Origin of the sequence: Pseudacidobacterium ailaaui (assembly GCF_000688455.1) — a bacterium.
Classification (GTDB): Bacteria; Acidobacteriota; Terriglobia; order Terriglobales; family Acidobacteriaceae; genus Pseudacidobacterium; species Pseudacidobacterium ailaaui.
In genome coordinates, this window is sequence record NZ_JIAL01000001.1 from 2618870 (window position 1) to 2849555 (window position 230686).

The window sequence follows — 230686 nt, forward strand, 5'->3', positions numbered from 1 at the left end:
ACCCAGCGCAGCATGCAATGGAATATCCAGATAACCGAGATGGTTGGAAACAATCAGTCCCAGTTCTGGAACCGGCCCTTCGCTGCGTACCGTAATTCCAATGCGCCGAAGAAGCATAGAAGCGGTTTCATGCAGCCAACAGGCGCGGTCATAAAGCGTGGGCCGAGGCCTTCTGAGCCGCAGTGCAGTATAGCGCAAGAGTGCTTGCAAAATCGTAAAAAACAATAGGGCTAAGCGCAGGATGATGCGGCCGTAAGCGGCTGCTGTTCTGTGTCTGGTAGAAATCGTTCCCTCGCTGCCGGCGTCAAGTGTTGGAGATCAAGCAGGGTAAGAAAGTCAATGGTTCCGAAATCGCGGTCCCATGCCGGTTCTCCGCAAATACGCGCCCCAATTCCAATATAAGTCCTTAGGAGTCTTGGGATACGGGGAGCGGCATTCATCGAAAATCTTTGCGGTGGTAACCGGAAGGCTTGGGTAGGTGTAGTGAGGAATTCTGGTGAAGCAAGGTAAGGCTGGAGTTGTTCATACACCGCCCATCCTTCAGATGGATCCTGAGAATTTAACGAAGAACAACCAATGAGATAGCGTAGGCCCCGAACCTTGCAATACTGTGCGATTCCTCTCCACAGCAGATTCAAGACCTCACTGGACCGGTGCTCGCGGTCAATAGACGCGCGTCCGAGTTCGAGAAGCTCGCTGCGGACACCCTCATAGGGGCTGAAATCAAATTCCCGTGCGCTGTAGTATCCCAGCCTTTGCAGAGCTGTCATCCCGCACTGCATCCGATAGGTGCCTACAATTTCATGATGACTTTGGTCTTCGACGATAAGATGGTCGCAAACGTAATCAAACTGGTCCATATCGAGGCCGGTATGATATGAGGACGAAAGTCCCTCCCCCAGCTCCAGGTTAAAGACCCTGAACCTGAGTCGGCAGGCGGAGATGCGATCCTGCTCTGAAACGGCTAGCCTCATCTGGTATTTTCCAGTGGCAGCAAAGACGCCGGGTTGGAGATCTGGCGGCAACTCGCCAAAATGCCCCGGCGCGACTGTTGGTATGGCGGGACGAAATAATGTAGCCACGCCATGATGATGCTACAAAGGCCATCGAGCAAGATTACAGGTTGAAAAAAAGTACTGAAATTCCTGATGAATCTTCTGTTTCAATTTCCACAGGAAGAGGCAGCTTCCGGGCGTGTTCTTGGTCGTGCAGGCCAGCGTAAACTCTGAGAGGAATGTCTCTCGATGGCGATAAGATAAAAGTATGTGAAAGAAATAACCCATACCATGGACTTACCTATGTTTCTTCTTTGGTAATCTTTGCTTGATATGTTTTTAAAGCTATTTTGCTGAAGAATGGTATTGCAGCATTTATAAAATGAATTTAAATTCTTGTATAGTTCCCCTTGTTCGACAACTTATAAGCATAAAGGACAGAAGAAATGTCTAGAGACGAAATCATAGCCGCAATTGATGAGGAAATAAGCCGCTTGGAAAAAGTCCGGGCATTGTTGGAGGGATCGGGATCGAGCCGCTTTCTAACCGGTGCGCTGACAACGGGGCGCAAGAAGCGTCATTTAAGCGCAGACGCTCGTCGCAGGATTGCTGAGGCGCAAAAACGGCGTTGGGCAAAACAAAAGAAACAGGCAGTTCCAGTCGCCAATCCCGCGAAGTAAGGCAGCTTATCGTCGTACATGATTAAAGTTAAGCTCCTTCATCCTGATGCCCGGATACCTACAGTCAATTATCCGGGAAGTGATCTTGGTTATGATCTTTATTCGGTCGAAGATGTAACCCTGCCTCCGGGGGTGCCCGTGAAGGTCCGTACCGGTATCGCCGTGGAAGCCTCCGACGGATATGGCTTTGTTTTAGGAGACAGGTCTTCGATGGCTGCCAAAGGAATAACGTATGCTGGCGGCAGAATTGATGCGGGATATCGCGGTGAGATCCTCGTCTGTCTCATCAACGTGAATCAGCCACGCTTTTCTTTGCATGTCGAGCGAGATGTGCATGGAAAGTTGATTCATGCGGAACTAGAACAATCGGACGTAAGCGTAGTCATCCGAAAGGGCGATAAGATTGCGCAGATGTCTCCGTTTTTGCCGGTCACTCATCTTCCCGTCATCGCTGTGGATGAACTTTCCGAAAGTAGCCGTGGGGCGAAAGGGTTCGGTTCCAGCGGGCGTTGATTGCTGCACGAATGAAATTCTTTTTGTGGTCAGGGCATTTCCTTTGTATGGCTGCACATAGCCATGCAACGCCGTGGCTTGTCGTGGACATGAAAAGTGCGGGTTGAAGAAATCAACCCGCAGCTAATTCTTTTGCACGCTGGGCCGCGCGCATGACGGCCTTAATCAGTGTCACCCGCAGGCCTCCTTCTTCCAATTCCAGGATGCCGTCAATGGTGCATCCGGCCGGTGTGGTCACCGCGTCTTTCAGCAAAGCAGGATGGTATCCCGTATCAAGCACCATCTTCGCTGCTCCAAAGGTCATTTGTGCAGCCAGAAGAGTCGCTGTGTCCCGAGGCAGTCCTACTTTTACTCCAGCCTCGGCCAGGGATTCCAGGATGATGTAGATGTATGCAGGCCCGCTGGCAGAGAGTGCCGTGACGGCATCCATATGTTTTTCATCTACAATCACGGTGCGGCCAATCGTCTCAAAGATGCGTGAGGCGAGGGCCATCTGCTCGTCGCTTACGTAGCGTCCCCGGCAGAGCGCTGTCATACCGACGCCCAGCATGGAAGGAGTATTTGGCATGGAGCGGACGATCGGTAAAGCCACTCCTGCTGCTTGCTCCATGGTCTCGGTCTTTACACCCGTGGCGAAAGAAACCAGCATCTTCTCTGGGTTGAGTACAGGTTGAAGATGAGCAATCAAATCGGCGACCTGAAATGGTTTTACGCCCAGCAGAATCAGGTCTGCACTTTTTGCCGCGGCCAGGTTGTCCGTAGTGACCTCGACGCCCCATTGTGCAGAAAGCACCTGGGCACGTTCTTCATGGGCGACGGTAGCAGTGAGCTGGTCGCTGGTAAACAGCTGCTGTTTCAGAAATGCCTGCAACAAAATGCCGCCCATTTTTCCTGCACCGAGTACGGCCACTCGTAACTGAGAAAGGTCTGTGTTCATCCGTTGACTGATCTCCCCAACTCTTATTTTGCCTTTTGCTGTTCAATCCATGCGGTGACACGTTCATCCAGAACATCCAGAGGCAAAGCGCCGGAATCCAGCACTTCGTCATGAAATGCTTTCAAATTGAAATTGCTGCCTAACAGTTTTTCTGCTCTCGTGCGGAGTTCCAGGATCTTCAATTGCCCCATCTTGTAACCAAGGGCCTGGGCCGGCCACGCAATGTAGCGGTCTACTTCAGCATTGATGGTGGAATCATCCAATCCAGAGTGCTGATGGAAATACTGCACCATCTGGTCGCGCGTCCAATGTTTGGAATGCACCCCTGTATCGACAACCAGCCGGATGGCACGGAAGATGTCCGCTTCCAGCCTGCCGAAATCCGAATACGGGTCCTGATAGAAACCAATATCTTTGCCTAGTCGTTCTGCGTAAAGACCCCAGCCTTCTGTGAATGCTGTGTAATGCTCATATTTGCGGAACTCAGGCAGGCCGGTCAGTTCCTGTGCAATCGAGATCTGTAGATGATGACCGGGTAGACCTTCATGATAGGCAATGGACTCGACATTGGCCAATGAGCGGTGCTGATAATCGTATGTGTTTACGTATACGGTGCCAGGACGTTTGCCATCAGGCGTGCCGTGTTCGTAGTAAGCAGGCGCCTGGTCCTTTTCAATAAATTCCGGTACCGCTTCCACCGTGAGAGGCGCTTTGGGGAGTCGTCCAAAAAGCTCCGGAAGTTTCGGCCTTATATCGTCAATGTCGTGCCTGTAGGCATCGAGCAACTGCTCGCGGCTTTGCGGATGCAGCTTTGGATTGGCAGCAATGGAAGCCCGCAGCGAGGCCACGTCTTTGAAGCCAAGCTTTTGCGCAATCACCAGCATTTCGGCTTCGTCGCGCTTGACTTCATCGAGGCCGATCTGGTGGATTTGGTCCGGAGTCAGATCTGTAGTTGTGCTGTGGCGGACCAAAAAGGCGTAATACTTGTCTCCATCCGGTATAGACCAGACCCCCGGCTCTGAACGTCCCGCGGGAATGTAGATGGCCTGCAGGAATTTCGCAAAGCGTGCATAGGCGGGCAGGACCTGTTTCTGGATGGCATCGAGCATCTCAGTCTTGATGCGCTGCTGCTCGGCTGAGGAAATTCCGGAGGGAAACTTATGCAGGGGCCGTGCAAAAGGCGTATCTTCCGGCTTTTGCTGGGCGATGGTATTGACTTGTATCAAGACTTTTTCCAGCAGATACTTCGGCGGGACACGATGGTCATCCACACCTGCCATCATGTTGTCCGTAATCTGCTGAAAAGCAGTCGGGACCTTTCTGAGACGCGCGATGTAGTCATCGTAGTCCTTGACTGTGTCAAAGCTAAGCTGCGAAACCAGACGTGGCAGTTCAGAATGAAGTCCGCTGAACTGGTTGACGGGCATTTCCCATGGCTTAAAGAGTGCAGCTTCCTGGTCCTGCGCCAGCTCACGGGCCATCAGGTCTTTGCTTAGCTGCTCCTGTTCGCTCAAACCGGTGGTGTCGATCGCGGCCAAACGTACCAGGTAGTCGCGTTCGCGAGCCAGTTTTTCGTTGTAGGCCGCAACGGAGTAGTCGGTAAGCTGGTCATTCCAACGCTTATCACCAAGAGATGAGGCAAATTCGGGATTGTGCTGTAACCGGTCCTGCCAGATTTCAGCGAAAAGCGTCTCAAGCGCCTTGCTTCGCTCAGCCGTAGTGGGGGAGTTCTGTGCGAAGGCAGAGCAGGCAAGGAACACTCCGGTAAGGGCAAGAGAAACAAGGTTTTTCATGGCTTAGAAGGCAGTGTATCAAGCAGGGGCCTTCCAGGCACAGGCTCGCCTGACTAAAAAGAGGGAAGGGCGATCCTTGTCCTGCGCCACGAGACATCGGCTAGACGAGGGCTTTCACGGCTGGTCCAGAGCTGGACTCCAGCAGTCGGTAAAGAGTAGACCGGCTGATGCCCAGCATCTGGGCGGCGCGCAGTTTATTTCCGCCAGTCTTTGCCAGCACATTACGGACATGACGTACGATCATGCGGTCTAGATTTGGATCTTCTTCAGAATCTTCTGCCTGTGGCGCCGCTGGACGTATGGCAGGTCGCACCGCTTCCAAGGGGAGTAAGGCAATGTCAATCGGACGAATCCATTGGCTCTCACTTTCCAGAACAGCATTGGAAATGGTCATCTGCAGCTCGCGAACGTTTCCAGGCCAGCTATGAGACAGTAACCGCTGTAAGGCAGTATCGCTGATTCCCCGAATGGGCTTCTTTTGTTCTACGCCAAACTGTAGGGCGAAGTGTTCAGCCAGCAGGGCAATGTCCTCCCTGCGTTCGCGTAGCGGAGGCAATACAAAACGGATTGCGGTCAAACGATAGCACAGGTCTGCGCGCAGCCGCCCCGAGGCAGATAGTTTGCGTATTGGCTGCTGCGAGCTAAAAAATATCTGCTGCGGGAAATGACCGCTTGTGTTGCGGGTGCTGCGGTGTTCCCACCATTCCAGAAAATCAAAGAGCCGCGATTGTTGCTCCGGTCCGAGATCGCCAACACGCGTCAGAAAAAGCGTGCCACCACTCGCTTCTTCCAGCAGCGGCTGCACATCCCCGGTGGTAAAGTGCGAAGCCGGGCAGGGAACAAAGTTCGCACGCGATACTGGTCCAAATGCATGAAGCGTTTGTGCTGCCAGCATTTTGCCTGTTCCGGCCTCACCTTCAAAGGCCACGATGCGGACATGGGGGGCCGTCTGCCGCATGCGGGCAAAGAGCCGTTCCATGACCAGGCTTTGCGCCAGCATGCTGCCCAGTCGGTGTATCTGCCTGGCCCCGGAAAAGGCCCCGTTGTTCCATTGTGTCAATGCACCCACAAGCGATGCTCCATGAAATTGTCTTGTGAGGTGTATCGGCGATTTCAGAAAATGGATTAGATACGGCCGCCGTTCACCATGCATTCCAGCGGTTGTCTTACAGATTTTCGCGCAGAAAAGCGATGACGTGGTCTGCTTCTACGACTCCAACCAGACGACCCTCTTCGTCAACAACTGGAAGGGCGCGCAAATTGTATTTGTCAAACAGCTCGGCAACATATCTCTGGTGGGCGTCGGCCTGGCAGGAAACAAACCTTGGTTCAGCCAGTACACTCAGGCGCGTTTCTGGTTTTGCCAATATGAGCCGCGCCAGCGGCACCACCCCTTTCAGCGTGTCCTTTTCATCTGTGAGATATATCTCGGTAACCGTTTCCGGATCGCCCTCGAAGCAGCGCAACGCCTCAATGGCGTCTGCGACCGTTCCCTCCAGAGGGACTTTCACGAAGGCAGTGGTCATGCGTCCGGCCGCCGAATCCTCTCGGAACTCCAGCAGCTCTTCCACCTCCTGCCTTTCCTCAGGGGCCATTTCTTCCAGAATTGCCTCAGACCGCTCGTGAGGTAGTTCGGCGAGCAGATCTGCTGCGGCCTCGGGTTCCATCTCCTCAACAATGCCGGCGGCCACCTCGGAATCGAGCGATTCCACTAAGGCTTTTTGCAGCTTAGGATCCACCTCTTCCAATGCATCGGCAGCCACTTCCTCGTCCAAAGAGGTGATGATGGCTTCGCGTTCAGCCGGAGCAAGCTCTTCAAGAATATCGGCAATGTCAGAAGGATGGAGCTGTGCCAAACGTTCGTGCTCAATCTTCAGCTTTACACGTCGAGCAGCATCGACTTCGATCAGGTCCACGAACTCCCAGGGAATGACGCGCGCGGGAAATTTGCGGGCCAGTTGGTCCAATGTGCGACGGGGCAGTAACCCTAAAAGCAGGCGTCGGACAGCGCCGCGCAGCCCCACTTCTACTTCCCGCACGCGCAGGTCCTGCTTCTCATCATGGGAAAACCACTGCAGGTCTACATCATTCACGCGCACGACTTTGCGTCCGTGGACGTCAATAATCTGGCGGTCGAGCAGGTCCTGACGCAGAAGCAGGAAGGTCCCATCTGCTGGGACCGGCTTCCATTCCGCATTTTCACGGAGCTCCAGGATTCCGCTCGGCGTCTCACGGACCTCTGTTGCGGGGACCAGCCAGTTGCCGTCTCGTGTTTTCAGCACCAGTCCAACCACACGTCCTGCCTCTGTACCGGTGCCAACTGCAATGTCCTTGAGCCGACCGCGTATCTGCCCGCGCACATCCGTTACCGGCGTACCAATCAGCGTGCTAAGACTGTGCCCATTGTTCTTCTCGTGCATGGACTTCCTTGTGCAGTCTAACAGGCATTCAGGGCTGCTTTTGTTTGGACGCGAATCGACGCATTACGGATGGTAAGGAAGAGGGAGTTTGAGGCAGAAATAAAGGCCTTCACCATCCGATGAAGGCCCTTGTTTCCGGAAAAGCGCGGTTGAGCAAAGAGAGTGGCCGTGCCTGACCGGAAATTTAACGAGCAGCGCGCACGCTGTTGTGTTTGTCGCGATAAATCGCACGAGAGGTGCGGTTTTGCTGGCGGTTGATCTGCGCCTTTTCTGCTCCAGTCAATTTTCCTCCATTCGCCTGGCGGTCAGCGCGGACCTGCTGATTGATGCCTTGTTCGCGGTTTTCCAGCCTGGCTGTCTCCCCGGCTGATAATTGTCCGCTTCTCACTCCTTGCGCGATGCGGTCCTGCTGGTTTTCACGACGCTGGCCCACCTCATTCTGGCCAAAATGGGCCGTATTGGCATTGTGTTTGTCGTTATAAATCGAGCGGCTGAGGTTGTTTTGCTGGCGGTTGATCTGTGCTTTTTCTGCCGCTGTCAGATGGCCGTCATCTGCTCTGCGGTCATCGCGCACTTCGCGATTGATGTTGGCTTCCCGGCTTTCCAGGTTTTTGGTTTCCCCGGCGGTCAACTGGCCGCGCTGGATACCATTTGCGATGCGGTCCTGTTGGTTTTCGCGGCGCTGGTTCACCGTTGGTTTGTTGTCCGTCTGGGCCTGTACGGAAGAGGACGTGGGTGTAGACTGAGCAAAGCCAAAAGAGAGGCTGCAGGCAAGGATCGCCATACCAAAGATCGTGGGTTTCATACTTGCTCCTGTTGCGGCCGGGAAGATCCCGGTTCCGCTCATGGAAACCCGACATTTCGCCGGAATGTTGCGAAAAAATTCAGAAAAGAATGGTCCCGGTCCGCAAATGCAGGAAATCCGACCGGATGGTACTGTACTTACAGCCCCCGGTAGGCACCCCCATCTACCAGAATCGTTTGCCCGGTGACGCAGGCAGCCTGTTTGGAGGCAAGCCAGAGAATCGCTGCGGCCACTTCTTCTGGAGTGGCCATTCGGCGGACGGGTATTTCGGCAAGCAGTTCTTTCTTGATCTGGTCTACAGTCAGGCCACGATCAGAAGCCCTCTTTTCCAGTAGCTCCTCAGCGCGTGCCGTGGAGGTGAAGCCGGGGCCAACGTTGTTGACTGTGATCCCATCTGGCCCAAACTGCCCGGCAAGGGAGCGAACCAGTCCCATGACGCCAGCCCGAATCGAATTGGAAAGCACCAGTTCAGGCACGGGCTGTTTGACGGTGTAGGACGTGAGGGTAATGAGCCGACCCCACTGCTGCTGCTGCATATAGGGAATGACGGCCTGCGCAAAAGAGACGATGCTGCGCAGGTTCAGTTGCCAGGCCCGATCCCATTCATCCATGGTGGTTGCAAGAAAAGCTTTGGCTGGAGGGCCTCCTGCATTGGTTACGCAGATGTCGATGCGGCCAAAACGTTGATAGGTCGAGTTTACGAAGTTGCGTACAGCCAAGTCGTCACTGACATCAAACGACGAAATATGGACTTGCACTCCATACCGGCCTGAGATTTCGCGAGCCAAGGCCTCCAGAGGTTCCTGCCGTCTGGCGCATAACGCAAGATGTGCTCCCTCGGCAGCGAAGGAAAGGGCGGTGGCCTTCCCAATACCTTGGCTCGAAGCAGCCACAATGGCAACTCGGTCTATTAATCCTGTATCCATAGACAAGCTTATGGTAATACTCTGCGTGCAAGCCGAGAGCAAAAAGAAGAATGACGTCGTCAGGCGTGATGAGTTTTGAACGAAAGCTGGTTCTGGAACCGATTGGACGCCACGAGCATGATCCCGGCCTGACGCCACAACTACCACGAACAACGCCTACACGGCACCCTGAATTATCTGTTTGCAACTCGGTCCGCAGCCAAAACAAGCGATGCAAAAGGGGCAAATGCCCAAGGCGTTTCCTACTCGCACACAGCCGGGACGGCTGCGGGACAATTCATACCATTTTTATGCGCGGAACTCTGGATAGGTGAAGGTCCTCGTTTTCCTGTACCAAGTCTGATGTTCGTTCGCAGCTGGTTTTGGTTTTAGCCAGTACACGGCTAGCCGCGTACTGGCTGGCGAACTCGCTTGGTGTCCGGTCGACAAGAGAGGCGATGAGGACGGAGGGTGAGGCTCTTCCATATGCATATCGAATCAGGCCGCCGGGTTCCGTCGATCCAGCAATGGATCGAGGACTGAAGAAATCGCAGCTTCAAGTTCATGAGGCGCCTCCAGCGGAGAGAGGTGCCCGACACCGGGCAGAATCTCAAACCGCGCCTCGGGGATGCACTTGCCGAGTTCATGTCGTAAGGTAGTTTCATTTTCCACCTTGTCGGCATCGCCTACGATAACGGTGACGGGAACCTGGATGGATCTCACGCGATGCGAAATATCCAGCTGCATACCGTGATCGAGCCACGCTTGGACGGCCGCCGAAGATCCATTCAGAGTGTCTTTGATCACCTGTTCGCGCAACTCTTCGGGCAGAGACCGCTCGGTCAGAATCGCGAGTACTTGCTCCACGCCCTCGCGGCTCGTATAGATCCTGGCCCTCATCTCCCTCTCTTCGTCCGAGACCAGAAGTGGCGTGGGCGGTGCCGGCGCAACCAGGATCAAAGCATCGAGTCCGGCGGGGCGGCCGGCGGCGATCATCTGCGCGATCTTGCCTCCCATCGAATGACCGACGAGCACGTAGCGCGAGACTCCCATTGTTTCGATGACTGCTTCCACGTCGCGTGCTTGTTGCTCAAGGCTGCAGTCCGCCACTCTTTTGCCAAACTCACCCCATCCGCGCAGATCAGGTGCGATGCAACGGTATCGGTCGCTTAATCGAGCGATCACAGGTGTCCATGTCCGGTGTGAGCCACCCCAGTAATGCAGGAAAACAAGCGCAGGTTTTCCCTCTCCGCAATCGGTAATATTCATATCGAGTCCATGAACACTGATATTTCTGGTCGTTGAGTGCATTGCCTTTCCTTCTTGCCTGCGGGTGTGTGGCCGGGCGACTTCTCTCGAACGCCTGGTGGTGCTTGCTCGAATGGAATAAGTCCGCCAGCTGGTTTTATCAATGGATTGGGTCCACCATGTTGCGTGCATGGCGGCACATACGCGTAAGTGAGCTTATTTAATTTGGCGTCCCCGACGGGATTTGAACCCGTGTTATCGCCGTGAAAGGGCGGTGTCCTAGGCCGGGCTAGACGACGGGGACGCAGCAAGCATGGGATGCTTTGGAGGATGTGCTGCCGGCCAGCGAGCACTTTTCCAAATTTATCAATCTGCGCGACACATGTCAAAGTCTCCCTGGCATTCACGCGTCCTGTTTTGTGTGGAAGTCAATCTTCGACAGAAAGCCAAGCGGGTCTTCTGGCTCCATGCCTTGGATTTTCTCTGCTGGGTCCAGAAACTGCGGTATTCTGCCACTTCATACTTCATGCAAAGATACAAATATCTAGATGCTTTGACGATTGGATTCGTCGTAGTTTTGTTGGTTTCCAATCTGGTCGGGCCAAAGATCTGCCAGTTTGGGCCCTATGATGTGCCCCTTTTGCGCTCCCTTGGGGCAATTCGGGTCAGCGGGGCACAGCTTCTTTTCCCCATCACATACATTTGCGGAGACATCTTTACGGAAGTTTATGGCTACGCGGCGTCGCGGCGCGCCATCTGGTTCGGGTTCTTCGCGATGGGGCTGCTTTCCGTCATGGGAGCGATTGCGGTGGCGCTGCCTCCGGCAAGTGACTGGCATAATCAGCAGGCCTTTGCCACCGTGTTTGGGCTGGTGCCGCGATTTGCAGTGGCAAGTCTGATTGCCTACTGTGCGGGTGAGTTTACGAACTCCTACACTTTGGCCCGGCTTAAGCTACTCACTCGTGGCCGCTGGTTGTGGACGAGGACGATCGGCTCCACGGTGACGGGGCAGGCCGTGGACACAGCGACCGTGATTCTGATTGCATTCTGGGGCACCCCATGGCGCACGATCGGGAGCGTAATTTTTTGGTCGTATCTTACCAAGGTACTTTATGAAACGTTGGCCACCCCTGTCACGTACGTGGTTGTTTCCTGGCTCAAAAAGAAGGAAGGCGTAGACGCCTTCGATACACAGACAAATTTCAATCCATTTGCTCTCAGAGCATAGGCTATCGGCTAAGGAAAGCGGCTTTTGACGGGATCTCTCCGGGAAGTAATTCTGCCGGGCGGAATCCAACGAAAGGAAGCTCGGCCGAATCGAACAGGTATGCGTTGGAATGACCGGAGACGGGCGGTGGTGATCTTACGGCAGGTGGCAGGATACGCCTGTCTCCTGGCCGGTGGAGTGGGCTGCCTCTTGCCGGTCCTGCCCGGAATCCCGCTTTTGATTGCCGGCTTGGGATTGCTTTCCGTAGACAGTCCGTGGGCAGCGCGTCTGCACGCCAGAATCATGTCTAAGTTGCGAAAAAAGCCGGTTCCATCCCGGGATGCAGCCTGAAATTTCTCTGTGAAGGTTTTCGCAGAATTGTTACATATCTATTGCATACTGAAAGTTGGAGGAAATTCTTGCCCCGAATCCACTTTCAGCAGCAACTGGCGGAACTGAAAGATAAAATTCTGGCCATGGCTGCGCTTTCTCAGCAGGCGCTGGAAGCTTCCGTGGACGCTTTTCTGCAGCGCGACCCCGGATTATGCCAGTTTGTTCGCGACAATGAAAAGGCGATTAATGCGGCGCAGCGGGAGCTGGACGAGTTGGCCTACGATCTGCTGGCCAAAGAGCAGCCAATGGCCATAGATCTTCGGTTTATTCTTGCCGTCATCAAGATCAATGGCGACCTCGAACGGATTGGCGACCAGGCGATGAGCATCGTTCTGCGTGCGGCAGAGATGATCGAAGGGGACCCTGTGGACTTACCGCTGGACATTGATGGAATGCGGAATCACGCTTCCAGGATGATACGGACGGCATTGCAATCGCTGTTGGATGCGGATGCGCTGGTGGCCGAGTCTGTGCTGGCCATGGACGATGAAATTGACCGCATGAACCGAATCGCCCACCAGGAGCTGACGCGCTTCATTCAAGAGCATCCGGAGCTGAGTCCGCAGGCACTGCAGGCGATCATTATTTCGCGCAACCTTGAACGGATTGCGGATCATGCGACGAACATCGCCATGGATGTCATCTTCTGGGTGCGGGGAGCAGACGTAAGGCACCAGTTGACGGCCGCGGTGGATTGAAAAGCCAACATTTCCGACTCGGACTTATCGCGCTTGCTGGCGGGCGCTGTACTGAGCAGGTCCACCTTACTCCGTCTTCTACTCTATGCCGGCAGGCCGTACCAAGGTATACTGGTAAATGTGACAGCGACCAAAATTGACACCTTTTCTGCCCCGGACAAGCGGGTCCTGCTGCTCAAGCCCCGTGGTTTTTGTGCCGGTGTGGTGCGCGCCATTGACATTGTCAAGATTGCCCTTGAGACCTTTGGTGCCCCGATTTATGTGCGCAGAGAAATTGTCCATAACCGCTTTGTGGTGAATGAACTGGCGGAAAAAGGGGCCATCTTTGTGGACGAAATTGATCAGGTGCCCGAAGGGATGCGGGTGATCTACAGCGCGCACGGCGTTTCACCGGCTGTCCGTGAGCAAAGCAGGCAGCGCAGGCTGAAGGTGATTGATGCTACTTGTCCCCTGGTCACGAAGGTCCATGTAGAGGCGGTGAAATTCGCCAAACAAGGATATGCGTTGGTTCTGGTCGGCCATCGCGATCACGATGAAATCGAAGGGACCTTCGGTGAGGCGCCGGATGTGACCCAGATTGTGTCCAGCGTGGAAGAGGTGGAGGCGCTTCAGGTTCCTGACCCCAATCGGGTTGCCTATCTCACGCAGACCACGCTGTCACTTGATGAAGCGCGCGATATTATTCATGCGCTGAAGGCAAAATTTCCAAACATCGTTGGCCCTCACTCGCAGGACATCTGTTATGCCACAGAGAACCGACAGACCGCGGTGAAGAATGTGGCGCATAACGCGGACCTGGTGCTGGTGGTCGGTTCCAATAACAGCTCGAACTCAAACCGACTGGTTGAAGTTTCGCGCAATCTGGGGACCAACAGTTATCTAATTGATAACTCTGCGGCCATTCATCCAGAGTGGCTGGAGGGGGTTTCAACGGTTGCAGTGACGGCAGGTGCATCTGCTCCTGAGGTCCTGGTGGAGGACGTGGTCAGCTACCTGCGTCAAAAGGGATTTAACAGCGTGGAAGAAGTGGAAGTGATGCCGGAGAATGTCCGGTTTGGGCTTCCTCCGGAGATTGTGCAGGCAATTGCTGCGGCTCCGGCACCGGCCCAGGCATCCATTTAAGTGCGGAAGATTTGTCCGCAATCAGGAACAAGGACCCAATTTAGCGACAGCATGAGTAAAGTCACCGGATCGGCGCAAAGCAGCACTCCACGATTTGGCAGATTGGATGCCGCTCTGGAAGCTGTACAGGCCGCCATCATACGCTCCCGCGACTACATTTTCTCCCTGCAGCATCATGAAGGTTTCTGGTGTGGTGAACTGGAAGCCGATTCCATGCTGGAGGCGGACTACATTTTTATGCACCGCTTCCTGGGCACTGGAGATGAAGACAGGCTGAAACGCGCACTGACCGAGATGCTTCGCTTCCAGAATGACGATGGGAGCTGGAGCATCTACCCGGGCGGCCCGGGGAATATCAGCTTGTCTGTAAAGTGTTACTTTGCCTGCAAACTGATGGGCATGGATCCCGGCGATCCGGTCCTGGTCAAGGCCCGGGAGTGGATCCTGGCCCACGGTGGCGTGGTGCAGTGCAATACATTTACTAAGATTTACCTTTGCGCGCTGGGGCAATACGATTACGATGCGGTGCCCGCAGTGCCGCCGGAGATTGTTCTCTTTCCACGCTGGTTCTACTTCAATATTTACGAGATCTCCTCCTGGTCGCGCGCGATTTTGGTACCGCTTTCGATCGCATATGCCAAAAAGCCGTTTAAAAAGATTCCGGTCGAGCAGGGAATTGATGAGCTTTTCGTAGGTGGCAGGGAAAATGCTGATCTGCGCCTCCAGTGGGACCGCCGGAACAAGGTCAGTTGGCGAAACTTTTTCCTGCTTCTGGACAGGATGATGCATTGGGCCGAGCGGGTCCATATCCGGCCGCTCCGCAAGCTGGCGCTGAAGAAGGCTGAAAAGTGGATGCTTGAGCGGTTTGAGATGTCCGACGGACTCGGGGCGATTTACCCGGCAATGCTGAATGCCATTATTGCTCTGCGCTGCCTCGGCTATTCTCTGGATGATCCGCAGGTCATCCGTGCCATGGACGAGTTTGAAAAGCTCGGAATTGACGCTCCCAACGGTACTCCTGACTATGCGGAGCCGACCTTCCGGATGCAGCCCTGCATGTCGCCGGTCTGGGACACCGCGCAAGCTGTTTTTGCATTAGGCGAGGCCGGAGTTCCTCGTACGGATGCGCGGATGTTGAAGGCAGCCGACTGGTTGCTGTCGAAAGAAGTCCGCCACAAAGGCGATTGGGCCATGAAGGTGCGGAATGCTGAACCGGGTGGATGGTACTTTGAGTTCAATAACGAATTTTATCCCGATGTGGACGATACGGCCCAGGTGTTGCTCGCATTGAATAAAGTAGACAATCCGCGCGAGCGATACCAGTACGATGTTTGCAAACGCGCCATAGACTGGATTTTCGCCATGCAGTGCAAAAGCGGCGGATGGGCCAGTTTTGACAAAGACAACACGAAAATGATCTTCCAGTACATCCCGTTTGCGGACCATAACGCGATGCTGGATCCGCCGACGGTGGACATTACCGGCCGCATTCTGGAAATGCTGGCCACCTACGGCTATACGCGCAAGGACAAGCGCATCGAGCGGGCCATCAAGTTCATCTTTAGTGAGCAGGAGCCGGACGGAAGTTGGTTTGGCCGCTGGGGGGTGAATTACCTTTATGGCACGTTTCTGGTCCTGCGTGGACTAGAGGCCATAGGTGTCTGGAACCATGAGCCGCAGATCCAGCAAGCGGCGGAATGGATCCGGTCCGTACAAAATGCCGATGGCGGATGGGGAGAAAGCTGCGGAAGTTATGATGATCCTGCCACCCGCGGGGTCGGAATCAGTACGCCTTCGCAGACTGCCTGGGCAATATTAGGGTTGCTGGCCGCCGGTGATACAAGAAGCGACAGCGTGGCTAAGGGCATACGCTGGCTGCTCGATAACCAGCAAAAAGATGGGGGCTGGGATGAAAGCACTGGTACTGGCAGGGAGCGCCAGGCAATTTATACGGGAACAGGGTTTCCGCGTGTCTTTTATCTGGCCTATCACCAGTACCGGAACTACTTCCCATTGCTGGCGCTGACCACATATAAGCGTGCAATGGAGCGTGAAGAGCAGTAACAATGAAGAAACTGACCGCTTCCTGAAGAAGCAGGTCAGCATCCTGCGCCTGCGGGCAGGTGGCGGAAGGGCCAGATTTCTGGCTGTGTCGCTTTCAGGATGACATCACGAGTCGATTCAGTGAGGGGACAAATATGGCTGTACCCATTTCTCAGGCCTGGACAGTGGCCACTTACGTCCTGAAGCAGAAGCTGAAAGGACGCAAGCGGTTTCCGCTGGTCACCATGTTGGAGCCGCTCTTTCGCTGCAATCTGGCATGCGCCGGCTGTGGCAAGATCCAATATCCGGCCCATATTCTGAAGCAGCAACTGACTCCCGAAGAGTGTTTTCGGGCCGTTGAAGAGTCGGGCACGCCCATGGTTTCTATCCCCGGTGGCGAGCCATTGTTGCACCCGGAAATCGACAAGATTGTTGCAGGTCTGGTTGCGCGTAAGAAGTACGTATATCTGTGTACGAACGCGCTGCTTCTTAAAGAAAAACTTCATCTTTTTAAGCCGAGTAAATATCTCTCTTTTTCTGTCCACGTAGATGGACAGCGGGAACATCACGATTTTTCCGTATGCCGTGAAGGTGGCTATGATGCGGCCATAGAAGGCATCAAGGCGGCCGTGGCCGCCGGGTTTCGTGTAACCACAAACACAACCTTGTTCGACGGTGCAGATCCCAATTCGGTCCGCGCCTTCTTTGATGAGATGATGGCCCTGGGGGTCGAGGGGATGATGGTGGCCCCCGGCTATACCTATGAAAAGGCCCCCGACCAGAAGCACTTCCTGGGACGTGCGCGGTCCCGTCGTCTGTTTCGCGCGATCCTTTCCAACCGGAAGAAGGCGTGGAAGTTCAATGCTTCGCCCATGTATATGGAGTTTTTGATGGGCAGGCGTGAGTTTTCCTGCACGCCTTGGGGGATGCCTGCTTACAGCGTTTTTGGCTGGCAGAAACCCTGTTACCTTTTGCAGGATGGTTATGCCGATACGTTTGAAGAGCTGATCGAAACCACCGACTGGTCAAAGTACGGAACAGAATCCGGCAATCCTAAATGCGCCAACTGTATGGTCCATTCCGGATATGAGGCTTCCGGCGTCTACTATACGTTTGGGTCGCTGCGCGGCTTTCTGGATACGGTCATCGCCACACTCTTTGACAAATACGAGGACAAAGAGGCACTCAAACTGCTGCATGAGCCAGTGAGACCAGTCCATAGCTATGAACCGCTGGTGCAGATTGAAACAAAGGTCCACGTGGTCGAAACTCGTTCGGTGCATGATCCGAACGAGCAAGAAGTGGCCAGAGGTTTTGAGCGCGAAAACCTCGAAGGCTGGACCCCGAACCTGGATTCCGAAGAAGCTGTCCGCCAGGCCTTTGAAAAGGCCTTTGATTATCGCGGAGATGTGACTGTCACTCTCAAGGACGGTCGTCGGATTGAGAGCTATGTCTTTGACCGGAAGACAGGCAAGACGCTGGCCGATTCTGCTGTGCGCGTCATTCCCGCCAATGAACGTGTCAAATTGACCATTCCCTATTCTGAGATTGCTTCCGTTGCTTTTACCGGACGGGACACCGCTGCAGGCAAAAGCTTTGAGGCGTGGGTCAAGAAATATTGGGAAAAGAAAGCCGCCGGAGAGCGAAACATCGGCTTGCATCCGGAAAAGCTGGATTAAAATCCCGACATTTCGCCAGCAAATGGGCCACCTGCTTCCATAAAAGAGGAAGGCCCTGCCGAAAATGCTCAGGTCTCTCAAAAAGCTCCCCCTTGTCGGGGAGCTTTTTGCTCGTTATCGCCCTTTCTGCTTCGACCTCGATGGATCCAGTCAAAAATCTGGGAATTTATCGCTTGACATAATATGTAACCTTTTGGTTGCATATTGTCATGAGCATGAACGAGGTCTTCAAGGCGCTTGCCGATCCGGTCCGGCGGCATTTGTTGGACAGGCTTCATTCGTGCAATGGCCAAACGCTTGGCGAGCTTTGCGACGGGTACCAAATGTCGCGGCAGGCGGTGATGAAGCACCTTGCCATCCTGGAAAGAGCTGGGCTGGTTGTTACGCAAAAGCAGGGCAGGGAAAAGCTGCATTATCTGAATCCTGTTCCGATTCATGAAATTGCGGACCGCTGGATCAGCAAATATGAGCGCTCGCATCTGCGTGCTCTTGCTGATCTAAAACACAAGCTGGAAGAGAAAGAAAACAGATGAAAGGGAGAAACATATGGCTGAAAGTAAGTTTGTTTATGTGACTTATATCCGCACGACCCCGGAAAAACTTTGGTCGGCGCTCACCAACGACACAGAGTTTATGCAGCAGTACTGGTTCGGAACTCGTTGTGAGAGCCGCTGGACGGCGGGTTCTTCATGGAAGATGGTGCAGGCAGACGGAAGTGTTTCCGATGCAGGAGAGATTGTAGAATCGCAGGCACCGCATCGGTTGGTGATTCGCTGGCGTCACGAAAAGAGGCCCGAGCTTAAGGCTGAAGGTGAATCGCTCTGCACAATGGAGCTTGAGCCTTGCGGATCGGCGGTGAAACTCACCGTGACGCATACGATTGGCCGGGAAAACTCAAAACTGATTGAGGCTGTTTCTGGCGGCTGGCCCAAGATTCTTTCTAATCTCAAGTCCCTGGCCGAGACAGGCTCCGTAACATTGCACACCGCCTATCCTCCTCAGGGCGCAAAGCTGGAAGCAAGCCATGCCTAGTTGATTTCTGTTGTTTCGCCTGCAGAGACTAGTGAAAACGCTGTGGGCGAAACAGCGGGACATGGGACCTGAACAGTCCAATTGTCTGGACCGGCGCTCTGGTCCTTGGCCATAGAGAAACCATGCAATGTTTTGACGGCTGCTCATAGATACAAACATAAAATCTCAGCTGGCAGTGATTGACCGGGCCTTCCTGGGAGGACTATCATCCTCTCCCCGAAGGTGGGTTATGGCCGAACTTGAAAGCAATATTGGTGCAGTTTTGAAGAACAAATCAGGAAAGATCTGGTCTGTCTCTCCGTCTGCCTCCGTTTATGAGGCCATAGAGCTGATGGCAGAAAAGCAGGTTGGCGCTCTTCCTGTGATGGATGGAGAGAAGCTGGTCGGAATCATCTCAGAGCGGGATTATGCGCGCAAGGTCATCCTCAAGGGACGCTCTTCGAAAGAAACAGCGGTCGTCGAGATTATGACCTCCGGTCCGATTACGATTACTCCACAACACACAGTGGCGGAATGTATGAGGATCATGACCGAGAAACGCTTCCGTCATCTCCCCGTCATCGACAACGGGAAGCTGGTGGGTATGGTTTCCATTGGCGATCTGGTGAACTGGGTCATCACGGAGCAGCAGCAGACGATCCGGCACCTTGAGGCGTACATTAGCGGGAACGCATCGTAGGACCGCGCGGACCAGCGGGACGAGCTGTTCAAGTCCTCGTGCCGGTGTATGATGCCGACATGCGCAAGACCATTTTTCTTCTTTGCTGGATCCTTCTCTCAGGAATCTCTGCATCAGCCCAGGCATCGCAGAAGTGGGCTGTTGTGCTTCATGGCGGGGCCGGAGTCATTGAACGCAGGAACATGGACCCAAAGACAGAAGCTGCTTACCGGGCCTCGCTTCAGGCAGCCTTGCAGAAAGCAGCCGATACGCTTGATAAGGGGGGATCCGCTTTGGACGCGGTCGAAGCGGCCATTCGCATGATGGAGGATGATCCGCTGTTCAATGCAGGACGGGGCGCTGTTTTTACCGCGGCCGGGAAGAATGAACTCGATGCGGCGATTATGGACGGGTCGAATTTAAAAGCCGGCGCTGTTGCTGGAGTTACACGGACCCGCCACCCCATCTCGCTGGCGCGGGCCGTAATGGAAAAGTCGCCTCATGTCATGCTTATCGGGGCGGGCGCTGATGAGTTTGCCGCAGAGCACGGGCTGGAAATGGTGGACCCCAGCTTCTTTTTTACCGAGCGTCGTTGGCAGGCCATGGTGAGGGAGCTGCAGAAAGAAGGCAAACCCATTCCTCCGCGTCCCGCGGGTGCGCCCCCGGCACCAGACAAACCGGCTTCAGAAATTGAACCACCCAATGCTCATAAATTTGGCACAGTCGGAGTGGTTGCATTGGACAAGCAGGGGAACATCGCGGCCGGAACCAGTACGGGTGGCCTCACCGCCAAGATGTGGGGGCGTGTAGGCGATTCGCCCATCATTGGGGCAGGGACCTATGCAGATAATCGCTCCTGTGCCGTTTCTGGAACAGGTACCGGAGAATACTTCATCCGACTGACGGTAGCGCGGACCATCTGCGCACTGGTGCAATACAAAGGAATGGGGTTGCAGGCCGCTGCGGATGAGGTCATCCAGCATCAGCTTACAGAGATGAGGGGAGACGGGGGCATCATCGCCATTGACAAACAGGGCGACATGGTCTGGAGCTTTAACACTCCCGGGATGTACCGTGCCCGGCTTGCCGAAGGAGGCAAGCCGGAAATAGAGATGTACAAGGACCAGCCTTAATTACTTCACCAAGTGCAGGGTCCGGCTCCATCGGGTCTGGTCAAAGAAATGAAGAATGATATGGCCAATAAAGCCGACCTTATCGCCAAGTGAGGTCTTATCAATCTGGTTTTCCGGAGTGACAAAAGACCAGTAGACAAAGAGGGGCCTTCCGACAATATTTTGGCGTGGAACGAATCCCCAGTACCGGCTATCGAGGCTTACAGGGCGATTGTCGCCCATGGCGAAGTATTGCCCGGGAGGGACAACAAGATCTTCTCCCTGAATATGGTTCGGCAAATCCACGGCCCATTGTGCTGTGACGTCTACGGCCTGGGAGGGCGGGACTGAGGGGAAATCATCCCGGTAAGGGTAGTACTCGTCATCGCTAGGTTTGGCTGCCTGGGGCTCATTTTGTGGCTGACCGTTCAGGTAGACAATTCCGTTGCGTAGATGGATATGGTCCCCGGGAACTCCGATGACGCGCTTGACCAGAAAAATGTGGTCACCATTGGTCTCTGCTACGGGCTTGTAAAAAACGATAATATCGCCCCGTTTCACATCCCGGTAATGGACAAACGGTGCCCATTTGGCCGGAGGCGCCAGGGTCATGCGGTCCACCACCACATGGTCTCCGATCAACAGCGTCTTTTCCATCGAAGCGGAAGGGATCTCAAAATTCTGAAAGATAAACGTCAGCACAAAGAGTCCGATGACGAGGACGCCGCAAATTGAGGCGATGAATTCCAAAGGAGTTTCGTCGTTGTGCTTCTTGTTTTTCTTTTTGTCCGATTGTTTTTCGATCGTCTGTTCCATATTGATTGAACTCAGCAACTGATTTACCAAACTTTGCGAAAAATGCGGTTCCAGCGGGCAAATCCGAGGATGCCATGTGCTGAACCAGTACCGTGTCCGAGTCTATCATCCGGAAGATCGGGAACGGTGCTTGCTGGCTTCTGGCGCAGCGAAAAATAGATGATGAAAGGGCGTCCTACGATGTTCTGACGACGGACAAAGCCCCAGTAGCGGCTGTCGCGGCTGTGGTTGCGGTTATCACCAAGGACGAAATAGCTGTCTGGGGGTATGACCAGGTCGCCGTTTTGCACCTCTTTGCGCATCTCTGCCCACCATTGCATGTCTACGCCGGGGTCTGTGTACTGCAAAGTGGGAAATTCATCACGGTATTGGTCGGCATAGGAGCTTTGGTATTCAGCGTAAGGCTCGGGCAATGGTCTGCCATTCACAACGACCAGGCCATTGTGCAGGTGAATATGATCTCCGGGAAGTCCGATGACGCGCTTGACCAGATGTTCTGCGGGATCAGGCGGGAAGTGGAAGACGATGATGTCTCCGCGTTGTACATTGCGATAGGGAATGAGCCAGTGCCAGATTCCTGCGGGGGCGTAGACAGCCTTGTTTACCAGGAGGAAATCGCCAACCAGCAGTGTGTGCTCCATGGATTCTGAAGGAATACGGAAGGGCTGCACGATGAAGGTCAGGACAAAAAGTGCAATGACGATGACAGACAACATGGAGCGAAGCGCATCCAGAAGAGAAGGGTACAGATGAAGGTGCGGTTGCAGTTTTGTTCGAGACGCAGTCAGAATTTCAGTCATGGCTGGCCTCAACGGCTGCTGCTCGCAGCTTTTCCAGGGCGCGACGCGCAGCTTCCTGTTCGGCCTTTTTTCGTGAAGTGCCTGTACCGCGAGCCAAAGCCATGCCAGCACTGCCATTGGCAGAGTGATGGACCTCTACGGTGAATTTTTTGCGGTGGTCGGGGCCACTCTCCTTCTTGAGAATGTAGACGGGCTGGCCACCTTTGTATGCCTGTAGGTATTCCTGCAAGGCGGATTTGTGATCGCCCATGGCACGCCCTTCAAGCATCTCTTTCTGCAGGTCCTCAACATACGGCTCGACGGCGTGACGCTCGACAAAAGCACGAGCGGTTTCAAGACCGGCATCGAGGTAAAGGGCTGCCACGAGGGCCTCCATGCAATTGGCAAGCAGGGCCGCCTTTTTGCGGCCACCACTACGCTCTTCTCCTTTACCCATGCGCATATACCGCCCCAGCCGGAGCTTTGCACCGACGTGACCCAGGTGCTTACGGCTAACCAGGGCTGCGCGGAGGCGTGTCAATTCTCCCTCCTGAAGCTGAGGAAACCGACGGAAGAGCGATTCACCGACCAGAAGCCCAATCACCGCATCTCCAAGAAATTCAAGCTGCTCATTGTCCTGGTGAAGCTCTGCGGGCGCCTCCCCGGTCAGATGCTGTTCATGTGCCAGAGAACTATGGGTGAGGGCCTGGACGAGGAGGTGCTGTTGCCCGAAGCGGTGTCCGAGCGCGCGTTCGAGCGTTTCAAGTGAAGGTTGCCCCATTTGCGCTGCAAATACCCTACTTTAGAGTATTCGATTTATCAGACGGACTACAAAATTGAATGGATATGGCCAAAAACAGCATGTCAGGCGCACGCCTTCTGTTCTAATATGTGGCCTAATGGCAAGGGGGGACCCGTCAGGAGGTGATCCATGAGGTCCGGTAAACTCTTTCTGCTTCCGCTTTGTGTCGCGTTCTCTTCGTCTCTGGCAATTTCTGCACAGGAAAATCAAGTCCGTGCGGTCCGCATCAGCTATGTGCAAGGCACCGTAAAGCTTGTGGACGCAAGTGGGGTCGAATTTGATCAGGCCCATGCCAACATGCCGGTGACCCAGGGAATGCTTCTCAAGACCGGGAGCGACGGCAACGTGGAAGTGCAGTTTGAGGACGGGAGCGTGGCCCGTGCTACACCGGACAGCTCTTTGCGTTTTGACCAACTCCAGCGAAATGGAGAAGGCAGGACAGAGACGCAGATTACGGCGCTTTCCGGGTTGAGCTATTACGAGTTCAATAACCGCGATGGCAGGTACTCTGTACATTTCGGTCCGTATACGGCGAGTGCGAGCAAGAGCAGCATCCTGAGGCTGGGCGTTGACAGCAATTCGGCACAACTTGCTGTCATGCGAGGAGCAGCCCACGTTGAGACGGCCTCGCGTGAGGGAGTGGATCTTTCCTCAAACAAGACCGCCACGCTCAATTTGCAGATCGGATCGGGATACGATGTGGCCCATGGGATCCAGACCAATTCCTGGGACCAGTGGAACTCTGAACGGGACGGGTACCTGGCCAGACTGGGGGCCAAGGCGACCCTGGCCCGGACTTTGAGCAATAACCCTGACAATCCGGCCTGGAGCGACCTGGACTACTACGGAAATTGGTATAACTTTCCCGGCTATGGGGCGGGATGGATGCCGGCCGGGATGGAGATGAACTGGGACCCCTTCGGTTCGGGGTACTGGGGCTATTATCCGACTTACGGTTATACGTGGATTTCTGGGTATGCGTGGGGATGGTATCCCTATCACTGCGGCATGTGGAATTGGTTTGACGGGACGGGATGGGCTTGGTTCCCCGGCAACTGCGGCTGGGGCGGATATGGATACGGCTGGTATCCGGTGAACAGTATCGGAAACTATCCGAAGAATTACATCCCGCCTGTTCGGCCAAAACCCATTCAGCCTGTGCGGGGAGGCCATATGCCATCACAACAGGCGCTGATTGCCGTTAACCGCACGGAGGGCACTGTCACTCCACCCGCCCGGCCTGCCGGGGCTGCAGGACCCATCATGTTTGGAGGCAGGAAGTTGCAACCGATTGAACCAGCCATTCATCTCAGAGGGGCTGGTCCACTGGGAGACAGCTTCCGAGCAGCGTCAGGTTATGGATTTGTCCGTTCGAACGGAACTCCGGGCGGTGTGCCTGACCCGCATTCTACGATGTTGCAGCCACGATATGTGCCTACGCCGGGCAGTTTGCGCAACGGTATGGGTATAGCATCTCCTGCGCAGGACCATTCGATGCCTATAAACGGTGGTGGAGTGCGTATGTCGCTTCCGCCTTCTATGTCCGCTCCACAGGCATCTGCACCCGCGCCATCAGGGGGAGGAAGCGCACACCACTGAAAATTTCAGAAAGGTGTGGGGACGCCGAGCTGGGTCACAGGTTTACCTCTCTGCCATCGAACCGGAGCAAGGGAGGAACAGGAGATTTTTCCCGCAGCCGGGTCCTGAACCGGTCTGCTTCTTTCGCGCTCATGCGCACATAACGCTCGTGCATCAGTGCTTTGCGCAGATAGTGCGGGGCATTTTCCAGCCAACGAACGCGCGGTCCAGAGGCCTGCTCCAGAGAGACAATGGCGAGCTGGTCAAGGTGCGGCAGCCAGCGCGCCGGTGCTTCTGCAACGCTCCAGGTAACGTCAATCCAGTCATTGGCAGGAGCCGGAGGCAGCAATTCTGCTCCGCGCTGCAAAAAATGAGGGGTAGCTGATTGGTCCGGCAACACGATCTCTGGTTGGACGCCACGCTCAAGCATCTCTTCGGCAACGTGGCTGGGCGGACGAAGCAGTCCTACAGACACGGGCCTTTTCCTGCGCAGTTCATTTTTCAGGATGCGGAGCGCTTCATCGAGATGATTCACCATGAAGTCGCAGAAACCCTGGCGCAGGGCGATTTTGATGCGTTCTGGGTCAGCATCCGCTCCCAGAGAAGCTGCTCCGGCGATGCTGGCAGCGGCTGCGGTGGCTATGCCGGAAAGGTCCATCTCCCCAAGAAAGACAAGCTGGCCTTCCAGCGAGGGGGCCATGGCGCACAGGGAACAAAAACGGCCGAAGACTTCCGTAGGAGAGGGTGTGTAGTGGGAATCCATGGGCAGACAGTGCCAGTGTAAATGGCTGATTGCTCCTGAATGGAGGCAAAAGCGGGCGTTTACCAGCTTGAATACGGTTGCCCGTTGCTGCCAATAGCATCCGAGCCGCTGTGGACGTCAGAGATTCCAGGCTCAGTCTGGTCTACAGATTGCAGGCTGTCATCCATCTGCGTGACCCAGGTGTCTTTGCTGTGAGTCATCGGGTCGACGGGGATTTCCTTAAGGTAACCGTCCTGTACCAGATCGTCGAGGGACTGTGGGCCTTTTTCCTTGTCCATGGTGTAGGAATCGATGGCCTGGCGCATGATGTGGAGGTCTTCTTTCAGGACGGCCTCCCGGGCAGAGCGGAGGGACTGGAGATAGATGGGAATGGCAATGGACGCGAGTACCCCGATGATCAACATGACGATCATCAGCTCAATCAGCGTAAAGCCCTGTTCCTTTGGCCGCATTTTTACCATGTGTTGTATTTTGTCCCGTCCAGTGCTGTTCCGTCAGATTTCGAGTACACATCAAAGACGTTTTGTCCGCCCCAGGAATCGCTGTTGGGATCGTCCTGCATGGAGCGTAATCCCCAATCATCCTTGCCGGTCATGGGATCTACCGGAATACGCCGCAAAAAGCGCACTTTTTTCCCCTGCACGTCCACTCCGTTAACGAGGGTTTCAAGGTCAGGCGGATAGCCGAAGCTGTCCACCTTGGTCTGGAACGCATTGCGGTCCGCGGCATCCTTGTAACGGTCAATGGCATCGCGCATCATCCAGAGGTCATAACGCAGCTCACGCTCTTTCTGGCGCTTGACTTCAAGCTTCGTGAGCGGGATGGCGGCCGAGGCCAATACGGCAAGGATGGCGACGGTGACGATCAACTCGACGAGAGTGAGTCCGGCTTCAGGGTTTCGTGCTCTGGTCCTGTACATCATGGTCGGTATTGCGAACCCGCGGCCGGCACATCGTTGATGAAGTACCGGCCGAAATCCAGACAGGCGTCCGGGCAAAAGGGATGCGCCATCTTATTGCACATGGACGACTGTCTGTGAGCCGACGGCAGGCATGGCCTGCTGGGCGCTGTTTCTGACTACGGGCCGAGTGATGGCGATGGATGCGTCCCCAGGCGCTTTTGCCTGGAAGGTGAGCACCACCACGGGGCCGCTACCGCTGACGCCGCTTACCCCCGGCGGGCGCGAGGCAGAGATGGCCACGCCTCCATTGCCGTCATCGCGATGCACCAGAGCGACGGCCTGGCCGTCCTTACCGAGCAGGCTGCCGTTGTCTACATTGATGAGCGTCAGGCGGGAGTTGTCATACTGCATCTGCATGGGGACAGAAAAGACGTCCTTGCCGCCCTCCAGGTTGACTGTGACCTGGAAGGTGGAACCGGTCTTCTGCGGAGCGGGTGGCGCAACAAGCTGCAGACTGACGGGAGCGCCAGCATTGGCCTGCTGCTGCATCTGCTGCAAAGCATTCTGTGCTGCCACTGAGGGCGTCTGCCCGGATACCGTGCCGTCCTGGCTGACAGCAGAGGCTGAGGAAACGGGCCTTGTTGTCTGGGCTGAAGCGGGAAGACGCCGGATTTCAATGGAATTCATCGTGCCGGAGTCCACGGCCTCTGTATTCAGCGGATTGATCTGTTCGGCGCGGACGATGTGGGGAATCACAAGAAAGACAATCTCATCGTCCCGCACCTCCCGCTGCTCGGACCCAAAGATATAGCGCAGGATGGGAAGCTCAGCCAACCCTGGGGTACCGCTCAGAGACTTGCTTTCCTGGCGCATAAGGATGCCGCCGAGAATGCTGGCTTCGCCTTCCTTGAGGCGGATGGTCTGGTCTACGGAGCGTTGCGTGATAATCGGCTCGTTGATGCCTCCCAGATTCACGGTGCCGTTTTCCGAGGAGACCTCGATCTTCATTTTGATGGTAACGTCGCGGTCATAGTGCACCGTGGGCTTCATGTCAATGTTCACGCCCACGTCGAGGTACTGGAACTGGGTGTTGACCAAAGAGCTTACGATGGCGGTCGCAGCCCCGGTCTGGTAAGAGCCGGTGGCCACGGGGAGTTTTTCGCCAATTTTGAGGACCGCCTGCTGGCCATCGGAGGCGCGCACCCGAGGGTTTTGCAGGAGTTTTGTGTCCGTATCACTGAGCAACAGGTTGACCTGTGCCTGGCCAATCGTGACCGCGAAGTTGGTGGCATTCAGGTGGGCCAGGTCATTCAAAGACAAGGTGCCCGTAGAAGAGGTGGTTGTGGTGCCGGTCGTGGTGCTGGAAGAGGACGATGTCGTGGACTCGTTTGCGTTCGAGGTCTGGAAGTTGATGGACGCTGTCTGCGGAAGCTGGATGCCGATGTTCCGGATTTTGTCGCGGTTGACTTCCATCACTGCGACATCAATGACGACTTCAGGTTTGGCCTTATCCAGGTCATTGATGATTTTCTGGGCCAGAAGCAGCTCGTCAGGTGTTCCGCGCATGATGATGGCATTCTGGCTGGGCACCGCATAGAGGCGCGCCGTGGTAAAGACCTGGCGCAGCGCGGTCTGGATATCGTTGAGGTCCTGCTGCTGGGCAACGTTGGTCAGGTAGAAAGTCTGGACCGCTTGTTCGTCCAGCTCCGTGCGCTTGCCGCGGTTGTTCTCAGCGACAAAGATGGTGTTGTCAGTAATCGGGCGCCAGAAGGTGCCGGAGATGGTGCCGATGATCCGCAGCGCATCATAAAGTGAGACATTGGTGAGGTCTACCTGGATCCGTTTTGAGGTGTACTGCGGGTCAAAGAGCACGTTGATGCCGGCCAGTTTGCCGACCGTCTGGTAGATGACGCGGCTGTCTTCAACCGAGTGGATCGTGATGGGTTCATTGGAAATGGGCTTGAGCGTGGGTGGGCCGCCCAGTTCACTCAAGGCCGGATTGGCGTTCGGGGACGATGGCATCTCCTGATTGGGCGGAGCATTGATTTTGTCGCGGGTGGCACGAAGCTCCTGCTGTGCAAGTTCGTTGCCGGGGTCGATTTCGATGGCATGGAGAAACTCGGTGACCGCGCCGGTCATATCGCCCTGGTCCCGGAGCTTTTCTCCGCGCTTCACATGGGCCGAAGCAGCGGCAAAACGCGTACGCTCGTAGGCGGTTTTATAGCGCAAGTCGGTGGGCTTTTTCTGGAAGGCCTTGTAATAGTCCTCGTAGGCCGTCTCCACGTCATCGCGAGCCTCGGCATTCTGGCCCTCTTTGAACCAGTGGCTGGCGGACTGTGCGTGTAACGATCTCCAGGGGCCAAAGAGAAGGAGAAATCCGACCGAAAGAAAGGCCAGTTTGAGGGCGTTATGCTTCATGCAACTCCAGCGGAAAGATGTATCGGAAAAGGCGTATAGTCGTGGCCGATTATAGCATTCCGGCACAGAGGATTCAGGATGACGGACGCGCGCTTCGGGTTGAATCCTGTGCCTTGTAAACTAAGTATATGGCCCGTCAGTCCAGTCATCCGGTGGCTCCTGCCCCCTCCCAGAAATCCAAGCCGCGCGACCCGGTGGCTGCCGGCTCGCGGGATGCGGCGCAAAACCGTGCCGCCGGGCACAACTATTTCCTGCTGGACAAATTTGAAGCAGGAGTTGCGCTGCGCGGCACCGAGGTCAAGTCCATTCGTGAGGGCAAAGCCAATCTTAAGGATGCCTATGGCATCATCCAGAACGGCGAGGCCTTTCTGCTGAACGCGCATATCGGCCCTTACTCCCATACCGGATACACGACGCACGACGCACTCCGCACACGCAAGTTGCTGCTCCATCGGGACGAGATTCGCAAGCTACAAGGCAAGACGCAGCAGAAGGGATTTACGCTCATCCCCACCCGGCTTTATTTTCGCAACGGGCGCGTAAAGTGCGAACTGGCCCTGGCCAAGGGCAAACAGGACTGGGACAAACGCGAAACCGAGCGCCGGAGGGAGGCTGATCGCGAGGCGCGGGCAGCGATGGCGCGGGCCAAACGATAGGATTTTCCATGCGGGCCGCAGGAAGGGACCTTGAACAGACCTTTCGTGCGACCGAGGGCTACTTTTTGTCCCTGAGGTCGAGGACGCTACGCACCTCTGCCTGAAAGAGCTCCAGCGCCTGCTTGACAAGAGGGTGTTCCATGGCCACAGCCTGGATCGAGCCGCCGGAGGCGCGCCGGGGGCGCGAGTTTCCGTTGGCGCCGCCCTTTTCTCCGGGAACCACTGAGAGTTTGAGCGGAGCGCTGATGGCGCGCAGAGTATTCCGGACAATCTTTTCTGCCTCCTGAGTCATGGTCAGCTCGATCATGGTTTTGGTCCGTGTGACCTCGACCTGAACGGTGTCTCCCTGGAGGGTCCAATTGCCCTCATCCAGAAGGAGAGCGGCGGAGTTGTGTCCTTTTTCTTCCAGGGCCGAGCAGACGGCCTCATGGATGCGGTCCAAATCTGTTTCCGGGGCTGCATCCACTGAGGGAGTGGCGGCCGGGGCCAGAGCCAGAGTGCCTTCGGTGGTCGCAGCAGGTGTTTCTGAGATGGCAGAAACAGGGGCTTTGAAGGCGGCCTGCGATGTAATTTCCAAAGGCGTAAGCGCACGGGGAGCGGCAGGCGTTTCGGAGACTGCCGCGGCCGTACTTTCACTGCTCATCTTTCGTTCCCGGTCGGCTTCAAAAGGAGAAATTGCTGGACGCGATGGGCCGGTGGGACGTGCCGGGGAAGGTGCAGACAGAGTGTGGGTCGGGACGGAGGCGGTCCTTGGCAAGGCGCTGCCGCCTGGCTGTGACTTGCTTCCCGAAGGCATCTGGCTGAGGAACTCCTCGACCGGCAGCAGGCGTTGCAGATGGACCAGTTTGACGAGGCCCAGTTCCAGATGGAAGCGCTGCTCTTGCCGGTAGTTCAGCTCATCGTAAGTGCGCAGCATGACTTGCAGGAAGCGGGTCAGGTCTTCTTCAGAAAAGAGCATTGCCGAGCGTGCTGCGCGGGCGCGCTCATCGGCAGAGATTTGCAGCAACTCAGAATTTTCGCCTGCGATGCGCGCCATCAGGACGTTTCTGAGATAGCGGACGAACTGACGGGCCAGTGCTTGCGGGCTGTTTCCGGCATTGAGCAGTGCATGGACCTGGAGAATGACGCCGGAAGTATTGTTTTCGCTGACTGCCTCAAGCAGGCGCTCAAAGACGGTGTTGGGAACTGTGCCCATCAAATCGCGGATCCGGTCTGCATCCAGGATGGGGCGTCCATTGAGGACCGGAGCGGAGGCAATGGCCTGGTCCATGATGGAAAGCGCGTCGCGCATGGAGCCGTCACCGGCCTCGGCGAGCAGGGCCAGGGCATCCTCTCCGGCAGCAATGTTTTCCTGCTCGGCGATGGCACGCAATTGGCCCAGGATGTCCTCAAAGCGGACGGCGTGAAAGCTGAAATGCTGGCAGCGCGAGCGGATGGTCTGAGGGAAGTCCTCTGGCTGCGTCGTTGCCATCATAAAAATGACATGCTCGGGCGGCTCTTCAAGGGTCTTGAGAAGAGCATTGAAGGCGGCGTCTGTAATCTGATGGGCCTCGTCGAGGATGTAGATTTTGTACTTGTCCCGCGCGGGACGGTAGCGGGCGGCATCGCGCAGCTCACGGATTTCGTCGATGCCGCGGTTTGTGGCTGCGTCGATCTCAATTACATCCACGGCGTTGCCGGCCCGGATTTCCTTGCAGGAATCGCAGACGCCACACGGCTCCGGGGTGGGCCGCTCCGCAGATCCAGCAACAGAGCGGCAATTGAGGGCCATGGCAAGGATACGCGCAATGGTGGTTTTGCCGATGCCGCGATGGCCGCTGAAGATGTATCCGTGGGCTATGCGTCCTTGCTCCAGAGCATTGAGCAGGGTGCGGGTGACGTGTTCCTGACCGACCACATCAGAGAACCGCTGAGGGCGATATTTTCTTGCTAAGACCTGATACGCCATGATGAGTCTGAAAAACGATTGTAATGCTGTGATGAGGGCCGTGCGTTTGTCCTGACTCAAATTTTACGGAGTTTCTGTCCGGACATGTATTCTGGCTTTATGCTGGATTTTGAGCTTACTCCCTTTCAACTGGCCGAAATTCTGAAGCGGCCCGAAAGGGAAAAGACAGTGCTGCTGGATGTGCGGGAACCCGGAGAGTATGCTCTTGCCCGGATTGAAGGCAGCATTCTCATGCCGATGGGAGAGGTGCCCGGACGAGCACATCGCGAGCTGGATCCGGAAGCACACATCGTAACGATCTGCCATCATGGAGTGCGATCCATGAGTGTTGCCGTCTGGCTGCGCAACGAGGGGTTTGAGCAGGCGCAGTCCCTGCGCGGCGGCATTGACGCCTGGTCGCGGCTGGTGGATCCGGCTGTGCCGAGGTATTGATGCTATGAAGAAACCGGCGCTGCGGCTTTTTCTGCACTGGATCCCGGCTATGGCCGGAATCCTGGTCATCGTGGCTGAATCTACCATTTTCTTTGGCGCCGGCAATACCAGCCGGTGGCTCCTGCCCGTGTGGCAAAGACTTTTTGGACCTGTCGCTCCGGAGCGATGGGAGGTCATTCATTTCTATATCCGCAAAACGGGGCATTTTGTGGGATACGGTCTGGTCAGCCTGGGCTTTTTTGAAGGCTGGCGAGCGACATTCTCTCCCGGAAAGGATTGGGCCCGGTTGTTGGTTGCAGCAGCACTCCCTGCTCTGTTCTCGACTCTGCTGCTTGCCATGTGGGATGAATGGCACCAGTCCTTCCTGCCCGGGCGGACCAGTTCTCCAGTAGACGTAGGCATTGATTTTTCCGGGGCCGTGATGGCCCATCTAATACTTCTGCTGGTGCTGACTGCGGTCTGGAAGGTCAGGTCATCCCGGGCCAGTGCCTCTTCCGGAGCAGTGCCGGTTGTGCGTTAAACCAAGAACATTCCGTATACTCATCTGTTCACAAAACAGGAGAGGCCATGCTGACATCTGCTGCATATGCGCGCACCCATGCCGCGCGTTTTCTTGAAGAGCTAAAAGCGCTTTTGCGCATTCCTTCGGTTTCCACACTGCCGGAACACAAGGGCGACGTGCGCAAGGCCGCCGAATGGCTTGCCGCTGAGCTCAAGCGCATCGGAATGGAGAATGTCCGGCTGGTGGAGACCGCCGGTCATCCACTGGTCTATGCGGACTGGCTTCACGCTGAAGGCAGGCCGACGGCGCTCTGCTATGGACACTACGATGTGCAACCCCCGGACCCGCTGGAGGAGTGGATCTCCCCGCCCTTTGTGCCGACCGAACGCAACGGCAATCTCTATGCCCGCGGCGCGGTGGATGACAAAGGGCAAATGTATATGCACCTCAAGGCCCTGGAATCATTGTTTGCTGCCCATCAAGGACGGCTGCCGGTCAATGTCCGGGTGATTCTGGAGGGAGAAGAGGAGGTCGGAGGGGAGTCGATTGCAAAGTTCATTCGCGAGCATCCTGAGCAATTGAAGGCCGACTTCGCGCTGGTGTCAGACACAGAGATGTTTGCTCCGGAGCTGCCTACGCTCTGTGTGGGACTGCGCGGTATGATCTACACCGAGATTGAGGCGCGAGGTGCAAAAACGGACCTGCATTCCGGCATGTATGGCGGAGCAGCGCCAAATCCTTTTGTGGCATTGGCCCAAATTATTGCGCAACTGAAAGACAAGGACGGACGCATCCTTATTCCGGGATTTTATGACCGAGTCAAGGCCCCGGATGCGGAGGAACTGAAGGCCTGGAAGAGGCTGCCCTTTGACGAGGAACATTATCGGAAGACGGAAATTGGGTCTTTGCAACTGACTGGCGAGTCAGGCTATTCCGTGCTGGAACGGACGTGGGCGCGACCAACGCTGGATGTTCATGGTATGCCGGGAGGCTTCACGGGGGCGGGAGCAAAGACGGTCATACCGGCAAAGGCCACAGCGAAGATCTCTATGCGCCTCGTCCCTGAGATGACGCCGCAGGAGGCCTTTTCGCAATATAAGCGATACGTAGAGTCGCTGACGCCCGCGGGCATTGAACTGGATGTAAGACTCATCCACGCGGGGGATCCGATTGTCGTCGGTACTGAGAATCCATACATTCAGGCGGCAACCCGGGCGCTCAAGCAGGTCTGGGGCACTGAGGCGGTGTTTGTTCGCTCCGGGGGCTCGATTCCTGTGGTCGGTGATTTTGAGCGTCATCTGAAGGTCCCCACCGTGATGATGGGGTTCGGGCTGCCGGATGATAATCTGCACGCGCCGAACGAGAAGTTCCACCTGGCAAACTTTTATCGGGGAATTGAATCCATCATTACGTTCTTTGAAGAGCTGGCGAAGTGAACGCATATGTCCTGGCAGGAGGGCGTAGCACCCGCATGGGGCGGGACAAGGCCCTTGTCGCCTACCGGGGCCGTCCGCTGGTTGAGCGCGCTGTTCATCTTTTGCGGGAGGCGGGGCTGGAAGCCTGGATTGCTGGTTCGCGACCCGATCTGCAATCCTTCGCTCCTTTTGTTCCAGACCGATATCGGGAGTGTGGACCGCTGGGAGGCATCGAGGCAGCTCTGAGCACTGGGAAGAGTGAGTGGAACCTGTTTTTAGCTGTAGACATGCCACTGATGACAGCGGCCTTCCTCCGCTACCTGAAGGAGCGTGTAAGCATCACAGAAGCATATGCGACCATCCCAACGATGGCAGGGCGGCCAATGCCTCTGTGTGCGGTCTATCACTGCGAACTGCTGGGCGGAATCCGCAGGGCGTTAGATTCCGGAGAATACCGGGTGGTCCGCGCAGTGATGGAGGCAGCGGGCAGCAATCTGGACCTTTTCAGTGCTGAAGCTGTGATTGCTGTGCGAAAGGACCTGACGAAAAATTGCAAAGGCGCGACGTTGGCCCATCGATGGTTTAAGAATGTAAATACGACAGCCGACCTGGCGCAGATTGTTGAAAGAGAAGGGGATTTCTGCGGGGAGAAACAAGAAGAGGCCTGATTGAGCAGCGTTCCTGAAATTATTATCGAAGAGAAGAACGGCCAGAAAGGGCCGCAGCCCTATATCGCCTTTGAGCATGTCTCCAAGTCTTTCGGAGACCATGTGGTGCTGGATGACGTCAGCTTTTTTGTCCTTCCGGGCGAGACGCTCTGTATTCTGGGGCGCAGCGGAGTAGGGAAATCAGTCTCACTCCAGCACATCATGGGATTTCTCAAGCCGGATTCCGGACGCATTCTGGTGGCCGGGGAGGACATCTGCGGATATGGCGAAGAGCAGATGCAGGCCATCCGGCGCAAGGTGACGATGGTTTTTCAGAATGGGGCGCTCTTTGACTCACTCACGGTCGGGGAAAACGTCGCTTTTCCGTTGCGGGAACGAGGAGAGCTGCGCGAAGACCAGATCCAGCAAATTGTGAATGGACTGCTGGAAATGGTGGGTGTTGCTGAAATGAAAGATCTTCTTCCTTCCGATCTCTCGACTGGGATGAAGCGCTGTGTTGCCATTGCGCGCGCCCTGGCGGCCCAGCCAGATGCCATTCTTTATGATGAGCCCACGACCATGGTAGATCCGCTGATTGCACGGCTGCTGGGGGACCTGATCCAGAAGCTCAAACATCAGCTGCACCTGACCAGCATCGTCGTCACGCATGACATGCGATTTGCCAAGAAGCTGGCGGACCGAGTGCTGTTTTTGCATCAGGGCAAGTCGGTCTTCTTTGGGACGATGGAAGAGATGGAACAATCGCAGGAAGAGGTAGTAAGACAGTTTCTTGAGCTGGACGAACTTGTCCTTCCGGAGGCGTAGACAGGATGGCGCAAGCGGCCAATTTTGTGGGTACATGGAAGCTACTGGACTATGCATTTTTGTATGACGATGGCAGAGTGGAAAGGCCCTGGGGCGAAGAGGTTGCAGGATATTTGTTGTATTCCGCCGAAGGCTACATGAGTGGAAATCTGAGTGCTGCCCGGCAAAGCCGCAGTGTGGAGAGAGGCCGGGACGGAACATCGTCGCGCAGACGCGATTATATTGCCTATGCCGGGCCTTACACTGTGGGAGAGGAAACCATCATCCACCATGTGGAAGTCAGTCTTTTCCCGAACTGGCTGGGAACGGCTCAGGTCCGATATCACACGCTGGAAGGCGACAAGCTGGTACTGCGGACCCCACCGGTGTTATCGGACGAGGGAAGAATGGCCGTGCAGCTCATTTGGCAGCGGGTGAGGGCTTCAGAAGTCCTCTAGAATAAAGAAATGGCTGATCAACTGTATCTTAGCCTGTGGTATCCGAACTTTCGCCTGACGTCTCTTGGGCCTGCACTTCTGGGTGTGATGCGCCAATTCAACCTGGCAGGAGGCGACCGCATGGTGCGCTCTGCTTCTGCCTATCCGATTTCCTGGAATGAGGCCCCGCAATATCAGCGGATTTATGACGAGGAGGACGGCGAGGCCGCGGCCCCGGAACAGGCGGTGCCAGCCGCATTGGAACTCCTTCATGATGATTTTGCCTATGAGTTTGAGATGACCTGGGAACTATGGACGCCGGAAACAGGAGGGGGTCTGGACCCTATCTGGCGTAAAGAGCCGCGCGTGGTGCGCATTGCCGGATTTGGACCGGAATTTGATGAAGGAGCTTACGAGCAGAATGGACAGATCCGGGTGGATTTTGGTCTGGACACGGCGTTTCTTTATGAAGATCTGGATCTTGATCCGGAGGCAGCCGAGAGGGTCAAGGAAAATGTCCAGATGTTGGTGGATTTTACCAATGGGGTCCAGCAGCACTGCGGGATTTCCTCGCGCCTTCTGTGGTCAGAATCTGGCGAGAGCCTGGCGCAGAAGCTGATCGCGAGATTACAACAGGTCAATTGATCGCATGGTGGCTGCGATAATTTCATCATGACCATCACGATCAAGCGGCTGCGGGTGCTCATCGTGGCCCTAGCATGTTTGCTGTTGGCGGTGGTCAGCGGTTTTCTGGTGTATGCTCGATATCGCGTCCGCCACATTGGCAAAGACCTCCCGGCAAAGCTGGGCATGAACATCCAGCGGACAGCCAACGGATTTACCTATTCCCAGTCGCAAAAGGGCCACACGCTGTTTACCATCCACGCCTCCAGGCTAGTGCAGTTCAGCAGCGATGGCCATGCCACTCTGCATGATGTGGCGATTACGCTGTACGGCCCTCCGGGAACAAACCGCGAAGACCACGTCTATGGCAGCGACTTTGATTATGACCAGAAAAATGGAATCGCCTCAGCCAAAGGTGAGGTGCAGATTGATCTGGAATCTCCGGAGGGGCAGGGCGAAGGCGAGGAGGAGGCTGAGAGAGGCACAATCCACGTGAAGGCGCGGGGTATGGTTTTCAATCAGAAGACCGGCATCGCCAGCACGGACCAGTTTGTGGAGTTTTATTTGCCCAAGGCCGCAGGTCAGGCCGTCGGTGCCAGCTATGACTCCAAACAGGGAGTATTGATACTTGACCGGCAGGTGGAGCTGACATCGAGTGATAATGGCGAGCCTGCCATTGTTCACGCTGCCCACGCGCAGCTGCTAAGGGATTCGCGTCAGGCTTTTCTGCTTGATGCAGAGGCCGAGTTCCGCAACACGCATAGCAAGGCCGACCAGGCAATTGTGTATTTCCGCAAGGATGGTTCGGCGGAAAAGATAGACGCCCGGGGTAATGTCCATTTGATTACGGACAGTGGTGCGGAATCGGTCTGCCAGACTACGACCATCCACCTGGATGCAAAGAGCCAGCCGCTACAGGCGCTGATGGGAGGAGGAATCAATTTTACCGACCACGATCCTTTACGCACGATGCACGGCAACGCGGTCGAAGGTACGCTGGACTTCGGAGCGAATTCCACACTGAAACATGCGCAGTTCCGAAACGCGGTCAGTTTTGTGGAGCAACAAAAGCTGGTGGACGATCCGAACGGATCGACGACGAGGCAGATCCAGGCGACGAAGCTGGATGTGGACTTTGCTCCCGGGCCGGACAAGAGTGCGGTCGCGCAAAAAGCGCTGGCCACCGGAAGCGCTGTAGCCACATTCCGCAGCATTCCATCCAAAGGAAGCGAGCAGAACACTGTGGTGAGTGGGGACCAGTTGCTGGCCACGCTGGAGGGCGGACGTACGGTCCGTCAACTAGACGGTACAGGGAACACAAAGATTGTGGACACGGCCAAAGATGGCACGGTGAATACGACTTCTGGCGATACGCTGCACATGACCTTTGCAAATATGGCCAAGGCCCACGCCGAGACCCAGCGGCAAAAAAGAGCTGCACAGAAAGACCATGATATGGAGAATGCCGGGATTGAGACCGCCATTCAGGAGGGTCATGTTGTCCTGACGCAGGTCCCTCCGAAGAGCAAAAAGGACGCATCCGTGCTGCAAGCCTCAGCGCTGCGGGCCGAGTATCACGCTGCCGATCAGGTCGTCCACCTTATCGGGAACCCGCATGTGAACAATGGCGAGATAGACCTGACGGCGCAGGTGATTGACTACCATCGCGATTCTGGGGATGCGACCGCAACGGGCAGTGTGAAGGCCACCGATTTGCAAACAAATGGAAAGCAGCAGGCGCAAGGTGCGATGCTTGGTGGCCAGGGACTGACACATATCTTGGCCGATCAAGCAGAGTTGCACCACGCCTCCGGAGACAGTATCTTCCGTGGAAATGCAAGGATGTGGCAGCAGACTGGAAATATGGTTTCAGCACCGGTCCTCGTGCTTTCCCAGAGTCAGCAGACGCTCAAGGCCTATGGTGAAGCCGGCGAGATTGCCCCGGTCAATACAGCCATTGCCTCAGTCATGGGGTCAAAAAAACAGCAGGGCGTGGTACGCGTCAGGAGTCGGATGCTCGTCTATTCTGACAAAGAGCGTCGCGGCGATTTTACCGGAGACGTGGTGGCCATTGCTCCAGACGGGACCATCCGCGCCGACCGCGCCCAATTTTTTCTGGAATCGGCGGAGAAAAAGCCGTCGGGCAGCACACAGCAAAGTCAGCAGTCGCAGATTGAAAAGATTGTCGCCACCGGGCATGTATTGCTGACGCAGCCCGGGAGAAAGGGAGAAGGTGAGCAACTGGTGTACACCGCCGCCGACGGGCGCTATGTGCTGACCGGTACTTCGTCAAATCCGCCGTATATCGTGGACGCAGCGCAGGGCACAACGACGGGAGCAGCGTTGATTTTCAATGACCAGGATGATAGCGTCGAGGTGAGTGGCGGGGCGTCCGCGGCGGTCACCAGAACGCACACGCGAAAGTAAATGCAGAAATTGTCTACCGATGGAATCGGAAAGTCTTATAAAGGCCGTCAGGTCGTCCGCGGCGTAGACCTCGAAATTTCCCAGGGTGAGGTAGTGGGACTGCTTGGTCCCAATGGCGCGGGAAAGACAACCTCGTTTTACATGATCGTCGGATTGGTGTCGCCTGACACAGGACGCATTCTTGCAGATGGTGAGGACATCACACGGGTCCCGATGTATTTACGCGCGCGTCAGTATGGAATCAGCTATCTGCCACAAGAGCCATCGGTATTTCGCAAGCTTACCGTGGAAGAGAACATTCTGGCTGTGCTTGAGGTGCAGTCGCTCACGCCGGAGCTGCGGCGTGCCCGTACGGAGAAGCTGCTGGACCAGTTGAATCTGGGGCACATTCGCAAAACACGAGGATATGCACTTTCCGGGGGAGAACGGCGGCGTGTGGAGATCGCCCGCTGCCTGTGCATTCAACCCTCTTTCATCCTGCTGGACGAGCCGTTTTCCGGCATTGACCCGATTGCGGTGCTGGATCTACAGGAAATTATTTATGACCTGAAGGCGAGCGGGATTGGGGTGCTGATTACCGATCACAATGTGCGCGAGACCCTCTCGGTAACAGACCGGGCCTACATCATTAATGAGGGCCGCATCTTCCGGCATGGTACTCCGGAGCAACTGGGCAGTGACCCAGAGGTGCGGCGGGTATATCTGGGCGAGGGCTTTTCTTTGAACTAAACGTGCCAGTACTGTGCGCTGATACATTAAACATAAAGACCCATGTTTTATCCCACGAATAACTTACGTATTCAGGCAACCAAGGTTGTGCTTCCTCCCGTGTTTTTGCAGGAGGAGATCCCGGTCACAGAAAAAGCAAGTGCAACGGTATTTCAGGCACGCCATGAGATTTCCGCGATTCTGAATGGACAGGACCGGCGTCTGGTGGTGGTAGTCGGGCCTTGCTCTATCCATGATCCAAAGGCAGCGCGTGAGTATGCCGGCCTGCTGAAAGGGGCCATCGCAGAGTTTTCCCAGGATCTGATGATCGTGATGCGGCTCTATTTTGAAAAACCCCGGACGACGCTCGGGTGGAAAGGGCTGATCAATGACCCACATCTGGATGAGTCGTTTCGCATCAATGATGGGTTGCGTATAGCGCGCCATCTGCTGGTGGACCTTGCGGGAATGGGGGTGCCTGCTGGGACGGAATTTCTGGACATGATTTCGCCTCAATATGTGGCCGAGCTGGTAAGCTGGGGCGCGATCGGGGCGCGCACTACGGAAAGCCAGGTGCATCGCCAGCTTGCATCCGGATTGTCGTGTCCGGTGGGCTTTAAGAATGGGACCTCAGGAAATGTGCAAATTGCCATTGAAGCGATTGTTTCAGCCGGTCATCCCCACACCTTTCTCGGGACTTCAGAGACTGGCCAGTCGGCAATCTTGTTTACTGCAGGGAATCCGGACTGCCATATCATTCTTCGCGGCGGACGCCAGACGACCAACTATGACGCGGCTTCCGTGGCGACGACGGCTGAGCAGATGGAAAAAGCCGGGATCAAGCCACGCATCATGATCGATTGCAGTCATGCAAACAGCGGTAAGGACCACCGGAAACAGGGGGCCGTATGCCGCAATGTTGCCGGACAGATTGCCGCAGGAGATCGGCGCATCATGGGCGTCATGCTGGAGAGCAACCTGGTAGCGGGAGCACAGCAACTGGTTCCGGGCAAACCCTTGGTATATGGGCAGAGTATTACGGATGCCTGCATTGACTGGCAGGAGACATACCAGCTTCTCGGCGAGCTAGCGGCTGCGGTAAGGGCCAGGGGATAGCAGGCGCCTTGCCTGTGTGGCTGAGGAAGTATCATAGAGTTATATCCTGCATGGCAGACCAGCCTCCAAGTACCCAGCCTCTCGGCTCCGGGGCCGTTGCATTTTTGTCCCGCGATTTTCGGCTTTACCAGCTTGCGCGTGTGCTCGTCATTATTGGTGCAGAGGCGCAGACGCTGGCCATTGCTTGGTTGGTTTACCAGATTACGAACAGCGCCTTATATCTGGGATACACGGGCCTGACATTGTTTCTGCCCGGCCTTCTCTTTGTTTTACCTGCCGGGCACGTCTCTGACCGCTTTGACCGGCGGCAGGTCATTATCGTCTGTTACACACTCCAGATCTTCTGTACGCTTACTTTGTTTTTTTTCGCCTGGCATGGGCTGCACCGGGTGTGGCCCATCTACACGGTACTGTTCCTCATCGGGACGGGACGCGCCTTCAGTGGTCCGGCAAGCTCGGCGCTGATTCCGCACCTGGTACCGAAGGAACATTTTGTGAATGCGGTCACCTGGGGAGCAACCATGTTTCAGATTGCGAATGTAGTTGGTCCCTCGCTTGGCGGCATTCTTTATACATTGCCATTGCATCATCGGATTGCGGGTGCGGCCGCCGTATTTCTATTCACGCTGGTCACTCTGGTCGTATTTGTTGCCCTCATGTTTTCTCTGCGCGTGCGGCCCGGGCGGATGGAGCATCGCGCTGTATCCAGAGAGGTGCTGCTGGCCGGACTGCGCTACGTATGGAAGACACAGCTTCTGCTGGGGTCCATTTCGCTGGACATGTTTGCCGTATTGTTGGGTGGGGCTACGGCGCTGATGCCGATCTTTGCCAAAGAGGTGCTCCACACCGGTCCGAGGGGCCTTGGTCTGCTCCGTGCCGCTCCGGCAGTGGGGGCATTGACTGTTTCGATGTGGCTAACGTGGAAGCCGATCCAGCGGCGTGCCGGTGCGAGGATGCTCTTCTGCGTAGGTATTTTTGGAGCGGCCACTATCGTTTTTGGAGCATCCAGAAACCTATGGCTCTCGCTGGCAGCGCTGTTCGTTGTAGGCGCGTCTGATATGGTCAGTGTTGTTATCCGGTCGTCCATCCTGCAACTGGCTACTCCGCCCGAGATGCGAGGGAGGGTCAGCGCCGTCAACTCCTTGTTTATTGGCGCATCAAATGAACTGGGCGAGTTCGAAAGCGGATTAACGGCGTCCTGGTGGGGGGCCGTCCGGGCCGTGATCTATGGCGGCATTGGCTCGCTGGCGATTACGGGCCTGTGGAGCGTCTTTTTTCCCAGTCTGAGGCAGGCCAACCAGCTCACGGCGGAATCGCTGCTGCAAGTGGAGCAAGAAGAGGCGGCGCAACAGGTGCGTCAGCTCTAGCGTTCGAGTGATTTTTCGCTAATTGAATCCTCGTCGTGTGCGGCGCTGGGTCCAGTCTTCTACTTCGTGTTCCAGATCGCGTTCCATCCGCGATTGGCTGCGCTGTGGTTTTTCCGCAGCGATAAAGGCCCGCTCTTCTGTGCGGCTGATACGGTGATGAGCGTACATGCCTTCAAGAAGAAATTCAGCGGCGGCCACCAGGTGCTCCGGGTCAGATTTGGAATGGATACCAAGCGGCGCCAGCTTTTCTATGAGCCCCTGAATCTGTTTTAGCTCAGCGGCAATGGACCGGGAGGGCTGGTCGTCGTCAAACCTGAGGGAGCCTCCTAGATTGAACCACTGCTCAATCTGCTGCGTGTTGGTCGCAGAAAAATATTTATCAAAGATTTTTGCGATGGATGCACGAAGAATTTCGCGGACGACTGTTTCGGCCCCGCGCATTTCGCCTTCGTATTCAAGTTCCAGTTTTCCAGTGATGCCTGGCAAGGCGGCGTAGATGTCCCCGACGCGAGGCATGATGAGGGATTCCTTGTGCAGCAAAGCCCGTCGTTCGGCATTGGAGATGACCAGATCCATGGTTGAAATCGGCAGACGCTGACTGACGCCACTGCGTTTGTCCACCTTCTTGTCTTCACGCGCTGTAAAAGCAATCTGCTCGACGATTTCACGCATGTACTGGGCAATCTCAATTCGGCCCAGGCCGCGCTCGCTCCATGTTTCCTGGGCTGTAATGGAGATGCCCTCTTCGAGTGTCTCAGGATAGTGCGTGCGGATCTCAGAGCCGATACGGTCTTTGAGCGGTGTGACGATCTTTCCGCGAGCAGTGTAGTCCTCCGGATTTGCGCTGAAGACCAGTGCAACGTCCAGGGGAAGACGCACGGGGTAGCCCTTTATCTGGATGTCGCCCTCCTGCATGATATTGAACAGCGCCACCTGGATTTTTCCTGCGAGGTCGGGCAGCTCGTTGATGGCGAAGATGCCCCGGTTGGCGCGAGGCAGCAGACCAAAGTGCATCGTGAGTTCGCTGGCAAGATGGTGTCCGCCACGTGCAGCCTTGATCGGATCAAGGTCACCAATCAGGTCCGCCACAGTCACGTCCGGTGTTGCCAGTTTCTCGACATAGCGCTCCTCACGCTCCAGATAGTCCACCGGTGTGTCTTCTCCGTTTTCGGCAATGAGATCGCGGCATCGCTGACACAGCGGCTTATAGGGGTTGTCGCGGATCTCACATCCGGCGATGTAAGGCATCTGTTCATCCAGAAGCGAAGTAAGCGCCCGTAAAATCCGGCTCTTGGCCTGACCGCGCAAGCCTAGCAGAATGAAGTTCTGGCGTGAGAGTACGGCGTTGATGATCTGCGGGACGACTGTATCTTCATATCCGATAATTCCCGGAAAGATGGGATCGCCTGACCGGAGACGGGCGATGAGATTTTCACGCAATTCATGCTTTACGCTGCGGTTTGCGATGCGGTCTTCTGCGAATTCCGCGCTCTTGCGCAAGGCTCCGAGGGTCCTGGGCAGGGAATTGGTCGCCATAGCTGCTCCTGCTTTTAGTATGACCTTTTTGAAGCGCTGGGGAGAGGGAAAAGGAAAAGATTGGACGAGCGCAAATGGGAAGTCACATGATGCGGCCGTTTCCAGCGGCAGTGCGAGTGGCATGGGCCCCAGCGCGAAGCTTGGGCAGCATGGTTTTGTAAAACTCACAGAGGAGCTCAGTACGTTTTGTGTCAGAACGCAGGGCGAGCAGTTGTTGTTTAAAGCCCAGGTCTGCGGGCAAGGCGGCAGCAAGCTGGAACGCGATCGGCCCACCCAGGTCGAAGTGGATCTGCGGCTGTTCCATTCCGGCCAGTTCGAGGACTTCAAAATGCAGCGCAAGACACTCTTCCCGAAGATGCTTTGTGGATTCGCATCCATCGTCATCAGCAAAGAAATCGACTTCAGCCTGCAGAAAGGTCCGGGAGTTGTCGAGATGTTCAATCTCAAAGCGTTCACCGCCCTGGCACAAGATGTCCATGCGGCCATCACTGTATTGATGCAGAACACGCACAATTGAGGCCATGCAACCCACGACAGAAAGACCTTCGCGCTGCGCACGTACTACGCCGAAGCCGCTGCCCTGGGCGAGGCACTCGCCGATCATCTCCTTATAGCGCTCTTCAAAGATGTGGAGCGGCAGCGGCGTTCCCGGAAACAATACGACATGAAGAGGGAACAAGGGAACCTTCATGACCAAGTTATTATCCTTGACTTTGTGTGATGGGGGAACGGGTTGGCGGCAAATTTGTTTTGATAAGGATTACAGGTCCATTTCCAATTCATCGAGCATGGCCTGCATCTCATTGCGCGCATGTTGATTGCTGGTGCGGATGGCAGAAGCGATGCCTTCTTTCAGACGAGATTTTGCCTCCTCCTTCCGTCCGACCCTGGCCAGGGTCTGCGCGGCCATGAAATAGCCGGCTGTGTAATCAGGATGGTCGGCAAGCAGCCGTGCAAATTCAGAGAGAGCAGCGTCTATCTCGCCCTGGCTGGCATACTCCATAGCGAGACCATAGCGAGCAAAGGCATTGGTTGGATCTTGCGCAAGAATTTCTTTCAGTGTGGCGATTTTGTCCATACGGAGGTGTTCTCAGGGTAAATTCTTTTCGCTGTCTTGTGTTGCATCGAGGCTGGCAACCAGGTTTGCGCGAAGAGTTGGTCCTCATGCGAAACTAGAAGGTCAGGCTCTTTCTATGTTCTAAAAAATTGTATTGAAAAAGAGGAAAAAACAGAAAGGCAGGAAGGAATGCATTTTCCCGCACGTACAGTTTCCGAGTCTCAGTCTGAAATGACGGAACTGATTTTGCCGAATGACACAAATACTCTGGGCAATCTGCTGGGCGGACGCCTGATGCACTTCATTGATCTGGTGGGCGCCATGGCCGCTTACCGGCATTCACGGACACATGTGGTGACGGCTTCCATGGACCATATAGACTTTATTGCTCCGGTGCATGTGGGCGATCTACTGATTTTGAAGTCATCGCTGAATCGTGCTTTTCATACTTCCATGGAAGTGGGAGTGAAGGTCTGGGTGGAAAATACAATTGCCGGAACACACCGCCATGTGGCCTCAGCCTATCTCACATTCGTGGCTGTGGATTCACAAGGGCGTCGCGTGCCTGTTCCCCAGGTGCAGCCAGAAACAGAAGAAGAAAAGCGGCGCTATGAAGATGCTGCCCGCAGACGAGAGCTTCGCCAGAAGGAGCTGGAATTAAAAAAGGCCAAGAGAAAGGCCGAAGTGGAATTGCCGGGATCGGTGCGTCCAGGCAGGGTGTAAAGAGGGCAGCTCTTTCGGAGCAGCGAGAGAAATTTCAACAGACAAACAGGAGTTCTTCATGGCACATCCTCATGCAGCAGCGCCCACCCCCACCTCGATTCCCGGAGTTGCAAATATTGTTGCCATTGGATCCGGAAAAGGCGGGGTAGGGAAGACCACGGTTGCCGTCAATACCGCCATTGCGCTGGCGAAGCTGGGATTTAAGGTGGGGCTGATTGACGCAGATGTGTACGGTCCCAATGTGCCGACGATGCTTGGTACAGGACAACAGCCGCGTGTACTTTCCAATAACATGATTGAGCCAAACACGGCCCATGGCATCAAAGCAATCTCCATTGGCTTTATTTCTCCAGGAGACAAACCGATGGTCATGCGTGGGCCCATGCTGCATCAGATCATTCGGCAGTTTTTGCAGCAGGTGGAGTGGGGAGATCTGGATTTTCTTCTGGTAGACCTGCCTCCGGGGACCGGCGACGCTGTCATTTCTCTTGTGCAGACAGTGCCTCTGACCGGTGCCGTTGTCGTTTCCACGCCGTCGGATGTTGCTCTGCAGGACGCGCGCAAGGCGCTGGAAATGTTTCACCAGGTAAATGTCGAAGTATTGGGAATTGTGGAAAATATGAGCCACTTCATTTGTCCACATTGTCACCAGGAAATCGACATTTTCTCGAAGGGAGGGGCCGAGCACACTGCCAGACAGTTCCATGTTCCCTTCCTGGGAGCGGTGGAGCTGGATCCGGAGATCAGGATGGGCGGCGATCGAGGTCTACCGGTTGCGTTACTGGGAGAGCATTCGCCCAAGGCGAAAAGTTTTTATGCTGTGGCCCGTCAGATTGCGGACCGGGCCAAAGCACAGGCTGCCAAAAACGAAAATATTCTGGAAATCCATTGACCGCCGGACCAGGCCTGCCCCTGAAGAGCAAAAAGAAGCTTTCGCTGGGCGCGGATGCTACCGGAGGAAGTCTTCGGGTTTGTCCCTACGCCAGTCAGCGAATGCCTCTTCGATGGTGTACTGGTAACGGTATCCCATTTCCTGCAGGCGGCGTGCTTCAATGTTGGTAGAGCGGTAAAGTTTTCTCACGCGCGTCGGGGAGATTGGCTGTTTGATTCCGAAGATGCTGGCCACTCCCTCGATCGGATACGAAATGCCAAGAAGGAGCTTGCGAGGTACTGAGAAGGGCCTACGCCGGATACCCGCACTTTTGCATATAGCACTGACGTATTCCTGGAGCGCTGGAGTAGGAAACATCGAGAAATTCAGCAGCAGTTGTCCTGTATGGTGCTGCTCCAGAGCATCCAGGCCGAAGAGGAAGACATTGACCAGCTCTTTGACGTATCCTCCGGCTTTGCGGGTTTCACGGTTTCCCATGTATACGAAATAACCCTTCACCAGGCTTCGTACCAGCCGGGTGACATTTCCACCCTCTCCTGGCCCAAATACAACTCCTGGCCGCACAATCAAGAGTTTTCTTCCGGGGGCTGCAACCTGCCAGGCAATGTGTATCTTTTCAGCCACAAGCTTCGATCCACCGTAAGGAGTTTCCGGCACAGGAAGAGAGTCTTCGTCCCTGCTTTCTTCAGTGGGGCCATAGGGAGAAATAGAGCTGGTAAAGACCAGGCGCTGGCAGCCCGTGGCCTCTGCATATGCGCAGACGTGAGCAGCACCCTTCAGATTGGTTTCATAGTATTCATGGGGCTGGTGGCCCGGTTCACGATGGACAGCGGCGAAGTTAAAGATGACGTCCGGAGAAAAATCCGGTAAAGAAAATGGCTGCCGGATATCATGCTGAAGAAACCTGACCCTGTTGTTTGCAAGTCCCTGCTGTAGCTCTGTGGTGTAAGAGGCCACACGCGGCGGTGCAACGTCCACAAGGAGAATTTGTTCAGCTGTGGAGCTGCGCAGAAGACGGAGCGCAGTGTGGGTCCCGATAAATCCTGTGCCACCAAAAATAACAATTCGTTTCAAGAGAGTACTTTCCTTGGCTGGTCTGGTTTCGTGCAGACGATGTCCATTTTTATCAGAACTTCCGATTCAAGCCTGGATGAGATGGAGAAAACGGTCGGCAATGGATTCGATATTAAAGTTCCGTTCAGCATAAGAGCGGGCATTTTGACCAAAAGAAGACCTCTTTTCAGAGTCGTGCATCAATATCTGGGCCGCTGCCACAAACTCTTCACTTGAATCGGGGGAAACTACAAGCCCAGCGTGGGCCTTATGAATGACTTTAGCGGCCATATTGACGGCCGGTGCAGCCATCAGGATAGGCCTTGCCGCGCACAGGTAAGAAAGGGTTTTAGAGGGTACGGCAAAGGTACCGGCATCCTGGTCCAGAAGTGTGATGAGCACATCAGCTGCGCTCATGACCTCAGACAGTCGCTCATAAGGTTGGAACGGCTGTAAGCGGAAGACCTCGGGAGGCAGGTCCTTTGTGTTTTCCCGAAGCCAGTCTGCACCGGCACCCGCAGCATTTACAATCAGGCGGGCCCCTCCGGTCGAAGACAGATGCTGGGCAAGAGCCAGAAGCAGTTCAGGGCGGTGCTTCATACCCAGGGTACCGGAATACATGAAGCAGAATTGTTCTGCGACCCCATTTTCCCGCGCCCAGGCGTTGTCTTTGGGCATAGGCTTAATCTCATCGAGAGGCGACCAGTTTTCGATGAGATGGATCTTCTTTTCGTCGATTCCCCAGTTCCGCACGTAATCCACAAAACTGTCGGAAATACATACGACCGAGTCGGATTGACGGAGCAGCTTTTTTTCCAGGGATTCGTAGTAGGCGCCGCCTACTCCCGCAATGAGCCTCAGTTTCCTTGCCAAAACAAAGCGCACTGCCATACTGTAGACGTCTTGCAGCCAGTAGACGAATTTTGCATTGCGCCTTTTGCTCGCCTGCAGAAGGATCTTCTGTCCGTCCAGCGGCATGTTGGCGGAAAGTACGGCATCAGGACGGAACTTTTCAACAGCCTTGGCCACTTCGTTTCCATATTCAATATCCGCGGCGCGACGGCTGCGGATGGAGTGCTTGGAGAAGCTGCGCCCAATATGCAGGCCATGGATGTTCAGATTTTTGACAGAAGACCCTGTTGCAACAGCACCTTTGGGAGTTGAAGTGTTTCCGGCGAAATAAACATGCTCTACTTCATGACCACGCTTGGCTAGCTCCCGGCTCAGTTGGATCTGAAAAGGATGGCCACAAAACTCATTGATAAAAATTCGCATCCATGGACCTCAATCGTGCTTCCACTTCACGTTAAAGTGGCAACAAAACCCATCCTCACAGTTCAATCCGGATAAATTCTTTATTTTGTTGCCAAAGCAGGGCCCGCTTTTTCTTGTGCAGAGCCAGGAGTCCAGCAATAAAACTTTGAAAATTACTTCAGCTTAAAAGCTTAGGTACTTTATGTTCTAAATAAAAAGAGAAAGTCAATGAGGTGAAATAACCAGCCGCTGTGTGGGGCATGGTGTATTAAGTCTACTTTATCATAGTCATGTCGGGTGCTTTGATGATTGTTTGGTTACAAAGCCCTTGCAACCTCTTGTGAGAGTGCAAGATCACGATATACGGATCGATCCACTATCTTAAGGACAAAGGCAGTTTGATCTCCAGCCCGGTTACAAATACGGTAGGGAAGAAAGAATCCCTGAAGAGTGCGTCCCGCTATGCCTGGGTGGTAGTGGCGTACAATGTCGCTGTTATTTTGTGGGGTGCAATTGTCCGTGCAACTGGATCGGGTGCGGGCTGTGGCGAGCATTGGCCGCTGTGCAATGGCACCGTTATCCAGCATTCCCCACGCCTGGACACGCTCATTGAACTGACGCACCGCATGACCAGTGGAATTGCTTTATTGGCCATGCTGGTGCTGCTGGTATGGACGTTTTCCGTTACGGCAAGGGGCCACCTGGCACGTGTGGCCGTTAGTGCTGCTGGCATTCTTACCTTGAATGAGGCGCTGCTGGGTGCCTTGCTGGTCCTTCTTGGGAAAGTAGCGCACGACCAATCTGCCTCGCGAGCTGTCTATCTTTCCCTGCACCTTGCCAACACGATGCTTTTGATTGCTGCGCTGGCATTGACGGCACACTTTCTGTCGCGCCGCATCGACCCGATTCGGGGGCGTTTGCGCATTGATTCGCTGGGGACTGCCGTTCCGGGGATGCTGGCTACACTCTTTGTTGGTGTCAGTGGATCACTGGCAGCTTTGGGCGACACGCTTTTTCCGGCGGCCTCATTGCGTTCCGCCATCGCTGAGGACTTTTCTTCACGGAGTGCCTGGCTGATACGCATTCGCTGGCTTCATCCTACCCTTGCGGTGCTGGCAGGAGGCTTCATCTGCTGGCTGGTCTTCAGGAGTGTACAGCACAGGAGAAACCGGAGGCTGGCAATAGTTGTAGTGATGCTGCTTGCGGTGCAGTATGTTCTGGGGGTGGCGGACCTGACGCTGCTTGCTCCGGTATGGATGCAGATTGTCCACCTCCTGGGCGCCGACCTGTTATGGCTCACTCTGGTTGTGCTGGCAGCCCGCATCTGCGTGGTTCCAGCAGAGCAATAGACAGGCAAAGACGCTTCGGGGTCTGATTCAGGGTTTCAGCGTCGGCGACCCAAAACAAAATGCCCCATCCAGAATGGATGAGGCAAATACAGAGGAACCAGGAATCAATAACAGGTACAGTCTTCCTGACCACAATAGGAGCAGCAGCGCAGGACAGGGCGCCGGGCAGAGCAATCGTCCGGGCAGCCGCCGGCGATGGAAGGAATGACGAGTACCTCGTCGCCATCTTTAAACGAATACTTCTCGTTGCCCAGGAAGCGGATATCTTCCTCGTTGACGTAGAAGTTGATGAAGCGGCGCACTTGTCCGGTCTCATCGCGCAGGTGTGTCTTAAGCGCGGGAAAATGTGCTTCGATGTCCTCAATCAGCGCAGGCAGGTTTGCAGCGGTGGATTGAATCTCCTTCGCGCCATTGGTGTGCTTTTGGAATGCATTGGGCAACAAAACTCTAACGGACATCGATGCCTCCTGTTACCAGCTCGTTTAGTTCCTTGATTTCGTTGATGTAGTTTTCAAAATCGGTCAGACGCGGGCGAATGGCCTGCCCCTGCTCATAGGCGCCATGCAGAACGTCGGTCGTCTTCAGGCCGTTTCCGGTGATGCAGCTTACCGTCACCTCATCGGGCTGAATTCGGCCATGTGCGTAAAGGCGTGCAGTGACGGCAGTGGTAACGCCGCCAGCGGTTTCTGTAAAGACGCCTTCGGTTTCTGCAAGTTCCTGGATGGCGGAGACAATTTCTACGTCGGAGACATCTTCAGCCCAGCCGCCGCTCTCGCGGATGGCGCGCGCGGCATAGACACCGTCTGCGGGATTGCCGATGGCCAGTGAGCGCGCAATCGTCGAGGGCCGCTGCGGATCAATGTGGTCGGCGCCGGATTTCACGGCTTTTGCAATCGGCGAGCAGCCGGTGGCCTGCGCTCCAAAGAAGCGCACAGGCTTGTCTTCTACGAGGCCGAGGAGAACGAGTTCTTTGAATGCTTTGCGGATCTTGGTGATGAGCGATCCTCCGGCCATGGGAACGACGACGTTGTCGGGCAGGCGCCAGCCAAGCTGCTCGGCGATCTCGTAGCCGACGGTCTTTGATCCTTCCGCGTAGTAGGGGCGAAGGTTGACGTTTACAAAACCCCAGTGGAAGCGGTCGGCAATCTGCGAGCAGAGGCGGTTTACGTGATCATAATTGCCGTCTATGCGGATGAGGTTCGCACCGTAAACCTGGGTATTAAGGATCTTTGCCGCTTCAAGGTCGGCCGGAACAAGAATGTAGGTCTTCAGGCCGAGACGCGCCGCCTGGGCGGCCACGGCGTTGGCGAGGTTGCCAGTCGAGGAGCAGCCGACGGTGTCAAAGCCGAAGTCCTGCGCCGCGGCAAGGGCCACGGCCACTACGCGGTCCTTAAAACTGAGTGTAGGCAGGCATACTGCGTCGTTCTTGATGTACAGATTTTTTGCGCCAATTCTCTTGGCCAGACGCGGGGCCTTCAACAGAGGTGTCCAACCCGCAGGCGTCTGAGGGAGGTAATTTTCTGCGACCGGCAGCAGGGCCTGATAGCGCCACATATTGGTGGGACCCTGCGCAATCGTTTCCCGAGTCACCGTCTTTTTTGCGGCATCGAGATCAACCTGTACTTCCAGCGGCGAGAAACACTCGTCACAGATGGAGAGCGGCGCGTTCGCATATCGCTTGCCGCACTCCCGACAACATAACTCGTAAGATGAAGCCATCCTAGCCCTCGCAATCTGCGAGCGGCGGTTGGGAACTCTCGCCGGGATACGGCCCAGCGAGTGCAAAACTGCACGGGCACTGCGTGACGACCACTCTGATACAGCCTTACTGCTACTGCGTACTGCACTTACCTGGGATTTAGCGAGATGCGATACAACCTGCACCCCGAATCTCATGTATCCCACCCTTTTGGGTGAGCGAGAGTTGACACCGATGTCCCGAATTGCTCGGGCCGGTTGTCGTGGCGTCACAGGGCCCGTCCCTCAGCCACTCTGCATGAAATTCAGGCTCGCTCACACGGAGCAAACATGAATGATTTGTTTGTAACACAGGGAAAGAGTGAACGCAAGAGGGAAATTCAACTCGGACAAAGTTCTTGAGGTGCTTTTGAATGCGGGGAGCGGGCTCGCGACCTGTCCATGCACAACTTTAAAAGTCCGAGGTAGCAAACGAAAACCCTCTCAAGTTATGATCGTCAAAAATAACAAAAGCAAAAAGAGGTCTTTGAAATGAGCAAGATTTACATTTCATCTGCCGAAGTTGCACGCGATTTTTCCGAATATCTGACGAAAGCCCAGAACGGGGCGCAGATCGTCATTCATGATGTCACCCCGCCCGTTATGCTTTGTATTGCAGAACAGGCCGTTAGAACGTCACTGTCTGCGGCTGGGGCAGCCGAGGACAAGTCACAGACAGAGCCAATACCCGCATTGCTGAACAGCTTCCCGGCCAGTGTGGAAGCAATCATCACGGTTGCCGAATCCATTGCCCAGCGGTATGGCGTATGTGCCACAGTCATCGATGACCAAACTGCGCGTACAAAAGAAATTCTTTGTTCCCCTCCGCGCCCAGAATCGGCGACTCAATCTGGTCAATCCTCTGGCCGCCAAGCTTCTCCAGGCAACGACGTACTTTTTCCGTAGCCATCGAGTGTACTTCGGGGTCGCGCACGATGCCTCCTTTGCCAACATATTCGCGTCCTGCCTCGAACTGGGGCTTGACCAGTACAACCGCTTCGCTCAGTTGCGGGCAGGTTGCAATGACGGCTGGCAGGACCATGGCTGCTGAGATGAAGGAAACGTCCATGGCCAGAAAGCTGATACCAGCAGGGAGGTCTCCGGGTTGCAGATGGCGGGCATTGGTCCGCTCCATCAGAGTGACGCGAGGGTCTGAGCGCAGCTTCTGCGCAATCTGGCCGTGGCCAGTGTCGATGGCGATGACCTGAGCGGCGCCATGCTGCAACATGCAGTCTGTGAAACCGCCTGTAGATGCACCTACGTCCACGCAATGACGGCCCGACAGGTCAATGTTCCAGTGCGTCAATGCGGCTTCGAGCTTCAATCCGCCGCGGCCCACGTAGCGCAGGTCCTGGCCCAGAAGACGAAGTGTGGCGTCCTGTGGTACCTGGTGTCCAGGCTTGTCGAGCTTCTGCTCATTGACGAGCACGCGCCCGGCCAGGATCATGGCTTGTGCGCGTTCCCTGGTGGGTGCCAGATTGCGTTCGACCAGGAGTTTGTCCAGACGCATTTTCATGGGAATCCTGTGCGGTCACGGGAAAGTTTTCAGGGCAGAAATTGACTGCACCTCGAAGCAACGCGCCGCATCTTTTAAGATATGTCAGAACTCAATGGACAAGTTGCAGTAGTGACCGGGGCTGCGCGCGGCATCGGAGAAGCCATCAGCCGGCGTCTTGCTGCTATGGGAGCAACCGTCGTACTTGCCTCGCGAGACCTCACACAACTGGACCGCGTGAAGCTTGCGATTCAGAGCAAAGGGGGAGTAGCAGAGACGGCGCATCTGGACCTGCTGGATGAGCGGTCCGTTCAGCATCTGGCCGCCTCGATCAAGGAGCGGCATCACCGCTGTGACATTCTCGTCAACAATGCAGGCATTGGCCTCTCCGCACGGCCACTGCACGAAACTTCTCCGGCAGAGTGGGACATGATTATGGCGACAAACCTGCGAGGCCCCTATCTGATGGTCCGTGCATTGGCGCCGATGATGATTGCAGCTGGCTCCGGGCATATTGTAAACATCTCTTCCCTTGCAGGGCACAACCCATTGCCCAACGGGGCCGCCTATGCTGCATCGAAATGGGGGCTGAACGGACTGACCTATTCTCTTGCTGAGGAGCTGCGTCCGCATAACATTCGCGTTTCCGTGATAGCGCCTGGATCGGTGAATACGGGCTTCAGTGTAAGCAGTGGGAAGGATCCGGGCCGGAAGATCCAGCCAGATGACGTGGCCCATGTTGTGGCCATGCTGGTCACACAAGCGCCCCAGTCTTTTGTGAGTGAAGTCCTGCTGCGTCCGACACAAAAGCCCTAATGGCAGAAAGAGAAAGAGGCCACGCCGGGCAAACAGCGTGGCCGTCCTGAGGAGATGCTGGCAGCGAGCGCCTTATTCCTCCTCTGCGTTTTGCTGTGGTCGCAGGAGCGGGAAGAGAATCACATCGCGAATCGAGCGCGCCCCAGTCAGGACCATTGTAAGGCGGTCAATGCCGATCCCTTCGCCTCCTGTGGGCGGCAGGCCATAGGCAAGGGCGCGGACATAGTCCTCGTCCATCTGGTGTGCTTCATCGTCGCCGTGTTCGCGCTGTGCGAGCTGCTGCACAAATCGTTTCCGCTGTTCTTCAGGATCGTTTAGCTCGCTAAATGCATTGCCCAGTTCGAACCCGCCGATGTAAAACTCAAACCGTTCGACCCAGTCTGGCTCATCAGGTTTCTGCTTGGAAAGCGGCGAGACGGCAAGAGGAAAGTCGTAAATGATAGTGGGTTGGATCAGGTGGTCTTCCGCCACCGTTTCAAAGATCGTAGCAATGGTCTTGCCGCGTGGTTCGCCGCGCTTGTATTCCATGTGAATTCGGGCTGCGCGCAGACGTTCAACCAGAGCAACTGTGGACGCATCGCTGTTAAAGTCGTCCATTGTCGGTTTTGCGCCCGCTTCTTCTGGCCAGAACTCGATGATGGCTTCGCGCATCGAAAATCGCCGCCACTTCGCCAGATCAATCTCGTGCCCATCGAAATGTGTAATGCTGGTGCCATTGACCTCCTGGGCCACGTGCCGGACGATTTCTTCCGTAAGGTCCATCAGATCCTGGTAGTTGGCATAGGCCTGATAAAACTCCAGCATGGTGAATTCAGGATTGTGCTGGGTTGAAATGCCTTCATTCCGGAAATTGCGGTTGATCTCGTAGACGCGATCTAAGCCGCCTACGACCAAACGCTTGAGATACAGCTCCGGCGCAATGCGCAGGAAGAGATCGATATCGAGCGCATTGTGGTGCGTAACGAACGGGCGTGCAGCGGCCCCTCCGGCGATGGGCTGCATCATGGGTGTTTCCACTTCGATGTAGCCGCGCTGATCAAAAAAGTCACGGATGGCTTTCAGCACCTTGGCCCGTTTGATAAAGACGTCGCGCACGTGGATTTCATCGGGGCCGCCTTCATTCAGCGTGCTGTTCATGAAGAGGTCCACATAGCGCTGACGGTAGCGCAGTTCAATATCTGAGATGCCGTGGTACTTTTCCGGCATGGCCAGCATGGCCTTGGCGAGGAAGGTGATGGTTTTGACGTGAATGGTCAACTCGCCAGTGCGGGTGCGGAAGAGATATCCGGTAACCCCGATGTGGTCGCCGAGGTCGAGCAGCTTGTAGAGCAGGAAGGTCTCTTCGCCCACGTCGTCTTTGCGGACGTAGATTTGCAGACGTTCGCCATTCTGTTGAAGATGGGCGAATCCGGCTTTGCCCTGTCCGCGAATCGTCATGATGCGCCCGGCGACGGAGACATCCACACGGTTGGCCTCAAGCTCTTCTGCGGTAGCTGCACGGTATTTCGCCCATATCTCGGGGATGGTGTGTGTAGTGATGTACTGATTGGGATACGTCTGCTGGCCAAGTGCGGCAATCTGGTTCAATTTTTCGCGGCGGAGTGCAAAAAGGTTCCGCTCGAAATCGGATTCAAACACTGGGGTTGCCTCGGTAATTGTGAGTGATCGTGTAAGGACTAGTATAGCGGGCCAGCTGGCGGCCCGCGGCCATCCGCGATCGGCTTTTTCGCCATCAGCTGTCAGCATCGCTGCACCGTGATATAACAACCTTCGAGTACTCCAGGCATGGCATTCAGCAATCCACCTGAGAAAAAACAAGACGGCCACAACAGTGGCGGCATGGACACACTGCTGCGGGCCGAAAAGCTGACGCAGATTGCCGTCATCTTGCCGGCTGCGGTCTTTGTGGGCTGGGTGATTGGCGGCGCGCTCGACAAGTGGTTGCATCAGAATTGGATTTACATTGTGGGCATACTTCTGGGGGCGATTGCTGGCTTTGTCCAGGTCTTCCGACTCGTATCGAGCACAGGGAAAGAGATTCGGTGACAGAGAGCGGCAATCCAATGTTTGATTTCAGCGATGCGGACCTGAAGTCTGCCCTTCAGCGATCCCTGAAGGCGACAGCCATTGCGGGGGTCGTCATCGCCGTTGTACTCGCCATTGCATTTGGCTGGCAGACGGGAGTTCTGCTGCTGGTCGGCGCAGCGGTTTCTGTGACTGGAATCTGGGAGTGGCAGCGGCTGGTGGCCTTTATCAATGCCCGTTTGGACAATCAGAGGCCGTCGGCGGGGGCGGGCCGCGTGGTCGCTATGTTTATTCTGCGCTTAATTTTGGCTGGCGCCGCGCTTTATCTTAGTCTAAAGTATTTAAATGGATCGGTTTACGCGCTGATTGGTGGGCTGGGGCTGGCAGTCCTGGTCTTGACAATAGAAGCGGTGCGCCTGATACGGTCTTAGACGGCACGTTTTTCCCGCAGAAATCCTTATGTACGGTTTATTGATTGCATTTACCCGTCTGCTCAATGAGCTTTTTGGCGGCCTGATCACCTCAGTGGTTGACAAGCTGGGCATTCATCCAGTGCATCCGGCTGCGCCGATTCGTCCGGTTCATGCTCTGGAAATCTTCGTTGCACTGATCTTGCTGCTTTTCTTTGTGATGGTACGCCTTACCCTGAATGTGGAGCGGCCGGGCAAGATCCAGCACCTGGCAGAAATGATCCACGAGTTTGTGAATGGACAGGCCGAGGCCATCTTTGGTCATCACGGATATGAGCCACACCTTCCGTTTGTCACGACAATTCTGCTGTTTGTGCTGCTGTGCAACTGCCTGGGACTTCTGCCGCACATAGAGACGCCGACGTCGGATCCTGTCGTACCCTTGGGCATCGCCATCCTGACATTTCTTTACTACAACTTGCATGGCGTGCTGAAGCAGGGGCCAGTCGGTTATCTGAAGCACTTTATGGGGCCAATGTGGTGGCTGGCTCCCCTGATGTTTCCGATTGAGATCATCTCGCATCTGGCGCGCATCATGTCGCTGACGGTCCGACTTTACGCGAACATGTTTGCCAGCGATCTGCTGACCCTGGTCTTCTTCTCGCTGGTGCCGATTGCCATTCCGATTATCTTTCTCGGGCTGCACTTCGGCGTCGCCCTGATCCAGGCATACGTGTTCATGCTGCTGGCGATGATCTATCTGGCGGAAGCCACGGCACAGGAGCACTGAGGGGCACGCCAGGCAGGACGGTTTTTAAGGTTCCGTGACCGGAGTTTGCTTCCACTCCGGCAGAGCGGGCCGTGAGCGTGAGGGGGCCAGCACGGTGAGCCTCAACCACCCACTGACGGCATATTTTTGAGGAAGCACAAGGAGAAATACGAATGCGCAAACTGCAATATCTTTTCATGACGCTGAGCGTGCTTTGCATGGCATCGCCGGCGTTTGCACAGTCTACTGGTGGTTCGGCCCCAAGCTGGGTGCCGATCGGTGCTGGAATTGGCATGGGCATCGCATCGGGCCTTTGCGGAATCGGACAGGGGCGAGTGGCCGGGTCCGCCGCGGAAGCCATTGCCCGCAACCCAGGAGCGCGCGCCGGCATTCAGCTGATGCTGGTGCTTGGTCTGGCGTTCATCGAGTCGCTGGCCCTCTTTACGCTGCTGATTGTCTTCGCCAAGGTGAAGTAAGAAGCAGTTTGCGACAGGCAAATAAAAAATGCCTCCGGTAATCCGGAGGCATTTTCATTTCAAGGGATTTAGCTCTTTCGAGACAACTGTTCGGCCTGTAACGTCACCAGATTGCTGAGGTCGGCCTTTTCGATGCCATGGACGGTCTTGTTGTATTCATCCACTTTGCTGGACCAGTTCATAGAGCAGAATTTCGGTCCGCACATGGAGCAGAAGGCGGCCTCCTTGTAGTAGTCATCAGGAAGCGTTTCGTCGTGCATGGAGCGGGCCGTTTCCGGGTCAATGGAAAGCGCGAACTGCTTTTCCCAGTCGAAGGTGTAGCGGGCGTAACTGATGGCGTCGTCGCGGTCGCGGGCGCCGGGGCGATGGCGTGCGATATCGGCGGCATGGGCGGCAATCTTGTAGGCAATCATGCCGTCTTTTACATCCTTCTCGTTGGGAAGGCCGAGGTGCTCTTTCGGTGTGACATAGCAGAGCATGGAGGCCCCGTGCCAGCCGATGAGCGCCGCTCCGATGGCCGAGGTGATGTGGTCGTATCCCGGTGCGATGTCGGTCACAAGCGGCCCAAGCGTGTAGAAGGGTGCCCCGTGGCAGAATTCAACTTCCTTGTCTACCTGTTCCTTGATCTTGTCGAGCGGGACGTGGCCGGGGCCTTCGATCATCACCTGGACATCGCTTTCCCACGCCTTTTTTGTAAGCTCACCGAGGGTCTTCAGTTCAGCAAACTGCGCTTCGTCTGAGGCATCGGCCACACAACCAGGGCGCAGTCCGTCACCCAGCGAGAAGCTGACGTCATACTTCGCCATTACTTTCACAATGCGGTCGAAGTTCTCATAAAGAAAGTTCTGCTTGTGGTGGTGGGTCATCCACTGGGCAAGAATGGCGCCGCCGCGGCTGACGATTCCAGTGATGCGTTTTGCCACCAGTGGAACGTACTGGATGAGGACGCCCGCATGGACGGTGAAGTAGTCCACCCCTTGCTGGGCCTGCTCTTCAATCACTTCCAAATAGACGTCAATGTTCAGATCTTCCAACTTCTTGACGCGGTTGAGCGCCTCGTAGATGGGCACGGTCCCAATGGGGACAGGAGAATGGCGCAGGATGGCTTCGCGGATTTCAGGAATATTGCCACCGGTGGAGAGGTCCATGACGGTGTCCGCCCCAAAGTGTACTGCCATATGCAGCTTGCGTAGCTCTTCGTCAATGTTCGAGGTGACGGCCGAATTGCCGATATTTGCATTGACCTTGCATCGGGAGGCGACTCCAATGCACATCGGCTCCAGCTCCGGGTGGTTGATGTTGGCTGGTATGATCATCCGGCCCGCGGCAACCTCAGAGCGGATGAGTTCTGCAGGCAGCTTTTCGCGTTTGGCAACGAACTCCATTTCTTCGGTGATGATGCCCTTGCGCGCAAAGTGCATTTGCGACATATTGGTGTCTCCGGTGCGCGCTGCTTCGGCTTTGCGTTTCGCGATCCACTCCGCTCGGGGCCTGAAGATTTCTGTTGCTGACTGCGGAGCGCTGATGCCGTTGGTGCTCATAATCACCTCGTAGAAGTCGTTTTTTGTGTTAGATGTCAGATGATGAATGCAGGATGAATCCTGAAGGCGATTATAAATTCCGAGTAAAATAATTCACAGTCATGAAGAGCAATCAGGGCACGCGCATTGGTATCGCGATTCTTGTTGTGCTTGGCGCGATTCTTTATCTCGCGGTCAGCGGAGTCCAGGCCAACAAGAGCTATTACGTCACCATCCAGGAGCTGCATGGAATGGGAGACAAGGCCTATACACGCCATTTACGGGTGGCAGGGTTTGTACAGCCTGGATCCATCCAGCGCAATGGCTCCGATGCAAAATTTGTCCTGGTGGAAAACAACCTTACGCTGCCTGTGACGTATCAGGGTGAGGAGCCTCCACCGGACACCTTCAAAGACAATTCGCAGGCGTTGGCGATTGGTACATTCGGCCGGGATGGCGTCTTCCATGCCACGCAGCTCCAGGCCAAGTGTGCATCGAAATATGCTCCCGCTCAGCCCGGGCAGCAAGGCGGTGCTTTGAGCGCCCGAAGTGCCGGAACAAATTCTTCCACCACCCCGGCACCACGATAGCAAAGGGTATGGTCATGCGGCTGCCTTGGAGACCGCTTTCTGATGGTTGCTCCCTGTACACTCATTCCAGCCAATGCAGATAATCGCCCAGCTTGAGAATGTTTCCCGTGTTTATGGGACCTTTGCCGCGTTGAGAAAGGTTTCCCTTACGCTGGAGGCAGGAAGATGTTATGTCCTGCTAGGCGAAAATGGTGCGGGCAAGTCGACGCTGCTGCGGATGCTGGCCGGACTGCTGCGGCCATCCTATGGTGTGGTAAGGGTCTTTGGCAGTGCTCCGGATGCAATACGTGAGCGTATCGGGTATATGGGTCACGCACCCATGCTGTACGACGAATATACGGCCCTGGAAAACCTACGCTATTTTGCGAAACTCTATCGTTCGCGGCCTTGCCTGGAGGGAGAAGCGGCACTGCGTGCAGTTGGGCTCGATCCGGGGCTGAAGCGGCCCGTAGGACAATATTCTCAGGGGATGCGTCAGAGGGCCTCTCTGGCGCGTGTGCTTCTTCCGCAGCCAGATCTGCTGCTGCTCGATGAGCCGTTTTCCAACATGGACAGTACCAGCGTGCACCAGATGCTGGATCTGCTGAGAAACCTTCGGGCACAGCAAAAGACAATTGTTTTGACAACGCACCAGCGTGATTTGGCAGAACCCCTTGCAGATGCGCTGATTGTGCTGGCGGCCGGGAGTGTGGATGCCGTGGTCAAGAAAGGGAATGGAGCTTTTTCGATTTCGCTTTCTGCCGACGCTCCAATAGAACGACACATTCAAATCTACGGCCCCAAATGACGGTTCATAATAAACGATGAAGACAAACGCAGCACGGTATCTCGACTCTCTCGGCATACATTACGAACTGCGCAACTATGCGCTGGATGATGAGAACTTTTCCGCAATTCTTGTGGCGGAAAAAATAGGGTTGCCGCCGGAGCAGGTGTTTAAAACCCTGCTGTGCGTCACCAGCGAGAAAGAGCATATCTTCGCGGTCATTCCCGGCAATGCAGAACTGGACTTCAAGAAGCTCGCCCATGCGGCCGGGGCGCGCAAGGCAGAAATGGTTTCCCTTAAAGACATCCAGCCGCTGACTGGATATGTCCGCGGAGGTGTGACCGTATTTGGAGCAAAAAAAGATTTTCCTGTCTACGTGGACGAGACCATCGAACTTTTTGACCAAATTTCAGTGTCCGCCGGCACGCGCGGTACACAGATTCTTCTTTCGTCCACAGACTATGTTCGTGCAGCAAAGGCCGTCGTGGTCCCGCTGACGAAAGAGGCGATGGCGTGAAACTGCCATACTTCATCACGCATCTGGTAAAAGACCTGCGTCTGGAATGGCGCTCTAAAGACGCCATTAACTCCATGCTGTTCTTTGCACTGCTGGTCGTGGTGCTTTTCAGTCTGGCCTTTGATCCCACGCGGGAATCTTCTCGCCAGATCGCGGGCGGGATTCTATGTGTGGCAGCCATGTTTGCTGCTGTCTCAGCTCTGAACCAGGCCTGGGCGCGCGAGATACGACATCAGGTACTGGATGCACAGAGGATGACTCCCGCGCCATCGGCTTCACTGTTTCTGGGCAAGGCCCTGGCAAATTTTTTCTTTGTTACGGTGGTTGAACTCATTCTTGCTCCGGTATTTATCGTGTTTTACAACCTGCATGCCCTGGGCAATGTCTGGCTGCTGGCAGGCGTGCTTCCGCTGGGAACATGGGCGTTGGTGGTCAACGGGACCTTTTTTGCGGCGCTCTCCCTTCGTGCCCGTAATCGCGAGCTTCTGCTGCCTCTGCTTCTGTTTCCATTGTTCATTCCAGCGCTGCTGGCCATGGTATTGGCAACAAACTACATTCTTACCGGCGAACAAGACCCGGGTCTTTGGATCAAAATGCTCGCCGGCTATGACGTGATTTATACGACCATCTGCTTGCTTCTGTTTGAAGTCGTATTCCATGCTGAATGAGGGACGGGGTCGCCAGCTCCGCAGTCTTTCCAAGCATGGCCAGCCGATGAAGGAGACGAAGAGGTCCGCTTTCGCTCCTGGCGAGAAGACAGAGCCAAAGTCAAATGTGCCCGGTAAAACTCCGACGATCGTTACTGAAGTGTTGTTCAAATTGACGGTCTGCCCGATGATGCTGCGATCGCCGTGAAACTGACGTTTCCAAAACGGATAGCCAGTAACGCTACAGGCTGGGCATGTTTCACAAATTCATCAGACCGCGCATACACACTCCTGTGTGATCACCACATGTGTATGCCGTGTTTCCTGTGGGAATACGACAGAAATGAGGCATGTCCTTCGTATTTATTAAGGACGCAGGGCGAATGAAGCTTCGTCCATAACCCGGAGAGTTGATCCTCAGATGGCAGATAGGGACCTTTCCCTGCGACAATCAATGTATGCAATTTGTCGATTTAAAGGCGCAATACCGCAGGCTGAAGCAAGAAATTGATGCACGAATTCAGACAGTGCTAGAGCACGGCCAGTACATTTTGGGGCCAGAGGTGGCAGAGCTGGAAGAGCAGCTACGGGTGCGTATCGGCGCAAGGCACTGTATCACCTGTTCGAGTGGCACGGATGCACTTCTGCTGGCCCTGATGGCGGCTGGAATCGGCCCGGGCGATGAAGTGATTACTTCTCCGTTTACATTTTTTGCAACAGGAGAAATGATCTCCCTGCTGGGTGCGGTGCCTGTTTTCGTGGATATTGATCCGGAGACCTACAACATTGCGCCCGAAAAAATCAGCGCTGTGATTACTTCTCGCACGAAGGCCATTTTGCCCATCAGTCTCTACGGGCAGTGTGCAGACTTCGATGCCATCAACGCAATTGCACAAAACCATGGACTTGCGGTGATCGAAGATGCAGCCCAAAGCTTTGGGGCCACCTACAAAGGGCGTCATTCCTGTAATCTCAGCACCATTGGATGCACTAGCTTTTTTCCCTCCAAACCACTCGGCTGCTATGGAGACGGGGGAGCTTGTTTTACAAACGACGATATGCTCGCCCGGCGAATGATGGAACTTCGTAATCACGGACAGGACCGCCGCTATCACCATACTGCGATTGGAATCAACGGTAGGCTGGATACGCTTCAGGCCGCTGTGCTTCTGGCAAAGCTGGCGGTCTTTGATGAGGAGATCGCTGCACGGCAGAGGATCGCTGCTGAGTATGATTGCCTGCTACAGGATGTAGTCAGGACGCCTGTCGTGCGGGAGGGTCATACCAGCGCTTATGCGCAATACACGATCGAAGTTGAGCGGCGTAACGAGGTCGAGAACGCTCTCAGGCTGACCGGCATTCCCACGGCCGTCCATTATCCTGTACCCCTGCACTTGCAGCCGGCATTTGCAGCCATGGGGTTAGGCGAGGGGAGCTATCCCCATGCAGAGCGGGCCGGGATGCGGGTCCTCAGCCTGCCCATGCACCCCTATCTTGATAGGGACCAGATCGTGCGGATTGCCCAAGCCGTGCACGATGCCGTGAAAGCCTGTTCCGCGTGACCGCCTTCGGGAACATAAAAAATTACCACGTACATAGATTTTGCATTGACAGAGTGGGCCGAGAAGAGAAGAATCACATCAAACATTTCTGCCAGGAAATGTTTTGAAGGGCATTTATCTGATGCTCCAGTGTTTTACCACTCGCGACGTCCTTCATCTCACTGGCGTCTCAGCGCGCCAGTTGCAGTGGTGGGACGAACAAGGCGTGGTGGTACCGAAACGCGAAGGTCGCAAACGCATTTATTCGGCAGAAGACCTGATTGAAATTCTCGTGATTGAAGAACTTCGGCGCCGGCAGATCTCCTTGCAGCAGGTGCGGCGCGTTCTGCGTTTTCTGCGCAAGGAGCTACGTTTACGTCTGGCAGACCTTGCTCAGGGCAAAAGGGAGCATCACTTGTTACTGAGCGGCCGGCACATCTACCTTGAATCAGACTCCCACCAGATCATTGATCTCATGCGCAACACCAGCCAGCCGATGCTGTTGATATGTTTAACGGATGCAGTGAAGCATCTCCGAATGGATTTGAGGCAGGTTCTGGCCCAGGCCCCGAAGAAGACCGCAGGTCCGGCCAGAAGCAAAAGGAGGGCACCGGAAAAAGCACAGACGGCGTAATTCCAGAATTCAGTCTCCGTAACAGAACCAGGAAAGCAAATCCAAGGAGGGCATGATGTCAGCTGAATTGCAATGGCTTGAAGAATGGATACCAGAACAGATGGAGCCGGGAACACTCTTTGTGCTGGAAAATGCTGGAACCATGGGGGATGCACGGAACCCTTATTGGGCCGTGCTGGCCTGTCCTCGCTGTGGCTCTCTTGGACTGATTACCCGCGGGCAGTTTGGTGGGCTTGAATCCATTATTTGCGGTAGCAATCATTGCTCGGCAGAGTATTTCCTGTATGGGGATGAGATTGAATACCGAAAGCCCCATTAATGCCAGCAAGGTTTCTGAGCAGGCAACTCCGAGGGAAAACCGGACATCACCTAAGTCCGGTTTCCCCGAATCTCAGCGGATCAACGCCTCCGCTGGAAGCAATAGGTAATTCCTCCTGAGATGAGAGGATAAGTTTTCAAGGGTTCCAGATCATTTCTGTATTTGGTGACTTGGGCACGCAGATTGGCCTGTACCGTAGGGTCGGTAGCTACGTTCACGCAGTTCTGGCCATTGCTGTCACATACCTGGCCGGAGGTCAGCGCCATATCAAAGGCCGGGGCCCCGATAAAGGCCACGCCGATCTCAAAAGGAAACGAAAACTGGCCCTTATGCGGAATCATATTGCCCCATCCTGTGGTGATGGTAAAGGCAGGGTTGTGGGTATGCAGGCCAGCAGTCCCATTCCCCCGTACCGGATCAGAGCCGGATGAGTAGTAGGTATAGCCGTTGAGGGAAAAGCTGGTGCCCGGCTGTGCGGTAAAGGTGGCCTCCGCACCGCTGTCATTGTAGAAAAGAATTCCAGGACTCAACTTCCAGCCATGTGCTGCAAAAGGGAAGTAATCAACAGAGATTCCTGCAGAACTTAAATGCAGATGGGCGTCCACATTGAACCCGTTGGTGGAAATGTTATTGTCGGTAAAGCCAAAGACGCTGCCGGAGGCCCGGAGATTCAAATGTGGGCTTAAATAGCTAGCGGTTTGCATTCGGATGCCGAGCGTAGAGAGGTCCACCCCGACCGCAAAACGAGAAAATGGGCGGGGGGCCGTGATGGCGGAGGCAGGTGTCTGTCTTGTGATTGGTGTGCCGGAGGAGATGGAAGCAGCTGAGGAGGCGTTGACCGCAGGAACCTCATCAGCGAGTTGTGCGGCCGATGGCAGTGAACCAAGACAGAGTGTCATTAAGGCAAGCGCCAAGATCGCCTGCACCGAGCGAAGGGGGAGGATACGCATGTGTGCTCCAGTTAGCCAGGGTGAAACAAATACACAGACAGATATGCTTGCTAGGGATATCGGCTGGATTGTCTCGGGATATGAGAAATTCTACTTAATTTCATTCCATCTGTGAAAGCGAGGTCGGGGAAATCTGCTGTGATGGAATCAAAGTTCTTTGCAATAGCACAAAATCAAGCACGGTCCGCCAAGTGGACGGGGATTTTTGCCGCATCAGGGAACGAATATGGCAAGATTCGCGTAAAGCAAGTCTATGCGGGTCATTGTTGACGACATTCGCTATGGGTTAAGGCAATTCAGAAAGGCCCCCGGATTTACGATCACGGCCGTCCTGACTCTGGCGTTGGGCATCGGAGCCACCACTGCCATTTTTACTTTGATTCATGCTGTCCTGCTCAAGTCGCTGCCGGTAACACGGCCCGAGGACCTGATACGGGTTGGCAATGAGGAAAACTGCTGTATTAACGGCGGAATGCAAGACAATTGGTCGCTTTTCTCCTTTGACCAATACAAGCTGTTCCGGGACAACAATCCTGAATTTCAGCAACTGGCCGCCTTTCAAGCGGGGCGGGACCAAATCAGCGTGCGCCGGCAGGGAAGCAGCCAACCGGCGGAAAGCTTTATCAGTGAATTTGTCTCTGGCAATGCATTTGATGCGCTAGGTATTCAGGCCTATGCGGGGCGTCTGCTGCAACCCTCCGACGACCAGAAGGGCGCCGCCCCGGTGGCTGTGATGAGCTTCCGTACTTGGCAGCAGAAATATGGGCAGGACCCTTCGATTGTGGGTGCCAGCTTCATGATCAATGGATTTCCTTACACGCTCATCGGAATTGCTCCGCCGGGGTTTTATGGCGACCGGCTGGCTGATAATCCTCCGTCCTTCTGGCTTCCTCTTTCCAGTGAACCGCAAATTGATGGGGTCATGGCTGTTCTGGACCGTCCGGACTTGGACTGGCTGAACCTTCTGGGCCGTATCCGGCCAAACACAAACCTGAAGCAACTGGAGGCCAGAATGCAGGTACAGTTGCGACAGTGGATGCTGAGTCCTCAAAGCAAAGTGCGGCAGAATGACCGCTCACTGATCCCCAAGCAGACACTGCATCTCTCTCCAGGTGGTGGCGGTGTCCAGACCATGCGCGATCAGTACAAAGACGGTCTGCGTCTGCTGATGTGGATCTCCTCATTTGTCCTTTTAATTGCCTGCGCAAACCTGGCGAACCTGATGCTGGCGCGGGCGGCCACTCGGCGTCAGCAGACCTCAGTGCGCTCTGCACTGGGCGCTCCACGGACCAGATTAATCCGGCAGGCGCTAACGGAAAGCGTTGTGCTGGCTGTTCTTGGTGGCTTGGCTGGACTCGCTGTGGCCTACGGCGGGTCCCGGCTGATTCTTCATCTGGCTTTTCAGAAAAGTTTTGTGCCGATCGATCCTGCTCCGTCTCTTCCAGTGCTTGGATTTGCCTTTGCGGTTTCCCTGCTGACAGGAGTGCTTTTTGGCGTGGCCCCTGCCTGGATGATGGTCCATGCCAGCCCAATTGATGCGCTGCGTGGTACAAACCGCACGACCGCGCAGGGAAGTACGATGGCCCAGAAGTCTCTGGTCGTACTGCAGGCAGCCATCTCATTGGTGCTGCTGTGTGCTGCCGGCCTGCTGACGCAGAGCCTTCGCAATATGCAGAACCAGCATTTTGGTTTTGAGACGCAGAACCGCTACATTCTGCATATCGATCCGCAGATGGCCGGCTACAAGCCTGAGCAGATGGATGCTTTTTATCGTGAGCTGCATGATCTTCTGGCGGCCATTCCCGGCGTGAAAAGCGTGGCCTATTCTCTCTACAGCCCTATGGAAGGCAACAACTGGGGTACTGGGGTCTTTCTTGAAGGGCAGGCACCTCCGCCTCCCGGGAGCAATGACAACAATACTTCCTGGGTACGGGCCAGTGCGGATTACTTTGCGACCATTGGAACCAGGATCATTCAGGGACGCGGTCTAACACTGGCCGACACAGAGTCATCGCAGCCAGTCGCGGTCGTCAACAAGACCTTTGCCAAGAAGTTTTTTAAAGACGGGAATGCGATTGGCAAGCATTTTGGCATTGATGGTCCCGAGCACACTGGCACATTTGAGATTGTGGGAGTGACGGAAGATACCCAGTACTGGGGACCAACAGAAAAAATCCGCCCTATGTTTTTTCTCTCTGCTCATCAGTGGGTGAAATACACCGATGCAGACATGAACATGTTTGAAAAAGTCTCCCATTCCAAACTGGATTCTGTGGAAATTCAGACCGCTGGCTTTGTTCCCGGTCTGGAAGCTCAGGTCCGCCGCGCCATTGCGCAGGTAAATCCAGACCTGACCGTGATCGACTTCAACAGTTTTGCTGATCAGGTAAAGGGAAACTTCAACCAACAGGCCATGATTGCGCGGCTCACATCTCTTTTCGGTCTAGTGGCCTTGGCGCTGGCTTCTATCGGACTGTACGGGGTCACGGCTTATTCGGTTGAACGGCGCACAAGCGAAATCGGCATTCGAATGGCCCTCGGGGCGGACCGCCTTGCTGTGCTGAAACTGGTCCTCCGTGGAGCATTCCTCCAGGTCATCATCGGGCTTGCGATTGGGCTTCCCGCAACCATTTTGGGAGGGCAGGCACTTTCCAGTCTGCTCTTCGGTATCCGGCCCTATGACCCAGCCGTATTGCTCATCACAACGGTCATTCTGCTGGGTTCTGCTTTTCTGGCCGCCGTCATACCGGCACGCCGGGCGGCCAGTACAGAGCCGATGCAGGCGTTACGCATTGAGTAGGACGCGGTCGAAGATCGCGTCCACATTTTTAAGTTGCCGCTCCAGAGCAAAGGTATGTTCAAGCTTTTCTGGACTTAGCTTTGCGGTAATTTCCGGATCATTTTTTACCAGATCGCGAAAGACCAGGTCTTCCTTCCATGCGCGCATGGCATGTTTCTGCACGAGCCGGTATGCATCTTCGCGTAACATTCCAGCCTCAGCAAGATCGAGCAATAGTTGTCCACTAAAGATCAATCCGCCGGTGCTTTGCAGGTTCTTCAACATGCGCTGGGGAAAGACCAGTAAGTTCTCAACGAGGCTTGCTGTTTTGACCAGTAAATAGTCTGTCAGGATCGTTGAGTCCGGGAAAATGATGCGCTCAACCGAAGAGTGGGAGATGTCCCGTTCATGCCAGAGCGCCACATTTTCATACGCGGCCTGTGCATTGGCCCGCACTACGCGCGCAAGTCCGCTGATTTGTTCTGATGTAATCGGATTTCGCTTATGCGGCATCGCAGAGGAGCCCTTCTGCTTTTCAGAGAAGTATTCTTCTGCTTCCCGCACTTCCGTCCGCTGGAGATGGCGGATTTCCACGGCAATCTTGTCCAGGGTTGCAGTTATGATTGCTAGGGCAGAGATGTATTGCGCATGGCGGTCCCGCTGGACCACCTGGGTCGCGATGGGGTCCGGTTTCAACCCGAGCTTTTCGCAAATGCGCTCTTCGTGTTTAGGACTTAGATGGCCGAAGGTACCCACGGCGCCGGACAGCTTTCCGATCCGCATTTGTTCCGCTGCAGCATCAAACCGCTCCAGATTACGGCGCATCTCCGCATACCAGTTCAGCAGCTTCAGCCCAAAGGTAGTGGGTTCAGCATGAATGCCATGCGTGCGTCCGATGGTCGGCGTGTGTTTGAATTCAATGGCGCGCTTTTTGAGGACTTCCATAAGGGCCAGAAGGTCCTGCCGGATGAGGGCAGAGGCTTCTTTGACCAGAAGGGCCAGAGCAGTGTCTACCACATCATTCGAGGTAAGCCCATAATGCAGCCAGCGCGATTCCGGCCCAACGTTTTCCGCCACGGCAGTGGTGAAAGCGATTACGTCATGCCGGACCTCCGCTTCAATCTGTTGGATCCGCTCTACTGAAAATTTTCCTCGCTCGCGGATGGCCCTCGCTGCTTCCTGCGGGACGATGCCGTCTTCAGCAAGGGTTTCACTGGCTGCCACCTCTACGGCCAGCCAGGCACGATATTTGTTTTCTTCGTTCCAGATGCGGCCCATCTGCGGACGGGTATAGCGGGCGATCAAAGACAGCCTCCTTGAAATCACTTTCTTTTAGTGTAATGAAACCATCCAGGAAAACTGGGCAGAAGAGTGCAGAGAGGGGGCCTGGCACGGGAATGTACCAGGCCATGGAAGCGCTCCTATCCGACGAAATCCACCTTCACCGGATGAGGGATGATGCCGCGTTCGTGTCCCAGAGTGAGGAGCTTGCGGATGGCCTCACGTCCATCTTCGCCGTAGTTCAGTGTGCGCTCATTCACGTACATGCCGACGAATTTATCTGCAAGATTGGTATCAAGGTCGCGCGCAAACTGCATGGCGTAGGAAAGCGCCTCTTCACGGTGGTCCAGCCCATGCTGGATGCTGTCGCGCAGGGCCTGTGTGACTTTGAGCATCACGTCCGTACCCAGAGAGCGCCGGATGGCATTCCCCCCTAGAGGCAGGGGCAGTCCTGTTTCCTCGCGCCACCATTGGCCAAGGTCAATGATTTTATGCAGACCGTTATGCGCATAAGTAAGCTGGCCCTCGTGGATGATGAGTCCAGCATGGTAGTTCCCAGCCAGTACCTCGGGAATGATCTTGTCGAAAGGAACAACAGCCGTCTCAATTTCCGGAGCAAAAAGTTTCAGTGCCAGGAAGGCAGTGGTCAGTGTGCCGGGGACGGCGACTTTGACCTTCTTGATCTCGTTCAGAGTAAAGCGCTGGCTGGCTACAATCATTGGGCCATACCCTTCTCCTACGGAGCCGCCACATGCCATCAGCGCATAGTTGTCCTGAATGTAAGGATAGGCATGGAAGGAAATTGCGGTTACATCGTAAAAGGCCTCTTTCATGGCCTTCTGATTCAGCGTTTCAATGTCGCAAAGTGTGTGGGTGAACTTGTAGCCATTCACGCGGATTTTGTTCGTCGCCAGCCCATAAAACATAAATGCGTCGTCAGAATCAGGGCTATGGGCGATGGTGATCTCACGTATCCCGGCGGATTCAGCGGATGCGGTCACTGCGAAAACTTTCCTTTCTACTGCAGACACACCATGTGCATCACGGTGTAATTCTGGAATGAAAACAGGTGAGAAAAATCAGCGGACTGCTGCTGTTTCTATTTTACGCGCACGGAACCACCCGGTAGCGATACCTGCGGCCAAGCAGACCTTCAGCGCATCTCCGGCAAGAAACGGTACAACGGCCAGCGCTGCCGTGTGGGCCAGGCTCTGGTGCGTAAGCACAGCCAGCCATGTAGTCCCGGCCGCCAGAATCAGGGCGTTACCCGAGAAAGAGGCAACGAGGGCGGTCCAGAAGCTACGAGCGGACAGGCGGCGATAAAGAATACTGACCAGTGCCGCGACAACCGGGTAGGACAAGAGATAGCCGCCGGTAGGGCCAAGAAGCTGTGCTATGCCTCCTGGTCCTTGGGGGGTGAATACGGGCAGTCCGGAAACGCCTTCTAGCAAATAAAGGGCCAGCGCTGCGAAGGCCGCGGACGGCTCCATAAAGAGGCCCAGCAGAAGGACAGCAAATGGTTGCAGCGTCATCGGTACGGGCGTAAAGAAAAGCGGTACTGAGATATGCGCGCATAAGGCCACGATTGCGCTCGCTGCCAATACGGACACTCCCCAGCGGGACACGGAATGGACGCGGGAAAGATTGAGAACAACGGACTCTGCATTGCTTTGCGCCATAATTGACTCCTATTCCTGTTCGTGGTCTGGCTCAGTTGCCTTGATCGATATGTGCTCGTCTTGATTGCCGTTCCTGCGGATGTGGCGGGCAACCGCCACTGCCGTCCAGAGAATCGCAACGATACTCAGGACAAAAATTGCAAAAAGCACACGCATGGAACCATGTAGAGAATACCACTCCTCACTGAGAGGATTCACGCAGCCAGCGCAGGTATGCGCTGCTTCCCCCTTCTACCGGCAGGACCAAAAACTCAGGGACATCGTAAGAATGCATCTGGTGGAGCCTCGTTTCGATGGCCGCAAGCTTTTCTACATTGCATTTGATGATCAGCATGATCTCCAACGATTCTTCCACAGCGCCCTGCCAGCGGTAGATGGAAGTTACGTTTTCGACAAGGTTCACACAGGCGGCCAGACGCTCTTCAACCAGGGTGCGGGCAATACGCTGCGCCTCTTCCCGGGAAGATGTTGTACTTAGAACAATGCGCGCCTCTTCCATAAAACCTTCCAGAGATTAAGATGGCAATGTTAGATGTTCTTTGTGCATCTTAGAACAGGAGAACCATGGCCACACAAATCAAGTTTGGGACCTCAGGCTGGCGTGCCATCGTCGCTGAAGAATTTACCCTTGCCAACATTCGCCGGGCTGTTACAGGCATTGCAAAGTATGTAACTTCGCAGCCGGGACCTCATACTGTCCTGGTAGGGCGCGATCCACGCTTTCTGGGTGAGATTTTTGTTGCCGAAGCGGCAAAAATGCTGGCTGCAAATGGCGTCACCCCTGTTCTGATACCGGAAGCCGCTCCGACCCCTGCGATTGCTTATGCGGTGCGCACCCGTAAGACCGGCGGGTCCATTAACTTTACTGCCTCTCACAATCCTCCCGAATATAACGGCATTAAATATTCCACTTCTGATGGCGCGCCTGCACTGCCAGAGGTGACAAGCCAAATCGAAGCCTATATCGCGGACCTGGGAGAGAGCGTACCTGCACCGCCCGAATCAAACCAGAAATTCGAAGAGACCGACGTCAGACCCGATTATCTGAAGCGTCTGGCTGAGCTGGTCGACCTGAAGGCCATCCAGAAGGCCGGCATCAAGGTGGTTTGTGATCCTTTCTGGGGAGCGGGCCGCGGTTATGCCTCGCAGCTACTGGCGGAAAACGGCGTTTCCGTGGCAACTGTGCATGATTACCGCGACGTGCTCTTCGGTGGCCATGCGCCTGAGCCGGATGATCATCTTCTGGCTGATTGCAAAGCCAAAATGAAGGAGACTGGGGCGGCCATTGGCATTGCTACCGATGGAGATGCAGACCGTTTCGGCGTGGTGGATGCGGACGGTACCTTTATCCAGCCGAATTACATCATTGCTTTGCTTTTTGATTATTTGGTGGAGACGCGCGGCTGGAAGAACGGTGTGGCCAAGTCGGTGGCCACGACCAACTTGATCAATGCGCTGGCGGAGCACCACAACGTCCAGCTTTATGAAACGCCCGTGGGATTCAAGTACATCGGTGCGCTGATTGATCAGGACAAGATTGCGATTGGCGGCGAAGAGAGTGCAGGACTGACCATTCGCAGCCACGTTCCGGAAAAAGACGGCATCATCGCCGGGCTCCTGGTCGCAGAGATGGTGGCTGTTCGAGGGAAGAGCGTTGGCCAGCAACTACGAGAATTATTTGCTAAGGTTGGTTCCTTTTATCCATTAAGAGAGAACTTTCGCTTGACGCCGGAAGTAAAAGAAAAATTTACTGAAAAAGTAAAGTACGACCCGCAAGACCTGGGTGGGCGAAAAGTAACGCAGGTGGTACGTACCGACGGCCTGAAGCTGGTCCTGGATGACGGTTCCTGGGTTTGCTATCGCCTCTCGGGTACGGAGCCAGTTGTACGTGTCTACTCCGAGGCCAGAACGGAAAGTGGCCTTGCTCCGTTAAGCGAGGCGGCAAAAAACTGGGTGATGGAATAGGGCCGGCAAGACGGTGCAGGAAATCATTCATAACCCGAAGGTGGCGCACGCCGCAGGTGTTGTCTATCGGATGCGGCGGCGCATCGCCACTGCCATGGCCATTGTGCTGGCCTTATTTTTGGGGTATCACGTCGTCTTCGGGCAGAACGGCATAACTGCCTATCAGCAGAAACGGCTGGAAGACAGAGAGCTGCAAAAGCAGATTCAGGAGCTTCAGGAGGAGAATGCTCGCATGAAGGAGCATGTAGATCATCTCCAGAATGATCCCGATGCGATCGAGCATGAGGCCCGCGAGCGTTTGCACTATACCCGACCCGGCGAGGTCATCTATACGCTCAATGGAAAGAATGCTCCGGCTCCCGCCTCAAAATGAGGCGCAACTCCGAAAAGCCTGGTGGGTTTCACCCGTTAGCATGACCCATGCACCGCATTGCTGGAAAGGTCCTCTATGCTTGATGGCTCTTTGCCTTTTTGTTTTTTCAGCCCTGCGTCTGCAGGCGCAATCGGTGCCATCAGCTGAACAGCAGCGAATCCTTGATCTTACAAATCAAGCGCGGGCGCAGCAGGGCCTGCCTCCCCTTGAGTGGGACGCTTCATTGGCAGCGGCGGCCCAGACCCACGCGCAGCACATGCTGGATGCGCACACACTGAGTCATCAGTTGGCCGGCGAGCCGGATCTTGTCGTCAGGGCCGGACAGGCAGGTGCACACTTCCGCGCCGTGGCCGAAAATGTTGCCATGGCAGGGAGTCTCGATGGTCTGCAAAGCGCATGGATGAAGTCACCTCTGCACCGCGCCAACATTCTCGATCCCAGGATGGACCATATCGGAGTGGGGCTGGTTGAACGGGACGGATATTGGTATGGAGCGGTGGTCTTTGACAGCGCAGTGGCCAGTTTAGGTCCTGCACAGATTGAGCAGCAGCTGGCCACACTCCTTCGACAGAGAGGAATCAGCCAGTTCCGGCCTCCCGATGCCGCGCGTAAGGACTGCGCGCTGGAGGCGGGAGATGTAAGCGGCACCAGACCACGCTTTATCATGCGGTGGGAAAGCACCAGTCTCAATCGACTGCCTTCCGTGCTGGAGCAGCGGCTGCAGTCGGGCAGGTATACGGCGGCCTCCATCGGGGCATGTCCTGAGGCAGGCCAGCAGAATCAAGGCTTTACAACCTATCAAGTCGCCGTTTTATTGTATTAAAAAGAAATCTATCCTATCAAAACAGGCGCAAAAAATCTCTTCCAAATTGTTGTTTTTATGGAGTAGATTGGTGCGCCATGGCGACGACTACGCTTATTTTTGGCATCATTCTTCTTGGAACCGGGATTTTGGGCCACCACTTCTTTACCCGCGAAAAGCGGCAGCTTCACCCCGATGAGCATCGGGCACGCAAGTGGGTCATGACCATCGGCTCACTGGTAGTAGGGCTATGGCTGGTTGCATTTTCCGCAGCGCAGCTATTGCACATCTATCACGCTGGCTGAAAAGAGCAGACAGTCCAGTAAAAATGGACCCGGCTGTTCCCGGGCGCTGTACTTGCAGCTTGCCCTACTCACGCAGAGAACAGGCGGAGACGGTGCGTGCTCCGGCGTGTTTTGATTTGGTCACATGGAAGCGGTGCAGGCGCATATATCGCACGCGCAAACCATCTAACACTGCCGGCATAGAGCGCGGTGTTTTGTCCATGTCAACCAGCACCAGCAGCGCGGCCTCCCGCGGATCATCCTGGCTTTGGGTAACTCCTACTCCGAAGATGGCAGGGTCGGCCATGAGCTGCGGAGCATAACGGTTTGCCGTTGCCGTTGCTGCGCTAAGTTCCGAGGCAGAAAGATGGATTCCCGGGTGGACAACGGGGAATTTTGGAGCCGAACCATTCGCAATGCTGGCCGCATCAGTGGGAACCACCACGGTGCGAACGCCTGCAACGGTGGCGGGTATGCTGCGAGTGGAGTTGTTCTTGTCTAAATAAACAATGACCGCCGCTTCTCCAGGAGCATCGGCACTCTTCCCGGCTGCCACTCCCAGGACACCCTTTTCATGGTTAACCAGCGAGGCGGATGCGATTCTCGCCGCATTGATAGCTTGCGTCTGCGCCAGAGGCGGTAGTTCGATTGCCGGCGTTGTCTGAATGTTTCTGTCATAGTCCAGGCAGGCGATTGCATGAGGTGCATGCGTGCCGACGAGGCTTAGCTTGGTTCCGGCCTGCTTACTCAGCTCACTCAAAACGTCTCCGATAGGATTGGCTACGCTTAGACCATGCCCGTCTCCGTCCGTTCCTCCGGCATAGAAAAGGCCGATGGCTTGTGCATTCCCTGCATCAAGAACCAATGATCCTGAGTCTCCGCTGTCAGAGAAACGGTCGCCTCCGATCCCAATCTGCCCGGTGAAGGTCTTGGTGTAGTAAGGCTGGGTTTCGGCGCAGTCTTTGTAGTAGTCCACTTTGACATTGAGATTGATGGTTTCAATCGTTGAGCAGGTCAGGCCGGTCGTGCGGCCGCTTTTTACCACCCGAATACGGCCAAGATTTTCAGCGGTCAGGGCTTCGCCGCTGCCAGCCACAGGCGGCGCGGACCCCAAAGTTTCATTGCTTCCAGTCCCCTGCATGCCCAGTTGCAGGATGCTCCCATCAGGGCTGACTGCGCCAGGTACAACAGAGGCCAGCGCTGCATCCACGTTTGTTTGCGGGGAAGCCAAGGGAACATAGTAACGAAGTGTTCCCACGGGGCGCGCAGTCAGTGGATGGCACGCATGATCAATCAATCCAGGCTGGTCGATGCTATCGCCAATCTTGGCCTGGTCTGATTCAGCCAGCACATGATTATTGCTCAGGATGTACTGGTTATGGGAGGTGTCCTCGACCAGTGCGCCCAGGGTCCCTCCACAACAATCTGCAATATAGCTGTTTCCAGAACCGTCCTTGAATACGTCATAGTCCGTGTCATTGCCTCCGGAAGCTCCTAGGGATATCGGACCTGTCTGTGTGGACTGGTTCGTCAGTGCGTTGGAATTGATCCCCTCGTTGTTCAGCAGCAGATGAACACGCGACTGCGTACGAGTGTTGTTCACCGTGGCCGTCACATTTACCGCCTGAGGAGCAGTCAACAATGCAGGCGCCGTGTAAATCACTTTGCAGACCGTGTACTGGTGTGCTCCACGGCTGCACGTGGAAGAGCTGAGTGCACCAGCATTGCTGTCGCTAACGTCCCAATGGACAGAGCCACCTCCGACCTCAGCGATCTGCGCCGAAATTTCCAGAGAAGCGCCGGCGGCCAGGGCCGCATTCTCTGGAAGAAGAGATTGCAAAAAACCCGGCGTTACTGTGATCATGCTGGTTGCTGTGCGGGCAGGGTCCTGTTGCAGATGCGCGGTAACCTGTACCATCAGGCTGTCACTGGCCAGAGCGCTGGGAGGCGTATAGAGACCGCTTGCATCCATCGAACCGATACCCATCGATGCATTCGATTGGGAAGATGCAATCGACCAGGTGACATCTGCGGGAGATCCGTCGGGCAGGAAAGCTTTCAGGCGTACCTGTTCTGTTGTGCTCAGACTTGCCGTAGCTGGGGTGAGGAAAAGTCCAGCGCTATTCATGCCGCTCACTTGCACACCACAGCCTGCCATCAACAGGAGGAGCGGCACAAGCAGAGCAGACGCGCGAAATCGTTGTAAAGAAAACGGCATGAGTGGCAAACAAGGGGCCAAGAATTATTAGACAGGCTGGCCCACAGGTTTGTCACTGTTTGTCTCAGGCTGCGACACGTGGCTTGCCCTCGCCAGTGAGTGAGGGGGAGACCTTGGCTGAAGGGACCACTTTCAACTCCCCAGCCTGAGAAGCCTCAATGCGGCGCACTTCGCGTGCGCTTAAAGGCCTCATCGTCTGGGGTGAATAATAGATGCGCTTTCCGCAATCAAGACAGACCTTATAAGTTTCCCGCTGGATGGTGAAAGGCCGCGTCAGATGTGAATGATGGCATCCCAGGAAAATTTCATAAAAGAAATCAATGATGGTTTGCAGAATTTTCATTGCTGGCCCTTTCTGGCTTTCACCCCATAGTGGTCAGGGTGAAAGCGGCGTTTCAGTCCAACAACAAATGGCATCTACGCACTTTTTAAGATGCAATTCAGGCCAAAATGTCGCTTTCATTTCACTCGTATGACCAGCTTTCCGAAATGCTTCCCGGATTCCATACGGCGCAGAGCGGCAGGCAGCTCCGAAAAGGCAAAGACTTCATCTACAACAGGTTGCAGGCGATGGAATGCAATGGCCCGGTTCATTTCAAGAAAATCAGCCCGTGACCCAACATAAATGCCCTGAATCTGGATTTGCTTATGCAGGATCGGGGCAATCTGCAAAGGCTCGCCGGACTGGCTAAGAACGCCAATCTGTGCCACCGTGCCGCCCGTGCGTACCGCTTGCAGAGACTGGAAGAATGTACCGGCGCCTCCTACCTCTACCACCAGGTCCGCACCTTCATTTCCTGTCTGTGCATGCACCCATTCTGCCCAGCGGGGGTTACTCCGGTAATTGAAGCCAGCATCCAGACCCAGTTCTTGAGCACGTGCCAGCTTCTCATCGCTACTGGAAGTCCCCAAGACCCGCGCGCCCAGCAACTTTGAAAATTGCAGAGCAAAAAGGGAAACACCTCCTGTGCCCTGAATCACAACCGTGTCTCCAGCCTTTACCTTTCCCGCGCGGACGACCGCATTCCACGCCGTTACGGCAGCACAGGGAAGTGTTGCGGCCTGCTCCCAGGAAAGATGGTCTGGAACCGGGACCACTCCATGCTCAGGGAGCAGGACATACTCGGCCAGCATTCCGTCGATGTCTCCACCCAGCGCGCCGCGCTGTTTTTCTGCTGAGGGAGGTCCCTCCAGCCAATTCTGCATAAAGATGGCCGCAACCCGGTCTCCGGACTTGACCTGTTTGACGCCCTCACCTGTGGCCACCACTTCGCCAGCCCCGTCGGATGCGGGAATGCGCGGCAGGTGCATCCTGGGGTTATATTTCCCCAGTGTTACCAAAAGGTCCCGGTAATTGAGAGAAACCGCCTTGACCTGGACCAATATCTCTCCGGGACCAGGCTGCGGCATGGGCCTTTCCGCTAGTTGCAGATGTTCAATGCCAAATGCTGGAATTTGCCAGAATTTCATCCTCTATCTCCTGATTTCTGGTTACTGCAATATAGATGGAGCTAGGGGCTTTCACGATGCGTCCGCGCGGCGATACCATAAAAGTATGGCCAGAGGCTGGGAAAGCAAGTCTGTGGAGGAACAAGTGGCTGAAAAAGAGCATGTGCTGGACGCGCGGGACGCCAAGCCGGAGGCTGCGGCTGAAGCGGAACGGAAACGCAAACGCCAGATGCTGGAGCTTCAGCGCGAGCGAATCCTGGATGAACGGACATCCAATCCTCATCGCAGAGCGGCACTGGAGGCCGCTCTGGCCGATATTGAATCGAAGCTGGCGGCAATCCCCTGAGACAGCCTATGCTTTGCGGTGGAAAAGAAGAGAGTTTGCCTGATCAATGCTCGTCATCAGAACACGGGCGATATTGACATGCGCCGGACGCGATACCGCCCAGACAATCGCATCGGCCACATCCGCGGGGGTCAAGGGCGTCAGCCCCTGATATACCTTCGCTGCCCGTTCTTTGTCTCCGTGAAAACGGACCTCGCTGAATTCTGTTTCCACCATACCAGGATCGATGCTGGTAACCCGGACTGGTGTCCCCAACAGGTCTTGGCGCAGCCCATCATTGATCGCACGTTCCGCGGCCTTTGTTCCGCAATAGACTGAGCCGCCAGGATAGGTCATTTCTCCAGCCGTAGAGCCAAGGTTGACAATGTGGCCGCGCCCCCTTGCCACCATCCCGGGGACGACTGCGCGGGTCACATAAAGCATTCCCTTGACATTGGTGTCAATCATTTCCTCCCAGTCCTCGACTTTCGCCTCATAGACCTTGTCCAGGCCGCGGCTGAGTCCGGCATTGTTGATCAACACATCTATAGGCTGCCATTCTTCGGGCAGGCTTCGGATCTGCTGTTCAACCTGTTCCCGGTTGCGAACATCCAGGGCGAGCGTGTAGATAGCATCGGCCCCTGCTTCCAGCAACTCGGGTTTCATATTCTCTAGTCTTTCCAGGCGACGCGCCGCCAGGAGCAGGCGGGCACCCTCCCTGGCAAAAGCCCGGGCTGTAGCCTGACCAATTCCTGCGCTGGCTCCGGTAATGAAAACAATTTTTCCTTTCAGATTTCCCATGCTGTCATCGTATCGGATGGATGGTCCCCATGGTGCAGCCAGGCTTCACTCGCCGCCTTTTGAAGCCCCTCCAGAGACTTGCATTCCATGGGCCGCTCAGCGGAGTGGTGAAGGATGGTCCTGACGGCTTGTTTCCGGAACAAGAAAGGAGAGGGCCATTGCGGCAGCCAGAGCAAGCACGGCAAATGCCCAAAACGTGGCTTTAAATCCAAGGTGCTGTACTATAATTCCGGAGACAACCGGCCCCACCACGCCGCCTACCGCCTGGGCTGTGGCAAATAATCCGAGCAGACTGTTAAATTTGCCTTTGCCTGCGGTCAGATCGGCGGCCATTGCCACCACAACCACGCCATAGATTCCGGCACCGATCCCGTCCAGCATCTGCAAAGCCACCACCGCGCGAGGACTGCTGGCAAATGTGTAGGAAAGAATGCGTAAGGGAAGTGCCCAGAAACCAATCATCATCACCGCTTTACGTCCCCGGCTCTCACACATTCTCCCGCTTAGCCAGGCAACAGGAACCATAACGACCTGTGCCATGAGAACCGTTGAAGTCATGAGAGAATCGGACCCGCCGAGCATTTTTACATACAGCGCCGTAAGCGGAAGCACGGGAGCGTTGGCAAAGTGGAAAAGGGAAATCGCAACGAAGAGCCCTAGGATAGCACGGTCGCCAAGCAGGGAGCGCCAGCTCTGGTCGTGTTCGATTGTAGGGCCGTCTTTGCGTCCCGAACCCCTGGCCTCGTCCAGCTCATTGCGACGAATGAGGAAGACGGATGCGGCCCCAATGAGCGATGCGAACCCGACAGAATAGAAAACACCCGCCGTCCCGAACCATTTCACGAGTCCGATAGCAAGCAGGGCTGCGACGATGTTGCCCGCGTGGTTCCAGCTCTGGTTCTCGCCCATGAGTGGTCCCAGAAATTGCTTTCCGGCCAGTGCCAGTGCCAAGGCGCCCAGGAGCGGAGCAAAGAAGCTTTGCGTAATTCCAGAGAGAAAAAGCAGCGGGTCGATCCATGCAAATGCAGGTGGGACGATAGGCAACAGAACAAAACACAGGCCCGTAGTGATGGAGACTATGGCAAACAAAGTACGCCGTGAGGCCACCTTGTCCGTGATGATCCCTGCCGGCGTCTGGAACAAAAGGGTTCCAAGTCCTGCGGTGGCTGTGGCGACCCCGATTGCGTCGTACCGCCAGCGAGCATCTTTCAGGAATGCACTGAGCACGGGAAGCAGGACCCCAACCGACTCTGCCTGGAAGAAATTTGCGGCATTCAGGCCAATCCGGCTGCGGGCTGAGAAGGGCCAGCCGGATTGGGCCATTTCTTTCATCCAGCGGTTAGACTGGAAAGCATTTCTCAGAGTTGTCTGTCACGCTACGCTGCGCCCCGCACTTTGCCATACGCACCTTCTTGCATCAAGACCACCAGGCGCATCGATCAACCCATGTACATGCCGCCGTTGACATCCAGGACATGTCCCGTGATGTAAGAGGCATCATCGGAGGCAAGAAAACGGACAGCCTTGGCAACATCCTCTTCCGTCCCGGGCCGTCCCAGAGGAACCTGCGTCAGCATGGCCGTGCGCTGCTTTTCATCCAGCACAGCGGTCATCGCGGTTTCGATGTACCCGGGGGCCACTGCGTTCGCTGTAATGTTACGTGAGGCCAGCTCGCGCGCGAGGGACTTGGTGAAGCCGATAAGACCAGCCTTGCTGGCAGCGTAATTTGCCTGTCCTGCCTGTCCAGTTTCCCCTACAACACTTGAGATATTGATGATGCGTCCCCAGCGCGCCTTCAGCATGGGACCAATCAGCGCCTGCGTGAGAAGGAATGTTCCGGTGAGGTTAGTGGCGATGACGTCGTCCCAGTCTGAGCGTTTCATGCGCAGCAGTAATGTGTCTTTTGTAATGCCAGCGTTGTTGACCAGGATATGTACGGTGCCGAAATGGTCCTGAACTGCTTTGGCCGTGGACTTGATGGATTCTTCGTTTGCAATATCAAGGACAAACGCTTTAGCAGTGCCACCATTCGCGGTGATTTCAGCAGCGACTTGATTCAGCTTTTCCTCATTACGGGCAGCAAGAGCAATCTTTGCTCCGGCGTGGGCCAGCGCAATCGCGCAAGCGCGCCCAATTCCTTGGGAAGCTCCGGTAACAAGCGCAGTTTTTCCCTGTAAAGATGACATGGTGTTCTCGGCTTTCTTTTTGAGAAGTGCAAATGAAATTATAGAAGGGCCGCATCTTCACCGGCGGGAAAGATCATTTTGAAGCATCAGAGGGGCTTCGCTACGGGCACAGGTGCAGCGGAGGCATGTTTCCCGAGGGCCGGCAGCAGCTCCAGCTCCCAGACATAGACCACCAGTTCGCGTGCATAGTGCAGCACCGGCTTTACCTCCGGCAGTTGGATGCCATGCACCTGCGGCAACTCGTTGATTTCAATTTCGGCCTCTGCCATCTCCAGGGGCCAGGGCAAATGATGAATATTTCCGCGATAGAGCGTGCCCTGTTTGTCTGTTGTGTACAGGCAATACCGTTCGGTGAGAAAGCTTTCAAGTCCTCCCTTTGTCCCTGGCTGGCACAAACTGCGATAACTTGCGCGAAACCGAACATCTTTTACCGTCAGCAATCGCGTGCTTTGGTAGTGAAACTCGCGCCCATCTTTCGTCTCGATTCTCATGTGGGCCCAGTAGTAGGGCAGCTTGAAAAAGGCGCGCGCAGCCAAAACCGCAGCTGGATTTGCCGCATCCAGGGAAAAAAAGAAGACTCCGGGCAGGTTGGAATGTCTTTCGCGCACATACGTCCGCAGATTCAGTTCCGGAAAGCGGTTTGCGCCAGGGATCAGAGGCATTCCCCGCAGCCGAATCCGGTCCATCCAGAAGGGGACCACGCCCACCCAGGCCGATCCATCGAAGGTATCCAGTACAAGTCCTGGAGGAATCAGATGTGCCATTTGCATTGCCGGAATCGGCCAGTGGGCGAACAGGAGATCGTTCCAGCGCTGCGTCATGGCCCAGCTCCCGGTGGGCAGCGGCCATGGGCGATGGCTTGTCTGGGAAAGGATGTTCTTCACTTCAGGCTGAGCAGCGCGTAAAGGAAGGCTCGCAAACTCCTGAAGCGGCACAACTTGCAATTGAGACAACTCTTCCAGAGGCAAATGCCGTATTCTGGTTCCCAACATGCCTGAATCCATCGCTGAACCCGTTGCTGTCACGCCTGCTGTACCTCAAAACCAGACTGAAGTCTTTGCTGTGCACGGCGCCGACCCTGAGGTGCTGGCCTACGCCATGGCCAAATATTCGCGTTCGGCGCTCTCCATGAAGGAATCGTTAAAAGAAATCAGCAGCCAGCGCGCCGAACAGTTCCTGAACACATTTTATTTCCAATATGGGCACCGCTCGATTGCAGATCTAGCACATGTTGCTTTCGCCATTGAGAGGCTATCCCTGCTGGCCGCTATTTCTCTTGTGGACGAGCAGAGGTGGGATGGGCAGGAGCGCTCCACCCGCTATCAGAATTTCAAAAAAAGCGGCTGGTTTTTACCTGACTTTGGCCAGAACCAGGCGGAAAAAGATCTGTATTCACGCCAGATTGAGGAACTTTTTGCTGCCTACCATGCAATCTCCGAGGGAATGTTTGAGTACCTGAAGACGCAGGTTGCCAGGCCCGCAGAGATGAAACAGGAAAGTTACGAACGTACTTTGCGTGCTCGCGCTTTTGACGTGGCCCGCTACCTGCTTCCTTTGGCAACCAACACATCCCTGGGACAGATTGTCAATGCGCGCACCCTGGAAACGCAGATCTCGCGCCTGCTTTCCAGCCCGTATGCGGAGGTCAGGCAGTTGGGCGAACGTCTGCGCGCTGCCGCCGGTGGAGCGGCCTGGAACGTCCATGCCGAGGAGATGGCTGCCCTGCAGTGTGAGATATCGGCGCTGGACCCTGTCCTGGGCGAAAGGGCGGCAAAACTGCTCACCCGTGAGGTAAAAACCACGCCTACACTGGTGAAATATGCAGCACCCAACCCCTACGAGATGCAGACCAGGCATGAATTGGCCCAAGCGGCGCAGGAGTTGATGAAAGGCATGACGATTGCTTCTGCTCCGGTTGTAGACCTGGTCGAGGCAGGTGAATCTCTGGAAGTAGAGATCGCCACGACTCTGCTTTATCGTGTCAGCCACTATTCCTACCGTCAACTCCGAGACCATGTGGCGGACCTGGATGAAGCAAAGCGCAACGAGATCCTTGCCCTTGGTGTCCGCCATCGTGGCCGGCATGACGAGCTGCTGCGTGAGTTTGCTGCAGGGCAGGCATTGCGGTTCGATGTTCTTATGGACATCGGCGGCTTCCGAGACATGCACCGTCATCGCCGCTGCGTGCAGATCATACAAGGCTACACTTCGACGCACGGCTATGAGGTCCCCGAAGGAATTGCCGAAGCTGGCCTGCTGCCGCAGTACCAGTCAGCCATCGATGCGGCCTTTGCCACACACCAGCAAATCGGGCAGAGCAATGCTCCGGAAGCAGCACAGTCTGCCGACTATGTTCTTCCCCTGGCCACCAGGATACGCGCGCTGTTCAAGATGGATTTCGCAGAGGCCGTCTATATTTCCGAGCTGCGATCTCAGCCCCAGGGGCACTCCTCCTACCGCCGCGTGGCCTGGGAGATGTATCAGGCAATCAAGCGGCAGTACCCTGCGCTTTCAGAATTTTTCCGGACCACGGATGTGAACGAACCGGTAGATTTGCTGAGAAGGTAGCTCTGGTTGAATCAGTGGCCGCCCTCAGGCTTGCGGGTGGCCCAGAGAATGCAGACAGCAAAAATTGTCACAAAGCTGAAAATTGAGAAGATAGCCACGGTTTTACTCCCGAGAAAAAATCAAAGACAGCATAGCAGGAGAGTCAGCCCTCCGTCAGCAGCTTTTCAAGCATGGTAATGCCTTCCCATACGGTCTTGCGTTCTGCTGCCGAGGCCCTTTTCAGGGCTTCGTTCAGAGGGTGAAGCGTCAATGCTGGCGCTTGCTTTTGCAGAAATTCCCGCACCGCTGGTGAGGGAAGAATCTGGGTCACCCTGCGGTCGCTTTCCAGAGTCTGGCGTATGAGCAGTCCCCGTTTCTCCAGCCGGTCAACGATGCCAGAGACGGTGCTGTGAGCAAGGCCCATCCTACTGGCCAGTTCTTTCATGCTGATGCCATCCTGCTTGCAGACGACCTCCATGACCAGCATCTGCGGTCCGGTGAGATGGCCGCGGGCATACTGGGCTTCCAGCGGTTTGCGCAGCGCCTGACGGATATTCTGGAGCTTTCTTTCCACCTCTCGGGCCAGTTCAGGAACGGAAATGTCTCGTGTCAATCGTGTCTCCATCAAAAGAGGAAGGGGACCAGGGCACGCACCTGCTGACGATAGCGTATGTATTCTTCGCCAAAGCGCTGTACCATCAACCATTCTTCCATGGTCACTTTAAGCCAGAACCCAAAACCAACCAATATCACTCCCAGCAGGCCACGCAGCAGCCCTCGTTGCAGAGCACACCCCAGAATGGCCAGCAAGAGACCCGTGTAGATCGGATGCCTGACTATGCTGTAAGGCCCCTTTCGCACCAGAGTATGGCCTTCCTTGATGGTGGCAACACCACTCCAGTTGCCGCCCAGAACCAGCCTGGCCCAGATACTGAACCCTACCCCAATGGCAGCCAAGAGGAATCCAGCCATGGCCATGCGCGGAGTTACCGGAAACAGGTGAACATCCAGCCAGGCTCTGGTTGGGCCATGGAAGAAGACAAGAAAGCAGCCCAGTGCCAGAATGGAAAGCTGCCAGAAGCGGGACATGCTGGATTGTCTCTGTACCGTTCGCTTGGTGCCGAGTGAGGTCAACAGCCAGACCGCGCATAGGAGGATCCACAGATAACTGGTGGCATGACGGAGGGTTTCGACGGAGTAGGACATGGTAGTTGGTTCCTCTTCTCAGATACGTCGTATACGACGTATCGTATACGACGTAATTTGATACAAAAGAGGGAGTGGTGTCAAGAAAAATTTTGATGCTGGCCTTAGAGAGTCATTTGAGGGTTCTCTTCCCGGACTGCGAGCAAGATACGGAGATCGCGCAGGTTATTGCCAGTTGGACCGGTCATCACGGTATCGCCGAGCGCGGTAAATAGAGGACAGGTATCAAAACGGCGCAGATTCTCTTCCGGGTCAAAATGGTAGGCCCGTGCACGGGAGACTGTGGTTGTGTCGGCAATGGCCCCGGCGGCGGGGCTGTTGCCATCAATGCCATCAGAACCTGCGCTGAGCACGACCATCGGCTGGCCTTCATGCCGGGCCAGTTCCAAGGCTGTGGCCAGTGCAAATTGCTGGTTGCGTCCACCGCATCCGGGGTCTCTGTCCAGTGGTACGGTGACCTCTCCGCTGGACAGCAAACACAGGCGTGGATGCTCTGCCCGCAGCTCGTGAAAGCGCTTCAGTAGATAACGGGCCGCATCCGTATAGTCCCAGTCATCGCAAGTGTTATCAATCACAACGCGGAACCCGAGTTCGTGGGCGCGGTCACGTGCGGCGTTTACAAAGTCATAGTTGGAGAGCAAAGTGTCAAATTTGGTGTGCTGAAAACTCTCCTTAGCCTCAGGGCCGTGCGTTTCCTGGATGACCTCCGGTGGCAGCGACTCAAAATAGGCGCGCACGGCTGGGGGAAATTTTTCGAGCAGTTCATAGCGAACAAGGATCTCGCGGCATTCCTCCGGCGTGGAATGGTCTGGCAGGGTAGGAGAGGACGCAACAGCGCCAAGGTCCTTGAGCGGAACATCGGCCACCAGAAGGGTCAGCTTTTCCGCCTCGGGTGCAGCGAGTGCAAGGCGGCCACCTTTTACTGCGGAAAAGTATTTGCGGACAGTATTGATTTCCGTGATGGTTGCGCCGGATGCGACCAGCGTCTCATGAAAGGCAATGCTGTCTTCCAGTGTGATTCGTGAGTCGCGTGGCAGCTCGAACATCGCTGAGCCTCCGCCGCTGACAAGAAAAAATACAAAAGTGTCCTTGCGGGCCCGTTTCAGCAGTTTTAATGCGGTCTCCGCAGCTTCAAAGGAATCCCTGTTGGGCAGCGGATGCCCTCCAGTAAAGTAGCGGATGCGCCAGTTTCGCTTTTGGGGCAATTGGGGTGCGGAACAGACGCCCCGTATCTGGATTTTTTTGGGGAGACGCTCCAGCAAAGCGTCCAGCATGGCAAGGGCGGCCTTGCCGAAGGCGATGACAAAGACCTTCTTATACTCCTTCAATTCAATCGCAACCGGCTTCAGGACTGAAGAAGGATGATGGACCAGGACGGTCCCTTCAAAGTGCAGATGGCGGTCAAAAGACCTTCCGATGTCGCACGCTGCTAAAGCATGGCGGAAGATGTCTTCGGCTGCGGTATGGAGGTCGTCGAGAGTGGTCATGAGACTTTTGTCGGAAGCAGATAGGTTTGCACCCAGTTACGGATGGCCAGTTGCACCTCGTCCAGTTTACCCGTGAAGAAATGTTCGGCGCCTTCCACCCAGACGACTTCGACGGGCGGGGCAACTTCATCAAAGACCGCCTCAAGCTGTTTGCGTGGAGCGAACTGGTCCATTGTTCCGCTGATAAAAAGCTTGGGCTGCGGACAGGATTGCAGAAATTGGTAATGGTAGTCGCGTCCTTCGGCATGGGTCGGTAGTCCCAGGGCCACCAGGCCTTGAACGCGAGGGTCCCCACAGCAGGCACGTAATCCGACGGCCGCGCCAAAAGAGAAGCCCGCACAGAGGACCGGCAGACCAAATTCACGGTCCAGCCAGTCTACGGCAGCACGAACATCGTCCTGCTCGCCATGTCCATGGTCATGGGTGCCATCGCTGAGCCCGGTACCACGAAAATTGAAGCGCAGAACAGGCAATCCGAGCGTCTGGAGCGCTTTCATCGCGTGGTATACCACTTTGTTATGCATTGTGCCACCACCAAGCGGATGCGGATGGCAGACCAAAGCTGCCATTGCTGCATCTGGGCCCCCTGTATTCAAAAGCGCCTCAAGTTTTCCCGCGGGTCCGCGAAGGTCATCAATCGTTCGCAGCGTGGCTGCGCCAGAATCGGCCATTGTCATTGTCCAACAACATTGTATTCTGAGATTCGATGACGTTTGATCCAGTGCAATTGACGAGAAGGCTCATTGATATTGAGTCGATTACCTACAATGAAGGTGCTGTCGGTGAATTTCTTGCCGATTTCCTTTTTCAGCGCGGTTTTTCTGTAGAAAAGATGCCGGTAGAAACACCGGATCGCTTCAATGTCTATGCTGGGGTGAAAGACGAGACACCTGACGTGGTTTTTTCCACACACATGGATACCGTCCCGCCATTTCTTCCTAGCAGCGAGGACGATGAATTTATCTATGGTCGTGGCGCCTGCGACGCCAAGGGCATTATTGCCGCGCAGATTGCTGCTGCTGAGCAGCTTCGCGATGCCGGGATTCGCGCTGGGTTGCTCTTTGTTGTAGGGGAAGAGCGTGATTCCGCAGGAGCAAAGGTTGCCAATGCGCAGCCCCGGGGCAGCCGCTTTCTGATTAACGGAGAGCCTACGGACAACCGGCTGGCCATCGCATCCAAGGGAGCCTTGCGTGCCGCCATTCGTGCAAAAGGGAGGATGGCGCACTCGGCCTATCCTGAACTGGGAGAGAGTGCCGTGCATAAGCTTGTGGAGGCGCTCCACCGCCTGTTGCAAATCGAATTGCCGGTCACAGAAGATGTTGGCCCCAGTACGCTGAATGTAGGTCTGCTGGAAGGGGGGCGTGCGCCAAACGTGATTGCAGACTATGCTGAGGCGCAAGTGCTGGTGCGTCTGGTTGGGCCCTCCGCCGAGATACGACGTTCCATCGAAGAAGCAGTTGCCGGTCTGGCAGAGGTTGAATTTACGCTGGAAATCCCGTTTACCCGCCTGCATGCTCTGGATGGATTTCCTACGATGGCCGCCGCATTTACGACAGACATTCCTGCGCTTACGAACTGGGGAGAGCCGCTCCTGCTGGGACCAGGATCCATTCATGTTGCTCATACATCGAATGAGAAACTGGCAAAACGCGAGTTGTTTGATGCCATCGGATTGTATATCGAGGTAGCCAGGCGACTGGTGTCTCATCCTGCATAAACGAGGCAAAGCGCCATGTCTGGACTGAACGCCCTACAATACGCAGCATCCTCATATTTGCGGTCTGCCATGCATCAACCAGTGCAATGGCATGAGTGGTCGCCAGAGGTATTTTTGCTGGCAGTGCAGCAGGACAAGCCCATTCTGCTGGACATCGGTGCGGTATGGTGCCACTGGTGCCATGTCATGGACCGTGAATCCTACGAGGACCCGGTCCTGGCACAAATCATCAATGAGCATTACATTGCCATCAAGGTCGACCGCGACGAACGGCCTGACGTGGACAGCCGTTATCAGGCCGCAGTGCAGGCCATTTCCGGACAAGGGGGATGGCCTCTGACAGCGGTCCTCACTCCGGATGGACGGCCCTTTTTCGGTGGAACCTACTTTCCGCGCGACGACCGCTATGGACGCCCTGGGTTTGAGCGCGTTCTGCGCACTCTGGCCGAGGTCTGGAAAAGCAGACGCGAGGAGGCGATCGAAACCGCGCAGAGTGTTCTTGCTGCAGTGGAACACGGCGAAACCTTTTCCGGACGGGCCTCCAACCTGGGCCCGGAACTAGTAAATCAGCTTGTTGCGAAGACGCTCAGCCAGTGGGACCCACGGTATGGAGGCTTCGGCAGCCAGCCTAAGTTTCCTCATCCTGCAGCCGTGGACCTTTTGCTTGATGTGGCGGCGCGCGGTCATGAGGGCGCAAAAAAAGTGGCAATCAGCACGCTCAAGAAGATGGCCGCAGGTGGAATCTACGATCATCTTGCAGGTGGTTTTCATCGTTATTCCGTAGATGAGCGTTGGGTTGTGCCGCACTTTGAAAAGATGCTGTATGACAATGCTGAGCTACTGAAAAACTATGTTCATGCTTTCCAGACATTTGTAGAGCCACAGTTTGCTTACATCACACGGGACATCATGCGCTGGATGGACCAATGGCTTACAGATCGCACACGCGGCGGCTTTTACGCCTCGCAGGACGCGGATATTTCACTTGAAGATGACGGCGATTATTTTACCTGGACGCGCGAAGAAGCAGCAGCTGTCCTGAACAACGCAGAACTGGCCGTGGCTGAGATTTATTACGACATTGGCGAGATGGGAGACATGCACCACAATCCTAAAAAGAATGTGCTGCATGTGACGCACTCGATTGAAGAGGTAGCGCAAAAACTCTCCAGAGACGTGTCAGAGGTGGAACGCGATCTTGCATCGGCGAAAGAGAAGTTGTATCAGGCGCGGCTTCAACGTCCGACTCCTTTTATTGACAAAACCATCTATACAGGCTGGAATGCATTGGCGGTCTCAGCCTACCTGGAAGCGGATCGAGTACTGCAGCTTCCTGTTGCAGGGAGCTTCGCCCTGAAGACCCTGAACAGAATTCTGCTTGAGGGTTGGGACCCGAAAAGCGGGCTGAAACACGTTATTGCTTATGCGGCGGGGGTGGCTTCCAGACAGCAGATTACTGGCGTGCTCGATGATTACGCTTTCCTCATCCATGCCTGCGTCGATGCATGGCAGGCCACCGGTCTTCTGCGCTATTTCAGCATTGCCGTGGAGCTGGCCGACGCGATGATCATCCGCTTTTACGATGAGACAGGCGGGGGGTTCTTTGACACGGAGACCCAAAGCATTTCCGCCCCTGGTGCTTTGCGCGCACGCCGAAAACCCTTACAGGACACCCCGACCCCGGCTGGAAATCCTGCTGCAGCTGCGGCGCTGCTTCGCCTGGAAGCACTCAGCGGGCGGCCAGATTTTCGTGAGAAGGCCGAAGACACTTTGGAGCACTTTGGCGGTATTGTCGAGCAGTTTGGTCTTTTTGCCGGGACTTATGGACTTGCTCTGCAACGGCTTCTTTTGCCTCCGCTCCAGGTGGTCATTATTGGTGAAGATGAGCGGGCAAAAAACCTGGCTGCGATGGCCACTGCGCGCTATGCCGTCAATAAGTCCGTGATTTTACTGCGGCCTGATCAGATTACAGAGCAGAATCTACCTCCGGTGCTGGCGGCGACCTTGCCTGGATTGCCTAAGCTCCATTCCGGAGACAGCTTTGCTATCGTCTGCAAAGGAAACACCTGCCTGCCTCCGGTCAGAGATGCGGAGGAGTTGTTGCAGGAACTGAGCGGGGCCTGAATCAGGCTGAGACCTCGGCCTTCTCCCGGACCAAGCTGCTGTCGTCGTTCCCGACTTTGAGGAGGTTTAGGATAGGCGTCGTGCTCATTGTGGTCACCAGTGCCATAACGACCATCATGGTGAAGAGCGTGGGAGAAAAGGCGCCCACGTTGTAAGCAATATTCAGCACGACCAGCTCCACCAATCCCCGAGTATTCATCAGCGCACCCAGGGCAAAGGCATTTCGCCATCTTTGGCCTGTCCAGCGGGCAGCCAGAACGCCGCCCCCCATCTTTCCAAAGACTGCGCCAGCCAGCACGATGGCGGTCCACCACCACATTTTTGCATCGTCCAGCAGGTCCAGCCGGGTGCGCAGACCGGTCAGAGCGAAGAAAAGCGGCAGGAGCAGGGCAGAGGTCACCATGTCGAGTTTTGCCCGGACCGCCTGCTGCCAATGCTCAATGCGCGGAAAGCATACGCCAGCAAGGAAGGCCCCGAAGAGCGGATGCACGCCAATCCATTCCGTGGCAGCCGCCGAGGCCAGTGCGAAGATGATGAAAATGCCCAGCAGTTCGAGGGAAAGATTTGGCTTTTTGCGTAAGGTAACGGCCCGTGCAGCGAGGGGACGTACCATGCCAAGCATCAGCAGGAGATACATGGCCAGGTATGCGAGGCGCAAGGGCAAGGAAGCCGGCCCCCCATCGGCCCCGATCAAAGTGAGCGCGAATGCCAGCAGCGTCCAGGCCAGCACATCATCCACCGCTGCACAAAGAATGGCCGTCGTGCCCAGCGGCGTACCCTGCAGACGCCGCTCTTCCAGAATGCGCGCCAGAACGGGAAATGCCGTGATACTCATTGCGATACCCAGGAAAAGCACGAACGGAAGATTCCCGATGCCATGCGGTGCAAACCGGATGCGCAGTGAGTGCGCCAACGCTGCGGCCGTGATAAAGGGAATGAGAATGCTTGTTCCGCTGGCCAGCACTGCGGTCCTGCGTTGACATATAAGCTGGTCATAGTCCAGCTCCATGCCAATCAGGAAGAGATAGAGCACAAGTCCAACGGTTGAAAGAATCTCAAGAGGGTGGAGAGAGCCTGCGGAAAACAGCAGTATGGAAGTGTGAGGAGCAAGGCGGCCAAACACAGACGGTCCCAGCAGAATCCCCCCGACCATTTCGCCGATGACACGGGCCTGCCCAAGGCGGCGCGCCATCCACCCACAAATCAGGGTGACGGCCAGAATGACGGACATCTGCGCAAGTAAAAGAGTCATAAGGGCCTGTGATGTTTCGGGAATTTTTTTATGAGATGCTGCTTTTGCCTTTTGTGTTGGGTAACTCGGGTGAGAACTTTCCCACTCTATCGTCTAATCTAGAGGCATGGACAATCGCACTCCTCCAGAAGTTTTTGATGTCCTGGTCATTGGGGCAGGACCGACGGGCATGGCCTGCGCAATTGAAGCGCAGCGTATCGCTCTTCGTAGTGTGCTGGTGGATAAAGGATGTCTCTGTAATTCCATTTACCATTACCCGTCAAACATGACGTTTTTTACGACTCCAGAGCTGCTGGAAATTGGTGATGTCCCTTTTCCCAGCGTAAACCAGAAGCCCACACGCAATGAAGCGCTGGAATATTACCGGAAGGTGGCCGAACACTATCAGCTTGATGTTCGGCAATATCAAAAGGTGAACACCATTTCGGGGGCAGATGGTGCTTTCCGTGTCCATGTAACAGATAAATTCGGACGCCAACTTACCCACCATGCGCGCAAACTGGTGGTGGCCACCGGCTATTATGATCTGCCCAATCTTATGGGCATTCCGGGAGAAGACCTGCCCAAGGTCCATCATTATTATGAAGATCCGCATCCTTACTACGGACTGGATGTAATGGTCATTGGTGGAAAAAATTCAGCGGCAATTGCGGCACTGGACTTGTGGCGTCACGGAGCGCGAGTCACACTTGTGCATCGTGGTCCTGCCATGCACAAGCACGTAAAATACTGGATCCTTCCTGACATTGAAAACCGCATCAAGAATGGGGAGATTACCGCATATTTTCAAACCCAGGTGGAACGCATCGAGGAAGATTCTGTCATTCTGAAGACGCCGGAGGGAGAAGTTTCGGTGAAGAATGATTTTGTCTTTGCCATGACTGGCTACCATCCGGACTTCGATTTTCTGATGTCGCTCGGGATCCGGCTGGAAAGTAAAGACCGCTGTCCCGAGTGCAATCCGCAAAGCTTGGAAAGCAACATACCAGGAATTTACCTGGCTGGAGTAATTCTTGCCGGCGAGCGTACGAATGAAATCTTTATTGAAAATGGCCGCTTTCACGGAAAGAGGATTGCGGCCGATCTGAAGGAGAAGCTGACAGCTGTGCTGGAAGCTTAAGTGAATGAGCGGTCCTCCCGGCAGAAGCGTAGCGATTTCACCCAGATTCTGGATGGAGCTTCGGCGTCTTCTGGGGAAATTTTTTGAAGGACGGAAAACTGCTTTTGTGGAAGCCCAGAACAATTCGTGGCCAGTTGATTGCCAGCCTGGTTCTATTTGAGCTGCTTGCTCTTGGATTGTTTACTGCTTTTCTTGTGCGTGAGCAGCAGAAGGAGCTCCAGCAGCGCATTGACCGCCGCCTGGAGTATCAGGGATCGCAATTGGCATTGCAGGCTGCAGAAGCCATTGAGGAAGGCAAGGCCGATTCCCTACAGAAGATGGTGAGCACGCTGCTGCATTATCCCAGCATCGGCAACGTGCAGATTACTGATTTGCAGGGAAGGGCCATTGCGGGTGCAGATGCTTCCATGAACGGAAAGCTGAATCTGACGCCGACAGAGCGCAATTTTCTCAGACGTCTGGACCGACCGGCCATCTTCAACCTTAAGGAAAACGTACGTGAAATCGTTGCTCCTGTGATGGTCCAGGGCCAAATCAGGGGACTGGTATGGATCGCCCCTAACGAAGAATCAGACCGCCTGCAACTGCATTCGTTATTGCGGGTCACACTCATCTCAGCCATTCTTGCTACTCTTGGGTGCACGATTCTGGCCACGCTGATGGCGCGGACGGTCACCAAACCCTTGAATGTACTGATGCGTGCCACCCGCCAGATTGTGCGCGACCCGGAAGACCTCTCGAATTTTCCGCTCCCAGTTACCTCAGAAAATGAGGCAGCGGCTTTGACCACGGCATTCAATATGATGGTTGCCTCCATCGAGGAGCAGCGTTCCGGGTTGAACGATACTCTGGCGCTGCTGGACTCCATGCTGGCCAACGCCCCAATTGGTTTTGCGTTCTTTGACCGTAAGTTCCGGTTTGTTCGCGTCAACCAGTTTCTGGCGGACATGCATCACAGCACGATTAGCCGGCACCTGGGGCGCGCCGTCAATGAGGTCTTTCCGGAGTCCGCCGCAGTTCCGCTGCAGCGGGCCATTGACCAGGTTTTTTCCACAGGACGACCAGTGCAGGACCTGGAATTGACCGGCGAGATCGAAGGCCAGCCGGGCCGCATCCGTGCATGGCTGGCCAATGTATATCCCGTACAGACGGGTTCTAATGCGGTGCGATGGGTTGGCGCGGTGATTGTGGACACAACGCAGCGCCGCAATTCCGAAGAGGCATTGCGAAAAACGGAAAAATTGGCTGCGGCAGGTCGTCTGGCAGCTTCCATCGCTCACGAGATTAATAATCCGCTGGAAGCTGTAACGAACCTTTTGTATCTCATCCGTCTTCAGGAAAAACTTCCATCTGAGATCGAGAGATATGTGGACCTGGCCCAGCACGAGCTGGCCCGCGTTTCTGAAATTACCCAACAGACGTTGAGGTTCTACCGGCAGTCCACTCTTCCGGTTACAGCAAACATCTGTGAGCTGCTGGAATCGGTGCTGACTTTGCATCAGGGGCGGGTCAATTCTTTGCATGTAGAAGTACGCCGCTTTTATGACTCACAGGTTGAAATCTTCTGTTTTGCAGGTGAACTGCGTCAGCTCTTTGCCAACCTTATCAGCAATGCTTTGGATGCGATGATGCCCGGTCCAGGCATGCTGACGCTCAGCGTCCGGCAATCACGTTCGTGGCGTAATCCATCCGTTGAGGGAGTGCGCATTTCTGTTGCTGATACTGGATGCGGAATGTCCGATGAAGTGCGGGCGCGCATTTTTGAACCTTTCTTTACCACAAAAGACGCAACCGGCACCGGGCTTGGTCTGTGGGTCAGCGCCGAAGTCATCCGCAAGCACCGGGGTGAGGTCCGCATTCGCAGCCGCGCCGCTGATACGTGCCATCCGCAGCGAAAGCCAGGGACGGTCTTTATGATTTTCTTTCCCCAGTCCGCTGTTGAGGGGCACTTGAGCGAAAATTACGCTAATAGCTCTCAGACGGCATAACAGGGAGCTCCCCGGCGGGAGTGAATTGGGCTAAGCATGCAGTCGTTCCCAGGCCAGGGTGTTATAGACACTACGGTTTGAGGATGGCATTATATCCATCCGCCAGCAGACGCGAGCGCATTGCCCGGGCTGCATCCCGAGAAGCAAAGGGCCCCACCTGAACGTGGTAGAGCTTGTCTTGCGGCTCATTGCGCACAGAAACGGTATAGCCATGCTTTTGCAGGGCGTTGGCCAGCGTATTTGCGTCTTCCTGGCGCGATACTGCAGCGATCTGCACCATGAAAGATCCGCTGGATGGGGTAGAGGCCGGTGTGGCGACTGGGAATGCTGCGGGCTTCAAAGCGGGCCTGACGACGGAAGAGGGTTGTGCCAGGGTCTGTGCGGGAGCAGGTTTTGGCGTCGTATTTTCGGTGTCTTCCTGCGACATGCTCTGCGCCGCAGAAGGATTGGTTGGGTCCGCAGACTGGCCTTCTGTCTGCAATGCTTCCATGGCCGATGGCTTGGGCGTGCTGTTTGCCTGCGGCGTGGAGGTTTCCGCCTGTGGGCTGGCCGTCGGCGATGCCTCAGGTGGGCTGGACGTATTCGCTGTTCCGCGGCGTCCCATCGAGTAACCAAAGCCGAAAAACACGCCGCACACCAGCACAAGGCCAAAGAAAATCCCCAGTAACGTGCCTGTATTCAGCGTAATTTCAGACTCGTTTTCGTTTATCTCTTCGTACTCGGCCACATTTCTCATTTTTGCTCCTCAGATCTGGCGGGAACAATTTTCTGGATCAGGGAAATCAGTTCCACTGGCAGGGGGAAGATGACAGTGGTGTTCTTCTCCGTCCCGATATCTGTAAGTGTCTGCAGATATCGCAATTGCAAAGTCATGGGCTGTGTGGCCAGCAGGTTCGCGGCATCCACCAGGCGCTGCGCTGCGGCATATTCGCCCTCGGCATTGATAATCTTCGATCGCTTTTCGCGTTCGGCCTCTGCCTGCTTGGCCATGGCGCGTAGCATCTGCTCTGGAAGGTCCACCTGCTTGACTTCCACACTCACCACTTTTACGCCCCAAGGTTCTGTACGCTGGTCCATGATGCTCTGGATGCGCTGATTGAGAGCGTCCCGATGCGCCAGCAGACTGTCCAGCTCGACCTCTCCAAGCACGGAGCGCAAGGTGGTCTGTGCAAATTGGGAAGTCTGATAGACATAATTTGAAACTTCGATCACAGCCTTTAAAGGATCGAGCACGCGCAGGGTGATGACCGCATTTACCTTGATCGTCACATTGTCGCGCGTAATGACGTCCTGCGGAGGGACTTCCAGGACTTCCTGTCGCAGGGAAACGCGGATCATCTGATCAAAGGGGCGAAAAACAAGAATGATCCCCGGCCCCTTGGGCTGCTGCAAAGCGCGTCCGAGACGGAAAATGACGCCGCGCTCGTATTCGCGCAGTATCTTGATAGAGTTCAGCAGATAAAGAATGATGACTGCTACGACAATCAGGCCGGGAATGCCCATGGTCCTCCCTCCCGCACTGGGATTGTATCGCAGCCCATGAGCAGAAAAACGGGTTATTTTGTTGTGGACCGATTGTCAGGAACCCTTTCTACCAACAGGGTCAGGCCGCGCACATCGCGGACCCGCACAAGCTCGCCGGCTGAAACGCGTTCTGGGCATTCGGCAAACCAAAGCTCACCGTGGACCAGAACTTGTCCGCGCGGGTCCAGCGGCTGCTGGGCCATTGCAATCGAGCCAACCAGGGCCTCCGGTCCAGTAAGAGACTTGTTTTTTCGCGCCCGCCACGCCAGCCGCACAAGGAAAGTCGTCACGGCACCGAAGGCAATGCCTGCTCCGATGGCCGTTCCCATGCTGACGCGCATCTCCGGAATGGGCCCTGCTACCAATGTCAACAGACCTAGAACCAGGCAGAGGATGCCTGAAGCTGCGAGTACACCGTGCCCGCCAAACTTGGCTTCGAGCAGCATCAGCACAAACGCACCTGCTATCAGCAGAAGGGAGGTGTAGCGCACCGGAAGCAGATTCAGCGCAAAAAGTGACAACAGCAAAAGCATCGTTCCCAGGGCACCGGGAACAATGGTACCGGGAGTATTGAATTCCAGATAAATCAGTAGCGCGCCAATGACCAATACGAGCACGGCCAGATTCGGATCCATCATCCGGTCAAGGATGTTTTCGCGCAAGGTCGTGGCCACCGGAATCAGATGAGCATGATGCGTGTGTAGGAAGGTAGTCGAGCCGTCGAAACGCGTCACATTACGGCCATCCAACATGTTGAGAAGAGCAGTATTGCTGGGAGCAATGCAATCAATCAGCTTCAATTGCTCGGCCTCGCGCTCGGTGTAAGACTTTGAGTCCAGCACGGCGTCCTGCGCCGCTGCTATGTTGCGTCCTCGGCGTGAAACGTAGGAGCGCAGAAAAGCTGTTGCATCGTTCTCCAGCTTACGTTTCATCTCATCGTCGAGCTTTCCGCCCATCACCACCGGGTGAGCAGCACCGGCATTGGTGCCCGGCGCCATGGCAGCGATATCGGCGGCTTCAAGAATAAAAAAGCCCGCCGATCCGGCGCGGCTGCCCGCAGGAGCAACATAGACAATGACCGGTACGGGAGAAGCGAGAATATCATGCACGATGGCCCGGGTAGATTCAAGCATTCCGCCCGGCGTGTTCAATTCGATCAACACAGCGTCGGCATGGAGTCCGGCTGCAATGGCCAGCCCGCGACGAAGATAACCCTCGCTTACCGGCTGGATCGTGTCGTCAACGTGAAGAAGTACGACCTGCGGTGGTTGTTGGGCTGGACAGAAAGCAGGGAAGAGCAGCGTCAGGATGCAGCCGACAAACAGGCCCAGGCCGTGCCGTCTTCGTTTCATGGCACTTGCTGGCCTTTCTGCTCCAGAGCCATTTTCATCACGCGCGCATTGGGATTATTAGGCTCAATCTTCAGTGCTGCGCTGATTTCATTGGCTGCGGTGGCCAACTGGTGTGCCTGCTCATCCATACGAGCCAGAATCAGATGGGCCTCTACGTTCGGCTGCAACTGCAAAGACTTCTGGGCCTCCTGACGGGCGGCGTCAGGATCGTTGGTGCGTTCGCGTACTTCGGCCAGTCCGGCATATGCGGAGGCTGAGGACGGGTCCGCCTGGATGGCAGCCTGAAACTCGCGCTCTGCTTCCAGCAAAAGTCCGCGATTCAAAAACTGTCTGCCATCCTTTACCAATGCGGCGGAGCGTTCCTGGCTAGGCAGAGCGGCCAGCCGCAGGTTTTGCATTTGCTCCATCTCAAAGGCGGCCTGGCGGAAACTGGCCTCGTTGTAGCTGCGTTTAATGCGCTCCAACGGCAGCTCAGGCGTCTGTGCCGCATTGGTAGCATTCTGCTGTTCCGTATGCAGCGTGTTGGCAAAGCTGGCAATGTCGGCGTCCTGTGGACGAAGCTTCATGGCCAGGTCTGCTTCCTTCATCGCGCCTGCAAGGTCGCCCCGTCGGCGGAGAGAAACAGCGAGGTTGAAGTGATAATCGGCGTCTTTCGGGTCTGCTGCTGCGGCTTGCTGAAAAAGAGATGTCCCATCGCGACCCCGGCGGGCTGCGGCCACGCCCTGGTTGTTGACTACTTCGGGCAGGGGAAGACGCGTCGTGTCAAAGGCAAAGGCGTCTTCAGCCTCAAGATATCTTCCGGTATAGAAAAAAGCCAATCCACGGTAAAAATCCGCTTCGAGTGCATTCGGGTCATCTTTTGGCAGATTCCCCAGAGTTGTTGCTGCCAGATCAAAGTTCTGGTTGGAAAAGTAGGCCTTTCCCAAGGCGAGCATTGCAGGATAAAAATGCGGCGCCAACCGCATGGCCTCGCGCAGATGACGGATGCGCTCATTCAGCGAATCCTCGGTCAGGCCACGGATGTAATTTTCAAAGGCGGCAACGGGAAGATCGGAGTCTGCATTAAGAAACGTCTGCTGCGCCACGGCATAGCTTGGGTCTAGCTGCCGGACCGTCATCCAGGCAAGGCTGTTCAACAGATCGAGCAGGCGCGTCATGTCCATTTGGATACTGATGGCATCGCCCAATTTCAATTCGGTCACATCCAGCACCTGCGCCGTTGCGTTGAGTGAATTTCCTGATGTGGTGAAAAAGCCAAAGATCACGTAGTCCGCATCGAGGGTCTGCGCGATGCGGATCGTGCTGGCGCGAGAAGGTTGAAAGTTGGCCGGCAGTCCCAGGCGATCGAGCGCATACAGGCGGTCGTTGCGGCTGATAGGAAGAAAGCCTGCCGCGCCAAGTCTACGGTTGAAGATTTCCGGAAAGGCCTCGCCAATCCAATTCAGGTCAGCCCGGCCGCTGTGGTTTTCAAAGGGCAGCACGAGTAGCAGTCGGCCGTGTTCGGCCGGCTCTGTTTCGGCATGGGGGCGTGAGGCAGCCGTAGCAGGTTGCTGGGCTGCGAGAACCGGCGCTGCGAGCAGCAGCAGACCGCAGATAAGGGAGCGAAATCGATTCAAAGGCCGCACTTCAAGGCTGATTATATTGGAACGGGTGCAGAGGAAGCCTTGCTTCCTGTGGGCGGTCAAAGCGAAGCACCGCCGCCCATTCCCCATGCTGCTCGCCGTGCCAGGTGATGATGCCGCCCAGCAGATGGGCGATGGAGCTTGGTGGCAGATCACGGTGGAAATCAAAATAGCGCGTATCCAGGGCCTCATTCCTGCGGCCCAGGCTTAGCCATGGATGTGGCGGGTCATACTTGGTGGAAAATACCAGGGCCACGGAGTATTCCGGAGCAAGCCGGGCGGCTGCTTTCACCTGATCAAAGGAGAAGTTGTCCACGGCAACAGTATCAATCGGATATGGAACGTAACCCAGCTCCGGTTTACGTAATTCATCGGTGACAGGCCATGCGGTCAGCACAACGGCTCCGGGATCATGCTGCACAATCTGCTGGATAGCGGCCTGGTGCAGCAGAATGACGTCCCTGTACGCCAGATTGTCTTCCGGAGCAAAGCGGTAGGGCGGATTGATGAAGATTCCTGCCAGAAAACCCGCCGCACATAGGGCAACGAGCGCGGGCCACATTTGGAACCGCCGGTAAAAAGTGTTGACACAGAGCAGCAAAACTAACGGGTACAAAGGCAGAAGATAGCGTGTAAGGAGTGCTCCACCCAGGACAGAAAATAGAACAAGATTGGCCAGAATCACGATATAGAAGGTGTTCTGAGCCTGAGTGGGAATGCGCTCCCGGCCATCAATCGGCGGCAGCATCATACATGCCAACATGAGGAGCACCGGCACAAACAGGTTCATATGTGCTGTTAATTGCAGCAGGCGATGGAAAAAGGCTAGCAAAACCCGCAATGGAAGAATCGTAGCTGTGGCGTTATAACGCAGGTATTCCGGATTGCCAAAGATGAAACCTGTGCGGTGCCAGTGCCAGGCATACCAGCAGGTGAGAGGAAGAATCGGGAGCAGAAGTGCGGCCCCCTGCAGCCACTGGCGCTGGCGTGACAATTGCGACGGAGGTTTGGTGCGGCTTGGGTTTGCAGCCAGAAGCATCATCTCCCAGACTGCCAAGGCCAGTGGAGTTACAACGGCCGTTTCTTTACACAGAGCTGCGAGTGAGAAACAGAAAACACACGCCCAGGTCTGTTTCTCCAGATAGAAAAGCAGCGCCCAGAGAGTGGCTGTAGCCGCAAAGAGGTCTGCATGGGCCAGAGAGCTTTGCACAAACCAGATGGGATATATCGTCGTAAGCAGAACCGTTGCCCATGCCACATGCCATTTCCGGGTCGTGTTTCTGCCCATTTGGAAAACAGCCAGCAGAGCGAGTGAGGCCATGGCGCACATGGCTGTTCGTGTAACCCAGGGGGCGAACCCGAAGACTTTCCACCAAAGTGCCAGATAGATCGAAGGCAGAGGAGGATGGGCGTTCGAGAGCGTTGAAAAGGGAATCAGTGCTCCGGTACGAAAAAAATCATACGCGGCAGGAATATAGTAGCCGGCTTCGTCCCAGTAGTATGGCAAATGGAGCAGCGGAAGGTGGGCTGCCAGAACAGCGGCAAAGATTGCAAAAAAAAGAGCGGCCTTTTTCATTTCGTCAGTTGTCATCATACGAAAGCCGAAGGCCGTTCTACGCACTGGATAGAATACGCAAACCTCCTAAGAGCTCCACTAGCAGAAGAAGGCATGCTACACGCAGAAGATGCCGCCCGATGCCATTCGAAAGGTCACCAGTTTGACCCGCCTCTTTAACCGTTGTTAATATTGAACTGCGGGGTGGAGCAGCCTGGTAGCTCGTTGGGCTCATAACCCAAAGGTCGTAGGTTCAAATCCTACCCCCGCAACCAAATCTTTCAATCACTTACAAGATTTGATTGCTCCCGGCAAGTCCCCGTTATCCCCCGATAGGAATGGCTGCAATTTACTGTAGCGTCGCAGATGCCTCGCCTGTGGCAGAGTTCTGCGAGTTGGGGCCAAATACCAGTCCTACAACCTGGCTGTTTGCTTGGCGTTTCGTTTCCGTCATGGCCCGCCCATAGACATTCATCGTCGTCTGGATCGAAGCGTGACGCATCAATTCCTGTTGCACCTTCATAGGAGCACCGGTCTCGTCGAGCCAGGAGCGGTAGGTGTGGCGAAAAGTGTGCCACCCAATGTCTTCTCCCAGTTTGGCGAGCTTTGCAGCCCGTTTGATCTGCGACTTCTGCAGGCTCTCCTGGTGGTACGGCCTCCCCGTGACCGGATTGGCAAAAACCCAATCTTCATCTCGCGGGAAGACTGAAGCAGAGCGCCATTGCAACAGCACCTCCGCCAGACGAGCATCGAGCGGAACATCGTCTCTTGAGTATTCCGTCTTCACGTCGTCCACCCTTCCGCCCACCACGCTTCTCTGGACCAGAACCGAGCGATTCTCGAAATTGAAATCGCCCCATTGCAAGCCCAGAATCTCGCTGACCCGAAGCCCCAGGCACTGCGCTACCAAAACCATCGTGCGGTAGGGTTCACCCCAGAAACTTGAGCAGTTCAAAGAACTCGTCCACGTCAAGAACCCGTGGCCGCTTGAGCCGTTTGCTTCCATTCTTCACGCGCACCAGAGAGACAGGGTTCTTGCCGAGTTCGATAATGCCCCACCGCTCCGCGCACTTGAAGACTTGGTGCATGATTCCCCGTACATGAGTCTTTGACTTTGGGGCCAGCGGCAAATCGTGCAACCACTGCTCCATCGCCATCGGTTTCAGCTTATCCACGGGGTGTTCTCCCCAACGTGGGCGGATGTGGACTCGGATGTTCGACAAGTGCGATTTCCGAGTCGAGTAACGCTCCGAGAGTTCCTGCTCGATATACCGGTCGAGCAAGGCTCCAAAAGACGCCGCCTCCACTTCCGCGCGTGGAGATTCTTCGTTGAGTCTAAGAAGAAGAGCTTGCGTGGCTTTCCGTGCTTGGGTCTCCGTTGTGAGCACACCGCGATCACCAAGGATCACGCTCTGCCGTTTACGCATCCCCTGAGAATCCGTTTCGTAATAGCGGAACTCCCACACGTCCGGTCCGCGCTCGCGCTTCCTCAACCGCAGACTTCCATATTGATACCGTGTCCGAACTAGCAAGGGTTGATCTCCTCTCTGGTTACGGGCACGAGTGGCTGATTCCAGCCTACTGTGCCTGGTCGTCGTCGAGTGGTTCGATCCTCGTGCCGGATCGGTAAAGGTCGGACGCCCGGAAGCGCCACAGCTTTCCTACGCGCACGCCGTGAACGATTCCATTTCGTGCGTAACGCTGAAGGGTCTTGGGGTGAACTTGAATGATGGCTGCCGCCCGATCACTGTTTAGCAGCGGTTCGAATGAAACGGGAGAATGAGGGGAATCGAACATGGTTCGCACACTCCTTAACACCACAATGTGTGGGGCCAAGACGCACTGTCAACCCACTGCTTGGGGCGCATTTTCATTCTCATGGATGCGGCGTGCGAAGCAAAAGCGAACGGTTGGGTACAGTAAGTGCATAGAGGTGCACCATTGTCATTCTTTGGCACTCATTGTCCTCGTGGATTTTCGATCTCACAAAAACGAAATTAGTTTCGGACCTCTATTCCACTGGACAAATCCCGCTGACATTCGCCAGACAGCTACAGAGTAGCAGGCAAAGCGAGTGATGCCACGACATCGCCTCGTGATGGAACAACTGCGAATCCGTCACCGTTCCGTCAAGGGAACGATCCTATGATCGTAGAGAGCCAGTACCTGTTTCACCATCGTCACGGGTTCTCCTCGGAAGGACTGGTCGGGCGCATTGGATAGAACTACTACAGCCAGACTATCGTCTGGGAAAATCGCGTTGAAGCAGTATCCCCCTGCGAAAGGGGCATAGCCGTTATGCCACACTTCACGGTGGGTTCCAATGGAAGTGGCGACGAAGCCCATCGCATATTCTAGGGGTTTTCCATCCGGCAACCTGCCGTTGGTCCAAAGCTCGCGCCGGGAACCCGAATCAAGTATCTTGTCGCTGAGCAGGGCCGAATCCCAACGAGCCAAATCTCGTGCCGTTGAAACGATGCTGCCGGCGCCATAGTACAGATCAAGGCTGACCGTGCGTTTCACAGGCCGGAAATTTCCATTACTGCCTTCGTACGGCGTCGCGGTTCCCGACTGGGCCGCAAATCCATTCCCGGATGAACTCATGCCGAGTGGGCCGAAAATATGATGAGCCAGAAAACTTGAATACGTAGTACCGGACGCACGGGCAACTACAGCGGCGAGCATCGCATAATTTGTGTTGCTATAAGCCCACTTTGCACCGGGGGCAAAATCAGGTTTATCTGTTCTCAAGAAATTGATGATTGTCTCAGGCGCAATACGTCCGGTAAGTGGCCAGGGATGTTCACGAGTATTCGGCTAATTATGCAGGCCAGAGTCCTGGTTCAAAAGCATCCGAAGAGTGATCCGGTCGGCATTGGGCATACTCGGGACATACTTTTCAAGCTTATCTTCAAGGGAAATCTTACCCTGCTGCGCGAGAAGAAGGATGGATACGGCAGTGAATTGCTTGGTAAGCGAGCCGATGGCGAAACGCGTGTCTGCCGTGACGGGTGATCTTGTCGCAAGGTTGGAAAATCCATATCCCTTAGCGAAGACAATACTTCCGCGCGACCACACGAGAAACGCGAAACCGGGTGCCCGATGGTGGTTATAAGCTTGTTCGCCAATTTGATCGAACGCGGACTTCGCCGGCCTTTCGGCGCTAACCATCACGGGACCACCCAGAGGCAAAATCAACAGGATACCGACAAGTCTCTGAGCGAGGCGACCCATGAATCTGATCCTACTATTCCTTGGGGCAGTCCTCAGTATCCGGCCCCTCATGCTCCAAAAGACATTCCCCGGATAGCAACAGCATAGCCGAGGCGCGGGCGGTGTCAAGGGCGGCTGCGCCGCCGCGAAGCGGTCAAGACCCTTGACACTGCCCTCTCCGCCTCGGCGCACAATCCCAATATCCGGGGAATGTCAGGTTTTTTGCTTCTCTCCGCAAGCATTCCGGGCTTCAGCGCCGTGCAGGCCGTAGCAGCCCAGTGCAGTCCGATACAGCGCGTCTCTCTCAACCAACGGTTGCAGAGCGTTTTAGCGATGAACTGCCATTGCCGGCGCGCCTGCTGGAACGCGCCCGTGTCGCAGAAGATCGGACAGCGCCAGTCCTCCGCCTGCCGCGCGAAGTACGCGCCACGCGCCGGGGAAGCGTTTGCAAACGTTCAATAGTGTCCGGGAATCGAGTAACAAGTTCCACAAATGTGGCGGCGAGCGGGCTGACCTGCCCTCCCTGCTCCCACTTCTCTACCGTGCGCGGGCTGACGCGCAGCATGTTCGCCCAGACCGCGCGGGAGACATTGAATTGCTCGCGAGCCGCAACGAAGAATTCCGCACCCGGAGATTGCTCCACATTGGGAACTGGTACAGCGTGGGAGCGAAGCGTCACCTTGCCCTCGCGCTGGGCTTTCATAGCCTCCACGCCTTCCATCAACTCGGCAAACAGATTCCGCTTTGTCGCGTTCTGCTTTTTCATTTCCTGCTCCTGGCCCTTCGCACGGCACGTTCCGCTTCGAGTAGCCGTCTTAACTGGTCTCGCTCCTCTTTCGTCATATCAGCAGCTTCATCTTTGTGATAAAGCGTCAGCAGCCAGATTTCCTCTTCTGACAAGAAGCGGTAGTAAATAATCCGCAGGCCGCCGCGCCTGCCCTTGCCGCGGCGTGAATCTCCCCACCGCAGCTTGCGAATGCCTCCGGCACCAGGCACCATGTCTCCGGCTTCGGGATTCTTCGCCAAGTACAGCTGCAAATCGGCGAATCCATCATCGTTGAGATAACGATCCCGATACCGCGCGAAGGCCGGCGCTTCGACGAACTGAAACCATCCCGTGCTGTTGCGCCTGGGGCCACTCTGTCTCCTCATTATACCCATGCTGGGTATAGTTCGCAAATTTCTCGTGCTGCGTCGCTGCTGTTCAACTACAAGCCCAGCCCAATATCGTGACCAATGTTTATTTCGTGGCGAGGGACGTGTGGTTCGATTTGATGGGCTGGAGCTTGCTGAATGCTGCGCTCTGGTTGGGGCAAATAAGCTTGCTCACGCGCCAACTCCGTGGCTGACGGACGCGCAGACGAGATTCCAAGTGATTCACGCAGTTGCTCACGGTCGCTGGTGACGATTGCGATTTCGCTGCGACCACGCGAAGCCCCGACGTAGAACAACTCCTGTTTCATGGCATCGGCTGACAGGATTACGCCGTCAACCGTTTTCCCCTGGCTGCGATGGGCGGTAATGGCGTAGCCGTGATCGAATAGGTGATAATTCGTCGGCAGTGTGCGACCATCCTCAAGTTGAATGCGTCCCCGCTCGATACCACGCACTGTCACCAGCTCGCCATTCGTCGCGCGGAAATCGGCATCTCGGCGATTGGCCGTAAGCATGAGCCGGTCGCCCGGAGCCACGTCAATGGATTGCCGCTGATAGACAGAAAAGGAGCGCGTCTGTGCCGGTGTAAAGCTCCTCTCCTCGCCGTGAGCATTGCGAGCGATCACCGTGCCAGAGTCAACACGGCTGACAGTGAGCGACTCGTGTTTCTCCATACCCCTCGCTGCTCGATGCACTACCAGCACCTGCCCCTCACGATAGTTCGCCAGATCACGTTTCTGGGCTTCCGTCCATTGCAAAGGGACATATCGATCCATCGTGACGCTTTGGCCGAGATGTCCGCGCGCAGAAAGGTCATTGCGAATCGCGCGAGTGACGCGGCCAATTTCCTCATGCGTGGGCGCGACAACCAAAACACGCCGCGACGGATCGACGGTCATCTCCCGGTAAAGATCAGCAACCGCCCGGCCACGCTCGCTACAGGGGACCTCGTGCACAGCGCCAAGCCGCTCCAGCTTCTCAAAGCCCTGTTCGGGAGCCTGGCGCTGGGTTTGAATGGCGTCTCTATATTGTGCGTGTGTCTGGCGCTGTACGCCGGTCAGAGAGACGCTCTTCATCTGCGACTCGCGCTCCAGAATGCGCAGGGCGTCTGACGCCTCGACGCTCTGTATCTGGCGTGTATCGCCCGAAAAAACGACGCGTGCCATATGTTGCTCGGCAAGCCGGAGTATGCCCTCCATCTGTCGCCCCGAGATCATTCCGGCCTCATCGACGACCAAGACCCTGCCCCGGAGCGCAGATTGGGCCGTTTCGTCCCCAACCAGGCGTGAGACCGTCATCGCATCGCGAAAGCCCACCTTTTGCAACTCCTCCACCGCACCGCGCGTGGGCGCAACCGCTGTGACTTCGCGGCCAGACTCACGCAGGCCGCGATCAATCTCCTTAAGTGTCGCGGTCTTGCCGGTTCCGGCAGCCCCGCGCAAATTGATGGCAAAATCGCGAGAATCCAGAACCTGCTGCACGGCGCGCCGTTGCTCATCACGCAGGTGCTCGGATGGTTGAAACTCATGTCTGCCGCCAAGCCGCGCGTATTGGTCGGTGCCATGGTTCACCATGGCAACCATGCGCTGTTCACGATCCAGACTCTCGTGTGTGGCCAGCCGGTCGCCGGCATGAATGACGGCTCCCTGGGATTTTTCGATTTCCAGCGCGCCGCGCAACTGGCTGAGATCGACCCGTCCACGACCGTATCGCAGAGCTTCGGCTAGCAGTTCGTGATCGTAGACGACAGAGCGGCGTTCGAAGAGATGGTCCTTTGCGTGTTGCAGCGAATCCGCCGCTGGCGAAAATTCATATGAACCGCTCCGGCTTTGCTCCAGGGATGCGCCTCGCAGGCGATCCAGGCTGTGAGATTCTTCCGGTGAGAGTCGTGCTCGTTGTTGTTGGCGAACTTGTTCCGTGGCAATCTCGGTGAGCTTGTCAGCGTGGGATTCCCGGACCAGCACGGCCACTTCGTTGTCTGTCGGCTTCCGGCCATGATGTTCTTTGAATTCTTCAATGGCTGCGTCGCGCTGTGCGCTTCGCTGACTGTAGCGTTCCAGAAGTTCATCTGCCACGCCACGAATTTCAAAGCCGAGATCCCGGCCACGGGAATCACGGCGTGGTTCAATCTCATAACCAAGATTCCGCACCTCGTTTGCCAGAGCGTTCCGGTAGACCTCTGTGAGGTATGCCCGCCGCTCGTACAGCCCCGACGCCTGCAAAGCCTTCCACCGGCCCTCTACGCCGTCGTAGGTAAGATTGGCGGCCACGGCGTGAGTATGCAGTTGTGGATCGAGTTCTCGGCTTGTATCGTGCCGATACGTCGCGATAATCCAATTGCCGGTTACGCGATTCTCATTCGCTCCGTTCGGTCGCACACGAGCGCCTGCATGGTTTTCCGCTTCCGCCAGGGCTTCGCCGACGGCTTTATCGTGGGCGGCGACCAGGCGCTCGTCACGGCCAACCACAGCTTGAACAGAAACCGACTTTGGCGCAGAGAATGTCAGATCGTAGAGAGACCGCGCCTTGCTCTGTTCGCTCCCGTCACCGTTTGTCCGGTCGGCGCTGTGGCGCGGGCGCAGGAACTCGCCGGTTTCGGGATGCAGCCCTTGCCGCACCGCCTCAAACTGTTCAGGTGCGACGTTGCCCCGCAGCCCAAGCAGCTCTGCGCCGCGGCCGTGCCACTCGCCCTGTACACGACGGTGTTCGTCGTAGTAGTCGCTGTGTTGCAGATGCCGCTGTGCATAGCCAGCGCCGCCGGTCATAGCCCGTATAGTCAGCACGAACCGACACTAACGCTGTTCGAATTTGTAATGCAACTTCCTTGTGTCCCGCCGTCTTGATTACCGTCCAATGCAGAAGCCTACAGGAGCATGGCCCTACGCCCAGTTTGCCGGTATTGCGGTCTTCACGGACAGAATCCGCAGGCGTCATTTCGGCTGAGTCCGGCCAAGATCGTTCTCGCTGCGCTCGTTTTGAAGGTAGACACCATCCCTAAGCCTCACGGCTTAGGAACGGTCGTGTCTGGTGCTCGGCTCGAATGAGACTCGAACAATCTAAGACCGTAATCGAGTCAATTCGGCAGCCATTCGAGGTGCGTACCACCCGGTGAGTTGAGGGACCGTTGCGGTTGGAGCTTTCGCTAAGAATTCGCTGCGTTTTATAATTGGTGACCAAGAACATCGGTTCCGGAATTTGCACGTTCTAAGCCCTTAACAGTTCGGCACTTACCTGTCAGAATGCGAAATCGTTCTGCGCGCGCTGGCGTAATCCCGGAAGGACTTGCTGACTGGGAAGGCGGGCTGGCGAATAAATGTTATGCCATGCCAGATGGAGCAAGTAACGTATGGCGACGACCCCAACTCGCGCGAATGAAGAATTGCGCCTTACCCTGTCGGAGGTTCGTAAAGACCTCCTTGACTTTGGCCTGCGCAATCCCCTCCTTAATTATAGGCTCTTGAAAACGCGAGGGCTCGAAGTTCCTGAAACGCCCCCAGCAGATGTTTTCCGCCTGCTCGTCACCGAGGGTGCAGAGCTTTCATTTCTTCCTATTGAAGCGACGCCGCGCATGGGGCTGCTTTATGAGCCCGAGGACAGCGAGCGAGATGATCGACGCGCACTTGTGCGAACGATGTCGGGTAAAAGAACACAGACGCAGCAGCAAATGGGCTTTGAACCCAATTCCAATGAGTTGCCAACAGGCCTTTCTGAAAAGGAATTAGAAAAACGACTCCTGGCTACTTATTACGCCGCCAAGAGTTCGATTGAAGAGCAAGGAGTCAACACCCTGTTCATCGCCCTTGGTATGCTCATCTGGCGAGACTCCAAAAATGCCGATGAGGTTCGCCGCGCACCACTATTGCTGATTCCAGTCGAGTTGGAGCGGCGAAGTGCGGGCGAAGGGTTCCATCTGAAATACTCTGGCGACGACGTGGCCCCGAATGTCTGTCTGCTGGAATACCTAAAACAGTCGTTTGGTCTTGTTCTGGATGGATTATCTGATTCGGAAGAGATCGACGTTGACTCCTATCTCTATTCCTTTGGTAAGGCTGTTTCCAAGCAAGATGGTTGGAGCGTCGATCCAGAGTCGGTAGTCCTGGGGTTCTTCTCATTCGCAAAGTTTTTGATGTATCGAGACCTTGACCCAGCTACGTGGAACGACGAATCAATGCTGCTCAACCACGACGTTTTGAATCGCCTCCTCGGGGCAAGTACCTTTACAGGGGACGCATCACCCCTCTCAGATGACGTATTCGTCGATGACCATATCCCTCCATCGAGTACCGCGCACGTCGTGGACGCCGACAGCACCCAGTCGCTCGCCATTTTCGACGTGCAGCGCGGACTAAATATGGTGATTCAAGGGCCACCCGGAACCGGAAAATCGCAAACAATTGTCAACCTGATCGCAGGTGCCTTGGCCTCTGGGCAAAGAGTGCTGTTCGTCGCTGAGAAAAAGGCTGCGCTTGAGGTTGTCAAGAGTCGGCTAGATCGCATCGGACTGGGAGCAGCGTGCCTTGAATTGCACAGCAACAAGATCAAGAAGAAGGAAGTTATCGGCGAGTTGAAGCAGACTGCATGGCTTCAAACCAGAGCCGCCCGGCGCGACGAATCGACTGTCGCTGCATTGGATGAAGCAATCACTCGGCTAAACGAATACTGCAATGCGGTCAATTCCCAAGTTGGCAAATCGGGTGAGACCATCCGTGATCTCTACGGTTTAGTCTTGCCTCTAAACAGGAAACTGAGTGGCATTGCACGCCCCGGGCTGGAGATTTCCAACTGCCTGAACTGGACATCTGCCGATGTTTATCGCCGCCAAGAACTCGTTGAGCAACTACAGGAGCGTGTCTCGCAGATTGGCGTACCAAGTCAACATCTATTCTGGGGGAGCCAGCTTCAGGTAGTGCTGCCATCCACCAAGGATAGTATTTGCCGTTCACTGAACGACGCCGAAGCCACAGCTGCAGCCCTTCACATCGCCGTGTGCAACGTGGCAACAATGCTTGGTCAAACACCCCCAGAGTCGCGTAGAGCGTTTGACGCTCTTTGTGCCACCGCGAGACAGGTTGCACTCGCCCCACCACTGGAAAGCATCGACACAGCGAATCCAGATTGGCTTAACCAAGAGTCGCAAATCGAGTCTGCGTTGTCAGCCCTCTCGGATGTCGTAGGCATCCGCTCTCACTGGCAAGGTCTTATTCGTGAGGAAGCATGGTCCACGGATGTATCGCAACTCCAAGCAGTGCTAAATGAACTGAGCCACAAGTGGTGGAGAATCTTTTCCTCTCGCTGGAAATTTTTGAAGCGCGAGGTCGCTGCGCTGATTACCAAGCCCATCGGTCAGTCGAATGCGCCTATGAACGAAATACTTGAAGCCATCAGTTCGGAAGCAAAGGGTACTGCTGTCCTGGCATCTTCAAGGCAACTTCTTTCAAGCCTCTACGGGGTTCATTGGAGAGATGAACAATCCGATGTGCCTCTCTTGAAGAGTCAATTCGCGTGGATCGTTGCTACAAAGCGCGGTGTAAAGGCAGGGCAATTCGACGAATGGTGCCTCAACGCAGCAGTTGCGTTTTCAGATAAGGCTGCACTTCTGGAACGTCTGTCGGAAATTGACACTCTCGTTCAAGCGTATTGGACGCGCTTGGAAGAAGTTTCCGATAAGTTGAAACTCGGCGACGCCAATTCTTGTCCACTTCGGGCAGCTCTTTCGACGAAGTGGGGCAAAGACGCTGCTACCTTCTTCAAGTCTGTTTCGGAAGCGGTGGGTGATCTCGATGGCATCGCAGCATATTTGCAAGATCGGGATCGGTGCAAAGATGACGGGTTAGAGAGTGTTGTGCAATTGGCAGACACTTGGAAGGATGCGGGGCGGTATCTATTCGACTTCTTCGAGTACACGCGGGCATCGAAACTTCTGGAGACAGCTTTCCAGAATAGCCCCGTTCTTTCATCTTTCGATGTGCTGCGCCATAAAAGCACATGCCAGTCTTTTCGAGAACTCGATTTGCGTCATATCGAATTGAGGCGCGAGGCGCTCGCAAGAAAGCACGTTGACGGTCTGCCTAGGAATGGAACTGACAGTGGCCAGATCAGTGTTCTTTGGAGAGAGTTCGAGAAGAAGGCCCGTCACATGACCATCCGCAAGTTAATCAGCAAAGCGGGCAATGTGGTCCAGACCATCAAACCCGTCTTTCTGATGAGCCCGCTTTCAGTGGCAAACTTTCTACCGCCTGGCACTATCAATTTCGACCTCGTGATCTTCGATGAAGCGAGCCAGGTCAGACCAGCGGATGCGCTGGGGGCGATTGTTCGTGGAAAACAGACGGTCGTGGTCGGCGATAGCAAGCAGCTTCCTCCGACGAGCTTTTTTGAAACCATGGTGGCGCAGGACGCCGATACAGAGGACGACGATGCCGTTGCCACATCCGATATTGAAAGCATTCTTGGACTGTTTTGCTCAAGAAGAGCGCACCAGCGCATGCTTCGGTGGCACTACCGCAGCAAACATGAATCGCTGATTGCCGGGTCGAATCATCTGTTTTACGATAACCGGCTTGTCGTGTTTCCAAGCCCTGACCGGCACAAACAAAATGTCGGATTGGTTTATCGGCGCATTGAAAACGCGCACTACGACAGATCGCGTACAAGAACAAATCCGAATGAAGCAAGAGCGGTTGCGGAGGCAGTGATTCGTCACGCAAAGGAGCAACTGGAGAAACCGGCAAAGGAACGGTTGACGCTTGGAGTGGCGGCACTCAGCGTTGCACAGCGTGACGCGATCCTCGATCAACTTGAAATGCTTAGGCGGCATTCACCTGCAAGCGAGGAATTCTTTGTAGCTACATCACATGAGCCATTCTTCGTGAAGAACTTGGAAAATGTTCAGGGTGATGAACGGGATGTGATTTTCATCAGCATCGGATACGCGAGAACTGCCGAAGGCTATTGGGCAAACAGTTTTGGGCCAGTAAATCGCGCTGGGGGAGAACGGCGGCTCAACGTGCTGTTTAGTCGTGCCCGAATCCGATGCGAAGTATTCACCGGAATTTGTTCGGAAGACATCAACACAGAAAACAGCGGCGATGGTGTAAGAGCACTCAAGACCTTCTTGTCTTATGCCGAGCATGGTCAACTCGATGTTCCTTTTGCTTCTGGCCGCGCATCAGATTCGCCGTTTGAAGAAGAAGTTGTAAACGCGCTTCAAATGCGAGGCCATACCGTCCATACTCAAGTTGGCTCAGCGGGCTTCTTTCTCGATCTGGCAGTTGTTGACCCCGATTCTCCGGGCCGATACCTGCTCGGCGTTGAGTGCGATGGGGCAGCGTACCACAATGCTCGCTCAGCCCGTGACAGAGATCGTCTTCGTCAGGCGGTCTTGGAGTCCCTTGGTTGGAAGATTCATCGCATTTGGTCAACCGCATGGTTTCGAGCGCCCGAAAAGGAAATGAGGGCTTTGGAGGCGGCTATCGAAGAAGCCAAGCTGCACCGTGGCGAAAATCCGAAGGAGAGCACCAAGCAGAAAGTCAAACCAGCATCCTCTCCCATACGACGCCCCGACGATCTAAGCGATCCTCCGCCTTTGGCAATCCAGTCGCTAAACGGCACAAGGTATAAGTTCGCAAAAATGAAAATCAATCTTGGTATGCAGGAATTACACGAGGTTTCGCGGGAACAACTGGCCAACTGGCTGCAACAAGTGGTTGCTGTTGAAGGGCCTGTTCATTGGCTGGAAGCTACAAAGCGCATTGCAGATGCTGCAGGAATTCAGCGTGTTGGCAATCGCATTCAAAAGGCATTTCAAAGTGCTTGCACCTACGGGCATATGTACAAGAAATTCGAGAGCCGCAAGGGATTTCTCTGGTCTTATGACCCCGTTCCTGTTCAGGTTCGTGATCGCTCTGAATTTCCGCCGCAGCAAAAGAAGCTTGAATATGTGGCCCCCGAGGAGATTTGTGCCGCCATAGAACAGGCGGTGAAGGAGAGCTACGGAATGGCCGCCGCCGATGTCGCAGTTGCAGCCTGTCGCCTCCTAGGATTTGCGCGTATTACCGAAGATATGCGTGCGGCTATTGGAGAGCAACGAGAGAAGCTAGTCAAAGAAGGCAGATTGGAGTTGAGGGGAGAGACCTTAGTACTGAATCAAGATATCTCAGTGCGTTAAGTACCTTTTGGCAGCAAGTCTTTAGTCCCGACGAGATAGAGCCGTTCAGCCGGATCACTGGCAAGCTGCAGCAATTCGGGCGAGAAGCCTCCCAACGCGAAGAGGACATAACTGGGCTTGTTCCGCCAGCGAGCCTCGGGCAAGCTGGCAACCTTCGCTTGCAGCGCGCTCAGATCGATCAGGCGCATTACACTATCCGCGCGCCACTTGCATTCGCCAAAGAGGTAGGTTCCGTCAGCGAGTTCCGCCATGAGGTCGATTTCGATGCGACCGTCACGGCTCCAATAGCGGGCCATCTTGCGAACTGTCAAGCCGAGACGCTGTTTTGCGTGACGTTGAAGCCACTGCCCGCAGATTTCCTCGAATACCGACCAGCCCATGTACTCGGCCAAGCGAGGCGCGACATGGGTGGCATACACAGCCGCAGGATCAGAAAACTGCAAGTCGCTGGCAAGCGGCGCGACGAAGCGATACCAGAAAGCCAGGAACGGATCGGCAACGCGGTACAAGTGCGCGACGTTCGGAATGCTCGTCAAAAGGCAATTCGCGTCGAATCCAACCCCGTTTCCAGAAGGCTGCGCAAAGGCTTTGAAAGCGCCCCGCGTTCCACACCGATCAACTGTTGAATGCCGTTGAATTTTGTTTCGCCGCCAGCAATCGCGGCAAGAATTGCGTTGTAAGGCGCAGGGTCGCGAATCTGTTCGCTGCCAAGGAGGAAGCGCACTTCATTTTCGAGAATGGCGCGCGGCTGCATCAAGAGAGTGACAATCTCTTCGGCAGGTGGGCGAGACGGATCGACCAGAGCGTGATACCGCGGTGTTCCGCCAAAAACACCGTACATTAGCAGCTTTTCAACAACGCCATAGTGCGGGCTGTTTGCGTAGAAGCAGGCGACATCTTCGTACTGAAGCGGATCATGCCGAGCCGAAAGTTCGGCGCAAAGACCTGTCCTAGAGTTACCGGCATCTGAAACGTGGAGTTCGACGCTGGTTTCGTCTTGAGAGATGCGAAAGGCGGGAAAGGGATGGTTCCGAGCGGTGTCCCTGACCATGGATCGCTCAGTGGAATGTTCTGACCGAGGGAAGGGTTCGCGTAAAACGTAAAGGTTGGGCTGAAGGGGGCAATATCTGCGATGTGATTGTACTGCGAGTAGCGCAGCGGAGCCGTGAAGATGCCGAAGCCGCTGCGGACCGCTGTCCCCTTGCTGAAGAAAGGCTGCCAGCTGAATCCGATTCTTGGCTCGACGTAGCCATACGTAGTTGGCATAAGAGCGTCGGTAATCCCCGTATCGCCCGGGAAGACCATACCACGCGGTGCGTTGGGGAACCGCGTGCTCTGCTGCCCTGGGACAAAGACCGACCCGCGACCTCCCACGGAAGCAGGAGGGGTATTCGGATCCCACCGCACGACAAGATTCACAGTGAGATTTGGCCTCAACTGATATTGGTCCTGCGCATAGAGACCGAACTGCCAGCCTTTGACGCTGATGATCTCGCCGGCGCCCTGTGTGAATTGATAGACATCTCCAAGCAGAAAGTCGGCGAGGCCGAAGCCGGTATATCTATTCGAGAACTTCAGAATGGGCACGCTAGGATAGTCAGCAGACTCCTGTGCAAACTGCCTGTTGACATCGACACCGAGCGTCACGGAATGGTGCTGACCGAACTGACGTGTTACGGCCTCGGTCAAGCCATAGGTCCTGTGGTTTTCGTCTTCGAGCTCCGGGGAGTGTGTATTGAAGCTGTTTGTAACGCTGAACTGTTCAATATAGCAGCTATCCGGAGGATCGACAACATTGATGACTTTCGACCAGCAGAAGGCATCTCCTTAATTGTCTCTGACTGTGCCAGCCGCATTCACATGTTCGCCTGTCCAGGGTGATATTGTTCAAGGTTTTCGCATTGATCGCCCAGGTGTGGCCAATAGCCTCATTGAAGTATTTGCCTGGTATTGCCTGCAGCCACGCCAGAATGTTCCCATTCACGGAACCTCCCTTCTGGTTGTAATACTGGGTGAAGCTGCGGACGAAGAGATGTTGATTGTCGTTGATCGTGTAATCGATCCTCGCCGTTCCTTCGTTATAGGAGTCGTGCTGAGCCGGTCCGGCATAATTCGTCAAACCGGTCGCTGGCGTCTGTCCGAGAGGGAGGGCGGTCGTTGCGATCGTCACTGCGGCACTGTTGAAGAGAGCAGGGTTGACCTGATTCGGCTTTCCGTTGACCGTAGCGAACGGAGCCTTAAGGGTTGTGGGTACCGCACTGAAATCGCCGTTGAGCATCGCCTGGGTCGGCGTATATGTCGTATTCCTTGCTGCGTTGGTGCTTTCCCTAGTTCCCTGGTAGTTCACAAAGAAGAAGAGCTTGTCTTTGAGGATCGGGCCTCCGACGTCGCCACCAAATTGATTTCTCTTCAGTGAATCGACGGCGTGCGAGAAGTAGTTCGCGGCGTTCAGGTTGTTATTGCGAATGAACTCGAAAAGGTCGCCGTGAATCTGATTGGTGCCCGATTTCGTTTGCACGCTGACCACTGCATTCGGTGCGAAACCGTAGCGGGCATCGAAGTTGTTGGAGATGACTTTGAACTCCTGGGTCGCGTCCGAATTTGGAAACGGCGCTGCCAGTAGCAGGTAGGTGTTCATATTCGGCGCACCATCGAGGAGATAGTAAGTGCTCCCCTGTCTGCCGCCGCCCGCGGAGGCTCCGGTTTCATCCGGGAGGGACTGACCTCCCTGTAATTTGCTGGCCGTAGAAAACATGACGTTGCTGATACCTGGAGTCAGAAAGACCAGATTCGCGGGATTGCGGCCATTGAGCGGAAGCTCTTTGACGGAGTTCTCGCCGATGACCTGGCTGATCTCGCTGTTGGTTGTATTCACGAGGGCCGCGCCGCCTGTCACTGTGACGGTCTCGTTGGTGCTTCCTACCTCGAGCGCGATATCGACGGTGGCATTCTGTCCTACGGTCAGAGTGATTTCGGTCTGGATCTTTCTTTTGAAGCCGTTGGCATCGACCGTGACGGTATAAGGGCCGGGCAGCAACCGGCCGACGTTGTAGACGCCGGAGGCGTTGGTCACTGTGTCCTGGCTTGCGTTCGTCGCGGAGTTTTCGACGTGGAAATGGGCTCCAGGAACTGCGGCGCCGGTCGTATCGGCAACCGTGCCCGTAAGTGTGGCGTTCGTCACTTGAGCAGACGAAACAGACGTGAAAATCAGGATACTGGCGAAAGCCCCCATAAGTGTTCGTAGCATTCGCGTTACATGCATCGATATTGTCCTTCTCTCTCTGTGGAAGCTCGCCGAGCGGTTTCACTTCGGCGTAACTCTTCTATGGAAATGCAAAGCTGGTGAATGCTACCCATCGGGAGAAATGATCGGCAATCGCACTTCCGCAGGTTAAGGGAATCCCACAATTGTCAAGACGGAGATGCTACATACGTCCCGTTGGCGAATCGCACAAATGTACTACTCATCGCTCCGATGGATCGACGACGTAGCACTTGAGGGGGCACACACGAATAAAATGAAGCATGTCGCTCATGAGCTGGACGGAAGCAACGAAACTATGCCCGTTCTTTGCTGCGGTTCGCACCCGTCCTGGGGATAGGTCCCGGGTCCAACATGTCCACCGGTCATGGAGCAGGATCGGTCGCCATTGCTTGCAGGTCGCAAAGAGGCTTTTCGTCATTTCGTATTGTCTGGGCTTGAGCCTCTGCTGTGCACAGTCTGTACCACGATTCATCGAGCACGCGCGCGATGTACTCGTTCTTAGCTCGGAAGATGCTGCGAGAGCAATCTCGGTCACACTTCATGCGGTGGTGACCTGTACCACGGACTATGGGCTCTTTGTTGAAGACCGAACGTCCGGCATCTGGATTGATTGGAGCCACCCGAAAGACTTTGCTCCCGGCGATGAGCTCAAAATCAAAGGTCATTCCAACGTCGGAATCTTCTCACCCACCGTGACAGCTGATTCCATCCAGAAGCTCGGGAAAGCTCCAGTACCTTCACCTCGACCTGCCAATTTGAGGCGGTTACTGAGCGGTGATGAAGAATCTCAGTATGTCAGTGTCATTGCCACGGTGCGCTCCATAGGCTTTCGCCCCAATGTACACCCTCACAGAGGGTTTGGCTCAAGCTCACCATAGACAACAGTTCTATCTTTGCAACATTGCCAGAAAGCGCTCGTGCCGTAGCAAATGGCTTGATCGATGCTGTAGTTAAAATCGATGCAGCGGCCACATGTGCAAAAACTCCAAACGGACAACTGGCTTTTATTGTTCTGGTGGTGCCCGGAATACGCAGCATCAGCGTCATACATTCAGAGCAATCTGGCGCGCGATGTCAGTCTCATTGCGGCCTAAGAAGTATCCGATTGGGTCGTTTTTCTTGAAGAAGCAATCAAGCTCTTCCGAGAGCTCAAATTTGACGTTCAATATGGTGCGCGCACTTCATCTGTCCCTTTCTAGAGACTGACCATTGCATCGTGCAAATAAAAACAGAGCTCATGCTCATCCCGACATGCTGCGTGAATATTAGCTAGTCGTTCTTCAGGAAGGAAACCAATTATTCTGATACCTTTTGTGCCAATGAGAACTGAAAATGGAATTGCTTGACTCGAAAAGAATCAACCGACGACTGTTGGGAAAAAATGTGAAAGTTCCGCAAATGCTCTGTTCGCCGAAGGATCAAGCCGACACTCTTCGTGAGGAATGATCGTGCGCAAGGCTTCCCGGCAACGAACCAGGTCCGATGCCGTGAATTGGCACTCAAACACGCAAAACTGAAGGTGACCTCCAAATCCGCGTATCAGCTTGAAGACCTTCTCCAGGCGCTTATCATCCGAAATGTCGTAACAGACAAGATAAGAACTCCGCATGGTACTTCTCAACGGCTTGGTTTGCGTAGAGCGTGTTAACGTGTTTTCTTTCGTTTATATGCTCCCATGCAATGGCGGGGTGAAATATGATCGTCGTGGGAGACGCTGCTTCGGTTGCCTCTGCTGCGAGCGTTATTTTGCTCGGCCTCCAATCCTTTTACGGTCCCTGTTTTGGTATGCGCTATGGATTTCCGTTCGTTTTTCTTGTTAAACAATACTCGACTGGCTGCTTTCTTTGATTGCCAAGGCCGCATGGCAGACAAGATGGGGTCTGATCTCCTGAGTGCTCCGACTAGCTTTGGCAAAATGGCTGGTAACTCTTGTCTCGCGTTGGAAACGCGGTTAGGGGGTATTGGGCCGGGTGATGGGCATGATAGTCTACCTGCGATTGAAAGCGCACAGCGAACGGATCAGATTATCCAAATGATCCAAACTATGTAACGAAATATTTGGACAGGCCTCTGGCAAACCATGAAAGAGTCGATCGGCATGAATAACGGGCAAGAAACACTGAGAGATGTGATAGTGTTTGCCAAGCAATTTGAAATACTGACAGGCTTCACGCCAATGAGGTGGCAACAGCGCCTGTACGACGAATACTTTGCTAACGGCGCGTTGCCTTCTTCGGTCAGCATGCCCACAGGTCTGGGTAAGACAGCGGTCATGGCTATTTGGCTGGTTGCTTTGGCACAGCAGATGAAGTCAGGCCAAGTCAGTTTGCCACGCCGTATGGTTTATGTGGTGGACCGCCGCGCTGTGGTCGACCAGGCGACGCATTTTGCCGAAGACCTGCGCGCTAATCTTCAGAATATTGAAGCCATAGAGCTGCGTGACGCACTAGGGTTGGGAGAGGCCGAAGCCCTACCCATCTCCACTTTGCGGGGCCAATTCGTAGATAACCGCGACTGGTTGGAAGACCCATCGCATCCTGCCATCATCGTCGGCACGGTCGACATGGTCGGCTCACGGCTGCTCTTCGAGGGCTATGGAGTCAGCCCCAAGATGCGGCCTTATCACGCTGGACTACTTGGAGCAGACACGCTGGTGCTGCTGGACGAGGCGCATCTGGTTCCACCTTTTGAAGCGCTGCTGGCCGAGATCGCCGAAAATGCTGGACGATATGGTTCGCAGGAGAAAGCACTTGGAGCACTGATTCCGAAATTTCAACTATTGCCACTATCAGCCACCGGGCGCAGACAAACGGCGCGCCCGTTTGTGCTGGAAGAAAGGGATTTTCGTAATCCCGATGATGCCATCGTCCTGCCACGCCTTTTCGCAGAAAAGCACCTGACCTTGCATGCAAAAAGCGGCGAGAAACTCGAAGATGGCTTGGCCAAGCTAGCCTGGGCCGCCGCACGAGAGACGCAAGAACCAAACAACGGCGAGAATACGAATACTAGTCTCAAGCCCGTGCGTGTCATCGTCTACTGCGATTCGCGCGACGTGGCGGAAAAAACCAAGGCTGCGCTTGACAAAAAAGCCGAGGAAACCGTCTCCAAAGGAAGAACAGAGCTTTTCGTAGGCGCACGCCGGGTGAGAGAACGCACCATGGCCGAACAGCGGTTGAAGGAATTGGGGTTTCTTGCAGACACTGGTAAGCAAACGGCGCCAGCCTTCCTTGTGGCTACTTCGGCAGGTGAAGTCGGCATAGACCTGGATGCTGACCATCTGGTTTGCGATCTGGTGGCCTGGGAACGAATGGTGCAACGCTTCGGGCGCGTGAACCGGCGCGGAGGCGAAAATCGGCTAGCGAATATAGTGGTCATTGATGAAGGCGAGCCCCAACCTAAAAAGCAGGAAGCGCCGACTGCCGATGAGCAGATGCGCATACGCATCTACCGAGGCGTCAAGCAACTGCTCGAAAAATTGCGTGACGTTCATAGCGCGACAATCAGCGTCAGTCCTGAATCTTTGCGCCAACTGAATGAACGCGCCAGCAAGGACGACACCCTGCGTCAACTCATCGCTGATGCCAGTTCTCCTGCGCCGCTGCGTCCGGCACTGAACCGCGCGCTGGTGGATGCCTGGAGCATGACCTCTCTGCCAGAACATACCGGGCGGCCTGAAATCGCACCTTGGCTGCGTGGCTGGGTGGACGAGGAGCCGCAAACGACGGTGGTGTGGCGCAAGTACCTGCCGGTGCGTACAAAGCCGCAGGTGACGAAAAAAGAAATCGAGGATTTCTTCGAGGCTGCGCCGATCCATACGAGCGAAACGCTGGAAACGGAAGCATTCTCCGTTATGAAGTGGTTGAAGGCTCGGGCCAGTAAATTCGACGTAGAAGTAAACGATCATGTATGCGGCATATTGCTGACTGTGGATGGCAAGTTCGCCCAAGCCTTGTATGTGAAGGACTTGCTGGGTGATTTAGAAAGTGACAAAGAGCGCCATAAAGACATAGAGAAAAAACTGACAGGCAAAACTCTCGTCCTCACTGCGAACTTCGGTGGCTTGAAGGATGGCTTGCTAAAAAAGGACGAGAAAGATGGCTGGTTGAGTCCCGACAGGGAGAGGTTGCAATTGCCTGAAACTGCCGATGGCGATGCGCACTGGATGGATACAGACGGAGAGACGCCGCCCGTTATTCGCTTCCGCATCGTCGAACGCGATACGAAGTCCGCAGAAGACAGCGATGATGCCTGGCTTGAAAGCCAGCGCTTTGTGTTGGAACGTAGCGACGACGGCGAAATCACGCGCTGGCTCTCCATCCAGAAATGGCGCGACACCTCGAACACCGAGAACGACCGCGCGGAAGGGCGGCCACAGGCGCTGGCTGAGCACCAGTGCTGGACAACGAAGCGTGCAGAAGCGATTGGTAAACGGCTCGGTCTTCCAGAGGACTATATCGCCATGCTGGCAATCGCCGCGCGATTGCACGACGAAGGCAAGCGCGCCAGGTGCTGGCAGAAAGCCTTCCAGGCAGAGCGTGACAAGAAGAAATTTGGCATATCGGGCGACTTGGCCAAAACGCGCGGCCCTATCCATCAACAAATGCTGGGCGGTTACCGGCACGAATTTGGTTCGCTACCCCATGCGAAAGATGACGCCGAGTTCAAGAAGCTCCCGGAAGAACTGCAAGACCTTGCCTTGCATCTGATTGCCGCACATCACGGTTACGCACGGCCCTTGATCGCTACCAGTGGCTGTGATGATGCGCCTCCTTCAATGTTGGAAGAACGCGCCTGCGAAGTGGCCCTGCGCTTTGCCCGCCTGCAAAAACGTTGGGGGCCGTGGGGCCTGGCATGGTGGGAATCGCTGCTGCGCGCTGCCGATGTGCAGGCGTCGCGTGACAACGACAAGAGGGAGAAGAACTGATGGCCGAATCAAAAATCCCGGTGGACTTGTTCAACCCGGGCCAGGTGTTCGCCTGCCTCGGCTTCATGGAACTGGCTGATGTGCTGCTCGGCGATGCCGAAGCGGGGTTTGATTGGAGTGATAAGGAGCAGGTCTGGTTTCGCCTCGCAGCGAATGGAGACGAATGCCCGTTCAAGGCTGCAATCGAATTTGTAATAGGTGCAGATCTTAAATCCTTATCACCCTCGGCCAATAAAATAAATACAGCAAAGTGGAATGTGCAGACGAGAGAGATCGGTGAAGATGAGGCATTTCCCTTTCCTTCGCCAAATAGCCCCGCCACCTTACCCATTGAACTTTCCAGGGACGGCAGGGTATTTCAAGTAAATCACTGGGGCGACGGCACTGTGCGCGACAACGTGAAATTTTGGGCAGGTTCGGGCGGGTATCCGGGGGCAGCATTGTGGCGCGATGCGGTGGACTTGGTAGAAAAGCAAGCGCTTGCTCACACTGCCAATCCTTTCGCACTGCGAGCACCACAGAGCAGCAGTTTTCGGTTTGACTGGCACAGAGATTACATTCCATTAGATGCAGGGTTCTCGCCGAACGAGCATGGGGACATCGAGATGGTGGGTTACCCGCTGGTGGAGTTGTTTGCAGCCATAGGCATGACTCATGCACGTCCACAGCGGCCTGACAAGCGCAACAAGCTCTTGTATCGCTATGGCGTCATTGGTAGCGATGCGCAAGATGCAGGGCTACTCGCTCCGCCCCTCTTGCGTGTCGCGCTCGGCGCGCATGTACTGCCGTTTCCACAGCGTTGCTTCCGCATGAATTTGGGTTGGCCGGGTCAGGAAAATCAGGCTCGTTGCATTACGACGGTGACCGAAGAATGATCCATGCCACCTACCAGTACCATCGTCACTTTAGACAACAGGAGAATACACATGAGCACCGCTGAAATCACCGTCACCGAAGAATTACTCGACCAATGGGCCACCGACCCAAACGGTCCAGTCGCCTTACACTTGAAGCAGAAGCTGCTGCCTGTGGAGGGCGAAGGCGGCGTGATCTTTCCGCCGACCTATGCGGACATCGGCTACAACATCGACACGTTGTCCGACGGCACCAAGGTGGCGACCATCGATAGCGTAGGTTCACAGGCCAATCGCATGGAACCGATATTCAAGTCGATTAAGAACGAAAAGGGCGAGGAGTTGAATCCGCTGGCCGCGCTTGTGCCGCAGGTGGAAATTATTTTGAACCCCGTGCCTGATGACCAGGATGCAAAGAAAAAGCTGGTCAAAAGGCTGGCTTCTTCTGAAGAAATAAAAAAAGAACTCGAAAAGAAAGAAATTGATGAACTGAAACAACTTTGGATCGCCAATTTGGAGCGGCGGCAATCGCTTCTGGACTTGGCGCACCGCAGCGCCGATGCCGTGGTGAAGGCCACGCCCACGCTGTTGCCACACATCAACAATGCGTTTCAAGAACTCAACCGCAACGGCAACGCCACCCCCTTATGCGCTATTGCGCCAACTTCGCTTTTGTTCGGCGTGTGGGATTCGCGCGATGGAACGGGCGAGAAGCGTCCCCGGCTTGTGCGCTCCATCATTCGGGCGTGGGATGTTGAGCCGCTGTTCTCTGCCGCGCAATTCAATTCTGCATGGAAGTCACTGGACGAGGCGCAGCAGGAAGAGCTCGAAAAGGAAGCGCAGGCCAAGAGAGTCAAGCTGTCTGAAAGGGGATTTGCGGATGCGCCTGTTGTATTCAGGAAGGTCAGCCAGAACGCGGCCAAGCAGATGACAGAGTTTCGCAACGGTTCTCCGAACCCAGAGCGCCGCACGCTCGGCGGCGTGCTTGCCAAAGGCCCGATTTATCGCGATGTCACCATCAATCTCGTTGCGCTACGGGCATTGCGTGGTGCGGATGGTGAAACGGAGCAGATTCGCAAATACTTACTGAGCCTTGCCTTGCTCGCCGCGACTTCTGAACTTGAACTGTCCCTGCGCGAAGGCTGTCTGCTTCGTTACGCTGATGAGAAGGACGAATGGAAAATGGTTCCGCGCCGTGGCGCACCGATATCTATTGCCGGCTTTCCTGACCGCGACGACCTCGTGAAACTGGCAACGACTGCTGCCGAACCGTTCAAGGCGAGGTGGCCGAACGAGAAGGACAATGCGGGGGAAGAAAGACCTCTTCCGCTTGAACACAAGTTTGATCTCGCGGCGGCCAAGAAAATCATTGCCAAGAAGGATGCGGAAGAAGAAACAACTACGCCATGAGCAAAGCCCTTCTCATCTCCGTTCGCTTCCATGATGGCCGCTACCACGGCGCGGGTGACTGGCCGCCGTCGCCCGCGCGCCTGTTCCAGGCACTGGTGGCGGCTGCAGCTCGCCCTAGGCTGAACGACGAAAAACGTAAGGCGCTGAGATGGTTTGAGAAACTCGACGCTCCGATGATTGCTGCGCCGACAGCTTACACAGGACAGCCGATCAATCTGTTCGTTCCGAACAATGACCTGGACGCCAAGGATGGCGACATTCGGCGCATCGCGGAGATTCGCAGCGCCACGAAGCGCATCCGCCCGCGCCTGTTTGATGCCACTGTACCTCTGCTCTACATCTGGCATTTTGATGGCGATGAGAGCCAAGCCCAATGCATCTGCAACATCGCCGATGGCCTTTATCAGCTTGGCCGTGGCGTGGATATGGCTTGGGCGGTGGGCGAGCAGATCGATGAAGCAAGGACCGAAAAACTACTGAGCGATTATCCCGGCGCCATCTATCGGCCATCACGGGGCGGCAAGGGCCTGGCATTGGATTGCCCTGACGAGGGTTCGCTCGTCAGCCTGGAAACCCGGCACCAAGCGAACGCCCAACGTTTCTCGTACGTCAACGGCAAAATCCAGTTTGCGAACGCACCCAAGCCGCGTTTTCGGGCTGTGGCCTACAATAGCACGACAACACACCTGCTGTTCGAACTGCGGTGCACCACCGCACCCGGCACACCTTTTGCGCCTTGGCCATTGAAAAGTGCAGCAGCGTTGGTGCGGACGTTGCGTGACGGCGCATGCGCGCGGCTTGAACGGCACTTTAATGGCAGTGGTGTAGTGGAGAAAGTGCTGATCGGTCGCAACGCAACCGAAGCCGACAAGACGCAGCGCGTCCGCATTATACCGCTACCGTCCATCGGCCATGTCCATGCCCACCCCGGCATCCGCCGAGTGCTGGTGGAGGTTCCGCCGAATTGCCCGATCCGCGTAGACGACATGGTTTGGGGCTTCGCGGGCCTGGAAGTGGCCCCTCCCGTGCACGATGATGTAACGGGCGAGATCCTCTCTTCACCGGTCGAGCTGGTGAGGACGGAAGATGACTCTATGCTGGCTCATTACGGCGTGGAGGAAGAACATTCTGCCCGCCTGTGGCGCAGTGTGACCCCACTTGTCCTGCCGGAAGATGCGAAGCGTCGGCGGATCCCCCCTGCAAGACCGCACGAGGAAATTAAGAGTGGCAAAGAGCGTGCCGACGAACAGAGGCGTGTCTGCCACACTGTTCTACAGGCGTTGCGCCATGCTGGTCGGCGTGAGAAAGTTGTCGGCATCCGTGTGCAACGCGAACCCTTCTCTGCTAATGGAGAACGCGCGGAAGCCTTTGCCAATGGTACCCGTTTTTCCAAACATCAGCTGTGGCATGCAGAAATTGAATTTGCCGAAGCCGTCTGTGGGCCACTGATACTGGGCAACGGGCGTTACTGCGGCCTAGGCCTGATGGCTCCGGTTCAACAGGTAGAAGGCGTAGTGGCATTCAGCATCGTGGATGGCTTGGCCGCCGATGCCGAGCCTTTGCATCTGGCGCGTGCACTGCGGCGCGCCGTGATGGCCCGCGTGCGGGACATCATGCATCTTCGGGATACGGATGCTCTTCCCGTCTTCTTCTGTGGCCACGAACTTGATGCTTCTACAGCGCGACGCGGCGTGCACACGCACTTGGCTTTCGTGCCCGACTTAGCGCGCCAGCGTCTGCTGGTGATCGCTCCGCACTTAATAGAACATCGGAACCCCTTCAAGGATGAATACGCGCATTTGAAAACACTGGAGCGCGCGTTAGCCGGTTTAAGCGAACTGCGCGCAGGACGAGCTGGCAAACTGGATCTGGAACAGGTGGATATTACCCCCGAAGCTGACCCGCTGTTTGCCGCTTCCAGAGAGTGGACGTCAACTACACCCTACGTGCCCACGCGACATGCCAAGCGCAATGGCAGCGACTCCCTGCACGAAGATGTGTTGCAGGAAGTGCAGCGTCGCCGGTTGCCGGCGCCATTCGTAGTATGGATGAAAGGCAGAAGTTTGCTATTACAGTTCAAGGTGGCCGTTCCGGGCCCCGTCCTGCTGGGGAAGACAATGCATTTCGGCGGTGGCTTATTTGCATGCAGCATGTGAACACTGAGGCCATCAAAACTTGTCTTAGAAGCAACTGTGCCAGCCCCAAAACTTCATAGTTGCAAGCAGAGAGGCAATTCTGGTTGCTCTGACGTGACTTTCCATGTCAAAGTTTAGCTGGTCTATCAGGCTACCTATATAAAGGTGGGACTTTTACAGAAAATTCTCATTACATCAGTACTCGCGCGAGAGACGTATTCTGGTCAGAGTGCCGGATGAGGCCTACATTCTTTTCCCGGCACTCACTGTTTCTTTGCTGCCCTCGTTGCCGCGAATGGCGGACTGAATGTTGTCCCAGACCTTCGGGCTAGGGTCATGGATCGGCAGCAGGAGCTTCGCCTGTGACGCGATATATTCAAGATCGCGCACCAAAGCGGCACAGTTCTCGCAGTTTTTTACATGTGGATCATTGCTGACATCCACGCCCGACTCAAAAAGTTCCGGCAGTTTTTCTTGAAATTCCGCGCAATTCATGGTTCCCTTGCCGTGCGTGTTTTGGTGTCCACTCATGCCACTGACTCCTTGCGCTGTCCTGAGCGGAGCAAATCACGCAACTTCATGCGTGCTTTATGCAGTTGAGATTTGCTGTTGCCAATCGAGCAATCCAGCATTTCAGCAATTTCGTTATGTTCGTAACCTTCTACGTCATGCAGAACAAAAACCAGTCTATATCCTGGAGGGAGGTTCTCCACGGCGCGTTCCAAGGCTACGCGGTCCAGAGAACCGGACAGCACAAGATCTCTTTCTCCGATGTCTTTGCGTGGCCCGTCTTCCTGCGATGGCTCCAGGGTCTCTTCCAGAGACACCTGAGGCAGGCCCTTCTTCCGCAGGTGCATCAGAACAACGTTGACCGCCAGCCTGTGCAGCCATGTAGAGAATGCCGAATCACCCCGGAAAGTACCGATCTTGCGATAGAGCTGGAGGAAGGCTTCCTGCGTCAGGTCTTCGGCCTCTGCAACATTGCCCAACATGCGCAGGCACAAAGAATAGACCCTCCGCTTATGCAGAGAATATAAGGTTTCAAAAGCCTTGGCGTCTCCTGCCTGGGCACGTGCGATGGCATCAGCTTCGCCTTCAATCGGGGGATTGCGCCGCATATGCTGTATCGGTTTGGTTTGTACGTTTGCGCTCATTCGCACTCTGCTTATATGAAAAATTCAAAATTCCATTGCTGGAAGTATTTCGTCAATCGACTGCCTGAATCGAGGACCGCATTTATGAATCTATGACGTCTTCATTCTGATCATTCTGTTTGGAGACTAAGGAGCTTAGAAGAGAAAAGATGCCAAATGGTTGTCCGTGGGCTTCAGGAGCCAATAAATCGCGCATACAGGGTCCGGGCCTGGGTCACATCAGTAGTGCCCTGCACAATGGTGCGGCCATCAGCAAAAAGCGTCAACACATAGGGTCCATACTCAAATCTGAGCAGCAGGTTGTTGTAGCGTACAGTTCCGTGACGGACAAGGCGTTTTTCCATCTCGTGGAAGTCCACTGGACGGTGCCTCTCATGGATTTGTACAGAGTTACGCCCGCAAAGGGTTATGTGTGGACGGCCTTCGCCCCTAAGATGCCGAAAATCATGCTGTTGGCACACCTCACAGTCCGGCCGCGGGCGGCCTGTTGGCACTTCAGAGCGTTCATTGGTCCACAGATCGAAAGAAAGCAGGCTGCGCCTTATCTGGTGTTGGGCGCCCACAATGAACTTGATTGCTTCCGTAACTTCAACGGAAGCAGCCAGGTTGACGGCCGTATTAAGGATTCCAGCAGTATCACACGTTTCTACGGTGCCTTGCGGAGGCTTGGGAAAGATACAAGCCAGGCAGGCCGTGTTGCCAGGCAGCACATTCATGGTAACCGCATATGCGCCGATTGCAGCCGCATAGATCCACGGCTTGTTTTGTTCCACAGCATAATCATTCAGCAGATAGCGGGTCTCAAAGTTGTCCGTGGCATCAAGAATGATGGCTGCATCTCTCAGGAGCTCATGCAGGTTGGCCGGGACCAGGTCAGCTACATGAGCGTGAACAGTAATACCGCTGTTAAAGCTCATGATCTTGCGTCGCGCCGCCTCAGCTTTTGGCAAAGACTGCGCAGCATCGGATTCGTCAAAGAGCACCTGCCGCTGGAGATTGCTTTCTTCCACAAAGTCGCGATCGATGAGGGTGAGCGTACCGACTCCCGCGCGGGCCAAAAGGCTGGCGGCAGCCGCCCCGGTGGCCCCGCAGCCCACAACAGCCACGTGGGCCTGGCCCAGTTTTTTCTGGCCCTCTTCGCCAATTCCTGGATAAAGGACCTGGCGGGAATATCGGGCGGTAAGCTGTGCGACAGTCATCTGCTGATTATCTCGCTTCCTGATTAGTATAAAAGTGAAAGCACCTGGGCAGGTTACAGGCCCGGAGTTGCTGATTTGACGGTAAGCAGCATCTTAAGAAAACTGAGTCCATATCGAGAGAATCTGATTGTTTTTTTGCTGCAAATCCTGGTGGAGAATTTGCTGGATGGGGTTCATGGCCTTGGCGATGTGCCTGCGGGTCCCGCTCTTGGCTGCGCAACAGCCTGGTCACGATGGTGAAATCACACTGCGTACCTGGAGCGGCCTGCAAGTGGACGCAATCCAGTTCAAAGGCATTGATGCAGAACGTTTGGATCCGCTGCCCCAAAACCTTGCTCAGCAGCCTCATCAGCCACTCAATCCGGAAAATGTGCGGCAGAGCTTGCGCCGGTTGTATGAAACTGGTCTTTATAAGACGATCCAGGTCGAGGGGCAACGCCATGGAGACAAGGTCACGATTATTTTCGATGGCACACCCAATCTCTTTATTGGGCGCATTACGGTCAATGGTGTAAACAATCAGCGCCTTTCCGGAGTGTTGGAACGCTCTACGCGCATGAATCCCGGCACAATTTTTACGGATGATAAGCTGCAGCAGGCGCAGTCGCAGTTGAAGCAGACCCTTGAAGAAAATGGGTACTATGAATCGAAAATCTTTGCCAGTACGACGATAGATCTGACCAACTCTCAGGTGAACGTCGCATTTCAGATTGAACTGGGCAGACAGGCGCGCGTAGGCGATGTTGCTCTTCAGGGCGACAGTGGCATGAGTGTAGAGAAGTTTCGGAAAACAGGAAAGCTCAAGGAAGGATCAAAGGTCACACGGAATACAGTCAGCAACGCCCTGACACGCTTACGCAAAAACTACCAGAAAAATGACCGGTTGGAAGCGACCATCAAACTGGACTCTCGCACGTATCAGCCTCCCGTGAATCATCTGGACTATGGCTTCACTGCAAATCGTGGCCCCCTGGTTACGATTCGCGTAGAAGGCGCATCCTTGAGCAAAGGTAAGATTAAAAACCTGGTTCCAGTCTATGAAGAAGGCACTGTGGATGAAGACCTCTTGAATGAGGCAGACCGCCGCATACGCGATTACTTTCAGCGACAGAGTTACTTTGACGCTAGAGTGACCCATCGTGAGCAGCAGGTAGATCCACAACATGCTTTGATTACATTCCACGTAGATCTGGGAAAGAAACACAGCGTGGACGAAGTCCGGATTACCGGCAACAAGTATTTTGACGATGATCTGATCCGCCAACGGCTCAGTGTTGTACCGGCAAGCATCCTCAGCCGGCATGGCATGTACAGTTATGCGCTGGCGCAGCAGGATGCGAGCAATATAGCAGATCTATACCAAAGCAATGGTTTTACCCAGGTTAAAGTTACTCCTGAAATTCAGGATGTAGATAAAAGTCCTAGCGGGCAGCCTTTGAAGACCGACCATATTACGGTCACTTACCGGATTGAAGAAGGTCCGCAAATGCACATTGGGACCTACAGCATTCATGGCGAGCAAAAAGTTCCTCTGGCAGATCTGACTTCTTTGTTAAACACGCAGTCCGGGCAGCCCTATTCCGCTGCGAACATCAACAGCGATCGGGATTCCATTCTGACCTACTATCTCAGTCATGGTTTTGATAAAGCCCAGGTCCAGGTTACACAGCATCCCTCGACTACAAAACCGAACACAATGGATGTAAACATAAGTATCACCGAGGGTGAACAGGTGTTCGTGAACCGAGTACTCATTTCCGGACTCCATTACACGCGTCCCAGCACCGTCGAAGATCGGGTCCTGCTGCATCCCGGCGACCCGCTGGACCAGTCTGCTCTTTTGGAAACCCAGCGCAAGCTTTACGATCTGACACTTTTCAACCAGGTAAATACTGCCATTCAGAACCCGATGGGTGATGAGCTGCGAAAGAATGTACTGGTGCAGTTTACTGAAGCGCGGCGTTGGGACCTGAGCTATGGTTTCGGTTTTCAAGCGCAGACTGGGAATCCGCAGACGAGCTGTAACAGCATTACACCGCAGGAATTGATCCAGCTTGGCATCAATCCAGCCACATATACTTGCAGCCCAAATGGAAAGACCGGTGTAAGTCCGGCTTTCATGTTCAATGTTTCACGTATCAACCTGCGCGGGACTGATAAATCCATCTCTCTGAACACAACCTACGGCACTCTGGAGCAGAGGATCCAGACGATTTTTTCTAATCCTCATCTTTTTGATAATCCGAAATTCGATCTGATTTTTTCCGGTGGATATACCAATGCTCAGGATGTGACGACGTATGCCTCAACACGGTTAGAGGCTTCGATGCGGGTCACACATCATGTCGATAAACCAAATACATTCATTTATCTCTGGAGTTACCGTCGGGTAAAGGTAGACCCGAACAGCGTGCAGGTGGCCCCGAACGAGATCCCTCTGGTCTCTCAGCCGGTGCGTGTCGGAGGTCCGGGAGTTACATGGATTCGTGATACGCGTGTGCCTACCCCCCTGGATGCGACGCAGGGCACCTACAACACGGTACAGGAAACCTGGGCCGACTCGCATTACGGTTCACAAGCCAATTTCAATCGCATTGATGCAACCAACTCCAGCTATTATGCCTTCGGAAAAGAAAACAAATGGGTCATCGCAAGAAGCACCCGCATTGCCGTTGAACGGTCCTATGGGGCAGACAAATATGAGCTGATTCCCCTGCCTGAGCGCTTATATGCCGGAGGCGCACAGTCGCATCGCGGCTTTGGTATTAACTCCGCGGGGCCGCGCGATTCCTTGACTGGCTATCCCATAGGCGGTGCTGGGGCTTTTGTAAACAGCACAGAACTGCGCATGCCCAATCCGACATTGCCTTATGTAGGAAACAGTCTTGGCTTTGTGCTCTTCCATGATATGGGGAACGTATTTGAGAACTCCTCCGACATTTGGTCCAGCATCTTCCGCATCAAACAGCCGCACAGCTATACCTGTAAGGATTTCAGCGAAGTAGACCAGTCAGTACCACATCAGCATTCCAGCACGGGAGGCGCAGGGACCTGCAGCTTCAATGATTTCTCTCATGCTTTAGGGCTGGGTTTGCGTTATCACACCCCTGTAGGTCCGCTGCGTCTGGATTTCAGCTATAACCTCAATCCCCCGATCTACCCGATCCTCATTGACTATTCCGGAGGTCCCACGCCGCGACTGGGCCAGGCGCCGCACTTCAACTTTTTCTTCAGCATTGGGCAGGCATTCTAATGGACTGGATCAGACATGGTGGTCAAATCATCGCAGCTTTGCTGCTCAGCCTGCCTGTTTTTGCCCAGACTTCTTCAGCTTCCCCCGTTGTTTTGGACCGAGTCATCGCCATTATCAATGGAGACGTGTTGCTGGAAAGCGATGTGCGTGAAGAAATGCGCATGAATGTGCTGCAGGCAGTGCCTGTTTTGCCCAGCCAGAATACGCCGGAACGGGCGGCACAGCGTTTGATTACGCGAACGCTGATCCTGCGGCAAATGAAAGAACAAAACGCGGTCAATTACAGCGTCAGCCCGCAGGAGGCACAACAAAGCCTTGCAGAATTCCGAAAACAGCTGCCAGCCTGTCATACCATGGAATGCACCACGGAAGCGGGTTGGCAGAATTTCCTGGCAAAGAATGGCCTTACCGAACAGGAGGTGCTGGATTGGTGGATCCAGCGGCAGGAGATATTGAAGTTTATTGATCAGCGCTTTGGCGTCAGTATTCGCATCAGCCATCAGGATATTGCGAATTACTATCAGAAAAACTTCCTGCCGGCATTTGCCAAGTCCAAACAGAAGCCTCCATCCCTGGAAAGTGTTGCTCCGCGCATCCGAGAGCTTCTGTTACAGCAGCAAGTCAATGCGCAACTGCGCGATTGGCTCCACAGCCTGCGCGAACAGGGAAGTGTCCAGGTCCTCGACCCGAAATATGGACAAAGTACAAATAGTGACGACGATACCGGAGGCGGAGCATGAGATCGCAACAGAGGCTTCCGGTCCATGTCCGAAAAGCTTGGATTCCGTTGACGCTGTCCATCATAGCTGTGATTGCCGGCCTTCTCGTGCTGGGCATCTGGTATGCTTCAACCCCGCAATTTGAAAATCTGGTACGTAAAAAACTGATTGCAGTGCTGGAGCAGTCCACGGGCGGCCGAGTGGAATTGCAAGCATTTCACTGGTCATTGCGGCATCTGGCCTTTGAAGCCGACGGCCTTACAATTCATGGCCTTGAAGCTGCGAACGAAGCGCCTTATGTCCAAGTCGACCGTATCTATGTACGAGTCACCATTCTGACTCTTTTAGGTCCGAAAAAGATAAGCCTTAACTATCTTGAGGCAGACAGACCCGCGCTTCATTTGATTATTTATCCAGATGGATCTACCAACCAGCCGCGTCCACGTACTGTGCGTCAGGGGAAATCAGTAACCGACGAAATCTTCGACCTGCAAGTGGTAAGAACAGAGATACGTGATGGTGTTGTTCTGATAAATCAAAGGGCGATTCCCTTTGAGTTTGCAGCTAAAGATTTTGGTGTGGTGGTCACTTATTCGTCTGCAAACGATCACTACCTGGCCAAGGTCCATGCCGCAGATATTGTGGCGCAACGTGGGTTCCAACCTCCCGTAAGGTCGCATCTTGATCTGGCTGCGGACATCGGAAGAAATACCCTTGATTTCACTCAATTCCAGCTGCAAACGGGGGCCTCTCTTTTAGAGGCAAATGCTTCAGTCAGGAACTTCTTCGATCCACACTGGACCCTGACGATGCAGGGCAAGGTGGATGTGCGGGAGATGATGGCACTTGCACCAGTGCAGGGGGTGGACAAAGGCACAGCCAGTATCAATCTGAGAGGACAAGGCACGAAGAAGCAATTTCAGGTCGAAGGGCCGGTCCTTGTCGAGGGTGCTGTGTATCACGCCGGTTCCTTCCGCTTAAGCGGAGCAGACGCTAAGATGACCCTCCGCATGACGGAAGAGGACCTGGAGGTTACCGGGATTCTCGCAAAACTAGACCGCGGTGGAACAGTGAAAGCTGACATGCGCATCGTGCACTGGATGAAGTCGCAGCGGCAGGGAAGTGTGCGCGCTGCGATTGCGGGATTTTCTCTTCAGTCCGTGATGAGGATGGTTGCGCCGACACGCTTTCAGGACCTTGGTTTTGACACATGGATTGCAGGCACTACTTTTGTAGACTGGACCGGGGACGCTTCTGACCTGAGTGGTAGGGCCAATGTAACACTTACTCCTTCGCGCCAAACGCCAACAGAAGAAGTACCGCTTTCTGGAAAGGTAGATGCTACTTACTATCAGAAGAACGGTACTGTGGAAGTCAAGCAACTCACGGCACAAACGCCTGCAACCCAACTGGTTATCACGGGAGGAATGGGAGTATATCCTGCAAGCCGTCCTTCAACTCTCCTGGTAAATGTTGAAACTGCGAATCTGGGGGAGTTTGATAAGGTCCTGTCGGCCGTTGGGGTTGCCGCAAATGGAAAAAGAGGTGTACAAGCACTTCCTGTCCATCTGCTTGGGACAGCACAGTTTCATGGTACAGTTTCCGGAACCCTTAGCAGTCCTGATGTGAAGGGCCATCTTGCGGCCAACCAGTTTGCCGTAGAAGTCTCTGGACGCTCCATTCCCTGGGATTCCCTTGTGACCGATGCGGAGTACTCCCCGCGTGGCATCTTCGTTCAACAGGCCGTGTTGACTCGTGGCAAAGCGAGCATTCAAGCTTCTGGACAGCTGCACGCTGCGCCTCTAAGCAAAGGTGGCTATTCCTTCAATGAAGGTTCGACGATCCAGGCAGATCTTCATGTACGGGATGCAGAGCTTGCCGATGTCATGGCAATTGCGGGAAGCACGATCCCGGATACAACAGGCACAATCAATCTGAACTTACATGCCGGAGGATCGCTCTCGAATTTGAATGGAGGTGGGCATCTATCCATTGCCGGTGGAAAAATTTATGGCGAGCCATATCGGAGTCTGAATGCAGATCTGCGTTTTACCGGAGACGAGATCGGCAGCACGAGGCTCCTGTTCTTACAAAATGGCGGACAGCTTACAGCAGAAGGCGGCTATCATCTCCGTTCCAGGCAGTTTCACTTTACAGCCCAGGGAAAAGGCTTCGATTTTGCTCATCTGGAACGCTTCAAAAATACGCGTGTACCGCTTACTGGACAGTTGGCATTTACTGCCAGCGGTACAGGCACACCGACTTCGCCGAATCTTCAGCTGAATGCCCATCTCGCTCACATCACAGTTGGAAATCAAACCAATGGAACAGTGGACCTGATTGCACATACCAGCGGCGACGCTCTTTTCTATGAAACATCCGGCCATCTTGGCGAAGCATTGTTACAAATCAGTGGACAGACCGTTATTTCTGGAGATCTTCAGACAAAGGCGCAGGCCCAGCTTACAAATTTTGACATGGATCCATTTCTGCAAATGTTCCATGTCGAAGGAGTAAAGGGGCATTCTTCTCTGGTTGGGCTGATTTCCGTTTCCGGACCATTGCGCACTCCGCGACAGATGCAGGGCGAAGCGCAGATCAGCCAGCTTGCGGTTTCACTGGGCGGGGTTCCGTTAAAGAGTCAGGGGGCTTTGCACGCTTTGCTTAGAAATGGGACCCTCCATCTGGATCCATTGCACATTACGGGCGAGGATACCGACCTGCGTGCGCAGGGCGAAGCGGGAATTCTAACTGACCGCCATACGATGAATTTCCAGGCGCAGGGGTCCGTGAATGTAAAGCTTTTACAAACACTCCGATCTGATGTGGCCTCTTCAGGGCAAATTACCTTTGCCATGAACGCAGGCGGCACTTTCCAGAATCCTGAACTCACCGGACAAGTGAAGTTTTCCAATGTTGCCATGAGCGTTGAAAGCCTGCCGAATGGACTGAGCCAGCTGAACGGGACGTTGCAGTTTACCCAGGACCGTTTGCAAGTACAGAGCCTGACCGGAACTACAGGCGGAGGACAGGTAAATGTAACTGGATATATTACGTATCAGCAGGGCATTTATGCGGATTTGACGGTTACTGGAAAAGACATCCGCATCCGGTATCCAGCCGGTATCAGTTCTATGATTGATGCCAAATTGCGTCTTCAGGGAACGCAAAGTGCTATGACATTGGGCGGAAATATTCAGCTGACCCGTTTTTCCATCAATCCCAATCTCGATTTTGCAAGTTTCAGAAATGTTTCTAGCAATACATCGCCACCGCCGGACCCGAATGCATTTTCCAACCATGTACGTTTGAACGTGCACGTGACTTCGTCGCCGGACCTGGATTTTCAGAACTCCTATGCAAAGCTGGCGGGCGATGTGGACCTTAGAATACGGGGTACCGTGGCCCAGCCTTCCGTGTTAGGACGCATCACGATTACTGAAGGCAGCGCGACTTTTGCTGGAACCAAATATCAGCTCCAACACGGGGACATCTTTTTCAGCAATCCGGTCCGCATTGAACCTGTAATTGACATTGATGCTGCCACCCATGTAGAGGACTACGACATAACGATTGGCGTGCATGGCACGCCGAATAATCTGACGCCGACCTTCCGCTCTGAACCTCCGTTATCTCAGCAGGATATTTTCTCTCTCCTGGCGATGGGCCGCACAGAGGAAGAACAGCAGATCTACTCGATGCAGGCACAGCAGGCCGGAGTAAACACAACAGCCGATGCAATTCTGGGCGGGGCATTGAATGCAACCCTGAGCAGCCGCATCCAAAAGCTGTTTGGAGGCGGAAGTGTCAAAATTGATCCTTCCTGGGTTGGGTCCATTGGCAACTCCACAGCACGGATCACCGTTTCACAGCAGATCTCCAACAATGCCACGCTTACCTATGCCACCAATATCAACTCCACCGCCCAGCAACTCATTCAGGCAGAAGTCAATGTAACTCCGACGGTCTCGATTCTTGCCGTCAGGGATGAGTCCGGGGTGTTCAGCCTTATGTTCAAAGTGCATAAAAGATATCAATAAAGGGCAAAAAAAAGGCGATTCCTGGCATCAAATCTGAGTACAATTTCGCAGTAGCTTATATCGGGCTGCGATGTGTCCGGTATCTGGCGATGTTCTGCTTTTGTTCCGGGCCAAAGACGCAGCTCGCAGGAGAAAGATCTATATGAAGAAGGTGTCAAGGAGTCTTGTTCCGGCCATTGCGGCAGTCGTATTCAGTATCTCTCCAGCCGTGATGATGCCACATACAGCTGTCACCTTTGCGCAAAGCGCACAGGATGCGCAGATTAAAGCGGACATTCTTAACAATGCATTGAACAAGTCAAAATTCAAAAATATTCAGGTAAGTGTACAAAACGGCATTGTAGTGCTTTCAGGGACCGTGGACGTTTATGACACCAAACTCGATGCTGACCGCCGAGTGCATCGAGTGAAAAATGTGAAGGGTGTTGAGAATGATATTGAGGTAGCAGGGCCAGAGGTTCCCGACCAACAGCTCCAGGACAAGCTAATCAAGGCCATCATGTATGACCGCGTAGGTTATCCGGGAGATAGCATGATCATTCGCGACGTCACTCCATTCAATGCAATCAGTGTGAGTGTACACAATGGAGTCGTGACGCTGGGAGGACATGCCTACGGTCCGGTAGATGCCGACTCAGCGGTTGCCGTGGCTGCAAACACCCCTGGAGTGAAAGATGTCATCAACGATATTCAGGTAGATCCCGTATCTCCGATGGATGATCGGATCAGGATCGCAGTGTTTCGGGCCATCTACGGCTTTCCCAGCCTGAATAAATATGCAATTGACCCCGCTAAGCCTATCCGCATTTCTGTCCAGAATGGTCATGTGACACTCTACGGTGTTGTGGATAATCAGGGAGACAAAGAGGCGGCCGGTATTCGTGCCAACTCAGTCCCGGGAGTCTTCAGTGTTACGAATGACCTTCAGGTTGCCGGCCAGCCAGAAAAGAAATGAAAAAGAAATTTGCCTTCAGCCACCAAAGGGCCTCGCGCAAAACGAGGCCTTTTTTCTGGCTTAAACTAGGAAAAGAAAGGAATTTTTATAGACAAGATGGCCGTTTTGCGCAGCGTCGGTATTACGCTGGAAATGATTAAATGGGAGCATTCTGTTTTTGCGCTGCCTTTTGCCTTAACCGGTGCTATGCTTGCCGCGCATGGATGGCCACATCCCCACCAGCTTTTTTGGATCATTGTCTGCATGGTGACTGCCCGCTCGGCCGCGATGGCTTTTAATCGCTGGGCTGATGCTGACCTGGATGCAATCAATCCACGCACTTCAAACCGTGCGATTCCCGCAGGCCTGCTGTCGCGCAGGTTCGTCGCTGTTTTTACTGTCTTGATGGCAGCATTCTTTATTCTGGCCGCAGGGCAATTAAACAGACTCACATTGCTGCTGTCCCCTGTTGCTCTCGCCATCTTATTGTTCTATTCCTATACCAAACGCATCACACGCTGGTCCCATCTGGTTCTCGGTTTGTCGTTAGGGATTGCTCCAGCAGCGGCCTGGATTGCCATTCGAGGCAGCCTGGACTGGCGGATTGTGGTGTTGACTGTTGCGGTCCTCTTCTGGGTGGCTGGTTTCGATGTTTTCTACGCCTGCCAGGATGCGGAGCATGATCGCACACATCATCTGTACAGCATTCCTGCAACTGTTGGCATTGCAAACGCATTTTGGATAGCGCGAATCCTGCATGTCCTCATGCTGGCTTTGCTTCTCTGGATGGTGAAGCTGTTTGTTTTAGGTCCGATCGCGCTGGCAGGAATCGTACTGGTTGCAGTTTTGCTCCTCTACGAACATCTGATTGTGTCGCCAAGGGACCTGAGCAGGTTGAATGCAGCATTTTTCACGATGAATGGCATGATCTCTATTGTGTTCTTTGTCTTTGTGGCTGCCGACCTCTTATTGCGCTCTTCCTGAAAAACAGAAGGGGCGCGGAACAAGGAACACGGCGATATCCCTGGTCTCGCGCCACCTTCAGATCAACCCAGACGGCTTTCAATTAAGCTGACTTTTTAAGCTGACTTTTTGTGTTCTTCGATCTTTTGGTTGATGTGGTCCTTGATGTCTTGTGTCTTCTCAGAGATGCGTTCCCGAAGATGGTCTGCATGTTCCTTCTTCTCATCTTTTTGCTTCTCGTAGTGGTCCTTGGCAGCTTCTTTGATATTTCCTGCCACTTCCTTAGCGGCACCCTTTACCTGGTCCGTTACGCCGCTGTTTGCCAGCCGCTGATTGTTAAGGGTCTCTCCCAGCTTCTCCTTCACTTTGCCGGTTGCCTGTTCCAATTTGCCGCTTACTTGCTCTTTATTCATAACATTCTCCTTCGGGCCTCAAGAGTGAGGCAGGTGTTGATTTGGTAGGGTGATATCGGTAGGTCGTCCGGGACTGAAGCAGAAGATCCTACACCGCGCGTCGGCCCGTAATCAGCTGGATCAGCAAAACAACCAATGCGATGACCAGCAAAATATGGATATACCAGCCGATTGCATGAAAACTCACTAGCCCAACCAGCCAGAGCACCAGAAGAATCACAAAAATCGTCCATAGCATAAACTTTCTTTCTCCTATGGTGTGGTATGGTGCGGTTGGTGGCATTCCGGGTTGCCGCGCTATGGCAGCATTTCATCAGGAGAACGTAAAAATGAAGGTCGCAATTCAGGGAGAGCCAGGCTCTTTCAGTCATGAAGCAGCAGAAAAAATGCTTCCCAGGGCAACCATTCTGCCGTGCGCTCTTTCCTCCGATGTCTTCCGGGCCCTTCTGGAAGGACAGGTGGAAGCTGCGGTCATACCCATTGAGAACAGCCTTGCAGGCCCCGTCACCGAGCATTATGATCTGTTGCTTCAATTTCCTGTAGCCATTGAGCGCGAAGGTCTGCTGCGCATCCGCCACAATCTGATTGCTGTTCCAGGAGCAACCCTGAGTCAGGTCGAGCGGGTATATTCCCATCCAGTGGCATTGGCCCAGTGCCGCTCCTTCTTTGCACAACACTCCCATCTGCAGGCAGCGCCTTTTTACGACACGGCCGGGAGCGTGAAACATCTGATGGAGCTACAGGACCCTAAAATTGCAGCCATCGCCAGCACACGCGCGGCCGAGTACTACGATGCCCAGGTGCTGGCCCAGGGCATTGAAGATAACCAGGAGAACTACACACGCTTTTACGTCGTACGACGTAAGGAAGATGTGCAGCTTTCGGAAGATGCTGACAAGGTCAGCCTGGCTTTTACCGTCGAAAATCGTCCGGGGACCCTTGTTTCCGCCCTCCAGATCTTTGCCCGGCATGGCACCAACCTGACCAAGATTGAGTCACGCCCTGTGCAAGGCAAGCCCTGGGAGTACGTCTTCTATGCTGACTACCAATTGCCTCCGCAGACCCGGGCCGATACGGTTTTCCATTTGCTCTCGCAGGCCTGCTCGATGGTCAAGGAGCTTGGGCGGTACCGATCTGGCGAGCGACTGGCATGAGGAGATTGATTTCAGGACACTTGCTGCCGATAGCTTAAGAGTGCATCTAAAGCATGTTAGAAGCAGGTCATGCTCCAGAGGCTCAAATCGTCTCCAGATTGCGACTTTTTTCTTTGGTATGAATCAAAAGGTAGTAATTAACTGTAATCAGATCATGTAATCTGATAGAGAGACACTCATGGCTAGTGATTTTCTTAGCGTCATCCACCCAAGTAATCCAAAACAACGTGAGAGCCGCAATGAAGGCAGGGTATTGCCCGTTCTGCCGGTCAGGGATACCGTGTTGTTCCCCCATGCCGTGCTGCCTCTTACTGTGGGGCGGGAGAGCTCCATTCAGCTGATCCAATCTCTCGGTGATGAGAAGACCATCGTGGTGGTAGCGCAGCGGGACGCGCATCAGGATGCTCCGCAGCCCGCCGATTTGCATATTTTCGGGACCATGGCGACCGTACATAAGGTCGTGAAAATGCCCAATCAAAGCTTGTTTGTCTTCACAGAGGGGACGGAACGGGTCCGGTTGGGGGCGTTTACCCAGACCGAACCATTCATGATGGCCCACGTTGATCCCATTGGGGATGTACCAGCCGAGGGTGGTCCGGAGCTGGAGGCATTGCAGCGCAATATTCTGGCGCAATTCCAGCAAATCGTCGCCTCCTCCCCTACGCTTTCGGATGAGCTTTCTACCATTGCCGCCCAGATGGAAGATCCGGGCAGGCTAAGTGATTTCGTTACGGCGAACCTGCCGTTTCTCACCACACCGGACCGACAGGAGTTGCTGGAAACACCGGACGTTCGCGCCCGTCTGGAAAAGCTGCATAAACATCTCGTCAAGGAGATTGAAGTCCAGCAATTACGCAACAAGATCCAGTCTGAAGTGCAGGACCAAGTGCAGCAGTCCCAGCGGGACTACTATCTTCGCGAGCAACTGAAGGCCATTCAGAAGGAGCTCGGTGAGCAGGACGAGAGCCAGAAGGACATTGAAGAACTCAAGCAGAAGATTGAAGCTGCCGGGATGCCGGAAGAAACCAAAAAAGAGGCACTCAAGGAGCTGAATCGGTTATCGAGGATGTCTCCCATGGCTGCCGATTATTCACTGACGCGCAATTACATTGAGTGGCTCGCGGCACTTCCGTGGTCAAAGTCTTCAGGCGGGGAAGTAGACATCGCGAAGGCAAAGGAGATCCTGGACGAAGACCACTATGACTTGAAGAAGGTGAAGGACCGGATTCTGGATTATCTTGCTGTTCGCAGGCTTAAGCCAGACATGAAAGGGCCCATTCTCTGCTTTGTCGGCCCTCCGGGTGTGGGTAAAACCTCTCTGGGGCGCAGTATTGCGCGCGCCCTGGACCGTAAATTCCAACGCATTTCTCTGGGTGGAATGCATGATGAGGCCGAGCTGCGTGGACATCGGCGCACTTATATCGGTGCGCTGCCAGGGCAGATCATCCAGAACCTGCGCCGCGCTGGAGCGAATGATCCTGTCTTCATGCTGGACGAAGTAGACAAGCTTGGACGTGATTTTCGAGGGGATCCGGCCTCCGCTCTTCTGGAGGTCCTGGATCCGGAGCAGAACAGCACATTCCGTGACAATTACCTAGACCAGCCATTTGATTTGTCCAAGGTTTTGTTTATCTGCACCGCCAACATGCTGGACACGATGCCGGCCCCGCTGCTGGACCGTATGGAAATCATCGAGCTTCAGGGCTATACGGAAGAGGAAAAGCGTCACATTGCATTCCGTTATCTGATTCCGCGGCAAATTAAGGAAAACGGCATTCAGCCGGAGAATATTGAGTTTCCGGAAGAGTCTGTTTCTTACATTGTGCGGCACTATACCAGAGAAGCTGGTGTCCGCAAACTTGAACAATTGATTGGCACGATTTGCCGCAAACAGGCGCGCCGCATTGCCGAGGGAAAAACGGAAAAGCTCGTGGTAACGCAAGAGGTCATCCATGAATTTCTGGGTGGCATTAAAGTCCGCGTGGACACGGAGATCGCAGAACGCACCCGGCGTGCCGGTGTGGCCGTGGGGCTTGCCTGGACGCCGGCAGGAGGGGACGTACTTTTTGTTGAGGCCAACAGGATGAAGGGCAAAGGCGGATTCACAATGACCGGTCAGATTGGACAGGTCATGCAGGAGTCCATGCAGGCTGCCCTCACTTGGGTGCGCTCCAATGCCAAGGCTTTGGGACTGACGGAAGATTTCATGAAGGACATGGACCTTCACATGCACGTGCCGGCTGGTGCAATTCCCAAAGATGGACCTTCTGCAGGCGTCACGATTGCGACTGCTCTGGTGTCCCTATTGACAGATTCGCCGGTACGTCCGCTGACGGCGATGACGGGTGAAATTACCCTGAGTGGGAACGTGCTTCCCGTTGGCGGCATCAAGGAGAAATTCCTGGCAGCCAAACGCGCTGGAGTCAAAGACGTGATCCTCCCTGCGGAAAACAAGCAGAACGTTGAGGAAGATCTGACTCCAGAGCAGGTGGAGGGGGTGAACATTCACTACGCCAAACATATTGAAGATGTGTTGGCTGTGGCGCTGCCTTCCTCTCGGGCTGAAGAAAAGAGAGACGAGCAGGTAAGGGAAGAGGTGCTGCAGGAAGCCTCGGCACAGACATAAATAAAACGACCGTTGTTGCGTATGACCGGGTCCCGGAAGGACTGCATCAGAATTCCCGGGACCTTCAATGACCGGGCATATAATCGCAGACGAGAACAGTCAGGTCGTCAGTCTGCGAGACGGACCAATTTTTCACAGATGACATGATGTGGTTGGCGGCCTCAGCGTGGGTAAGGTGCGCGGTTTTGCATACGAGAGAAGAGAGTCTCTCGGTCCCAAATTCGTTTTCATTTGCATCCATGGCTTCTACGATTCCATCCGTATAAAGGACCATTCGGTCTCCGGCACGGAGCTTCCAGCTGGTCTGGGTGTATTCAGCGGTAGGGAAAAGCGCCAGCATAAGGCCATTCTCTTCAATCTTTATGGTCTGCCCTTCACGAAGCAGAAGCATGGGAGGGTGTCCCGCAGCAGCATAGCGGAGCTCGCCCTCTTCTGCGTCGAGATAAGCAAAGGCGGCCGTGACAAACTGGTTTTGGGTGTTACCACAAAGTGTTGTATTCAGCGCACTCAAAAACCGTGAGGGGCTGCTGGATTCTTTCCGATGGGATGTCGATGCGACTTTTACCATCGAGGCAATCAGTGCGGCTGGAACCCCATGGCCGGAGACATCTGCAATGAGAACGCCCGCTTGCTTTTCATTCAACACCTGAAAATCATAGAGATCGCCTGCCACCGAGCGCATCGGAGCATAGTGTGCCGCGATACGAAAATACCGTGAACGCGGAAAATCCTTGGGTAAAACGGAAAGCTGAATCCGCCGGGCGATGTCCAACTCTTTTTGCAGTTCATTGAGCTGCTGGTCTCTTTCGAATGTATGTCGGGCGGCCACATAGCCAAGACAAACCAGAAAAATTGCAAAGCCATACTTCTCAAGATTGGGCAGGAAGCCAAGGAGGCTGCCGACATTGTTCCATAGCGCAAAAGCGATGAAAATCAGCAGACCATTACGCACGATGCGGAGGTCCCGAGCAGGTGAGACGGTGCGGAAGGATTGGAACAGAAGCAGTACAAGCGCTGCAATGACGATGACGTTGTTTGCAAAGTATAGGTGAGGCAGGCTTACTCCTGACAGTGCTCCAACGACAAGTATTGATTGCAGGAGGGTGGCGGTGTAGGCGATATAGTCGCCCAGGCGGCCAAGAAATCCCGTAGCCTGAAAAAAGAAAAAAGCTGGGACCGGAACCAGAAAGTTCGTCGCCGCCTGAAACCGGACAAAATACGGAGATGGGGATGCCAGAAGAGATACGATTCCGGTCTGCATCCAGAGTCTCCCGCCATACAGAATTGCAAAGAGGGCCAGCCAGAAAAGCAGGGCCTCAAATCTGCGACGGGCCAGAAGGACCCCCAACGAAAGTATTCCTGTGGTCGCGAAGGCAGCACCAAAAAAGAGCGAGATTACATCAAAGCGGAAAGTATTCAGTACCTGGCTTGCTGTGTAGTGCACGAGAGAATGTTACATGGTTTGCTTGGTAGCAATCTGACCAATCCAGTGTTTCCTGAGGCGTTGGTGTTGTCCTCGGTTCATTTGCGCCCCAGCCTGCGCTTTCGGGTGCCGAAGAGCCTGGCTTTTCTACAAGGTGACCTTTCCTGGACCACCTGCTGGCAAGTGCATCTTGATGCAGCTTTGATGGCATGAAAGGCCTGAATTTTCGTATGGCAGACCATCCAAGCACAAGCTGACAAAAAGGAGGATACTATCGTCTATAAGGACAGGAGTGTGCTTCATGGCCAAGGCGACTCTTAACAAAATGCTTCCTCACCTCATGTTGGCTGCTGGTCTCGCAGTCACACCTGTGCTTTTTGCGCAAAGCAACACCACGTCGCAAGGTGCACAGACCACGGGCCAATCTGCTCCAGCAGATACCCAGCAACAGCAGAAGAATACGCCACAGCCTCCTGGGAGCACACCGCCAACCTTGCCACAGGACCAGACAAAGGACCAGGGAAACAACAAAGACAATTCGCAAAGCGTAAACTCACTCCCGGTTCAGGAACCTGCAGAGGTACACGTCAAAAAAGGCAGCATTGACGATGTGAATGCAATTGGAACGAGAAACATTGGAGGACGCGGACTAGGAAACTGGTATTCGACCGAGTCCGAGATCAAAATGGGGAAGTCCGCGGCCGATGAGATTGAGAAGAGCACAAAAATGGTCACCGATCCGGTGGTTACGGAATATGTAAACCGTATCGGGCAAAATATTGTCCGCAATTCCGACTGCAAGGTGCCTTTCACCATAAAAGTGATTGATACGGACGAGATCAATGCCATGGCCTTGCCTGGCGGCTTTTTCTATGTAAATTCAGGTCTGATATTGGCCGCCGACGAAGAGGCGGAACTGGCCGGGGTGATGGCGCATGAGGTTGCACATGTCTGCGCCCACCATGCGGCACGGGAGCAGACGCGCATGAACTATGCGCAAATTGGTGCGATTCCGGTCATTATGATGACCGGCTATACATGGACCGGATACGGAATCTACGAGGCGATCAATTTTGCCATTCCTATGACCTTCCTGATGTTCTCACGGGAATTCGAGGCCCAGGCCGATTACCTTGGTGTGCAATATATGTATAAGGCCGGTTATGATCCACAGGCCTTCGTGACCTTCTTTGAGAAGATTCAGAACCTGGAAAAGCACAAACCCGGAGCGGTAGCTAAGGCCTTTTCTACCCACCCGCAAACTCCAGACCGGATTGAGCATACGCAGGAAGAAATCGCCCGTATCCTGCCTGCTAAGGATGAGTATCTGGTGACTACTTCTGAGTTCGATGACGTGAAGGCCCGGCTGGCACGAATTGAAAATCGCCGTAAGTTGTTGGATACAAAGAGCAACAAGCCGACTCTCCGCCGCACCAGTGCCGATCCAAACGCAGGGCAGAGCGGTGACGACCGTCCTACACTGCATCGGCGGGACGATAACAACTGAGTCAGGGTCTTTTAACCGGGAAGGCCGACGCTGGCCATTTCCAGCAGAATTTGCTGGGCGGCCTTGGCCGGATCTGGGGCCTGAGTAATGGGTCTGCCTACAACCAGATAATCTGCGCCTGCGGCCAGGGCGGCTGCAGGGGTGGCAATCCGTTTCTGATCTCCTGTGTCTGCGCCTGCGGGCCGGATGCCCGGGGTCACTAACAAAGAACCAGGGAGAGCCCTCCTCATTCGAGCGGCCTCTTCAGGGCTGCATACCAGACCGGTAATTCCCGCTGTGTGAGCTATATTTGCCAGGCGAAGGACTTGCTCTGCTGGCGATCCACTGACTCCGACCGCAGCAAGCTGGCTTGCATCCATGCTTGTGAGGACCGTCACAGCCAGTAGCTTGGGCGCATTCGGGCAGGATGCCGCTTCACGGGCTGCCTGCAACATGGCCAAACCACCGCCAGCGTGAACAGTAAGCAGATCGGCCCCCAATTTTGAGACAGAACGCACCGCGCCAGCCACCGTATTGGGAATATCGTGTAGTTTCAGATCAAGAAAGACAGAAAATCCAAGGTCTTTGAGTGCCTGAACAAGATGATTGCCGGCGCTGAGGTAAAGTTCTAACCCGACCTTAAACCATTGACAGCAGCCTTCAAGCCTTTGGATCAGGTCGAAAGCCTGGTCGGCTGAGGGAAAGTCCAGCGCCAGGATCAGTCTTTCCCGCGGAGATGGGCGTTGAAGCGCAGGGCTCCCCTGTGAGTTCTTCAATTCTGTCATCTTAACGATGATTTTACGGCTTTGCGGTGGCCGGGGAGAAAGGATAGCTCAACTGGGCCAGATCACGCTTCTTGTCTACCAGATCCAGGCGGACCGGGGCCGTACCCCTGTTGCTGAAACCGAGAAAGCGGGCAGCAGCGTAAGAGAGGTCCACAATGCGACTTTGCGGTAGCGGGCCGCGGTCATTCACGCGGACCACGACGGATTTATGATTTCTCAGATTTGTCACACGGACCAAAGAGCCAAGGGGCAGGCTGCGATGCGCACAAGTAAGCCCGTTCATGTCATAGTCTTCGCCACTTGCTGTCTGCTGACCCTGAAAGTCCTCTCCGTACCATGAGGCGCGGCCAATCTGATACCAATGACGCTTGCCGGGCACTTTTTTTGCTTCCGGTCCTTGATCCGGAACAACAGAGGGCTGATGGTTTGCAGAGGTCGGAGTTCCTGCCTTGAGACTGAAAAGACTCACAGCAGCAGCAAGAAAAACGCTGGCATAGGTCGAAAGCTTTGGATTTCGTCTGGTCGTATCGTTTGCGATAGCGGTCATACTCCTCCTTGCTCTATTTTAGGAAGGCAGATGACCTAAGTCAAACAAAAATCGATACTTGCGGGATTTTTTCCTTGCAAAACTTTCTGTTTTATGGTACAGGGGACTCGGCTTTAAGGACCTTGCCATCAACACACGAGGCGAGAAACCCCTCGTGGATTGTAGGATGGTGGAAGAATGGACCAGGCTGCCCATCATGGCCAGGAGAACCGCGCCGCCCTTGGTGGCTCTCGCCCGATTGCACTGACGATTGCCGGATTTGACCCCTCCTCCGGTGCTGGTATCTCCGCAGATCTAAAGGTGTTTGCCGCACATCGAGTTTACGGGATGGCGTGTATCAGTGCGCTTACCGTGCAATCTACCCTGGGGGTGAAACGGGTCGAACCTGTGCGTGCGGGTCAGGTCCGTGAGAGCCTCGAATGCCTTTTTGAGGACGTTGTTCCCGATGGGGTGAAGATGGGGATGCTGGCCACACCGGAAATCGTAGGCGAGGTTTCGGCCTTTCTCTCTACAAGTCGGTTTCCCAGAGAAAAGATTGTCTTGGATCCTGTCATACGCTCCAGCTCGGGAAAGGAGCTGTTAAGTCCTGGTGGAGTGAAGAGAATGGTTGAAGAGTTATTTCCCTGCGTAGGATGGATTACGCCAAACTTGGATGAGCTGGCGGTTTTGACTCAGGCCGGTTCCGTGTGTCGGGAAGGGATTCCGGAGGCGGCGGCGAGATTGCGGGAAGCATGTCCTGGCCTGAACGTCCTGGTTACCGGTGGTCATCTGGAGCGGCCTGACGATTATCTGCTCCTTTCTTCCGGAGAGTCTTTCTGGGTTGAGGGTGAGTGGGTCAGGACAAATTCGACGCACGGCACCGGATGCGCGCTTTCCTCAGCCTTGCTCTGTGGTCTGATCGCTGGGAAAAACCCGGAGGACGCGGTACTCGCCGCCAAGGCCTGGGTGACCCAGGCCTTGAGAGAGGCCTATCCGGTGGGCAGAGGACGGGGGCCCATGAACCACCTATTCTCTCTGGAAAATCAGGCTGGTTGTGCCTCGATCTCTGCCAGGGACTCTATATAAGGAGGCCGAAGAACCCCTCGTTCCGTAATAATGGCAGTCACATACTTGGCTGGAGTTACATCAAAGGCCGGGTTTTCAATGCCGACACCGTCTGGGGTGAGTTGTTTGCCGGCATGATGCGTGACTTCCACCGCTGGCCGTTGTTCAATCGGAATCAGAGCGCCTGAAGCTGTATCCAGATCAATCGTGGACCAGGGAGCTGCAACATAGAAAGGGATTCCATGCTCTTTGGCCAGAATGGCAACATTGTAGGTTCCAATCTTATTGGCAACATCGCCATTTGCGGCGATGCGGTCGGCTCCGACAACTACCGCCTGGATTTTACCCTGTCGCATGAGACTGGCGGCCATATTGTCACAGATTACTGTCGTAGGGATCCTGTCGTGCAGCAACTCCCAGGCCGTGAGGCGCGCTCCCTGCAGGAAAGGACGGGTCTCATCGGCAAAAACGTGGATTTTTTTCCCCTGCTCGACAGCAGCACGAATGACTCCAAGCGCTGTGCCATATCCACAGGTAGCCAGCGCACCGGCGTTGCAGTGGGTCAGGACCCCGCCTTCGGCGGGCAACAGAGCGGCCCCGTAGGCACCCATCGCCTTACATGCGGCGATGTCTTCCTCGTACATCGTCTGGGCTTCGCGGACGAGCGCTTCGGTAATTGCTTGGTGCGTTCTCTCAGGCTGGGCCAGCAAGGTTCGGAAGCGGGCCCTCATCCGGTCGATGGCCCAGAAAAGATTTACAGCAGTAGGACGGGTGGAGGCCAGAGTTTTAGCGATCTGTTCAAAGTCGGCCTCCAGCTCTTCAAGGGTAGCCGCCTGGCTCTGCTGGATACCAAGGGCAATGCCCATGGCGGCTGAAACTCCGATTGCCGGGGCACCACGCACTACCATGGTCACGATGACCTCTGCGACCTGCTGGTAGCTGGTCGCCAGAACATAAGTTTCTTCCAGAGGAAGCTTTGTCTGGTCTAAAAAGCGGACCCCCTGAGATGTCCATTCGAGTGTGGGAATCATATCTACAGGATAGCAAGGCGGCTGCAGGCCAAAGCCAGAAACAGGCCAGTACAGTTTTCAGAAGAACTATGGAGAGCAAAGGAACCCATAAAAGCAAAAGACGCCGCAAGTGTCGGCGTCTTTTTGTTTACAGTTGCAATGCTGTTACTTCAACTGTGAAACCGTGGCTTTCACTTTTTGCTTTACGTTTTCCGGCAGTGGAGCATAGTAGAGGGAACTCGTTTCGGACTGCCCATGGTCCAGCATCCAGTTAAGGAAATCTTTGATGACCTTTCCATTTTCAGCATTGGGCGCAGGATTTGGGATCAGCAACCAGGTAAAACTGGCGATGGGGTAGGCATTTTTTCCGGGGGCATTGGTGATGGAAACGCGATAGTCGGCAGGCATCTGCTTGACGCTGGCAGCGGCCTCCGTGACCCCTTCGATGCTTGCCTTGACCCAATTGCCGGCAGCGTTCTTTACGTATCCGAAGGGAATTTTATTTTGGAGTGCGTAAATCAACTCTACGTAGCCAATTGCTCCTGGCATCTGGCGGACCAGACCTGCAACCCCTTCGTTGCCTTTTCCTCCGATGCCTTTCGGCCACGCTACGGCGGTATTGCGCCCTACGGAATTTTTCCAATCTGTACTGACTTTGGAGAGGTAGTCGGTAAAGATATAGGTCGTACCACTGCCATCGGAGCGATGGGCGACAATAATGTCTGTATTGGGAAGCTTAACGCCAGGATTGTCTTTTGCAATGCGCGCGTCACTCCAATTATTGATTTTGCCCAAATAGATGTCTGCCAGAACATCGGGAGCAAACTTCAGTTCCGCATTGACTCCAGGCAGGTTGTAAATGGGTACGACTGCGCCAAGCACAGTAGGTATGTGGACAATCTTCACTTTGGATGCCTTGAGCTGTTCATCACTCATCGGGCCATCGCTGGCACCAAAGTCGACCGTGCCGCTGGTCACCTGCCGGATCCCGCCGCCGCTTCCGATTGGCTGATAATTAATCTGAACACCGGGATGCTGGGCGCTGTATTCACTAAACCATTTGGAATAAATGGGATACGGAAAGGTTGCGCCAGCTCCATTGATTTTTTGAGCATGGCCTGCAACTGCTGAACACACCACGAATGCAGCAGCCAAAAGCGTACTTTTTTTCACTGAGAACTCCCCCTCTGGTTAGCAAAACTACAAAGTTATTTTTGGCAGAGATTGTTACAGCCCGTTTACGGATTGGTGAATTAGTGGAAAAAGCCTTCCGGGAGGCTTATGGGTTGACTGTTTGTGTGACGGGGTCACTGGAGGACGATTTCTTTGTCTGAGAGACTGGAAGGGTAAAGTAGAAAGTTACTCCAGAGCCAAGCTCGCTTTCGGCACGAATCGTTCCCCCGTGGGCGAGAATGATGTGCTTCACAATGGCCAGTCCTAGTCCTGTTCCACCCGACTCGCGGGAACGGGCCTTGTCTATGCGGTAGAAGCGTTCGAAGATGCGATCCAGGTGTTCCGAAGCAATACCCGGACCAAAATCACGCACAAAAAATTCAACAGCGTTTTCGAGGTCTTTTGATCCGATGACGATACGCTTGCCGGACCGAGCATACTTCAGAGCATTTTCTATGAGATTTCCGAAGACCTGGTTTAAGGCATCCGGATCAGCCATGACATAGGTCTCCGTCGTCTCAGAGGCTTCCAGCGTCACATCAGAATCAAGGACAATTCCTGTCAGAGAATCGATGGCATCTTCGACCAGCGCTGAGGCACGCATCGGTTGCAGAGCAGGCTTATAGTCGCCAGATTCTACACTGGCAAGCGCCAGAAGGTCCTCGGTAAGGCGGTTCATGCGTGTAGCGTTTTTCAGGATAATGGCAAGAAACTCACGGGCCTGAGAAGAGAGTTTTTCTCCGCCTTCGAGCAACGTTTCCACGTATCCGGAAATCGAGGTCAAGGGTGTGCGCAGTTCGTGGGAGACATTGGCAATAAAATCGCGTCTTGTCTTTTCCGCGCGCTCAATACTGGTTACGTCGTGGAGCACCGCTACAGCGCCTCCCTCCGGAGTAGGCGCAGCGTTGACTTCAAAAATTCTGCCAGGGGCCACACTTAAGGCCTTGCCGGTAAAATTCACTCTTTGTCTGAGCGCCCCTTCCACGCAGCTGAGGACATCGGGATCGCGGACCAGCTCTACCAGGCGGCGGCCCTCGCGCACAGCACTGGCGCAGATGCGTTGCATCACAGCATTCGACCAGATGATCTGTCCCTGGGCATTTACTGCCACAACAGCTTCCTGCATGCTGTCGAGCAGCGCGGTCAGTTCCCGGCGGCTGGCCTCTAGTTCACGGAAGCTCTGCTCCAGGCGGCTGGCCGTCATGTCCAGGGCGCGGGCCACATCCGAGAGTTCGTCCAGATTTTCTTCCTGCAGGCGGGCGGAAAGATCGCCAGCGGCAATTCGGTTGGCAAAAAGAACAATACGGTCCAGTCTTTGGGAGATGCGTCCGGTCAGAAAAGCCGCCAGCAATGTTGCTGCCGCCAGCGCCAGGAAAGAGGCAAGCAGTAGGTCCAGTGCTCCATGGGGCTGTTCCCTTATGGTGCGTTCAAGAATGGGCCGCAAAGAAAGATCGAAAATTGCAGTACCGGCAAGCAGCACAAATACGAAAGAGAGAAGCAGTTTCGTGAATACTTTTCGCATTTTCACAAGTGCTGCGATCCTATCGATGCTGCGGAGTGGTGTAGGCCCTCATCTGCCCGTAGCACTCAGAAGGTCCTGGACAAGATGGTATGCCACGGCATCTGGCACTACTGTACGGGCCGGGGAATCTCAAAACGATATCCGGCACCACGTACTGTCTTGAGATACCGGGGGTTCTCCGGATCCGTTTCGATTTTCTCACGGATGCGGCGCACGTAAACATCCACGGACCGCGGCGTAACGAAGCGGGCATCACCCCAGACAGCATCGAGCAGGTGGTCGCGGCTGAAAACGCGTCCTGGATGGCGGGCCAGATAATCCAACAGGCGGAATTCAGTAGCCGTGGTAGTGGCAATTTCACCACGAACCTTGAGCTGCATGGCCCCGGCGTCTATGACGATGTCCTCAAAGCTGATGATGGAGGGTGTGGAGGGACGTTCAAAGCGGCGCAGCACGGCCTTTACACGGGCCAGCAGTTCTCTGGGAGCAAACGGCTTTGTGATGTAATCATCCGCACCCATTTCCAGTCCCAGCACGCGGTCATTTTCAGAGGCGCGCGCAGTCAGGAAGATAATGGGCACAGTGCTCAAAGCGGCATGGTTCCTGAGCCGGCGGCAGACATCCAGGCCATCTCCTCCAGGTACCATGATGTCCAGCAGGAAGAGGGAGGGGGCTGACGCTCAGCATCAGCAATTACGTTAGAAGGGTTCGCGTAAACGCGTGCGCCGAAGCCGGCTGCTTCCAGATGATGCTGTACTAACCGGGAAATGTCCGAGTCATCCTCAAGTACAAATATTGTTTGGCTCAAGCTGGTTTTTAACCTCACAGGCTACCCGCCTACAGCTTACTCCAGGTGTGCAAAAGGAATGCTAATGTTTTGTTAATTCAGCAGGGTCAAGCTGGAAAGATCGGCCTCTGGGAGGGACACATGCGGGTCTGCTGGCTTCTGGACTCCCTGCTAGGCAGGGAGGATGAGGGTTCTGGTGTCAGGCCCCTGAATGCTATACTCTGGCAACAGTCCTTCTTTTGATCGGGATTTGAGCCAGCTTCCGGCAGATGGAAAAGAGCGCGCCATTTACGGTCCTCTGTGTTGACGACGAGGTCCTTGGATTGCAGATCAGGAAGGCCCTGCTCGAACATGCCGGATTTGCTGTGATTACTGCCCTCAACGGGCAGGAAGCTTTGGCTCTCTTTCAGAGCAAAAATCATTCCATACAGATTGTGCTGCTGGATTACCTGATGCCGGGTATGAACGGAGGCGAAGTTGCGCTCAAGCTCCGCGCGCTAGACCCCAAAGTTCCGATTCTCATGCACACAGCATGTGTGGACCTTCCGGATGAGGTTCGAGGGTTAGTGGACGATGTTCTGTCAAAAGGAGAAGGTCCTCAGGCGTTATTACATCGTATGCAACAGGTCCTGGAAGCATCACAATTGGCGGCAAAGAGGGGGAAGTGAAGCTTCAGGAATTTCAGCGGGTACTACGGCAGGCGTTCTTTGTACCGATTTTGACTCTGCTGGCCCTGGCGGGCATTCTTCTCTGGCAAATTGCCGCCACCCAAAAGGCCCAAAGATGGCTGGACCATAGCGACGAAATCAGCGGGGAAATTGCTGAATTGGAAAGCCTGATCATTGATCAGGAGACGGGTCTCCGGGGTTACGAGCTTACTGGAGATGCGATGATGCTGGTGCCTTTCTATTCTGCCGCGCAGCCGATTCAGGGACACTTTGCTCAACTACGCCGGCAGATCGCAGACGATCCGGTGAAACTACGAGATCTGGAACGTATCTCGACGCGCTATGAAACCTGGCTGTCCTTTGCGCAAGCGATACTTTCTTCACCGGCGAATTTTACCAACCGCAATCTGAACCGCCATGGCGGAGAGCTGATGTACGCAGTGCGTGATGCCGTCCGGCAAATGGCCCGCGCCGAAGACCAGTCACGCCAGCAATGGCTGAAACATACCATTTCTCAGGAGCGGCGTGAGATCGTAGTGCTTCTTTCAGGGACAGCCTTGGTAGGTCTGATGCTCAGCTTCTTTTCTCTATCACGTCTGCACAAAGTCTCTGGTGCCTACCAGCAATCGCTCTTTCTGCTGGAAAAAAGAGGGGAGAAGCTGCGGACCATTTTGCGTTCCATAGGGGATGCTGTGATTGTCTGCCAGGCCGATGGATCCATTGAGTTTATGAATCCTGTGGCTGAAGATCTGACTGGCTGGAAAGAAGAAGAGGCGGCGGGACGTGCGCTGGCCGAAATTTTTCGGATTGTAAATGAAGAAACCAATGAGCCGGCGGAAAATCCAGTCGAGAAAGTAAGACGGCTGAAAAAGGTCATCGGTCTGGCAAATCATACAGCTTTAATTGCTCGCGACGGCGTCCGCCGCATCATTGATGACAGTGCTGCGCCGATCCTCAGCCAGGATGGCCAGATGACCGGAATTGTCCTCGTATTTCGGGATGTGACGGAGAAACGTCGCGCTGAGGCCGCCCTTGCTGTCAGCGAAAAGCTGGCAGTGGCGGGCCGCCTTGCTGCCAGCATCGCGCATGAAATTCATAATCCTCTGGATTCCATTGGTAATTTGCATTATTTGCTGGCGCAGGAAAAAGATGCGGCACGGAGAGATGAATATCTGAAAATGGCGCAACAGGAACTGGACCGTACTCTGCAAATTAGCCGCAGCTTGCTCAGTCTTTACCGTGAACCGAATGCGCCTGTCGAGGTAAACCTTGGCGAACTGCTGAGCAGTGTGCTGCTTCTTCTGCGTCGCAGATTAGATCATCAAGGCACCGTGGTGACACAGCAAAATAAGGACAATATTGTCATCGAAGGTTTTCCTGCGGAATTGCGCCAGGTATTCACAAATCTCATCCTGAACGCGGCAGAGGCGGCGGGTCGGCCTGGAAAAATTCTGATTCAGATCAGCAGGTCTGTGGGCAATGACTCTCGCGCTCCCGGAGTTACCGTCGAAATCTATGACAGTGGCGCGGGCATTTCTCCGCAGGTGGCTTCCAAACTCTTTCAACCCTTTTTTACGACCAAGGGTAGCCAGGGTACGGGATTAGGGCTTTGGATTAGCCTGGGAATTGTCCAGAAGCATGGTGGGTCCATCCATATTGGGAACAGTGATCTTCCGGAATATACAGGCGCTTGCGTTCAGGTCTATCTCCCCGCCCGGACGCTGGCGACTGCGCAATCTCGTTCCACGCCATATGTCGGCTGATAGGTCCAGTCAAAGATAAAAACCGATGGCGGAATTTCTACATTGATTGCACAGGAATCTGCATAATGTCTTCCACCAGGCCCACTTCCTTTTGCACAAATGGCTCGGCATAACGAACGCCACCGAGAAGTCCATAATGCCTTGCTTCGGCAAAGGTGCGTTCACGGATTTCCTCCTCAGGGACAAAGAGAGAGCTGCCTGTCGGCTGATTTCTGTATTGTGATTTGTATGCCATGAGGGCCTGATGACGCTGCTCGATGAAGGGCGTAATGTCTACAACAAAACTGGGACGAACATCCGCGTAAAGGCTGGCATACAGAATTTTGAAAGGTCGGTGTGGCGGGGTCCCGGTGTCGAGTTTCGCCAGTCCGGAGAGGAAACACGCTTCGTAGCCTAGTATGGAAGTGGTGTAGTGATCAGGGTGGCGGCCTGTCCAGTAAGGAAGAATCACAACTCGTGGGCAAAGTTGCCGCAAAACTCGGACAATTTTGATGCGATTTTCCCAGGTGTTTTCCACCCGGCCGTCAGGAAGATCGAGTGCTTCGCGCCAGCTAACGCCAAGAATACTGGCAGCTTGGGCGGCTTCTGCGGCACGTTCTTCGGCAGAACCACGCGTGCCTGCTTCCCCCTGGGTCAGGTCGAGTATGGCCGTGCTCCAGCCAAGTGCCTTCATTTTCAATAACGTACCGCCGCACGTCTGTTCGACGTCGTCACGGTGTGCGGCAATTGCGAGAATGTCCGGCATACTCTTCTTTTAAGTCCGGCCTTTCGGTGCGACAGCGGACCGAGGGTCTTGGAACGCGGCGAAAGCGCCTTTGCCATTGTTAAGAATTACTTCTTATTTTTCAATGCGTTTAACGTGATTTTCAAAAAGTTAATTTAGCTTATGTGGTGGTGAACCTTAAAGTCCAGGAAACTCGTGTGCCCGGCCTGTCGATTCCATCAGGACCTGCACCGGTATCATCGTCGGCATCGAATCCGGACCAGCCGCCTTCGGTGGTGCGGTCCTTTTTATTGTCTCGCGGAAATTCCGCCTGGAGTGATCGCGCCTTCAAGTGGCTGATGCTGTTTTGTGCGCTCAGTGTTTTCTTTATCGTAGCTTTGATTGCCTGGCAGCTCCTGCTGCGGTCTAGGTTGACGATCGCAAAGTTTGGTCTAAGTTTCTTTTTTAAGAGTGCGTGGGACCCGGTGTCCGGGGACTTTGGGGCGCTTCCATTTATCTACGGGACCGTAGTTTCTTCACTGGTGGCCCTGATCATTGCTGTGCCACTGGCCGTGGGCGTCGCGGTGTTTCTTACAGAGATGTGCCCAAAAGTTCTGCGTGGTCCGCTCTCGTTCCTCACAGAGCTGCTGGCGGCCATCCCCAGCGTTGTTTACGGGCTGTGGGCAGTTTTTGTGCTGGTGCCAATTCTGCGTGAACACGTCAATCCTTTTTTGATGAAGACCCTGGGGTGGACAGGTCTCTTTAGCGGGCCGAACTTTGGTATTGGGATGCTGGCTGCCGGTGTGATTCTTGCCATTATGATCCTGCCCATCATTTCCTCGCTCACGCGTGAAGTAATGTCGGCTGTACCGCACTCCCAGCGTGAGGCCGTGCTGGCCTTAGGAGCCACCCGGTGGGAAATGATCCGGATGGGAGTGCTGCGCAATGCCCGAATTGGCATTGTGGGCGCCATTATTCTGGGACTAGGGCGAGCGTTGGGTGAAACGATGGCCGTCACGATGGTCATTGGTAATCGGCCTGAAATTGCAAAGTCGCTCCTGTCGCTGGGGTACAGCATGTCGAGCGTGATTGCCAACGAATTCAGCGAGGCATCTGATGACCTTTACCTTAGCGCGCTCATCGAAATTGGACTGGCGCTCTTTCTTGTGACGATTCTGGTCAATGCTCTGGCACGTTTACTGGTTTGGGCGGTGACGCGCGGTGCCCCGGCGAGGGTAGTGTGATGACGACTCGCCGGTACAAGGCCGGAAAGGCCAATCAGTGGCGCCGTTTTTTTGCCAACCATCTGGCTACCGCGATTGCCGTGGCCAGCACGGTCATTGTTGTAGCACCTCTGGTTGCAGTCTTTCTTTATCTCCTTTACAAAGGGGCAAGCTCGCTCAATCTGAATTTCTTCACGCAAATCCCGCGTCCGGTAGGAGAAAGCGGCGGGGGCATGGCAAATGCAATTGTTGGATCTGCCGTGCTGCTCGTATTAGGAAGCCTTCTGGGGGTCCCTCTGGGGATCGCAGCGGGAATCTATCTGGCAGAATTCGGGCGTGGAGGAAAGCTGGCAAACTTTGTCCGATTCACGGCAGACGTATTGAACGGTGTGCCTTCCATTGTCATGGGTATCGCAGTATATGCCCTGATTGTTCTGCCGCAAAAGCATTTTTCGGCGCTAGCAGGCGGTGTGGCCTTGGGCATCATGATGATCCCAACCATCACGCGGACCACCGAAGAGATGCTGCTGATGGTGCCCAATGCTATCCGTGAAGCCGCCCTGGGGTTGGGCGTACCCAACTGGCGCTCAGTACTTTCCATTACGCTGAAGACCGCCAGTCCGGGTGTAATTACCGGATGTATGTTGGCCTTTGCGCGCGTAGCAGGGGAGACGGCCCCGCTCCTTTTTACAGCCTTTGGCAATAATTTCTGGAGTACGAGTATTAACGAGCCGATTGCTGCACTGCCTCTCCAGATCTATGTTTATGCCATTTCCCCCTATGATGAATGGCACCGTCTGGCCTGGGCAGGTGCACTGGTCCTGATTCTTTTAATCGTTGTGTCCGTCGCGCTGGTGCGTTATGTGACGACCCGCGGCGTCTTGAAGGGAGCAAGTTAAGTGGGTGTTGGGATTGAAGTTCAAGGCCTGAATGCCTGGTATGGAAACAACCATACGCTGCAGGACATCAACCTGCATATTCCAGCCAATCAGGCCACGGCGCTCATCGGACCTTCAGGGTGCGGCAAGAGCACTTTTGTCCGTTGTCTGAACCGGATGCATGAAACAAATCCTATCGCCAAGGTGGAAGGCTCTGTGCGCATCGGAGGGCTGGACATTTATAGCGATGCGTCCCCTGTGGAGATACGGCGACGCGTCGGCATGGTCTTTCAGCGGCCGAACCCCTTTCCGACGATGTCGATTTATGACAATGTCGCATCCGGCCTGAGGTTGAATGGTTTTCGAAACCGCCGTGTTCTGGATGAGGTCGTGGAACGTTCGTTGAAACATGCTGCGCTTTGGGACGAGGTCAAAGACGATCTGAAAAAGAAGTCTGGGGCCAGTCTGTCTGGCGGCCAGCAGCAGCGTCTCTGTATTGCGCGGGCGCTTGCTGTTGACCCTGAAGTATTGTTGATGGACGAACCTGCGTCTGCGTTGGATCCGGTCTCCACGGCCAAGATCGAGGACCTAATCTTCCAGCTCAAGTCCCAGTACACCATTGTGATCGTGACCCATAACATGCAGCAGGCGGCCCGAGTGGCGGAGCGTACCGGATTTTTCCTGAGCGGCAAGCTGGTGGAGTTCGATACAACGCACAAAATTTTCACGAACCCGGGTGACAAACGGACAGAAGATTACATCACAGGTAGGTTTGGATGACTCGCCTACGTTTCCACAAGAGTCTTGATGAGTTGAAAGAGAAGCTGCTGGTCGTAGCGGGAATGGCCGAGCAGTCTATCCAGCGCGCTGTGGAAGCGTACAGGACGCGCGACCTGTCTATCTGCGATCTGGTGGACCGTGGTGAGATGGCCATCAACCGTCTGGAACGCGAGATTGACCAGATGGCACTTGATCTTTTGGCCATGGAACAGCCGATGGCCATTGACCTGCGTTTTATCCTGGCTGTCATCAAGATCAATGCTGACCTTGAGCGGGTAGGGGATTCGGCCGTGAATATCGTGGAGCGTGTGCGCGACCTTCAGGCCTATTCTGCGATTGATTTGCCGATTGACATACCGCGCATGGCGGAACTTGCTGCTGCTATGGTGCGCCGGGCGCTGCAATCATTTATCGAGGCCGATGCCAAAATGGCAGAATCTGTGCTCGTGATGGATGACAGCGTAGACAAAATGAATGAAGCCATTCATTATGCTCTGCTGAATGTCATGCGCACCATGCCCCAACATACTCCGCAGGCACTGGATGCCATTGTGATTGCGCGAAGCCTGGAAAGGGTAGCAGACCATGCCACAAATATTGCAGAAGATGTGATTTTCTGGGTGCAGGGGCACGATGTCCGGCACCAGTTAAGTGTGAGTGCTGGAAGCAATGAACCAGCCCGGTCAGAATAAACCCATCTTTCCGTAGCGGCCCCCCGGCCGGGCTGATGGTGCAGTTTTTCAAGCGATGCGCTCAATGACCAGAGATTCAATGACGACAGGTTTTACTGGTTTGTCTTGCGGGCCGCGGGGTACCCGTGAGATTTTGTCAGCAACTGCCTGCCCTTCTACCACTTCCCCAAAGATTGTGTGCTTTCCTGTGAGCCACTGCGTGGGTGCAACGGTGATGAAGAACTGCGATCCATTCGTGTTCGGGCCAGCATTGGCCATGGCCAGCTTCCCAGGCCGGTCAAAATTGTGGGGAGATCCTTTGGTTTCATCCTCAAATCGATAGCTAGGACCTCCAAAACCTGAACCGGCAGGATCGCCTCCCTGAATCATGAAATCAGGAATGACACGATGGAAGATCGTTCCATCATAGAGCTTGTCCTTGCTCTTCTTATTTGTGACCGGGTGCGTCCATTCGCGGGTGCCCTCAGCAAGTTCAATAAAGTTGCTGACTGTTTTTGGCGCGTCTTTCTCGAAAAGACGGCAAACGATGGTCCCTTCGCTGGTGTTAAAGATGGCGTAGGTTCCTGATGTACGGGCCATAAAACTCCTTTTCATGAAAATACGTAGCTTGTGGTTGCTCGTCTTTCGCAAGGGCGAAAGTCGCTGGATATCACTGCGGATTTGTACCACCTGTGGCAGGTGCGGGCTGGGCCTGTCCGGCGGGAACAATCGTCACTTTTTTTAAAACCACCGGTTCAATCGGCTTATCGTTATCGTCCCGGGGCACGCGAGCAATGGATTTGACGACAAGGATACTTGAATCATCACATTGTCCAAAGATGGTGTGCTTCTGATTCAGGTGTTCCGTGGGTACCTCAGTAATAAAAAACTGGGAACCATTTGTGTTCGGACCCGAATTGGCCATTGCCAGCCGTCCGGGAACATCAAAATTCAAGTTAGGATCAAACTCATCTTCGAACATGTAGCCTGGATCGCCGGTTCCCGTACCGGTTGGGTCGCCACCCTGAATCATAAATTCAGGGATTACGCGATGAAAGATGGTCCCGTCGTAGAAAGGTTTGTTATGCATCTTCTGATGCGTGACCGGGTCGGTCCAGTCTTTTGTGCCTTCAGCAAGGCCAACGAAATTAGCGACAGTCTTTGGGGCCTGTTGATCAAAGAGCCGGCAGGTAATGCGACCCATTGTTGTGTCAAAGATGGCCGTGGGGCCGGTCGGCTGAGGGCTGATGTGCGCCTGTGTTTCAGGGGAATCGGGAAGGTCCTGGGAGGAAGTGGGCGTAGTTTGCTGCGCAAAGCCCTGACACGTCAGGGCCAACGAAATTGTTACGAGCGATAAAAAACGTAAAACGGCATCCATGCGGGTCTCAAAATGTTAGGGTACAGCATGGAAGCGGAAGATGAAAACCTAACTTGCAGCCTTGACTGCGGCTGTAGCTGAAACCAGAAGGATCCAGCCAAAAAGAGGAGCAACGTTGCTGGAAGGGGCCGTGACTCCTCGGACCGATGCGACATCGTTATAGGGGATTTGCGAGAAGTCGTTTCTCGTGACTTCTCGGAGAGCAAACGACGTGGCGGACAATGGTCCGAGATGGCCATAGCACTGAGAGCCATCCCGAAAAATCAGATAAAGATAGGTGCCCTGGGGGTATGAGGCGAGCTGACGGGCTGTTTTACGCCCCTTTCTATCCACAGCGGAGAGGGCGTGAAACACATACGCGCCTGAAATCAGTCCATACAGAACCAGGCATTTCAACATACCAGGTTTCTTTTTCGATTCATCCGATTCGGACGCAAGCGTCTCGCGAATTCTGCGAAAGGAGGGAAGAGCCACCCATGTTCTTCTTTGGTCTTTCAAGTGCTCCTCACTTTTTAAAGGGCTGCTGTTCTGAAATCCTGGGCCTGATGTCGGGTTCGGATTGCAGTCGTTTTGCTGTGGCCTCCACCTCGCGCATGACGCGCAAAAGGTTACCGCCCAGAATCTTGTCACAATCTGCCGCTGAATAGCCGCGTGCCATGAGCGCCTGGGTGATTTTCGGCAGGTCGGCGGCAGAATTGATCCCCTCAGGAAGCTGGTTGGATACACCGTCAAAATCAGAGCCAAGTCCTACGTGGTCAATGCCTGCAACCTTGGCAATGTGGTCAATATGGTCAATTAAATCGCTGAGCGGAGGGCGGGGAATACGATCGAGATACTGTTGCTCAAGCTTGTCTAGTTCACCATAGGTAACCTGTTTGCCTTCTTTTGCATATTGCTCCTTCAATGCTTCCTTGGCTTTGGCAATCTCTGGTTCCATGGCCAGCATAGCGTCGCGATATTTCTGGCTGATGAAAGCAGCGTAATAATTCACCATGACAACGCCGCCTTTGCTGTCCGGACCTCCGCTACGGGCCACGGCGCGAAGCATGTCATCGGTCATGTTCCGCGGCGCATTGCATAAAGCGCGCGCCGAAGAGTGCGACGCAATGACCGGAGCGCGTGAGGTAATGACAGCGCGGTAGAAGGTCTTGTCTGCTACATGCGAGATGTCTACCATCATGCCGAGCCGGTTCATTTCATAGACGACATCCTTGCCAAAATCCGTCAGTCCGTCCTGTGTATGGTTGACGGCGGGATTGTTGATGTCGCCCGATGAGTCGGCCCAGCCGTTTGAATTTGACCATGTGAGCGTCATATAGCGAACGCCCAGCCGGTAATAATCGCGCAGCAAGGCCAGTGAATCTTCGATGGAATGACCGCCTTCAATGCCCATCAATGCAGCCAGTTTGTGTTCCCGATGGGCCGCGAGAATGTCATCGGCGGTAAAGGCCATGCGCATCTTGTCCGGATGTTTTGCGGCCTGTTGATAGACGGCATCAATCAGCTCTAAAGTCCGCCTGGCATAATGACCTTTATAAAGGTCTGGCTCAACCCAGATAGAAAAGAACTCCGCGCCAAGATTGCCTTCTTTGGCTGATTCGAAATTGAGGTTTCCTCCTCGTAGAGGACCGTCCAGGTCATAATTTTCATCCAGCAGACGCTGTGTCGTGTCGGCATGCGTATCAATCACGATGGCATTGCGATGGACTGCAAGAGGATTCACGGAGGGACCTGCCCCATTCTTTTGCGCAGTGGTTTGGGCTGCCAGAGGAAGAACCGTAAGCAGAAGAGCAGCAAGGGAATTTTGTCTCATGTGGTTCAGTTGTTGGCCGGATTGTAGCAGAGATAGAGCAAAAATAAATCAGGTATTTCTGTGCTAAGTTGACTGGGTGAGGACATTACGAGATTTTTTTATCGCGATGGCCGGGATGCTGGCCCCGTTCGCACTTTGCCAGACCTCATATTTAGAACAAGGGCTGACCGCGTTGAAAGACCATCAGCCCCAGCAGGCGCTCAGCGCATTCCAGCAGGCTTTGCAGCAAAATCCCAGCGACGTGGCGGCCAACTTGTATGCCGCAGGGGCAGCACTGGAGCTTTATCAGGGTGGCCTGGCGGTCCAGTACGCTGAACGGGCAAGAGAGCTTTCTCCCAACAACTGGAAGGTGCATACGACTCTCGTAGTGGCCTATGCTATGGCAGGTAGGGTCCAGCAGCGGGATGCTGAGCGGGAGCTGCTCCGCAGGCTGCATTCCGACCCTAAAGCTCCCGAGGCAGTGCAAACCAGCGGTTTTCTGCTGGACATGTTTCCTGTGAAGCAGTATCGCGTGGAAGCGGTGGAGTTTTTTCAGCCTGTCGGGAAATTCAATGTTTACTATCGCTTCATCATAAGAGCTCCTCAGGGAAAGCGCATCTGGGCCTTCAATATCGAAAGCAATGATTTTGACGAGAAGTCCTGGGAACAGGCACACCCACAGCAGGCAGCCGAAGGAGATCGCCAGTTCCAGATTACGGGGGAAGGTGGAGGACGGAATGTGGATTATGAGATGTTCTCGGGCAAACCTGCTTATGATTCTGTAAAAGCGCGGATCCTGCGCATCCTGAATGCTCAGACCGCGCCGTTTCCTGGCGAGAATCCGTAGAATAAAAGAATGCTTCTGGAAGGTATTTTCCCCGCCATCACCACACCTTTTTTGGCTGATGGGCGCCTCTATCTACGTAAGCTGGAAGAAAATGTCGAGCGCTATTCCCGCGCACCCGTGTCCGGGATCGTGGTCCTGGGATCAACCGGCGAGGCCGTCATGCTGGATGATGATGAGTCGCGGGAAGTGCTTCGGACTGCAAGTCAGGCTGCTTCTCCGCAGAAGGTACTACTCGCGGGGACTGGAAGAGAAAGTGCTGCGGCCACGCTGAAGCTGGCGGAATGCGCAGCGGACCTCAATTATGATGCCGTGCTTGTCCGGACACCCAGCTACTATGGCCCTCTGATGCGTCCTCTGGAAATGGCGACCTATTTCCGGACAATTGCAGACCGCTCCCCACTTCCGGTAGTGCTCTACAGCATTCCTAAATTTACGAAATATGAGCTTCCTGTAGATCTGGTAGCGGACCTTGCTGCTCATCCGAATATTATCGGTATAAAAGATTCCAGTGGAAGCATCGAGCGCATTGCCCAGTTAGTGGCAGCAACCCGCAATGCTCCGAAGCGTAGGACTGAGGTAACTCATGTTTTTACTGCTTACACGGGGCGTATGCGTAAGCAGTTTGAGACGGAAGGCAGCCCGCTGGCGTCCTCAGAATTATTGAAATCGGGCACACCGGCCATAGCCATCGCATCGAAGGCGAAGACCCCGGTGCGGCATAAAGAGGTCGGCTTTCAGGTGCTGAGCGGCTCACCCGACAATGTAAAGCAAGCGTTGGATGCCGGAGCCACTGGATCCGTGCTGGCGTTTGGGGCGTGTGCTCCCCAGGCCTGTCAGGAGATTTATATGGCCTGGAAGGACAATGATCCAGCACTCGCGATGCTGAAACAGGAACGCATTCTTGAAGCTGCTCGTGTCGTAGCCGGGAAGTTCGGCATACCGGGCATTAAATTCGCCTGTGACCTGAATGGATACTATGGAGGTTTTCCCAGAGTGCCCTTGCTTCCTCTCCATGCAGAAGAACAATCTAAAGTCGTCCGCGTTATGGAAGATATAAGAAATTAGTGCACTGACATTCGCCTTACCTCAATCGTGCTGACCACTATGTTCCGGGGCCTTGCCAGGTTCAGGAAAATCCGTGTCATGATCGTCTTCCCTGTCTTTAATGAAAGACCCGGCTGAACGATGGGGAAGTTGGTTCCGCATCGGATCGTGTGTATGGTCGCGAGGGGACTCTGATTCAACGGCGCCTTTATGAACATCGCTGTCGTGATGAAGTTTTGTCATGGACTTCTTCTCAGATGACGGCAGGCCTTACAGGAGTTGTACATCTACTCCCAAGTCGGGTGCTTTCAAGCTACGCTGTTCAACGATAGGCAGAGGGTTTGGATGCCGTAATGCGAACACCCATCCCATTCAGTCGGCTGCGGGCCTGCGCCGCTTCGGGAGTCTGTGGATAGCGCTGGATCAGGCTGCGCATGTCCCGGATTCCTGCCTCGCGCTGGTTCAAGGCCAGCTCTGCTTCAGCCTTTCGCAGTTGGGCGGCAGGGGCCTTTGCGTTTCCTGGAAACTGTTCAAGAACAGCGTCATAGTTCTTAATTGCAGATTTGTAATCACCCTGACGGTAAGCGATTTCTCCCAGATAAAACTGAGCGTTTCCAGCCAGGTTGTCTTGCGGGTAATACTTCAGAACGTCCTGGAATTCACCTGCTGCAACATCATATTTTGCGCTGTTGTAGTCACGGATACCGCCCTGATAGAGCTGGTCCAGGGGCGGCGCCTGGGGCGCCTGCTGCATTGCGGCAGCTCCGTCCGGTCCCGGAGATGGCTGCTGTCCTGGATTTGTGGGTGCAGGTTGCGCATTGATATTCTGCAGTTGTGACTGGATGTCCTGAAGGGTCTTGTCCAGACGGGCAATCCGTGACTTCAGTTCGTCCACTGAGTCGTTCAGGCTCTGAATCTGCCCGGATACCTGTTGTCCACTGACTGCATTCTCGCTCTGGGTCTGCAACTGCTGCTGGATACCATTCATCGTCTGGGACATACGATTGACGCTGTCCGCAGTCTGCTCAATCAGGTGCTGCATCACGGCCAGACGCGAATCACTGGTTTGTTGCAGACGCTGCAGCATGTCCTGGAGCGTTTGTACCTGGGTTTGCAACTGGATGATTTCTTTTGATGCTGCGTGAGCGTCAGGTGCCGGGCAAAAAGCAGCAAGTGCGGCGATGGCGGTGAGATGGATGATTGTCCTTCGCATAGAAAGTCCCCGATTCAAAGTTTAGCCCAAAAGCAAAAGGCAGCACTGCGGGAAACAATGCTGCCGGGACCGATGCAAATTAACGGTCAATGTTGAACTGAGCACGGCGGTTCTGCTGCCAGCACTGCTCGGTGTGGTCCGTGCAGAACTGCTTTTCTTTGCCATAACTGACTGTGCGTAGGCGGTCTGGGCTCACTCCGGCATTGACCAGGGCCTGTTTGGCAGCATTGGCGCGATTTTCACCCAGCGTCAGGTTGTATTCAATAGAGCCGCGCTCATCGCAATATCCGCCAATGACTACTTTCAGATTTGGGTGCTGGTTCAGGAATGCAGCGTCCTGCTGAATGGTAGGCTGCGCATCCGGGCGGATCTCGTAGCTGTCGTAATCAAAGAAGATGTCATGGACATTCTGATGGAAGAGTGTATCGTCCATGTTCTCTTCCTGCATGTTGCTTGCCTGGGGCGCGCTGTTTACCGTAAGACGGGCCGTGGCGTCTGCAGAGCCCCCATCTCCCCGCGCAATCAGGTGATAGTTGGTGGATTCGGTCGGTTTTACATTCATGGTGCCAGCAGTCGCAACCTGGCCAATGCCCTCAATGGATACATCCGTGGCATTTGTCGTCTTCCAGGTCAGCACAGCGCTTTCACCTGCGTTAATGGATGTGGGATTGACGGTAATTTCAGCCGTCGGCGCGGGTGCAGACACCGTCGGTGGAGGAGGTGGAGGCGGCGCTGGTTTTTTCTTATGACATCCAGCGACAGCCAAAAGGGCTGCCAGACTGATTGCGGAAGCGATGTACTTGCGATGATTGACTTGCACGATTCTCCTCCAGGAGTGTTGTATTTTCATTTTCACCCAAGAAAGAGCGGCGAGGTGTTCTGCCGCAGTCCTTGCAAAAATTTTATTTCCAGCTCCAGTTCGGCATCGAGTTGGAGCCTCCATGGGTCAACTGATGCTGCTCTGTTCCGTCTGCCAACATGGTCCAGATTTGTGTTCCGTTCCCATCTTCACGCTGGAAGACGATGTGGCGCGAATCAGGAGACCAGGAAGGAAAGTCGCAGCGTCCTGAATCATGGGTCAACTGTGTCCATCGCTTGCTGGCAATGTCCATAATGTAAATGTCCTGTCCACCCGGCGCGCCCGGACCATATTTACGGTTCCAGGCAAAGGCAAGAAATTGTCCATTTGGCGACCAGGCGGGGGAGGTAGCGTATCCGCCATCAGTCATGCGCTGCACATTTGCCCCGTCAGCATCCATGATGTAAATCTGGGGCAGCCCAGTGCGCCCACTGACCCAGGCAATTTGTGCGTTTGTCTTTGGGTTCCATACTGGCGATACGTCAGGTCCTCGGAATGCAGTAACACGGTGTAATCCAGTTCCATCCGAGTTCATGGTGTAAATTTCCGGGTCACCGGTAATCGAGGCCGAAAGGGCCAACTTTGATCCATCGCTTGACCACGCGGGAGAAACCGTTGTCCCTCCGGGAGAGGGGAAGCTCACCATGCGGTTCAACAAAAGCGAGTACATCCGGATGGACCACCCGTTTTTCCCCAGGCTGGAAAATGCAACACGCGAGTTGTCTGGCGCGACCCTTGGTGAAAGCGAAATGGTGCCCAGGTGAGTCAGCGGGTGAGCATTTTCACCGTCATAATCCATGACCCAAATCTCTTTATTCCCACCTCGCGACGAGACGTAATAAATCTTTGTTTCGCAGATACCGGGAATGCCGCCGAGCCGCGCGATGATTTCATCCGCAAAGCGGTGGGCGATATTGCGCACATTATTGACGTTGGCAATGTCCGTGTATTGTTTGCCTAGGATCTGCGGGGACTGCTGATTCTTCGCGTCGAAGAGATAGCCCAATATCGTCACCCTACCGTTTTCCACACCGATCGCGCCAAAGGCCACCATATCTGCATTGGAGGGTGGTGCAGACCATTGCGATAGATTCATCTCCTGGGGAGAACCTGGCATGAGCGGAGGCGCCATGCTCTTTGAAACCATGTCAAAGATTCCGGCGTTTGAGAGGTCGTTAAAAAGGGTGGTGTCAAAGGCGTTCTTTAGATCGCTTGTCTGAGGGTCAGCAGATGTAGGCTTAAAATTCGCCGCGGCAAGCCGCACTTTCGCAGCCCCCAGATTCGTGCCGGTGCGGACCCAGTCCTGCGCGAAAGCGGTCAGACAAGCAAAGGTGCTAAGAAGAAAAAAGGAGAAGAAAATCCGCAAATTCACTAACAAATGCTTCTTGCCTATATTCATTCTTCCGTCCCGCAGACTGAAATACGAAAAGTACCGGGATCACCACCCCGGCCACTCACAATAGTACGACACCGAAAGGGAACTACCACTGTACCCGGCCGGAAGCGGACCATAAGAATCCACGCGTTGCACAGCTCTTAGACATGAGGAGTCAAGGCTTGGTGAGCCGCTCGATTGTTCCACTCGGATGCGACTGGGAGAACCATCGCGCGAAATGATGAAAGACAAATACACTCGCGCTCCTGCCGGAGTTCCCGGAGCGACTTCCTGCAATAACCAGTTTTGCGCAGTCTTTCTCTTAATCAAATCCACATACCAGGGGAACCTCGAACCAAAGTCCCCCCCATTGATTGCGACGGGATTGTTGCCGTTCGGGTTGCTTGTGGTGGATCGGGGAATATTCGACTGCTGTGCTTCTCCATAGTAGGCCCGGTTTTTCTGATTGGGCACAGGCTGTGGATGCTTGCTCTGGCTGGGGTTGGCCGCTTTGGGGGCCTGTTTTACGGGATTCTCCTGTTTTTGCGGTGCTTGCTGTTTTACTTTTGGCTGCTTTTGCTTCTCCGGGACCGGGATGGCTTCCGGAGGTGGAATGGGCTCTGCTTTCTGGGGAGCCGGTGGCGCTGGAGCTGGACTCTGGTGCTCAGTGGCCAAAACATTTTCTGTTGGCTTCTGTTCGCTGGGCAAGGGAAGTGTAGGGGCAGAACTGACCAACGTAGCCTGTATGGCCCCTGGGGCAGACTGATTGTTTCCCCAAATGCCACCATGAAACCTTCCTGCTAAAAAGACATACAGCGCGATCAACCCGGCAATTCCAAGATGGAGCAAAACGGAGCCCGCTGTAGGGCCTCCAAGCCGGTCGGGTTCCATGTTCATTCTTGCGCTGATTCTCATGGCTAGTTTGGTTCGCGTGTCTTTTCGCCGGCTGAGTCAACCCGTGTTACTTTGTCGGGCCGTTCTCAACAGGCTGTGTCACAATGCTGATGTTCGTGATTCCTGCCTGCTTCACGGCATCCATGACGGAGGCAAAGGCCCCAAAAGGCACGCGCTCGTCGGCGCGCAGGTAAATGACCTGATGCGCAGGGTCTTTGCCCGGCTGATGCAGGCGCGATGGCAGGTCAGCAAGGTTCACCGGCTGGTCACCGAGAAAGACGCGTTGGTCTTTGTCAATCGTCAAGACCAGCCGCTGTTCGGTAATTTCCTTGACCGTTTTTGTTTTCGGAACAGCGACGTCGATGCCGGACTGCAGTACCGGGGCCGTCAGCATAAAAATCACAAGCAGCACTAGCACCACATCCACCAGAGGGGTGATGTTAATTTCCGCCAGTGAGGTCTGAGTATGTCCGCTTCTACTTGTGAAGGCCACGCGCGGCCTCCCTTTCAAATGGGTCTTGATTGGGCGCCAGTTCCGACTCTTCCATGCTGTTGAGTAGTTCGCGCGAAAAATCGTCCATTCTGGCGCCGAACTCCCGGCATCGGGCCGTGAACTGGTTGTAGGCAATGACGGCGGGAATGGCAACGACAAGACCTGCCGCTGTGGTAATCAGGGCTTCCGATACGCCAGGGGCCACCGCCCGCAGCGTTGCTGCGCCCGCCGTGCCGAGCCCATGAAATGCATCCACAATCCCCATAATGGTGCCAAAAAGGCCCACAAACGGCGAAATGGCCCCAATCGTAGCAAGCCACGTCAGCCGCTGTTCCAGCACGGTCAGGGCCTCACTTGACGCCGTCTGCGCCGCGCGTTCCAGGGCTGTGATGTTGCGGGGCGGACCATAGCCTCCGGTTTGACGACGGTAAGTCTCATAAACCTCATCAAAAACATTCACCAAAGGACTGGGCTTGAACTGCTCGCTGACCGCTGCAATTTCTTGTAAACGATTGGCCTTACGGAAGGCGCGCAGAAAGCGGCTACTCTGCGTGCGCGCACGCTTAAAACTCCCCCATTTGCCTAGGATGATCGCCCACGAGTAGATGCTGAAGATTAACAGCACCAGCAAAACGCCAATGGCCACCGGCCCGCTGTTTTGCAGCATCTCCACAATGGCGCTACCGCTGGGAGGCACAGGCGGAGCAGCGGCGTCCGGTTCCGCCTGAAACAAAAAGAAGGCGAATATCAAAAGATGTGTCATTCCCACTATCAACGTTAGCAGAAGCAGATTGTCACTACCAGGTTGTACGACGTCCTGAAACGAAAATCGTCATGTCACAGACAGAAAGCGATACTTCTGCAACCCCCAAGGGACCTTTTCTCGTCTCATTGGTTACGCGGCAGTGATTTTGTGGCCGTAAAGCCTGAAGGAGAAATGCGATGGTCATGCTGCAACCTGGACAATGCGGACTTTGTGCTCATTTCGGCGAGCCACACCCGGCAACTCCTATGTTGATTCAGATTCATTCCAGCAAACAGGCTCCAGAAACATTTATGGATGATTGTGGTCATCCCAAACTTGCTTCACTTCATTTGAAAGTGAGCGCCATGAGTGGATGTGACGGTTTCGAGCCGGCCAAAGCGGCTTGAGTCCGTCTACGCCGATTTGAAGGAACCGATGCATATCTCACGCGTTTAACGATGCGTGTGCCCGGATTACGGGAACTGCCTCCTACTTTGCGTCGTACCATTTAGAACAAGTAAAAGATGCTCTTTCCCCCGTTCCCCTGATATCCTGCGCGCAGGATGCTCCTTGAACTGCGCGCAGAGAATTACGCCGTCATTGATCATGCCATAGCAGCTTTTGGTCCCGGCCTAAACCTGTTGACGGGAGAGACTGGGGCTGGGAAATCCATTCTGGTAGACGCTCTGGCCCTCCTGATGGGGGAAAAGGCCTCCTCCGAAGTGGTCAGGCATGGAGCGGAAAAGGCTGTGGTGGCCTGTGTCTTTGAGCCCACACCGGGAGCAGAGGCCATTCTTGAGACCAATGGGATTGATGCTGCCGGCCAGGAGATTATTCTGCGACGCGAGATCTTTGCTAACGGGAAGGGCCGCGTCTTTATCAATAATCAGCCGGCCACAGTAACAGTACTTCGGCAGCTCGCCCCGGAGCTGGCGCTGATTCATGCGCAAAGCGAGACACTGGGGGCCTTTGACCAGGCGCAACAGCGGGGACTCCTAGATCGCTTTGGTGAAATTTCCACTGAAAATCTGGCCATTTTGCATCAAAAATGGCGCGACATTCAGCAAAAACTGGCCGATTTGGAACGTGATGAGCAGGACCGCCTACGTATGGTAGATCTCTGGAGCTTTCAGCGCAACGAAATTGAGAGCGTAAATCCAAGGGAGGGGGAAGATGAAATGCTGGAAACCGAACGGCGTGTTCTTTCCAACGCTGAAAAGCTCTATACGGCCGCAATGAATACGCATGAGCTTCTTTATGAGGGTGCAGCTTCAGCAGAAACCGCGCTTCGCGCTGCGTTGAAACAACTGGAAGAACTTGCGCGGTATGATGCAAAATTTCAGGACGCGATCCAGCAAATCGCTTCAGCCCGCGCTGTGGTGCAGGACGTCAGCGCCACTGTCCGGGACTATGCCGAAGGCATTCAGGCTTCGCCAGAGCGCCTGGCTGAGATTGAAGACCGCCTTGCGGCACTCGACCGTCTCAAGCGCAAGTATGGTGCAACGCTTGCCGAGGTCATCGCTTATGGTGAGGAGATTGCAGTAAAGCTGAACGAAATTGAGAACAGTGATGAAATTGTGAAATCTCTGCGCGTGGAGCTAAAGGCAGCAGAAGATGAGTACCGCAAGGCCGCGCAATCACTGACCCACCTGCGCACGGAAGCAGCGAAAAAGCTGGAAAAGCTGGCCGAAGCGCAGATCAACGACCTTGCCATGAGGGCGCGCTTTGCCGTAACTGTGACGCCGAGTGAAGACCCAGCCCACTGGGCTGCGCATGGATGGGACACAGTAGAATACCGTATCGCCACCAATGCGGGGGAGCCACTCAAGCCGCTGGATGAAATTGCTTCAGGCGGCGAGATGTCCCGTGTTTTGCTGGCGCTGAAAGTCAGCGTGGAAGAAGGGGCCAGCAAGTCCCAGAAAAAGAAGACCCCGGTGCCGCGCACACTGGTCTTTGATGAAATTGATATCGGTATTGGAGGCCGCGCAGCCGAGGCCGTCGGGCAGAAGTTAAAGGCCCTTTCCCGTGCGCAGCAGGTGCTCTGTATCACTCACCTTCCGCAGATCGCTGCCTTCGCTGACCAGCATTTCCTGATAGAGAAAAAAGAGCAGGGCGGTCGCACAAAGACCTCGGTCCGTTTGCTTGAAGACCGGGAGCGAATCGAAGAAGTGGCCCGTATGTTAAGCGGTGCAAAACTCACAGAAGCATCGCTGAAACACGCCGAACAGATGGTGAAGGCAAGCCGGTGAATCTCTGGCCATGGACGGTTCAATGAAAATCAGCTGCAGTCCATTCTTCAGGCAACTTTTTTCTGTTTCCTGCATCGTTTCATGTAGAAAATAACAAACCTGATGTGAGGAGGTAGATGCGAATGGCACTTGTACGTTGGCAGCCTTTACGCGATCTTACTTCTCTACAGGATCGCGTGAACAAGTTGTTTCATGAATTTTTCCCAGAGATAGAAGGTGAAACTCTGTCTCTGATGCAACCGTGGTTTTCTCCAAAGACAGATGTATATGAAGAAGACGATAGTATTCTCCTCGAAATGGAGATACCGGGAATTCGTCAGGAGGACCTCAATATTACGGTCGAAAACAATGTTCTCACAGTGAGCGGAGAGCGCAAACATCAGGAAAGCAGGAAGCAAGAGCGCTATCATCGTACCGAGCGCTTCTACGGCAGCTTTTCCCGTACGTTTACGTTGCCGGCAACTGTGGATGCCGACCAGATTGAGGCCAAATATGAAAATGGGGTGCTATCGCTGAAGATGCCGAAGAAGGCGGAAGCCCGGCCACGTCAGATCAAAATCAGCACTCCAACAGTAAAACAGATCGCTGCTTCCAAGGCAGCTTAGCCTGTCCAGGCTTCTGGTTTTTATTGACCGGGTATGAGGCTTGCCTCTGAGCAAGGCCTCCCCGGCTCTTTACATTCATCATTTGCTTGGAGGGGTGCGATGAAGTTCTTGAGGGAATTTCTGTGCTCCGCTGTCATCCTTGGTTTGTGTGCCTATGCGTATTCGTCTGATAACAACGCTAAATTCAAGACGAGATACTCTCAGGCCAGTCTACTCAAAGCGGCACAGGATGCTTTGGACAGGGACCCGGCACTGGCCCTGGTGGAGGTGTCCATTGCCCATGGCGAGGCAACACTTTCCGGATCCGTTGAGCACTATCAGGACAAGCTCGATGCAGAATTTGCTGTGCGGTCCCTTCCAGGGATTGATCATGTTCAGAACCATATCCAGGTAACTGCATCTCCGGTGGATGACGCGACTTTGCAAAAAGAAGTTGAAGATCGTCTCCGTTATGGGTGGCCGAGTGAGGCATCCGGGCTGGCGAATGTGCAAGTTTCTGTTGCGAATCGTGTGGTTACGTTGTCCGGAACGGTGGATGGTCCGGTATCTCATGCATTGGCACTGGCCATCGCTGGCAGCACAAGCGGTGTAGTAGACGTGCACGACAAGCTACGCACAACGCCAGACCTGAATGACACTGAGCAAGTGCGTCTGGAGTTGAGCAAACTTCTTCAAACGGAATATCCAGGAGTGGCTGCAAGGTTGAAAGATGGAATTGTGACTCTAATGGGATCTGTAGCCAACGATCAAGAGAAAAAACAGCTGATAACAAGGGTGAACGGCATCTATGGCGTTATCAGCATAGACGATGAGTTGGTGGTAGCCAGTCAACGTCGCAGCAGCGAGATGCGCGATGCTGCATTCGCAAATTCTCTTGCATCCGCGTGTCCTACTGCTCAGTAAAGCTGGCCGCTCTTAAGAAAAGAGAAAGGGTGTGGGGCATGAATCTCTTTGTGGGGCAGATGGTTTTAAAAAAGGACGTTCTCCTGCCGGAACCTCTTCGTGCAAAAAGCATATTGTCGTTCGAGGATTGGTTGTTGCTGGAGGAAAACGCAGGCCAAGTTGAGAGGAAAGTACGACTTGCGGGATGGCATTTCTTTTGGCTGACACATGCATGGGACGGTTGGTCGATGGCTTTCAACGCGCAACGATCATTAGAGAAAGCATTGATTAAGGCCTTACGGAAAATCGACAGGCGGTTTCATGCAGCTGAAATTACTACAATCAAATGCTACCGCTTACTGGGGCTACGCTTTTGCAAGGTCCTCGTGGAAGCCAGGCATATCCAGCACGGCCCAATCCTTGGGCTGACAGAACCCGTAGGGATGATGAATCGATCATCTGGAAATACAGAGACAGAGAAGCGGCTTCCGTCAGCAGCCTAAACTTGTAGAGTGGTCGCTTTCCTGTGGTGGGAAGCACATTGGGGCTGCATGATGTCGATCTGTACCTGGTGTGTGTTTTATTGGCGGGTACAAGCTGTTCACGGTCAGACTTGAAACCTTATTGCAATTGAATCCTTCGTCGCCGCTGCCATTAATCGGCTATCATCGTCTCACCGGGAAGGATCGGTCTGGTTCTTGGCAACAGGCCCAGGGCTGCCGCCACTCCCAGAATTACAAGTAAGCCTGCATAAACGATCAGCTTTAGGAGATCTGTGGCATGGGTTTTGGGCAAGGTCTTCCAGAGAAGCAGCAGAACAGTCTGCGCGACGGTGACCGACCAGACCGCCCCATAAAAATAGCGACGTTCCACACCCTCTCCTTTGGTAGAGCGGCGGACGCGCGGCAGCAGGCCAGCAAATCCAAGCAGCAAGATCAAGCCACACAGTGGGAAGTAACCGTAGCGGTAAATTTGCATCATGTGCCATGACCCGCTTGTGACGGCATCGATTACTCCGGCAAGATTGAGGAGCGCAAAGCTCAATACGGCATTCCACCCGAAGGTGTAGCAGACTTTGCGATACAGTGGGTTTGGGCGGTCTTCATCGAAGCGCAGAATGTAGGGGCGCGGCTCTGCACCTGGCAACTTGCCGCAGTACGCAGCGATTCCTGTGCCCGTCAGCACCACACCAAGCCAGAGGAGGTTCCAGCGGCTGCCGCCCCGAGCGAAAAGATCAAACGTTAACCAGCCTGGCGCTAGAAAGAAGACCCATATCCAGATTGGCCAGTGTGCCAGCCGGTAAAGCGGTGTGTTGCGCACACGAATTTTTCGATGCGCAGCGTATTCCGCTTTGATGGGAATGGCCATATACGCTTGACCGCAGTGTGGCAGGCCATTGTGCCGGTGGTCAAGGGAGAAACCTTTTTTGAGAGCATCATTAATTGACGCTCAAATCTCCATCCACATCTACCACCAACATATCTCCTTCTACCTGCATGGAGTGGATTTTTAAACGGTCGAGCTTCAGGTCATACCCGGTGCTTTGCAAAGACTGTGCCAGCACCTTTCTTAACAAATCCGCAGCATTTACCTTCATGCTAGACGGAATTTTGCGGTCCAGGAACGGTACCAGTAAGAAGTTTAGTTCGCGAGATTCGCTCAGATGCTCGATGCGTGCATCGCGAAAGCCGATGGTTTCCCCCTCAGCATCTGGCAACAGGGAAACATCGGCCTCTGGCGACAGGCCGATTCCAATACACATACCATGCAGATGTGTGCCCAGCCTTGCGCTGGTATGTACATGAACAACGATGCGGTCTCCGGAGAAGGAGACTTTCGGTGAATCTGCGTACACGTAGCAAGGAGAGCCGATGTCCCCTTTGATGTAGTACCGTCCGCTTGGTGCATTGAAGAGTTGGCTTTTGAGTGTGTGTTCAAGCGCCTGTGCGGAAATCCTGAGCTCAACTGCATACGTGGTCCTGGCCATGAGGAACAGTAGGAGGCAGAGAGCAAATCTGGCAGCATTCATGCGTAGACTTCTTGCATTGAATTATAGTGCGCCTCTGCGGCGGAGAGACGTATCCATTAAAATCAATGCAGCAATCATTTTACGGGACAAGAGAGACTGCGCTTGGCTTCAGATTCAGTTTTAACCAGACAAGGACCGCTCACTTTTCAGGAATTGCTTTTCCGCCTCCAGCAGTTCTGGGCTGAACGAGGATGTGTCCTGCAGCAACCTTACGATGTTGAAGTGGGTGCGGGTACGATGTCTCCGGACACATTTCTGCGTGTGTTGGGTCCAAAGCCTATACAGATTGCATATGCGCAGCCATCCAGGCGTCCCGCAGACGGCCGTTATGGCGAGAACCCAAACCGTTTGTACAAGCACACCCAGTTTCAGGTGATTCTGAAGCCGCCACCGGCAGACATTCAGGATGTGTACCTCGAATCTTTGGAGGCAATCGGAATAGACCTGCGGGAACACGACATTAAGTTTGAAGAGGACAACTGGGAGTCTCCTACTCTTGGCGCCTGGGGGATCGGATGGCAGGTGATGCTAGACGGGCTTGAGATTACGCAGTTCACCTACTTTCAGCAATGTGGGGGAATTGACCTGGATCCGATCTCCGGAGAAATTACCTATGGTCTGGAGCGGATCGCTGCCTTTCTGCAGGACGTTGACTCAATCTATGACATCGTCTGGTCTCGAGACCCGGCCACAGGTCATGCCATGACCTATGGAGAAGTAAGGCTGGCGGAAGAGCTTCAGTTCTCTGTCTATAACTTTGAGGCAGCAGAGATTGAAAAACTGTGGCAACACTTGCATCTGTATGAGGCTGAATGCCAGACGCTGCTGGCAGGTTTTCAGCAGATTCGTAAACTCAGATCACAGCAAAAGGCACATGAGAGACTCGTGCACGATGAGCAGGAATTTCAGAAATCTTTAAAAAGATTTCCCATACTTGCGGCCTATGACCTTTGCCTGAAATGCTCGCATTTGTTCAATCTTCTGGATGCGCGCGGTGCAATTTCAGTGACGGAGCGTGTCGGAGTGATTGCCAGGATCCGTAATTTGGCAGTGGGTGTGGCCCGGGCCTATGTTGTGCAGCAAGACCCAGCGCTCGCTGCCAGTTGAGAGAGTAGCTCGCTCTCTCTGTGTGTGGACAAAGCCATTCAAAGGAAAGGCCGGAAGCGAAGAGCAACCAGCAAAAATCATGGCAGATTTTCTATTTGAGATTGGACTCGAAGAAGTGCCGGCGCGCATGATTGCTTCGGCGCAGGATGAGCTTTACAGACGCATTACCGAACTGCTGACGCGCGAAAATCTATTGCCAGCGGTGGACGGAGTTTCTTTTTCTACCCCTCGTCGCCTTGCCATCTGGGTGAAGGGAGTCCTTCCGCATCAGGCCGATTCAGAGGAACAGATTATCGGCCCGTCCTGGAGCATTGCTTTTAAGGATGGGATGCCCACCGCAGCAGCACAGGCGTTTGCCCGCAAGGCGGGAGTAGACATCTCTGCGTTGTGGAAAATCGCAACACCAAAGGGCGAGTATGCTGCAGCGAAAGTATTACGCAAGGGACGTGCAGCATCCGAGGTCCTGGCCGAACACCTTCCCAAAGAACTGGCTGCGCTCTATTGGCCCAAAAACATGTATTGGCGTGCGGGTAAGCCGGAGAGGTTTGTGCGTCCAATAAAGTGGATTTTGGCCCTTCTCGACCATGTCATTGTTCCAGTAGAGTTTGCTGGTGTTCATGCTGGAAATCTGAGCTATGGTCACCGCATATTACACGGAGGGCACGCCGTCACCGTCAATCACCCGGCAGAGTATCCTGTTGTGCTGGAAAAGGCCAAGGTCCTTGTAGACGTGGAGGTGCGGCGTCAGCGAATTCGCAAGGCGCTTGATGGGGCAACACGCACAATTTCGGGCGCACGCTGGCGCGAAGATGAGGATCTGGTCCAAACAGTGACCCATCTTACAGAGTGGCCGACTGTTTTACTTGGCGGCTTTGATCCGGATTATCTGTCGTTGCCGGAAGAGGTGCTGGTGACGGTCATGCGTGATCACCAGAAGTATTTTGCAGTTGAAGATGCATCGGGTAAGCTGCTGCCGCACTTTCTCGCAGTATTGAATACAGAGATGGACGAACGTGGCGTGGCTGTAGTTCGTCACGGGAATGAACGTGTCCTGCGGGCACGCTTCAACGATGCACGTTTTTTCTGGACCGTGGATCAGAAAATACCGATCGAAGAACGTGTGGAAATGCTTCGATCTGTGACTTTCCAGAAAGACCTTGGAAGTTATTTTGACAAAACAGGTGCAAACCTTCACATTGCAGATCAGATTGCTTCCTTCGTGATTGGCCGCGGGCATGCCGTGGACAAAGATGCATTGTTGAAGGCAGTCCGCCTGGCAAAAGCCGACCTGACTACAGAACTAGTCAAGGAATTTACTGAGCTCCAGGGAGTTGTTGGTGGTCTTTATGCGCGGGCCCAGGGACTGGGTGAGACGGTTGCAAAGGCCATCTATACACAATATCTTCCCACATCCGCAGAAGACGCGATTCCAGACAGTGCGGAAGGGCAAATTCTGGGGCTTGCGGATCGCATCCAAACCATTACTGCTATGTTTGCGATTGGGCTTGAGCCGACAGGATCCAAAGATCCATTCGCCCTGCGGCGGGCTGCAAACGGCGTGGTCAAAATTCTTGCTGAATCCAATCTTCCCTTGGGGCTCTCTGATTTATTGGAGGCCTCTCGGCAATCAGGAATCTCCATGGCCAGCTCTCTGTCCGGCTTCTTCCAGGAGCGCGTCGAGTTTTATCTCCGGGAGGTTCGTAGATTCAACTATGACATTGTGCATGCTGTGCTGGCAGTTGGATATGATGACGTACGCGACGCAATTGCCAGAGCTGATGCCCTTACATCTGTGCGAGGTTCTGCGGACTTCGTTGCCATCTCCGCCGCATTCAAGCGCATTAAGAACATCCTGCGTCAAGCGGAAGAAAAGGAAGATGGAAAAGAGGACCAGGTAACGGTTGTGGACAGCAAGCTGTTGGTTGATCCGGCTGAAGTGGCGCTTTTTTCAGAGATGGAAAAACTGATTCCTGTGGTTGAATCCCTGCGCGCTGAGAAGAATTATCAGGAGGCCCTCGAACAGATCGCCACGCTTCGCCCGCATGTGGACCTGTTTTTTGACAAAGTAATGGTCATGGCCACAGACACTGCTTTGCGGCGGAACCGTATTCAGCTTCTGGACACTATATTCAATGGGTTTTCCTCAATTGCGGACTTCTCAGAGATTGTAGCTTCGTAGATCGCAGTGGAAGTTTAGGCCTAGGGCCGCTCAGCTTTCTGCTACCCTCATCTTTTGTGTATGCAGACAGATCTATTGCCCCAATTTCGAGCGCTCACTGCTCCCCAGAGACATGCATTGCTTGCCTCTTTTCTGGGCTGGACTCTTGATGCATTTGATTACTTCCTATTGGTCTTCTGTATTTCCGCCATTGCAGAAGATTTCCATACACGCACGTCTGTTGTTGCAGAGTCATTATTTCTCACACTAGCTTTTCGCCCGTTTGGCGCATTTTTGTTTGGCATTCTGGCCGATCGTTACGGGCGTCGCCCCGTACTCATGCTGAATGTAGCCTGTTATTCTGTTTTTGAATTGTCTTGCGCCTTTGTACCGTCCATCCACGCCTTGTTTGTTCTGCGTGCTCTTTTTGGGATTGCTATGGGAGGGGAATGGGGAGTAGGAGCAGCATTGGCTTTAGAAACGTTGCCTAAAGAAGGCCGAGGGTTCTTTTCCGGATTGCTGCAGGAAGGATATGCCGTTGGATATCTGGTAGCGGCGGCAACCTATGCCCTGTTCTATCGGCCTCTCACGCATGTTTATTGGTATGGCCATAGCTTAGGTTGGCGTGGGTTATTTGTTGTGGGGGCCATGCCAGCGCTTTTGATCTTCTATATTGCCGGCAGTGTGGAAGAATCGCCCGTGTGGCGAGATGGCCAGCGCAACGTCGCGAAAGCGGGTCTCTCTTTCACGGATCTTAAAAAATATTTCGCAACTTTCTTCTTTCTCGTGCTGTTGATGAGTGGCTTTAATTTGTTTTCCCACGGTACACAAGATCTGTATCCTACTTTTCTGCAGAAAGACCATCACTCGTCTGCTGCGATGACGGGAATGATAGCCATGATTTATAACGTCGGCGCACTGCTGGGAGGTATATTTTTCGGAGCTATCTCAGAGCGGATTGGAAGAAAACGCGCTATCATCGCAGCGGCATTCCTTTCCTTGCCTGTAATACCTCTCTTTGCGCTGGGCCACTCCTTTTCCGTGCTGGCTGCGGGAGCATTTTTGATGCAGTTTATGGTGCAAGGGGCCTGGGGAGTAGTTCCGGCATATCTTACCGAGCTTTCGCCTGCACCAGTACGAGCTACTTTCCCTGGACTGGCCTATCAGTTGGGGAACCTGATTGCATCGCGCAGTGCTGTCATACAGGCAAGATTTGCAGAACATTACGGTAGTTTTTCTGTTGTTATGGCCGGAACTGTCGCCATCGTGGCGATTTATCTTGTCTGCATAACAGCTTTTGGTCGGGAGTCAAAAGGGATGAACATGTCTTCAGAATAACATTGGCTTTCGATACCAGCTTAGGTCAAACTTATAAAATCTTTACAAAAATCTTTTGCATCACTTATTCTAGATCATTTCATCTATATAAGTGGACCCCAAACTTATTGCTCTTTACGTGCTGTCTACATTTGTAGTGTTGGGAATCAGCTTCCTGCTATGGGTACTTTTCAAATTTTGCGAGGAGATGAAAAGAAAAAAGAAGGTAGAAAAGCGTGACGGCATGTAACCGTCACGCTGGGTAATTTCTTAGAGATTGCCGCGTGCAGCTTGCTCGCGTTCAATGGCTTCAAACAGGGCCTTAAAGTTTCCTTTGCCAAAACTACGGCTGCCCTTCCGTTGGATAATCTCATAAAAAAGGGTCGGGCGATCTTCTACGGGACGAGTGAATATCTGTAGCATATAACCTTCATCGTCACGATCCACCAGGATGCCCAGTTTTTCCAGCTCTTGCACGGGCTCATCGATCTTTCCAACACGTTTTTCCAGTTCGGTGTAATAGGTGTGCGGCACCCTCAGGAACTCAACACCTTGCATCTGCAGTTGCGAGACGGTGTGAAGAATGTCGTTTGTCGCCAGAGCGATATGTTGTACTCCGGGTCCGTGATAAAACTCAAGATACTCTTCCACCTGGGATTTTTTCCGTCCCTCTGCTGGTTCGTTGATGGGAAACTTGATGCGCCCGTTGCCATTGGCCATCACCTTAGACATAAGTGCAGAATATTCCGTGGAAATATCTTTATCATCAAAGTGCTGGTACAGCGAAAAGCCCATGATGTCGGCATAAAAATCCACCCAGCGGTTCATCTCGTTCCAGCCGACATTTCCCACCATGTGGTCAATGTGCAGCAATCCTACAGGACGTGCCAATGTGTCTTCCTGCACGGGATGAAAGCCGGGCATAAATACGCCTTTGTAATCAGCGCGTTCCACAAAGGTATGCACGGTGTCTCCGTAGGTGGCGATGGTGGCCAGACGAAGTGTTCCATGTTCATCATGCAGTTCAAAGGGCTCACGCACACTTCGTGCACCGCGTCGGGTCGTTTCCTTCCAGGCAAATTTTGCATCATCTACCCAAAGCGCAATATCGTGTACGCCGTCGCCATGACGATGAACATGCTCAGCAATATCGTTGTCTGGTCGCAGTGCAGTGGTAAGTACAAAGCGCACTTTGCCTTGCTGTAAAACGTAGGAGGCCCGGTTTCGTACGCCGGTCTCTGGGCCCGCATAGGCCACCAGCTTCATGCCAAACGCAAGACGATAGTAGTACGCCGCCTGCCTTGCATTGCCAACATAAAACTCCACATAGTCCGTACCGTTTAAGGGCAGGAAATCTCTTTGTGTTTGTACTTCCGGATGCGCAAGAGTAGACATTGGTGCAACTCCATTGACTGAATTCAGTGCGCCTGGTCAACGACCCTGTTCTGAGGCGACCTATTAACATATACCCTGAAGTGTGCAGTTGGAAAGTGCGGGGAATTCATACCAATGACCGTCAAGATTACACCGCAAGACGTTCTGATCGTTATTGATCTGCAAAAGGATTTTTGCCCTGGAGGAGCGCTGGCCGTTCCGCAAGGTGATGAAATTCTTCCCCTCGTCAATTGGCTTGTCCGTCAGTTCCCACATGTTGTGCTGACCCAGGATTGGCACCCCAAAGACCATCTGTCATTTGCTTCCAATTATCCTGGCAGATCTGTATTCGATACGATTGAAACGGACTATGGCATGCAGACCCTTTGGCCTGACCACTGCGTGCAGGGAAGTGAAGGGGCAGAATTCCACCCCGCACTTGACATCACCCGTGCACAGCTGATTCTGCGCAAAGGCTTCCACCGCGACGTGGATTCTTATTCTGCCTTTCAGGAAAATGATCGCATTACGAAGACAGGACTCACGGCATATCTGCACGAACTTGGTTTCAAACGCGTTTTTCTCGCAGGGCTTGCTTATGACTACTGTGTACGATACTCAGCAGTGGACGCCAAGTCCGCAGGGTTTGAGGTTGTAGTCATTGAAGATGCATGCCGTGCAATGGGTCATGGCCACTCTGTAGAAGAAACTCGACGCGAATTTATGGAGTATTGCGTCCAAACACTATATTGTGGGGATTTAAAGAGCGAGTCAATTTATCGTTAAATTGTCTGTTTGTTGATAAGGTTTATGAATAGAGGATAAAATCTGCTTACCCTTGATGAAAAGAATGTAACAAAACCAATTTCTTAAGCTTCCCTTCAGAAATAGAACTCTACCTTCAAACCTGCCCGGGACAACTTCAAGCCCTGCATAACGAGCAAGGTCGTGCTCCTGGGAATCTTTCCGGAGGGTAGAAGTCCATGATTAAGTGGATAGCCGTGATATTCGTTGCCATCCCGTTGTTACTATCCAGACTCTCAGCACAAACTGGAACTGGCGCAATTGTTGGAACAGTACAAGATGCAGCAGGGGCTGTTTTGGTAAGTGCGAAGATTGAAGTTGATCCGGTAGGGAGACAGACTACGAGCGACGATCAGGGATCATTTCGGCTTTCGAATCTACCCGCAGGGCAGTACACACTGAAAGCAACCTATGTTGGCTTTAAGGCTTTCGAGACTACTGTGAATGTGGCAGCGGGACAAACCTTGACTTTTAATGTAGTCCTTCAAGTAGCATCTGAGGCCGATACTGTAATGGTCACAGCACCACGCCTTCAGGGCGATGCCGAGGCGGTAAATGTCGAGCGTATGTCGGCTGAAATTGTGCAGGTGGAACCAGAAGGTGTCATCACCAGTCTGCCGAATAACAACATTGCTGATGCGGTGGGACGACTGCCCAGTGTCTCTCTGGAAAGGGATGAGGGTGAGGGCAAATACATTCAGATTCGCGGAACCGAGCCTAGGTTAAGCAACGTCACCATTAACGGAATCAACCTTCCTGCTCCGGAAGTAACGGTGCGCAACATCAAGCTGGATGCTGTTCCGGCAGATGTAGTCGAACGGATCGAGGTGTATAAAACGCTCGCTGCTGACCAGGATGCGGACGCAATTGGTGGCACCGTAAACCTTGTGACCAAAACAGCACAAGACAAGCCGCTTTACGCGCTGAGTGGAACTGCTGGCTACAATCCTCTTCAGAATGGCTACTGGCGTGGAGGTTTCGATGGCACCTTCGGTCAGCGCTTCGGCACAAACAAGAATTTTGGGTTTTTGTTGGGTGGGACATGGGACCGCACGAACCGCGGCATTGATGATCTGGAGCCGAGTCAGACTTACGGAACGCTGCCCAGCGGACAGAACATCGCTTATATCAACAGCGAAGATCTGCGATCTTACACTTACTACCGCACACGATACGGCTTTGATCTCGGGATCGATGATCGAATCACCCCTACAATGACTGCTTATTTGAAGGGCCTATATGCTGACTTTCATGACTATGGAGAAGCATGGGTCTATACCCCAAACTCTGGTGCCCTTACCGGCACGAATAGCAGTCAGATCACCTTTGACCATACCGGAAACTGGCAATACCGCCATTACATCCGCAGACCCGACCAGCAGGTCTTCAGTTTCCTTACTGGTGCAAGGCATGATCTAAAATCCGATACGATCGTCTACGAATTTGCGGCATCCCGCGGACACAATATCGGCGGTCAGGCCTTCCCGACCACTTATTTTCAGGGCCCGTCTGGTGTTACGTTTGCGCAGAACAACAGTGACCCATATCGACCCAGGCTTTATGCCACAGACGGGACCAATGGCTTTGACGCGTCCCAATATGGCGTCAGCGAGACAGACTTCTACACTTATCACGCAACGCAACTCAATTATGAAGGCGATGCTTCGCTGGCGCACAATTATGCGACGGCGGGACACCCCAGCACGTTTTCCATCGGGGTCAGGATCCGCAATTCTTACTCTACGCAGCGGCAGACGAATAATAGATACACGCCGTCTGGCGCCAGCCCATTTATGCTTTCCAGTGTTCTCGGGACTTACACCAATCCAACCTACTACAACAGAACATTCGCCATTGGCGGACAAGCATTTGGACCTGCTTCTTCTTACAACAAAATCCTGAATGCTTTTGAGGCGAATTCCAGCGCCTTTGTGCTCGATAGCGTAAATGCTGTCAGCACGGAAGCCCAGGCTTTCTTCAACGCGGATGAGAGAATTTCAGCAGGTTATCTGGAAGACGTAATTTATTTTGGGAAGTTTCGCCTCCAGGGTGGTGTCCGCTTCGATAATGACGCTACACATTTTCTGGCAAACAACGTAACGGCAAACCAAGACGCTCAAGGCAATCCATTGACGCCTACAGTGGTCCCCGTCCGGCAAGACGCAAACTATTTCAATGTTCTGCCGAGTGTCGCGCTACAGTATCAATTTCAGTTAAACAGCAATCTGCGCATTGTCTACGGGCGAGGCATTGCGCGGCCGAACATTGGTGATCTGGTTCCAGCCACGGTAGTTGATCCAAATCAGACCCCATATCCAACCATTACCACAGGAAACCCGAATTTAAAGCCTACAAAGGGAAATAACATTGACGTGTTAGTAGAACATTTCTTTCAGCCATTGGGCATCTTGCAGGCCGGATACTTCTATAAACAACTTTCAGATCCCATATACCCTGTTGCCACTCTTATTCCCAATTACAACAATACAGGCAAGACGTATCAACAGACCCAGTCCATCAATGGCCCGAACGCCAGCATTCAGGGTTTTGAAGCAGAATGGGAGCAGCAATTTTCGTTTCTTCCTGGAATACTGCGTGGCTTTGGGGTGAATGCAAACTATAGCTATGCAACATCCAGAGTTACTTTCCCTGCCGATTTTGACGGCGGACGTACGGACCATCCTCATCTCGATCGTATGGCGCCGAATAACTATAACTTCAACCTTACCTATGATCTGGGCCGTTTCTCTTCGCGGTTTGCCATCAGTCACAACGATGCTAGCATCGCTGCGTATCAGTGGTCTGCGTCCACTGGAGCTGCCAATGATCCTATCCTTGGGCTCAAAGGTCCAACAGGGGACAACTATTTTTATCCGCATACGCAATTCGATGTGCAGGGAAGTTATCGCGTCTACAAGCATCTGCAAGTCATTGCTTCCGGACTCAATCTCAGCAATGAAGTTTTTGGCTTCTATAACGGTAGTGGCATTTATCCGGTACAGCGGGAATATTACAGGCCGACCGTCTCCTTCGGGCTTCGCTGGAAACTGTCCGGTGAATGATGACCCTGCACGCAGAGGCGGACATTGATTTTGGTAGAGTTGTCCGTCTCTGCTCCGCCTTGATTGACATCTCTCGTCTTGAAGTGTAATCCTCAAGAGTTTTGGGTTGAGGAGTATGAAAAGATGACACCTGCATCTGCACACCTGCAAATCGCCGGGCCATACCTTATTCAGCAGGACTGGAAATCTTATTCACGCGAGCAACATGCTGTCTGGTCAGAGCTAGTGCGCCGTCGCATTCCCCAGCTCGAAGAGCATGCCTGCACGGAGTATCTCGATGGCTTTCATCAGATCGGTCTGCGTGAAGACAGGATTCCGGACCTGGCTGCCGTCAATCAACGCCTTGGGCCGCGTACTGGGTGGAACGCAACTCCAGTCAGTGGTTTTCTTCCTCCGGATGCCTTCTTTGAAATGCTGGCAGCGCGGCAATTCCCAACCACAACCTATATCCGCTCGCGCGAAGCGATGGAATACACACCGGAACCGGACATTTTTCATGATGTCTTCGGACATGTACCAATGCATGCGCACCCTGTCTTTGCCGACTTCCTGCAGCACTATGGGCGTGTATGCCTGGCTTTAATAGACAATAAGAAGAAGCTTGAACAGATGGGGCGCATCTTCTGGTTTACGGTAGAGTTTGGCGTCATCCGGCAAAGCGGAAAAATCAAACTTTACGGCAGCGGTCTGATCTCGTCTCATGGTGAGTCCACGCATGTCATCCAGGGAGGGCCGGAAATTCGCGACTTCAATCTTGACCAGGTTATGGCACAGCAGGTCAATGTATCCGAAATGCAAAAAGTGCTTTATGCTGTGGAATCCTTTGACCAGATTTATCAGGCAGTGCAGGATGCTGAACAGCGCCTAATGTAGCCAAGAGTCGCAAATGTGGTTTTGCGGAAGCGGTTTTCAGAACAAAGAAATGGGTGGCATTTCGCCACCCATTCGTTTTGAGTGCGATGCAGAGCTCACACCGAGACGGTTTGCTCTGTGTTTACATTCACGGGAGTGAGCCAGCCGAAGCGGTCCGGTCTTAGCCCATTGGCAATGCCAAAGAACTCATCGGCAAGCTGTTTTGTGATGGGACCTGCGTTGCCATCCCCAATCGTAATCCGGTCAACAGAACGGATCGGTGTGACCTCTGCTGCAGTCCCTGTAAAGAAGACTTCATCGGCGATGTAGATCAGTTCGCGTGGCAGGGCCTGCTCTACGACCGGGATACCGAAGTGACGGGCCAGAGTCAACACAGAGTCGCGAGTGATTCCTGCGAGTACCGAGTTGGCCAGCGGGGTCGTATAGATGACGCCATTGCGAACAAGAAAGAGGTTCTCCCCTGAACCTTCAGAGAGATAGCCATTCACATCCAGTGCAATGCCTTCCGCATAGCCATTCGTATCTGCCTCCATCCGGATGAGTTGCGAATTCATATAGTTGGCGCCGGCCTTGGCCAGAGAAGGCATGGTGTTGGGCGCGAGACGGCTCCACGACGAGATGCAGACGTCGGCACCATGGTCGCCGGCGACATATTTGCCCCAGGGGAAGTTGGCGATGTAGACCTCGACTGGAGAGTTCTTTGGATTCACGCCAATCTCACCATATCCGCGCAATGCGATCGGGCGGATGTAGCATGGAGCAATGCCGTTGGCTTCAATCAGTTCCACCGTGGCGGAGCAAAGCTGGTCAAGGGAGTAGGGTAGTTTCATCCGGTAGATCTTGGCCGAATCAATCAGTCTCTGCATGTGCTCCGGCAGGCGAAATACGGCCGCTCCCTGCGGTTGTCCATAGCAGCGGATACCTTCAAAAACCGACGAGCCATAATGTACGACGTGACTCATCACGTGAATCTGGGCCTTGTCCCAGGGTATGAGGTTGCCATTATGCCAGATCTTGCTGGTGGGCTGGATGGGCATGGAAAGCTGCGCTCCTTATTTTCGTTGAACCATTGATTATATCGCTTGGAGCGCATCCTTGGCGCGGCCCTGTGATTCTTTCACATTCGATGCAACGGAGTAGCTGCCAGGTCGCGCCGCGTGCGGAATCTCCTGCATGTCAGCTTCGGTCCGGTATAGGTCCAGAATGCGTTTTGTGCCGGTGTAACCATATCTGCGGATGAGTGCGTCTACTTCTGGTTTTTCGCCGAACCGTTCCAGGCCCGGAGCGATAATCAACAGCTCCCCTCCATCAGCAATTGCCATGCGTGTGCGGTAAACTGCCTTATTCGCGACCCATGTGCTGCGGAACTGGTCCGCTTGCATTGCGAGTTTATCTACAATTCGTGGGTCTGACCACCAAGGGTGAAACATGATGTTCACTCGTGTTACCACATAATGCTTGCGCACAGAGCAGAATTTTGGATACAAGGGTTTACGTGCGTGGAGGTAGCTGTTCGATGAACAGAAGAAATTTTCTGAGGGGTGCAGGAGCTGCGACAGGGTTCTTGTGGATGCGGCCATTGGCTAGTGCTATAGATGCATTTGGGGAAACGATTTCTCAAGCGCCGATGTTGGGTGTGGACTACTATCCAGACCAGACACCCGAGTCTCTTTGGGGAGAAGATGCGCGCATGATCGCAGAAGCAGGACTGAACACGGTGCGCATTGCTGAGTTTGCGTGGGCGCTGATGGAACCGTCTGAGGGCCTCTACGATTTTGCCTGGCTGCATCGCGCTGTAGCCATCCTGCATAAAAATGGCATTGCGGTAATTTTGGGAACACCCTCCGCTGCGCCTCCGCCATGGCTGACTGAAAAATATCCCGAGGTCTTTGAAGTCAATGATCATGGTATGACACTTGGTCCCGAAGGAAGGCGCTTTACCTGTCCCACCAATAAAACCTACCGTCGGCTTTCGCTCAAGATCGCAACAGAGATGGCGAACAGCTTTGCCCGGACTCCAGGCGTCATCGGCTGGCAGATTGACAATGAGCTGACGCTTGGCGAGTCCGGACGCTGTTATTGCAAATCGTGCCGCGCAGGTTTTCAGGAGTGGCTGCGCGCGAAATACGGTTCTCTCGATGCATTGAACCAGGCGTGGGGCACAGCCTTCTGGAGCCAGATTTACACAGATTTCTCCCAGGTTCCCGTCCCGCTGCCTTCAGGCGCGCCGCCGAACCCGGGCATGGCGCTGGATTATGACCGCTACCAGAGCTACGCCAACACAGGCTTTCTGCAAGAGCAACTTGGCGTATTGCGCAAGCTCTGCCCACAGCATTTCATCACAACGAATAACGTTCCTTTAGTAGACACCATCAACCAGCGTGAGCTTTACGCGAACTTGGACTTTGTAGCCGCAGACAACTACCCCGGCTTCTTCGCTGTCCATATGGAAGAAGCCGGAATGAACCTTACGCCAGAGCAGGTGGCGGCTCCTGTTTCTCTCATTCATGATTTTTCCCGCAGCATCAAAGACGGGAAGCCGTTCTACATTATGGAAGAGCAGGTAGGCAAAGCCGGACAGCCGACTTTCTCTCCTCAGCCGGAGAGGGGACAGGTGCGGCTGTGGTCGTATCAGGCGGTAGCGCATGGGGCCATGGGGATCCAGTACTTCCGCTGGGACACGGCCACATTTGGCGCGGAAGAATACTGGCATGGAATGCTGAATCATGACCGCTCGAAAAGTCCCGCATTTGATGAGATTGTGCAGACGGTGAAAGAACTGAAAGCGCTGGGCCATGAAGCGCTGCATGCTTCCTATGTGTCCGATGTGGCTATTGTTTTTGATAATGATGCAGACTGGGCGGTCAGCATCCAGCCAGGACAGCCTAAGCTGAAATACATGAATGAGGTCATGTCCTGGTATGGTGCCGCCTGGGCCGGACACTATGGCTTAGATGTAATCGATGCAACACGCGATCTTTCCCGCTACAAGATTGTGTTGGCCCCATTTATGTATATCGTCTCAGAAAAACAGGCGGCCAATATCCGTGAGTTCGTACGCAGCGGAGGGGTCTTCGTTGCAGGTTTTCGTCTCAGTGCGAAAGACCCGGAAAGCCGCATGATGAAAACGCCCCTGCCAGGACTTCTGCGCGATGTGATGGGAGTAACAGTAAAGGACTATGTGCCGGTTTATTCGGAGAAACAGAGAGTAAAGTTTGCTCAGACCTATGGGGATGCTGAATCGGACTGTCAACTCTGGTATGACGTGCTTGCTCCTGAAAAAGCAGAAGTATTGGCCACCTACACAACCGGCAGATATGCAGGAGAGGCTGCCGTTACCAGCAATTCTTTTGGAAAAGGAAAGGCTGTTTACATCGGAGCAAGACTTGATCCCGCTGGACTGGGACGGCTGCTGAATACGCTGGCCGCATCAGCTGGGGCCAAAGCTGAGTTGGACGCCTCATCGGGGGTTGAGGTCACAGTGCGCGAATCCGGCGGGAAACGCTGGATCTATGTGCTGAACCACTCCGCGAACCGGCAGACTCTTCCGTTGAAAAGAATGTACAAAGAGGCAATTACAGGCGAAACACAATCAGGACAGCTGGTATTGGAACCTTACGGAGTCAAAGTGTTGCAGCCAGCGTGAGAAAAAGGCTGAGAGGCCGTATTCTTTTTAAGTGCCCAAGATGAGGTCCTTCATCCCTGGCGTCAGCCGTTGGCGCAAAGATGAGAGACCATTCGTGCTGCCTTTTTCGCTTTGAAGCACGTATTACAGAGATACGCTTAGATGGTTCTTCAACTGGCCAAAGCTGGCTGTTTACAAAGGCAATTTTTTGTTATGCAGCTAAATTGGCCACTTTTGTCTCTTCAATCATTAAACTAGCCCCAATGATGGATCGTCGTAGTTTTATGTCAAGAATGGTCGCCGGTTTTGCTGTTTGCGGCCAAACTTCGTTTTTGCGGAGTACTTTCGCTGCTGTGGTTCCGGCAGCGCTGGCAACTGATCCCTTGCGTCCGCAGTACCATCTGCTTCCGGCAGCAAACTGGATGAATGATCCGAATGGCCCAATCTACTGGAAGGGCAAGTACCACATGTTTTACCAGTACAATCCCAACGGTGCGTATTGGGGAGACATGCACTGGGGACACGCTGTGAGTCCGGACATGGTGCATTGGGAGCATCTTCCAGTAGCGCTCGCACCGACTCCTGGTGGGCCAGATGCGGCAGGATGTTTTTCCGGAACAGCAGTGATTGACGGCGACCAAGTGGCCGTCCTCTACACCGGCGTTGTTTCGGTCCCGGAAAATGAAGCCACGATTCGCGATGGAGAACATAGTTTTCGAGAATCGCAGTGCCTCGCAATTTCCTCCGATGATGATCTGACTACATGGACCAAGCAGCCGCAGCCGGTCATAGCAGCCCCTCCTGAAGGAATCGATGTGAGCGGGTTCCGCGATCCATCACCATGGCGGCAGGATGATTGGTGTTACATGGCGGTTGGTTCCGGCATCCGCGGCAAAGGCGGGGCTGTTCTGCTCTATCGTTCAAGGGATTTGCAGCACTGGGAATATCTGCACTTTTTGGCGCAAGGTACGGGAAATGGTAAACAGACTGCAAATCCAGTGGATTCAGGAGACATGTGGGAGTGCCCAGACTTCTTCCCGCTCGGCGATAAGCATGTATTGATTCATTCCGCTGAAGGAAAATCCTTCTGGCAGGTTGGGACCTTCGACACAGAGCGATTGCTTTTTCATCCTGAGCGGAGCGGCCTGTTGGATGATGGTTCCTTCTATGCGCCGAAGACACAGCTGGATGCAAATGGAAATCGCATCCTCTGGGGATGGATTCCTGAGACACGGCCGCAGAACGAGTACCAAACAGCAGGGTGGGCAGGGATGATGTCTCTGCCACGAGTGCTGACGCTCGATGAAAAGAACAATCTGAAAATGGTACCGCATCCAGCTTTGAAGCAATTGCGCACCAGGTCTGAACCAAAGAAGTCCACCAGCATTAAAAAATGCTGTGGCGAAGTCTTCTGCCGGCTGAAAACTTCTGCTCCGATTGCATTTTCGATTCAAGGAGAAAGAGGGCTCGGCAATGTCCTCCATCTCGAATATCATCCGGACCAGCCCGATAAGATTCAGCTTGCTGGTGCGCAACTCACGCTTCCCAACATTCCTGTCGAGCTAGAGTTGCATTTGTTTGTAGATGGGTCAATCCTGGAAGTTTTCATCCAGTCACAAATGGCCTACACAAAACGTTTTTACTTTTCAGGTTTGTCTGCTCCGGATCTGAGTATCCATGTCACCGGAGAGGCGGCTGATTCTTCTGGTTTGGAGATCTGGCAACTTACACCAATCTCCAAAGACCGCCTCTCTCGCTGATGGATTGCCTCAGCACGGGTCTAGCATGTTATCCATCACGTCTCGTACTGCTTGCGGCAGGCGTTCGGCATCGCGTGGAAGAATGGCGTCGCCGGTCAGGCCGCTGTTTTTCAGCATCGCATCGGCAAGGTATATCACGAGCTGCTGAGGGTCTCGCTCTTTGATTCGCAGGGCCGTGGCCACGGCATCCTCAATCGAACGCGCATTCGAAATTTCTATTAAGACAATGTCATGGCGCAATTCGCCCCACAAGAGTTCGGCGTGGCGATAGTCATGGCCAAGATCAACTTGAAATCCAGCTCTTAACAAAGCGTTCCGCAGCGGTATAGCAAGGCGATGATGATCACTGCACAACAAAATTCGAGGAGTTGACTTTAGGTTGCTGTTCAATAAGTTCATTTCCGTGTCTTCTCCGTTTTTTTGCAGGCCTTTCCTTCCAAGGCCTGCGCAGAGAAGAAGCAGACCGTATGCCAAAATGGTCTAGGTCCTACTAAGTACTTGTATTTTCAATAAGTTAAGAAAGAACGAAGACAGGCAACCTTTTGCAACTGTGCAATGTCTGCATGAAAGCCATGAAATTTCGACATGCTTTGTCGATAAGCCCTAGTTTTTCAGCAATTTGCATGTCTCAGGTAACATCAAGGGAAAGGCTAGGTATCATGTACGGACCAGCAAACCAGGCGCTCCACGAACTCCAACATTCGGCGTATGTCCGGTTTTCCTTGCTGGCATTCAGCTCGATTTTCTTTCTTGTAGATCCCTTCGCCGCCATTGGCACATTCATTGCCATTACGGCAGGTGCCGATGCAAAGCGTCGTCGCAGGATCGCTTTTAAGGCCGCGCTGACCTGCTTTATTGTGCTCATGGCCTTTGCCCTTGCCGGGCAGTTCATTTTCAGTCTTTTTGGAATCAAACTGCCCGCTTTTGAAATCGCCGGAGGTCTTATCCTGCTTCTGATTGGCATAGACATGCTAGAGGCAAAACGATCTCCCACCCAGGAGTCCTCTGACGAAGCCATGGAAGCGGCCGCCAAGGAAGATGCCGGCATTGTACCGATGGGAATTCCAATGCTGGCCGGCCCGGGGGCCATTTCAAGCGTGATGGTCTTGGTGGGGCAGTCACCGAACCACTGGCAGCTCATTGCAATTTTTGCCTCTATCGCGATTACTGCCGCAGCCAGTTACGGCGTGCTGAGTGGAGCAGACCGTTTGCGCCGCGTGTTGGGAGAAACCGGCATCAGAATTCTTGTACGTATTATGGGGCTGCTGCTGGTTGCCCTTGCCATGCAATTCTTTGTCAATGGATTAACGGACCTGGGCGTGATTGCAAAGCAGGATTGACCGACGTGAGGGGCCCCTGAGATATGGAAATTGATTTTAGGCAAATAGAAGCGCCGGACAATGTGGGTGGACCAGGCAACCTCACTCGGAAGTTTATTAATCAAGCGAGAATAACACGATGAAGATACGTTGTTCCTTTGTCGCAACATGGCTGCTCTTTCTGGGAGCGTGCTTTCCGGCGAGCGCGACCTTTCAGCAACCACCGCCATGCAAAAATGCGTTTTCTGTGGAGCGCGAAATCGCCGAGGGGAGAAAGGCCGCGCAACAGGTATATAAAACGATGCCCGTGCTGCCCGATTCCAGCCCGGTGACGCAGTATGTGCAACAGTTGGGCAAGAAGCTGACCCAATATGCTCCTGGCTATCGATGGCCGTATGAGTTTCACGTTGTGAATCAAGCAGACATTAATGCTTTTGCGCTTCCGGGGGGCCCTATTTTTGTAAATCTGGGCACGATTCAGGCAGCGGAAACAGAGGCACAGCTTGCCGGAGTAATGGCGCACGAGATTTCCCATGTGGTCATGCGTCACGCTACCTGCAACATTACCAGGCAGCAGTCCCAGGCGCCTTGGTGGGCGCTGGGGCAACTGGCCGCAGGTATTTTTATTCCCGGAGCAGGCGGCGCTCTGGCCGCGCAGGGAGTCGGGGCTGCTGCCGGAATGACCTTCCTGAAAATGTCTCGGGAGTCTGAAAAGCAGGCAGATCTTATGGGTACCGACATCGCTTACGATGCTGGCTATGATCCGCGCGGCATGGTGCAGTTTTTTGAAATTATTCAAAGCAAGTATGGATCAGGTGGTGCCCAGTTCTTGAGCGATCACCCGAATCCAGGTAACCGTACGGAATATGTGAATGATGAGATTGCCACGCTGCCTCCGCGCACAAACTGGATAAAAACCACACCGGAGTTTCAAAAGATCAAAAAACTCGTGGCAGGCATGAAGCCATACACTGCGCAGCAGATTTCAAGTGGTGCATGGAAAAATGCCAATGGTGCAGCAGTGGCGGTTCCTTCAAAGCCGGTGGACTTTAAGCCCGATGGAAGCTGGAAACAGCTCGACAGCGCAGGTTTTTCTGTCCAGTATCCAGGCAACTGGATGGCCACGGAGCAGGCCGGAAACGCTGCAACCATTGCGCCTTCCGGCGGTATCATCAACAACGTCACAATCTACGGAGTCATCATTGACGATTATCGCCCGGACCAGTCCATGGATCTCGCTGCGGCGACCAATCAGTTGATTGCTACGATACAGCAAGGAAATCCCGGAATGAAACCAGCAACCAGCATTCAGGATGTTCTGGTCAACAAGCAACCGGGAAAGAGCGTAGAGTTTGTCAATCAGGGTGCGTCTGCTGGAGGGGCTGCCGAACGCGACTGGCTGGTTGCGATTTCGCGGAGTGACGGGTCGCTCAGCTATCTGGTCTTCGTGGCACCGCAGAAAGATTTTGAGTCACTGCGCGCGACCTATGAGCAGATGCTTAGGACCTTCCGTATTCAGTAATGCGCAGCCAAGCGCAGATCGCCGCAAAAGGGGTCTTCCATTTCTGATATGTTTGCAGCAGCCATGCGCAAGCTGCTGAAAATCTTCGTTTCTGGATTTGTTTTCGTCCTTGCACAACCCTTGCAGGTAGGGGCGCAGGACAATCACAGGCCCCGCATCGGTCTTGTTCTCGATGGAGGCGGTGCTCTGGGTTTGGCGCATATTGGCGCACTGCAATGGATGGAGGAAAACCATATCCCCATTGACATGATTGCCGGCACCAGTATGGGCGGTCTTGTGGGAGGGGCCTATGCTGCGGGTGAAACCCCGGAGCAGATCCGCGCTCTGGTGCAGGGAATTGATTGGAATGAAATTCTCAGCGATGGCACACCGTATCGAGAGCTTTCCTTCCGCCGTAAAGAAGACCGCAGCCAATATCCGATGGATGTGCTGTTCGGAGTAGGCAAAAGAATCTATTTGCAGGAAGGTTACAAAGCAGGGCAACAGGTCCAGTTGCTCCTGGACAAAATCGCACTTCCTTATTCGGAAGTGCGTCAATTTGACGACCTGCCAACGCCATTTGCCTGTGTTGCTACCGACCTGGTTTCAGGCAGCAAACATGTATTCCGTTCAGGATCACTGGCACAGGCAATGCGCGCGACCATGTCGCTGCCGGGGATCTTCGCGCCTGTGCGCACCGGCAACGCCGTCTATGCCGATGGCGGTCTGCTCGATAATCTTCCGGTTGATGTTGCAAAACAAATGGGTGCAGACATCACCATCGCCGTTTACCTGCAGACGGCATCACTCAAGCCTGCTGAAAAATTGTCCACGGTTGCAGTGCTTGGCCGCAGCCTCAGCGTAATGATTGCTGCGAACGAGCTGAACAGCATTGAGCAAGCGGACGTTCTTGTTACGGTTCCTTTACAGGACTACACAGCCCTTGACTATGACAAGGCAGACGTCCTGATCCAGAAGGGCTACCAAGCGGCGGCAAGCAAAGCGAACCTTCTCCGGCGGTTTTCCCTGGACGATGCCTCATGGAAGGAGTATCTGGCCGTGCGCAAAAGACGGATGAGAACAGTCCCGGTCCCTCAATTTGTGAAGGTGGAAGGTGTTACCAGGCAGGACGCGCAGCAAATCGAGAAGGAACTTCAGCCCGACCTTCATCAACCGATCCGGCCGGACAAGATTGCCAGTCAGCTTACGGCCATTGCCAGCGATCAGCGGGTGTCTAACCTGAGTTATGGACTTACCACAAATCTTTCTGGCGCGCCGGGAATCGAGGTAAGTGGCGTTGCAGACCCTTTTGGAAAAAATATTCTGCGGCCGCTTGTACTGATAGATGGCTGGGACTACAAGAATGTGATCCTGAGTGTAGGGGCGCGACTTACGGTTCTTGATCTTGGTAAATATGGAGCAGAACTGCGGAATGATGTTCTGCTTGGTTCAGAGTATCTGGCCTCTTCTGAATATCTGTTTCCTCTCAACTCTTCCCATACCCTCTTTCTTGCTCCAAGATTGTTTGGTGATAACGCCCCGCTCAATCTCTATTCCAGAAAGGGGCTGATCGCCGAATACCGCAATCGTACGCTTGGCAGCCAGATGGATGCTGGCTATTTCTTTGGACGATCTGCTCAGTTGCGACTCGGTTATGAGACGGCCGAACAGAAGCTTTATCCCAACGTGGGGGACCCGCAGCTCTATCCTCGTGCGCAGGGCCGAGAAGGAGATACCCACGCGCGCTTTACCTATGATGGTCTGGACAGCCCGCTCACACCCATGCGTGGACTACGGCTGCAGGCCCGTGCAGAGTGGTGGGATGCCAAGCCCGGCGCACAGAAACCATTTCCTCTGGTGGAGATGACCAGCCTAGGCTTTGTTCCATTCACGCAGCGGTCTTCGATATATTTGGGTGCTTCCGGAGGCAGTACGCTAACGCAGAATCCAGCCGGATTGCAGCCTTTTTCCCTGGGAGGATCTTTTCGTATTCCCGCCTACAACACCAACGAGCTGCTGACAAACCAGTATTTTCTTTTTCAAGGGGGCTATGTCCGGCAGACCGGAGCGCTTTCTCCGCTGGTGGGTGGAAAGGTCCTGTTCTTTGCAGGGGCGGATGTCGGAAAGGCCTATTATCTGAAAGACACCTCGCATTTGCCCTCAGATGGCTCCGCGGGATTTATCATCAATACCCTTTTCGGTCCGGTCGTATTTGGCGGCGCGATCGGAGACGTCGGGCATTACAAATTCTTCATTCAGTTAGGAAAAACCTATTTCTGATCTGCATCACCGCATCAGGATCCCCACAATCGATGCCGACATCAGATTTGCCATGGTTCCAGCGAGCATGGCACGGAGACCGAGACGCGCCAGATCATTCCGGCGATTCGGGGCCAACGCGCCAATGCCGCCAATCTGAATCCCGATAGAGCTAAGGTTGGCAAATCCACATAAGGCAAAGGTGGCAATGGTAAAGGAGCGAAAGTCCATCATGGCCTTCTGTGTTCCCAGCATGGAATAGGCCACGACCTCATTGATGACCATGCGTGTACCCAGCAGATTGCCCACAATTTTGGCGTCGTGCCAGGGCACACCAATCAGCCATGCGATGGGCGCAAAAATCGCGCCCAGAATCGAATCGAGCTTCGACGGGAAGGGAACATGATGAGTACCGAGCCAGTTGTGCAAACCGCCAAGCATCCCATTGGTCAGCGCAATGAGTGCAATAAACGAGATGAGCATGATGGCTACATTCAAGGCCAGGCGTCCTCCATCGATGGTGCCGCGTGCAATGGCCCCCAGCAGGTTTTCCTCTTGATGTTCTGCCTCTTTGGGCATATGGATCGTACCCTGGGTTGCGGGTATTTCCGTTTCCGGGACCAGCATCTTTGATACGAGGATCGTGCCCGGCGCCGTCATAATCACGGCCGCAAGCAGGTGCTGCGCTTCAATTCCATAAAGGATGTAGGCCGCCATGATGCCGCCGGAGACATGCGCCATCCCACTGGTCATGATGGTCATCAGTTCCGATTGTGTTGCGCCGGGCAGAAATGGCCGGATCGTCAGGGGTGCTTCTGTTTGGCCCATGAAAATGCTGGCCGCTACATTCAAACTTTCAGCTCCACTGACGCGCAGCGTCAGTTGCATGAGCCGCGCAAAAATCTGGATGAGCCACTGCATGACACCAAGGTGGTACAGCACAGCAAAAAAGGCCGAAATGAAAATAATTGTCGGCAGGACCTGGAAGGCAAAAATGCTCCCGAAGGAAGAGTGCTGCCGACCGAGCTCCCCAAAGACAAAGCTGGATCCGTAATAGGCATAGGAAAGTAATTTGGTCACGGCCGCACCTGCGGCCCCAAGAATACGCTGTCCCCAGGTGAAGTCCAGCACAATGAAGGCAAACAACAATTGCAGGCCGAGACCCCAAAAGACCGTGCGCCACCGAATGGCCTTACGGTTTGTGGAAAAGCCCCAGGCCAGGGCAAGCATGGTGAGCAGTCCTAAGACACCCGTAAATCGTCCCAAATTGTTCTCCTGTTCACCACTATCCTATGAGGGGTTCGTGGTCTTTAGGAATTCTTTTCTGTTTTCCGCCGTGATGATGCCCTGGATGAGCGGCCCTTCTTCAACAGGTTTGTCTGCAATCACAAGTGCCTTGCGCAGCAGGGCCTCGGGCTCGCTGAAGCGGGATGCTTGGCCGCTAAACATGGTGCAAAGCGGCTGACCAGCCTTGATCGGAGATCCCAGCTTCACGTACCACTCAATTCCGGCAAAGGGGTCCACCGGTTCTCCCGCCCGTTCGCGTCCAGCGCCCAGCCTCTGGACTGCCCAGCCTGCGGCTGTGCAATCAATGTGGGCGAGATACCCGGAGCGCTCTGCACAAAGCTCTTTGCTGACACCAGGTTTATGAAATTGGGCCGGTTGGCCCAGCGGGGTCGTATCGCCGCCGTGGGCCGCGACCATCTGTGTAAAGACCTTGAGTGCCTCGCCGGAAGTAAGGATCTCTTCGGCAGACTGGCGGCCTTCCTCCGCCGTGCGGGTCACGCCTCCGAGAAAGAGCATCCATCCGGCAAGCGCCAAAGAAAGCTCGCGCAGGTCTTCACTCAATGGGTCGCGTTTTCCCTGCAACAGCTCCAGTGATTCCCAGACCTCAATCCAGTTGCCTGCCATGTGTCCCAAAGGCTGGTCCATATTCGTCAGCAGGGCAGCCGTATGGGTCCCGGCACGCTCTCCGGTTTCTACCATCAAGGCCGCAAGAAAAAGTGCATCCTCCTTGCGTCGCAAAAAGGCCCCAGAGCCGGTCTTGACATCCAATACCAGGCCATTCAACCCGGCTGCCAGCTTCTTGCTCATGATTGAGGCGCAGATGAGGTAAGGGCTCTCCACCGTGGAAGTGCGGTCACGGAGCGCGTAGAGGACCCGGTCCGCCGGCACCAAGTCCTGGGTTTGGCCTACGATGCTGGCGCCCACCTTCGTGAGCACGCTTTCCATTTCCTTTAACGAAAGCTGTGTACGATAGCCGGGAATGCTCTCCAGCTTGTCCAGGGTGCCCCCGGTATGGCCCAGGGCGCGCCCGCTAATCATGGGCACAGCCAGCCCGGCGGCGGCGGCAATCGGAGCAACCAGAAGAGAGGTTTTATCGCCCACGCCGCCCGTTGAGTGCTTGTCCACGGCAAATTTTCCCAGCGTGGAGGAATCAAACACCTCTCCGGAAAAGCGCATCGCCGTGGTGAGCGCATCCACTTCTGCCAGAGAAAGGCCACGCAGAAAGGCGGCCATCAGCCATGCAGCGAGTTGCTCCTCCGGGATACTGCCCTGCGCGGCCCCTTGGGCAAGAAATTGAATTTCTTCGGCAGAGAGTTCCTCCCCATCACGTTTTTTGCGAATCAGATCAACAGGATGCATTGTTTTTCCAGTCAGAGAAACCGTAGGGAAGCAGCTCAGCAAAGGGCACCGCGCGTGTCCCGCCTTGGCCGTTGGCAAAATAGACCACAGCATCTTCCGCGACGAATTCACCCAGCATCTGACGGCATGCACCGCAGGGCGGACTGGCTGCTCCATTCAAATTTGTAATCACAACAGCTACAATTCTGCGCTGTGCTGCTGATTCTGAGATGGCCCGGACCAGGGCCGCACGTTCGGCGCAAATCGTAAGCCCATAAGAAATGTTTTCAACATTGCATCCGGTAACCATCGAACCATCGTCAAAAAGCAGCGCTGCGCCCACCCGAAAGCCAGAATAGGGGGCATAAGCATTTTTTGCTGCGGCTGCGGCCGCATTTTGTAACTCCTGTATCTTTTCCGGCGTGGTCTCTGGTCTCACATTTCTGAGGCTACCGAGGAAACCGTCTGCAGGCAACTTCCCCGGCTGTTCAAGTTTTCCCTCTCCGTTCCGATAACTTTTACGTGGATGATCTGACTCGGGAATTTCTCATTGAAAGCCAGGAAGGGTTAGACCGCATGGAGCGCTGTCTCACGGATCTGGAACAGCATCCGCAGGACGGCGAATTACTGGCCGAAATCTTTCGCTCGGTCCATACCATCAAAGGGACCACGGGTTTTCTTGGCTTCTCGCGGCTGGAAAGGCTGGCGCATTCCGGAGAAAACCTGCTCGGTCTTCTGCGCGAGGGTAGACTGGCAGCCAACGCAGAGATCATTAGCGCATTATTGTCGCTGCTGGATGCTCTGCGCGCGATTCTGGGAAATATTGAGAAAGAGGGCAGTGAAGGTGAGGGCGATGATTCGGCCATGGTCCTGCGCCTGCAAGCACTCTCAGAGCCGCAAAGAGCGGTCCAGGAAGAGCCAGGCGTCCAGAGGTCTAGAAAGAAACGACGGCAGACAACCAAAAAGTCCGCAGCGATGAGTGCGATGGCCATCTCGCCTTCATCTCAGGTACAAGCTGCCGGGCAAGAAACGCCGCAGTGCTCTATGGAGTTGTATCAGGCTGAAGCGCAGGTGGTGCAGGCGCGAACCGGAGCCAGCACGGCGGAATCCACGTTGCGCGTGGATGTCGATCTGCTGAACCGCATGATGAATCTGGTGGGAGAGCTGGTTTTGACGCGCAACCAGATTCTTCAACGTGTGGGCGCGGACTCAGATCTGACGCTGCTCTCGCGACGGCTGGATATGGTGACGGCTGACCTGCGAGAAGCGGTCATGAAAGCGCGCATGCAGCCGGTAAGCCATGTGTTCTCTAAGTTTCCGCGCATGGTGCGCGATCTGGCCCAGCAGCTCAATAAGCGTGTGCGGCTGGTGATGGAAGGACAGGAAACTGAGCTGGACAAAAGCCTGTTGGAAGCCATTAAAGACCCGCTCACGCATTCGGTCCGCAATGCTATTGATCACGGTATTGAGGCCCCCCACATGCGCACGGCGGCCGGCAAGGATGCAGAAGGCACGGTCAAGCTGCGGGCCTATCAGGAAGGCAGCTACGTCATCATTGAGGTCATGGATGATGGCGGTGGAATGAAGGTGGAGCGTATCCGTGACAAAGCCCTGGAGCGAAAGCTTATTACGCGGGAGCGGGCGGCGCAGCTCACGGACCGCGAACTGATGCAATTGATTTTTCTGCCTGGGTTCTCGACCGCCGAGGCCATCACGAATGTTTCCGGGCGTGGTGTGGGCATGGACGTTGTTCGCACGAACGTTGAGAAGATCGGCGGCAAGGTGGAGATCGACAGCCGGTCCGGTAAGGGGACGACGCTCCGGCTGCGAATTCCGCTGACCCTGGCCATCGTACCTGCGTTGATTGTGCGGAGTCGAGGACAAAGCTTTGCACTGCCTCAGGGGGCACTTTCCGAGCTGGTCCACCTTACCGCTGATCAGGCCAAGGCCCAGCTGGAATGGTTGGAGGGTGTCGCGCTTTATCGGTTGCGTGGCAAACTGCTGCCTTTGGTATTTCTCGATGCCCTCCTCAAGCAGTGCAGGGAGCCGGTGCGCGAGAGTGATGTCTACATCGCCGTGCTCAATGCGGAAGGACGACGCTATGGCCTGGTGGTGGATGGACTGGCGGATCCTGAAGAAATCGTGGTCAAGCCCCTTTCCCTGGTATTGAAGCAAATTGGATTGTTTTCCGGGGCGACGGTGCTCGGCAATGGTGAGATGGCATTAATCCTGGATCCCGGCGCGATTGCGACGCGGGCCAACATTGGCATGGCTCTTGAGGAGGACGTGCACGAGGTGGTCGAAGCCGAAGCGCGAAATGGGGCCACTGAATATCTGCTAATGCAGAGCGGGCAGGAGCAGATGGCAGTGCCCTTGGACAAGGTCTTGCGCATTGAGCGTATTCCGCGCGCAAAGGTGGAGTGGCTACGCGGGGTTCCCGTTCTGCGCTTTGAAGGATCCCTGCTGCCCCTGCATAGCACCAGCCTGCCTGGCGAGGAAATGACAGTGGTCGTCTGCCGCGATGGAGCGCGGCATGTAGGAGTGGCTGTTTGTCATGTGCTGGATGTGGCCGATGGCCGGCCGCTCGAAGAAGCTGGGACCCATGCTGCAGCGAAAAATGTGACTCTTTTGCATGAGAAGGTGACAAGCATCATTCCTCTGGAGGCCGTGCCGGCGCTTCCGGCAGGAGGACTGGAGTGGAACCAATGAGCGCTGCCATCGCGACAGAGGACGGCATTGAGATGTGCTCGGTGCGCGTGGGAGAAACGCTGTTTGGCGTTCCTGTCATGCGAATTCTTGAGATTCTCGGTCAGCCAGCCACGCATCCTGTTCCTCTCGCACCGGAATGGATTGACGGCCTGGCCCACTATCGGGGAGAGGTGCTGACAACGGTTTCACTGCGAAGACTTCTTGAGATGCCACGCCTCGAAACTGGCGGGGATGTGCTTGTCTTTGAGGGCCAGGACGGTTACTTTGGCCTTCTGGTGGATCAAGTCAGCGACGTGCTGGTCGTGTCGCCAGCAGATTTTGAAGGCAATCCATCCACCCTTGATGACCGCAGAAGAGCGCTATTTGCTGGAACATACAAGTTGAAAGATGGTCTGCTTGTCCTGCTTGATCCGGAGCGGCTCGATCCGATACGTCTGACTGGAATGGAGCAGGAGGCCGGATGAAGGTGCTCATTGTGGATGATTCCAGTTTTATCCGGAGCTTCCTCTGTGCCCTCTTGGAGGCGCATTCGCTGCAATGCGTCAACGCCGAGAACGGAAAAATGGCGCTCGACGCTCTTGCTGCTTCTGGTCCGTTCGATCTGGCCCTGGTGGATGTCAATATGCCTGTGATGAACGGTCTGGAACTCGTCAAGGTGCTGCGGCGTCTGCCTGAATACTCTGCAATGAAGATTGTGATGGTGACGACGGAAGCGGACCATGCTTACATTGAAGCTGCGCTGGCAGCTGGAGCCGACGAATATCTGATGAAGCCATTTGATGAAGAGTCTCTGTTTGAAAAGATCCACATGGTTGGACTAGCGCGGGCGTAGAGAACATGCATTCTGGTCGGGTCCGTGTCCTAGTGGTGGACGATTCTCTGGTGATGCGCAGTCTGCTGCGCATTGTGCTGGCTTCGGATCCAGCGATTGAGCTTGCGGGCATGGCTGCCGACGGCCTGAGCGCACTGGATGCTGTCGAGCGGTTGAAGCCCGATCTGGTCCTGCTGGATATTGAGATGCCGCGCATGAATGGTCTTGAAATGCTGACTCAATTGCGTCAGCGCCGCCATCCGGTGAAGGTCATCATGTGCAGCACCCTCACGCGGCGCGGCGCGGCCATTACGCTGGAGGCGCTGGCGCGGGGAGCAAACGACTATGTTGCCAAACCAACGGCACAGCACGGGACGGCCGATGCGGTGGCCAGCCTGACCCGCGAATTACTGCCCAGGGTGCGCGCGCTTTTCACATCCGGGCACTCCACTGCGGTCAGGCCCCAGATCGGCAGCCGGCCCGGAGCAGTGACCATGGTGGTCATTGGAGTTTCCACGGGCGGTCCGGCCGCACTGGAAACCTTCCTGCCGCAACTTCCCGCAGATTTTCCTGTTCCTGTGGTGATTGCGCAGCACATGCCGCGCCTGTTCACATCTCTGTTGGCGGAGCGCCTGGACCGAGTTTGTCATCTGAAGGTCTGCGAGGCCATGGCCGGTGAGCGCATTGCTGCAGGGCACATTTATCTCGCCCAGGGAGACCAGCATCTACAGTTGACGAGAGCGGCCTTCAGGCATGGTCTTGTTTTCCGTATGCTTCCTCCGGTCCCAGGCGACTTCTGCCGTCCTTCGGTCGATCTGCTTTTTCGCTCCGCCGCAGAAGTCTGCGGTGAAGGGGTAGCTGGGGTCGTGCTGACAGGAATGGGCACAGATGGCGTGCAGGGATGTAGGGCGATTTGTGCGTCGGGAGGCCAGGTGATTGTGCAAGACCCGGAGACCAGTGCTGTGTGGGGAATGCCAGGCGCGGTGGCAGAGGCTGGGCTGGCACACCGGATTCTGCCTCTGCATACCATGGCCGCTGAGCTGGTCAGGATGTGTATGCCGTCCTCCGCCTTCGCTGTGAAGAAAGCGAGCGCTTAGATGTTATGCAGCGAAGTGGACTTGGCATTTCTGCGTCAGTTGATTCAGAGCCGTTCCGGGAATGCTCTGGATCCATTGCGAAACAATCTCTTTGAGGCCCGGCTGCGTTCGCTTTGGCAGAGCCTCGGAATGAGCAGCCTGGGAGAACTCGTCCATCAGCTGCGGTTTGCCTCTGATCCATTGCTGGAGCAGTCCGTGGTTGAGGCCATGACCATCAACGAAACCAGCTTTTTCCGCGACCATGCACCCTTTGACCTGCTGCGAGAAGAACTGCTGCCAAGGCTCATTCGTGCGCGCAGAGCAGAACGGCGGCTGCTGTTCTGGAGTGCGGCCTGTTCAAGCGGACAGGAAGCATACTCGCTGGCCATGTTACTGCGCGACGGCTTCCCTCATCTGGCAGACTGGAAGATTGAGATTCTGGGCACCGACCTCCATGCAACCATGATCCAGCGTGCCCGCCGCGGTCGCTATCAGCGTTTTGAGGTAAACCGCGGTCTGCCTGCGAGATATCTGCTTCGGTATTTCCGGCGCGATGGCGAAGAGTGGGAAGTGGATCCTGCGCTGCGCGCCATTTGCCGTTTTGAGCAAAAGAACCTGCTGCATTTCGCCCCGTTTTTGACGAAATTTGATGGAATCCTGTTGCGAAACGTGCTCTTTTACTTTTCCAGTGCGACGCAGCAGTCCATCCTGAGCCGCGTGCACGCATCGCTGCGTTCAGACGGTTTCCTCCTGCTCGGTCCAAGTGAGTGCGCTCATCAGCCAGGATGGCGGCCTGTCCTGCATCGGAATGTCTGTTATTACATTCCTGAATGAATCTCGTGTTTTCCCTGCAAAGGGAAAGACCTTCGACAGACAGGGTGACGGCTCTACACTGATGGAAGACCATGCAGCGACAGGAGCCAGAAGACATTCTCCATCTGTTTCATCCCGTAACGGCGGAGTGGTTTCGTACGGCGCTGGGTACGCCAACGGCCCCGCAGAGGATGGGGTGGCCCGCGATTGCACGAGGTGAAAGCACCCTGATTCTGGCCCCGACCGGGACAGGCAAAACGCTGGCGGCGTTTTTGTGGTGCCTGGACCAACTGATGCTTTCCGGTAAGGCATCCCCCAAGCAGATCAGCGATTTCACGCAGCAGGATGCAAAGAAGGTCCAACATAAGCCAACCCCGGCTCTCTCTTCCGGAATGCGAAAACTGAGATCGCAAGAGGGAGCTGGATGCCGAATTCTATATGTAAGTCCATTAAAGGCGCTGGCCGTGGATGTGGAGCGAAATTTGCGTGTGCCGCTAGCCGGCATAGCAGAGACAGCCAGGCGCAGAGATGTGGCCTTCCACCGACCGGAAATCAGTGTACGGACCGGGGACACTCCGCAAAAAGAAAGGGCCCGGTTTCGGCGGCATCCGGCAGAGATCCTGATTACAACGCCTGAATCCCTTTATCTGCTGCTGACTTCAGAGGCAGCGGCTGCGCTGCGGACCGTAGAGACGGTCATTGTGGATGAAATCCACGCACTGGTGCCAACAAAACGCGGGGCGCATCTGGCGCTGAGTCTGGAAAGGCTGGAGGCGATCACGAAGAAACCGCTCCAGCGGATTGGGCTTTCAGCAACACAAAGACCGCTTGAAGAGATAGCTCGATTTCTGGGCGGAGCTGGTCGTCCAGATGGGCAACCGTTGAGCTCCAAAGGTCCGCAAAATGTATCGCTGGCAGTTGCAGCGAGTCGACGGATCGACAGCCCGGATTTTGTGCCCTCTCAGAAACAGGGTGCACACCGACCTGTTTCCGATGAGATTGCTTTGTCCAGTGCAGAAGATTCCAGTGTGCCTGCATTCCGTCCGGTGACGATTGTGGATACGAGCGAGCCAAAGAAGCTGGTGTTGCGGGTCGAGGTCCCGGTCGAAGACATGGCCCGTCCCAGACAGCCCAAGAACCCAAATGAGCCGAAGCGAGATTCCATCTGGAATGCGATTTATCCAAAGCTGCTAAAGATCACCCGGGAACGACGGTCCACCATCATTTTTGTAAACAACCGGAGAATTGCAGAGCGCATTGCCGCGGCGATGAATGATCTTGCAGGCGAAATGATGGTGCGCGCACATCACGGTTCTCTGGCTGCATCCAAGCGGCAGGAGATTGAGGAGCAACTGAAGGCCGGAACCATTCGCGCTTTGGTGGCCACATCAACGCTTGAGCTGGGCATTGATATGGGCGCAGTGGACATGGTGGTGCAGGTGGAGGCGCCTCCGTCGGTCGCCAGCGGGATGCAGCGCATTGGGCGTGCGGGCCACAGCGTTGGTGCTGCGAGCGAGGGAGTGATTGTTCCCAAGTACCGATCTGACCTGGTGGCGTGTGCTGCGGTGACACGTGCCATGCATGAAGGGCTCGTAGAAGTAACACGGTATTTGCGGAATCCTCTGGACGTACTCGCGCAGCAGCTTGTGGCGATCGTTGCCCAGCCGCCAGAACCCGGATCAGCGGCCCAGCAGGCGAGCGGGTCAGCGGAAATGTCTGTACAGGCAGACACGACTCCAGCGAATGGGATCGCAGTGGAGGATGTCTATGCTTTGGTACGCGGAGCGGCGCCCTTTGCAACGCTCAGTCGCGAGGTGTTTGAGGGCGTGCTGGACATGCTGGCGGGACGGTATCCATCGGACGAATTTGCGGAGTTGCGCCCACGCATTACCTGGGACCGCGAACGCAACATTCTGACGCCACGCCAGGGGGCGAAGAACCTGGCGATTCTGAATGCCGGGACGATTCCCGACCGGGGACTTTATGGGGTGTTTCTTTCAAAAGACAATGGCAAACCAGTGCGTGTGGGCGAGCTGGACGAGGAGATGGTCTTTGAAAGCCGAATTGGAGACACCTTTGTGTTGGGCGCCTCGACGTGGAGGATTGACGAGATCCGCCAGGACAGGGTCCTGGTTTCGCCAGCTCCCGGCGAGCCGGGAAGGACGCCATTCTGGCATGGAGACACGGCCGGACGCCCGCTGGAGTTTGGCAAGCGAATTGGCAGGCTGGTGCGCGAATTGCGCGAAATGCCGCGCGCCGCTGCAATGAGCCGGTTGGTGCGCGAGCATGACCTGGATCCAAATGCAGCGGAGAACCTGCTACGCTTCATTGCCGACCAGGAAACGGTGACACAGCAGGTCCCGGACGACCGGACGATTATTGTGGAGCGGGTGCGCTACGATCCAGGGAATGCAGGATCATTCAAAAATGAAATGTATTTTCATTATAGACAAAGATAAAGAAATAAAAGAAAATTGTGCAAGATTTAAGCAAGGATGTCTAACCCGCAAAGTGTCAGTAGAAAAGGTGTAACGACGGTAACTCCTGAGATGGGACATTTTATGAAATGGGTCCGTGCGATCTTCGTTGTTACTTTTTTTCTGCAACCTGCCGAGATGTTCTCGCAGACTGCGCCAATGGTATTTATGGTTTCAACCAATGGAAATGACTCTGGAGACGGGTCTCCTGCCCATCCTTTCCGCACTCTGGAGCGAGCACAGCAGGCAGTCCGGCTTGTAAATAGAGGGCATGATGTGGAAGTGAGACTGGGAAATGGAATCTATCGGTTGACGCGTACACTGCGCTTTTCTGCCGAAGACGGTGGTCAAAACGGACATCATGTGTTGTGGACGGCCGTACCGGGAGCATGTCCAGTCATTTCCGGTGCAGTCAAGGTTACGGGTTGGAAGCTTTACGATCAAGTAAAACAAATTTATGTAGCGAGTACTCCTGTAGGAGTCGATACCCGGGAGCTTTGGGTCAACGGACATCTGGCTCCCGTAGCACAAATAGAAATTCCGCGAGATCAGGTGGAATTTACACGGGATGGAATCCTCCTGAAGGACCCAAGATATGAATATCTGAGCAGAACCTTAGAGCAAGATCGCATGGAGGTGCGAGCAACGGGATTTTTTACTTTGCGTATTTCTCCGGTCGAGAAAATTAGCGGTGGGAAGATCGTGATGAAGCAGCCTGCCTGGAGGAACAATCTTTGGGGATATGACACCATTGAAGCCCCATTTCATCCGGAGCTGGCACATCTCTATCTTGCAAATTCATTGGCATTTTTAAAGCAGCCGGGACAATGGTATCTTGATCCGGCAGCAGGGCAACTCTATCTCCGTCTACCACCTGATGCAGCTCCTGAAACGATGGACGTAGAGCTGCCACAATTGGCGGTGCTGATGTCGCTGGGCGGAAGCCTTGATGCGTCACTCAAGGACCTTTCGTTTCATGGTATCCGCTTCTCACATACAAGCTGGCTTGGTCCTTCTACCAGCGAAGGGTATGCAAGCCAGCAGAGCGGGGCGTATCTTGCTGGGCATGCCCTCCTTTATCCGCAGGATCCGATTGTAGATTGCGCACGTGGTTGCCGTGAGTTTGAGAGCATGCGAAATGAGTGGAACCAGATGCCTGCATCGATTCAAATTTCCGCAGCGCAGCGCATCACGTTTGACCATTGTATTTTTGCGCACCTTGGCCAGTATGCTCTGGGTGTCGGGAACGATGCAGATGCAATGTTTTCCGGAACCGGTCTGGGAGCGAGCGACATCACTATCAGCGCCAATGTATTTACAGACATTGCTGGAGGGGCCATTCTGGCAGGCGGAGTACAGCGCGACGCGCACCATCCTCGCGATCCGCGAATGATCAATCGGCAAATCATCATTCGTGACAATCTTATTGATTCCGTAAGTGAGGACTATCAGGACAACAGCGCCATTCTCAGCACTTATGTTGCAGGGGCAATCATCCTGCACAATGAGATCTTACATGTGCCCTACGATGCGATTGACATTGGATATGGATGGGGAATTCAGGATCCGGGAGGAAATCCGAACTACCGCATCTTTATGCATGGATACGATTTTCCGCAGAACAAGATTTACGACATTCCGACGACGCACCACGATGTGGTAGTGGCAGGAAACCGTATTCATGATGCCAAAAAGCTCTTTCATGATGGCGGGGCCATATACAACCTTTCAGCGAGTCCGGGAACAATCATTACCGAGAACTTTATCTATGACAATCATGGAAGAGTTGGCCTATACCTTGACGAAGGGTCACGTTATCTTACTCTGCGGAACAACGTCGTTCGAGACCCCAATGGCGAGTGGCTTAATATAAACACCGTACATCATGCGTATCCATTACGCATTTCGATTGACAATTTAGCAATCGATAACTGGCATGACAGCAATCAAACAGGCGGAATGTGGACAAACTATGAGAACGACCTGATTCTGCAAGATCATTTCATCACAAATGGTGAGTGGCCAGTGGACGCAAAGCGTGTGATGAGGGAAGCGGGAGTTGAGAAATCGGTTCGCCTGCCGCTTTATCAGAATGTGAGGCCGGACTGGCAATGACCTCAATGTCCATGCTCAGCGTCTGCGATAGCTTTGCGTACCCAGGACGAATAGACCAAATGTTCTTTTTCTCGCAGCCATGCATCCGTGGGGAGCACCGTAAGTTGTTGAAGCGTCAATTTTGGAACAGCAGCGTCTATGGCCTCCAACCCCGCAGCGCGGTCCGGGCGCAAGTCGCTTTTGCTAAGATGCACATCGTGCATGGCCGCCCAGTCGCCAATGCGGATCACGGGAAGCTCCTGAATGCCCGCTGGATTCCAGTTTGGGAAATGAAGTACGCTGTTCAGCCACTCTGCTGCAGGTTTCAACAGCCAGGCAGGACGATGGCTGGCTCCCGGATCAAACCACGTTTCAAAAACATTTTTGGGGGATCCATTCATCGCAATAACACGCCGACGAAGGTCGTCGAAGAACTGAGGTCCATGTTCGGGAATCGCGACGACGGTGTCGCTGGTCCCATTCATGACAAAGGTTGGACCACGCCGCGCATTCAGGGCATAGATCACGGCAGGTCGGTCCCCAAGAAATGCAAGAGCGCGCCATGGACCAGCCTGGCACATAACAGCATGGCTAGAATCCCAATATCCGCCGGAGCCGTCAAGGTCACCACCGCCAGTAAGCAGCACAGCATGAATGCGAGGATCAATGGCTCCGGTGATTGCGCTTACGAAAGATCCCATCGAAAAACCGAGGACGGCGATGCGGTGGCTGTCTACTTCTGGAAGATTGCGCAGGTAAGAGACGGCCTGCATGACATCCGTCTGCATGAGACCGCCCATCCGTTGTGCAACACCAGAAACAGTGATGATTCTGTCATGTTCGCCAGTTCCGTCTTCGTGTTGATCGTTGCGTTCACCTTCGCCAATCGGGTCATAAGTGAGGACGACGGCCCCGGCCTTGGCAAAGAGAATGCCGGTATACCAGGAATACCAGCTGGCTTTGTCTGCGCCATGGCCATTAACCACGATGATGCCTGGAGCTTTTTTACGGGCGTTCGCAGGACGGTAAACAATTGCCGGCACGAGCATTCCATATTCGGTTGTATAGGTAACACGATCAGCAATCACGCCGGGAGCAGGAGAAAAGCTGCTCCAAGTATTTGGATTGAGAGCAGGAAGGGAGGCCGGGACAAACAAAGCATGACGGATTTCGTTGCGCCATTTTTGTAATTGTTCTGAGGAAGTCTGTGCGCTAAGAGGTATGACCACAATCAGTGACAAACAGATGGCAAATGAAGCAAAGGTCTTTCTATCATTGGTCATGACAATATTGTCGTGAGACAGAGACAAGTTGTCTATGGTATTCTCGCTAACCAGAGACTGCAAGAGGTCAGACCTCAATGGGACAGTGATGGAGGCATTTGTGATGAAGAGAAAAGCAAGCCGAGGAGTGTGCTTCTTTGCTGCAATGTTTGCAGCGGCTCCCCTGCTGCGTGCAGCGGTTGTATGTAATCCGGTTACATTTGGGGCCAAAGGCGACGGGACCACCAAAGATACAATGGCGATTCAGAAGGCCATCGATGTATGCGCTGCCAAGGGCGGCGGGACAGTTCGCTTGCAAAATGGCACATTTCTTACGGGACCGATTCAATTGAAGAGCCATATCACTCTGGAAGTAGATCCCGGGGCTACGTTGTTGGGCAGCCAGGACCGTGCGGATTATAAGGAGGAAGAGGAATTGCGTGAAGCCTCGGTTGAGCCTCTCATCGGCGCCAAGAATGCTGAGGACATAACGATTCGTGGTGGAGGGACGATTGATGGAAATGGCAAGCCGTGGTGGGACGATGTCTATTCACACCGGCATATGCCTGACTTTGTAGCAGCAAAGAGGCCGCGGTTGATTCTGCTGGACCACTGCAAGCATGTACTGATTGAAAATGTGACGATCCAAAATTCCGCATCCTGGCAAGTCGTACCGTACTACTGCGATGATGTCACAATCCGCAATGGGAAGATCCTGGCACCGGCACACTCACCGAACACGGATGGCATCGATCCATTCTCATCCCATCATGTGACGATTTCGAAGATGACTATTGATGTGGGGGACGATAACGTAGCCATCAAGTCAGGACAACCGGGTTCTGCCGGACCGGATGATCCCAGCACAGATATTACTGTTACTGACTGCAACTTTCTGCATGGGCATGGAATGTCCATCGGAAGTGAAATTGCAGGCGGTGTGCAGAACGTGCGCGTCGCCAGAGTCTATTTCAAGGGTACTGGTAATGGTGTGCGCATCAAGTCTAACCGTGACCGGGGAGCAGATATTGGAAACTTTGATTTTCGTGATCTGACGATGGAGAATGTCGGCACGGCCGTACTGATCTCTATGTACTACCCAAAGATTCCTCAGAATGACAGCGCACAGCCCCTGTCACGGCTGACTCCGCGTTTTCACGATATCCATATTTCTAATCTCAGAGCGACAGGGGTAAAAGAAGCGGGCGTCATCATTGGTTTGCCGGAGATGCCCATTACTACGATCACGTTGGACAACGTGCAGCTCGACGCAGCAAAGGGCATGACCATCAGCAACGCCACGGTGATCGTACGGGACTTTCATGTGAAGGCAGCAGAAGGTCAACCTGTGACTCTGCTCACAAATGCAAAATTGCGATGAAAAAGTATCTGTCTTCACTCGTCTTTGTGCTGTTGCTCAGTTATGCCGGATCTTTACATGCACAGAACACAGTGCATGCATGTGCGGTGCTCAAGGCCGAGCATACAATCAGCGATGCGTCAGGGGCCACGGATACGGACCGGATACAGGCTTTGTTGAATGAATGCAGCCCAGGTAGGGCTGTTGTACTTGAAGCTGTCGGAAAGAAAAACGCATTTTTTTCTCGTCCATTGTTGCTGCCACGCGGCGTTACGTTATTCATCGCACATGACGTGACGCTATATGCTTCGCGCAATCTGAGAGACTACGACCTTTGGCCGGGCAGTTGCGGTAATGCAAACGCGAAACATACAGGTTGCAAGCCCTTTCTCTTTGCTTATCAGGCGGCATTCAGTGGCGTGGCCGGAGACGGTACCATCGATGGTCAGAATGATAAAACTCTATGGTCGCGCCTCCGTGAGCAATGGAAAGGACCTCAGCATCAGGGTAATGCACAGGGCATTGTTCCTGATCTAGTAGCATCCTATGAGTCACAGAACTTCAGCGTCCGCGGAGTTCACTTGAACAATGCTGCGGGTGACAGTCTGGCGGTATACAAGACCATCGCCCTGCAGGCAGAGAACGTCGAGATCGATGCGCCTCACGGATCCGATGGCATTCTGCTAAGCAATTCGCCCGATGCACGATTGAGCAATCTGGATATTCGCGTAGGCGGCAATGCGATTGATCTGCGCGCCAGCATTCTGGGCGGCACTTCCAGGGTTCATATCGCGAGAATACGCGTTGATGGAGGCGAAGGCCTTTCGCTTGGAGATCCGGAATATGGTGATGTGCATGATATTCACATTTCAGATGCAATGCTGAAGAATGCAGATCTTAAGTTTGATCTGCGTGGTACGCATGGAGGGTCATTGCGTGATGTGCATCTTGACTGTGTGCGCCTTCGAGGCAACGGCGCTTCTGTTGTGGTGCAATCGGAAAGCGGAACAACCAGGAGTCAACCTGCATCGGGGGAGATTCAATTCAACCATGTTACTTTTCAGGGCCCAGAATTGTTGAAAGAAAGCGGATGGCAGCATGGTCCAAATGCGGCATGTCCGGGAATACATCAGACGCCGGCTGCTGTTTCATGGGATGTGGATACCAGTACAGTCAGCCATACAGGTACACGATCTAAACTTATCGTTGCTCAGGACGGTAGTGGCGATTATCGCTCCATACAGGCAGCCATCGATGCGCTACCAAGTACAGGTGGCGAGATCGAAGTAAAACCTGGTGTTTATCGCGAAGTGGTCACGATCCGTAAACCCCACGCACGGCTTTACGGTGATGACCCGGACCCGAAGAAAACACAAATCATATGCAGTCACACTGGTCCGCTCAATGGGGGAACGTTTAATAGCGCAACCGTCTTCGTTGAAGCGGACGATGACAGTATCTCGAACATCACCATCGCAAACGTTGCAGGCAGTGGTAAGGGGCAAGCAGTCGCACTTTCCGTTACGGGTGACCGTGCGGCATTTTACAACCTGAGAATTCTGGGTGCGCAGGATACTCTCTTTGCCGCTAGCCGTTATTGTTATGGAGACTACGGGCCCTGTGTTCCAGCGCGCCAGTACTTTCGTAGTTGCTACATCGCAGGTAATGTGGACTTTATTTTTGGGGATGCCATTGCTGTTTTTGACCACTGCGAATTGCATGGCATTCCAGGACGTGTAATGTACACAGCGCAAAGTCGCCATACAGCGGAGCAAAAGAGCGCGTATCTTTTTGATTCCTGCCGTTTGACCGCTGATCCAGGTGCGCAACGGATTGCTCTCGGCCGTCCCTGGAGACCTTACGCGACGGTGGTGTATCTCCATACACAGATGGATGCTCCCATCATCCCGGCAGGATGGGAAGAATGGCCGCGCTTTGGAGTGCCGAGTCTTCCCACGTCCTTTTACGCAGAATACGATTCGACAGGCCCAGGCGCTGACCCGAAGGCACGTGGGCCATACTCACACCAGTTGACGGCCACAGAGGCGGCGCAATGGTCGTCACGCAAATGGCTTGCCGGAGAGGATGGATGGGACCCACAACCATGAACAGACGCGAATGGCTGAAACTAAGTGCTGGCGCAGCACTCGGAGTGCGTTCCCTAATTCCACCCAATCTTTCAGCTGCAGAGCAACAGGAGGAAGTGGAACAGTGGGGTGTGTTTGAAGCAGCGTTTCACGGGCCTTCGAGTGGAAACCCATTTATCGACATCAGGCTGGCAGCGCGTTTCATCTGCCAGCATCGCACAGTTGAAGTATCAGGCTTTTACGATGGGGAGGGAACGTATCGCGTCCGATTTATGCCGGACATACAAGGGGCCTGGACTTTTGAGACAGAAAGCAATGCAGCGGAGCTGAATGGTAAGCGAGGAGGCTTCCGTTGTATTGCACCTTCTTCCACAAACCATGGGCCGGTACAGGTCGCGCATCAGTATCACTTTCAGTATGCAGATGGCACGCCTTATTTTCCATTTGGTACAACGTGTTATTCACTGGCATTCCTGGGAGAAGAACTGGAAAATGAAACACTGCAAACGCTTAAATCTTCGCCATTCAATAAAGTCCGGATGTGCCTTTTGCCCAAACCGCTCGGCAATACAAAGTTATTTGCGTATCCATTTGAACGCGACGCAGCTGGGAAGAATGACTATATGCGGCCCGTGCCCCAATATTTTCGGCATATTGAGCAGCGTATCCAGGAACTGCAAAAGCTGGGCATCGAAGCGGACATCATTCTGTTCCATCCTTATGACGCTTGGGGATTCAAGGCCATGCCCGCAGAGGCAGACGACCACTATTTGCGGTATGCTGTCGCGCGACTTTCTGCTTACAGGAATGTATGGTGGTCGTTGGCCAATGAATACGATCTGATCAAAACCAAGACCCCTGCAGACTGGGACCGCTTCTTCCGCATTGTAGTGGCCTCTGATCCATATTCACATCTGCGTTCCATCCACTACAGTGTGGTCCAGTATGACTATTCCAGATCGTGGGTGACCCATGCCAGCCTGCAAAACTACCAGTTTGATAAAGCAGCAGAATGGCGTCAGGCCTGGCGAAAACCAATTATTTATGACGAAATCCAGTATGAGGGAAACATCGCGCGGCGCTGGGGCAATCTCTCTGCACAGGAGATGACACGGCGATTCTGGCTGGCCATTGTTGCTGGGACCTATGCGACGCACGGCGAAACCTACATGAGTACAGACGGCAAGCCGGTCTGGTCAGACGGCGGCACGCTGCACGGAAGCAGTCCGGAACGCATTGGGTTTTTACGCAGAATCCTGGAACAAAGTACACGGGTTGGCTTGAATGAATTTGAAGGCTCATATTATCTGTCTGCCGGCACGCCAAATGAACTGTATTTATGGTTTTTTGATTATCATCAGCCAGCAGAGTACGTGTTTCCTTTGCCAGAGAATGTGCTGTTTCGCGCGGACCTGATTGATCCGTGGGAGATGACCATCCAACCGGTGGCCGGTACGTTTTCTGGCAAATCGAAATTACAACTTCCGGGCAAACCATACCAAGCGGTGCGCTTCCGCAAAATTGCGTAATGGACCCTGCTTTTCAAGAAAATTGCGGTCGACGGGCAATGCAATAAGGACCCCGTCGTTCATCATGACTATCGCGGTTGCAGGGATGCCTCCAGGCGGGCGGCTTCTTTGGCGCTGATTTCCAGAAAGCTGCCGTGCTTGCAGTGGGGAGGAAGGCTGATGCGCTCGTTGATGGCCACCCAATGTCTCCAGTCGGCGCTCTGGACAGCCTCGTAGCGCACGGGTGCTCGATAGTGGTCGTAATAAACGATGAAGTTGTCATCTGGATGGACTACCGAAGGGCCTTCTGACCAGGACTCGGTAATCGGTGGATGGATGTCCTTCCAAGGGCCTTCGAGCGTCGGTCCGGTGGCAAAGCGTATCTGGTATCGCAGCGGGTCCGGTGTCTGGTCTTTGAAGACAAGGTAGTACTTTTTCTTCCAATGGAAGAGGGTTGCGTCAATCACGACATATCCGGGATCGAAGAATATCTTCGGAGTAGAAAAAGTTTTGAAGTCGCTGGTAAAAGAAGACCAGATGCGGTTGCCTGAATCGGAACCGTTCATGGAACTTGACCAGAGAACAAGCCATAGCCGGCGCCTTGCGTCCCAGTAAATTTCCGGAGCCCATACATTTCGGGTCGCGGGATGGTCCCGCATAATGGGAATCTCACGCTGTGTCGACCAGTGAATCAGATCATCGGATTCAGCATAGCCGAGGCTGTTGCCATGCCATCCCCAAGTCCAGACCATTCGGAATTTATGGTCCGGACCGCGCGTGAGGAAAACATCGCGCATGATTTCGCCTGGTTGCTCGGGTTGAATGCAAGGTTGGTCACCATACAGCGCTGTGAAATGGTATCCATCGTGACTGATCGCAAAATAGATGCCCTGATTGGCTGGCTCCTTAAAATATGCGAAGATCCAGGCTTTTTGTGCATGTATGGAATGGAGCATGGACAGAAAGAGAAGGGAAGCGGTCAGAAATCTCATTGCTTCTCCGATAAGTGATATTCAAGCGGGCCAAGTTCCGGACGCTCAGCACACTTCTGCCCATCGACAAAGAGAAGGAACCCGCGGCCCAGATGATAATGGTTGCCGGTTGGATCGTAGACGATGGTCAGCAGATGTCCGTGCCAGGGCAAACCGTCCATGGCAAAGTAGCTCCATGCCTTTGGCGGCAGCAGAGGGTGAAGCACAATGGTATCGTCCTCTGAGAGGCGCAGGCCGATCAATCCGGTCACCAGAGGGTCCGCAAAGCCGGAGTGGTTGTAATATGCGCCCCGTCCAGCCTCCGGACTATGGCGCTGCGCAAGAATGTTGCGGGCAATCCATTCTCCAGTATCTGCATCAAGGTCTTCATCCACCCAAGGGACAACTTTGCCACTGGACAGACGCAGGTGCTGCGAGAGGACATAGCTCTCAAAGAGGCGGTAATAGTCTTCGTGTGTGACGTAGCTCTGCTGTTGATTGTTTTCGAGGTTGGCTAACCCAATGAGCGTCTGGGTGGTGGCAAAGGGCCAGGAAGGTCCGTTCCATTGGCATTTGTCACTGTTTGGGTAACGAAATTGAGGACTGCGGCGCTCTGCTGTGGTGGGGCCATATTTCCCCGCAAATCCTTGCGGATCGAAGAGCTGCTTCCAGGCAATGGCATGGTCGGCGGCAGGAATATTGTAGTCCCAGGGGATATAGCCGATCAGCTCGCGCACGCCGGAAAACTGGAGGAATGTTCCAGGATCTACAAATTTTTTCTCTTTGCGGATGCCCGAACGCGAGGCAGGGGAGAGCACTTCGTAAAACTGATCATGAGGGTTCCAAAGATACTTCTCGATGCGTTCGCGCAGTGCCTTGGCTTTTGCAATAAACTCGCCGGCAATGATGGAGTTGCCGGCGCTTTCTGCCAGTGCGGCGATGGCAGTAGCATCGGCATACATATAGCTGTTCAACGTTGGTCGATAACCATTGCCGCTGATGCTGTGTTCCATCGCATCGTGCGTATCGATCGACCAATAGAGGCCGTTTGCGTCTTGGTGTGTTGCCTCCCACTCGCGATAATTTGCTATGAGAGCAGGCAGAAGATCCGTGCCCAATCGTCTTTCTCCTGTGGCAAGCGTGACAGCGCGAACGGCGTCAGCCAAGGCAACGCTGTAGTTGCGCGGAGCCGCGTCTGCAGACATCCAGAAGCGGGCATCATCGGCGGCAATTCGTTTGTCACGGAGCCATCGCGCTTCATAAAGATGGAATGGCGCGGCATCCACAATCGTGTTGAAATGGCCTCCCCATTTTACGTGCGGAAGAAATTCAGTGATGACGTAGCCACGTGGTGTGGAGACGATGTGCTTTTCGAAGGCAAACCAGCGGAAGTAATACATCTCCTCAAAATCTTTGGCTGAGGAATCGAACCAGGGGATGTTGACTTTCATCCAGGGCCAGGGATCTGCGTCCGCATGGCCGGTTGCTACTACTTGCTGGCGAGAAAACTCGATGACGTAGTGATGGTAATGCTCGGGCTTCAGAAGAAATGCGTTATGGTTTTTCTGCTGCCAGGCATGAAGGGGCAAAGCAATGAGAAAGAGAAGGTGGGTAAGACGGAAGGTCATGAAAGAAATATCATCACTAAAAATGAATGTATATAAAATTTAATAAAAATATAATGAAAAACTGAAAACTAGAACCGCCACCAGGCGGCACTTCCTTTGCAGAAAAATGAATAGGAAAGAAGATCAACCGACTAACTTCGTCCTGTGTTTTCCAGGACAGGAAGTGGATCCGGATGAAAATGTTGATAAATTTGACGGGCCGTTTTGGATGAGACAACCGCCGTCAGGGCCGCCAGATCCGCCATCTGGACGCTCCGCAGGCTGCCGAAGTGTTCAAGCAAGCGGGTACGTGTGCGCGCCCCAACGCCGGGAATGGCCAGCAGTTCGGAATCGCGGTCGCGCATTTCGCGGCGTTTGCGATGGTATGCAATGGCAAAGCGGTGTGATTCGTCGCGAATGCGCTGTACAAGATGCAGTACCGGTGAGCGGCGGTCCAGCACTATGGGGTCATCTTCCTGTCCGTAGAGGTAGATGATTTCTTCGCGCTTGGCGATGGAGGCCAGAGGCTGGCTGGTGAGGCCCAGTTCTTCAAGCGCCGCAGCGGCTGCATGGAGTTGGCCGAGACCGCCATCGACAAGAACTAGGCTGGGCATGGGCCTGTTTTCCTGCGCAAGGCGTCGATAGCGGCGTATGATGACCTCTCGCATGGAGGCAAAATCATCTACTCCAGACACGGTTTTAATCTGAAACTTGCGATAATCAGACTTTTTCATTACGCCGTCTTCCCAAACAACCATGGAAGCAACGGTTTCAGCCGCTTGAATATGCGAGATATCAAAACACTCGATGCGCCTTGGCAGTTCGGGCAGCACGAGTATCTCCTGGAGGGCCTCCTGGATCGCTTTCTGGCTGGGCTGCATGACACGAAAGCGCTGGTCATATCCTTGTTTGGCGTTCTGACCTGCAAGGTCTACCAGGGACCGTTTTTCTCCGCGTACCGGGACAGCAATTTCTACCCGATGACCTGTCTGCTGGCCCAGCAGCGCGGCCAGGGTCTCGCGGTCGGCGAAATCCACCGGTACAAAGATGCTGCGTGGAACATACTGCTGATCAATATATAGCTGTTTGAGGAGCGCGGAAAAGAATGCTCCGGCTTCAAATGTGCCAGGACCTGGAGTTGAAGGTGTGCCGCTTTCTTCTGCGTCGAGCAATTCCGGCAGGTCTTCCCAAAAGAACTCCCTTCGGTCCACAATCTTTCCCGAGCGCAGATGGAAGAGGTTGACGGCAATCATGCCATTCTCAAAGTGATAGCCGAAGACATCCGCATCGTTCTCTTCAGCTGAGGCAATCCTTTGCTTTTCCTGTAGCTCAGAGACGGTACGCAGCAGGTCGCGGTATTTTGCAGCCATCTCATATTGTTCCTTCGCAGCGGCCAACTGCATTCTCTCTGCAATGGAGCTGCTTAACTCGGCCGTACGGCCTTCAAGGAACATCTGCGTGTCGCGCACTGCCTCACGGTAGGATTCGGGAGTAGTCAGGCCTTCTACGCAGGGGCCTAGACACCGCTTGATGTAGTACTGCAGGCAGGGTCTGGGATGGTAACGCGAGAGGTCCACTTTACAGCTGGGAATCAGGAAGCTGCGGTGAATAAGGTCTACGATGCGGTGGGCCAGATTTCCTGGAAAATAGGGGCCGTAGTAGACGCTGCCGTCTTTGCGGAGACGGCGCGTGACGAAGACTTTTGGATAGCGGTCAGCCAGAGTAAGTTTGACATATGGATAAGTTTTGTCATCGCGCAGAAGAATGTTGAAGCGCGGTTTGCGTTGCTTGATGAGATTGTTTTCAAGGGCCAGCGCTTCATGCTCGTTGTCTACAAGAATGTAGTCAAGGTCAACGGCTTCACGCATTAAAGAACCGGTTTTAGCATTGGCCTGAGAGGCCTCAAGCAAATAGGAGCGCACGCGGGAGCGAAGATTCTTGGCTTTGCCCACGTAAATCACTTCGCCCTCTGCGTTTTTGTAAAGGTAGACTCCCGGCTTTGTCGGCAGAGCGCGGATTTTTTCCTCAAGATCCACTCTTTTTAGTTTACTGTTTCTTCGCTTTTGACCGTCTGGATTTGCATAGACAAGGTAAAAGCTACGTGGTGCAGGTGCGTTGATTTTGCCTTTAGCGGACGACCTTCTTCGTAAATTCATTCAAAATAAAAGAGTTGTGCTTTTAAGCAGATTTGGCATTGGGCTTGCTTCGCAAAGAGGCAGGGAACGGGAGGAGACGTGCGCTCCCTGGGAAATGGAGTGAAAGCAACATGAGTGATATCAGGAAATTGACACTTCAGCCTGCTGCGGCACTCGGGGTCTTATCGCTGCTCTGGATTACAGGCTGCACTACGAAGAACTATGTTCGCAGCCAGACTACGCCAGTGATTGAAAAGACAAATGAACTGGATGATGCGGTAGCCACAAACAACCGTAACATTCATGATGTTGATCAGCGCGCCCAGGCCGGTATATCGCAGGCGCAGAACAGCGCCAATCAGGCAAACCAAGCAGCACAAAGTGCTGGTACGGCGGCATCGCAGGCGCAGCAGTCTGCCCAGGAAGCTGTGAACAGGGTAGATTCATTGAGCGGCGTAGTGGCGAACCTGGACAACTACAAGCCTGTGGCCGATGTGCAGGTCAACTTTGGATTCGATAAAGCGGACCTGACCCGCTCCGACAAACAGAAGTTGGATGCGTTTGCAGCGCAACTGAACGGGCAGAAAAGCTACATTCTGGCTTTGACGGGCGGTACAGACTCCACTGGGCCAGCGGATTATAACTATGCCCTGAGTCAGCGCCGGGCCGAAGCCGTGGTGCAGTATCTGGCGTCAAAGTATAACGTGCCACCCCACCGCTTTTATCTGATCGGCATTGGCAAGGACAAGGCTGTTGCGTCCAACAGTACACCTGCGGGTCGGGCCAGAAATCGTCGGGTCGAAGTGCAATTGCTCTCTAATTTCACGAGCAACGGCGACAGCCAAACCGCCCAGGCAACGGGTACAGTCAAGCTTCCACAAGATGGTCAGGTGACTTCGCCACAGCAATAAAGCTTTTGCGCAAGAGTGGCTAAGATGGTTGGACGGGCGGAGAGAATTCTCGGCCCGTTTTTTCTTTTGGAGGATGGAGTGCTTCCCCCACCAAGATTACGCAGGGGGCAGGCAGAGTGGCGGTATGTTTTAGCCCGTCTACCGTAGTGGAGAGCACTTGCTCTTTGGGTGTACTTACATGGGAAATGATGATGCAGGGGGTGTCAGGGGCCACGCCTGCACACAGGAGCTGCCTTGCCAGCCGTGCATAGTCAGAGCCTGGCATATAGACAGCATAGGTAGCATCAGAGGGAAGAGGGCGGAAGTCTGCTTCTTCACCACTCTGAGCACGGTGGGCCGTGAGGAAGATGACCTTTGATGCAAACCTGCGGTCAGTCAGAGAGGTGCGGACTGTGGCCGCTGCTGCGAATCCAGCGCTAATGCCGGGCACGATTTCAAAGGGCACGCCATTTTCCTGAAGGGCCTCGATTTCTTCACCAGCGCGTCCAAAAAGCGTGGGGTCGCCTGTCTTCAGACGCACCACACTATACCCGGCATGGGCTTTTTCCACCAGGAGCGCATGAATCTGTTCTTGCGTGATGGTTTTATTGCCGCACCGTTTGCCTACATTTTCTACGCTTGCGGTCGGAGCTGCGAGCTTCAGGACCTCCGGGGCAACGAGGTCGTCATGGAAAATACAGTCGGCTGTCTGGATGAGAGAGGCAGCGCGCAGGGTTAGCAGGCCAGGGTCTCCCGGACCTGCTCCTACAAGGTAGACTTTGCCTTTCTCTGCGTGCTGCACTGGCTTGTGTCCTTTTCACCATGTTCTCACATCCTGCTTATGGGACTAACTGGGCGCAATGGGAGCAACGTTTCGCGGCAATCGGAATGTCGCTGAGGCATTCTGGACAAGGCTTGGTCTTTGGAATCTCGGTCCTCGCAGGAAAGAACTTTGCCATGAGTTTATTGACGGGCAGAACAAAGAAAAAATATACAGAGGCGGAGATCAGCAAAAACGAAATTACATCATTCAGAAAAGTCCCGTACTGGATCTTTCCGCCGTGGACATCCAAAACGAGGTAAGAAAAATCTGGCTTTCGGACGATCGCAGAAATGAGTGGATTGATGACGTTTTTGACCAGGGAATTCACAATCGCGGTAAATGCAGCACCGATCACAACGGCCACTGCCAGGTCTACAACATTGCCACGGAGAATAAACTCCCGAAATCCTTTCAGCATGAGGTTCCCTCCTAGAATGCCGTTCGAGACATCGTATCGTAACATGCTTGCTTTGCGTAGCGTAAGAAAGTTTGGATTTTCGTGTGCCTAGGCAGTAGAGGCCCAGGTACAGTATTCTGCTCAGTGCTTTGGACCATAGCAGGAGTAGGAAAATGAATAAGGTTGTGGCGAATGCAGATGAAGCTGTCCGGGACATTCCTGATGGCGCAACCATCATGCTGGGTGGGTTTGGGCTATGCGGCATCCCGGAAAATCTGATTGCCGCTCTGGTGCGTCGCAAGGTGAAGAACTTGCACACAATCAGTAACAACATGGGCGTGGATGGAGCCGGAATGGGGCTGATGTTGGAAGCGGGAATGATTGCTTCCCACACTGGAAGCTACGTCGGCGAGAACAAGCTGCTGGAGGAAAAAGTACTGAAAGGAGAGCTGGACCTGAGGCTCATTCCACAGGGGACCCTGGCAGAAAGGATCCGCGCCGGAGGTGCCGGCATTCCTGCGTTCTACACTCCGGCCGGTGTAGGCACTCTGGTAGCGGAGGGAAAGGAGACGCGCGAGTTCGATGGGCGCTTGTATTTATTGGAGCGCTGGCTGCGAGCTGATTTTGCACTCATCAAAGCTTGGAAGGGAGATACAGCAGGAAATCTTGTTTATCGGAAAACCGCCCGCAACTTTAATCCCATGATGGCAACAGCAGCAAGAATTACAATCGCTGAAGTTGAGGAGATTTTGAAACCCGGAGACTTAGATCCCGATCATATTGTGACGCCCGGGATTTACGTGAAACGCATCCTTTTGGGTGAAAAGTATGAAAAGCGCATTGAGCGGCGGACAGTTCGCAAGGGCTGAGTGCTTTATTGCCCAGGATGCATCTGTTGCTGTAATTGTGCGCAGATATTGCGGTATTTCAGCACAAATCGCGCATCGGCAAAGAGTGTAGCAGCGGCAAGGCAAAGGGCGATCGTCAGTTGCACCCTCTGAGCAGATGCCCGGGAGCGGGCAAACAGTCGGAAACACAGTGCAATGACAAACGCAGACAGCGTGGCCATGATGGTCATGGATGGCATCCTGTCACAGTAAATTCCATCCGCTGCAACGCCCATCCATGCTGAAAGGATGGCGACCATCAGTGCGAGAGCCAATGCTGCTTTACTGCCTGATTTGTAGCCGGACATAGCACCAGAGTAGCAGGCGTGGAGGCTATTTTTTGCGTTTCGCTTTCAGCGGTGCCGCTGCGCCGGTAGATTCCCGCACAATCAGCTCTGGCTGCATGACGACTTCTTCAGGAAAATTCATTTCCGGATGCGCAATCATGTCGAGGAGGACCTGTGCACCCTGCTGTCCCATTTCGCGAAGGGGCTGGCGCACAGTAGTAAGGCTGGGCTTGTGGTAGCCGGCACTCATGATGTCATCGAAACCAATCACAGAAATGTCTTCAGGGACCCTCAGGCCCGCATCAAAAATGGCACGCATGACGCCAATAGCGGAAATATCGTTGAAACAGAAGATGGCGGTGAAGTCTCTGGTCCGGGCAAGCAGGTCACGCATCGGGCCATAACCCACTCCGGGAGACCAGCTATCTGCTTCTAACTGGATACAGTATTCCGGACGGACCTTCATTCCCAGTTCCCGGGCCACTTCCAGAATGGAGCGCCATCGGTACTCCGTATCAGGAATGATGTTCGGCCCTTTCATGAAAGCGATGTGTCGATGGCCCAGAGCGTGGAGGTGCCTGAGTGCAAGCTCTGCTGCCCGCTTATGGTCTAAAACAATATTGGTTACACCCGGCGACTGGTTATGTGCAGAAATGGCCACGGTCGGTAGCGGGCTACGGATTTCCGATGGAGTATTCAGCAACAAAAAACCGTCCACGGCGCGCTCGACCAGCAGGCGCGGATATTCCTGCATCAGGTCCTGGTTCCAGTAATGGCTGGCCGTGAAGTAGAAGTATTGCGCGCGCATCAGATATTCTTCCACGCCATTCATCACCATTGTGAAGTAGCCTTCGCTGAGGTCAGGCGCCAGTACGCCAATAGACATGCTGCGGTTTTTGCGCAGGGAGCGGGCAAAATAATTAGGGCGGTAATGATATTTCCGCGCGGCCTGAAAGACGCGCTCACGCGTATGCTCAGGAATAGACCGTGCTGCTGGCGAGTTGTTCAACACCAGGGAAACGGTGGTCTGCGAAAGTTGCAGGATGGCGGCCAGCTGCTTGAGATTGATCGGCTCTCCGTCTTTTGGAGCCGACACTGGCTTGTCTTTCCGGTCTTCACTCATAGGCGATTTGTAACACGTTTTTAATTGGTGACGCTACCATGTGTAGGGAGGCGCACGGTCACTGTCGTGCCTGAGCCAATTTGAGTATCGATAGAGATCAGGCCGCCTGCCTGATCCACAATCGCCTTGCAGATCGAAAGACCGAGACCCGTACCCCCTGTATTGCGGTTGCGGGAAGGATCTCCGCGATAGAACGGCTCAAAGATGTGCGGAAGGGCCTCCGGCGGAATGCCATCACCCTGGTCTGCAATGGAAACTTCAGCCATCTCGTTGTGAATTCTCCCTTGTATCGATACGCATGTTCCGTTCGGACTATGTTGCAAAGCGTTCAGCAGAAGATTGGAAAACAGAAGACGGCAGTCGTCTCCAGCCAGGTGCACGGGCAGCGATTCTGGCAGCGTGCAGATCACGGTAATCCCTCGAAGCTCAGCGACTGGTTGAAGCTGTTCCCGGATCTCGGCGAGGGCGGCTGCAGCGTCCGCCGGAGTGGAACGATGCGCAGAGGTCGAGGCCTCGATGCGCGCCAGAGTAAGCATTTTGATTACGATTTCTTCCATTCGGGCACAGTCAGCCTCGCAGCGGGTGAGTCCGGCCTGGTATTCCTCTGGACTTCGAGGCTTCATCCCCAGTAATTGCAGAGACGACTTAACAACTGCAACGCCGGTCTTCAGCTCATGCGCCGAATCGCTGATGAGTCGGCGCTGCTGCATAAAAGAACGCTCCAGACGCTGCAGGGCTGACTCCAGGGCCTGGACCAGTGGAAAAAGCTCTTTCGTGGCTCGGGCGCGTTCCGACGGGGTGAACTTCCAGGTTTTGACAGAGAGGGCGCTGGCCTCAGCAGCCAGTTCATGCAGCGGTGTAAGGCTACGATTGAGCAGCCACGCCATCACAGCTCCTGTTATGGCGAGGAGCACCAGGCTGGAAATTGCATAGAACTGTACAGTATCCATCACTGCATGCCAGACGTGCTTTGTTGGCGATCCATAAATGATGGTAAGAGGATGACGCACACCGCCGCTGGGATCGTTGGGGTCCACAATGCGCAGGCCATGAAGCAACAAAGCACGGTAGTCTCTGCCATGGAGCGAGAGCTGAAAGGTACCATCCTGCCGGGAAAGGACCTGCTCCGGGACGCCGGTCCAGTTCTGAGAGCGGCCAAGAACGCGGCCCTTCTCATCGCGCACCTCATAAACGTCTTCGCGCGGAACGTTCAGGTCTTTCAGGTCAAGGACCACATTGTCTTCGGCGTCATCAGCATCCTGGACTGAGCCGAGCAGGGAGTCTGCACGGCCGCGCAGCATGATGTCAAACGAGCGGAAATGGCTGTGGCGCTCATAAAACCATGCCATCGCTGTAACGCACAGAGCCGAGACCAGTTCTACCAAAAGAACTGTGACGATCAGTCTCCGCGTAATTGAGTAAGGCTTCATGCGATCGCAAGGCGGTAGCCACGCCCGCGCAGCGTCTCAATGCTTGGCTGACGTGAACCGGCATCCAGCTTCTTGCGCAGGTTGGAAACGTGGGCCTCGATGACGTTGGAATGGTGCTCCCAGTTGTAATCGTAAAGGTGTTCGAGCAGCTCTCGCTTGGAGACAACGACACGCGGGCGGTGAATGAGATACTCAAGGATACGATATTCCATGGGCGAGAGATCGATTACCTGTCCGGAGCGCCGTACCGATTGCTCCAGAGTGTTGACTTCGATGTCGCCTACGGAAAGCACAGGGTGCGCTGCCCCCTTGCCCCGGCGGATAAGCGCCTTCGCGCGCGCGATCAGCTCGCCAAGGTCGAAGGGCTTGCTGAGATAATCATCTGCGCCGGCATTCAGCAGATCAATAATAGAGCGCGTTTCATCACGGGCTGTGAGGACCAGCACTGGAGTGCTGTTGTTAGTGGCCCTCAGCTTATTCAGAAGCGACAGACCATCGAGTTGGGGCAGCATAAGGTCGAGAATGATGAGGTCATAGCATGTATCTTTTGCCAGATAAAGGCCGACCAGTCCGTCTTCCGCGACATCCACTGCGAAGCCGGGTCCATCGCGTAGAGCAGCCGCGACGTTTTCGGCGATCCGCTTTTCGTCCTCGACCAGAAGTATTCGCATGACTTAGAAGTATGTCTCTTCCTAGATTAAGAGTGTCTGAACGCAAACGTCGAGAGACAAGAAAGGAGCATCCTAAACATGGGATGATCTTCCGGAACAGAAGCGATGCGGGAAAACGCCTGGCAGATCGGCTGCAGGAGTATGCAAACCATCAAATTGGAGTGGTCACAGGACTGCTGCGAGGCGGCGTCCCGGTGGCCTTTGAGATTGCGAAAGAATTGCATCTTCCGTTGGATGTGCTGCTTGTGCGCAAGCTGGGTGCTCCCGGACAACCGGAACTGGCCATGGGGGCGGTCGCGCCAGGTGGCATCCGGGTGCTTGACCAGCAGCTCATCCAGAGGCTGGGTCTGACTCAGGAACAGCTGGTGGAAAGGATTACTGCTGAAGAGGCTGAGCTGTGCCGCCGGGAGCAGATCTTTCAGGATGTCCGACCACAAATTCATTTGCAAGGCAAGACTGTACTGGTCGTAGATGATGGCATTGCGACAGGCGCAAGTATGATGGCTGCGATTCAGGTGCTGCGCGCGGCAGGGGCAAAAAAGATACTTGTTGCCGCCCCAGTTGCCCCGTTCCAGGCCCTGCGCGATCTTTCAACTCTTGCCGATCAGGTCATCATCCTAAAAGTCACAGAGCACTTTCCCGCTGTTGGATTTTTCTATCGCGATTTTCAGCAGATTTCCGATGAAGCAGTCCGTGATTACCTGCTCCGCTCCGCTCAGCAGACCTGATGCAAACCAATCCCGAGCAGGAATGCCAGTTTTTTCAAAACAGGAGTAACATGGCCTGTTCCGACAGCGCAATGGTGGGCCGGCCCGTGTGCGTTCCACTCTGCGAGGAATTTCCTGGCCCCGATGGGAAAGTGATAGCGACTATTGGTGTTTCCAATTTCCAGGACCGCCCCGGGGACAGACTCACCCTCGGCGGTAAGCAGTTGAAAGCCGCCACTAGGGTCCTCAACGACGGAAAGCAATGTCACCGGGCCATATTTTACTGACATCTCGACGGAAAGGCCTCGGCCTACCTTCCCGTGATATACCTGCAAAGGTCGTACTTTGGTCCTGCCTTGGGAAATGGCGATGTGACCAGGCCCATCGTGTCCCATCAGGACAACATCTTCTTTATAGTCAACGGCATAGTATTCGGTAAAAGAACCGCCTGCATCCATTGCGTCCAGCATCTTCATGGCAATGACATTTTTTACCTCGTATTCACCTGCAACAGGAACATGACGGGCAGTCAACAGCGACGTTCCCAGGATGATGGAGCTCATGGTGTCCTCATTTGCAGGAACCCCTGTGCCTTTGTAGTAGTAAGCCAGTGAAGTGAGCTGGTGCTTTGCGACGAAATGGTCAAGTGCTACTGAAGTCCGCGCTGCGCGATGCAGTTCTTCCGCAGGGCAATCTGGCTGAACTTCAAAATGGGCATGGAAATCAGAGATGCAGGTTCGAACAGCGTTTTCTGCTACCTGTTCCCGCAAGGCACTCAACTCATCCACTTCGAGAATTTCTACATCGCCGCCAAAAGTAATGCAGAGCTGCGTGACATCCGTCATGATGTCCAGCATTCCTGAGTAGTAATGTCCCATAAGTCCAAGGCGGTTGTTTTCCAGTGAAGCCCGGATCCTGGCTGCCGTCAGCCACTCCTCGATCTCCCGCCATGTATCGGTGTCCTGCAGAAGTCCGACCACTTGATGAAAAGGGATTTTGGCGCGGACCAGCACGTTAGCGATCTCCGGTACAGGGCAGGATGAGCACCAGGCAAGCCATTCACCCGTCATAGCAGTGCGGTCCTTCATCTGGTTGAAGGAAATGTAGTCGATGGCCGCATCCGGCTGGAGATTCAAGACAATGACGGGGACACCAGCCTTCTGGACCAGGGGCAAAACAGTGCTCGAAAGGGCATAAGTTGTAACGTAGAGGAAAAGAAGATCAATATCGGCGCGACGAAAGGCATGTCCTGCCTCTCGTGCACGTGCTGTGCTGTCAATCAGACCAAGATGGATGATCTCCGTATCCTTCTGCGCGGCCAGACGGCCGGCAACGGAGTGGACATATCCCTCTAATCTCTCTCGAAGCCCTGCAAATTGGTCCCAGTATGCTGCAAGGCCTATTCCGCAAAGCCCTACTTTCAATTTTGGAGTCTTCATTCGTTTGCCTTGCTCGGGTATGAATATTGTTTGCCCGTCCGTAGATTCAGGACGGAAAAGCTCCCATCGGGTGCAACAGTTAGCTCAAGGCCATAGCCGGAGTCCGGGCCAGACGGATTCGCAATGTAAGGCTCAGATGTATTATCAGCACCGCCTTCATCGGAAGAATGTAGCTGCCAAAGGGTCTCCAGACCAGAGACTTTCCTGAAAGTTTCAAGTATGGGTTTGGACCCCCCTTTGGTCGCCCCGTTGTCCATGATGGCAATCTGCGGATGAATCGCATCTACCAGCGCGGGGCTGGAGCTTTGATACCAGCCGTGATGGGAGACGATGAGGATGGGGACATGCCCCAGCCGATTCATGGGGCACATCAGTTGCATCTCTTTGTCCCAGGTAAGGTCGCCGAGATCAAGAATGCGAGTCTTCCCGAAAGTGATAAGCACACCCAGCGAGTGCGAGTTTTCGGTTGTATCGGTAGGGCGGGTCTCTGAGATCTTGCAATAAGGGTTCTGTTCTCCGCCGCCCGGCAAGGGATGGTCCAGCAGATTGCCATTGGAGCTGATGACGAGAACTTTCATGCCTTTTATAGGGAGAACGTCTCCCGGCCTTGGAACAATATGCTTGTATTTTCCTGAAGCAAGCAGCTTCTGATATGCCGCATAACCCTCAACGGTGGCCTTATCCGATGTTTCATAGTTTGGGCCGTGATCAATGAATGTACCAATCGGAATGCGGGCCGCCAGTTGGGGCACCCCTCCCACATGGTCTTCGTGGTAATGCGTAATCAGGACATAATCAATTCTGCTGATGCCGGCCTTCTTCGCAGCGGCGACGATGCGGTCGGCATCACGCCCGGCATGGCCGGGCCATCCGGTATCAATCAGAAGTGATTGACCGGAAGGAGTGACAAAGAGCGTGGATTGTCCGCCTTCTACGTCTACAAAGTAGACGCGCAGTTCTTTGCTGGTCTGTGCGAAAGCAACAGCCAGACTCGCGACCAGCAGACCGCACCATATCGCCATCTTTTGTGCCTTGTTCATGGTTTGTCCTTTGCGGAAACAGTAGCGCGCACGGCGCCGGTGGAAATACCCCCGTCTACGAGCAGGGTCTGTCCAGTGATATAACGGCTTGATTCAGAGGCAAGAAAAACGATCGCACCATCCAGGTCATGGGGTGCGCCGGGACGCTTCAGCGGAATGCGGTCTTTAAGATATTCCACCCACTCGGAATCTTCATACAGCACCCGGTTCTGCGCGGTTTCAAACCATCCTGGAGCAAGGCAGTTGACCGTTACGCCATATTTGCCCCAGTCATCGGCCAGGCTCATCGTCAGTTGGCGAATTCCGCCACGGCTGGCAGTATAAGGCGCAAGACCAGCGTATCCAGCAACACTTGTTACCGATCCGATATTAATGATGCGGCCATAGCCATGCTGGACCATGTTGCGCGCAACGGCCTGGGCTACAAAAAAGCTGCCGCGCAGATTGGTGTCAAGCACCAGGTTCCAGTCGTCCCAGGTGACGTCGAGCGCGGGCTTACGCACATTGCATCCTGCATTGTTCACAAGGATGTGGATCTGCCCAAAAGCGGCAATCGCCTCTTTTGCCATGCGCTCGATGCTGGTGTGATCGCGTACATCAAGTTCAAGAGAAAGAACGCGTCGTCCCAGGGATCTCATCTCAGACTCAAACTCAACCAGCGAGTCGCGTCTGCGGCTGGTAATTACGAGATCGGCGCCCGCGTTCGCCAGTGCGCGGGCAAAATATTGGCCCAGACCGCGGCTGGTGCCGGTAACGATGGCGGTCTGTCCGGTGAGATCAAATAATTCACTCACAGCGCCACCTCGCTCACCGGCTTTGGTGTGAGGACAACCTTCATCAGGTTTGGTTCTCGGGCATAAAGGCGAGAGAACCACTGCGGGCCTTCTTCCAGGGGGGCGACGGCTGTAATCAGAGGCCGGACACGAATTTTTCCGCTGGTCACGAATGCAATGGCTTCTGGATATTCTCCGGCGGAGGCCGCTGATCCCTGAAGCCTTACCTGACGAGAAACAACTTTCTGTAAAGGAAGCATGACCTGCGGTGTGATGTTTCCAATGAGAACGACAGTGCCACCTTTGCGCACGCTATCAATCGCTGCTGCGATCGTTTCACTGCGGCCCACTGCTTCAAGCACGACGTCATCTTCTGGGGCCAGCTTTTCGTCCGGACCAGAGAGGAGGGCTTCGTCGGCACCCATTTCTCTGGCCAGCTTCAGGCGGGTTTCATCGATGTCGACGACTGTGAGTCGTGATGCGCCCAGTGCTCGGGCGGCCTGCAATGTGAGGAGTCCGATCATGCCAGCCCCGATGACGCGCACAGTTTCTCCACCTTGGAGCTGCGCCAGCCGGACTGCATGAAGTGCGACCGAGACCGCCTCCAGCATCGCGGCCTCGGGAAATGAGAGTGCGTCCGGCAGATGGTACAGAATCCGCTGGGGTACTGCGAGGTATTCTGCAAAGGCCCCGTTGCGGCAATAGTCACCGCAGGAAACACCCACCACCTGCCGGTTGTCACACAGGTTTACCTCTCCACGCTGGCAGTAAGCGCAGCTTCCGCAATACACGGTAGAATCGAAGGTCACGCGGTCGCCTGGTTTGAAGCCGGTAACATTTTTCCCTGTTTCTGCAATGACGCCGGCGGCCTCATGCCCCATCACAAGCGGCGGGATGCGGCGTCCAGAAGAGCCATCATATCCATGCACATCGCTTCCGCAGATGCCGCAGGCCGCGATTTTTATCAGGACTTCGTCTGGACCAGGC

Annotated in this window: 207 protein-coding genes, 2 tRNA genes, 5 pseudogenes and 1 riboswitch (2 of these 215 cut by a window edge); of the genes and pseudogenes, 103 read left to right on the forward strand and 111 right to left on the reverse strand. The window is 54.5% G+C overall.

What is annotated here, in order from left to right; translation table 11 throughout:
* Both N655_RS18615 and N655_RS20350 read right to left on the reverse strand, forming a co-directional pair.
* A protein-coding gene (locus N655_RS18615; protein ID WP_049961393.1) for a lysophospholipid acyltransferase family protein crosses the window boundary here: on the reverse strand, positions 1-117 show its 5' portion. Its footprint begins 513 nt before the window's first position; only the first 117 of its 630 coding nucleotides appear in the window; the start codon lies at positions 115-117; its stop codon lies beyond the left edge, outside the window.
* Between the two features lie 113 nt (positions 118-230).
* Complete coding sequence (locus N655_RS20350; RefSeq protein ID WP_081823693.1) at positions 231-974, reverse strand: GNAT family N-acetyltransferase; 744 nt, start codon at positions 972-974, stop codon at positions 231-233.
* A gap of 467 nt (positions 975-1441) precedes the next feature.
* Between N655_RS20350 and N655_RS0111685 the strand changes: the two genes are divergently transcribed.
* Together N655_RS0111685 and N655_RS0111690 are read left to right on the forward strand one after the other, a co-directional pair.
* Entirely contained in the window at positions 1442-1675 is a 234-nt protein-coding gene (locus tag N655_RS0111685) for a hypothetical protein (RefSeq protein ID WP_026443142.1), read from the forward strand.
* Positions 1676-1693: 18 nt separating this feature from the next.
* A complete protein-coding gene (locus tag N655_RS0111690) occupies positions 1694-2188 on the forward strand; it encodes a dUTP diphosphatase (protein WP_026443143.1) in 495 nt (164 codons plus the stop codon).
* Between the two features lie 112 nt (positions 2189-2300).
* On the opposite strand, the gene proC is transcribed toward N655_RS0111690, so the two are convergent.
* The 8 genes from proC to N655_RS0111730 form a co-directional block, all read right to left on the reverse strand.
* Entirely contained in the window at positions 2301-3125 is an 825-nt protein-coding gene (gene proC / locus N655_RS0111695) for a pyrroline-5-carboxylate reductase (RefSeq protein ID WP_026443144.1), read from the reverse strand.
* 23 nt (positions 3126-3148) lie between these two features.
* Positions 3149-4918: a DUF885 domain-containing protein gene (locus tag N655_RS0111700; RefSeq protein ID WP_026443145.1), complete on the reverse strand. Its 1770-nt coding sequence runs from the start codon at positions 4916-4918 to the stop codon at positions 3149-3151.
* 100 nt (positions 4919-5018) lie between these two features.
* Positions 5019-5987: a sigma-54-dependent transcriptional regulator gene (locus tag N655_RS19905; RefSeq protein ID WP_162173543.1), complete on the reverse strand. Its 969-nt coding sequence runs from the start codon at positions 5985-5987 to the stop codon at positions 5019-5021.
* Positions 5988-6084: 97 nt separating this feature from the next.
* Positions 6085-7338: a magnesium transporter gene (locus N655_RS0111710; protein WP_026443146.1), complete on the reverse strand. Its 1254-nt coding sequence runs from the start codon at positions 7336-7338 to the stop codon at positions 6085-6087.
* Between the two features lie 184 nt (positions 7339-7522).
* The gene (locus tag N655_RS20770; protein ID WP_069955826.1) at positions 7523-8143 is read right to left on the reverse strand and encodes a hypothetical protein; all 621 of its coding nucleotides are present in this window, start codon (positions 8141-8143) and stop codon (positions 7523-7525) included.
* 137 nt (positions 8144-8280) lie between these two features.
* A complete protein-coding gene (locus N655_RS0111720) occupies positions 8281-9069 on the reverse strand; it encodes an SDR family oxidoreductase (RefSeq protein ID WP_026443147.1) in 789 nt (262 codons plus the stop codon).
* A 477-nt stretch (positions 9070-9546) separates the two neighbouring features.
* Complete coding sequence (locus N655_RS18635; protein WP_044934547.1) at positions 9547-10359, reverse strand: alpha/beta fold hydrolase; 813 nt, start codon at positions 10357-10359, stop codon at positions 9547-9549.
* Between the two features lie 163 nt (positions 10360-10522).
* Positions 10523-10600, reverse strand: a tRNA-Glu gene (locus N655_RS0111730).
* A gap of 78 nt (positions 10601-10678) precedes the next feature.
* Between N655_RS0111730 and N655_RS0111735 the strand changes: the two genes are divergently transcribed.
* From N655_RS0111735 to N655_RS0111785, 9 genes and pseudogenes are all read left to right on the forward strand, one after another.
* Positions 10679-11524 (forward strand): queuosine precursor transporter, encoded by an 846-nt coding sequence (locus tag N655_RS0111735; protein ID WP_238324701.1) that lies wholly within the window; start codon positions 10679-10681, stop codon positions 11522-11524.
* Between the two features lie 398 nt (positions 11525-11922).
* On the forward strand, positions 11923-12594 hold the full coding sequence (gene phoU / locus N655_RS0111745) for a phosphate signaling complex protein PhoU (protein WP_026443150.1): 672 nt from the start codon (positions 11923-11925) through the stop codon (positions 12592-12594).
* A gap of 120 nt (positions 12595-12714) precedes the next feature.
* A complete protein-coding gene (locus N655_RS0111750; protein ID WP_026443151.1) occupies positions 12715-13716 on the forward strand; it encodes a 4-hydroxy-3-methylbut-2-enyl diphosphate reductase in 1002 nt (333 codons plus the stop codon).
* Between the two features lie 51 nt (positions 13717-13767).
* The gene (gene shc, locus N655_RS0111755) at positions 13768-15780 is read left to right on the forward strand and encodes a squalene--hopene cyclase (RefSeq protein WP_026443152.1); all 2013 of its coding nucleotides are present in this window, start codon (positions 13768-13770) and stop codon (positions 15778-15780) included.
* 134 nt (positions 15781-15914) lie between these two features.
* Positions 15915-17045: pseudogene (gene hpnH / locus N655_RS18640) on the forward strand (adenosyl-hopene transferase HpnH); the annotation flags it as partial.
* Positions 17046-17647: 602 nt separating this feature from the next.
* Positions 17648-17971: an ArsR/SmtB family transcription factor gene (locus tag N655_RS20930; RefSeq protein ID WP_238324702.1), complete on the forward strand. Its 324-nt coding sequence runs from the start codon at positions 17648-17650 to the stop codon at positions 17969-17971.
* Between the two features lie 13 nt (positions 17972-17984).
* Positions 17985-18470, forward strand: a complete 486-nt coding sequence (locus N655_RS20935) for an SRPBCC family protein (RefSeq protein ID WP_026443154.1) — start codon at positions 17985-17987, stop codon at positions 18468-18470.
* 229 nt (positions 18471-18699) lie between these two features.
* Positions 18700-19149 (forward strand): CBS domain-containing protein, encoded by a 450-nt coding sequence (locus N655_RS0111780; RefSeq protein ID WP_026443155.1) that lies wholly within the window; start codon positions 18700-18702, stop codon positions 19147-19149.
* Positions 19150-19208: 59 nt separating this feature from the next.
* Positions 19209-20261, forward strand: coding sequence for an isoaspartyl peptidase/L-asparaginase family protein (locus N655_RS0111785; protein ID WP_044935824.1), 1053 nt, complete (start codon positions 19209-19211; stop codon positions 20259-20261).
* On the opposite strand, the gene lepB (N655_RS0111790) is transcribed toward N655_RS0111785, so the two are convergent.
* The 3 genes from lepB (N655_RS0111790) to rnc are packed head-to-tail and all read right to left on the reverse strand — an operon-like array spanning position 20262 to position 22616.
* A complete protein-coding gene (gene lepB / locus N655_RS0111790; protein WP_026443157.1) occupies positions 20262-21056 on the reverse strand; it encodes a signal peptidase I in 795 nt (264 codons plus the stop codon).
* A 23-nt stretch (positions 21057-21079) separates the two neighbouring features.
* Positions 21080-21856 (reverse strand): signal peptidase I, encoded by a 777-nt coding sequence (gene lepB / locus N655_RS18645; protein WP_044934550.1) that lies wholly within the window; start codon positions 21854-21856, stop codon positions 21080-21082.
* Positions 21849-22616, reverse strand: a complete 768-nt coding sequence (rnc, locus tag N655_RS0111800) for a ribonuclease III (protein ID WP_026443158.1) — start codon at positions 22614-22616, stop codon at positions 21849-21851. The genes lepB (N655_RS18645) and rnc overlap by 8 nt, the downstream gene beginning before the upstream one ends.
* A 150-nt stretch (positions 22617-22766) precedes the next feature.
* Between rnc and N655_RS0111805 the strand changes: the two genes are divergently transcribed.
* On the forward strand, positions 22767-24236 hold the full coding sequence (locus N655_RS0111805) for a DUF6600 domain-containing protein (protein ID WP_026443159.1): 1470 nt from the start codon (positions 22767-22769) through the stop codon (positions 24234-24236).
* A 34-nt stretch (positions 24237-24270) separates the two neighbouring features.
* Here the strand turns inward: N655_RS0111805 and N655_RS0111810 are convergent, their stop codons facing one another.
* From N655_RS0111810 to N655_RS0111825, 4 genes are all read right to left on the reverse strand, one after another.
* Positions 24271-24978 carry a hypothetical protein gene (locus tag N655_RS0111810; RefSeq protein ID WP_026443160.1) on the reverse strand — a complete coding sequence of 236 codons (708 nt, stop codon included), beginning with the start codon at positions 24976-24978 and terminating at the stop codon, positions 24271-24273.
* A gap of 59 nt (positions 24979-25037) precedes the next feature.
* Positions 25038-25430: a type II secretion system protein gene (locus N655_RS0111815; RefSeq protein WP_349509486.1), complete on the reverse strand. Its 393-nt coding sequence runs from the start codon at positions 25428-25430 to the stop codon at positions 25038-25040.
* Positions 25431-25432: 2 nt separating this feature from the next.
* A complete protein-coding gene (locus N655_RS0111820) occupies positions 25433-25900 on the reverse strand; it encodes a type II secretion system protein (protein WP_026443162.1) in 468 nt (155 codons plus the stop codon).
* A gap of 90 nt (positions 25901-25990) precedes the next feature.
* The gene (locus N655_RS0111825) at positions 25991-28297 is read right to left on the reverse strand and encodes a secretin GspD/PilQ domain-containing protein (RefSeq protein ID WP_026443163.1); all 2307 of its coding nucleotides are present in this window, start codon (positions 28295-28297) and stop codon (positions 25991-25993) included.
* Positions 28298-28425: 128 nt separating this feature from the next.
* On the opposite strand from N655_RS0111825, the gene smpB reads away from it, so the two are divergent.
* Positions 28426-28953: an SsrA-binding protein SmpB gene (smpB, locus tag N655_RS0111830; protein WP_026443164.1), complete on the forward strand. Its 528-nt coding sequence runs from the start codon at positions 28426-28428 to the stop codon at positions 28951-28953.
* Positions 28954-29011: 58 nt separating this feature from the next.
* On the opposite strand, the gene dnaX is transcribed toward smpB, so the two are convergent.
* Positions 29012-30961, reverse strand: coding sequence for a DNA polymerase III subunit gamma/tau (gene dnaX / locus N655_RS0111835; RefSeq protein ID WP_349509487.1), 1950 nt, complete (start codon positions 30959-30961; stop codon positions 29012-29014).
* 24 nt (positions 30962-30985) lie between these two features.
* Here dnaX and N655_RS0111840 point away from each other — a divergent pair, with 24 nt between their 5' ends.
* From N655_RS0111840 to N655_RS18670, 11 genes are read left to right on the forward strand one after another with little or no spacing between them, the layout of a single operon-like run.
* Positions 30986-31333 carry a rhodanese-like domain-containing protein gene (locus tag N655_RS0111840; RefSeq protein ID WP_238324703.1) on the forward strand — a complete coding sequence of 116 codons (348 nt, stop codon included), beginning with the start codon at positions 30986-30988 and terminating at the stop codon, positions 31331-31333.
* 4 nt (positions 31334-31337) lie between these two features.
* Positions 31338-31853, forward strand: a complete 516-nt coding sequence (locus N655_RS18650; RefSeq protein WP_044934551.1) for a VanZ family protein — start codon at positions 31338-31340, stop codon at positions 31851-31853.
* Between the two features lie 47 nt (positions 31854-31900).
* Entirely contained in the window at positions 31901-33271 is a 1371-nt protein-coding gene (locus N655_RS0111850) for a dipeptidase (RefSeq protein ID WP_026443167.1), read from the forward strand.
* Entirely contained in the window at positions 33268-33918 is a 651-nt protein-coding gene (locus N655_RS19915; RefSeq protein WP_155987581.1) for a molybdenum cofactor guanylyltransferase, read from the forward strand. The genes N655_RS0111850 and N655_RS19915 overlap by 4 nt, the downstream gene beginning before the upstream one ends.
* Positions 33919-34722: an ABC transporter ATP-binding protein gene (locus tag N655_RS18660; RefSeq protein WP_238324704.1), complete on the forward strand. Its 804-nt coding sequence runs from the start codon at positions 33919-33921 to the stop codon at positions 34720-34722. It abuts the gene before it with no gap.
* 5 nt (positions 34723-34727) lie between these two features.
* A complete protein-coding gene (locus N655_RS18665; protein ID WP_049961397.1) occupies positions 34728-35159 on the forward strand; it encodes a lipocalin-like domain-containing protein in 432 nt (143 codons plus the stop codon).
* A gap of 9 nt (positions 35160-35168) precedes the next feature.
* On the forward strand, positions 35169-35783 hold the full coding sequence (locus tag N655_RS0111870; protein ID WP_026443168.1) for a hypothetical protein: 615 nt from the start codon (positions 35169-35171) through the stop codon (positions 35781-35783).
* A gap of 27 nt (positions 35784-35810) precedes the next feature.
* Positions 35811-38189: an LptA/OstA family protein gene (locus N655_RS0111875; RefSeq protein ID WP_026443169.1), complete on the forward strand. Its 2379-nt coding sequence runs from the start codon at positions 35811-35813 to the stop codon at positions 38187-38189.
* Positions 38190-38918 carry an LPS export ABC transporter ATP-binding protein gene (gene lptB / locus N655_RS0111880; protein ID WP_026443170.1) on the forward strand — a complete coding sequence of 243 codons (729 nt, stop codon included), beginning with the start codon at positions 38190-38192 and terminating at the stop codon, positions 38916-38918.
* Positions 38919-38960: 42 nt separating this feature from the next.
* Positions 38961-40013, forward strand: a complete 1053-nt coding sequence (locus tag N655_RS0111885; RefSeq protein WP_026443171.1) for a 3-deoxy-7-phosphoheptulonate synthase — start codon at positions 38961-38963, stop codon at positions 40011-40013.
* Between the two features lie 50 nt (positions 40014-40063).
* Entirely contained in the window at positions 40064-41380 is a 1317-nt protein-coding gene (locus N655_RS18670) for an MFS transporter (RefSeq protein WP_044934553.1), read from the forward strand.
* Between the two features lie 18 nt (positions 41381-41398).
* Here the strand turns inward: N655_RS18670 and N655_RS0111895 are convergent, their stop codons facing one another.
* The 3 genes from N655_RS0111895 to N655_RS0111905 all read right to left on the reverse strand — a co-directional run bounded on the left by N655_RS0111895 (position 41399) and on the right by N655_RS0111905 (position 43994).
* The gene (locus N655_RS0111895; RefSeq protein ID WP_026443172.1) at positions 41399-42916 is read right to left on the reverse strand and encodes a magnesium chelatase ATPase subunit I; all 1518 of its coding nucleotides are present in this window, start codon (positions 42914-42916) and stop codon (positions 41399-41401) included.
* Between the two features lie 82 nt (positions 42917-42998).
* Complete coding sequence (locus tag N655_RS0111900) at positions 42999-43607, reverse strand: LON peptidase substrate-binding domain-containing protein (protein WP_026443173.1); 609 nt, start codon at positions 43605-43607, stop codon at positions 42999-43001.
* A gap of 69 nt (positions 43608-43676) precedes the next feature.
* Positions 43677-43994 (reverse strand): tetratricopeptide repeat protein, encoded by a 318-nt coding sequence (locus tag N655_RS0111905; protein ID WP_026443174.1) that lies wholly within the window; start codon positions 43992-43994, stop codon positions 43677-43679.
* Between the two features lie 210 nt (positions 43995-44204).
* On the opposite strand from N655_RS0111905, the gene N655_RS18675 reads away from it, so the two are divergent.
* Both N655_RS18675 and N655_RS18680 read left to right on the forward strand, forming a co-directional pair.
* Positions 44205-44696, forward strand: coding sequence for an acyl-CoA thioesterase (locus N655_RS18675; protein ID WP_238324705.1), 492 nt, complete (start codon positions 44205-44207; stop codon positions 44694-44696).
* Between the two features lie 58 nt (positions 44697-44754).
* Positions 44755-45588, forward strand: coding sequence for an Mrp/NBP35 family ATP-binding protein (locus tag N655_RS18680; RefSeq protein WP_049961398.1), 834 nt, complete (start codon positions 44755-44757; stop codon positions 45586-45588).
* Between the two features lie 57 nt (positions 45589-45645).
* Here the strand turns inward: N655_RS18680 and N655_RS0111920 are convergent, their stop codons facing one another.
* The gene (locus N655_RS0111920) at positions 45646-46662 is read right to left on the reverse strand and encodes an NAD-dependent epimerase/dehydratase family protein (protein WP_026443175.1); all 1017 of its coding nucleotides are present in this window, start codon (positions 46660-46662) and stop codon (positions 45646-45648) included.
* A gap of 66 nt (positions 46663-46728) precedes the next feature.
* Positions 46729-47916 carry a glycosyltransferase family 4 protein gene (locus tag N655_RS0111925; RefSeq protein WP_026443176.1) on the reverse strand — a complete coding sequence of 396 codons (1188 nt, stop codon included), beginning with the start codon at positions 47914-47916 and terminating at the stop codon, positions 46729-46731.
* A 377-nt stretch (positions 47917-48293) separates the two neighbouring features.
* Here N655_RS0111925 and N655_RS0111930 point away from each other — a divergent pair, with 377 nt between their 5' ends.
* Positions 48294-49244 carry a COX15/CtaA family protein gene (locus N655_RS0111930; protein ID WP_238324706.1) on the forward strand — a complete coding sequence of 317 codons (951 nt, stop codon included), beginning with the start codon at positions 48294-48296 and terminating at the stop codon, positions 49242-49244.
* 104 nt (positions 49245-49348) lie between these two features.
* Here the strand turns inward: N655_RS0111930 and N655_RS18685 are convergent, their stop codons facing one another.
* The 3 genes from N655_RS18685 to N655_RS0111945 form a co-directional block, all read right to left on the reverse strand.
* Entirely contained in the window at positions 49349-49702 is a 354-nt protein-coding gene (locus N655_RS18685; protein ID WP_081823696.1) for a MoaD/ThiS family protein, read from the reverse strand.
* Positions 49692-50963, reverse strand: coding sequence for a threonine synthase (gene thrC / locus N655_RS0111940; protein ID WP_026443178.1), 1272 nt, complete (start codon positions 50961-50963; stop codon positions 49692-49694). Before thrC ends, N655_RS18685 begins: the two co-directional genes overlap by 11 nt.
* 170 nt (positions 50964-51133) lie before the next feature.
* Positions 51134-51247, reverse strand: a riboswitch (SAM riboswitch).
* Between the two features lie 512 nt (positions 51248-51759).
* On the reverse strand, positions 51760-52497 hold the full coding sequence (locus N655_RS0111945) for a TlyA family RNA methyltransferase (RefSeq protein ID WP_044934557.1): 738 nt from the start codon (positions 52495-52497) through the stop codon (positions 51760-51762).
* Positions 52498-52578: 81 nt separating this feature from the next.
* On the opposite strand from N655_RS0111945, the gene N655_RS0111950 reads away from it, so the two are divergent.
* Positions 52579-53292 carry an SDR family oxidoreductase gene (locus N655_RS0111950; RefSeq protein WP_026443180.1) on the forward strand — a complete coding sequence of 238 codons (714 nt, stop codon included), beginning with the start codon at positions 52579-52581 and terminating at the stop codon, positions 53290-53292.
* 72 nt (positions 53293-53364) lie between these two features.
* Here the strand turns inward: N655_RS0111950 and lysS are convergent, their stop codons facing one another.
* The gene (gene lysS, locus N655_RS0111955) at positions 53365-54930 is read right to left on the reverse strand and encodes a lysine--tRNA ligase (protein WP_026443181.1); all 1566 of its coding nucleotides are present in this window, start codon (positions 54928-54930) and stop codon (positions 53365-53367) included.
* 201 nt (positions 54931-55131) lie between these two features.
* Here lysS and N655_RS0111960 point away from each other — a divergent pair, with 201 nt between their 5' ends.
* From N655_RS0111960 to N655_RS0111975, 4 genes are all read left to right on the forward strand, one after another.
* A complete protein-coding gene (locus tag N655_RS0111960) occupies positions 55132-55338 on the forward strand; it encodes an AtpZ/AtpI family protein (RefSeq protein ID WP_238324707.1) in 207 nt (68 codons plus the stop codon).
* On the forward strand, positions 55335-55748 hold the full coding sequence (locus N655_RS0111965; protein WP_081823698.1) for an ATP synthase subunit I: 414 nt from the start codon (positions 55335-55337) through the stop codon (positions 55746-55748). Before N655_RS0111960 ends, N655_RS0111965 begins: the two co-directional genes overlap by 4 nt.
* Positions 55749-55776: 28 nt before the next feature.
* Positions 55777-56517 (forward strand): F0F1 ATP synthase subunit A, encoded by a 741-nt coding sequence (atpB, locus tag N655_RS0111970; protein ID WP_044934560.1) that lies wholly within the window; start codon positions 55777-55779, stop codon positions 56515-56517.
* 152 nt (positions 56518-56669) lie between these two features.
* The gene (locus N655_RS0111975) at positions 56670-56972 is read left to right on the forward strand and encodes an ATP synthase F0 subunit C (RefSeq protein WP_026443185.1); all 303 of its coding nucleotides are present in this window, start codon (positions 56670-56672) and stop codon (positions 56970-56972) included.
* Positions 56973-57040: 68 nt separating this feature from the next.
* On the opposite strand, the gene thiC is transcribed toward N655_RS0111975, so the two are convergent.
* The gene (thiC, locus tag N655_RS0111980; RefSeq protein ID WP_026443186.1) at positions 57041-58513 is read right to left on the reverse strand and encodes a phosphomethylpyrimidine synthase ThiC; all 1473 of its coding nucleotides are present in this window, start codon (positions 58511-58513) and stop codon (positions 57041-57043) included.
* A gap of 101 nt (positions 58514-58614) precedes the next feature.
* On the opposite strand from thiC, the gene N655_RS18690 reads away from it, so the two are divergent.
* The 7 genes from N655_RS18690 to N655_RS0112015 all read left to right on the forward strand — a co-directional run bounded on the left by N655_RS18690 (position 58615) and on the right by N655_RS0112015 (position 63506).
* Positions 58615-59082: a cytochrome c maturation protein CcmE gene (locus N655_RS18690; protein WP_044934562.1), complete on the forward strand. Its 468-nt coding sequence runs from the start codon at positions 58615-58617 to the stop codon at positions 59080-59082.
* A 73-nt stretch (positions 59083-59155) separates the two neighbouring features.
* Positions 59156-59869 carry a heme ABC exporter ATP-binding protein CcmA gene (ccmA, locus tag N655_RS18695; RefSeq protein ID WP_069955827.1) on the forward strand — a complete coding sequence of 238 codons (714 nt, stop codon included), beginning with the start codon at positions 59156-59158 and terminating at the stop codon, positions 59867-59869.
* Positions 59870-59885: 16 nt separating this feature from the next.
* Positions 59886-60365: a Cys-tRNA(Pro) deacylase gene (ybaK, locus tag N655_RS0111995; protein ID WP_026443187.1), complete on the forward strand. Its 480-nt coding sequence runs from the start codon at positions 59886-59888 to the stop codon at positions 60363-60365.
* Positions 60362-61033, forward strand: a complete 672-nt coding sequence (locus N655_RS0112000) for a heme exporter protein CcmB (protein WP_026443188.1) — start codon at positions 60362-60364, stop codon at positions 61031-61033. Before ybaK ends, N655_RS0112000 begins: the two co-directional genes overlap by 4 nt.
* Positions 61034-61470: 437 nt before the next feature.
* Positions 61471-62574: a DegT/DnrJ/EryC1/StrS family aminotransferase gene (locus N655_RS0112005; RefSeq protein WP_026443189.1), complete on the forward strand. Its 1104-nt coding sequence runs from the start codon at positions 61471-61473 to the stop codon at positions 62572-62574.
* Between the two features lie 121 nt (positions 62575-62695).
* Complete coding sequence (locus tag N655_RS18700; RefSeq protein WP_044935841.1) at positions 62696-63187, forward strand: MerR family transcriptional regulator; 492 nt, start codon at positions 62696-62698, stop codon at positions 63185-63187.
* A 52-nt stretch (positions 63188-63239) separates the two neighbouring features.
* Entirely contained in the window at positions 63240-63506 is a 267-nt protein-coding gene (locus tag N655_RS0112015) for a hypothetical protein (protein ID WP_238324708.1), read from the forward strand.
* Between the two features lie 80 nt (positions 63507-63586).
* Here the strand turns inward: N655_RS0112015 and N655_RS0112020 are convergent, their stop codons facing one another.
* The gene (locus tag N655_RS0112020; RefSeq protein ID WP_155987582.1) at positions 63587-64456 is read right to left on the reverse strand and encodes a hypothetical protein; all 870 of its coding nucleotides are present in this window, start codon (positions 64454-64456) and stop codon (positions 63587-63589) included.
* A gap of 253 nt (positions 64457-64709) precedes the next feature.
* On the opposite strand from N655_RS0112020, the gene N655_RS0112030 reads away from it, so the two are divergent.
* Positions 64710-67256: an ABC transporter permease gene (locus N655_RS0112030; protein ID WP_044934566.1), complete on the forward strand. Its 2547-nt coding sequence runs from the start codon at positions 64710-64712 to the stop codon at positions 67254-67256.
* On the opposite strand, the gene purB is transcribed toward N655_RS0112030, so the two are convergent.
* The 5 genes from purB to cutA form a co-directional block, all read right to left on the reverse strand.
* Positions 67242-68540 (reverse strand): adenylosuccinate lyase, encoded by a 1299-nt coding sequence (gene purB, locus N655_RS0112035; RefSeq protein WP_026443194.1) that lies wholly within the window; start codon positions 68538-68540, stop codon positions 67242-67244. The genes N655_RS0112030 and purB overlap by 15 nt on opposite strands.
* A 116-nt stretch (positions 68541-68656) precedes the next feature.
* Positions 68657-69517: a menaquinone biosynthesis family protein gene (locus N655_RS0112040; protein ID WP_026443195.1), complete on the reverse strand. Its 861-nt coding sequence runs from the start codon at positions 69515-69517 to the stop codon at positions 68657-68659.
* 78 nt (positions 69518-69595) lie between these two features.
* On the reverse strand, positions 69596-70195 hold the full coding sequence (locus N655_RS0112045) for a biotin transporter BioY (RefSeq protein WP_026443196.1): 600 nt from the start codon (positions 70193-70195) through the stop codon (positions 69596-69598).
* Between the two features lie 9 nt (positions 70196-70204).
* Positions 70205-70351, reverse strand: a complete 147-nt coding sequence (locus N655_RS20585) for a hypothetical protein (RefSeq protein WP_155987583.1) — start codon at positions 70349-70351, stop codon at positions 70205-70207.
* Between the two features lie 25 nt (positions 70352-70376).
* Entirely contained in the window at positions 70377-70694 is a 318-nt protein-coding gene (gene cutA / locus N655_RS0112055) for a divalent-cation tolerance protein CutA (protein ID WP_026443197.1), read from the reverse strand.
* A gap of 65 nt (positions 70695-70759) precedes the next feature.
* Here cutA and N655_RS0112060 point away from each other — a divergent pair, with 65 nt between their 5' ends.
* The 4 genes from N655_RS0112060 to N655_RS0112075 all read left to right on the forward strand — a co-directional run bounded on the left by N655_RS0112060 (position 70760) and on the right by N655_RS0112075 (position 73640).
* Positions 70760-72160 (forward strand): phosphoglucomutase/phosphomannomutase family protein, encoded by a 1401-nt coding sequence (locus N655_RS0112060; RefSeq protein WP_026443198.1) that lies wholly within the window; start codon positions 70760-70762, stop codon positions 72158-72160.
* A gap of 13 nt (positions 72161-72173) precedes the next feature.
* Complete coding sequence (locus N655_RS18705) at positions 72174-72533, forward strand: FtsB family cell division protein (RefSeq protein WP_049961400.1); 360 nt, start codon at positions 72174-72176, stop codon at positions 72531-72533.
* A gap of 133 nt (positions 72534-72666) precedes the next feature.
* Positions 72667-73356 (forward strand): CAP domain-containing protein, encoded by a 690-nt coding sequence (locus tag N655_RS19920; protein WP_162173545.1) that lies wholly within the window; start codon positions 72667-72669, stop codon positions 73354-73356.
* A gap of 77 nt (positions 73357-73433) precedes the next feature.
* Complete coding sequence (locus N655_RS0112075) at positions 73434-73640, forward strand: hypothetical protein (RefSeq protein ID WP_026443199.1); 207 nt, start codon at positions 73434-73436, stop codon at positions 73638-73640.
* A gap of 64 nt (positions 73641-73704) precedes the next feature.
* Here the strand turns inward: N655_RS0112075 and N655_RS0112080 are convergent, their stop codons facing one another.
* From N655_RS0112080 to N655_RS0112090, 3 genes are all read right to left on the reverse strand, one after another.
* Positions 73705-75747, reverse strand: a complete 2043-nt coding sequence (locus N655_RS0112080; RefSeq protein ID WP_026443200.1) for a chymotrypsin family serine protease — start codon at positions 75745-75747, stop codon at positions 73705-73707.
* A 154-nt stretch (positions 75748-75901) separates the two neighbouring features.
* Positions 75902-76180, reverse strand: coding sequence for a hypothetical protein (locus N655_RS0112085; protein WP_026443201.1), 279 nt, complete (start codon positions 76178-76180; stop codon positions 75902-75904).
* A 116-nt stretch (positions 76181-76296) separates the two neighbouring features.
* Positions 76297-77307: a zinc-dependent alcohol dehydrogenase family protein gene (locus N655_RS0112090; RefSeq protein WP_026443202.1), complete on the reverse strand. Its 1011-nt coding sequence runs from the start codon at positions 77305-77307 to the stop codon at positions 76297-76299.
* A gap of 124 nt (positions 77308-77431) precedes the next feature.
* Between N655_RS0112090 and N655_RS0112095 the strand changes: the two genes are divergently transcribed.
* Complete coding sequence (locus N655_RS0112095; RefSeq protein WP_081823820.1) at positions 77432-77632, forward strand: hypothetical protein; 201 nt, start codon at positions 77432-77434, stop codon at positions 77630-77632.
* A gap of 6 nt (positions 77633-77638) precedes the next feature.
* Here the strand turns inward: N655_RS0112095 and N655_RS0112100 are convergent, their stop codons facing one another.
* The 4 genes from N655_RS0112100 to N655_RS18715 form a co-directional block, all read right to left on the reverse strand.
* A complete protein-coding gene (locus N655_RS0112100) occupies positions 77639-78412 on the reverse strand; it encodes an SDR family NAD(P)-dependent oxidoreductase (protein WP_026443204.1) in 774 nt (257 codons plus the stop codon).
* Between the two features lie 96 nt (positions 78413-78508).
* Positions 78509-79735 carry an MFS transporter gene (locus tag N655_RS0112105; protein ID WP_202900337.1) on the reverse strand — a complete coding sequence of 409 codons (1227 nt, stop codon included), beginning with the start codon at positions 79733-79735 and terminating at the stop codon, positions 78509-78511.
* A gap of 116 nt (positions 79736-79851) precedes the next feature.
* On the reverse strand, positions 79852-80598 hold the full coding sequence (gene fabG / locus N655_RS0112110; RefSeq protein ID WP_026443206.1) for a 3-oxoacyl-[acyl-carrier-protein] reductase: 747 nt from the start codon (positions 80596-80598) through the stop codon (positions 79852-79854).
* Between the two features lie 86 nt (positions 80599-80684).
* A complete protein-coding gene (locus N655_RS18715) occupies positions 80685-81551 on the reverse strand; it encodes a YqjF family protein (protein ID WP_238324709.1) in 867 nt (288 codons plus the stop codon).
* A 37-nt stretch (positions 81552-81588) separates the two neighbouring features.
* Here N655_RS18715 and N655_RS0112120 point away from each other — a divergent pair, with 37 nt between their 5' ends.
* Positions 81589-83166: an FAD-dependent thymidylate synthase gene (locus N655_RS0112120; protein WP_049961402.1), complete on the forward strand. Its 1578-nt coding sequence runs from the start codon at positions 81589-81591 to the stop codon at positions 83164-83166.
* A 142-nt stretch (positions 83167-83308) separates the two neighbouring features.
* On the opposite strand, the gene N655_RS19925 is transcribed toward N655_RS0112120, so the two are convergent.
* The 4 genes from N655_RS19925 to N655_RS0112140 form a co-directional block, all read right to left on the reverse strand.
* Complete coding sequence (locus tag N655_RS19925; RefSeq protein WP_162173546.1) at positions 83309-83758, reverse strand: MarR family winged helix-turn-helix transcriptional regulator; 450 nt, start codon at positions 83756-83758, stop codon at positions 83309-83311.
* Positions 83759-83769: 11 nt separating this feature from the next.
* Positions 83770-84351, reverse strand: a complete 582-nt coding sequence (locus tag N655_RS0112130) for a methyltransferase family protein (RefSeq protein ID WP_026443208.1) — start codon at positions 84349-84351, stop codon at positions 83770-83772.
* 104 nt (positions 84352-84455) lie between these two features.
* Entirely contained in the window at positions 84456-85838 is a 1383-nt protein-coding gene (locus N655_RS0112135; RefSeq protein WP_026443209.1) for a glycerate kinase type-2 family protein, read from the reverse strand.
* On the reverse strand, positions 85835-86509 hold the full coding sequence (locus tag N655_RS0112140) for an alpha/beta hydrolase (protein ID WP_026443210.1): 675 nt from the start codon (positions 86507-86509) through the stop codon (positions 85835-85837). The genes N655_RS0112135 and N655_RS0112140 overlap by 4 nt, the downstream gene beginning before the upstream one ends.
* A gap of 35 nt (positions 86510-86544) precedes the next feature.
* Between N655_RS0112140 and N655_RS0112145 the strand changes: the two genes are divergently transcribed.
* Together N655_RS0112145 and N655_RS0112150 are read left to right on the forward strand one after the other, a co-directional pair.
* The gene (locus N655_RS0112145) at positions 86545-87555 is read left to right on the forward strand and encodes a M20/M25/M40 family metallo-hydrolase (protein ID WP_026443211.1); all 1011 of its coding nucleotides are present in this window, start codon (positions 86545-86547) and stop codon (positions 87553-87555) included.
* Positions 87556-87570: 15 nt separating this feature from the next.
* Complete coding sequence (locus N655_RS0112150) at positions 87571-89679, forward strand: thioredoxin domain-containing protein (RefSeq protein WP_026443212.1); 2109 nt, start codon at positions 87571-87573, stop codon at positions 89677-89679.
* 1 nt (position 89680) lies between these two features.
* Here N655_RS0112150 and N655_RS0112155 read toward each other — a convergent pair whose 3' ends face one another.
* Positions 89681-90931, reverse strand: a complete 1251-nt coding sequence (locus N655_RS0112155) for a cation:proton antiporter (RefSeq protein ID WP_026443213.1) — start codon at positions 90929-90931, stop codon at positions 89681-89683.
* 106 nt (positions 90932-91037) lie between these two features.
* Between N655_RS0112155 and N655_RS0112160 the strand changes: the two genes are divergently transcribed.
* The gene (locus tag N655_RS0112160) at positions 91038-92051 is read left to right on the forward strand and encodes a YpdA family putative bacillithiol disulfide reductase (RefSeq protein WP_026443214.1); all 1014 of its coding nucleotides are present in this window, start codon (positions 91038-91040) and stop codon (positions 92049-92051) included.
* A gap of 83 nt (positions 92052-92134) precedes the next feature.
* Positions 92135-94039 carry a sensor histidine kinase gene (locus tag N655_RS19930; protein ID WP_049961404.1) on the forward strand — a complete coding sequence of 635 codons (1905 nt, stop codon included), beginning with the start codon at positions 92135-92137 and terminating at the stop codon, positions 94037-94039.
* Positions 94040-94109: 70 nt separating this feature from the next.
* Here N655_RS19930 and N655_RS19935 read toward each other — a convergent pair whose 3' ends face one another.
* The 5 genes from N655_RS19935 to N655_RS0112195 are packed head-to-tail and all read right to left on the reverse strand — an operon-like array spanning position 94110 to position 100113.
* Positions 94110-94775 carry an SPOR domain-containing protein gene (locus N655_RS19935; protein ID WP_026443215.1) on the reverse strand — a complete coding sequence of 222 codons (666 nt, stop codon included), beginning with the start codon at positions 94773-94775 and terminating at the stop codon, positions 94110-94112.
* Complete coding sequence (locus N655_RS0112180) at positions 94772-95542, reverse strand: slipin family protein (protein ID WP_026443216.1); 771 nt, start codon at positions 95540-95542, stop codon at positions 94772-94774. The genes N655_RS19935 and N655_RS0112180 overlap by 4 nt, the downstream gene beginning before the upstream one ends.
* A gap of 53 nt (positions 95543-95595) precedes the next feature.
* Positions 95596-96915 carry an NfeD family protein gene (locus N655_RS0112185; protein ID WP_049961405.1) on the reverse strand — a complete coding sequence of 440 codons (1320 nt, stop codon included), beginning with the start codon at positions 96913-96915 and terminating at the stop codon, positions 95596-95598.
* A complete protein-coding gene (locus N655_RS0112190; protein ID WP_026443218.1) occupies positions 96912-98531 on the reverse strand; it encodes a tetratricopeptide repeat protein in 1620 nt (539 codons plus the stop codon). Before N655_RS0112190 ends, N655_RS0112185 begins: the two co-directional genes overlap by 4 nt.
* 10 nt (positions 98532-98541) lie before the next feature.
* The gene (locus N655_RS0112195; protein WP_044935864.1) at positions 98542-100113 is read right to left on the reverse strand and encodes an ArnT family glycosyltransferase; all 1572 of its coding nucleotides are present in this window, start codon (positions 100111-100113) and stop codon (positions 98542-98544) included.
* Between the two features lie 177 nt (positions 100114-100290).
* On the opposite strand from N655_RS0112195, the gene N655_RS0112200 reads away from it, so the two are divergent.
* A tRNA-Met gene (locus N655_RS0112200) sits at positions 100291-100367 on the forward strand.
* 74 nt (positions 100368-100441) lie between these two features.
* Here the strand turns inward: N655_RS0112200 and N655_RS0112205 are convergent.
* The 7 genes and pseudogenes from N655_RS0112205 to mobF form a co-directional block, all read right to left on the reverse strand.
* Complete coding sequence (locus N655_RS0112205) at positions 100442-101008, reverse strand: tyrosine-type recombinase/integrase (protein ID WP_026443220.1); 567 nt, start codon at positions 101006-101008, stop codon at positions 100442-100444.
* 13 nt (positions 101009-101021) lie between these two features.
* Positions 101022-101624: a hypothetical protein gene (locus tag N655_RS0112210; RefSeq protein WP_155987584.1), complete on the reverse strand. Its 603-nt coding sequence runs from the start codon at positions 101622-101624 to the stop codon at positions 101022-101024.
* 46 nt (positions 101625-101670) lie between these two features.
* Positions 101671-101889, reverse strand: a complete 219-nt coding sequence (locus N655_RS21205; protein WP_044934576.1) for a helix-turn-helix domain-containing protein — start codon at positions 101887-101889, stop codon at positions 101671-101673.
* A gap of 321 nt (positions 101890-102210) precedes the next feature.
* Positions 102211-103377 (reverse strand): annotated as a pseudogene (locus tag N655_RS20945) (serine hydrolase domain-containing protein).
* 232 nt (positions 103378-103609) lie between these two features.
* Positions 103610-104071 carry a helix-turn-helix domain-containing protein gene (locus N655_RS18740; protein WP_069955828.1) on the reverse strand — a complete coding sequence of 154 codons (462 nt, stop codon included), beginning with the start codon at positions 104069-104071 and terminating at the stop codon, positions 103610-103612.
* The gene (locus tag N655_RS18745; RefSeq protein WP_044934579.1) at positions 104068-104457 is read right to left on the reverse strand and encodes a hypothetical protein; all 390 of its coding nucleotides are present in this window, start codon (positions 104455-104457) and stop codon (positions 104068-104070) included. Before N655_RS18745 ends, N655_RS18740 begins: the two co-directional genes overlap by 4 nt.
* Before the next feature lie 56 nt (positions 104458-104513).
* Positions 104514-107243, reverse strand: coding sequence for a MobF family relaxase (gene mobF, locus N655_RS0112240; RefSeq protein WP_155987585.1), 2730 nt, complete (start codon positions 107241-107243; stop codon positions 104514-104516).
* Positions 107244-107806: 563 nt separating this feature from the next.
* Here mobF and N655_RS0112245 point away from each other — a divergent pair.
* A complete protein-coding gene (locus tag N655_RS0112245) occupies positions 107807-112627 on the forward strand; it encodes a DUF3320 domain-containing protein (protein WP_026443225.1) in 4821 nt (1606 codons plus the stop codon).
* On the opposite strand, the gene N655_RS0112250 is transcribed toward N655_RS0112245, so the two are convergent.
* From N655_RS0112250 to cas2, 6 genes are all read right to left on the reverse strand, one after another.
* Positions 112624-113163 (reverse strand): DUF234 domain-containing protein, encoded by a 540-nt coding sequence (locus N655_RS0112250; protein ID WP_026443226.1) that lies wholly within the window; start codon positions 113161-113163, stop codon positions 112624-112626. The genes N655_RS0112245 and N655_RS0112250 overlap by 4 nt on opposite strands.
* Positions 113160-113468, reverse strand: coding sequence for an ATP-binding protein (locus N655_RS0112255; RefSeq protein ID WP_026443227.1), 309 nt, complete (start codon positions 113466-113468; stop codon positions 113160-113162). Before N655_RS0112255 ends, N655_RS0112250 begins: the two co-directional genes overlap by 4 nt.
* Positions 113468-114427 carry an outer membrane beta-barrel protein gene (locus N655_RS19940; protein ID WP_490327960.1) on the reverse strand — a complete coding sequence of 320 codons (960 nt, stop codon included), beginning with the start codon at positions 114425-114427 and terminating at the stop codon, positions 113468-113470. The genes N655_RS0112255 and N655_RS19940 overlap by 1 nt, the downstream gene beginning before the upstream one ends.
* Positions 114402-115874 (reverse strand): carboxypeptidase-like regulatory domain-containing protein, encoded by a 1473-nt coding sequence (locus N655_RS19945; RefSeq protein ID WP_162173549.1) that lies wholly within the window; start codon positions 115872-115874, stop codon positions 114402-114404. The genes N655_RS19940 and N655_RS19945 overlap by 26 nt, the downstream gene beginning before the upstream one ends.
* 819 nt (positions 115875-116693) lie before the next feature.
* Complete coding sequence (locus N655_RS20690) at positions 116694-116939, reverse strand: hypothetical protein (RefSeq protein WP_162173550.1); 246 nt, start codon at positions 116937-116939, stop codon at positions 116694-116696.
* Positions 116940-117249: 310 nt separating this feature from the next.
* On the reverse strand, positions 117250-117501 hold the full coding sequence (cas2, locus tag N655_RS21210) for a CRISPR-associated endonuclease Cas2 (RefSeq protein WP_044934582.1): 252 nt from the start codon (positions 117499-117501) through the stop codon (positions 117250-117252).
* A gap of 471 nt (positions 117502-117972) precedes the next feature.
* On the opposite strand from cas2, the gene cas3g reads away from it, so the two are divergent.
* Genes cas3g through csb2 form a run of 4 tightly spaced genes read left to right on the forward strand, consistent with a single transcriptional unit; the run spans position 117973 to position 125236 of the window.
* Positions 117973-120816, forward strand: a complete 2844-nt coding sequence (gene cas3g, locus N655_RS0112285) for a type I-G CRISPR-associated helicase/endonuclease Cas3g (protein WP_026443230.1) — start codon at positions 117973-117975, stop codon at positions 120814-120816.
* Positions 120816-121691 (forward strand): type I-G CRISPR-associated protein Cas8g2, encoded by an 876-nt coding sequence (gene cas8g2 / locus N655_RS0112290; protein WP_026443231.1) that lies wholly within the window; start codon positions 120816-120818, stop codon positions 121689-121691. The genes cas3g and cas8g2 overlap by 1 nt, the downstream gene beginning before the upstream one ends.
* Before the next feature lie 51 nt (positions 121692-121742).
* The gene (gene cas7g, locus N655_RS20785; RefSeq protein WP_049961409.1) at positions 121743-123080 is read left to right on the forward strand and encodes a type I-G CRISPR-associated RAMP protein Csb1/Cas7g; all 1338 of its coding nucleotides are present in this window, start codon (positions 121743-121745) and stop codon (positions 123078-123080) included.
* Positions 123077-125236 (forward strand): type I-G CRISPR-associated protein Csb2, encoded by a 2160-nt coding sequence (csb2, locus tag N655_RS19950; RefSeq protein WP_049961410.1) that lies wholly within the window; start codon positions 123077-123079, stop codon positions 125234-125236. The genes cas7g and csb2 overlap by 4 nt, the downstream gene beginning before the upstream one ends.
* Positions 125237-125458: 222 nt before the next feature.
* Here csb2 and N655_RS18770 read toward each other — a convergent pair whose 3' ends face one another.
* The 3 genes from N655_RS18770 to N655_RS0112315 form a co-directional block, all read right to left on the reverse strand.
* The gene (locus tag N655_RS18770; RefSeq protein ID WP_238324713.1) at positions 125459-125746 is read right to left on the reverse strand and encodes a hypothetical protein; all 288 of its coding nucleotides are present in this window, start codon (positions 125744-125746) and stop codon (positions 125459-125461) included.
* Entirely contained in the window at positions 125743-126369 is a 627-nt protein-coding gene (locus N655_RS0112310) for an RNA polymerase sigma factor (protein ID WP_238324715.1), read from the reverse strand. Before N655_RS0112310 ends, N655_RS18770 begins: the two co-directional genes overlap by 4 nt.
* Before the next feature lie 173 nt (positions 126370-126542).
* Positions 126543-127568, reverse strand: a complete 1026-nt coding sequence (locus N655_RS0112315) for a ThiF family adenylyltransferase (protein ID WP_026443233.1) — start codon at positions 127566-127568, stop codon at positions 126543-126545.
* 166 nt (positions 127569-127734) lie between these two features.
* Here N655_RS0112315 and N655_RS18775 point away from each other — a divergent pair, with 166 nt between their 5' ends.
* From N655_RS18775 to N655_RS0112340, 5 genes are all read left to right on the forward strand, one after another.
* A complete protein-coding gene (locus N655_RS18775; protein WP_081823708.1) occupies positions 127735-130821 on the forward strand; it encodes a POTRA domain-containing protein in 3087 nt (1028 codons plus the stop codon).
* Positions 130821-131561, forward strand: a complete 741-nt coding sequence (locus N655_RS18780) for a peptidylprolyl isomerase family protein (RefSeq protein WP_049961412.1) — start codon at positions 130821-130823, stop codon at positions 131559-131561. Before N655_RS18775 ends, N655_RS18780 begins: the two co-directional genes overlap by 1 nt.
* Positions 131558-135580, forward strand: a complete 4023-nt coding sequence (locus N655_RS0112330) for a translocation/assembly module TamB domain-containing protein (RefSeq protein WP_026443234.1) — start codon at positions 131558-131560, stop codon at positions 135578-135580. Before N655_RS18780 ends, N655_RS0112330 begins: the two co-directional genes overlap by 4 nt.
* A gap of 142 nt (positions 135581-135722) precedes the next feature.
* A complete protein-coding gene (locus N655_RS0112335) occupies positions 135723-136535 on the forward strand; it encodes a BON domain-containing protein (RefSeq protein ID WP_049961413.1) in 813 nt (270 codons plus the stop codon).
* A gap of 96 nt (positions 136536-136631) precedes the next feature.
* Entirely contained in the window at positions 136632-137498 is an 867-nt protein-coding gene (locus tag N655_RS0112340; protein WP_026443236.1) for a UbiA-like polyprenyltransferase, read from the forward strand.
* Between the two features lie 95 nt (positions 137499-137593).
* Here N655_RS0112340 and N655_RS20125 read toward each other — a convergent pair whose 3' ends face one another.
* Both N655_RS20125 and N655_RS20595 read right to left on the reverse strand, forming a co-directional pair.
* The gene (locus N655_RS20125) at positions 137594-137890 is read right to left on the reverse strand and encodes a CsbD family protein (protein ID WP_044934585.1); all 297 of its coding nucleotides are present in this window, start codon (positions 137888-137890) and stop codon (positions 137594-137596) included.
* Positions 137891-137978: 88 nt separating this feature from the next.
* Positions 137979-138128: a lmo0937 family membrane protein gene (locus N655_RS20595; RefSeq protein WP_155987586.1), complete on the reverse strand. Its 150-nt coding sequence runs from the start codon at positions 138126-138128 to the stop codon at positions 137979-137981.
* A 91-nt stretch (positions 138129-138219) separates the two neighbouring features.
* Here N655_RS20595 and pheA point away from each other — a divergent pair, with 91 nt between their 5' ends.
* Both pheA and lon read left to right on the forward strand, forming a co-directional pair.
* The gene (gene pheA, locus N655_RS0112355) at positions 138220-139044 is read left to right on the forward strand and encodes a prephenate dehydratase (RefSeq protein WP_044934588.1); all 825 of its coding nucleotides are present in this window, start codon (positions 138220-138222) and stop codon (positions 139042-139044) included.
* 178 nt (positions 139045-139222) lie between these two features.
* Positions 139223-141670 carry an endopeptidase La gene (gene lon / locus N655_RS0112360; RefSeq protein ID WP_026443238.1) on the forward strand — a complete coding sequence of 816 codons (2448 nt, stop codon included), beginning with the start codon at positions 139223-139225 and terminating at the stop codon, positions 141668-141670.
* A 64-nt stretch (positions 141671-141734) separates the two neighbouring features.
* On the opposite strand, the gene N655_RS18790 is transcribed toward lon, so the two are convergent.
* On the reverse strand, positions 141735-143114 hold the full coding sequence (locus tag N655_RS18790) for a PP2C family protein-serine/threonine phosphatase (protein WP_044934591.1): 1380 nt from the start codon (positions 143112-143114) through the stop codon (positions 141735-141737).
* A gap of 280 nt (positions 143115-143394) precedes the next feature.
* Here N655_RS18790 and N655_RS0112370 point away from each other — a divergent pair, with 280 nt between their 5' ends.
* A complete protein-coding gene (locus N655_RS0112370; protein WP_026443239.1) occupies positions 143395-144600 on the forward strand; it encodes a M48 family metallopeptidase in 1206 nt (401 codons plus the stop codon).
* Between the two features lie 11 nt (positions 144601-144611).
* Here N655_RS0112370 and pyrF read toward each other — a convergent pair whose 3' ends face one another.
* Both pyrF and N655_RS19960 read right to left on the reverse strand, forming a co-directional pair.
* Complete coding sequence (gene pyrF / locus N655_RS18795; RefSeq protein WP_044934594.1) at positions 144612-145364, reverse strand: orotidine-5'-phosphate decarboxylase; 753 nt, start codon at positions 145362-145364, stop codon at positions 144612-144614.
* Positions 145365-145377: 13 nt separating this feature from the next.
* Complete coding sequence (locus N655_RS19960; protein ID WP_049961414.1) at positions 145378-145911, reverse strand: septal ring lytic transglycosylase RlpA family protein; 534 nt, start codon at positions 145909-145911, stop codon at positions 145378-145380.
* 177 nt (positions 145912-146088) lie between these two features.
* Here N655_RS19960 and thiD point away from each other — a divergent pair, with 177 nt between their 5' ends.
* Positions 146089-146976, forward strand: a complete 888-nt coding sequence (gene thiD, locus N655_RS18805) for a bifunctional hydroxymethylpyrimidine kinase/phosphomethylpyrimidine kinase (RefSeq protein ID WP_044934599.1) — start codon at positions 146089-146091, stop codon at positions 146974-146976.
* Here the strand turns inward: thiD and mtnA are convergent.
* The 4 genes and pseudogenes from mtnA to N655_RS18815 all read right to left on the reverse strand — a co-directional run bounded on the left by mtnA (position 146934) and on the right by N655_RS18815 (position 151468).
* Positions 146934-147986, reverse strand: coding sequence for an S-methyl-5-thioribose-1-phosphate isomerase (gene mtnA, locus N655_RS0112390; protein WP_026443240.1), 1053 nt, complete (start codon positions 147984-147986; stop codon positions 146934-146936). The genes thiD and mtnA overlap by 43 nt on opposite strands.
* 144 nt (positions 147987-148130) lie before the next feature.
* On the reverse strand, positions 148131-149120 hold the full coding sequence (gene pstS, locus N655_RS0112395; protein ID WP_238324717.1) for a phosphate ABC transporter substrate-binding protein PstS: 990 nt from the start codon (positions 149118-149120) through the stop codon (positions 148131-148133).
* Positions 149121-149244: 124 nt separating this feature from the next.
* The gene (locus tag N655_RS18810; RefSeq protein ID WP_049961415.1) at positions 149245-150660 is read right to left on the reverse strand and encodes a HAMP domain-containing sensor histidine kinase; all 1416 of its coding nucleotides are present in this window, start codon (positions 150658-150660) and stop codon (positions 149245-149247) included.
* A 107-nt stretch (positions 150661-150767) separates the two neighbouring features.
* A pseudogene (locus N655_RS18815) lies at positions 150768-151468 on the reverse strand (winged helix-turn-helix domain-containing protein).
* Positions 151469-151716: 248 nt separating this feature from the next.
* Here N655_RS18815 and N655_RS18820 point away from each other — a divergent pair.
* Together N655_RS18820 and N655_RS18825 are read left to right on the forward strand one after the other, a co-directional pair.
* A complete protein-coding gene (locus tag N655_RS18820) occupies positions 151717-152115 on the forward strand; it encodes a response regulator (protein ID WP_044934601.1) in 399 nt (132 codons plus the stop codon).
* On the forward strand, positions 152112-153878 hold the full coding sequence (locus N655_RS18825; protein ID WP_044934605.1) for a CHASE3 domain-containing protein: 1767 nt from the start codon (positions 152112-152114) through the stop codon (positions 153876-153878). Before N655_RS18820 ends, N655_RS18825 begins: the two co-directional genes overlap by 4 nt.
* A gap of 37 nt (positions 153879-153915) precedes the next feature.
* Here the strand turns inward: N655_RS18825 and bshB1 are convergent, their stop codons facing one another.
* Positions 153916-154623, reverse strand: a complete 708-nt coding sequence (bshB1, locus tag N655_RS0112425; RefSeq protein WP_026443242.1) for a bacillithiol biosynthesis deacetylase BshB1 — start codon at positions 154621-154623, stop codon at positions 153916-153918.
* A 149-nt stretch (positions 154624-154772) separates the two neighbouring features.
* Here bshB1 and pstC point away from each other — a divergent pair, with 149 nt between their 5' ends.
* From pstC to phoU (N655_RS0112445), 4 genes are read left to right on the forward strand one after another with little or no spacing between them, the layout of a single operon-like run.
* Positions 154773-155825 (forward strand): phosphate ABC transporter permease subunit PstC, encoded by a 1053-nt coding sequence (gene pstC, locus N655_RS0112430; RefSeq protein ID WP_349509488.1) that lies wholly within the window; start codon positions 154773-154775, stop codon positions 155823-155825.
* Positions 155825-156703, forward strand: a complete 879-nt coding sequence (gene pstA, locus N655_RS0112435) for a phosphate ABC transporter permease PstA (RefSeq protein ID WP_026443244.1) — start codon at positions 155825-155827, stop codon at positions 156701-156703. Before pstC ends, pstA begins: the two co-directional genes overlap by 1 nt.
* Complete coding sequence (pstB, locus tag N655_RS0112440; RefSeq protein ID WP_026443245.1) at positions 156704-157462, forward strand: phosphate ABC transporter ATP-binding protein PstB; 759 nt, start codon at positions 156704-156706, stop codon at positions 157460-157462.
* Positions 157459-158154 carry a phosphate signaling complex protein PhoU gene (gene phoU / locus N655_RS0112445; RefSeq protein WP_026443246.1) on the forward strand — a complete coding sequence of 232 codons (696 nt, stop codon included), beginning with the start codon at positions 157459-157461 and terminating at the stop codon, positions 158152-158154. Before pstB ends, phoU (N655_RS0112445) begins: the two co-directional genes overlap by 4 nt.
* A gap of 48 nt (positions 158155-158202) precedes the next feature.
* On the opposite strand, the gene N655_RS0112450 is transcribed toward phoU (N655_RS0112445), so the two are convergent.
* The 4 genes from N655_RS0112450 to N655_RS18835 form a co-directional block, all read right to left on the reverse strand.
* Complete coding sequence (locus N655_RS0112450; RefSeq protein ID WP_026443247.1) at positions 158203-158733, reverse strand: peptidylprolyl isomerase; 531 nt, start codon at positions 158731-158733, stop codon at positions 158203-158205.
* 70 nt (positions 158734-158803) lie between these two features.
* Positions 158804-159511: a peptidylprolyl isomerase gene (locus tag N655_RS18830; RefSeq protein ID WP_044934608.1), complete on the reverse strand. Its 708-nt coding sequence runs from the start codon at positions 159509-159511 to the stop codon at positions 158804-158806.
* Between the two features lie 48 nt (positions 159512-159559).
* A complete protein-coding gene (locus N655_RS0112460; protein WP_026443248.1) occupies positions 159560-159910 on the reverse strand; it encodes a hypothetical protein in 351 nt (116 codons plus the stop codon).
* 106 nt (positions 159911-160016) lie between these two features.
* On the reverse strand, positions 160017-161324 hold the full coding sequence (locus tag N655_RS18835) for a dipeptidase (protein WP_044934612.1): 1308 nt from the start codon (positions 161322-161324) through the stop codon (positions 160017-160019).
* A gap of 76 nt (positions 161325-161400) precedes the next feature.
* On the opposite strand from N655_RS18835, the gene N655_RS0112470 reads away from it, so the two are divergent.
* Positions 161401-162150: a hypothetical protein gene (locus N655_RS0112470; RefSeq protein WP_155987587.1), complete on the forward strand. Its 750-nt coding sequence runs from the start codon at positions 161401-161403 to the stop codon at positions 162148-162150.
* A 9-nt stretch (positions 162151-162159) separates the two neighbouring features.
* Complete coding sequence (locus N655_RS0112475; protein WP_026443250.1) at positions 162160-163215, forward strand: dihydrodipicolinate synthase family protein; 1056 nt, start codon at positions 162160-162162, stop codon at positions 163213-163215.
* A 21-nt stretch (positions 163216-163236) separates the two neighbouring features.
* Here N655_RS0112475 and N655_RS0112480 read toward each other — a convergent pair whose 3' ends face one another.
* The 7 genes from N655_RS0112480 to N655_RS0112510 form a co-directional block, all read right to left on the reverse strand.
* A complete protein-coding gene (locus tag N655_RS0112480) occupies positions 163237-163437 on the reverse strand; it encodes a hypothetical protein (RefSeq protein ID WP_155987588.1) in 201 nt (66 codons plus the stop codon).
* Positions 163438-163516: 79 nt separating this feature from the next.
* Positions 163517-164407: a tetratricopeptide repeat protein gene (locus N655_RS0112485; RefSeq protein WP_026443252.1), complete on the reverse strand. Its 891-nt coding sequence runs from the start codon at positions 164405-164407 to the stop codon at positions 163517-163519.
* A gap of 79 nt (positions 164408-164486) precedes the next feature.
* Positions 164487-165227 carry a peptidoglycan-associated lipoprotein Pal gene (gene pal / locus N655_RS0112490; RefSeq protein ID WP_026443253.1) on the reverse strand — a complete coding sequence of 247 codons (741 nt, stop codon included), beginning with the start codon at positions 165225-165227 and terminating at the stop codon, positions 164487-164489.
* A gap of 82 nt (positions 165228-165309) precedes the next feature.
* Positions 165310-166665: a Tol-Pal system beta propeller repeat protein TolB gene (gene tolB / locus N655_RS0112495; protein WP_044934618.1), complete on the reverse strand. Its 1356-nt coding sequence runs from the start codon at positions 166663-166665 to the stop codon at positions 165310-165312.
* A gap of 39 nt (positions 166666-166704) precedes the next feature.
* Entirely contained in the window at positions 166705-167532 is an 828-nt protein-coding gene (locus N655_RS0112500; protein ID WP_026443255.1) for a TonB family protein, read from the reverse strand.
* A 70-nt stretch (positions 167533-167602) separates the two neighbouring features.
* A complete protein-coding gene (locus N655_RS0112505; RefSeq protein ID WP_026443256.1) occupies positions 167603-168028 on the reverse strand; it encodes an ExbD/TolR family protein in 426 nt (141 codons plus the stop codon).
* Positions 168012-168791 carry a MotA/TolQ/ExbB proton channel family protein gene (locus N655_RS0112510; protein WP_044934622.1) on the reverse strand — a complete coding sequence of 260 codons (780 nt, stop codon included), beginning with the start codon at positions 168789-168791 and terminating at the stop codon, positions 168012-168014. The genes N655_RS0112505 and N655_RS0112510 overlap by 17 nt, the downstream gene beginning before the upstream one ends.
* 179 nt (positions 168792-168970) lie before the next feature.
* Between N655_RS0112510 and N655_RS20365 the strand changes: the two genes are divergently transcribed.
* The 5 genes from N655_RS20365 (at position 168971) to N655_RS0112530 (ending at position 173012) form a co-directional block, all read left to right on the forward strand.
* Positions 168971-169180, forward strand: coding sequence for a hypothetical protein (locus tag N655_RS20365; RefSeq protein WP_081823710.1), 210 nt, complete (start codon positions 168971-168973; stop codon positions 169178-169180).
* Between the two features lie 156 nt (positions 169181-169336).
* A complete protein-coding gene (recN, locus tag N655_RS0112515; RefSeq protein ID WP_026443258.1) occupies positions 169337-171022 on the forward strand; it encodes a DNA repair protein RecN in 1686 nt (561 codons plus the stop codon).
* Between the two features lie 122 nt (positions 171023-171144).
* Positions 171145-171627 (forward strand): Hsp20/alpha crystallin family protein, encoded by a 483-nt coding sequence (locus N655_RS0112520; RefSeq protein WP_026443259.1) that lies wholly within the window; start codon positions 171145-171147, stop codon positions 171625-171627.
* 99 nt (positions 171628-171726) lie between these two features.
* Complete coding sequence (locus tag N655_RS0112525) at positions 171727-172530, forward strand: BON domain-containing protein (RefSeq protein WP_162173551.1); 804 nt, start codon at positions 171727-171729, stop codon at positions 172528-172530.
* Between the two features lie 38 nt (positions 172531-172568).
* On the forward strand, positions 172569-173012 hold the full coding sequence (locus N655_RS0112530) for a hypothetical protein (protein WP_026443261.1): 444 nt from the start codon (positions 172569-172571) through the stop codon (positions 173010-173012).
* 151 nt (positions 173013-173163) lie between these two features.
* Here the strand turns inward: N655_RS0112530 and N655_RS0112535 are convergent, their stop codons facing one another.
* Positions 173164-173877: a hypothetical protein gene (locus tag N655_RS0112535; protein WP_026443262.1), complete on the reverse strand. Its 714-nt coding sequence runs from the start codon at positions 173875-173877 to the stop codon at positions 173164-173166.
* A 70-nt stretch (positions 173878-173947) separates the two neighbouring features.
* The gene (locus N655_RS0112540) at positions 173948-174538 is read right to left on the reverse strand and encodes a hypothetical protein (protein WP_026443263.1); all 591 of its coding nucleotides are present in this window, start codon (positions 174536-174538) and stop codon (positions 173948-173950) included.
* A 153-nt stretch (positions 174539-174691) separates the two neighbouring features.
* Here N655_RS0112540 and N655_RS0112545 point away from each other — a divergent pair, with 153 nt between their 5' ends.
* The 3 genes from N655_RS0112545 to N655_RS0112555 all read left to right on the forward strand — a co-directional run bounded on the left by N655_RS0112545 (position 174692) and on the right by N655_RS0112555 (position 179141).
* Positions 174692-175645 (forward strand): glycine--tRNA ligase subunit alpha, encoded by a 954-nt coding sequence (locus N655_RS0112545; RefSeq protein ID WP_238324719.1) that lies wholly within the window; start codon positions 174692-174694, stop codon positions 175643-175645.
* Between the two features lie 79 nt (positions 175646-175724).
* On the forward strand, positions 175725-177824 hold the full coding sequence (gene glyS / locus N655_RS0112550; protein WP_026443265.1) for a glycine--tRNA ligase subunit beta: 2100 nt from the start codon (positions 175725-175727) through the stop codon (positions 177822-177824).
* Positions 177825-177941: 117 nt separating this feature from the next.
* The gene (locus tag N655_RS0112555) at positions 177942-179141 is read left to right on the forward strand and encodes an MFS transporter (RefSeq protein ID WP_349509489.1); all 1200 of its coding nucleotides are present in this window, start codon (positions 177942-177944) and stop codon (positions 179139-179141) included.
* A 249-nt stretch (positions 179142-179390) separates the two neighbouring features.
* Here N655_RS0112555 and hppD read toward each other — a convergent pair whose 3' ends face one another.
* Positions 179391-180515, reverse strand: a complete 1125-nt coding sequence (gene hppD / locus N655_RS0112560; protein ID WP_026443267.1) for a 4-hydroxyphenylpyruvate dioxygenase — start codon at positions 180513-180515, stop codon at positions 179391-179393.
* A 114-nt stretch (positions 180516-180629) separates the two neighbouring features.
* Between hppD and pncA the strand changes: the two genes are divergently transcribed.
* The 4 genes and pseudogenes from pncA (at position 180630) to N655_RS0112580 (ending at position 185233) form a co-directional block, all read left to right on the forward strand.
* Positions 180630-181280, forward strand: coding sequence for a bifunctional nicotinamidase/pyrazinamidase (gene pncA / locus N655_RS18840; RefSeq protein WP_044934627.1), 651 nt, complete (start codon positions 180630-180632; stop codon positions 181278-181280).
* 197 nt (positions 181281-181477) lie between these two features.
* A pseudogene (locus N655_RS21215) lies at positions 181478-181804 on the forward strand (carboxypeptidase-like regulatory domain-containing protein); the annotation flags it as partial.
* Positions 181805-181810: 6 nt separating this feature from the next.
* Positions 181811-184360, forward strand: coding sequence for a TonB-dependent receptor (locus N655_RS0112570; protein WP_162173552.1), 2550 nt, complete (start codon positions 181811-181813; stop codon positions 184358-184360).
* A gap of 123 nt (positions 184361-184483) precedes the next feature.
* Positions 184484-185233: a phenylalanine 4-monooxygenase gene (locus tag N655_RS0112580; protein WP_026443269.1), complete on the forward strand. Its 750-nt coding sequence runs from the start codon at positions 184484-184486 to the stop codon at positions 185231-185233.
* Between the two features lie 95 nt (positions 185234-185328).
* Here N655_RS0112580 and N655_RS0112585 read toward each other — a convergent pair whose 3' ends face one another.
* Positions 185329-186270 (reverse strand): branched-chain amino acid transaminase, encoded by a 942-nt coding sequence (locus tag N655_RS0112585; RefSeq protein ID WP_026443270.1) that lies wholly within the window; start codon positions 186268-186270, stop codon positions 185329-185331.
* Between the two features lie 36 nt (positions 186271-186306).
* Complete coding sequence (locus N655_RS0112590; RefSeq protein WP_238324721.1) at positions 186307-186555, reverse strand: hypothetical protein; 249 nt, start codon at positions 186553-186555, stop codon at positions 186307-186309.
* A gap of 257 nt (positions 186556-186812) precedes the next feature.
* On the opposite strand from N655_RS0112590, the gene N655_RS0112595 reads away from it, so the two are divergent.
* Positions 186813-188879 (forward strand): beta-galactosidase, encoded by a 2067-nt coding sequence (locus tag N655_RS0112595; protein ID WP_162173553.1) that lies wholly within the window; start codon positions 186813-186815, stop codon positions 188877-188879.
* 332 nt (positions 188880-189211) lie between these two features.
* Positions 189212-190618 carry a glycoside hydrolase family 32 protein gene (locus tag N655_RS18845; RefSeq protein WP_049961417.1) on the forward strand — a complete coding sequence of 469 codons (1407 nt, stop codon included), beginning with the start codon at positions 189212-189214 and terminating at the stop codon, positions 190616-190618.
* 9 nt (positions 190619-190627) lie between these two features.
* Here N655_RS18845 and N655_RS0112605 read toward each other — a convergent pair whose 3' ends face one another.
* Positions 190628-191017, reverse strand: coding sequence for a response regulator (locus N655_RS0112605; RefSeq protein WP_026443274.1), 390 nt, complete (start codon positions 191015-191017; stop codon positions 190628-190630).
* 260 nt (positions 191018-191277) lie between these two features.
* Between N655_RS0112605 and N655_RS0112610 the strand changes: the two genes are divergently transcribed.
* From N655_RS0112610 to N655_RS0112620, 3 genes are all read left to right on the forward strand, one after another.
* Positions 191278-191958 carry a MarC family protein gene (locus N655_RS0112610; RefSeq protein ID WP_026443275.1) on the forward strand — a complete coding sequence of 227 codons (681 nt, stop codon included), beginning with the start codon at positions 191278-191280 and terminating at the stop codon, positions 191956-191958.
* Positions 191959-192076: 118 nt separating this feature from the next.
* On the forward strand, positions 192077-193459 hold the full coding sequence (locus N655_RS18850; RefSeq protein WP_049961418.1) for a M48 family metallopeptidase: 1383 nt from the start codon (positions 192077-192079) through the stop codon (positions 193457-193459).
* 63 nt (positions 193460-193522) lie between these two features.
* Complete coding sequence (locus tag N655_RS0112620; protein WP_162173554.1) at positions 193523-195718, forward strand: patatin-like phospholipase family protein; 2196 nt, start codon at positions 193523-193525, stop codon at positions 195716-195718.
* Positions 195719-195724: 6 nt separating this feature from the next.
* Here the strand turns inward: N655_RS0112620 and N655_RS0112625 are convergent, their stop codons facing one another.
* From N655_RS0112625 to N655_RS0112635, 3 genes are read right to left on the reverse strand one after another with little or no spacing between them, the layout of a single operon-like run.
* On the reverse strand, positions 195725-196963 hold the full coding sequence (locus tag N655_RS0112625) for a NupC/NupG family nucleoside CNT transporter (protein ID WP_026443277.1): 1239 nt from the start codon (positions 196961-196963) through the stop codon (positions 195725-195727).
* 24 nt (positions 196964-196987) lie between these two features.
* A complete protein-coding gene (locus N655_RS0112630; protein WP_026443278.1) occupies positions 196988-198343 on the reverse strand; it encodes a thymidine phosphorylase in 1356 nt (451 codons plus the stop codon).
* Positions 198330-198761, reverse strand: a complete 432-nt coding sequence (locus N655_RS0112635; RefSeq protein WP_026443279.1) for a cytidine deaminase — start codon at positions 198759-198761, stop codon at positions 198330-198332. The genes N655_RS0112630 and N655_RS0112635 overlap by 14 nt, the downstream gene beginning before the upstream one ends.
* 83 nt (positions 198762-198844) lie before the next feature.
* Here N655_RS0112635 and N655_RS0112640 point away from each other — a divergent pair, with 83 nt between their 5' ends.
* From N655_RS0112640 to N655_RS18870, 7 genes and pseudogenes are all read left to right on the forward strand, one after another.
* Positions 198845-201031 carry a chemotaxis protein CheW gene (locus N655_RS0112640; RefSeq protein ID WP_026443280.1) on the forward strand — a complete coding sequence of 729 codons (2187 nt, stop codon included), beginning with the start codon at positions 198845-198847 and terminating at the stop codon, positions 201029-201031.
* Positions 201028-201495, forward strand: a complete 468-nt coding sequence (locus N655_RS18855) for a chemotaxis protein CheW (protein WP_049961419.1) — start codon at positions 201028-201030, stop codon at positions 201493-201495. Before N655_RS0112640 ends, N655_RS18855 begins: the two co-directional genes overlap by 4 nt.
* The gene (locus tag N655_RS0112650) at positions 201492-201863 is read left to right on the forward strand and encodes a response regulator (RefSeq protein WP_026443281.1); all 372 of its coding nucleotides are present in this window, start codon (positions 201492-201494) and stop codon (positions 201861-201863) included. Before N655_RS18855 ends, N655_RS0112650 begins: the two co-directional genes overlap by 4 nt.
* A gap of 5 nt (positions 201864-201868) precedes the next feature.
* Positions 201869-202939 (forward strand): protein-glutamate methylesterase/protein-glutamine glutaminase, encoded by a 1071-nt coding sequence (locus N655_RS0112655; protein ID WP_044934633.1) that lies wholly within the window; start codon positions 201869-201871, stop codon positions 202937-202939.
* Complete coding sequence (locus tag N655_RS18860) at positions 202940-203752, forward strand: CheR family methyltransferase (RefSeq protein ID WP_044934636.1); 813 nt, start codon at positions 202940-202942, stop codon at positions 203750-203752. It abuts the gene before it with no gap.
* A gap of 71 nt (positions 203753-203823) precedes the next feature.
* Positions 203824-206142, forward strand: a pseudogene (locus tag N655_RS18865) (DEAD/DEAH box helicase); the annotation flags it as partial.
* A 150-nt stretch (positions 206143-206292) separates the two neighbouring features.
* Complete coding sequence (locus N655_RS18870; RefSeq protein WP_155987590.1) at positions 206293-208323, forward strand: right-handed parallel beta-helix repeat-containing protein; 2031 nt, start codon at positions 206293-206295, stop codon at positions 208321-208323.
* Positions 208324-208325: 2 nt separating this feature from the next.
* On the opposite strand, the gene N655_RS0112675 is transcribed toward N655_RS18870, so the two are convergent.
* Positions 208326-209612: an alpha/beta hydrolase family protein gene (locus N655_RS0112675; RefSeq protein ID WP_202900338.1), complete on the reverse strand. Its 1287-nt coding sequence runs from the start codon at positions 209610-209612 to the stop codon at positions 208326-208328.
* A 76-nt stretch (positions 209613-209688) separates the two neighbouring features.
* Here N655_RS0112675 and N655_RS0112680 point away from each other — a divergent pair, with 76 nt between their 5' ends.
* The 3 genes from N655_RS0112680 to N655_RS0112690 are packed head-to-tail and all read left to right on the forward strand — an operon-like array spanning position 209689 to position 214540.
* Positions 209689-210945: a glycoside hydrolase family 28 protein gene (locus N655_RS0112680; protein ID WP_049961538.1), complete on the forward strand. Its 1257-nt coding sequence runs from the start codon at positions 209689-209691 to the stop codon at positions 210943-210945.
* A complete protein-coding gene (locus tag N655_RS20370) occupies positions 210942-213032 on the forward strand; it encodes a pectinesterase family protein (RefSeq protein ID WP_081823715.1) in 2091 nt (696 codons plus the stop codon). The genes N655_RS0112680 and N655_RS20370 overlap by 4 nt, the downstream gene beginning before the upstream one ends.
* Positions 213014-214540, forward strand: coding sequence for a DUF5060 domain-containing protein (locus tag N655_RS0112690; RefSeq protein ID WP_081823716.1), 1527 nt, complete (start codon positions 213014-213016; stop codon positions 214538-214540). The genes N655_RS20370 and N655_RS0112690 overlap by 19 nt, the downstream gene beginning before the upstream one ends.
* 68 nt (positions 214541-214608) lie before the next feature.
* On the opposite strand, the gene N655_RS0112695 is transcribed toward N655_RS0112690, so the two are convergent.
* The 3 genes from N655_RS0112695 to uvrC all read right to left on the reverse strand — a co-directional run bounded on the left by N655_RS0112695 (position 214609) and on the right by uvrC (position 219133).
* A complete protein-coding gene (locus tag N655_RS0112695; protein ID WP_026443287.1) occupies positions 214609-215511 on the reverse strand; it encodes a glycoside hydrolase family 43 protein in 903 nt (300 codons plus the stop codon).
* Complete coding sequence (locus N655_RS18875) at positions 215508-217118, reverse strand: MGH1-like glycoside hydrolase domain-containing protein (protein ID WP_044934642.1); 1611 nt, start codon at positions 217116-217118, stop codon at positions 215508-215510. The genes N655_RS0112695 and N655_RS18875 overlap by 4 nt, the downstream gene beginning before the upstream one ends.
* A 131-nt stretch (positions 217119-217249) precedes the next feature.
* The gene (uvrC, locus tag N655_RS0112705) at positions 217250-219133 is read right to left on the reverse strand and encodes an excinuclease ABC subunit UvrC (RefSeq protein WP_026443288.1); all 1884 of its coding nucleotides are present in this window, start codon (positions 219131-219133) and stop codon (positions 217250-217252) included.
* Positions 219134-219363: 230 nt separating this feature from the next.
* Here uvrC and N655_RS18880 point away from each other — a divergent pair, with 230 nt between their 5' ends.
* Complete coding sequence (locus tag N655_RS18880) at positions 219364-220143, forward strand: OmpA family protein (protein ID WP_044934645.1); 780 nt, start codon at positions 219364-219366, stop codon at positions 220141-220143.
* Positions 220144-220162: 19 nt separating this feature from the next.
* On the opposite strand, the gene cobA is transcribed toward N655_RS18880, so the two are convergent.
* The gene (gene cobA, locus N655_RS18885; protein ID WP_044934648.1) at positions 220163-220924 is read right to left on the reverse strand and encodes a uroporphyrinogen-III C-methyltransferase; all 762 of its coding nucleotides are present in this window, start codon (positions 220922-220924) and stop codon (positions 220163-220165) included.
* A 37-nt stretch (positions 220925-220961) separates the two neighbouring features.
* Positions 220962-221408 carry a large conductance mechanosensitive channel protein MscL gene (gene mscL, locus N655_RS0112720; RefSeq protein ID WP_349509490.1) on the reverse strand — a complete coding sequence of 149 codons (447 nt, stop codon included), beginning with the start codon at positions 221406-221408 and terminating at the stop codon, positions 220962-220964.
* A gap of 107 nt (positions 221409-221515) precedes the next feature.
* On the opposite strand from mscL, the gene N655_RS0112725 reads away from it, so the two are divergent.
* The gene (locus N655_RS0112725; RefSeq protein ID WP_026443290.1) at positions 221516-222211 is read left to right on the forward strand and encodes a CoA transferase subunit A; all 696 of its coding nucleotides are present in this window, start codon (positions 221516-221518) and stop codon (positions 222209-222211) included.
* A gap of 5 nt (positions 222212-222216) precedes the next feature.
* Here the strand turns inward: N655_RS0112725 and N655_RS0112730 are convergent, their stop codons facing one another.
* Genes N655_RS0112730 through N655_RS0112745 form a run of 4 tightly spaced genes read right to left on the reverse strand, consistent with a single transcriptional unit; the run spans position 222217 to position 225740 of the window.
* Positions 222217-222504, reverse strand: a complete 288-nt coding sequence (locus N655_RS0112730; protein WP_155987593.1) for a hypothetical protein — start codon at positions 222502-222504, stop codon at positions 222217-222219.
* Positions 222505-222562: 58 nt separating this feature from the next.
* Complete coding sequence (locus N655_RS0112735) at positions 222563-223639, reverse strand: LacI family DNA-binding transcriptional regulator (RefSeq protein ID WP_026443292.1); 1077 nt, start codon at positions 223637-223639, stop codon at positions 222563-222565.
* Between the two features lie 20 nt (positions 223640-223659).
* Complete coding sequence (locus N655_RS19965; RefSeq protein WP_026443293.1) at positions 223660-225069, reverse strand: sensor histidine kinase; 1410 nt, start codon at positions 225067-225069, stop codon at positions 223660-223662.
* Positions 225066-225740 carry a response regulator transcription factor gene (locus N655_RS0112745; RefSeq protein ID WP_026443294.1) on the reverse strand — a complete coding sequence of 225 codons (675 nt, stop codon included), beginning with the start codon at positions 225738-225740 and terminating at the stop codon, positions 225066-225068. The genes N655_RS19965 and N655_RS0112745 overlap by 4 nt, the downstream gene beginning before the upstream one ends.
* Before the next feature lie 83 nt (positions 225741-225823).
* On the opposite strand from N655_RS0112745, the gene N655_RS0112750 reads away from it, so the two are divergent.
* Complete coding sequence (locus N655_RS0112750; protein ID WP_026443295.1) at positions 225824-226468, forward strand: phosphoribosyltransferase; 645 nt, start codon at positions 225824-225826, stop codon at positions 226466-226468.
* On the opposite strand, the gene N655_RS0112755 is transcribed toward N655_RS0112750, so the two are convergent.
* The 4 genes in view from N655_RS0112755 to N655_RS0112770 are tightly spaced (each overlapping or abutting the next) and all read right to left on the reverse strand, a layout consistent with a single transcriptional unit that may run on beyond the window.
* Positions 226456-227886 carry an arabinose isomerase gene (locus tag N655_RS0112755; protein ID WP_026443296.1) on the reverse strand — a complete coding sequence of 477 codons (1431 nt, stop codon included), beginning with the start codon at positions 227884-227886 and terminating at the stop codon, positions 226456-226458. The two genes, N655_RS0112750 and N655_RS0112755, sit on opposite strands and share 13 nt — an antisense overlap.
* Positions 227883-228926, reverse strand: a complete 1044-nt coding sequence (locus N655_RS0112760; protein ID WP_238324723.1) for a ComEC/Rec2 family competence protein — start codon at positions 228924-228926, stop codon at positions 227883-227885. The genes N655_RS0112755 and N655_RS0112760 overlap by 4 nt, the downstream gene beginning before the upstream one ends.
* A complete protein-coding gene (locus N655_RS0112765; protein ID WP_026443298.1) occupies positions 228923-229720 on the reverse strand; it encodes an SDR family NAD(P)-dependent oxidoreductase in 798 nt (265 codons plus the stop codon). The genes N655_RS0112760 and N655_RS0112765 overlap by 4 nt, the downstream gene beginning before the upstream one ends.
* Positions 229717-230686 carry the 3' portion of a galactitol-1-phosphate 5-dehydrogenase gene (locus tag N655_RS0112770; RefSeq protein ID WP_026443299.1) on the reverse strand. Its footprint extends 62 nt past the window's final position, so 970 of the gene's 1032 nt are visible here — the last part of the coding sequence; the start codon falls outside the window, past its right edge; it ends in the stop codon at positions 229717-229719. Before N655_RS0112770 ends, N655_RS0112765 begins: the two co-directional genes overlap by 4 nt.

What these genes read in the sequence shown, in the direction of transcription:
- N655_RS20350 (WP_081823693.1), bottom strand. Translation starts at nt 974, where the DNA reads ATGAGGCTAGCCGTTTCAGAGCAGGATCGCATCTCCGCCTGCCGACTC.
- N655_RS0111685 (WP_026443142.1), top strand. Translation starts at nt 1,442, where the DNA reads ATGTCTAGAGACGAAATCATAGCCGCAATTGATGAGGAAATAAGCCGC.
- N655_RS0111690 (WP_026443143.1), top strand. Translation starts at nt 1,694, where the DNA reads ATGATTAAAGTTAAGCTCCTTCATCCTGATGCCCGGATACCTACAGTC.
- proC (WP_026443144.1), bottom strand. Translation starts at nt 3,125, where the DNA reads ATGAACACAGACCTTTCTCAGTTACGAGTGGCCGTACTCGGTGCAGGA.
- N655_RS0111700 (WP_026443145.1), bottom strand. Translation starts at nt 4,918, where the DNA reads ATGAAAAACCTTGTTTCTCTTGCCCTTACCGGAGTGTTCCTTGCCTGC.
- N655_RS0111710 (WP_026443146.1), bottom strand. Translation starts at nt 7,338, where the DNA reads ATGCACGAGAAGAACAATGGGCACAGTCTTAGCACGCTGATTGGTACG.
- N655_RS20770 (WP_069955826.1), bottom strand. Translation starts at nt 8,143, where the DNA reads ATGAAACCCACGATCTTTGGTATGGCGATCCTTGCCTGCAGCCTCTCT.
- N655_RS0111720 (WP_026443147.1), bottom strand. Translation starts at nt 9,069, where the DNA reads ATGGATACAGGATTAATAGACCGAGTTGCCATTGTGGCTGCTTCGAGC.
- N655_RS18635 (WP_044934547.1), bottom strand. Translation starts at nt 10,359, where the DNA reads ATGCACTCAACGACCAGAAATATCAGTGTTCATGGACTCGATATGAAT.
- N655_RS0111735 (WP_238324701.1), top strand. Translation starts at nt 10,679, where the DNA reads ATGTCAAAGTCTCCCTGGCATTCACGCGTCCTGTTTTGTGTGGAAGTC.
- shc (WP_026443152.1), top strand. Translation starts at nt 13,768, where the DNA reads ATGAGTAAAGTCACCGGATCGGCGCAAAGCAGCACTCCACGATTTGGC.
- N655_RS20930 (WP_238324702.1), top strand. Translation starts at nt 17,648, where the DNA reads ATGAGCATGAACGAGGTCTTCAAGGCGCTTGCCGATCCGGTCCGGCGG.
- N655_RS20935 (WP_026443154.1), top strand. Translation starts at nt 17,985, where the DNA reads ATGGCTGAAAGTAAGTTTGTTTATGTGACTTATATCCGCACGACCCCG.
- N655_RS0111780 (WP_026443155.1), top strand. Translation starts at nt 18,700, where the DNA reads ATGGCCGAACTTGAAAGCAATATTGGTGCAGTTTTGAAGAACAAATCA.
- N655_RS0111785 (WP_044935824.1), top strand. Translation starts at nt 19,209, where the DNA reads ATGCGCAAGACCATTTTTCTTCTTTGCTGGATCCTTCTCTCAGGAATC.
- lepB (WP_026443157.1), bottom strand. Translation starts at nt 21,056, where the DNA reads ATGGAACAGACGATCGAAAAACAATCGGACAAAAAGAAAAACAAGAAG.
- lepB (WP_044934550.1), bottom strand. Translation starts at nt 21,856, where the DNA reads ATGACTGAAATTCTGACTGCGTCTCGAACAAAACTGCAACCGCACCTT.
- rnc (WP_026443158.1), bottom strand. Translation starts at nt 22,616, where the DNA reads ATGGGGCAACCTTCACTTGAAACGCTCGAACGCGCGCTCGGACACCGC.
- N655_RS0111805 (WP_026443159.1), top strand. Translation starts at nt 22,767, where the DNA reads ATGAGGTCCGGTAAACTCTTTCTGCTTCCGCTTTGTGTCGCGTTCTCT.
- N655_RS0111810 (WP_026443160.1), bottom strand. Translation starts at nt 24,978, where the DNA reads ATGGATTCCCACTACACACCCTCTCCTACGGAAGTCTTCGGCCGTTTT.
- N655_RS0111815 (WP_349509486.1), bottom strand. Translation starts at nt 25,430, where the DNA reads ATGCGGCCAAAGGAACAGGGCTTTACGCTGATTGAGCTGATGATCGTC.
- N655_RS0111820 (WP_026443162.1), bottom strand. Translation starts at nt 25,900, where the DNA reads ATGATGTACAGGACCAGAGCACGAAACCCTGAAGCCGGACTCACTCTC.
- N655_RS0111825 (WP_026443163.1), bottom strand. Translation starts at nt 28,297, where the DNA reads ATGAAGCATAACGCCCTCAAACTGGCCTTTCTTTCGGTCGGATTTCTC.
- smpB (WP_026443164.1), top strand. Translation starts at nt 28,426, where the DNA reads ATGGCCCGTCAGTCCAGTCATCCGGTGGCTCCTGCCCCCTCCCAGAAA.
- N655_RS0111840 (WP_238324703.1), top strand. Translation starts at nt 30,986, where the DNA reads ATGTATTCTGGCTTTATGCTGGATTTTGAGCTTACTCCCTTTCAACTG.
- N655_RS18650 (WP_044934551.1), top strand. Translation starts at nt 31,338, where the DNA reads ATGAAGAAACCGGCGCTGCGGCTTTTTCTGCACTGGATCCCGGCTATG.
- N655_RS0111850 (WP_026443167.1), top strand. Translation starts at nt 31,901, where the DNA reads ATGCTGACATCTGCTGCATATGCGCGCACCCATGCCGCGCGTTTTCTT.
- N655_RS18665 (WP_049961397.1), top strand. Translation starts at nt 34,728, where the DNA reads ATGGCGCAAGCGGCCAATTTTGTGGGTACATGGAAGCTACTGGACTAT.
- N655_RS0111870 (WP_026443168.1), top strand. Translation starts at nt 35,169, where the DNA reads ATGGCTGATCAACTGTATCTTAGCCTGTGGTATCCGAACTTTCGCCTG.
- N655_RS0111875 (WP_026443169.1), top strand. Translation starts at nt 35,811, where the DNA reads ATGACCATCACGATCAAGCGGCTGCGGGTGCTCATCGTGGCCCTAGCA.
- lptB (WP_026443170.1), top strand. Translation starts at nt 38,190, where the DNA reads ATGCAGAAATTGTCTACCGATGGAATCGGAAAGTCTTATAAAGGCCGT.
- N655_RS0111885 (WP_026443171.1), top strand. Translation starts at nt 38,961, where the DNA reads ATGTTTTATCCCACGAATAACTTACGTATTCAGGCAACCAAGGTTGTG.
- N655_RS18670 (WP_044934553.1), top strand. Translation starts at nt 40,064, where the DNA reads ATGGCAGACCAGCCTCCAAGTACCCAGCCTCTCGGCTCCGGGGCCGTT.
- N655_RS0111895 (WP_026443172.1), bottom strand. Translation starts at nt 42,916, where the DNA reads ATGGCGACCAATTCCCTGCCCAGGACCCTCGGAGCCTTGCGCAAGAGC.
- N655_RS0111900 (WP_026443173.1), bottom strand. Translation starts at nt 43,607, where the DNA reads ATGAAGGTTCCCTTGTTCCCTCTTCATGTCGTATTGTTTCCGGGAACG.
- N655_RS0111905 (WP_026443174.1), bottom strand. Translation starts at nt 43,994, where the DNA reads ATGGACAAAATCGCCACACTGAAAGAAATTCTTGCGCAAGATCCAACC.
- N655_RS18675 (WP_238324705.1), top strand. Translation starts at nt 44,205, where the DNA reads ATGACGGAACTGATTTTGCCGAATGACACAAATACTCTGGGCAATCTG.
- N655_RS18680 (WP_049961398.1), top strand. Translation starts at nt 44,755, where the DNA reads ATGGCACATCCTCATGCAGCAGCGCCCACCCCCACCTCGATTCCCGGA.
- N655_RS0111925 (WP_026443176.1), bottom strand. Translation starts at nt 47,916, where the DNA reads ATGCGAATTTTTATCAATGAGTTTTGTGGCCATCCTTTTCAGATCCAA.
- N655_RS18685 (WP_081823696.1), bottom strand. Translation starts at nt 49,702, where the DNA reads ATGTCCGTTAGAGTTTTGTTGCCCAATGCATTCCAAAAGCACACCAAT.
- thrC (WP_026443178.1), bottom strand. Translation starts at nt 50,963, where the DNA reads ATGGCTTCATCTTACGAGTTATGTTGTCGGGAGTGCGGCAAGCGATAT.
- N655_RS0111945 (WP_044934557.1), bottom strand. Translation starts at nt 52,497, where the DNA reads ATGAAAATGCGTCTGGACAAACTCCTGGTCGAACGCAATCTGGCACCC.
- N655_RS0111950 (WP_026443180.1), top strand. Translation starts at nt 52,579, where the DNA reads ATGTCAGAACTCAATGGACAAGTTGCAGTAGTGACCGGGGCTGCGCGC.
- N655_RS0111960 (WP_238324707.1), top strand. Translation starts at nt 55,132, where the DNA reads ATGGACACACTGCTGCGGGCCGAAAAGCTGACGCAGATTGCCGTCATC.
- atpB (WP_044934560.1), top strand. Translation starts at nt 55,777, where the DNA reads ATGTACGGTTTATTGATTGCATTTACCCGTCTGCTCAATGAGCTTTTT.
- N655_RS0111975 (WP_026443185.1), top strand. Translation starts at nt 56,670, where the DNA reads ATGCGCAAACTGCAATATCTTTTCATGACGCTGAGCGTGCTTTGCATG.
- thiC (WP_026443186.1), bottom strand. Translation starts at nt 58,513, where the DNA reads ATGAGCACCAACGGCATCAGCGCTCCGCAGTCAGCAACAGAAATCTTC.
- N655_RS18690 (WP_044934562.1), top strand. Translation starts at nt 58,615, where the DNA reads ATGAAGAGCAATCAGGGCACGCGCATTGGTATCGCGATTCTTGTTGTG.
- ccmA (WP_069955827.1), top strand. Translation starts at nt 59,156, where the DNA reads ATGCAGATAATCGCCCAGCTTGAGAATGTTTCCCGTGTTTATGGGACC.
- ybaK (WP_026443187.1), top strand. Translation starts at nt 59,886, where the DNA reads ATGAAGACAAACGCAGCACGGTATCTCGACTCTCTCGGCATACATTAC.
- N655_RS0112005 (WP_026443189.1), top strand. Translation starts at nt 61,471, where the DNA reads ATGCAATTTGTCGATTTAAAGGCGCAATACCGCAGGCTGAAGCAAGAA.
- N655_RS18700 (WP_044935841.1), top strand. Translation starts at nt 62,696, where the DNA reads ATGCTCCAGTGTTTTACCACTCGCGACGTCCTTCATCTCACTGGCGTC.
- N655_RS0112015 (WP_238324708.1), top strand. Translation starts at nt 63,240, where the DNA reads ATGATGTCAGCTGAATTGCAATGGCTTGAAGAATGGATACCAGAACAG.
- N655_RS0112020 (WP_155987582.1), bottom strand. Translation starts at nt 64,456, where the DNA reads ATGCGTATCCTCCCCCTTCGCTCGGTGCAGGCGATCTTGGCGCTTGCC.
- N655_RS0112030 (WP_044934566.1), top strand. Translation starts at nt 64,710, where the DNA reads ATGCGGGTCATTGTTGACGACATTCGCTATGGGTTAAGGCAATTCAGA.
- N655_RS0112045 (WP_026443196.1), bottom strand. Translation starts at nt 70,195, where the DNA reads ATGGCGCAAAGCAATGCAGAGTCCGTTGTTCTCAATCTTTCCCGCGTC.
- N655_RS20585 (WP_155987583.1), bottom strand. Translation starts at nt 70,351, where the DNA reads ATGCGTGTGCTTTTTGCAATTTTTGTCCTGAGTATCGTTGCGATTCTC.
- cutA (WP_026443197.1), bottom strand. Translation starts at nt 70,694, where the DNA reads ATGGAAGAGGCGCGCATTGTTCTAAGTACAACATCTTCCCGGGAAGAG.
- N655_RS0112060 (WP_026443198.1), top strand. Translation starts at nt 70,760, where the DNA reads ATGGCCACACAAATCAAGTTTGGGACCTCAGGCTGGCGTGCCATCGTC.
- N655_RS0112075 (WP_026443199.1), top strand. Translation starts at nt 73,434, where the DNA reads ATGGCGACGACTACGCTTATTTTTGGCATCATTCTTCTTGGAACCGGG.
- N655_RS0112080 (WP_026443200.1), bottom strand. Translation starts at nt 75,747, where the DNA reads ATGAATAGCGCTGGACTTTTCCTCACCCCAGCTACGGCAAGTCTGAGC.
- N655_RS0112085 (WP_026443201.1), bottom strand. Translation starts at nt 76,180, where the DNA reads ATGAAAATTCTGCAAACCATCATTGATTTCTTTTATGAAATTTTCCTG.
- N655_RS0112090 (WP_026443202.1), bottom strand. Translation starts at nt 77,307, where the DNA reads ATGAAATTCTGGCAAATTCCAGCATTTGGCATTGAACATCTGCAACTA.
- N655_RS0112100 (WP_026443204.1), bottom strand. Translation starts at nt 78,412, where the DNA reads ATGGGAAATCTGAAAGGAAAAATTGTTTTCATTACCGGAGCCAGCGCA.
- N655_RS0112105 (WP_202900337.1), bottom strand. Translation starts at nt 79,735, where the DNA reads ATGGCCCAATCCGGCTGGCCCTTCTCAGCCCGCAGCCGGATTGGCCTG.
- fabG (WP_026443206.1), bottom strand. Translation starts at nt 80,598, where the DNA reads ATGTCATCTTTACAGGGAAAAACTGCGCTTGTTACCGGAGCTTCCCAA.
- N655_RS0112120 (WP_049961402.1), top strand. Translation starts at nt 81,589, where the DNA reads ATGCCTGAATCCATCGCTGAACCCGTTGCTGTCACGCCTGCTGTACCT.
- N655_RS0112130 (WP_026443208.1), bottom strand. Translation starts at nt 84,351, where the DNA reads ATGTCCTACTCCGTCGAAACCCTCCGTCATGCCACCAGTTATCTGTGG.
- N655_RS0112135 (WP_026443209.1), bottom strand. Translation starts at nt 85,838, where the DNA reads ATGACCACTCTCGACGACCTCCATACCGCAGCCGAAGACATCTTCCGC.
- N655_RS0112140 (WP_026443210.1), bottom strand. Translation starts at nt 86,509, where the DNA reads ATGGCCGATTCTGGCGCAGCCACGCTGCGAACGATTGATGACCTTCGC.
- N655_RS0112145 (WP_026443211.1), top strand. Translation starts at nt 86,545, where the DNA reads ATGACGTTTGATCCAGTGCAATTGACGAGAAGGCTCATTGATATTGAG.
- N655_RS0112150 (WP_026443212.1), top strand. Translation starts at nt 87,571, where the DNA reads ATGTCTGGACTGAACGCCCTACAATACGCAGCATCCTCATATTTGCGG.
- N655_RS0112155 (WP_026443213.1), bottom strand. Translation starts at nt 90,931, where the DNA reads ATGACTCTTTTACTTGCGCAGATGTCCGTCATTCTGGCCGTCACCCTG.
- N655_RS0112160 (WP_026443214.1), top strand. Translation starts at nt 91,038, where the DNA reads ATGGACAATCGCACTCCTCCAGAAGTTTTTGATGTCCTGGTCATTGGG.
- N655_RS19935 (WP_026443215.1), bottom strand. Translation starts at nt 94,775, where the DNA reads ATGAGAAATGTGGCCGAGTACGAAGAGATAAACGAAAACGAGTCTGAA.
- N655_RS0112180 (WP_026443216.1), bottom strand. Translation starts at nt 95,542, where the DNA reads ATGGGCATTCCCGGCCTGATTGTCGTAGCAGTCATCATTCTTTATCTG.
- N655_RS0112185 (WP_049961405.1), bottom strand. Translation starts at nt 96,915, where the DNA reads ATGAAACGAAGACGGCACGGCCTGGGCCTGTTTGTCGGCTGCATCCTG.
- N655_RS0112195 (WP_044935864.1), bottom strand. Translation starts at nt 100,113, where the DNA reads ATGAAAAAGGCCGCTCTTTTTTTTGCAATCTTTGCCGCTGTTCTGGCA.
- N655_RS0112205 (WP_026443220.1), bottom strand. Translation starts at nt 101,008, where the DNA reads ATGGTTTTGGTAGCGCAGTGCCTGGGGCTTCGGGTCAGCGAGATTCTG.
- N655_RS21205 (WP_044934576.1), bottom strand. Translation starts at nt 101,889, where the DNA reads ATGTTCGATTCCCCTCATTCTCCCGTTTCATTCGAACCGCTGCTAAAC.
- N655_RS18740 (WP_069955828.1), bottom strand. Translation starts at nt 104,071, where the DNA reads ATGAAAAAGCAGAACGCGACAAAGCGGAATCTGTTTGCCGAGTTGATG.
- N655_RS18745 (WP_044934579.1), bottom strand. Translation starts at nt 104,457, where the DNA reads ATGAGGAGACAGAGTGGCCCCAGGCGCAACAGCACGGGATGGTTTCAG.
- N655_RS0112245 (WP_026443225.1), top strand. Translation starts at nt 107,807, where the DNA reads ATGGCGACGACCCCAACTCGCGCGAATGAAGAATTGCGCCTTACCCTG.
- N655_RS0112255 (WP_026443227.1), bottom strand. Translation starts at nt 113,468, where the DNA reads ATGTACGGTGTTTTTGGCGGAACACCGCGGTATCACGCTCTGGTCGAT.
- N655_RS19945 (WP_162173549.1), bottom strand. Translation starts at nt 115,874, where the DNA reads ATGCTACGAACACTTATGGGGGCTTTCGCCAGTATCCTGATTTTCACG.
- N655_RS20690 (WP_162173550.1), bottom strand. Translation starts at nt 116,939, where the DNA reads ATGACGCTGATGCTGCGTATTCCGGGCACCACCAGAACAATAAAAGCC.
- cas2 (WP_044934582.1), bottom strand. Translation starts at nt 117,501, where the DNA reads ATGCGGAGTTCTTATCTTGTCTGTTACGACATTTCGGATGATAAGCGC.
- cas3g (WP_026443230.1), top strand. Translation starts at nt 117,973, where the DNA reads ATGAAAGAGTCGATCGGCATGAATAACGGGCAAGAAACACTGAGAGAT.
- cas8g2 (WP_026443231.1), top strand. Translation starts at nt 120,816, where the DNA reads ATGGCCGAATCAAAAATCCCGGTGGACTTGTTCAACCCGGGCCAGGTG.
- cas7g (WP_049961409.1), top strand. Translation starts at nt 121,743, where the DNA reads ATGAGCACCGCTGAAATCACCGTCACCGAAGAATTACTCGACCAATGG.
- csb2 (WP_049961410.1), top strand. Translation starts at nt 123,077, where the DNA reads ATGAGCAAAGCCCTTCTCATCTCCGTTCGCTTCCATGATGGCCGCTAC.
- N655_RS18770 (WP_238324713.1), bottom strand. Translation starts at nt 125,746, where the DNA reads ATGAGTGGACACCAAAACACGCACGGCAAGGGAACCATGAATTGCGCG.
- N655_RS0112310 (WP_238324715.1), bottom strand. Translation starts at nt 126,369, where the DNA reads ATGAGCGCAAACGTACAAACCAAACCGATACAGCATATGCGGCGCAAT.
- N655_RS0112315 (WP_026443233.1), bottom strand. Translation starts at nt 127,568, where the DNA reads ATGACTGTCGCACAGCTTACCGCCCGATATTCCCGCCAGGTCCTTTAT.
- N655_RS18775 (WP_081823708.1), top strand. Translation starts at nt 127,735, where the DNA reads ATGGGGTTCATGGCCTTGGCGATGTGCCTGCGGGTCCCGCTCTTGGCT.
- N655_RS18780 (WP_049961412.1), top strand. Translation starts at nt 130,821, where the DNA reads ATGGACTGGATCAGACATGGTGGTCAAATCATCGCAGCTTTGCTGCTC.
- N655_RS0112330 (WP_026443234.1), top strand. Translation starts at nt 131,558, where the DNA reads ATGAGATCGCAACAGAGGCTTCCGGTCCATGTCCGAAAAGCTTGGATT.
- N655_RS0112335 (WP_049961413.1), top strand. Translation starts at nt 135,723, where the DNA reads ATGAAGAAGGTGTCAAGGAGTCTTGTTCCGGCCATTGCGGCAGTCGTA.
- N655_RS0112340 (WP_026443236.1), top strand. Translation starts at nt 136,632, where the DNA reads ATGGCCGTTTTGCGCAGCGTCGGTATTACGCTGGAAATGATTAAATGG.
- N655_RS20125 (WP_044934585.1), bottom strand. Translation starts at nt 137,890, where the DNA reads ATGAATAAAGAGCAAGTAAGCGGCAAATTGGAACAGGCAACCGGCAAA.
- N655_RS20595 (WP_155987586.1), bottom strand. Translation starts at nt 138,128, where the DNA reads ATGCTATGGACGATTTTTGTGATTCTTCTGGTGCTCTGGCTGGTTGGG.
- pheA (WP_044934588.1), top strand. Translation starts at nt 138,220, where the DNA reads ATGAAGGTCGCAATTCAGGGAGAGCCAGGCTCTTTCAGTCATGAAGCA.
- lon (WP_026443238.1), top strand. Translation starts at nt 139,223, where the DNA reads ATGGCTAGTGATTTTCTTAGCGTCATCCACCCAAGTAATCCAAAACAA.
- N655_RS0112370 (WP_026443239.1), top strand. Translation starts at nt 143,395, where the DNA reads ATGGCCAAGGCGACTCTTAACAAAATGCTTCCTCACCTCATGTTGGCT.
- pyrF (WP_044934594.1), bottom strand. Translation starts at nt 145,364, where the DNA reads ATGACAGAATTGAAGAACTCACAGGGGAGCCCTGCGCTTCAACGCCCA.
- N655_RS19960 (WP_049961414.1), bottom strand. Translation starts at nt 145,911, where the DNA reads ATGACCGCTATCGCAAACGATACGACCAGACGAAATCCAAAGCTTTCG.
- thiD (WP_044934599.1), top strand. Translation starts at nt 146,089, where the DNA reads ATGGACCAGGCTGCCCATCATGGCCAGGAGAACCGCGCCGCCCTTGGT.
- mtnA (WP_026443240.1), bottom strand. Translation starts at nt 147,986, where the DNA reads ATGATTCCCACACTCGAATGGACATCTCAGGGGGTCCGCTTTTTAGAC.
- N655_RS18810 (WP_049961415.1), bottom strand. Translation starts at nt 150,660, where the DNA reads ATGCGAAAAGTATTCACGAAACTGCTTCTCTCTTTCGTATTTGTGCTG.
- N655_RS18820 (WP_044934601.1), top strand. Translation starts at nt 151,717, where the DNA reads ATGGAAAAGAGCGCGCCATTTACGGTCCTCTGTGTTGACGACGAGGTC.
- bshB1 (WP_026443242.1), bottom strand. Translation starts at nt 154,623, where the DNA reads ATGCCGGACATTCTCGCAATTGCCGCACACCGTGACGACGTCGAACAG.
- pstA (WP_026443244.1), top strand. Translation starts at nt 155,825, where the DNA reads ATGACGACTCGCCGGTACAAGGCCGGAAAGGCCAATCAGTGGCGCCGT.
- phoU (WP_026443246.1), top strand. Translation starts at nt 157,459, where the DNA reads ATGACTCGCCTACGTTTCCACAAGAGTCTTGATGAGTTGAAAGAGAAG.
- N655_RS0112450 (WP_026443247.1), bottom strand. Translation starts at nt 158,733, where the DNA reads ATGGCCCGTACATCAGGAACCTACGCCATCTTTAACACCAGCGAAGGG.
- N655_RS18830 (WP_044934608.1), bottom strand. Translation starts at nt 159,511, where the DNA reads ATGGATGCCGTTTTACGTTTTTTATCGCTCGTAACAATTTCGTTGGCC.
- N655_RS0112460 (WP_026443248.1), bottom strand. Translation starts at nt 159,910, where the DNA reads ATGTTGAAATGCCTGGTTCTGTATGGACTGATTTCAGGCGCGTATGTG.
- N655_RS18835 (WP_044934612.1), bottom strand. Translation starts at nt 161,324, where the DNA reads ATGAGACAAAATTCCCTTGCTGCTCTTCTGCTTACGGTTCTTCCTCTG.
- N655_RS0112475 (WP_026443250.1), top strand. Translation starts at nt 162,160, where the DNA reads ATGCTTCTGGAAGGTATTTTCCCCGCCATCACCACACCTTTTTTGGCT.
- N655_RS0112480 (WP_155987588.1), bottom strand. Translation starts at nt 163,437, where the DNA reads ATGACAAAACTTCATCACGACAGCGATGTTCATAAAGGCGCCGTTGAA.
- N655_RS0112485 (WP_026443252.1), bottom strand. Translation starts at nt 164,407, where the DNA reads ATGCGAAGGACAATCATCCATCTCACCGCCATCGCCGCACTTGCTGCT.
- tolB (WP_044934618.1), bottom strand. Translation starts at nt 166,665, where the DNA reads ATGAATATAGGCAAGAAGCATTTGTTAGTGAATTTGCGGATTTTCTTC.
- N655_RS0112500 (WP_026443255.1), bottom strand. Translation starts at nt 167,532, where the DNA reads ATGGAACCCGACCGGCTTGGAGGCCCTACAGCGGGCTCCGTTTTGCTC.
- N655_RS0112510 (WP_044934622.1), bottom strand. Translation starts at nt 168,791, where the DNA reads ATGACACATCTTTTGATATTCGCCTTCTTTTTGTTTCAGGCGGAACCG.
- N655_RS20365 (WP_081823710.1), top strand. Translation starts at nt 168,971, where the DNA reads ATGGTCATGCTGCAACCTGGACAATGCGGACTTTGTGCTCATTTCGGC.
- recN (WP_026443258.1), top strand. Translation starts at nt 169,337, where the DNA reads ATGCTCCTTGAACTGCGCGCAGAGAATTACGCCGTCATTGATCATGCC.
- N655_RS0112520 (WP_026443259.1), top strand. Translation starts at nt 171,145, where the DNA reads ATGGCACTTGTACGTTGGCAGCCTTTACGCGATCTTACTTCTCTACAG.
- N655_RS0112525 (WP_162173551.1), top strand. Translation starts at nt 171,727, where the DNA reads ATGAAGTTCTTGAGGGAATTTCTGTGCTCCGCTGTCATCCTTGGTTTG.
- N655_RS0112530 (WP_026443261.1), top strand. Translation starts at nt 172,569, where the DNA reads ATGAATCTCTTTGTGGGGCAGATGGTTTTAAAAAAGGACGTTCTCCTG.
- N655_RS0112535 (WP_026443262.1), bottom strand. Translation starts at nt 173,877, where the DNA reads ATGGCCATTCCCATCAAAGCGGAATACGCTGCGCATCGAAAAATTCGT.
- N655_RS0112540 (WP_026443263.1), bottom strand. Translation starts at nt 174,538, where the DNA reads ATGAATGCTGCCAGATTTGCTCTCTGCCTCCTACTGTTCCTCATGGCC.
- glyS (WP_026443265.1), top strand. Translation starts at nt 175,725, where the DNA reads ATGGCAGATTTTCTATTTGAGATTGGACTCGAAGAAGTGCCGGCGCGC.
- hppD (WP_026443267.1), bottom strand. Translation starts at nt 180,515, where the DNA reads ATGTCTACTCTTGCGCATCCGGAAGTACAAACACAAAGAGATTTCCTG.
- pncA (WP_044934627.1), top strand. Translation starts at nt 180,630, where the DNA reads ATGACCGTCAAGATTACACCGCAAGACGTTCTGATCGTTATTGATCTG.
- N655_RS0112570 (WP_162173552.1), top strand. Translation starts at nt 181,811, where the DNA reads ATGGTCACAGCACCACGCCTTCAGGGCGATGCCGAGGCGGTAAATGTC.
- N655_RS0112580 (WP_026443269.1), top strand. Translation starts at nt 184,484, where the DNA reads ATGACACCTGCATCTGCACACCTGCAAATCGCCGGGCCATACCTTATT.
- N655_RS0112585 (WP_026443270.1), bottom strand. Translation starts at nt 186,270, where the DNA reads ATGCCCATCCAGCCCACCAGCAAGATCTGGCATAATGGCAACCTCATA.
- N655_RS0112590 (WP_238324721.1), bottom strand. Translation starts at nt 186,555, where the DNA reads ATGGCAATTGCTGATGGAGGGGAGCTGTTGATTATCGCTCCGGGCCTG.
- N655_RS0112605 (WP_026443274.1), bottom strand. Translation starts at nt 191,017, where the DNA reads ATGAACTTATTGAACAGCAACCTAAAGTCAACTCCTCGAATTTTGTTG.
- N655_RS0112610 (WP_026443275.1), top strand. Translation starts at nt 191,278, where the DNA reads ATGTACGGACCAGCAAACCAGGCGCTCCACGAACTCCAACATTCGGCG.
- N655_RS18850 (WP_049961418.1), top strand. Translation starts at nt 192,077, where the DNA reads ATGAAGATACGTTGTTCCTTTGTCGCAACATGGCTGCTCTTTCTGGGA.
- N655_RS0112620 (WP_162173554.1), top strand. Translation starts at nt 193,523, where the DNA reads ATGCGCAAGCTGCTGAAAATCTTCGTTTCTGGATTTGTTTTCGTCCTT.
- N655_RS0112630 (WP_026443278.1), bottom strand. Translation starts at nt 198,343, where the DNA reads ATGCATCCTGTTGATCTGATTCGCAAAAAACGTGATGGGGAGGAACTC.
- N655_RS18855 (WP_049961419.1), top strand. Translation starts at nt 201,028, where the DNA reads ATGAGCGCTGCCATCGCGACAGAGGACGGCATTGAGATGTGCTCGGTG.
- N655_RS0112650 (WP_026443281.1), top strand. Translation starts at nt 201,492, where the DNA reads ATGAAGGTGCTCATTGTGGATGATTCCAGTTTTATCCGGAGCTTCCTC.
- N655_RS0112655 (WP_044934633.1), top strand. Translation starts at nt 201,869, where the DNA reads ATGCATTCTGGTCGGGTCCGTGTCCTAGTGGTGGACGATTCTCTGGTG.
- N655_RS18860 (WP_044934636.1), top strand. Translation starts at nt 202,940, where the DNA reads ATGTTATGCAGCGAAGTGGACTTGGCATTTCTGCGTCAGTTGATTCAG.
- N655_RS18870 (WP_155987590.1), top strand. Translation starts at nt 206,293, where the DNA reads ATGAAATGGGTCCGTGCGATCTTCGTTGTTACTTTTTTTCTGCAACCT.
- N655_RS0112680 (WP_049961538.1), top strand. Translation starts at nt 209,689, where the DNA reads ATGAAGAGAAAAGCAAGCCGAGGAGTGTGCTTCTTTGCTGCAATGTTT.
- N655_RS20370 (WP_081823715.1), top strand. Translation starts at nt 210,942, where the DNA reads ATGAAAAAGTATCTGTCTTCACTCGTCTTTGTGCTGTTGCTCAGTTAT.
- N655_RS0112690 (WP_081823716.1), top strand. Translation starts at nt 213,014, where the DNA reads ATGGGACCCACAACCATGAACAGACGCGAATGGCTGAAACTAAGTGCT.
- N655_RS0112695 (WP_026443287.1), bottom strand. Translation starts at nt 215,511, where the DNA reads ATGAGATTTCTGACCGCTTCCCTTCTCTTTCTGTCCATGCTCCATTCC.
- N655_RS18875 (WP_044934642.1), bottom strand. Translation starts at nt 217,118, where the DNA reads ATGACCTTCCGTCTTACCCACCTTCTCTTTCTCATTGCTTTGCCCCTT.
- N655_RS18880 (WP_044934645.1), top strand. Translation starts at nt 219,364, where the DNA reads ATGAGTGATATCAGGAAATTGACACTTCAGCCTGCTGCGGCACTCGGG.
- mscL (WP_349509490.1), bottom strand. Translation starts at nt 221,408, where the DNA reads ATGTTACGATACGATGTCTCGAACGGCATTCTAGGAGGGAACCTCATG.
- N655_RS0112725 (WP_026443290.1), top strand. Translation starts at nt 221,516, where the DNA reads ATGAATAAGGTTGTGGCGAATGCAGATGAAGCTGTCCGGGACATTCCT.
- N655_RS0112735 (WP_026443292.1), bottom strand. Translation starts at nt 223,639, where the DNA reads ATGAGTGAAGACCGGAAAGACAAGCCAGTGTCGGCTCCAAAAGACGGA.
- N655_RS19965 (WP_026443293.1), bottom strand. Translation starts at nt 225,069, where the DNA reads ATGAAGCCTTACTCAATTACGCGGAGACTGATCGTCACAGTTCTTTTG.
- N655_RS0112745 (WP_026443294.1), bottom strand. Translation starts at nt 225,740, where the DNA reads ATGCGAATACTTCTGGTCGAGGACGAAAAGCGGATCGCCGAAAACGTC.
- N655_RS0112750 (WP_026443295.1), top strand. Translation starts at nt 225,824, where the DNA reads ATGATCTTCCGGAACAGAAGCGATGCGGGAAAACGCCTGGCAGATCGG.
- N655_RS0112755 (WP_026443296.1), bottom strand. Translation starts at nt 227,886, where the DNA reads ATGAAGACTCCAAAATTGAAAGTAGGGCTTTGCGGAATAGGCCTTGCA.
- N655_RS0112760 (WP_238324723.1), bottom strand. Translation starts at nt 228,926, where the DNA reads ATGAACAAGGCACAAAAGATGGCGATATGGTGCGGTCTGCTGGTCGCG.